213 protein-coding genes, 13 tRNA genes, 1 other RNA gene and 1 pseudogene (2 of these 228 cut by a window edge) are annotated in these 225,463 nt (G+C 68.9%); 89 read left to right on the forward strand and 139 right to left on the reverse strand.

What is annotated here, in order from left to right:
- The 5 genes from clsB to FXO19_RS19140 all read left to right on the forward strand — a co-directional run.
- On the forward strand, positions 1–846 hold the 3' portion of the coding sequence (clsB, locus tag FXO19_RS04910; RefSeq protein ID WP_255516298.1) for a cardiolipin synthase ClsB. 363 nt of this gene lie to the left of the window's left edge; the window shows 846 of its 1,209 coding nt (coding positions 364–1,209); its start codon lies beyond the left edge, outside the window; its stop codon occupies positions 844–846.
- A gap of 26 nt (positions 847–872) precedes the next feature.
- Positions 873–1,808 carry a lysylphosphatidylglycerol synthase domain-containing protein gene (locus tag FXO19_RS04915; RefSeq protein ID WP_255516299.1) on the forward strand — a complete coding sequence of 312 codons (936 nt, stop codon included), beginning with the start codon at positions 873–875 and terminating at the stop codon, positions 1,806–1,808.
- 349 nt (positions 1,809–2,157) lie between these two features.
- Positions 2,158–2,955 (forward strand): SDR family NAD(P)-dependent oxidoreductase, encoded by a 798-nt coding sequence (locus tag FXO19_RS04920; protein WP_149193972.1) that lies wholly within the window; start codon positions 2,158–2,160, stop codon positions 2,953–2,955.
- Positions 2,936–4,540, forward strand: a complete 1,605-nt coding sequence (gene treF, locus FXO19_RS04925; RefSeq protein ID WP_149193973.1) for an alpha,alpha-trehalase TreF — start codon at positions 2,936–2,938, stop codon at positions 4,538–4,540. Before FXO19_RS04920 ends, treF begins: the two co-directional genes overlap by 20 nt.
- Positions 4,541–4,692: 152 nt before the next feature.
- A complete protein-coding gene (locus tag FXO19_RS19140) occupies positions 4,693–4,836 on the forward strand; it encodes a hypothetical protein (RefSeq protein WP_187775630.1) in 144 nt (47 codons plus the stop codon).
- A gap of 994 nt (positions 4,837–5,830) precedes the next feature.
- On the opposite strand, the gene FXO19_RS04935 is transcribed toward FXO19_RS19140, so the two are convergent.
- From FXO19_RS04935 to FXO19_RS04945, 3 genes are all read right to left on the reverse strand, one after another.
- A complete protein-coding gene (locus FXO19_RS04935) occupies positions 5,831–6,139 on the reverse strand; it encodes a helix-turn-helix domain-containing protein (RefSeq protein WP_223115429.1) in 309 nt (102 codons plus the stop codon).
- A complete protein-coding gene (locus tag FXO19_RS04940; protein ID WP_223115430.1) occupies positions 6,132–6,458 on the reverse strand; it encodes a transcriptional regulator in 327 nt (108 codons plus the stop codon). The genes FXO19_RS04935 and FXO19_RS04940 overlap by 8 nt, the downstream gene beginning before the upstream one ends.
- 385 nt (positions 6,459–6,843) lie before the next feature.
- Positions 6,844–6,930 (reverse strand) — tRNA-Leu (locus tag FXO19_RS04945).
- A 181-nt stretch (positions 6,931–7,111) separates the two neighbouring features.
- Here FXO19_RS04945 and FXO19_RS04950 point away from each other — a divergent pair.
- Entirely contained in the window at positions 7,112–7,741 is a 630-nt protein-coding gene (locus FXO19_RS04950; RefSeq protein WP_149193975.1) for a Rossmann-fold NAD(P)-binding domain-containing protein, read from the forward strand.
- A gap of 81 nt (positions 7,742–7,822) precedes the next feature.
- Here FXO19_RS04950 and FXO19_RS04955 read toward each other — a convergent pair.
- The 12 genes from FXO19_RS04955 to FXO19_RS05010 all read right to left on the reverse strand — a co-directional run bounded on the left by FXO19_RS04955 (position 7,823) and on the right by FXO19_RS05010 (position 20,607).
- Positions 7,823–7,896 (reverse strand) — tRNA-Cys (locus FXO19_RS04955).
- An 84-nt stretch (positions 7,897–7,980) separates the two neighbouring features.
- A tRNA-Gly gene (locus FXO19_RS04960) sits at positions 7,981–8,056 on the reverse strand.
- A gap of 199 nt (positions 8,057–8,255) precedes the next feature.
- Positions 8,256–8,909 (reverse strand): CDP-diacylglycerol--glycerol-3-phosphate 3-phosphatidyltransferase, encoded by a 654-nt coding sequence (gene pgsA, locus FXO19_RS04965; protein ID WP_149193976.1) that lies wholly within the window; start codon positions 8,907–8,909, stop codon positions 8,256–8,258.
- Between the two features lie 144 nt (positions 8,910–9,053).
- Positions 9,054–10,919 carry an excinuclease ABC subunit UvrC gene (uvrC, locus tag FXO19_RS04970; protein WP_149193977.1) on the reverse strand — a complete coding sequence of 622 codons (1,866 nt, stop codon included), beginning with the start codon at positions 10,917–10,919 and terminating at the stop codon, positions 9,054–9,056.
- A 96-nt stretch (positions 10,920–11,015) separates the two neighbouring features.
- Entirely contained in the window at positions 11,016–12,440 is a 1,425-nt protein-coding gene (locus FXO19_RS04975; protein WP_149194196.1) for a redoxin domain-containing protein, read from the reverse strand.
- A gap of 35 nt (positions 12,441–12,475) precedes the next feature.
- Complete coding sequence (locus FXO19_RS04980) at positions 12,476–12,964, reverse strand: low molecular weight protein-tyrosine-phosphatase (protein WP_149194197.1); 489 nt, start codon at positions 12,962–12,964, stop codon at positions 12,476–12,478.
- A gap of 4 nt (positions 12,965–12,968) precedes the next feature.
- The gene (gene kdsB, locus FXO19_RS04985; RefSeq protein WP_149193978.1) at positions 12,969–13,745 is read right to left on the reverse strand and encodes a 3-deoxy-manno-octulosonate cytidylyltransferase; all 777 of its coding nucleotides are present in this window, start codon (positions 13,743–13,745) and stop codon (positions 12,969–12,971) included.
- Positions 13,746–13,954: 209 nt separating this feature from the next.
- Positions 13,955–14,953 (reverse strand): tetraacyldisaccharide 4'-kinase, encoded by a 999-nt coding sequence (lpxK, locus tag FXO19_RS04990; protein ID WP_149193979.1) that lies wholly within the window; start codon positions 14,951–14,953, stop codon positions 13,955–13,957.
- 109 nt (positions 14,954–15,062) lie between these two features.
- Positions 15,063–16,829: a lipid A export permease/ATP-binding protein MsbA gene (gene msbA, locus FXO19_RS04995; RefSeq protein ID WP_149193980.1), complete on the reverse strand. Its 1,767-nt coding sequence runs from the start codon at positions 16,827–16,829 to the stop codon at positions 15,063–15,065.
- Between the two features lie 7 nt (positions 16,830–16,836).
- A complete protein-coding gene (locus FXO19_RS05000) occupies positions 16,837–17,274 on the reverse strand; it encodes an ExbD/TolR family protein (protein ID WP_149193981.1) in 438 nt (145 codons plus the stop codon).
- 5 nt (positions 17,275–17,279) lie between these two features.
- Complete coding sequence (locus FXO19_RS05005) at positions 17,280–17,945, reverse strand: MotA/TolQ/ExbB proton channel family protein (protein WP_187775631.1); 666 nt, start codon at positions 17,943–17,945, stop codon at positions 17,280–17,282.
- Positions 17,946–18,237: 292 nt separating this feature from the next.
- Positions 18,238–20,607, reverse strand: coding sequence for a DNA internalization-related competence protein ComEC/Rec2 (locus FXO19_RS05010; RefSeq protein WP_149193982.1), 2,370 nt, complete (start codon positions 20,605–20,607; stop codon positions 18,238–18,240).
- A gap of 729 nt (positions 20,608–21,336) precedes the next feature.
- On the opposite strand from FXO19_RS05010, the gene FXO19_RS05015 reads away from it, so the two are divergent.
- From FXO19_RS05015 to FXO19_RS05030, 5 genes are all read left to right on the forward strand, one after another.
- Positions 21,337–21,669: a hypothetical protein gene (locus tag FXO19_RS05015; protein WP_149193983.1), complete on the forward strand. Its 333-nt coding sequence runs from the start codon at positions 21,337–21,339 to the stop codon at positions 21,667–21,669.
- A gap of 171 nt (positions 21,670–21,840) precedes the next feature.
- Positions 21,841–22,254, forward strand: coding sequence for a hypothetical protein (locus FXO19_RS05020; protein WP_149193984.1), 414 nt, complete (start codon positions 21,841–21,843; stop codon positions 22,252–22,254).
- A 132-nt stretch (positions 22,255–22,386) separates the two neighbouring features.
- Positions 22,387–22,536 carry a hypothetical protein gene (locus FXO19_RS19145; protein WP_187775632.1) on the forward strand — a complete coding sequence of 50 codons (150 nt, stop codon included), beginning with the start codon at positions 22,387–22,389 and terminating at the stop codon, positions 22,534–22,536.
- A gap of 103 nt (positions 22,537–22,639) precedes the next feature.
- Positions 22,640–23,074 (forward strand): GFA family protein, encoded by a 435-nt coding sequence (locus tag FXO19_RS05025; RefSeq protein WP_223115431.1) that lies wholly within the window; start codon positions 22,640–22,642, stop codon positions 23,072–23,074.
- Positions 23,075–23,142: 68 nt separating this feature from the next.
- Positions 23,143–23,565, forward strand: a complete 423-nt coding sequence (locus tag FXO19_RS05030; RefSeq protein ID WP_187775633.1) for an HIT family protein — start codon at positions 23,143–23,145, stop codon at positions 23,563–23,565.
- Between the two features lie 39 nt (positions 23,566–23,604).
- Here FXO19_RS05030 and lolD read toward each other — a convergent pair whose 3' ends face one another.
- The 10 genes from lolD to FXO19_RS05080 form a co-directional block, all read right to left on the reverse strand.
- Entirely contained in the window at positions 23,605–24,309 is a 705-nt protein-coding gene (lolD, locus tag FXO19_RS05035; RefSeq protein ID WP_425481442.1) for a lipoprotein-releasing ABC transporter ATP-binding protein LolD, read from the reverse strand.
- A gap of 40 nt (positions 24,310–24,349) precedes the next feature.
- Positions 24,350–25,597 (reverse strand): lipoprotein-releasing ABC transporter permease subunit, encoded by a 1,248-nt coding sequence (locus FXO19_RS05040; RefSeq protein ID WP_149193987.1) that lies wholly within the window; start codon positions 25,595–25,597, stop codon positions 24,350–24,352.
- Between the two features lie 53 nt (positions 25,598–25,650).
- Positions 25,651–26,079, reverse strand: a complete 429-nt coding sequence (locus FXO19_RS05045) for a YgfX family protein (RefSeq protein WP_255516300.1) — start codon at positions 26,077–26,079, stop codon at positions 25,651–25,653.
- A 58-nt stretch (positions 26,080–26,137) separates the two neighbouring features.
- Positions 26,138–26,389 carry an FAD assembly factor SdhE gene (locus FXO19_RS05050; RefSeq protein WP_149193988.1) on the reverse strand — a complete coding sequence of 84 codons (252 nt, stop codon included), beginning with the start codon at positions 26,387–26,389 and terminating at the stop codon, positions 26,138–26,140.
- Entirely contained in the window at positions 26,386–26,772 is a 387-nt protein-coding gene (locus tag FXO19_RS05055; protein WP_223115432.1) for an MAPEG family protein, read from the reverse strand. The genes FXO19_RS05050 and FXO19_RS05055 overlap by 4 nt, the downstream gene beginning before the upstream one ends.
- 264 nt (positions 26,773–27,036) lie before the next feature.
- Positions 27,037–27,828, reverse strand: a complete 792-nt coding sequence (locus FXO19_RS05060; protein WP_149193990.1) for a succinate dehydrogenase iron-sulfur subunit — start codon at positions 27,826–27,828, stop codon at positions 27,037–27,039.
- Between the two features lie 104 nt (positions 27,829–27,932).
- Entirely contained in the window at positions 27,933–29,723 is a 1,791-nt protein-coding gene (gene sdhA, locus FXO19_RS05065; protein ID WP_149193991.1) for a succinate dehydrogenase flavoprotein subunit, read from the reverse strand.
- Between the two features lie 22 nt (positions 29,724–29,745).
- The gene (sdhD, locus tag FXO19_RS05070) at positions 29,746–30,162 is read right to left on the reverse strand and encodes a succinate dehydrogenase, hydrophobic membrane anchor protein (protein WP_149193992.1); all 417 of its coding nucleotides are present in this window, start codon (positions 30,160–30,162) and stop codon (positions 29,746–29,748) included.
- Positions 30,159–30,548: a succinate dehydrogenase, cytochrome b556 subunit gene (gene sdhC, locus FXO19_RS05075; protein WP_149193993.1), complete on the reverse strand. Its 390-nt coding sequence runs from the start codon at positions 30,546–30,548 to the stop codon at positions 30,159–30,161. Before sdhC ends, sdhD begins: the two co-directional genes overlap by 4 nt.
- Positions 30,549–30,614: 66 nt before the next feature.
- Positions 30,615–30,767 (reverse strand): DUF1674 domain-containing protein, encoded by a 153-nt coding sequence (locus tag FXO19_RS05080; RefSeq protein WP_149193994.1) that lies wholly within the window; start codon positions 30,765–30,767, stop codon positions 30,615–30,617.
- Between the two features lie 40 nt (positions 30,768–30,807).
- Between FXO19_RS05080 and ygfZ the strand changes: the two genes are divergently transcribed.
- Both ygfZ and FXO19_RS05090 read left to right on the forward strand, forming a co-directional pair.
- Entirely contained in the window at positions 30,808–31,665 is an 858-nt protein-coding gene (gene ygfZ, locus FXO19_RS05085) for a CAF17-like 4Fe-4S cluster assembly/insertion protein YgfZ (RefSeq protein WP_149193995.1), read from the forward strand.
- Positions 31,666–31,883: 218 nt separating this feature from the next.
- On the forward strand, positions 31,884–32,384 hold the full coding sequence (locus tag FXO19_RS05090) for an OmpA family protein (RefSeq protein ID WP_187775634.1): 501 nt from the start codon (positions 31,884–31,886) through the stop codon (positions 32,382–32,384).
- Positions 32,385–32,570: 186 nt separating this feature from the next.
- Here FXO19_RS05090 and FXO19_RS05095 read toward each other — a convergent pair whose 3' ends face one another.
- The 5 genes from FXO19_RS05095 to FXO19_RS05115 form a co-directional block, all read right to left on the reverse strand.
- Positions 32,571–34,874, reverse strand: coding sequence for a thiamine pyrophosphate-dependent enzyme (locus FXO19_RS05095; protein ID WP_149193997.1), 2,304 nt, complete (start codon positions 34,872–34,874; stop codon positions 32,571–32,573).
- 167 nt (positions 34,875–35,041) lie between these two features.
- Positions 35,042–36,520, reverse strand: coding sequence for an SLC13 family permease (locus FXO19_RS05100; protein WP_149193998.1), 1,479 nt, complete (start codon positions 36,518–36,520; stop codon positions 35,042–35,044).
- 168 nt (positions 36,521–36,688) lie between these two features.
- Positions 36,689–37,222: a GNAT family N-acetyltransferase gene (locus tag FXO19_RS05105; protein WP_425481443.1), complete on the reverse strand. Its 534-nt coding sequence runs from the start codon at positions 37,220–37,222 to the stop codon at positions 36,689–36,691.
- A gap of 169 nt (positions 37,223–37,391) precedes the next feature.
- Positions 37,392–38,555, reverse strand: a complete 1,164-nt coding sequence (locus FXO19_RS05110; RefSeq protein ID WP_149194000.1) for an acyl-CoA dehydrogenase family protein — start codon at positions 38,553–38,555, stop codon at positions 37,392–37,394.
- 297 nt (positions 38,556–38,852) lie between these two features.
- The gene (locus FXO19_RS05115; RefSeq protein WP_149194001.1) at positions 38,853–39,641 is read right to left on the reverse strand and encodes a glycine zipper 2TM domain-containing protein; all 789 of its coding nucleotides are present in this window, start codon (positions 39,639–39,641) and stop codon (positions 38,853–38,855) included.
- A gap of 166 nt (positions 39,642–39,807) precedes the next feature.
- Here FXO19_RS05115 and FXO19_RS05120 point away from each other — a divergent pair, with 166 nt between their 5' ends.
- Positions 39,808–40,044 carry a DUF6116 family protein gene (locus FXO19_RS05120; protein ID WP_149194002.1) on the forward strand — a complete coding sequence of 79 codons (237 nt, stop codon included), beginning with the start codon at positions 39,808–39,810 and terminating at the stop codon, positions 40,042–40,044.
- Between the two features lie 18 nt (positions 40,045–40,062).
- Positions 40,063–40,851 (forward strand): TatD family hydrolase, encoded by a 789-nt coding sequence (locus tag FXO19_RS05125; protein ID WP_149194003.1) that lies wholly within the window; start codon positions 40,063–40,065, stop codon positions 40,849–40,851.
- Positions 40,852–40,906: 55 nt separating this feature from the next.
- On the opposite strand, the gene FXO19_RS05130 is transcribed toward FXO19_RS05125, so the two are convergent.
- Positions 40,907–41,722 carry a tRNA threonylcarbamoyladenosine dehydratase gene (locus FXO19_RS05130; RefSeq protein WP_149194004.1) on the reverse strand — a complete coding sequence of 272 codons (816 nt, stop codon included), beginning with the start codon at positions 41,720–41,722 and terminating at the stop codon, positions 40,907–40,909.
- A gap of 174 nt (positions 41,723–41,896) precedes the next feature.
- Between FXO19_RS05130 and FXO19_RS05135 the strand changes: the two genes are divergently transcribed.
- Both FXO19_RS05135 and FXO19_RS05140 read left to right on the forward strand, forming a co-directional pair.
- Complete coding sequence (locus FXO19_RS05135) at positions 41,897–42,349, forward strand: cytochrome c (RefSeq protein WP_149194005.1); 453 nt, start codon at positions 41,897–41,899, stop codon at positions 42,347–42,349.
- A 201-nt stretch (positions 42,350–42,550) separates the two neighbouring features.
- Positions 42,551–43,027, forward strand: a complete 477-nt coding sequence (locus FXO19_RS05140; RefSeq protein WP_149194006.1) for a glycine zipper 2TM domain-containing protein — start codon at positions 42,551–42,553, stop codon at positions 43,025–43,027.
- 71 nt (positions 43,028–43,098) lie between these two features.
- Here the strand turns inward: FXO19_RS05140 and FXO19_RS05145 are convergent, their stop codons facing one another.
- Positions 43,099–43,308: a cold-shock protein gene (locus FXO19_RS05145; RefSeq protein WP_149194007.1), complete on the reverse strand. Its 210-nt coding sequence runs from the start codon at positions 43,306–43,308 to the stop codon at positions 43,099–43,101.
- Between the two features lie 263 nt (positions 43,309–43,571).
- Between FXO19_RS05145 and FXO19_RS05150 the strand changes: the two genes are divergently transcribed.
- Both FXO19_RS05150 and FXO19_RS05155 read left to right on the forward strand, forming a co-directional pair.
- Positions 43,572–44,066: a DUF456 domain-containing protein gene (locus FXO19_RS05150; RefSeq protein ID WP_149194008.1), complete on the forward strand. Its 495-nt coding sequence runs from the start codon at positions 43,572–43,574 to the stop codon at positions 44,064–44,066.
- Positions 44,067–44,076: 10 nt separating this feature from the next.
- Positions 44,077–45,231: a phospholipase A gene (locus tag FXO19_RS05155; protein ID WP_149194009.1), complete on the forward strand. Its 1,155-nt coding sequence runs from the start codon at positions 44,077–44,079 to the stop codon at positions 45,229–45,231.
- A gap of 125 nt (positions 45,232–45,356) precedes the next feature.
- On the opposite strand, the gene putP is transcribed toward FXO19_RS05155, so the two are convergent.
- The 5 genes from putP to rlmE form a co-directional block, all read right to left on the reverse strand.
- Entirely contained in the window at positions 45,357–46,865 is a 1,509-nt protein-coding gene (putP, locus tag FXO19_RS05160; RefSeq protein WP_255516301.1) for a sodium/proline symporter PutP, read from the reverse strand.
- A 796-nt stretch (positions 46,866–47,661) separates the two neighbouring features.
- The gene (gene folP, locus FXO19_RS05165) at positions 47,662–48,561 is read right to left on the reverse strand and encodes a dihydropteroate synthase (protein WP_149194010.1); all 900 of its coding nucleotides are present in this window, start codon (positions 48,559–48,561) and stop codon (positions 47,662–47,664) included.
- Positions 48,561–48,716, reverse strand: coding sequence for a hypothetical protein (locus FXO19_RS19150; protein ID WP_187775635.1), 156 nt, complete (start codon positions 48,714–48,716; stop codon positions 48,561–48,563). The genes folP and FXO19_RS19150 overlap by 1 nt, the downstream gene beginning before the upstream one ends.
- A gap of 74 nt (positions 48,717–48,790) precedes the next feature.
- A complete protein-coding gene (gene ftsH, locus FXO19_RS05170) occupies positions 48,791–50,719 on the reverse strand; it encodes an ATP-dependent zinc metalloprotease FtsH (protein ID WP_149194011.1) in 1,929 nt (642 codons plus the stop codon).
- 173 nt (positions 50,720–50,892) lie between these two features.
- Entirely contained in the window at positions 50,893–51,519 is a 627-nt protein-coding gene (rlmE, locus tag FXO19_RS05175) for a 23S rRNA (uridine(2552)-2'-O)-methyltransferase RlmE (RefSeq protein WP_149194202.1), read from the reverse strand.
- Positions 51,520–51,598: 79 nt separating this feature from the next.
- Here rlmE and yhbY point away from each other — a divergent pair, with 79 nt between their 5' ends.
- Entirely contained in the window at positions 51,599–51,904 is a 306-nt protein-coding gene (yhbY, locus tag FXO19_RS05180) for a ribosome assembly RNA-binding protein YhbY (RefSeq protein ID WP_149194012.1), read from the forward strand.
- 201 nt (positions 51,905–52,105) lie between these two features.
- Positions 52,106–52,510, forward strand: coding sequence for an Mth938-like domain-containing protein (locus FXO19_RS05185; RefSeq protein ID WP_149194013.1), 405 nt, complete (start codon positions 52,106–52,108; stop codon positions 52,508–52,510).
- A gap of 225 nt (positions 52,511–52,735) precedes the next feature.
- On the opposite strand, the gene FXO19_RS05190 is transcribed toward FXO19_RS05185, so the two are convergent.
- The 4 genes from FXO19_RS05190 to surE are packed head-to-tail and all read right to left on the reverse strand — an operon-like array spanning position 52,736 to position 55,531.
- Complete coding sequence (locus FXO19_RS05190) at positions 52,736–53,533, reverse strand: peptidoglycan DD-metalloendopeptidase family protein (RefSeq protein ID WP_425481445.1); 798 nt, start codon at positions 53,531–53,533, stop codon at positions 52,736–52,738.
- The gene (locus tag FXO19_RS05195; RefSeq protein WP_149194015.1) at positions 53,476–54,060 is read right to left on the reverse strand and encodes a YqaA family protein; all 585 of its coding nucleotides are present in this window, start codon (positions 54,058–54,060) and stop codon (positions 53,476–53,478) included. The genes FXO19_RS05190 and FXO19_RS05195 overlap by 58 nt, the downstream gene beginning before the upstream one ends.
- A complete protein-coding gene (locus FXO19_RS05200) occupies positions 54,060–54,752 on the reverse strand; it encodes a protein-L-isoaspartate(D-aspartate) O-methyltransferase (RefSeq protein WP_149194016.1) in 693 nt (230 codons plus the stop codon). Before FXO19_RS05200 ends, FXO19_RS05195 begins: the two co-directional genes overlap by 1 nt.
- On the reverse strand, positions 54,749–55,531 hold the full coding sequence (surE, locus tag FXO19_RS05205; RefSeq protein ID WP_149194017.1) for a 5'/3'-nucleotidase SurE: 783 nt from the start codon (positions 55,529–55,531) through the stop codon (positions 54,749–54,751). Before surE ends, FXO19_RS05200 begins: the two co-directional genes overlap by 4 nt.
- A gap of 111 nt (positions 55,532–55,642) precedes the next feature.
- Between surE and FXO19_RS05210 the strand changes: the two genes are divergently transcribed.
- The gene (locus tag FXO19_RS05210) at positions 55,643–56,386 is read left to right on the forward strand and encodes a LuxR family transcriptional regulator (RefSeq protein WP_187775636.1); all 744 of its coding nucleotides are present in this window, start codon (positions 55,643–55,645) and stop codon (positions 56,384–56,386) included.
- Positions 56,387–56,667: 281 nt separating this feature from the next.
- Positions 56,668–57,207, forward strand: a complete 540-nt coding sequence (locus FXO19_RS05215; protein WP_149194019.1) for a Smr/MutS family protein — start codon at positions 56,668–56,670, stop codon at positions 57,205–57,207.
- Positions 57,208–57,247: 40 nt separating this feature from the next.
- Here FXO19_RS05215 and FXO19_RS05220 read toward each other — a convergent pair whose 3' ends face one another.
- From FXO19_RS05220 to FXO19_RS05265, 10 genes are all read right to left on the reverse strand, one after another.
- Complete coding sequence (locus FXO19_RS05220; protein ID WP_149194020.1) at positions 57,248–57,502, reverse strand: hypothetical protein; 255 nt, start codon at positions 57,500–57,502, stop codon at positions 57,248–57,250.
- 114 nt (positions 57,503–57,616) lie between these two features.
- Positions 57,617–58,699 (reverse strand): tRNA pseudouridine(13) synthase TruD, encoded by a 1,083-nt coding sequence (gene truD / locus FXO19_RS05225; RefSeq protein WP_255516302.1) that lies wholly within the window; start codon positions 58,697–58,699, stop codon positions 57,617–57,619.
- Positions 58,696–59,175 carry a 2-C-methyl-D-erythritol 2,4-cyclodiphosphate synthase gene (gene ispF, locus FXO19_RS05230; protein WP_149194021.1) on the reverse strand — a complete coding sequence of 160 codons (480 nt, stop codon included), beginning with the start codon at positions 59,173–59,175 and terminating at the stop codon, positions 58,696–58,698. The genes truD and ispF overlap by 4 nt, the downstream gene beginning before the upstream one ends.
- Entirely contained in the window at positions 59,172–59,939 is a 768-nt protein-coding gene (gene ispD, locus FXO19_RS05235) for a 2-C-methyl-D-erythritol 4-phosphate cytidylyltransferase (RefSeq protein WP_149194022.1), read from the reverse strand. Before ispD ends, ispF begins: the two co-directional genes overlap by 4 nt.
- Positions 59,936–60,286 carry a cell division protein FtsB gene (gene ftsB / locus FXO19_RS05240; RefSeq protein ID WP_149194023.1) on the reverse strand — a complete coding sequence of 117 codons (351 nt, stop codon included), beginning with the start codon at positions 60,284–60,286 and terminating at the stop codon, positions 59,936–59,938. The genes ispD and ftsB overlap by 4 nt, the downstream gene beginning before the upstream one ends.
- Positions 60,287–60,300: 14 nt before the next feature.
- Positions 60,301–61,584 carry a phosphopyruvate hydratase gene (gene eno / locus FXO19_RS05245; protein WP_149194024.1) on the reverse strand — a complete coding sequence of 428 codons (1,284 nt, stop codon included), beginning with the start codon at positions 61,582–61,584 and terminating at the stop codon, positions 60,301–60,303.
- Positions 61,581–62,366, reverse strand: a complete 786-nt coding sequence (locus FXO19_RS05250; protein WP_149194025.1) for a hypothetical protein — start codon at positions 62,364–62,366, stop codon at positions 61,581–61,583. Before FXO19_RS05250 ends, eno begins: the two co-directional genes overlap by 4 nt.
- Positions 62,359–63,195, reverse strand: a complete 837-nt coding sequence (kdsA, locus tag FXO19_RS05255; protein ID WP_149194026.1) for a 3-deoxy-8-phosphooctulonate synthase — start codon at positions 63,193–63,195, stop codon at positions 62,359–62,361. The genes FXO19_RS05250 and kdsA overlap by 8 nt, the downstream gene beginning before the upstream one ends.
- A 100-nt stretch (positions 63,196–63,295) precedes the next feature.
- Positions 63,296–64,978 carry a CTP synthase gene (pyrG, locus tag FXO19_RS05260; protein WP_149194027.1) on the reverse strand — a complete coding sequence of 561 codons (1,683 nt, stop codon included), beginning with the start codon at positions 64,976–64,978 and terminating at the stop codon, positions 63,296–63,298.
- A gap of 134 nt (positions 64,979–65,112) precedes the next feature.
- Complete coding sequence (locus FXO19_RS05265; RefSeq protein ID WP_149194028.1) at positions 65,113–65,367, reverse strand: hypothetical protein; 255 nt, start codon at positions 65,365–65,367, stop codon at positions 65,113–65,115.
- 281 nt (positions 65,368–65,648) lie between these two features.
- On the opposite strand from FXO19_RS05265, the gene parE reads away from it, so the two are divergent.
- Entirely contained in the window at positions 65,649–67,538 is a 1,890-nt protein-coding gene (gene parE / locus FXO19_RS05270; protein ID WP_149194029.1) for a DNA topoisomerase IV subunit B, read from the forward strand.
- 69 nt (positions 67,539–67,607) lie between these two features.
- On the opposite strand, the gene hutG is transcribed toward parE, so the two are convergent.
- The 5 genes from hutG to FXO19_RS05295 form a co-directional block, all read right to left on the reverse strand.
- The gene (gene hutG / locus FXO19_RS05275; protein WP_149194030.1) at positions 67,608–68,393 is read right to left on the reverse strand and encodes an N-formylglutamate deformylase; all 786 of its coding nucleotides are present in this window, start codon (positions 68,391–68,393) and stop codon (positions 67,608–67,610) included.
- A gap of 195 nt (positions 68,394–68,588) precedes the next feature.
- Positions 68,589–69,956: a glutathione-disulfide reductase gene (gene gorA, locus FXO19_RS05280; protein WP_149194031.1), complete on the reverse strand. Its 1,368-nt coding sequence runs from the start codon at positions 69,954–69,956 to the stop codon at positions 68,589–68,591.
- A complete protein-coding gene (locus FXO19_RS05285; RefSeq protein ID WP_149194032.1) occupies positions 69,953–71,200 on the reverse strand; it encodes an NAD(P)/FAD-dependent oxidoreductase in 1,248 nt (415 codons plus the stop codon). The genes gorA and FXO19_RS05285 overlap by 4 nt, the downstream gene beginning before the upstream one ends.
- Before the next feature lie 9 nt (positions 71,201–71,209).
- On the reverse strand, positions 71,210–72,454 hold the full coding sequence (locus tag FXO19_RS05290; protein ID WP_255516303.1) for a DUF418 domain-containing protein: 1,245 nt from the start codon (positions 72,452–72,454) through the stop codon (positions 71,210–71,212).
- Positions 72,455–72,562: 108 nt separating this feature from the next.
- Positions 72,563–73,042, reverse strand: coding sequence for an FKBP-type peptidyl-prolyl cis-trans isomerase (locus FXO19_RS05295; protein ID WP_149194033.1), 480 nt, complete (start codon positions 73,040–73,042; stop codon positions 72,563–72,565).
- Positions 73,043–73,119: 77 nt separating this feature from the next.
- Between FXO19_RS05295 and FXO19_RS05300 the strand changes: the two genes are divergently transcribed.
- The 4 genes from FXO19_RS05300 to FXO19_RS05315 all read left to right on the forward strand — a co-directional run bounded on the left by FXO19_RS05300 (position 73,120) and on the right by FXO19_RS05315 (position 75,992).
- Positions 73,120–73,698, forward strand: coding sequence for a C40 family peptidase (locus FXO19_RS05300; protein WP_149194034.1), 579 nt, complete (start codon positions 73,120–73,122; stop codon positions 73,696–73,698).
- A gap of 213 nt (positions 73,699–73,911) precedes the next feature.
- Entirely contained in the window at positions 73,912–74,475 is a 564-nt protein-coding gene (locus FXO19_RS05305; protein ID WP_149194205.1) for a C40 family peptidase, read from the forward strand.
- Positions 74,476–74,653: 178 nt separating this feature from the next.
- Positions 74,654–75,067: a hypothetical protein gene (locus tag FXO19_RS05310; RefSeq protein WP_149194035.1), complete on the forward strand. Its 414-nt coding sequence runs from the start codon at positions 74,654–74,656 to the stop codon at positions 75,065–75,067.
- 40 nt (positions 75,068–75,107) lie between these two features.
- Positions 75,108–75,992 carry a bile acid:sodium symporter family protein gene (locus tag FXO19_RS05315; RefSeq protein WP_149194036.1) on the forward strand — a complete coding sequence of 295 codons (885 nt, stop codon included), beginning with the start codon at positions 75,108–75,110 and terminating at the stop codon, positions 75,990–75,992.
- Between the two features lie 339 nt (positions 75,993–76,331).
- Here the strand turns inward: FXO19_RS05315 and FXO19_RS05320 are convergent, their stop codons facing one another.
- Positions 76,332–77,609, reverse strand: coding sequence for a dicarboxylate/amino acid:cation symporter (locus FXO19_RS05320; RefSeq protein ID WP_149194037.1), 1,278 nt, complete (start codon positions 77,607–77,609; stop codon positions 76,332–76,334).
- A gap of 136 nt (positions 77,610–77,745) precedes the next feature.
- Between FXO19_RS05320 and FXO19_RS05325 the strand changes: the two genes are divergently transcribed.
- The 3 genes from FXO19_RS05325 to FXO19_RS05335 all read left to right on the forward strand — a co-directional run bounded on the left by FXO19_RS05325 (position 77,746) and on the right by FXO19_RS05335 (position 81,636).
- Positions 77,746–79,443 (forward strand): alkaline phosphatase, encoded by a 1,698-nt coding sequence (locus tag FXO19_RS05325; RefSeq protein WP_149194206.1) that lies wholly within the window; start codon positions 77,746–77,748, stop codon positions 79,441–79,443.
- A 232-nt stretch (positions 79,444–79,675) separates the two neighbouring features.
- Positions 79,676–80,461: a 3-hydroxybutyrate dehydrogenase gene (locus FXO19_RS05330; RefSeq protein WP_149194038.1), complete on the forward strand. Its 786-nt coding sequence runs from the start codon at positions 79,676–79,678 to the stop codon at positions 80,459–80,461.
- Positions 80,458–81,636, forward strand: coding sequence for a patatin-like phospholipase family protein (locus tag FXO19_RS05335; protein WP_187775637.1), 1,179 nt, complete (start codon positions 80,458–80,460; stop codon positions 81,634–81,636). Before FXO19_RS05330 ends, FXO19_RS05335 begins: the two co-directional genes overlap by 4 nt.
- A 20-nt stretch (positions 81,637–81,656) precedes the next feature.
- On the opposite strand, the gene FXO19_RS05340 is transcribed toward FXO19_RS05335, so the two are convergent.
- Positions 81,657–82,079, reverse strand: a complete 423-nt coding sequence (locus FXO19_RS05340; RefSeq protein ID WP_149194040.1) for a CopD family protein — start codon at positions 82,077–82,079, stop codon at positions 81,657–81,659.
- Positions 82,080–82,391: 312 nt separating this feature from the next.
- Between FXO19_RS05340 and FXO19_RS05345 the strand changes: the two genes are divergently transcribed.
- A complete protein-coding gene (locus FXO19_RS05345; RefSeq protein ID WP_149194041.1) occupies positions 82,392–82,982 on the forward strand; it encodes a class I SAM-dependent DNA methyltransferase in 591 nt (196 codons plus the stop codon).
- Positions 82,983–83,074: 92 nt separating this feature from the next.
- The gene (locus FXO19_RS05350; RefSeq protein WP_149194042.1) at positions 83,075–84,397 is read left to right on the forward strand and encodes a polyhydroxyalkanoate depolymerase; all 1,323 of its coding nucleotides are present in this window, start codon (positions 83,075–83,077) and stop codon (positions 84,395–84,397) included.
- Between the two features lie 46 nt (positions 84,398–84,443).
- Here the strand turns inward: FXO19_RS05350 and FXO19_RS05355 are convergent, their stop codons facing one another.
- Together FXO19_RS05355 and FXO19_RS05360 are read right to left on the reverse strand one after the other, a co-directional pair.
- Entirely contained in the window at positions 84,444–85,379 is a 936-nt protein-coding gene (locus FXO19_RS05355; RefSeq protein ID WP_149194043.1) for a sensor domain-containing protein, read from the reverse strand.
- 136 nt (positions 85,380–85,515) lie between these two features.
- Positions 85,516–85,899, reverse strand: coding sequence for a PadR family transcriptional regulator (locus FXO19_RS05360; RefSeq protein ID WP_187775638.1), 384 nt, complete (start codon positions 85,897–85,899; stop codon positions 85,516–85,518).
- 152 nt (positions 85,900–86,051) lie between these two features.
- Here FXO19_RS05360 and FXO19_RS05365 point away from each other — a divergent pair, with 152 nt between their 5' ends.
- On the forward strand, positions 86,052–87,038 hold the full coding sequence (locus FXO19_RS05365; protein ID WP_149194045.1) for a peptidylprolyl isomerase: 987 nt from the start codon (positions 86,052–86,054) through the stop codon (positions 87,036–87,038).
- Positions 87,039–87,165: 127 nt separating this feature from the next.
- Positions 87,166–87,459, forward strand: coding sequence for a hypothetical protein (locus tag FXO19_RS05370; protein ID WP_149194046.1), 294 nt, complete (start codon positions 87,166–87,168; stop codon positions 87,457–87,459).
- A 433-nt stretch (positions 87,460–87,892) separates the two neighbouring features.
- On the opposite strand, the gene FXO19_RS05375 is transcribed toward FXO19_RS05370, so the two are convergent.
- The 11 genes from FXO19_RS05375 to FXO19_RS05425 all read right to left on the reverse strand — a co-directional run bounded on the left by FXO19_RS05375 (position 87,893) and on the right by FXO19_RS05425 (position 102,252).
- Positions 87,893–88,714, reverse strand: coding sequence for a DUF4349 domain-containing protein (locus FXO19_RS05375; RefSeq protein WP_255516304.1), 822 nt, complete (start codon positions 88,712–88,714; stop codon positions 87,893–87,895).
- A complete protein-coding gene (locus tag FXO19_RS05380) occupies positions 88,714–89,064 on the reverse strand; it encodes a GFA family protein (protein ID WP_149194047.1) in 351 nt (116 codons plus the stop codon). The genes FXO19_RS05375 and FXO19_RS05380 overlap by 1 nt, the downstream gene beginning before the upstream one ends.
- A gap of 31 nt (positions 89,065–89,095) precedes the next feature.
- A complete protein-coding gene (locus tag FXO19_RS05385) occupies positions 89,096–90,955 on the reverse strand; it encodes a carboxypeptidase regulatory-like domain-containing protein (RefSeq protein ID WP_149194048.1) in 1,860 nt (619 codons plus the stop codon).
- Positions 90,952–93,222, reverse strand: coding sequence for a DUF4175 domain-containing protein (locus FXO19_RS05390; protein ID WP_149194049.1), 2,271 nt, complete (start codon positions 93,220–93,222; stop codon positions 90,952–90,954). Before FXO19_RS05390 ends, FXO19_RS05385 begins: the two co-directional genes overlap by 4 nt.
- The gene (locus FXO19_RS05395) at positions 93,219–94,382 is read right to left on the reverse strand and encodes a BatA domain-containing protein (RefSeq protein WP_149194050.1); all 1,164 of its coding nucleotides are present in this window, start codon (positions 94,380–94,382) and stop codon (positions 93,219–93,221) included. The genes FXO19_RS05390 and FXO19_RS05395 overlap by 4 nt, the downstream gene beginning before the upstream one ends.
- Complete coding sequence (locus FXO19_RS05400; RefSeq protein ID WP_223115437.1) at positions 94,379–95,290, reverse strand: DUF58 domain-containing protein; 912 nt, start codon at positions 95,288–95,290, stop codon at positions 94,379–94,381. Before FXO19_RS05400 ends, FXO19_RS05395 begins: the two co-directional genes overlap by 4 nt.
- Positions 95,287–96,279 carry an AAA family ATPase gene (locus tag FXO19_RS05405; protein WP_149194052.1) on the reverse strand — a complete coding sequence of 331 codons (993 nt, stop codon included), beginning with the start codon at positions 96,277–96,279 and terminating at the stop codon, positions 95,287–95,289. The genes FXO19_RS05400 and FXO19_RS05405 overlap by 4 nt, the downstream gene beginning before the upstream one ends.
- Positions 96,280–96,440: 161 nt before the next feature.
- Complete coding sequence (locus tag FXO19_RS05410) at positions 96,441–97,139, reverse strand: DUF4159 domain-containing protein (RefSeq protein ID WP_149194053.1); 699 nt, start codon at positions 97,137–97,139, stop codon at positions 96,441–96,443.
- A 117-nt stretch (positions 97,140–97,256) separates the two neighbouring features.
- On the reverse strand, positions 97,257–98,591 hold the full coding sequence (locus FXO19_RS05415) for a TldD/PmbA family protein (protein ID WP_149194054.1): 1,335 nt from the start codon (positions 98,589–98,591) through the stop codon (positions 97,257–97,259).
- Between the two features lie 26 nt (positions 98,592–98,617).
- Entirely contained in the window at positions 98,618–100,252 is a 1,635-nt protein-coding gene (locus tag FXO19_RS05420) for a TldD/PmbA family protein (protein WP_187775639.1), read from the reverse strand.
- Positions 100,253–100,620: 368 nt separating this feature from the next.
- Entirely contained in the window at positions 100,621–102,252 is a 1,632-nt protein-coding gene (locus FXO19_RS05425; protein WP_149194055.1) for a TldD/PmbA family protein, read from the reverse strand.
- Positions 102,253–102,440: 188 nt separating this feature from the next.
- On the opposite strand from FXO19_RS05425, the gene FXO19_RS05430 reads away from it, so the two are divergent.
- A complete protein-coding gene (locus FXO19_RS05430) occupies positions 102,441–104,252 on the forward strand; it encodes a DUF885 domain-containing protein (protein ID WP_149194056.1) in 1,812 nt (603 codons plus the stop codon).
- 640 nt (positions 104,253–104,892) lie between these two features.
- Positions 104,893–106,698, forward strand: a complete 1,806-nt coding sequence (locus tag FXO19_RS05435) for an SLC13 family permease (protein WP_149194057.1) — start codon at positions 104,893–104,895, stop codon at positions 106,696–106,698.
- A 103-nt stretch (positions 106,699–106,801) separates the two neighbouring features.
- Here the strand turns inward: FXO19_RS05435 and FXO19_RS05440 are convergent, their stop codons facing one another.
- The 9 genes from FXO19_RS05440 to FXO19_RS05480 all read right to left on the reverse strand — a co-directional run bounded on the left by FXO19_RS05440 (position 106,802) and on the right by FXO19_RS05480 (position 117,115).
- Complete coding sequence (locus FXO19_RS05440; protein ID WP_149194058.1) at positions 106,802–107,008, reverse strand: hypothetical protein; 207 nt, start codon at positions 107,006–107,008, stop codon at positions 106,802–106,804.
- A gap of 93 nt (positions 107,009–107,101) precedes the next feature.
- Positions 107,102–107,524 carry an HIT family protein gene (locus tag FXO19_RS05445; RefSeq protein ID WP_149194059.1) on the reverse strand — a complete coding sequence of 141 codons (423 nt, stop codon included), beginning with the start codon at positions 107,522–107,524 and terminating at the stop codon, positions 107,102–107,104.
- 142 nt (positions 107,525–107,666) lie between these two features.
- Positions 107,667–109,106, reverse strand: a complete 1,440-nt coding sequence (locus FXO19_RS05450; protein WP_187775640.1) for a serine hydrolase domain-containing protein — start codon at positions 109,104–109,106, stop codon at positions 107,667–107,669.
- Between the two features lie 246 nt (positions 109,107–109,352).
- Positions 109,353–112,502 carry an amidohydrolase family protein gene (locus FXO19_RS05455; protein ID WP_149194061.1) on the reverse strand — a complete coding sequence of 1,050 codons (3,150 nt, stop codon included), beginning with the start codon at positions 112,500–112,502 and terminating at the stop codon, positions 109,353–109,355.
- A gap of 189 nt (positions 112,503–112,691) precedes the next feature.
- On the reverse strand, positions 112,692–113,849 hold the full coding sequence (locus FXO19_RS05460) for a threonine aldolase family protein (protein WP_149194062.1): 1,158 nt from the start codon (positions 113,847–113,849) through the stop codon (positions 112,692–112,694).
- A 905-nt stretch (positions 113,850–114,754) separates the two neighbouring features.
- The gene (locus FXO19_RS05465) at positions 114,755–115,474 is read right to left on the reverse strand and encodes a DUF899 domain-containing protein (RefSeq protein WP_149194063.1); all 720 of its coding nucleotides are present in this window, start codon (positions 115,472–115,474) and stop codon (positions 114,755–114,757) included.
- Positions 115,475–115,514: 40 nt separating this feature from the next.
- Positions 115,515–116,099, reverse strand: a complete 585-nt coding sequence (locus FXO19_RS05470; protein ID WP_149194064.1) for a GNAT family N-acetyltransferase — start codon at positions 116,097–116,099, stop codon at positions 115,515–115,517.
- Positions 116,100–116,201: 102 nt separating this feature from the next.
- Entirely contained in the window at positions 116,202–116,573 is a 372-nt protein-coding gene (locus tag FXO19_RS05475) for a cupin domain-containing protein (protein WP_187775641.1), read from the reverse strand.
- 170 nt (positions 116,574–116,743) lie between these two features.
- Positions 116,744–117,115, reverse strand: coding sequence for a VOC family protein (locus FXO19_RS05480; protein WP_149194066.1), 372 nt, complete (start codon positions 117,113–117,115; stop codon positions 116,744–116,746).
- Between the two features lie 353 nt (positions 117,116–117,468).
- Here FXO19_RS05480 and FXO19_RS05485 point away from each other — a divergent pair, with 353 nt between their 5' ends.
- From FXO19_RS05485 to FXO19_RS05500, 5 genes are all read left to right on the forward strand, one after another.
- Complete coding sequence (locus FXO19_RS05485) at positions 117,469–118,047, forward strand: GIY-YIG nuclease family protein (protein WP_187775642.1); 579 nt, start codon at positions 117,469–117,471, stop codon at positions 118,045–118,047.
- Between the two features lie 93 nt (positions 118,048–118,140).
- Positions 118,141–119,052: an NAD(P)/FAD-dependent oxidoreductase gene (locus tag FXO19_RS05490; RefSeq protein WP_149194068.1), complete on the forward strand. Its 912-nt coding sequence runs from the start codon at positions 118,141–118,143 to the stop codon at positions 119,050–119,052.
- A 110-nt stretch (positions 119,053–119,162) separates the two neighbouring features.
- Positions 119,163–119,339, forward strand: coding sequence for a hypothetical protein (locus tag FXO19_RS19155; protein WP_187775643.1), 177 nt, complete (start codon positions 119,163–119,165; stop codon positions 119,337–119,339).
- A gap of 232 nt (positions 119,340–119,571) precedes the next feature.
- On the forward strand, positions 119,572–119,856 hold the full coding sequence (locus FXO19_RS05495; RefSeq protein WP_149194069.1) for a CopG family ribbon-helix-helix protein: 285 nt from the start codon (positions 119,572–119,574) through the stop codon (positions 119,854–119,856).
- Between the two features lies 1 nt (position 119,857).
- A complete protein-coding gene (locus tag FXO19_RS05500) occupies positions 119,858–120,157 on the forward strand; it encodes a type II toxin-antitoxin system RelE/ParE family toxin (RefSeq protein WP_149194070.1) in 300 nt (99 codons plus the stop codon).
- Between the two features lie 378 nt (positions 120,158–120,535).
- Here the strand turns inward: FXO19_RS05500 and FXO19_RS19520 are convergent, their stop codons facing one another.
- A complete protein-coding gene (locus tag FXO19_RS19520; protein ID WP_149194071.1) occupies positions 120,536–121,684 on the reverse strand; it encodes a substrate-binding domain-containing protein in 1,149 nt (382 codons plus the stop codon).
- Positions 121,685–121,886: 202 nt separating this feature from the next.
- On the opposite strand from FXO19_RS19520, the gene FXO19_RS05510 reads away from it, so the two are divergent.
- The 8 genes from FXO19_RS05510 (at position 121,887) to FXO19_RS19800 (ending at position 130,972) form a co-directional block, all read left to right on the forward strand.
- Entirely contained in the window at positions 121,887–123,578 is a 1,692-nt protein-coding gene (locus FXO19_RS05510) for an OFA family MFS transporter (RefSeq protein WP_255516305.1), read from the forward strand.
- Between the two features lie 75 nt (positions 123,579–123,653).
- On the forward strand, positions 123,654–124,529 hold the full coding sequence (fdhD, locus tag FXO19_RS05515) for a formate dehydrogenase accessory sulfurtransferase FdhD (RefSeq protein WP_149194073.1): 876 nt from the start codon (positions 123,654–123,656) through the stop codon (positions 124,527–124,529).
- A gap of 70 nt (positions 124,530–124,599) precedes the next feature.
- The gene (locus tag FXO19_RS05520) at positions 124,600–126,957 is read left to right on the forward strand and encodes an FdhF/YdeP family oxidoreductase (RefSeq protein ID WP_149194074.1); all 2,358 of its coding nucleotides are present in this window, start codon (positions 124,600–124,602) and stop codon (positions 126,955–126,957) included.
- Positions 126,947–127,228 (forward strand): hypothetical protein, encoded by a 282-nt coding sequence (locus FXO19_RS05525; protein ID WP_149194075.1) that lies wholly within the window; start codon positions 126,947–126,949, stop codon positions 127,226–127,228. Before FXO19_RS05520 ends, FXO19_RS05525 begins: the two co-directional genes overlap by 11 nt.
- Before the next feature lie 189 nt (positions 127,229–127,417).
- Positions 127,418–127,687: a hypothetical protein gene (locus tag FXO19_RS05530; protein ID WP_149194076.1), complete on the forward strand. Its 270-nt coding sequence runs from the start codon at positions 127,418–127,420 to the stop codon at positions 127,685–127,687.
- Positions 127,688–128,149: 462 nt separating this feature from the next.
- A complete protein-coding gene (locus FXO19_RS05535; RefSeq protein WP_149194077.1) occupies positions 128,150–129,136 on the forward strand; it encodes an aldo/keto reductase in 987 nt (328 codons plus the stop codon).
- A gap of 17 nt (positions 129,137–129,153) precedes the next feature.
- Positions 129,154–130,464, forward strand: coding sequence for an NTP/NDP exchange transporter (locus tag FXO19_RS05540; protein ID WP_149194078.1), 1,311 nt, complete (start codon positions 129,154–129,156; stop codon positions 130,462–130,464).
- Between the two features lie 82 nt (positions 130,465–130,546).
- Positions 130,547–130,972: a type II toxin-antitoxin system VapB family antitoxin gene (locus FXO19_RS19800; protein WP_425481451.1), complete on the forward strand. Its 426-nt coding sequence runs from the start codon at positions 130,547–130,549 to the stop codon at positions 130,970–130,972.
- 142 nt (positions 130,973–131,114) lie between these two features.
- Here FXO19_RS19800 and FXO19_RS05555 read toward each other — a convergent pair whose 3' ends face one another.
- Positions 131,115–132,827 (reverse strand): sulfatase family protein, encoded by a 1,713-nt coding sequence (locus FXO19_RS05555; protein ID WP_187775644.1) that lies wholly within the window; start codon positions 132,825–132,827, stop codon positions 131,115–131,117.
- 146 nt (positions 132,828–132,973) lie between these two features.
- Here FXO19_RS05555 and FXO19_RS05560 point away from each other — a divergent pair, with 146 nt between their 5' ends.
- Positions 132,974–133,921 (forward strand): bifunctional helix-turn-helix transcriptional regulator/GNAT family N-acetyltransferase, encoded by a 948-nt coding sequence (locus FXO19_RS05560; RefSeq protein WP_149194080.1) that lies wholly within the window; start codon positions 132,974–132,976, stop codon positions 133,919–133,921.
- Positions 133,922–134,018: 97 nt separating this feature from the next.
- On the opposite strand, the gene FXO19_RS05565 is transcribed toward FXO19_RS05560, so the two are convergent.
- From FXO19_RS05565 to FXO19_RS05580, 4 genes and pseudogenes are all read right to left on the reverse strand, one after another.
- Positions 134,019–134,912, reverse strand: a complete 894-nt coding sequence (locus FXO19_RS05565; protein WP_149194081.1) for a cyclase family protein — start codon at positions 134,910–134,912, stop codon at positions 134,019–134,021.
- Between the two features lie 194 nt (positions 134,913–135,106).
- Positions 135,107–135,705: pseudogene (locus tag FXO19_RS05570) on the reverse strand (glutathione S-transferase family protein).
- A gap of 176 nt (positions 135,706–135,881) precedes the next feature.
- Positions 135,882–136,799 (reverse strand): DMT family transporter, encoded by a 918-nt coding sequence (locus FXO19_RS05575; protein ID WP_149194082.1) that lies wholly within the window; start codon positions 136,797–136,799, stop codon positions 135,882–135,884.
- Entirely contained in the window at positions 136,780–137,151 is a 372-nt protein-coding gene (locus FXO19_RS05580) for a cupin domain-containing protein (RefSeq protein WP_255516307.1), read from the reverse strand. Before FXO19_RS05580 ends, FXO19_RS05575 begins: the two co-directional genes overlap by 20 nt.
- A 101-nt stretch (positions 137,152–137,252) precedes the next feature.
- Here FXO19_RS05580 and FXO19_RS05585 point away from each other — a divergent pair, with 101 nt between their 5' ends.
- From FXO19_RS05585 to FXO19_RS19160, 4 genes are all read left to right on the forward strand, one after another.
- A complete protein-coding gene (locus tag FXO19_RS05585) occupies positions 137,253–138,137 on the forward strand; it encodes a LysR substrate-binding domain-containing protein (protein ID WP_149194083.1) in 885 nt (294 codons plus the stop codon).
- 285 nt (positions 138,138–138,422) lie between these two features.
- The gene (locus tag FXO19_RS05590; RefSeq protein ID WP_149194084.1) at positions 138,423–138,650 is read left to right on the forward strand and encodes an RNA-binding S4 domain-containing protein; all 228 of its coding nucleotides are present in this window, start codon (positions 138,423–138,425) and stop codon (positions 138,648–138,650) included.
- The gene (locus FXO19_RS05595) at positions 138,647–139,204 is read left to right on the forward strand and encodes a LemA family protein (protein ID WP_149194085.1); all 558 of its coding nucleotides are present in this window, start codon (positions 138,647–138,649) and stop codon (positions 139,202–139,204) included. Before FXO19_RS05590 ends, FXO19_RS05595 begins: the two co-directional genes overlap by 4 nt.
- Complete coding sequence (locus tag FXO19_RS19160; protein WP_187775645.1) at positions 139,201–140,964, forward strand: DUF2207 domain-containing protein; 1,764 nt, start codon at positions 139,201–139,203, stop codon at positions 140,962–140,964. Before FXO19_RS05595 ends, FXO19_RS19160 begins: the two co-directional genes overlap by 4 nt.
- Before the next feature lie 411 nt (positions 140,965–141,375).
- Here the strand turns inward: FXO19_RS19160 and fabF are convergent, their stop codons facing one another.
- The 7 genes from fabF to FXO19_RS05635 all read right to left on the reverse strand — a co-directional run bounded on the left by fabF (position 141,376) and on the right by FXO19_RS05635 (position 146,935).
- Positions 141,376–142,614, reverse strand: coding sequence for a beta-ketoacyl-ACP synthase II (fabF, locus tag FXO19_RS05605; protein ID WP_149194086.1), 1,239 nt, complete (start codon positions 142,612–142,614; stop codon positions 141,376–141,378).
- Positions 142,615–142,796: 182 nt separating this feature from the next.
- On the reverse strand, positions 142,797–143,036 hold the full coding sequence (gene acpP, locus FXO19_RS05610; RefSeq protein ID WP_149194087.1) for an acyl carrier protein: 240 nt from the start codon (positions 143,034–143,036) through the stop codon (positions 142,797–142,799).
- A 117-nt stretch (positions 143,037–143,153) separates the two neighbouring features.
- Positions 143,154–143,897: a 3-oxoacyl-ACP reductase FabG gene (fabG, locus tag FXO19_RS05615; RefSeq protein WP_149194088.1), complete on the reverse strand. Its 744-nt coding sequence runs from the start codon at positions 143,895–143,897 to the stop codon at positions 143,154–143,156.
- Between the two features lie 113 nt (positions 143,898–144,010).
- Positions 144,011–144,955: an ACP S-malonyltransferase gene (gene fabD / locus FXO19_RS05620; protein ID WP_149194089.1), complete on the reverse strand. Its 945-nt coding sequence runs from the start codon at positions 144,953–144,955 to the stop codon at positions 144,011–144,013.
- A 123-nt stretch (positions 144,956–145,078) separates the two neighbouring features.
- Positions 145,079–146,074, reverse strand: a complete 996-nt coding sequence (locus FXO19_RS05625; protein ID WP_149194090.1) for a beta-ketoacyl-ACP synthase III — start codon at positions 146,072–146,074, stop codon at positions 145,079–145,081.
- A gap of 130 nt (positions 146,075–146,204) precedes the next feature.
- Positions 146,205–146,399, reverse strand: a complete 195-nt coding sequence (gene rpmF / locus FXO19_RS05630; protein WP_149194091.1) for a 50S ribosomal protein L32 — start codon at positions 146,397–146,399, stop codon at positions 146,205–146,207.
- 29 nt (positions 146,400–146,428) lie between these two features.
- Positions 146,429–146,935 carry a YceD family protein gene (locus FXO19_RS05635; protein ID WP_149194092.1) on the reverse strand — a complete coding sequence of 169 codons (507 nt, stop codon included), beginning with the start codon at positions 146,933–146,935 and terminating at the stop codon, positions 146,429–146,431.
- 133 nt (positions 146,936–147,068) lie between these two features.
- Between FXO19_RS05635 and FXO19_RS05640 the strand changes: the two genes are divergently transcribed.
- Positions 147,069–147,431 (forward strand): hypothetical protein, encoded by a 363-nt coding sequence (locus tag FXO19_RS05640; protein ID WP_149194093.1) that lies wholly within the window; start codon positions 147,069–147,071, stop codon positions 147,429–147,431.
- Between the two features lie 4 nt (positions 147,432–147,435).
- On the forward strand, positions 147,436–148,002 hold the full coding sequence (locus FXO19_RS05645; RefSeq protein ID WP_255516308.1) for a Maf family protein: 567 nt from the start codon (positions 147,436–147,438) through the stop codon (positions 148,000–148,002).
- Positions 148,003–148,114: 112 nt separating this feature from the next.
- On the opposite strand, the gene FXO19_RS05650 is transcribed toward FXO19_RS05645, so the two are convergent.
- Positions 148,115–149,971, reverse strand: coding sequence for an ArnT family glycosyltransferase (locus tag FXO19_RS05650; protein ID WP_255516309.1), 1,857 nt, complete (start codon positions 149,969–149,971; stop codon positions 148,115–148,117).
- Between the two features lie 140 nt (positions 149,972–150,111).
- Between FXO19_RS05650 and FXO19_RS05655 the strand changes: the two genes are divergently transcribed.
- Genes FXO19_RS05655 through FXO19_RS05670 form a run of 4 tightly spaced genes read left to right on the forward strand, consistent with a single transcriptional unit; the run spans position 150,112 to position 154,594 of the window.
- Complete coding sequence (locus FXO19_RS05655) at positions 150,112–151,065, forward strand: AAA family ATPase (protein ID WP_149194095.1); 954 nt, start codon at positions 150,112–150,114, stop codon at positions 151,063–151,065.
- Entirely contained in the window at positions 151,046–152,110 is a 1,065-nt protein-coding gene (locus FXO19_RS05660) for a DUF58 domain-containing protein (protein ID WP_149194096.1), read from the forward strand. The genes FXO19_RS05655 and FXO19_RS05660 overlap by 20 nt, the downstream gene beginning before the upstream one ends.
- Positions 152,103–154,100: a transglutaminase TgpA family protein gene (locus FXO19_RS05665; protein WP_149194097.1), complete on the forward strand. Its 1,998-nt coding sequence runs from the start codon at positions 152,103–152,105 to the stop codon at positions 154,098–154,100. Before FXO19_RS05660 ends, FXO19_RS05665 begins: the two co-directional genes overlap by 8 nt.
- Positions 154,097–154,594: a Slp family lipoprotein gene (locus FXO19_RS05670; protein ID WP_149194098.1), complete on the forward strand. Its 498-nt coding sequence runs from the start codon at positions 154,097–154,099 to the stop codon at positions 154,592–154,594. Before FXO19_RS05665 ends, FXO19_RS05670 begins: the two co-directional genes overlap by 4 nt.
- Positions 154,595–154,745: 151 nt before the next feature.
- On the opposite strand, the gene FXO19_RS05675 is transcribed toward FXO19_RS05670, so the two are convergent.
- From FXO19_RS05675 to dnaX, 4 genes are all read right to left on the reverse strand, one after another.
- The gene (locus FXO19_RS05675; protein ID WP_149194099.1) at positions 154,746–155,096 is read right to left on the reverse strand and encodes a histidine triad nucleotide-binding protein; all 351 of its coding nucleotides are present in this window, start codon (positions 155,094–155,096) and stop codon (positions 154,746–154,748) included.
- Positions 155,097–155,285: 189 nt separating this feature from the next.
- Positions 155,286–155,882, reverse strand: a complete 597-nt coding sequence (gene recR, locus FXO19_RS05680; protein ID WP_149194100.1) for a recombination mediator RecR — start codon at positions 155,880–155,882, stop codon at positions 155,286–155,288.
- A 193-nt stretch (positions 155,883–156,075) separates the two neighbouring features.
- Complete coding sequence (locus FXO19_RS05685) at positions 156,076–156,396, reverse strand: YbaB/EbfC family nucleoid-associated protein (RefSeq protein ID WP_149194101.1); 321 nt, start codon at positions 156,394–156,396, stop codon at positions 156,076–156,078.
- A 55-nt stretch (positions 156,397–156,451) separates the two neighbouring features.
- Positions 156,452–158,188: a DNA polymerase III subunit gamma/tau gene (gene dnaX / locus FXO19_RS05690; RefSeq protein ID WP_149194102.1), complete on the reverse strand. Its 1,737-nt coding sequence runs from the start codon at positions 158,186–158,188 to the stop codon at positions 156,452–156,454.
- 366 nt (positions 158,189–158,554) lie between these two features.
- Between dnaX and FXO19_RS05695 the strand changes: the two genes are divergently transcribed.
- Both FXO19_RS05695 and ffs read left to right on the forward strand, forming a co-directional pair.
- Positions 158,555–158,647 (forward strand) — tRNA-Ser (locus FXO19_RS05695).
- 49 nt (positions 158,648–158,696) lie between these two features.
- Positions 158,697–158,793: signal recognition particle sRNA small type (gene ffs, locus FXO19_RS05700), an RNA gene on the forward strand.
- 96 nt (positions 158,794–158,889) lie between these two features.
- Here the strand turns inward: ffs and FXO19_RS05705 are convergent.
- The 12 genes from FXO19_RS05705 to FXO19_RS05760 form a co-directional block, all read right to left on the reverse strand.
- Positions 158,890–159,507, reverse strand: coding sequence for a hypothetical protein (locus FXO19_RS05705; RefSeq protein WP_149194103.1), 618 nt, complete (start codon positions 159,505–159,507; stop codon positions 158,890–158,892).
- Between the two features lie 51 nt (positions 159,508–159,558).
- The gene (locus tag FXO19_RS05710) at positions 159,559–160,509 is read right to left on the reverse strand and encodes an alpha-L-glutamate ligase-like protein (protein WP_149194104.1); all 951 of its coding nucleotides are present in this window, start codon (positions 160,507–160,509) and stop codon (positions 159,559–159,561) included.
- Positions 160,506–162,035, reverse strand: coding sequence for an inactive transglutaminase family protein (locus FXO19_RS05715; RefSeq protein WP_149194105.1), 1,530 nt, complete (start codon positions 162,033–162,035; stop codon positions 160,506–160,508). The genes FXO19_RS05710 and FXO19_RS05715 overlap by 4 nt, the downstream gene beginning before the upstream one ends.
- Positions 162,032–162,604: an ATP-dependent zinc protease family protein gene (locus FXO19_RS05720; protein WP_187775646.1), complete on the reverse strand. Its 573-nt coding sequence runs from the start codon at positions 162,602–162,604 to the stop codon at positions 162,032–162,034. The genes FXO19_RS05715 and FXO19_RS05720 overlap by 4 nt, the downstream gene beginning before the upstream one ends.
- Positions 162,605–162,723: 119 nt before the next feature.
- Positions 162,724–163,752, reverse strand: a complete 1,029-nt coding sequence (locus FXO19_RS05725) for a Vgb family protein (RefSeq protein WP_149194107.1) — start codon at positions 163,750–163,752, stop codon at positions 162,724–162,726.
- Positions 163,749–164,189, reverse strand: coding sequence for a molybdenum cofactor biosynthesis protein MoaE (locus FXO19_RS05730; RefSeq protein WP_149194108.1), 441 nt, complete (start codon positions 164,187–164,189; stop codon positions 163,749–163,751). Before FXO19_RS05730 ends, FXO19_RS05725 begins: the two co-directional genes overlap by 4 nt.
- A gap of 270 nt (positions 164,190–164,459) precedes the next feature.
- Positions 164,460–164,702: a molybdopterin converting factor subunit 1 gene (gene moaD / locus FXO19_RS05735; RefSeq protein ID WP_149194109.1), complete on the reverse strand. Its 243-nt coding sequence runs from the start codon at positions 164,700–164,702 to the stop codon at positions 164,460–164,462.
- On the reverse strand, positions 164,699–165,196 hold the full coding sequence (gene moaC / locus FXO19_RS05740; RefSeq protein WP_149194110.1) for a cyclic pyranopterin monophosphate synthase MoaC: 498 nt from the start codon (positions 165,194–165,196) through the stop codon (positions 164,699–164,701). The genes moaD and moaC overlap by 4 nt, the downstream gene beginning before the upstream one ends.
- The gene (locus tag FXO19_RS05745) at positions 165,193–165,603 is read right to left on the reverse strand and encodes a nuclear transport factor 2 family protein (protein ID WP_149194111.1); all 411 of its coding nucleotides are present in this window, start codon (positions 165,601–165,603) and stop codon (positions 165,193–165,195) included. Before FXO19_RS05745 ends, moaC begins: the two co-directional genes overlap by 4 nt.
- Positions 165,603–166,625 carry a GTP 3',8-cyclase MoaA gene (gene moaA, locus FXO19_RS05750; protein ID WP_149194112.1) on the reverse strand — a complete coding sequence of 341 codons (1,023 nt, stop codon included), beginning with the start codon at positions 166,623–166,625 and terminating at the stop codon, positions 165,603–165,605. Before moaA ends, FXO19_RS05745 begins: the two co-directional genes overlap by 1 nt.
- 154 nt (positions 166,626–166,779) lie before the next feature.
- The gene (locus FXO19_RS05755) at positions 166,780–167,532 is read right to left on the reverse strand and encodes an MBL fold metallo-hydrolase (protein WP_149194113.1); all 753 of its coding nucleotides are present in this window, start codon (positions 167,530–167,532) and stop codon (positions 166,780–166,782) included.
- A gap of 1 nt (position 167,533) precedes the next feature.
- Positions 167,534–168,286 (reverse strand): 3-deoxy-D-manno-octulosonic acid kinase, encoded by a 753-nt coding sequence (locus FXO19_RS05760; protein WP_149194114.1) that lies wholly within the window; start codon positions 168,284–168,286, stop codon positions 167,534–167,536.
- Positions 168,287–168,307: 21 nt separating this feature from the next.
- On the opposite strand from FXO19_RS05760, the gene FXO19_RS05765 reads away from it, so the two are divergent.
- Both FXO19_RS05765 and FXO19_RS05770 read left to right on the forward strand, forming a co-directional pair.
- Positions 168,308–169,375, forward strand: coding sequence for a glycosyltransferase family 9 protein (locus FXO19_RS05765; RefSeq protein WP_149194115.1), 1,068 nt, complete (start codon positions 168,308–168,310; stop codon positions 169,373–169,375).
- Positions 169,376–169,563: 188 nt separating this feature from the next.
- Positions 169,564–169,938: a DUF1203 domain-containing protein gene (locus tag FXO19_RS05770; protein WP_255516322.1), complete on the forward strand. Its 375-nt coding sequence runs from the start codon at positions 169,564–169,566 to the stop codon at positions 169,936–169,938.
- A gap of 57 nt (positions 169,939–169,995) precedes the next feature.
- On the opposite strand, the gene FXO19_RS05775 is transcribed toward FXO19_RS05770, so the two are convergent.
- On the reverse strand, positions 169,996–170,421 hold the full coding sequence (locus FXO19_RS05775) for a DUF6165 family protein (protein ID WP_149194117.1): 426 nt from the start codon (positions 170,419–170,421) through the stop codon (positions 169,996–169,998).
- Positions 170,422–170,538: 117 nt separating this feature from the next.
- Between FXO19_RS05775 and FXO19_RS05780 the strand changes: the two genes are divergently transcribed.
- Both FXO19_RS05780 and FXO19_RS05785 read left to right on the forward strand, forming a co-directional pair.
- A tRNA-Ser gene (locus FXO19_RS05780) sits at positions 170,539–170,629 on the forward strand.
- A 229-nt stretch (positions 170,630–170,858) separates the two neighbouring features.
- Positions 170,859–171,563: a PP2C family protein-serine/threonine phosphatase gene (locus FXO19_RS05785; protein ID WP_149194118.1), complete on the forward strand. Its 705-nt coding sequence runs from the start codon at positions 170,859–170,861 to the stop codon at positions 171,561–171,563.
- 303 nt (positions 171,564–171,866) lie between these two features.
- Here FXO19_RS05785 and dnaQ read toward each other — a convergent pair whose 3' ends face one another.
- The 3 genes from dnaQ to FXO19_RS05800 are packed head-to-tail and all read right to left on the reverse strand — an operon-like array spanning position 171,867 to position 173,790.
- A complete protein-coding gene (gene dnaQ, locus FXO19_RS05790) occupies positions 171,867–172,616 on the reverse strand; it encodes a DNA polymerase III subunit epsilon (RefSeq protein WP_149194119.1) in 750 nt (249 codons plus the stop codon).
- A 32-nt stretch (positions 172,617–172,648) separates the two neighbouring features.
- On the reverse strand, positions 172,649–173,131 hold the full coding sequence (gene rnhA, locus FXO19_RS05795) for a ribonuclease HI (protein ID WP_149194211.1): 483 nt from the start codon (positions 173,129–173,131) through the stop codon (positions 172,649–172,651).
- Positions 173,132–173,136: 5 nt separating this feature from the next.
- The gene (locus FXO19_RS05800) at positions 173,137–173,790 is read right to left on the reverse strand and encodes a methyltransferase domain-containing protein (RefSeq protein WP_149194120.1); all 654 of its coding nucleotides are present in this window, start codon (positions 173,788–173,790) and stop codon (positions 173,137–173,139) included.
- A 39-nt stretch (positions 173,791–173,829) separates the two neighbouring features.
- Here FXO19_RS05800 and gloB point away from each other — a divergent pair, with 39 nt between their 5' ends.
- From gloB to FXO19_RS05815, 3 genes are read left to right on the forward strand one after another with little or no spacing between them, the layout of a single operon-like run.
- Positions 173,830–174,594, forward strand: a complete 765-nt coding sequence (gene gloB, locus FXO19_RS05805; protein ID WP_149194121.1) for a hydroxyacylglutathione hydrolase — start codon at positions 173,830–173,832, stop codon at positions 174,592–174,594.
- Complete coding sequence (locus tag FXO19_RS05810; RefSeq protein WP_149194122.1) at positions 174,591–175,877, forward strand: lytic transglycosylase domain-containing protein; 1,287 nt, start codon at positions 174,591–174,593, stop codon at positions 175,875–175,877. Before gloB ends, FXO19_RS05810 begins: the two co-directional genes overlap by 4 nt.
- A gap of 31 nt (positions 175,878–175,908) precedes the next feature.
- On the forward strand, positions 175,909–176,700 hold the full coding sequence (locus FXO19_RS05815; protein WP_149194123.1) for an enoyl-ACP reductase FabI: 792 nt from the start codon (positions 175,909–175,911) through the stop codon (positions 176,698–176,700).
- An 86-nt stretch (positions 176,701–176,786) separates the two neighbouring features.
- Here FXO19_RS05815 and FXO19_RS05820 read toward each other — a convergent pair whose 3' ends face one another.
- The 8 genes from FXO19_RS05820 to tig all read right to left on the reverse strand — a co-directional run bounded on the left by FXO19_RS05820 (position 176,787) and on the right by tig (position 186,445).
- Positions 176,787–178,766, reverse strand: a complete 1,980-nt coding sequence (locus tag FXO19_RS05820; RefSeq protein WP_149194124.1) for a peptidyl-prolyl cis-trans isomerase — start codon at positions 178,764–178,766, stop codon at positions 176,787–176,789.
- Between the two features lie 800 nt (positions 178,767–179,566).
- A tRNA-Asp gene (locus FXO19_RS05825) sits at positions 179,567–179,643 on the reverse strand.
- Positions 179,644–179,668: 25 nt separating this feature from the next.
- Positions 179,669–179,743, reverse strand: a tRNA-Val gene (locus tag FXO19_RS05830).
- A gap of 12 nt (positions 179,744–179,755) precedes the next feature.
- The gene (locus FXO19_RS05835) at positions 179,756–180,028 is read right to left on the reverse strand and encodes an HU family DNA-binding protein (RefSeq protein WP_149194125.1); all 273 of its coding nucleotides are present in this window, start codon (positions 180,026–180,028) and stop codon (positions 179,756–179,758) included.
- A 206-nt stretch (positions 180,029–180,234) separates the two neighbouring features.
- Positions 180,235–182,658: an endopeptidase La gene (gene lon / locus FXO19_RS05840; RefSeq protein ID WP_149194126.1), complete on the reverse strand. Its 2,424-nt coding sequence runs from the start codon at positions 182,656–182,658 to the stop codon at positions 180,235–180,237.
- A gap of 312 nt (positions 182,659–182,970) precedes the next feature.
- A complete protein-coding gene (clpX, locus tag FXO19_RS05845) occupies positions 182,971–184,257 on the reverse strand; it encodes an ATP-dependent Clp protease ATP-binding subunit ClpX (protein ID WP_149194127.1) in 1,287 nt (428 codons plus the stop codon).
- Positions 184,258–184,455: 198 nt separating this feature from the next.
- Positions 184,456–185,082, reverse strand: coding sequence for an ATP-dependent Clp endopeptidase proteolytic subunit ClpP (clpP, locus tag FXO19_RS05850; RefSeq protein ID WP_149194128.1), 627 nt, complete (start codon positions 185,080–185,082; stop codon positions 184,456–184,458).
- Positions 185,083–185,149: 67 nt separating this feature from the next.
- Positions 185,150–186,445 carry a trigger factor gene (tig, locus tag FXO19_RS05855; RefSeq protein ID WP_149194129.1) on the reverse strand — a complete coding sequence of 432 codons (1,296 nt, stop codon included), beginning with the start codon at positions 186,443–186,445 and terminating at the stop codon, positions 185,150–185,152.
- Positions 186,446–186,889: 444 nt separating this feature from the next.
- Between tig and FXO19_RS05860 the strand changes: the two genes are divergently transcribed.
- Positions 186,890–188,293, forward strand: coding sequence for a Na+/H+ antiporter NhaC family protein (locus FXO19_RS05860; protein WP_149194130.1), 1,404 nt, complete (start codon positions 186,890–186,892; stop codon positions 188,291–188,293).
- Positions 188,294–188,566: 273 nt separating this feature from the next.
- Here the strand turns inward: FXO19_RS05860 and FXO19_RS05865 are convergent, their stop codons facing one another.
- The gene (locus FXO19_RS05865) at positions 188,567–189,325 is read right to left on the reverse strand and encodes a Bax inhibitor-1/YccA family protein (RefSeq protein WP_149194131.1); all 759 of its coding nucleotides are present in this window, start codon (positions 189,323–189,325) and stop codon (positions 188,567–188,569) included.
- Positions 189,326–189,502: 177 nt separating this feature from the next.
- On the opposite strand from FXO19_RS05865, the gene FXO19_RS05870 reads away from it, so the two are divergent.
- From FXO19_RS05870 to FXO19_RS05890, 5 genes are all read left to right on the forward strand, one after another.
- Positions 189,503–189,579 (forward strand) — tRNA-Pro (locus tag FXO19_RS05870).
- A 30-nt stretch (positions 189,580–189,609) separates the two neighbouring features.
- Positions 189,610–189,686, forward strand: a tRNA-Arg gene (locus tag FXO19_RS05875).
- Positions 189,687–189,843: 157 nt separating this feature from the next.
- Positions 189,844–189,920: transfer RNA gene (locus tag FXO19_RS05880), tRNA-His, on the forward strand.
- Between the two features lie 71 nt (positions 189,921–189,991).
- Positions 189,992–190,067, forward strand: a tRNA-Lys gene (locus tag FXO19_RS05885).
- A 165-nt stretch (positions 190,068–190,232) separates the two neighbouring features.
- A tRNA-Leu gene (locus FXO19_RS05890) sits at positions 190,233–190,318 on the forward strand.
- A gap of 203 nt (positions 190,319–190,521) precedes the next feature.
- Here FXO19_RS05890 and FXO19_RS05895 read toward each other — a convergent pair.
- The 3 genes from FXO19_RS05895 to grxC all read right to left on the reverse strand — a co-directional run bounded on the left by FXO19_RS05895 (position 190,522) and on the right by grxC (position 192,400).
- On the reverse strand, positions 190,522–191,529 hold the full coding sequence (locus tag FXO19_RS05895) for an isocitrate dehydrogenase (protein WP_149194132.1): 1,008 nt from the start codon (positions 191,527–191,529) through the stop codon (positions 190,522–190,524).
- A 188-nt stretch (positions 191,530–191,717) separates the two neighbouring features.
- Entirely contained in the window at positions 191,718–192,113 is a 396-nt protein-coding gene (locus FXO19_RS05900) for a carboxymuconolactone decarboxylase family protein (RefSeq protein WP_149194133.1), read from the reverse strand.
- Positions 192,110–192,400, reverse strand: coding sequence for a glutaredoxin 3 (gene grxC / locus FXO19_RS05905; RefSeq protein WP_149194134.1), 291 nt, complete (start codon positions 192,398–192,400; stop codon positions 192,110–192,112). The genes FXO19_RS05900 and grxC overlap by 4 nt, the downstream gene beginning before the upstream one ends.
- 197 nt (positions 192,401–192,597) lie before the next feature.
- Here grxC and FXO19_RS05910 point away from each other — a divergent pair, with 197 nt between their 5' ends.
- The 10 genes from FXO19_RS05910 to dxs all read left to right on the forward strand — a co-directional run bounded on the left by FXO19_RS05910 (position 192,598) and on the right by dxs (position 207,083).
- On the forward strand, positions 192,598–194,241 hold the full coding sequence (locus FXO19_RS05910; protein ID WP_149194212.1) for a M48 family metalloprotease: 1,644 nt from the start codon (positions 192,598–192,600) through the stop codon (positions 194,239–194,241).
- Positions 194,242–194,504: 263 nt separating this feature from the next.
- Entirely contained in the window at positions 194,505–195,194 is a 690-nt protein-coding gene (gene phoB, locus FXO19_RS05915; protein ID WP_149194135.1) for a phosphate regulon transcriptional regulator PhoB, read from the forward strand.
- 201 nt (positions 195,195–195,395) lie between these two features.
- Positions 195,396–196,748, forward strand: coding sequence for a phosphate regulon sensor histidine kinase PhoR (gene phoR, locus FXO19_RS05920; RefSeq protein WP_149194136.1), 1,353 nt, complete (start codon positions 195,396–195,398; stop codon positions 196,746–196,748).
- Positions 196,749–196,773: 25 nt separating this feature from the next.
- Positions 196,774–198,885, forward strand: a complete 2,112-nt coding sequence (gene ppk1, locus FXO19_RS05925; RefSeq protein ID WP_149194137.1) for a polyphosphate kinase 1 — start codon at positions 196,774–196,776, stop codon at positions 198,883–198,885.
- Complete coding sequence (ppx, locus tag FXO19_RS05930; RefSeq protein ID WP_149194138.1) at positions 198,882–200,420, forward strand: exopolyphosphatase; 1,539 nt, start codon at positions 198,882–198,884, stop codon at positions 200,418–200,420. Before ppk1 ends, ppx begins: the two co-directional genes overlap by 4 nt.
- 66 nt (positions 200,421–200,486) lie before the next feature.
- On the forward strand, positions 200,487–200,963 hold the full coding sequence (locus FXO19_RS05935) for an LEA/WHy family protein (RefSeq protein ID WP_149194139.1): 477 nt from the start codon (positions 200,487–200,489) through the stop codon (positions 200,961–200,963).
- Positions 200,963–202,753, forward strand: coding sequence for an acyl-CoA dehydrogenase C-terminal domain-containing protein (locus tag FXO19_RS05940; protein ID WP_149194140.1), 1,791 nt, complete (start codon positions 200,963–200,965; stop codon positions 202,751–202,753). Before FXO19_RS05935 ends, FXO19_RS05940 begins: the two co-directional genes overlap by 1 nt.
- Positions 202,754–203,115: 362 nt before the next feature.
- Positions 203,116–203,793: an HNH endonuclease gene (locus tag FXO19_RS05945; protein ID WP_149194141.1), complete on the forward strand. Its 678-nt coding sequence runs from the start codon at positions 203,116–203,118 to the stop codon at positions 203,791–203,793.
- Between the two features lie 213 nt (positions 203,794–204,006).
- A complete protein-coding gene (locus FXO19_RS05950) occupies positions 204,007–205,098 on the forward strand; it encodes a hypothetical protein (RefSeq protein WP_149194142.1) in 1,092 nt (363 codons plus the stop codon).
- Between the two features lie 74 nt (positions 205,099–205,172).
- Positions 205,173–207,083 (forward strand): 1-deoxy-D-xylulose-5-phosphate synthase, encoded by a 1,911-nt coding sequence (gene dxs / locus FXO19_RS05955; protein ID WP_149194143.1) that lies wholly within the window; start codon positions 205,173–205,175, stop codon positions 207,081–207,083.
- 21 nt (positions 207,084–207,104) lie between these two features.
- Here dxs and FXO19_RS05960 read toward each other — a convergent pair whose 3' ends face one another.
- The 11 genes from FXO19_RS05960 to thrS form a co-directional block, all read right to left on the reverse strand.
- Positions 207,105–208,109 (reverse strand): TraB/GumN family protein, encoded by a 1,005-nt coding sequence (locus tag FXO19_RS05960; RefSeq protein ID WP_187775647.1) that lies wholly within the window; start codon positions 208,107–208,109, stop codon positions 207,105–207,107.
- A gap of 26 nt (positions 208,110–208,135) precedes the next feature.
- Positions 208,136–208,594 carry a cupin domain-containing protein gene (locus tag FXO19_RS05965; protein WP_149194145.1) on the reverse strand — a complete coding sequence of 153 codons (459 nt, stop codon included), beginning with the start codon at positions 208,592–208,594 and terminating at the stop codon, positions 208,136–208,138.
- 67 nt (positions 208,595–208,661) lie between these two features.
- Positions 208,662–208,738, reverse strand: a tRNA-Pro gene (locus tag FXO19_RS05970).
- Positions 208,739–208,831: 93 nt separating this feature from the next.
- Complete coding sequence (locus FXO19_RS05975; protein WP_149194146.1) at positions 208,832–209,188, reverse strand: MerR family transcriptional regulator; 357 nt, start codon at positions 209,186–209,188, stop codon at positions 208,832–208,834.
- Positions 209,181–209,483 carry an integration host factor subunit alpha gene (locus FXO19_RS05980; protein ID WP_149194147.1) on the reverse strand — a complete coding sequence of 101 codons (303 nt, stop codon included), beginning with the start codon at positions 209,481–209,483 and terminating at the stop codon, positions 209,181–209,183. Before FXO19_RS05980 ends, FXO19_RS05975 begins: the two co-directional genes overlap by 8 nt.
- Positions 209,484–209,499: 16 nt before the next feature.
- Positions 209,500–211,932 carry a phenylalanine--tRNA ligase subunit beta gene (gene pheT / locus FXO19_RS05985; RefSeq protein WP_149194148.1) on the reverse strand — a complete coding sequence of 811 codons (2,433 nt, stop codon included), beginning with the start codon at positions 211,930–211,932 and terminating at the stop codon, positions 209,500–209,502.
- Between the two features lie 123 nt (positions 211,933–212,055).
- A complete protein-coding gene (pheS, locus tag FXO19_RS05990) occupies positions 212,056–213,051 on the reverse strand; it encodes a phenylalanine--tRNA ligase subunit alpha (protein WP_149194149.1) in 996 nt (331 codons plus the stop codon).
- Between the two features lie 237 nt (positions 213,052–213,288).
- Entirely contained in the window at positions 213,289–213,648 is a 360-nt protein-coding gene (rplT, locus tag FXO19_RS05995; RefSeq protein WP_149194150.1) for a 50S ribosomal protein L20, read from the reverse strand.
- Positions 213,649–213,661: 13 nt separating this feature from the next.
- Positions 213,662–213,859 (reverse strand): 50S ribosomal protein L35, encoded by a 198-nt coding sequence (gene rpmI / locus FXO19_RS06000; protein ID WP_024889803.1) that lies wholly within the window; start codon positions 213,857–213,859, stop codon positions 213,662–213,664.
- Between the two features lie 806 nt (positions 213,860–214,665).
- Complete coding sequence (gene infC / locus FXO19_RS06005) at positions 214,666–215,211, reverse strand: translation initiation factor IF-3 (RefSeq protein WP_149194213.1); 546 nt, start codon at positions 215,209–215,211, stop codon at positions 214,666–214,668.
- A gap of 59 nt (positions 215,212–215,270) precedes the next feature.
- Positions 215,271–217,175 carry a threonine--tRNA ligase gene (thrS, locus tag FXO19_RS06010; protein WP_149194151.1) on the reverse strand — a complete coding sequence of 635 codons (1,905 nt, stop codon included), beginning with the start codon at positions 217,173–217,175 and terminating at the stop codon, positions 215,271–215,273.
- Positions 217,176–217,504: 329 nt separating this feature from the next.
- On the opposite strand from thrS, the gene FXO19_RS06015 reads away from it, so the two are divergent.
- Positions 217,505–218,533, forward strand: a complete 1,029-nt coding sequence (locus FXO19_RS06015) for a LacI family DNA-binding transcriptional regulator (RefSeq protein ID WP_149194152.1) — start codon at positions 217,505–217,507, stop codon at positions 218,531–218,533.
- A 235-nt stretch (positions 218,534–218,768) separates the two neighbouring features.
- Here the strand turns inward: FXO19_RS06015 and FXO19_RS06020 are convergent, their stop codons facing one another.
- Positions 218,769–220,475 (reverse strand): alpha-amylase family glycosyl hydrolase, encoded by a 1,707-nt coding sequence (locus tag FXO19_RS06020; RefSeq protein ID WP_149194153.1) that lies wholly within the window; start codon positions 220,473–220,475, stop codon positions 218,769–218,771.
- Positions 220,472–221,959 (reverse strand): MFS transporter, encoded by a 1,488-nt coding sequence (locus tag FXO19_RS06025; RefSeq protein WP_149194154.1) that lies wholly within the window; start codon positions 221,957–221,959, stop codon positions 220,472–220,474. Before FXO19_RS06025 ends, FXO19_RS06020 begins: the two co-directional genes overlap by 4 nt.
- A 231-nt stretch (positions 221,960–222,190) precedes the next feature.
- On the opposite strand from FXO19_RS06025, the gene FXO19_RS06030 reads away from it, so the two are divergent.
- Both FXO19_RS06030 and pulA read left to right on the forward strand, forming a co-directional pair.
- Entirely contained in the window at positions 222,191–223,807 is a 1,617-nt protein-coding gene (locus FXO19_RS06030; RefSeq protein WP_149194155.1) for an alpha-glucosidase family protein, read from the forward strand.
- A 267-nt stretch (positions 223,808–224,074) separates the two neighbouring features.
- A protein-coding gene (pulA, locus tag FXO19_RS06035; protein WP_255516310.1) for a pullulanase-type alpha-1,6-glucosidase crosses the window boundary here: on the forward strand, positions 224,075–225,463 show its 5' portion. 1,383 nt of this gene lie beyond the right edge of the window; 1,389 of the gene's 2,772 nt are visible here — the first part of the coding sequence; its start codon is at positions 224,075–224,077; its stop codon lies beyond the right edge, outside the window.

A 225,463-nucleotide genomic window follows, 5' to 3' on the forward strand; every position in this document is an offset into this window, starting at 1 on the left:
CTGGTCGTCGACGGCGAACGCGCCTTCGTCGGCGGCATCAACTACGGATGCGATCACCTGGAGGACGCCGGCCCGCTCTCCAAGCAGGACTACGCGCTCGAGGTCGAAGGCCCGGTCGTGGCCGATATCCGCAACTTCGTCTCCACGGCGATGCACGCCAACGACAATGGCCACTCGTGGAGCCATCCCGAAGTCGAACTCACGGCGGCCATGCCGGGAGACGCCCGGGCGCTGTTCCTGGTGCGCGACAACGGTCGCCACTCCACCGCAATCGAGCACGAATACCGCGCGGCGATCCGTGCGGCGCGGCGCGAGATCGTCATCGCCAACGCGTATTTCTTTCCCGGCTACGGATTCATGCGCGCGTTGGTGGATGCCGCCCGGCGCGGCGTCAAGGTATCGCTGATCGGCCAGGGCGAGCCGGACATGCCGTTCGCGCAGCTGGCCGCACGCATGCTGTATCCCGACCTGGTCGCCGCCGGCGTCACCATCTACGAATATTGCCGGCGGCCGTTCCACGGCAAGGTCGCACTGATCGACGACGACTGGAGCACCATCGGTTCCAGCAATCTCGACCCGCTGAGCCTGTCGTTCAACCTGGAGGCAAACGTCTTCATTCGCGACCGGGCGTTCAACCAGCAGCTGCGCCGGAAGCTCGACGGACTGCGGCAGCGCGACTGCCGTCGGATCGAGGCGCGGGCGCTGCCCAGGCGCAGCTTCTGGCGCACGTTGGTCGCGCCGATCTTCTACCACGCGCAACGGCGGTTCCCGACCTGGGCGGGCCTGCTGCCGGCGCACACGCCCAAGGTCGTGCTGGTCGCGACCGATGAGAAGCAAGACCCGTGAGCCAGGCCGATACGAAGCCGCGCGGAGTGCTCCGCCGCCGTCTGGCCAAGGCCTTCACGTTCGTATTGCTCGCAGTGGTCGCCGTGGCGTTGTTCCGCTATGCCGGTTCGGTCGACTGGCCGAGCGTGGGCGAGGCGCTGAAAGGTTATCCGGCCACGCAGCTGTGGTTGGCCGCGGGGCTGGCCGTCGCGAGCTACCTGCTGTATTGCGGCTACGATCTCGCGGCGCGCCGCTATGCCGGGCACGCGTTGTCCACGCCGCGTGTGCTGACGGCGGCGTTCGTCAGCTATGCGTTCAATCTCAATCTCGGCGCGCTCATCGGCGGTGTCGGCTTCCGCTTCCGCATGTACCTGCGCGCGGGGATCGGTGCCGGCGTCATCACCCGCATCGTCGCCTTCAGCATCGTCGCCAACTGGCTCGGCTATGTCGCGCTCGCCGGACTGCTGCTGGTGTTGGCTCCGGAACCACTGGCGGGCGTCGCGAGCCTGCGCGCGTGGTACCTGAGCGCCGCGGGCGTCGCGGCACTGGCACTGGTCGTGGCCTATCTGCTGGCCTGCGCAGGGCTGCGCGGACGGGTCCTGCGCATCCGCGGACACGAGTACCGGTTGCCATCGCCTACGCTGGCCCTGCTGCAGCTGGCGCTGTCGTCGCTCAACTGGCTGACGATCGCCACGATCCTGTTCGTGCTGCTCGGCCGCGAAATAGCCTATCCCGTGGTACTGGGCGCGTTGCTGGCGGGCGCGGTGTTCGCCGCACTCGTCCACATTCCCGCCGGTCTGGGCGCGCTGGAAGCAGCGTTCTTCACCCTGCTCGGCAACCACGCCGAACAACCGCAGCTGATCGCGGCGCTGCTGGTCTACCGTGCGATCTACTACATTGCGCCGCTGCTGCTGGCGATCCTGACCTATCTGGGCCTGGAAACCCGGGGCCTGCAGCGCGGCGGCCGCTCCGGCGGGGACTGACTTCGAGACGAACTTCGAGACGAAGGCTGCGTTGACCGTGCTCTCACACCCGATGCGCTACTTTTCACCCTGCCGGGGATTAGCCGACGGGCTGAGGTCCGAAGGCGAAGCTCCGGTAGAAGGCTCAGTCGCCGGGTGTTTCATCCCCGGCACTGGGCCTTCTCATTTGCCGGGCGTCCACGGGACCGCGACTGGGAACTGCCCAGGAGCAACGACGGGCTGCGCCGCTTGTTCTGCAGCGTCCGTGAGTGAGTGAACCTGTTTTGCGAGTGGCTCGCAGCCCTGCGGCTGCTCGCATCGCCTTGACACCCCGTTCACTAGGATCGCCACGTTAACCGGGGAGAACGCGATGCGGCTCCGAGACAAGGTGGCGCTGATCACCGGCGCCGGGCAAGGGATCGGCCGCGGGATCGCGGAGCGCTTCGCGCAGGAAGGCGCGAAGGTGATCGTGGCCGACCTGCACGACGATGCCGATTCGCAACGGACGCTGGCGCTGGTGCACGATGCCGGCAGCGAGGGCTGCGTGCTCGCCGCCGACGTCGCCCGCGTCGATGCGGTGCGGGCGATGGTGGCCGAGGGCGCGCGCCGGATGGGCCGCATCGACATCCTGGTCAACAATGCCGGCGTCGAGCACCGCGCGACGTTCAGCGAAGTCACCGAGGCCGACTACGACCGCGTGCTGGACATCAACCTCAAGGGTGCGTTCTTCGCCGCGCAGGCCTTCGTGCGGCACCTGGGCGACAGCGGCCGCGGCGGCCGCATCATCAACATCAGCTCGGTGCACGAGCAGCTGCCGTTCCCCAACTTCACCAGCTACAGCGCCAGTAAGGGCGGAATCAAGATGCTGATGCGCAACCTGGCGGTGGAACTGGCGCCGCTGGGCATCACCGTCAACAACGTGGCGCCCGGCGCGATCCGCACGCCGATCAACGCACCCCTGCTCGACGATCCGGAACTGCTGGAACCGCTGCTGGCCAATATTCCGCTCAAGCGGCTCGGAACCCCGCGCGACGTCGCCGGCGCGGTGGCGTTCCTGGCCTCGGCCGACGCCGACTACATCACCGGCAGCACCGTCTACGTCGATGGCGGGCTGCTGTGGGACTACACCGAAAAGCGCGTCCGGAGCGATGAGCAGCAAACCGACTGAGTCGCGCGACATCGAGCGCAACGCCGCCAAGGTGGCGACGGTCGCGCAGCCCGACACCCTGACGCCCGCGGACCGGTACCAGGAACTGTTCGTCGCGGTGCAGTCCGGGCGGGTGTTCCCCGACAGCAAGATCTTCGTCGACTGCGCGCCGCTGCAGGATCCGGAAGACATCCTCGACGCCTACCGCGCGCGGAAATCGGCGCCCGGTTTCGACCTCGCCGCGTTCGTGCACGCGCATTTCCGGCCCGAGCACCCGCCCACCAGCCGCTATGTCTCCGATCCGGAACGCACGCTGGCCGAGCACATCGACTACCTGTGGGACGTGCTGACCCGACAGCCGCGGGAGCACCCGGTGCGTTCCTCGCTGCTGCCGCTGCCCAATCCGTACGTGGTGCCGGGCGGGCGCTTCGGCGAGATGTACTACTGGGACTCCTATTTCGCCATGCTCGGCCTGGCCGGCAGCGGCCGGCTCGACCTGATGCGCTCGATGGCCGACAACTTCGCCTACCTGATCGACACCTACGGCCACGTGCCTAACGGCAACCGCAGCTACTACCTGAGCCGCTCGCAGCCGCCGGTGTTCGCGCTGATGACCGAACTGTTCGAGGCGCACGGCATCTGCCAGGCCTTGCGCTACCTGCCGCGGCTGCGCAAGGAGTACGCGTTCTGGATGCAGGGTGCCGACGAACTGCGCCGCAACGAGATGCACCGCCACTGCGTGCGCATGGACGACGGCGCCCTGCTCAACCGCTACTGGGACGACCGCGACACCCCGCGCGAGGAGTCGTATCGGGAGGACGTCGGCACCGCCGCGCAGGGCCGGCGCCCGGTGCACGAGGTCTATCGCGAACTGCGCGCCGGCGCCGCTTCGGGCTGGGATTTCAGCTCGCGCTGGTGCGACGACGACGGTGGGCTGCCCACCATCCGCACCACCTCGATCCTGCCGGTGGACCTCAACAGCTTCCTGCACAAGCTGGAAGCGCAGATCTCACAGCTCGCGGCAGCCAGCGGCGACGACGCGTCGGCCATCGAATTCAGCCGCCGTGCCTATGCGCGCCGCCAGGCGATCGACCGCTGGTTGTGGAGCGAAGCCGCCGGCGCCTATCTCGACTACGACTGCCGGCACGGCTGCCAGCGCGAACGCCTGTTCGCGTCCACGGCAACGCCGCTGTTCGTGGGCATTGCCAGCCGGTCGCAGGCGCAGCGCGTGGCCGAAGCCGTTCGCTCGCGATTGCTGGAGGACGGCGGGGTCGGGACCAGCGAACGTGTGAGCGGCGAGCAATGGGACCAGCCCAACGGCTGGGCGCCGCTGCAATGGATGACGATCTGCGGCCTGGCCGATTCCGGCGAAGGCCTGCTGTCGCGCGAGATCCGCCGGCGCTGGCTGACCACCGTGTCCAGCCACTTCCGACGCGAGCGCAAGCTCGTCGAGAAGTACGCGCTGCAACTGCCGCCCGAAGGCGCGCACGGCGGCGGCGGCGGCGAATACCCGCTGCAGGACGGGTTCGGCTGGACCAACGGCGTGACGGGGCGGCTGCTGCGCGACGGCGCCCATCCCGAGGTGGCTAGCCTGGGCACAGAGTAAGTATCCCCCGGCAAAGCCGGGAGGCTCGAGGAGCCCTCAAGGGAGCCAATCAAAGCGGGTGCGAGGCCGCATGTGAAAAGGGGCCTTGAACAAGCTACCGATCGGGCGCAATCTCGGCGCGCCGGCGACCGCCGGCATTTCAGAGTAGAGAGATGGCCAAGAACGAGAAGACCGGCAAGAAAGCCGCGACGTCGGCCTCGAAGGTGCTCCGCGGTACAGGCACGCCGACCGATGCAAAGCGGGCCGCAGCATCGGCGATGTCGCAGGCGCCCGACAGAAAAAAGGGCAAGCGCTGAATGATTGTTTGGCGAGTATTGATGTAAGACTTTGGCTTTGCAGGCCGATCGAGGCCTGCAAAGTCGTATACGCCAGATCGGATCGTATGAGGGCACTACCTTGACATGGTAGGTGGCGGGTACCCGTAGGTGGCCTCGAGTATCACTGTCCGGCGTATTGAAGGCGCGGGAGAATTTGACGAGGCCGGCCTGATCCGACAACAGGGGGAGATATGAAGACAATATTGGGGCAGGCATCTGCCTGGCGGCGCTGAGCGGCTGCGCGACAGTGATGAACGACTCCACGCATCCTGTGAGAGTCGAGACGAAGACGGAGGATGGCCGGCTTCTTTCAGGGGCCGATTGTTCTGTCACAAACGACAAGTCCAGCATTCGGGGAAGGTCTGGTGAAACACTACAGGTGCGCAGGTCGAGCAAGGACTTGGATATTACCTGTACGTTAGAAGGTCTTCCGCCAGCCACGGCTCGCGCAATCTCTCGGACCAATGCGGGGATGTGGGGGAACATCATCATCGGCGGAGCTATCGGCGCTATCGTCGATCACAACAAGGGGACGGCATACACCTATCCCACTTGGATGCAACTCGTATTCGGCAAGACGTTGACGTTTGATCGGAGAGACGAGGATAACGCTGGTCCAGTCCCTGCAAGAGAAATCGAAGATTCAGGCAGATACGCGGCCCAAACGGTCCAGCCGACAAATGACCCGGTAACGGCGGGAATCGGCGCGCGCACGCCTATCGAAGGGCAGCCATACCAACCGGACCCGGCGAAGCGCTGCGATGCCTGCAAGAGAATCAAGACCCCATAGCGCATGGCCGGCCTAGCGATTCGTTTGCGGAACAGGAAGTCAGTGGCCGTGGCGACAGGTGTCCGAAGTGCGGTGATCCTGCCGTGTGCCGATTCGGCAATGAGCCGCGCCGAAGATCAGTTCCTTCAATAACCACTGCGTAGCTCATAAGAAAAGCCCCTCCGGAAAGGGGCTTTTTCTTTATTACTGCGCGGCAAGCGCTTCGTGGATCGCATCCGGCCTGACGGCGGCTATCTTGAGTAGCGTCTTGGCTGCGCCAGACGGTTGCCGCCTGTTCTGTTCCCAGTCCTGAAGCGTCCGCTTGGAAACGTCCAGCACCTCGGCAAACTGTGCCTGCGACATTCCCAGGCGCTGCCTGGCCTCGAGGGCAATCGACACAGGCACCATATTGACGCGGCCAACGTCACCACTCTTGACGCGGCGGATCGATTCCAGCAGTTCGGCGCCAAGATCGCGCTTGGCGTCACGTTCGCGCAACTTGTTCTCATTCATTGGCATGGCCTAATTCCTCCGCAATCTGACGCAATACATGCGCCGGAATGTTCTCTTGGGCGCCCTTCCCGTAGATGATCAACACTACAAGGGCGCCGCTTGCAAGGCGCGTCGTGTAGATCACCCGCACACCACCTCGCTTGCCCATCCCTGAGCGCGACCACCGCACCTTGCGGCAACCGCCAGATCCTGGGACCACCTCGCCTTGATCAGGATTTCCGGCGATGAAGGTCACGAACTCATCGTGTTCTCCCTCGGTCCAGTAGTCCGGCCAATCCCTTGAAAACAAAGGCGATTCGATGACCGTCAGCATCTGCATGACGTAGACTATACGGCATTGCCGTACATTTTAAAACCCTTGTACGCCCCTGAATCTGTTTCTCGTGAGCACGGCTCCCAGCCCGTGCCCGCCCCTCATGCAGGGCTTTCGTGGCCTGAACCTGAACGGATGCGGGACAAATTACCCGTCGGATTTCCTCTGCATGCGCCGCATGCCATCGACCGACTGGCTGCCTCAACTCACACCGGCAACGGATGCCACCCAGCGATGGAAAACCTTGAGCAAGTCGTGAACTGAGCCACTACGCTCTCTCTACGGTGATGAACGTATGGAATGGGATCTTGTGCTGGTTTCGATAGAGCTGCCGCTCGTATGTGCGCCGCCGGCAGCCGGAACTCACGAACGTGCATCAGGAAGATGTGTTTGGTGCCCGGGGTCGGAATCGAACCGACATGGCCTTTCGGCCGAGGGATTTTAAGTCCCTTGCGTCTACCAGTTTCGCCACCCGGGCCGGTGCGTTAGCGTGCCTGAGACGCCTCGTGCATGGAACCCTCGCGTCACCGGCACGCTGGCGGAGCCGGAGCCAACGAGCCGGTGAATGTTCCCCGGTAAAGGGGCTGCCTACCGAAGTCATCGCGCGGCGGCGGACACCGATGCCGGATACTGCAGTCTGGCCCTGCGAGGAAAGACCGATGAAGCTGCTGCACGTGGGGGCGACGGGACTGGTCGGCGGACACGTGCTGTCGCAGGCGCTGGCCCACCCGCGCATCGAGCGGGTGACGGCGCCGACCCGGCGGCCGCTCGAGGCGCACGCCAGGCTGGTCAATCCCGTGGTCGACTTCGAGCATCTGCCGGAGGATGCCGACTGGTGGGCCGCGGACGCGGTGGTCTGCACGCTCGGCACGACCCGCGCCAAGGCCGGGTCCGATCAGGCCTTCCGCCGGGTCGATCTCGACTATCCGCTCGCCGTCGCCCGGATCGCGCATCGCCATGGCGCCCGGGCCTTCGCCCTGAATTCGGCGCTGGGCGCGGACGCGGACGCGCGCATCCTGTACAGCCGCACCAAGGGCGAACTGGAACGGGCACTGGCGGATGTCGGATTCGTGTCGCTGACCTTCGTCAGGCCGGGACTGATCGGCGGCGATCGCGCCGAGTTCCGCGCCGGCGAGCGCGCCGCCTCGGCATTGCTGCGCGTGCTGGCGCCAGTGCTGCCGCGCCGCTACCGCATCAATCCCGCCGCCAACGTCGCCGCGGCGTTGCTCGATGCGGTGGTCGACCCGCGCCCGGGACGGCACGTGGTGGGGTCGGAACGGCTGGCCTGAGCCGCTTGCGGCGAATCGCTCGCCGACCGCCGCCGCATAGCGGAAAGGCCCGCCTCAGGCGAGCCTTTCCGGGTGTTGCGATGGAGGCCTGGGTCGGAATCGAACCGGCGTACACGGCTTTGCAGGCCGCTGCATGACCACTCTGCCACCAGGCCGGTGACTCGACACAAGTCTATCGGAAAACCCGACGGGCTCCCGACAAAACAAAACCCCGCAAGCGGGGTTCTGTCGTGAAAACCTGGAGCGGGAAACGAGACTCGAACTCGCGACCCCGACCTTGGCAAGGTCGTGCTCTACCAACTGAGCTATTCCCGCAGAGGAGGCGGAATTTTACCGTCCGCCGGCGGCGTGTCAACTTTTGTGTCCATCCGCCGGTCAGGAACGGCGGCGCCATGCCGGGGACTCCGGCGCCGATCCGGCTGCCGGCGCGAGCGCGTCATCCGCGTCAAGCCCCTGAATCCGGCCGTTGCCGACCCGTTTTCGCGGCCGCGGCGGGACGACCAGTCCGTTCTCGCTACTCGTCGCGGCTGCCGGCACTTGAATCGGCACGATCCCTCGCGGACGGGTGGTCCATGCCATGGCCCTCGCCGTCGCGCAGGACCGGCCAGGCCGCGCGCAGGTACTGCAGACCCGACCACAGCGTCAGCATCGCCGCGGCAGCCAGCAGCCAGTCGCCGAGATGGAAGATCGGCTCGCCCAGCCAGGGCATGGCCCCGCGCGGCCGTTGCGGGGTCACCGAGTACAGCAGGAACAGCAGCGCCAGCATCTGCACGACGGTCTTGAACTTGCCGATGCTGGCCACGCGCACGGTGGCGCGCTGGCCGAGTTCGGCCATCCATTCGCGCAGCGCCGAAACCGCGATCTCGCGGCCGACGATCACCGCCGCCCAGAACGCCATCCACGGCGTCGGGTGGGCCTGGACGATCAGGAACAGCGCCACCGCGACCATCAGCTTGTCGGCGACCGGGTCGAGAAAGGCGCCGAACGCCGAGTACTGGTGGTAGCGCCGCGCGATCCAACCGTCCAGCCAATCGGTGATGGCCGCCAGGCCGAACACCGCCGCAGCGGCGAAGTTGGTCCAGCCGAACGGCAGATAGAACACCAGCACCAGCAGCGGGATCATCAGGATCCGCAGCAGCGTCAGCCAGGTGGGAATGGTCAGCTTCATCCAGGCGGGCTCATGGCGTTCACGACCGCCGGCGTCACCTTCCCTCCCGCGAACGGGCGAGCAGCGCGCCGCAGCGGCGAGGCCATTCTACGGTGTCGGCGTATGCAGCTGCAGGACGGTGCACGCGATGCGAAGGCGGTCACGTCAGCCTTCGGCATCCAACCCGTGCAGGTTGGCGTAGATGCGTCGCGCCAGCGCCGCGTTGATGCCCTCGACCTGCGCGATCTGCTCGGCCCCGGCCGCCTTCAGCCCGGCCAGGCCGCCGAAATGCCGCAGCAGGCTGGCACGGCGGCGTGGGCCGATCCCGGCGATATCCTCCAGGCGGCTGACGGTCCGCGCCTTCTGCCGGCGTCCGCGATGGCCGGTGATGGCGAAGCGGTGCGCCTCGTCGCGCACCTGCTGCACCAGTTGCAGCCCGGGCGCGTCCGGCCCCGGCCGCAGTTCGCGGCCGTCGGGCAGCAGCAGCGCCTCGTGGCCGGCGCGGCGGGCCTCGCCCTTGGCCACGCCCACCAGGGTCACGCTGCCGATGCCGAGTTCTTCCAGCACTTCCCGCGCCTGGGCCACCTGCCCCGCTCCGCCGTCGATCAGCAACACATCGGGCAGCACCCCCTCCGCTTCCACCGCGCGCCGGAAGCGACGCGTCAGCGCCTGCCGCATCGCCGCGTAATCGTCGCCCGGGGCGATGCCGGCGATGTTGTAGCGCCGGTACTGGCTGCGCACCGCACCCTCGGCGCCGAACACCACGCAGGAGGCGACCGTGGCCTCGCCCATGGTGTGGCTGATGTCGAAACACTCGATGCGCTGGGGCGGCTCGGCCAGGTCCAGCAGCTCGCGCAGCGCCTCCAGCCGCAACGACTGCGCCGACTGGCTGTCGAGCCGGCTGACCAGGGCGGCGCCGGCATTGCGCCGCGCCAGGTCGACATACCCGGCGCGCTCGCCACGCACGCTGCCCTTGATCTGCACCCGCCGCCCGGTCGCCTCCGAGAACGCCTGCTGCAGCAGTTCGACATCCTCGATCACGCGATCGAGGACGATCTCGCGTGGCGGCGGCTGTTCGGCGTAGTACTGCGACACGAACGCCGACAGCACCTCGGCCGGATCCTCGCTGCCGCTGGTCTTGGGGAAGAACGCCCGGGTGCCGAGATTGCGGCCGTCGCGGAACGCCAGCAGCAGCACGCAGGCGGCGGTGCCCTGCATGGCGCAGGCAAGCACGTCGAGGTCGGCGACGCGGCCGTCGACGTACTGGCGCGCCTGCAGCCCGCGGATCGAGGCGACCAGGTCGCGCAAGCGCGCGGCCTGCTCGAAGTCCAGGCGCTCGCTGGCGCGCTCCATCGCGGTGTTGAGCTCGTCGGTGAGCTCGTCGCTGCGCCCGTCCAAGAACAGCGCCACCCGGCGCACGGATTCGGCATAGTCCGGCGCGGATACCAACCCGACGCAGGGCGCGCTGCAGCGGCCGATCTGGTACTGCAGGCAGGGGCGCGAGCGGTTGCGGAACACGCTGTCCTCGCAGCTGCGCAGGCGGAACAGCTTGTGCATCACGTTGAGCGTCTCGCGCACCGTGCTGGCGCTGGGGTACGGCCCGAAGTAGCGGCCCGGGATGCCGCGTGCGCCGCGGTGGAAGGCCAGCCGCGGCCAGTCCTCCTGCGTCAGCAGCACGTAGGGATAGCTCTTGTCGTCGCGCAGCATCACGTTGTAGCGCGGCTTGAGCGACTTGATCAGCTGGTTTTCGAGCAGCAGCGCCTCGACCTCGGTGCGGGTGACCGTCACCTCCATCGACGCCACCTGCGCCAGCATCGCCATGATCCGGGTCGGCTTGGGAGAGGCGCTGAAGTAATTCGCCACGCGTTTGCGCAGCGAGGCCGCCTTGCCCACGTACAGCACGCCGCCGTCGGCGGCGAGCATGCGATACACCCCGGGCGCGGTGCTCAGGCTGGCGACGAAGGCCTTGCCGTCGAAGACCTGCGGTGGCGATGGCGGTGGCGGAGCGCCGGAGTCAGGATGCGATGGCATGGCAGGCATCGGAGATGCGGGCGGGCCGCGTGCAATTCAACGCGGCCGGGGCCAGGACCGGCACCCGGCCGCCCGTCCGGGCGCCACGCCACCGCATCATTCGCCGATCGGGACGTGGTGCAGGTCGCCGGTCGCGATCTCCAGGCGCAGCACCGCATGGGCATCGGTGTCCGCGATCCAGACCACCCCGCCCGCGACCGCCAGTCCCGACGGCCCATGCAGCGGGCGCGGCAGTTCGAAGCTGGTCACCTCGCCGCCGCCCAGCCGCAGGCAGCGCAGGCTGTCGTTGCCGCTGTCGGCGATCCACAGCCGCGGCGCGTCGGGATCCAGCGCGATCGCCTGCGGTTGCTGCAGGCGCGCGGAGACCCGCTTGCCGTCGGCATCGCCGAACTCCCACGGACCCTGGCCGAGCAGCGTCTGCACCTGGCCGGTGCGGATGTTGACGTTGCGCACTGCCGAGCCGGCCGCGTCGCATACGTAGACCACCTGCTGCACCGCGGCCAGCGCCACCGGCTCGGCGAAGGCCGCCTCGGCGCCCTGGCCGTCGGCGACCTCCAGCGCGCCCGAGCCCGCCAGGCAGCGCAGTTCGTGGTTGCCGAGGTCGTAACTCCAGATGCGGTTGTCGCCGCTGCTGGCGACGAACAGCCTGCCGCCGGACAGTGCCACCGCGCGCGGCTGGTCCATCACCACCGCGCGCGCATCGGTCACCGTGCCATCGGCGGCAGTGCCGCGGCGGCCGGCGCCGAACACGGTGTCGATGTCGCCGGTGCGCAGCTGGATCCGGCGCACCGCGTGGTTGCCGCCGTCGGCGACGTACAGCAGGTCGCGCTCCACGGCGATGCCCTGGGGCCGGTTGAACGCGGCCAGCTCCATCGGCCCGTCGATGAAGCCGGGGCCGCCGCTGCCGAACTGGCGCAGCACGCGCCCGCTCTGGTCGCACTCGAGGATGCGGTGATGGTTGCTGTCGGCGACATACAGATAGTTGCCTGACAGCGCCAGACCGACCGGGAACCGCAGCGGCAGCGCCGGCTCGCCGCTGCGGCGCAGCTCGATCGGCCGCACGCTGCGCGACTGCGGCACCAGCCCTGCGGCGAGCTCACCGACGCGGGCGTCGAGCTCGCGCACCGGCCCATCGCCGACCACGCGCTCGCGGATCTTTCCCTCGCCGTCGATCAGCACCACCGTCGGCCAGGCCTCGATGCCGTAGTGCTGCCACAGCGTCCAATCCGGATCGTGGGCGATCGGGAAGTCGATCTTCTGCCGGCGCAGGCGCTTGGCCACCCGGCGCGGATCGCGCTCGTGCTCGAACTTGGGCACGTGCACGGCGACCACGTTCAAGCGTTCGCCGTGGCGCGCGTGTAGATGTGCCAGGTCGTTCAGGCGCTGGCTCGACCAAGCCGAGCCGGCGTTGACGAAGGCGAGCGCGCAGACCTTGCCGCGCAGCTGCGCCATGCGCAGCGGCTCGGTCAGGTTCAACCAGTCCAGTGAACTCGGGAACTCGGGGGCGATCTGCGCATCCATCCTGTCGGCCAACGTCCGCGTCGCCGGATTATGCGTCAATCCCCGGCCGTGGGTTCGAATCCGGCCTGCAGCCTGCGTACGGCCGCGGCGGCGGCCGCGTCCACCACCGACCAGACATGCTCGAACTCGTCGTGCCCGCCGGTATAGGGATCGGGAATGGCGCCGTCGCCAGCGTCCTCGACGCCCGCCCAGCGCGTGAACAGCTCGATGCGGGCCGAGGCGGCGGCCGGGCGCCACGCGCGCACGTCGCGCAGGTTCTGCAGGTCGGCGCACAGCAGCCAGTCGAAGCGGGTGTAGTCGGCGGGTTGCAGCTGCCGCGCGCGCAGGCCGGAGATGTCGACGCCGTGGCGCGCGGCGGTGGCGATCGCGCGCCGGTCCGGTGGATCACCCGCGTGCCAGTCGCCGGTCCCGGCGGAATCGACGACGACGTGCCGCAGCCCCGCTTCGTCCAGGCGCATGCGCAGGGCGCCCTCGGCCATCGGCGAACGGCAGATGTTGCCCAGGCAGACCAGCAGCAGCTGCAGCGGCTCAGCCATGCGCCGGTGCCATCCGTGATTCGGCCCGCGCCAGGTCCTCGACGGTATCGACGCCGGGCGGGAACGGCTCCGGGGTCAGCGCCACCGCGATGCGATGCCCGGCCTCCAGCGCGCGCAGCTGCTCCAGCGCCTCGATCCGCTCCAGCCGCCCCGGCGGCAACGCCGCGAAGCTGCGCAGGAAGCCGGCGCGATAGCCGTAGATGCCGATATGCCGCAGCCAGGGGCCCTCCTCCGGCAAACGGCTGCGATCGGCAGCGAAGGCGTCGCGCGGCCACGGCACCGGTGCGCGGCTGAAGTACAGCGCGTCGCCGTTGCCGGCGCGAACCAGTTTCACCGCGTTGGGATCGAACAGCGTGTCGACGTCGTCGATCGGTGCGGCCAGCGTGCTCATCGGCGCACCGGACGCGGCCAGCACGTCGGCCACCGCGCGGATGCCCGCGGCGGGCGCGAACGGCTCGTCGCCCTGCAGGTTGACCACGAGGGTCGCGTCGTCCCAACCGGCGATGTCGGCGCACTCGGCCAGGCGGTCGGTGCCGGACGGATGCGCGGAAGACGTCATCGCCGTACGCACCGCCGTGCCGGACAGCGCCTGCACCACGCGCTCGTCGTCGGTCGCCACCCAGACCTCACGCGCGCCCGCGGCGAGCGCGCGCCGCGCCACGTGCAGCACCAGCGGTTCGCCGGCCAGCAGGCGCAGCGGCTTGCCCGGCAGGCGGGCGGCGGCGTGGCGCGCGGGAATGGCGACGATGAAATCGACGGGTGCGGGCATGGCCCAGATTCTCGCATGGCAGCGACGGGGCATCACGATGAAGCCCTTCCCCGGCGCGACGCCTCCTCCCGTAGGAGCGCGCCATGCGCGCGATACCGCGGGTGCCGGCAGGATCCGGCGGATGCCGCGACTCCAGACCGGCAGGCGCACCGGTCACCGGAATTCGCGGAGCGGCGAAATGCCCGCGGCATCGCGCGCATGGCGCGCTCCTACGGGTGCGACAGCCGGTCGAGCAGCGCGATCCAGAACGCTTCCGGCAGTTCGGCGGTCGCCGGCACGCTGAAATGGCGTTCGCCGGCGAACGGCTGGCATTTCACCGCGTCCTTTTCGGTCATCAGCACCGGCAGGTCGCTGCCGAAGCGCAGGTCGTCGGCGACGTAGCGGTGGTGATCGGCGAACGCGTGCGGCACCACCGCGATGCCGTGTTCGCGCAGGGTGGCGAAGAAGCGCTCCGGATCGCCGATGCCGGCCACCGCATGCACGCGTTGCCCGGAAAAAGTCCGAAGCGGGCACGGCCGGCCACCCTGCAGCGGCTGCGCGTGGTCGACCCGCAGCCGCATCGGCCATTCCCCGAAACCGGCGTCTCCGACCTCGTCGGCGCCGAGGTTGACGACACGGAACTGGCAATCGCCGCCGCGCCCGGCCGGTTCGCGCAAGGGACCGGCCGGCAGCAGCAGGCCGTTGCCGTAGCGGCGGCGGCCGTCGATCACCTCGATCTCGAGATCGCGCCGCAGCCGGTAGTGCTGCAGACCGTCGTCGCAGACCACCACGTCGCAGCCCGCGCCGACCAGGGCACGCGCCGCGGCCAGGCGATCGCGATCCACGCGCACCTTCGCACCGGTGCGCCGGGCGATCAGCACCGGTTCGTCGCCGCCGCGCCGCGGATCGGTATCCGGATCGACCCACAGCACATCCTCCGCCTGCGCGCGGCCGTAACCGCGGCTGGCGACGCCCGGCGTACGCCCCGCCGCGCGCAGCCGCTCCACCAGCGCGATGACGACCGGCGTTTTGCCGCTGCCGCCGGCGATCAGGTTGCCTACCACGATCACCGGCCGGTCGACGCCGCCGCGCCGCAGCAGGCCCTTGTCGTACAGCCATTTGCGCGAGGCCACCGCACCGGCGTAGGCCTCCGCGAGCAGCCTTGCCGGCAGCGGCGGCCGGCTGCCGTCGAACCAGTACCCAGGGGGCTGCAAGCGCTTGCGGTTCATGCGCCGGTATCCGGGGTCGGGCCGCGCCGGCACGCCGGCACCGGTCGCGTGCCGGGACGACGCGCGACCCGCCGCATCGCGAGGTAGCGCAGCGGCATGTCGATCCCGCTCACGTGCCCTGCGGCTCGCGGAACTGCATCTTGTGCAGATGGGCGTACAGGCCACCCTGCGCCAGCAGTTCGGCGTGCGTGCCCTGCTCCACCAGGCGGCCGTGGTCCAGCACCAGCACCTGGTCGGCGTGCTCGATGGTCGAGAGCCGGTGCGCGATCACCAGCGTGGTGCGCTCGGGCATCAGCCGGTTGAGCGCGTCCTGCACCAGGCGCTCGGATTCGGTGTCGAGCGCGGCGGTGGCCTCGTCGAGGATCAGGATCGGCGCATCGCGCAGGATCGCGCGCGCGATCGCCAGGCGCTGGCGCTGCCCGCCCGAGAGCAGCGCGCCGTTCTCGCCGATCGGCGTGTCCATGCCCTGCGGCAGGCGCTCGATGAACTCCCAGGCGTTGGCGTCCTCGGCGGCGCGGCGCAGCGCCTCCGGATCGGCATCGGCGGCATAGGCGATGTTGGCGGCGGCGCTGTCGTCGAACAGCATCACCCGCTGCCCGACCAGGGCGATCTGGCGCCGCAGGTCGGCCAGGCGGTAGTCGTCGAGCGGCACGCCGTCGAGGGTGATGGTGCCGCTGCTGGGCTGGTAGAAGCGCGGCACCAGCCGCACCAGGCTGGTCTTGCCGCTGCCGGAGCGGCCGACGATCGCAGTCACGGTGCCCGGACGCGCGCTGAAGCTGATGTCCTGCAGCGCCATGCCGTCGCTGTCCTCGTCCCTGGCATAACGCAGGCCGACGCGGTCGAACACCAGTTCGCCGCGTGCGCGCTGCAGCGGGACCTTGCCGGTGTCGCGCTCCTCCTCGTCATCGATCACCGCGAACAGTCTTTCCGCGGCGGCCACGCCGCGGCCGATCACGCTCTGCACGTTGGTGATCCGTCGCAGCGAGGGAATGATGCCCATCATCGCGGTCATCAGCTTGACGAACTCGCCGGGATTGAGCTGCCCCACCAGGGCCTCGCGCGTGGCCACCCAGACGATCGCCGCCAGCGCGATCGCCGCCAGGATCTGCACCAGCGCCGAGGCCGTGGCGCGGGTCGCCTCGACCTTCATGTTGAGGCGCAGCACGCGGTTGGTCAGGCCCGCATAGCGCGACCGCTCGAACGCCTGCGCGCCGTAGACCTTGACGTCCTGCTGTGCGGCCAGCGACTGCTCCGCACTCTGCGCCAGATCGCCCATGCCGGTCTGGATGCCGCCGCTGATGCGGCGGTAGCGCTTGCCCACGAACCACACCAGCAGCCCGATCAGCGGCGCCACGATCACCATCGCCAGGGTCACCTTGACGCTGGTCATGAACATGATCACCAGCAGGAAGGTGATGGTCAGGCCGTCGGCGACGAGGACCTTCAGCGCATCGGCGCTGGCCTGCGCGACCTGCTCGGTGTCGAAGTTGAGACGGCTGACCATCGCCGGTACCGATTCGCGGTCGAAGCGCGCGCTCGGCAGGCGCAGGTACTTGCCCAGCACCTGGTCGCGCAGGTCGCGCACCACGCTGCGGCCGGCACGGGCCATGCCGTAGTCGGTGGCGAAGGTGGCGACGCCGCGCAGCATGAACAGCGCCACGATCGCCAGCGGCAGCAGCACCGCCGCGGACGGCTGCGGATCGACGAAGCCGTCGTTGACCAGCGGATCCATCAGCTGCACGAAGGCGGCGCCGGCCGAGGCCTCGATGATCATGCCCACCAATGCCACCGCCAGCAGCGGCCAGTAGCGCATGGCATAGCCCAGCAAACGCCGGTAGATCGGCCAGGCGGCTTGCGCTTGCGTCGGCTCGGCCATCAACCGGTCACTGCGCGCCCGCGACCGCGGACGCCTCCGGGGCGGTGGCGATGGAGATCTGGCGGAAGCCGAGCTGGCCCAGCGCGTCCATCGCCGTCACCACCGCCTGGTGCGGCGTGCGCGCGTCGGCGCGCAGCAGCACCGGCCGTTCGCGATCGTCGCCCGCGACTTCGGCGATGGTGCGTTTGAGCGATTCGACATCGGTGCGCAGCGCTTCACGGTCGTCGACGAAGTAGCGGCCGTCGGCGTTGACCAGCACGCTCAGCGACCTGGTCTGCTGCTCCGCCTGATCGGCGTTCGCGTGCGGCAGTTCGAGCTTGAGCACCGAGCGCGCGTCGAAAGTGGTGGTGATCACGAAGAAGATGATCAGCACCAGGATCACGTCGATCAGCGGCACGAGATTGATCTCGGGCGAATCCTCGGCGCGACGGTCGCGGATGCGCACGCGGGTCAGCCCTGCACCGGCACGGCGTCGCCGGGGGCCAGCGGCGGCACCGACGCCGCCACGCGCCGCGCGCGCGGATCGATCACGTCCATCAGCTGGATCGCCTCGTGCTCCATCGCCACGATGTAGCCGTCGATGCGGGCGCGAAAATGGCGGTGAAACATCAACGCCGGCACCGCCACGATCATGCCGGTGGCCGCGCACACCAGCGCCTTGCCGATGCCACCAGCGAGCTGGTTCACGTCGCCGACGCCGTAATCCATCACCCCGAGGAACATCTGGATCATGCCGACCACGGTGCCGAACAGGCCCAGCAGCGGGCCGGCCGCGGCGATCGTGCCGAGCGCGTTCAGGTAGCGCTCCATGCGATGGGTGATATGGCGGCCGATGTCCTCGACCCGCTCGCGGATCTCCTCGCGCGGGCGGTTGCGGGTGTCCAGCGCCGCGGCCAGCAGCGCCCCCAGCGGCGAGGTATTGCGCAGCGAATCGATATGGGTCGGGTCGAGCCGGCCGCGCACCGCCCAGGCGCGCACCTCCTCGCCCAGGCCCGGCGGCAACACCGCCTTGCGCCGCAGCGCCCAGGCGCGCTCAACGATGATCGCCAGCCCCGCCGCCGACATCAACAGCAGCGGAATCATCGGCCAACCGCCGGCCTTGACCAGTTCCAGCACGTGTCTTCCCCGGGCCCCGCGGGCCGAATCGAAACCGGCCGATAGGATAGCGTAGCCGTCGGTCCGGCCGGCGCGATGCGGCTCAGGGGACGGAAATCCGGATTCCTGTTCTGGAAGCGCCGTTCAGGTGCCACCTGGCGAGCCGATCACTGCCGTGATCCGCGCCACCTGTCGCGACTTCCGTCGTTCCCACAGGATTCGGCCGGCTTTGCTTCCCGTGGGAGCGACGGAAGTCGCGACTGCATCCGGCGCCACGAATGACCCAGCCTCAGCCCTGTCCGGGTCCATGCATTCAATCTCCCGGTAGTATCCCGACCGCACTCTCCTGCCGCCTGGCCGCATCCCACAGGCGCGGATGCGTACGGCGGCGCGAGGACGCCGTCACCCCGTCGCGCGTGATTCCGACGCGCAGCGCACCACCGGGCGCGGTGTCGAGCACTTCGGCGCCGGCCTGCTGCCAACGCCGCACCACGCGCTCCTGCGGATGGCCGAAGCGGTTGCCGTAGCCGGACGCCACCAGCGCGTAGTCCGCGCCCGTCGCGGCCACGAAGCCGGGATCGGAGGAACTGGCGCTGCCGTGGTGCGCCACCAGCACCACCTCGGCCCGTATCTCGGCGGGGTCGTCGCGCAACAATCCGCGTTCGATCACCTCGCCAATATCCCCGGTCAGCAACGCCGACCCGTGCGCCGTCTCGATCCGCAACACGCAGCTGGCCTCATTGCCCAGATAAGGGAAGTGCAGCGTCGGATGCAGGAACCGGAAGCGCACCCCGTCCACTTCCCAGTCCGTGCCGGCCAGGCATGGCGCAGCGCCGGCGATCCCGGAACCGTTCGGCGCGAACAGCCGCGCCGGCCCGAATCGCCGCCGCACCGCTTCCAGCCCGCCGGCATGGTCGCCGTCGCCATGGCTGACCACGGCGGCATCGAGCCGTCGCACGCCGAGCGCCTGCAGCGCCGGCACCACCACCCGCTCGCCGGCGTCGTAGCCGTCCGGCGCCGCCGGTCCCATGTCGTACAGCAGTGCATGCCGCGCGGTGCGCACCAGCACCGACAGCCCCTGCCCGGCATCGAACACCACCAACTCGGCCTCCCCTTCGCGCGGCAACTCGCGATCCGGCCACAGCAGCGGCAGCCACAGCAATGCCGCCAACGCCTTGCCGGGCACGCCGCGCGGGAGCAGCAGCCAGAACGCGCCCAGCAGTGCCAGCGGTAGTGCATACCAGCGCGCCTCGGGCAGCCACCACAGCGCGAACCGGCCGGATGCCAGCCACTCGAACAGCGGCCAGCTGAGATCGAAGCACCACGCCGCCAGGCGCCAGGCCCAGGTGCCGGCGCCTGCATGCAGCGCTTCCAGTCCGGTGCCGAGCAACGACAGCGGCACCACCACCAGGCTCCACCACGGGATCGCGACCAGGTTGGCCAGCGGCCCGGCCAGCGAGGCCTGCCCGAACAGGATCGCAGTCAACGGCAGCAACCCCAGGGTCGCCACCCATTGCGCCGACAGGAACCCGCGCAGCAGCGGCTGCTCGCGCGTGTGCGGCAGGCACCACACCAGCCATGCGACACCGGCGAAGCTGAGCCAGAACCCGGCCGCCAGCACCGACAGCGGATCGACCAGTAGCACCGCGATCGCCGCCAGCGCCAGCGAATCGGCCACCCGCAGCGGCCGTCGCCACAGTCGTGCCGCCACCACCACCGCGATCATCAGCACCGTGCGTACCGTGGGCAGCGCCCAGCCGGCGACGGCGGCGTAGAACAGCGCCCCACCGAACGCCGCGAACGCCGCCGCCTGCGGGCGTGGAACGCGCCGGCCCAGCGACGGCAACAGCCGCCACACGCCCGCCGCCAGCAGCGCGAAGAAGCCTGCCACCAGGCCCACATGGAAGCCCGAGATCGCGATCAGATGGGTCAGGCCCGTCGCGCGCAGCGTCTCCCAGTCGCGCTCGTCGAGCCGGCGCGTATCGCCCAGCGCCAGAGCACGCACGTAGCGCGACGCGGCGCCGGGGACCGTCCTGTCGATCCTGCCGGCGAGCCCGTCGCGCCAAGCGTCGATCCCGGCCGCCGGCGCCAGCCACTCGACCGGATCGGCATCACGCACGTAGCCCACCGCCGCCAACCGCCGCGCCAACGCATGCTTCTCGCTGTCGAACCAGCCCGGGTTGCGCAACCCTCGCGGCGCACGCAACCGCGCGGTGAAGCGCCAGCGGCTGCCGGGCGCGATATCGAACCGGCGCGGATCCTCGCCCTCCCAGCCGTCGTACCACGACAGCCGCAGCAGTCGCCCGCGCAGGAACGCCGGCTGCCCCGCATCGCGATCGACGCGGAACAGGAACCGCGTGCGCCGCTCCTCGTGCTCGGGCAACTGCACCACACGCCCGGCGACCACGAAATCCGCACGTTCGTGCTCTGGCGGCAACTGCACCGAGAGCGCGAATGCGGCCTGCAAGCCGCACAACGCGAAGCTCGCTAATGCGGCCCCTGGAACCCGCGCATGCCGCCCGTATCCCCAACCGGCGATCCCGATGCCGAGGGCAAGCAACAGCCACGGCCAGGCCGGCAGCCCCGGCAGGTACAGGCAGGCCGTAGCGCCGGACAGCAGCGCGAACGCGATCACGACGCCGAACGGCGGGACTGCAATGGCATCTGTAGTGCGGTCTTCCATGACCTCCTTCTCGTAGCTTGCTCAGCGATCCAGAGGACTCAACACCGCAAAACCTGCTGTGGTTGAGCCCCAAGCAACCGCTCCGGCAGGCGTTCCATGCGCGTCTGTTACCGCCTCATTTCTCGCCTGATAACACTTAGCACCTCATTCCGTGAGATATGCAATGCCATCATTGCGCGCCCAGCGTGCAGGACGCCATCATCCAAACCGTTGATTCCGTGTAGGAATACTCCGATTGACCGGCCCTGGAGGAAGCTGAATACTCCGCGCTATCACCCCGATTCGGGTCTACTAAGCGTTAAGCCGCTCTGGAGAGCGCAGTGAAGTTGAAGATCCTCCTGGTAGCAATCTGTGCAATCGCTGGCTGCGCCAATCTCCCTAGAGAGACAGGGGCTCAAGAGAGTCAATGCGATCTCTCACGACTAACCTCCAGAGTCGATGTGGATCCAACAACACTTTGCGTGGCGAACGCACTCGCGAAAAGATGCTCCGCTTCAGATCAATGCTTCATTACGTGTGAGAGCAATGGTGCCCCTTTGATCGGCGGAGGCTGTTCCCACGTGTGCAACAACGCGGCTATGACAGATGAGCGCTATGCTCGCGAAGGGCCGAGCCTCACCGATGAGGCAGCCGCCTGTTACAGCAGGTGAGCGGCCTAACGATTCGTTCAAGCCGATGCCGCTTCGCGGCACGGCTTAACTCAGGCGTTAGAGCCCTATGGGAAAAACGGTGAGCACTACTTCCCAGAAGCTTGCGCTTCTCCTCGGTCTACTTTCTGCTGTAGGCGCCGCGGCAATGCCGATGCTGTACACGCCGCAATTCCGTCTAGTGTTCGAGTCGTTTGGGGCCGAGCTGCCGATGGTCACCAATCTGTTCGTGCACTACAACCAAGTCTTTTGGCTGCTTCCTGCGCTAGTCATTGCAGCCTGGTTCTTCTGGCCCACTGCCCAACGTCGTGCATTGGCTGCTTGCCTCATCGGTGTCGCCAGCATGGTGCTTGTTGTTCCCGCCACAGTCGCTGCCATGTACTTGCCTGTCTTTGCGTCAGGCAACGCCTCGTGACGGGCTCTAACCATTCATTCAAGCCGACGCCGCTTCGCGGGCCGGCTTAATTCAGGCGTTATGTGGTGGTGGAAATGGTATGGCCGGCAGTAGACCTGACAACGCAAGTCAATCCTGCTTCGGGGGTACGGCTCGGCTCAGGCGATAGGCCGCACGCGGAGTTCCATTGACATGCCAAAGCTCATCGCACTGCTTCTGCTGGCGCTTTCGGCACTCTCGATCGGCACGCTTGTTTCTGGCACCAGCTATTCCGAGTGGCTTCTCCCAGGTGGCTTGCCTCTCGGCAATGCCTTGGCGGCTGCTGGTCTGTGCTTCTTGGCCGGCGCAGCCTTCTTGCTCAGCCCACCCAGCTCAATCCGTCGTCGCGTCTGCCGGGCGGCTTTGGTATCTGCGATTCTTTGGCTACCTGTTTCCATTGCACTGGCTGGCAATCTCGAACTGAATTTCTCCGGTTCTCGTGGCACGGCCTGGCTGGTGGCTAGCTCGGTCACCGCTATTGCGGTGCTGAGCTCATTGCTGTGGGCGGCTGCTGGTTTGCTATTCGGTTCGAGTGGCAAGTCCTCGTCGATTCGCGCCGCTGGTTGAACTCCAGCATCAGGCTTTGCAGGAGAACGCACCATGGGTGGCAGGGGGAGCAGAAGCGGATGGGTCTGTGCGGCGGCGGCGCTGGGTTTGCTGACGTGCCTCTGGATCGGATGGCGTGATTTCGACCCCAACGTGCCCCAGGACATCGTTCGGGAGACGATTCGGGCCACTCCACGCTTGATCATCCAGTTGCTCGTGCAGTACATCGTGCCCTTCGCCCTTGCGGCATTCCTGGTGACCGAGCTGATGGCCAAGCTTCGTAAGCCCAACGGCAGAAGGTGAATTCGGCCATCTCAAGTACGATAGGCCCAGTAACCGAGAGGGCTTGTCGCGGAGGGGAAGCGAACCCCCGTTTCGCGGTTCGAACCCGTCCAGGCGAACGCTCGTGATCCCCGACAAGAGAGGAGCTTCCATGCCAGAAACACTCGAAGGCGGCTGCCAGTGCGGCGCCGTGCGTTATCGCATCAACGGCAGCCCGGTCATGGCGGCGCTGTGCCATTGCTCGATGTGCCGGCGCGCGAACGCGGCGCCGGCCGTGGCCTGGGCGATGTACGAGGAGTCGCAGGTGACGTTCCTGGGAAGCCCGCCGGCGGTCTACGCGTCATCGCCGGAGGCGCGGCGGAGCTTCTGCGGCCGCTGCGGGACGCAGATCGGCTTTGCGGCCGACTACATTCCGGGGATGATCGACATCACGATCGGAAGCCTGGACGAACCGGAACGGATGCCGCCGATGTTTCACTACTGGACGTCCCGACAGCTGCCGTGGCTGCGGGTGGCGGACGAACTGCCCCGGTTTCCGGAGTTCCCTCCGACGGAATGACGCTGCCACGGTTGCGATGGTCGGGAGCAACCCTCCGCCTGCGACGCAACGAGACCTGGAGCCGTCCAATGGGCGATGAATGCGTTTTCTGCGAGATCGTGCGCGGCAATGCGCCGGCCAGCGTGGTGTATGAGGACGAGATGACGATGGCCTTCATCGGTCCGCGGCAGTTCCATGCCGGGCACACGTTGGTCATTCCGCGCGGACATTTTCGCGACGTGCGCGATCTCGATCCTGAAACGGGCGCGGCTGTGATGGCGACGGTCTCGCGCATCACCCGCGCCGTCGGGCTGGCCTTTCCCAACCAGGGGCTCAGCCTGTGGCATTCGATCGGCGAGGCGGCGTTCCAGGAGGTGCCGCATCTGCACATCCACGTCCATCCGCGAAAGCTCGACGACGACTTCCTGCGTATCTATCCGCACGCCCCTGCCCTGCCCGACCAGGACACCCGCGACCGGTACGCGGCGCAGGTGCGCGCCCATCTGGATTGATCGCGGTCCGGCACGATGCCGGCGGCATTGCAGGATCGATCAGACGTCGGCGGCCGCCACTTCGCGCAGCCTGCCTTCGTGCAGTTCCAGCACGCGGTCGAGCTTGCGCGCCAGCCGGCGGTCGTGGGTGACCATCACCAGGCTGGTGCGCTGGGCGCGGTTGAGTTCCAGCATCTGCTCGAAGACGGTGGCGGCGGTGCGCTCGTCGAGGTTGCCGGTGGGTTCGTCGCCGAGTACGCAGGCGGGATGGTTGACCAGCGCGCGGGCGACGGCGGCGCGCTGGCGCTCGCCGCCGGACAGTTCGCCCGGCTTGTGCTCGAGCCGCGGGCCAAGCCCGACCGCTTCGAGAAGCGTCTGCGCCCGTTGCCGCGCCGCGGGCACGTCGCTGCCGGCGAGCACGACCGGCAGCATCACGTTCTCGAGCGCGGTGAACTCGGGCAGCAGGTGGTGGAACTGGTAGACGAAGCCGAGCGCCCGATTGCGCAACTGGCCGCGGGCGGCGTCGGACAGCGCGCTCATCCGTTGCCCGGCGACATACACCTCGCCGGCAGTGGGCGTGTCGAGTCCGCCGAGCAGGTGCAGCAGGGTGCTCTTGCCCGCGCCGGATGCGCCGAGGACGGCGACGGTCTCGCCGGCGTGTACCTCGAAATCGAGGCCGCCGAATACCGGCGTGACAAGCTTGCCTTCGCTGTAGGTCTTGCCCAGATTCTCTGCGCGCACGACCGCCTCGCCATGCATCTGCATTTGTCCTTCCGATTCCCGATTCCCGATTCCCGACTCCCGGCTATTCATAGCGCAGCGCCTCCGCCGGCGCGGTGCGCGCTGCGCGCCAGGCCGGGTAGATGGTGGCGAGGAAGGCCATCGCCAGCGCGACCAGTCCGATGATGGTCACGTCGTCGGGATTGAGTTCGGTCGGCAGGCCGGTGATGTAGTACACGTCGGGCGGGATCAGCACGACATCGAAGGCGCCTTCGATCGCACGCAGGATGTACTCGAGGTTGAACGTGAGCAGGATGCCGCCGAGCACGCCGAGCACGGTGCCGATGATGCCGATCAGCGTGCCCTGCACCATGAACACCTGGAGCACACCGCGCGGCGTCAGGCCGAGGGTGCGCAGGATGGCGATGTCGGCCTGCTTGTCGGTCACCAGCATCACCTGCGAGGACACCAGGTTGAAGGCGCCCATGGCGATGATCAGCGACAGCAGGATCGCGATCATGGTCTTCTCCAGCCGCAGCGCGCGGAACATGTTGGCGTTCTCGCTCGACCAGTCGCTGACCCGGTAGGGCCCCTGCAAGCGCACCGCGAGGTCGCGCGCCACCTCCCAGGCCTGGTTCATGTCGTGCAGCCGCAGGCGCACGCCGGTGACGCCGCCGCCGATGCGCAGCACGCGCTGCGCATCCTGCATGTTGACCACCGCCAGGCCCTTGTCGAACTGCTGGTGGCCGGCCTCGAACAGGCCGCTGACGGTATAGCGCTTGAGCTGCGGCACACCGCCCATCGGCGTGGTCTGGAAATCGGTGGTGACGATGACCTTGTCGCCGACCGACACGCCGAGCCACAACGCCAGCTCTCGGCCGAGAATGATGTTGAAACTGCCCGGCTGCAGGTCGTCCAAGCTGCCCTGCACCATCTTGTCGGCGATCACCGAGACGTGCCGTTCCTCTTCGGGAACGATGCCCTGCAGGAAGGCCGGCTGCGGTTCGGAGGTGTTGCCGCTGATCATCGACGGCCGCTCGACGTAGGGCGCGGCGCCGGCGACGCGCTCGTCGCGCAGAGCTTCGTCGACCGCGTGCCGCCAGTCCTCCATCGTGCCGCCGACGGCACTGACGGTGGCGTGCGCCGACATCTGCAGCAGGCGGTCGCGGATCTCGCGCTGGAAGCCGCTCATCACCGCCAGCGTGGTGATCAGCGCGGTGACGCCGATGGCGATGCCGAGGATCGAGGCGAGCGAGATGAAGGAGATGAAGCCGTTGCGGCGCTTGGCGCGCAGGTAGCGCAGGCCGATGGCGACGGGAAGGGGTTTGAACATCGGCTCTCGCTGGCTCCGGGCGGCATGCCGCCTGGAGGTCGGCATGAAGGCCGCTATGGTGCCATCGAAGCCGCTCCACGCGCAGCCTGCGGGTCGGGCGCGGCCAGCCGGAGTTCACGTCGTCGCGCCGGCGGCAGGGTGTCCGGCCACCAGGCCAGGCGCTGCGCCCTGCCCCGGGCGTCGCGCCAGTGCAGAAACGCGAGCGGGCCGCGCCAGCGCAGCGCCACGTCCGCGACCGGTTTGCCGTCCAGCGATACCGGCGCGGCGCCACCTGCGAAGACGAAGCTGCGTGCGGGCCTGCGCGCCTCACGCCGCAGCACGGCCAGGCCATGGCCGACCGCGGCCAGCGCCAGTGGCCAGGCGACCAGGCGCGGCATCTCAGAGGCGAGCACGGCGAATGCGGCCAGCGGCGCCATCACGGCCAGGATCGCCAGCAGCCAGCGCGACGGCCGCCAGGGGATCTCCGCGCGCGCAGGAACCACGTGGCGGATGTGGTGCGCATGCGCAGACCGATCCGCAGTGCGGGCAGCGGCGCCGCGGTCAGTGGAGTTCGCGGATGCGTTGGACGAGCGTGTCGAGTGCGGCATCGGGAACGGCCTCGTAACCCATGAACCAGCGCCAGAGCCTATCGTCCTCGCAATCCAGAAGCTGTAGGAAAACCCCGCGTTCGGCGTCGGAAGCCGCCGCCCATGCGCGATCGAGGTAACGGGTGAACAGGACGTCCAGTTCGCGCATGCCGCGACGGCATTTCCAGCGCAGGCGCCGCAGCTCGGCCGCGTCGACGGCGTTCATGCCGCCAGCAGGCCCCACGCCAGCCGCAGCCACAGCAGCAACAGCACCACTGCACCGAGCAGGAACACCTGGAAGCGGTGCATGACCGTGTTGTATCCGCACTGGATGACGCTGTGGGCGATGCGCAGGGCGACGAACGTCCACGCCAATCCCAGCACCGTCGGCGTGACCTGCGCAGACAACGCCGCCACGACCAGCGCGAAATAGAACAGCACCGGCAGCTCGAACAGGTTGCGAAAGTTGTCGGCGGCGGTGCAATCGGTGAGCTTCGCTGCCGCCTGCGTGGAGGTCGCCACCGTCTGCGGGTGGATGCGCTCGCGCCGCATCTGCGCCACCCGGCGCCGGTACATGACCGCCATCACCACGAAGGTGAGCGCGACCATGGCGAGACCGGGTAGGAGGATCGATTGGATGACCATAAGTCCCCTCGAAATGCGCTCGGACGAGAGCTGGAATCCGGATACCGGATACCGGATACCGGATACCGGAAGAGCGTCGTGCCTTTGCTCGTCATCCCGGCGAAAGCCGGGATCCATTGTCGAACACGGGCAAGTCCAAATGGATCCCGGCTTTCGCCGGGATGACGATACCGGCGCCTTTCACGTCACCGGTGCAAGCCTGTATCCGACAATCACCTTGTTACCACCTCAGCCGCGGCGCGCCAGCATCATCTGCTTGATCTCGCCGATCGCCTTGGCGGGATTGAGGCCCTTCGGACAGGTGCGCGTGCAGTTCATGATGGTGTGGCAGCGGTAGAGCTTGAACGGATCCTCGAGGTCGTCCAGGCGCGCGCCGGTGTCCTCGTCGCGGCTGTCGATGATCCAGCGATAGGCCTGCAGCAGGATCGCCGGGCCGAGGTAGCGGTCGCCGTTCCACCAATAGCTCGGGCAGCTGGTGGTACAGCAGGCGCAGAGGATGCATTCGTACAGGCCGTCGAGCTTGGCGCGGTCGTCCTTGGACTGCAGCCGCTCGCGATCCGGCGGCGGCGCGCTCTGCGTGCGCAGCCACGGCTTGATCGACGCGTACTGCGCATAGAAGTGGGTCATGTCGGGGACGAGGTCCTTGACCACGTCCATGTGCGGCAGCGGATAGATCGGCACCTCGCCCTTGCCCTTGCCGCAGTCGTCGATGGCCCTGGTGCAGGCCAGCGTGTTGGTGCCGTCGATGTTCATCGCGCAGCTGCCGCAGATGCCTTCGCGGCACGAGCGGCGGAACGTCAGCGTGGGATCGATCTCGTTCTTGATCTTGATCAACGCGTCCAGGACCATCGGCCCGCAGTCGTCGAGATCGATCTCGTAGGTATCGGTGCACGGATTGCGGCCGTCGTCCGGATTCCAGCGATACACCTTGAAGCTGCGCACGCGCTTGGCGCCGGACTTCGCCGGGAAATGGCGGCCCTTCTGGATCTTCGAGTTCTTCGGGAGGGTGAATTCAGCCATGTGGGATCCGTGATTCGTTAATTCGTGACTGGTGATTCGCAAAGACGGGATTCGTGTCGCTCTGGCTTCTACGAATCACCAATCACGAATCACCAATCCCGGCTCTAATACACCCGCGCCTTCGGAGGCACGACCTCGACCTCGTCGTCCAGCGTATACATGTGCACCGGGCGATAGCCGATGTACGTCTCGCCCTTGTCGCTCACCCAGCACAGGCTGTGCTTGTGCCAGTTCTCGTCGTCGCGGTCGCCGAAATCCTCGCGCGCGTGGGCGCCGCGCGATTCGGTGCGGTTCTCGGCCGAGACGATCGTGGCCAGCGCCTGGCCGAGCAGGTTCTGCAGCTCCAGGGTCTCGACCAGGTCGGAGTTCCACACCATCGAGCGATCGCTGACCTTGACGTCGGCGAAGGAGGCGTGGATTTCGCGAATCTTCTTCGTCCCGGCGGCGAGCGTCTCGCCGGTGCGGAACACGGCGGCGTCCTCCTGCATGGTGCGCTGCATCTTGTCGCGGATCACCGCGGTCGGTGTGCCTCCGTTCGCGTTGCGCACGCGGTCGAGGTTGGCCAGAGCGCGGTCGCAGGCGTCGTCGGCCAGTGGCTTGTGCGATTGCCCGGTCCGGATCGTGGCGGCGCAACGGTCGGCCACCGCGCGGCCGAACACCACCAGGTCGAGCAGCGAATTGGAGCCGAGCCGGTTGGCGCCGTGCACCGAGACGCAGGCCGCCTCGCCGATGGCGTACAGGCCGGGCACCACCGCATCCGGATCGCCGTCGCGCAGCTGCACCACCTCGCCGTGGTAGTTGGTGGGGATGCCGCCCATGTTGTAGTGCACCGTAGGCAGCACCGGAATCGGCTGGCGGGTCACGTCGACGCCGGCGAAGATCTTGGCGGTCTCGGCGATGCCGGGCAGCTTCTCGTGGATGTCGTTGGGATCCAGATGGGTGAGATCCAGGTGGATATGGTCCTTGCGGTCGCCGACGCCGCGGCCTTCGCGGATCTCGATCGTCATCGAGCGGCTGACCACGTCGCGGCTGGCCAGGTCCTTGGCGTTGGGCGCGTAGCGCTCCATGAAGCGCTCGCCCTCGCTGTTGCGCAGGATCCCGCCCTCGCCACGCACGCCCTCGGTGATCAGGCAGCCGGCGCCATAGATGCCGGTCGGGTGGAACTGCACGAACTCCATGTCCTGCAGGCCCAGCCCGGCGCGCAGCGCCATGCCGCCGCCGTCGCCGGTGCAGGTGTGCGCCGAGGTGCAGCTGAAGTAGGCGCGGCCATAGCCGCCGGTGGCCAGCACCACGCCGTGGGCGCGGAACAGGTGCAGAGTGCCCTCGGCCATGTCCAGCGCCAGCACGCCGCGGCAGGCGCCCTCCTCGTCCATGATCAGGTCGAGCGCGAAGTACTCGACGAAGAAGCGCGCATCGTGCTTGAGCGACTGCTGGTACAGCGTGTGCAGCATGGCATGGCCGGTGCGGTCGGCGGCGGCGCAGGTGCGCTGCGCGGTGCCCTTGCCGTAGTGCGTGGTCATGCCGCCGAAGGGGCGCTGGTAGATCTTGCCGTCCTCGGTGCGCGAGAACGGCACGCCCTGGTGCTCGAGCTCGATGATCGCCGGGACCGCCTCGCGGCACATGTACTGGATGGCGTCCTGGTCGCCCAGCCAGTCCGAGCCCTTGATCGTGTCGTAGAAGTGGTAGCGCCAGTCGTCCTCGCCCATGTTGCCGAGCGCGGCGGAGATGCCGCCCTGCGCCGCCACGGTGTGCGAGCGGGTCGGAAACACCTTGGTGATGCAGGCGGTCTGCAGGCCCTTGGCGGCGAGGCCGAAGGTGGCGCGCAGCCCGGCGCCGCCGGCGCCGACCACGATCATGTCGTACTTGTGTTCGGTGATCTTGTAGGCGGTGCTCATCGGGACTCTTTTCAACGGGGCGTCAGGCCAGCACGGCAATGCGGGCGATCGCGTACAAGGACGCGATCGCGCCGATGACGCAGACGAGGATGACGAGGAACTGCAACGCGACCTCGACTGCGCGCGCGTGCACGTAGTCCTCGATCACCACCTGCAGGCCCATCTGGGTATGCCAGAACATCGACAGCGCGAACACCGCCATCAGGATCGCGTTCCAGGGGCGCGCCAGGGTCTCGCGCACCGTCTCCAGGTCGGCGCCGATCATCGACACCAGGGTGCCGATCAGCCATGGCACCAGCAGCGCCAGCACCACCGCGGTCACCCGCTGCCACCAGAAATGGCCGGTGCCGGACTTGGCCGAGCCCATGCCGCGCGCGCGCCCCACCGGGGTGCGGAAATCACGGCGTGCCGGCGCCTCTGCGGGCTTCGCTTCGTTCATGCACCACCCCATAGCACGGCGAACCAGATCGCCGCGGTCAGCACCACGGTCAGCCCGAACACGGCGTAGCCGGACCGGTAGACCTCGGGAAGCTCGAAGCCCCAGCCGGCGTCCCACAGCAGGTGGCGGATGCCGTTGAGCAGGTGGTAGACCAGCGCCAGCGAGAAGCCGAACGTGGCGACCATGCCGACCGGCGAGGCCAGGCAGGCGGCGACGGTGGCATAGGCCTCGCCGCCCTGCGCCACCGCCAGCAGCCACCACAGCAGCACGAAGGCGCCGACCGACAGCGCCATGCCGGTGACCCGGTGCAGGATCGACATCGTCATGGTGATCTGCCAGCGGTAGACCTGCAGATGCGGCGACAGGGGGCGTTCGCGGTTCGTCATCGCTGGGCAGGGCTCCTCGCTGGGCGGCCGGCGGCCGCGTGGCTGGTAGGCATCATGATCGACGGCCTAGAAATCGATGCAGCGGCCGTTCTTTTCCCAGTCGCCGTAGCGCGTCGGCTCGGGGCCTTCGCGGCCGCCGATCTCGGGCGCCTGCGCCGGTTCCGCAACAGGCTTTTCCGCCTGTGCCGGATCCGGTGCGGGAGCGCTTTCGCCTATCATGGCCGGGTCATTCACCACCGAAAGTCTAAGTCCCGCCCCCATGTCCCACAAGTCGGCGTCCAGCAACGGCGCTTTTTTCGCCATTCCCGACCACCGCGTGCTGGTGCTGGAAGGGCGCGATGCGGCCAAGTTCGTGCAGGCGCAGTTCATGAACGACGTCGCCGCGCTGGCACCCGGGCACTGGCAATGGAACGGCTGCCTGACGCCCAAGGGGCGGGTGATCGCACTGTTCGCGCTGTTGAAGTTCGACGACGAGCGGCTGTGGCTGCTGCTGGCCGACGCCGATCCGGCCGCCTTCGCGGCGCAGCTGCAGCGATTCGTGTTCCGCAGCAAGCTGACGATCCGGGTCGAGGACGGCCTGCATGCCGTCGGCGCCTTCGCCGTCCCCACCCTGGCGCGCGGCGCCGCGATCGCGGACGCGGCCGATGGCGCGATCGAGCTCGACCTGGGCGCCGCGGACGGACCGCGTACGCTGCGGATCGCGAGTGTGCCGGGCGAGGACGACACCGATGCCCTGGTTCGCTGGAATGCGTTCGACCTCGCCCACGGCCGGCCGCGGCTGTCCGCCTCGCAGGTCGAGCAGTGGACCCCGCAGCAGCTTTCGCTCGACCGCCTGGCCGCCTATAGCGTGAAGAAGGGGTGCTACCCCGGCCAGGAGATCGTGGCGCGCACGCACTTCCTGGGGCAGGCCAAGCGCGGCCTGGCGCGGCTGACGGCCGCCGCCGCGGCGGCGCCGGGCGATCCGGTGGCTGCCGAGGGCAAGGAGCTGGGCAAGGTGGTCTGCAGCCATGGCGGCGAAGCCCTCGCGGTACTGCCGCTGCAGTTGCCGGACGCGCCGTTGGACGTCGCCGGCGCAACGTGCAGGCCGGCCCCGCTGCTGGACGGACTCGCCCGCTGAGGGCCCGCTGCGGCGCCCTCCGCGCCCGCGAAAACGCTTGAACGGAATCATCCGGCGGCTGCTATGCTCGGCGCCAAGGGGGAAGTCGCTGTGGCCGTCCGCTGCCGACGATCCGGAACGGCCCAACAGGTGGGCCCGACCGCTCCATGGCAGGGATTGCTGCAACGATGGTCGTCGAGAGCCGTCTTGCAACCGTATCCAGAGGAAGGGAAGGGGAAATGAAGATCAAGCTGATGTTTTCGGCCGTCGCCGCGATGGCCGTCGTGTTGTCCGCATGCCACACCACACCGCCACCGGCGCCGCAGCCGCAGGAACCGGCCATGCCGCCGCTGGCGTCGACGTTCCTGGAGAAGTTGTCCGCCGATGGCCTGTTCGCCTTCGGCAAGGCCAGCATCGACGACTTCAGTCCGGAAGGCCGCATGGCGCTGGACGATCTCGCCACGCGCCTGACTGGCGAACGCCCGCTGGAGATGGTGCACGTGATCGGCCACAGCGACCGGATCGGCAACGACCGCGCCAACCTGAAGCTGTCGACCCGCCGTGCCGAGGCGGTACGCGAATACCTGATCGATCGCGGCGTTCCGGAAGACCGCATCACCGCCGTCGGCCGCGGCAGCGTCGAGCCGGTGGTCGAATGCGATGGCGATCGCGGCCAGGCGCTGGTCGATTGCCTGGCGCCGAACCGCCGCGTCGAGGTGCGGGTCGAGTTCGCACGCTAATCGCAGCTTCGGACGCACCCATCGCCGGGTGCGTCCGGCTCTGCGGAGTCGCGACTTCCCGGCGGCGGCATGTCGCCGCCACTCCCACGAATCAACGGTCTTCGCAGTTCCTGCCGTTGTGGGAGCGACGGAAGTCGCGACTGCGAACCTTCGGACGGTCCGGTCGCCCGCTTCAGCGCGCCCGGGTCAGGAGGCCGGTACGGGCGTCAGTTCAGCGGCGGCAGCCAAGATCTCCTGCTCCGACGGAATGACCAGGAACGCCGCGCCGGCCAGCGGCGTGAAGGTATCGGCGCCGACCACCCGCCGCAGCGGCTTGTCGCCGAGGCCGGCTTCCACGATCGCGGTCACGATGCCCTCGCCCACGCCGGCGCTGCGGCGGCCCTCGTCGACCACGATCACCCGCGCGCATTCGCCGGCGTGGCGGGCGATCGCCGCCTCGTTGAGCGGCAACAGCCAGCGCAGGTCGACCACCCGCACCCGCCAACCCTGCGCCGCCTCGATCGCGCGCGCGGCACGCAGGCTCATCGGCACGCCGTTGCCGAAGGTGAGGATCACCAGGTCGCTGGCGTCGGCCCCGTAGACCCGCTCCTCCCCGAGCACCAGCGCCTGCTCCGGCGGCGGATAGGACGTCAGCCATCCGCCGTCGCCGGCATCGAACAGGTCCTTGGCCATGTACAGCGCGATCGGTTCCAGGAACGCGCACACGCGGCCGTCCACCTTCGCCAGCGCCACCAGCGTGCGCAGCATCATCGCCGCGTCGTCGCCGCGCGACGGGCAGCCGATCACCAGTCCGGGGATGTCGCGCAGCGCGGTGACCGAATTGTCGTTGTGGAAATGCCCGCCGAAGCCGCGCTGGTAGCCGAGCGAGGCGATACGCATGACCATCGGGTTGCGGTACTGGCCGTTGCTGAAGAACTGCAGGCTGGCGGCCTCGCCGCGGATCTGGTCGCAGGCGTTGTGGAAATACGCCAGGTACTGGATCTCCGGCAGCGGCAGCATGCCCATGTTGGCGAAGCCCTGCGCCAGGCCGAGGATGGTGGTCTCGTCGAGCAGCGTGTTGAACACCCGGCGCGCGCCGAACGCCTTCTGCAGGCCCTTGGTGACGGTATACACCCCGCCCTTCTGCGCCACGTCCTCGCCGAACAGCAGCGCCTCGGGATACTTGGCGAACAGGTCGTGCAGGGCGTTGTTGATCTGGATCGCCAGATGCCGCGGCGGCAGGCGCTCGGGCAGCTTCTCCTCGCCGCCGAAGGCCGCGATGCGCCGCGCGCCGTAGTCGGCGCGCGTGGCTTCGGTGCGCACCGCGTCCGGCGTGTACGGGGCCAGCGGCGCCGTCACTTCGTCGAGGGTCGACAGCCGCGGGCGGCGGTCGGCATCCTCGGCCGCGGCGAAGCAGCGCTTGCGGGTGTCTTGGTACAGCGCGAGGATCTCGTCCTGCGACATCAGCCCGGATTCGAGCGCGATCGTCGCCGAACGCAGCAGCGGATCGCTGGCCTCCACCGCGCACAGCTCGGCCAGGGCGCGCCATTCGATCTCGAAATCGGTGCCGGCATGCCCCATCAGCCGCGCGGTGCGCAGGTGCAGGAAGGTGGGCCGGCGGGTACGGCGGCAATGCTCGACCGCGCGCTGCACATCGCCGTAGCCGGCGGCCAGGTCGAGCCCGTCGGCGAAGAAGTAATCGAGGTCGGGCCGCTGCGCGAAGCTGCGCGCGATCCAGCCGTCCGGCGTCTTCACCGAGATGCCGATGCCGTTGTCCTCGCATACGAACAGCACCGGTGCCGGCAGCCGCTGGTAGGCGGTCCAGGCCGCGGTGTTGAACGCGGTCTGCGCAGTGGCGTGATTGGCGCTGGCATCGCCGAACGAGCACACCACGATGCTGTCTTCCGGTACCGGCAGCGCATGGCCGATGCGGCGGCCCTGCTCGATCGCGATCGCGGTGCCGAGCGCCTTGGGCAGGTGCGAGGCGATGGTGGAAGTCTGCGGCAGCACCCACAACGGCTTGCTGCCCCATACCTTGTGGCGGCCGCCGCTGGCCGGATCGTCCTTGCTCGCGGCGAACGACAGCGCCGAGTCCGTGATCGGATCGAGCTTCTGGCCGGCATCGCCCGGCAGCTTGCGGAAGCGCTCGGCCATGAAAGCACCGCTGCGGTAGTGCAGGAACGCGGGATCGGTATGGCGCGTCAGCCGCGCCACCATCGCGTTGCCCTCGTGCCCGGAGCTGCCGATGGTGTAGAAGACCTTGTTCTGCACCCGCAGCACGCGCGCCATCAGGTCCAGGTGGCGACTGACGAGCTGCGACTCGAACAGTTCGCGGAAACCCCGCGTGTCGAGCGCGCTGCCGATGAGCACCGGCTCGTCCGGCGCCGGCGCGGCGCCGACGCGCCCCGGCCAGCCACGCACGAACTCCTGGAAGTTGACGTCGCAGATCTCGGCGCGGTTGAGGCCGCGCATGCGCGCGGGGATGGGGTCGGGCACGGGCTGGAAGGTCATTGCGATCGGATGCGCTGGTGGGCGGAAGCGGCCTATTGTCCTACACCGTCGCGTTGGCCGTAGCCCTCTGGCGTGGAGCAGCTGTAGGAGTGCACCGCCGGGGCGCGACCGGATTTCCTGCGAAGGCGGTCGCGCCCCGGCGGTGCACTTCTACGCTATGGGCGGGGTCAATAAGCCGAGCACAACCCGCCGCCGGCCAGCGATGCGGCAAGCGTCACCAGCACCACGCCAATGATGTTCAGCACGATCCCGGCGCGGGCCATCTGCCCGATCGTGACGTGCCCGGAGCCGAACACGATCGCATTGGGCGGCGTGGCCACAGGCAGCATGAAGGCATAACTGGCACCGAGCCCGATCGCCACCAGCAGCGGCACCACCGGCACGCCGAGGCCGAGCGCCACCGCTGCCAGCACCGGCGTGAACGCGGTCGCCATGGCGGTGTTGCTGGTCAACTCGGTGACGAAGATCACCAGCACCGCGACCGCGAACACCACCAGCAGCATCGGCGCACCGGCCAGTCCGTACAGGCCGCCGGCGATGAAGCCATCGACCCCGTGCATGCCGATCGCCGCCGCCAGCGCCAGCCCGCCGCCGAACAGCACCAGCACGCCCCAGGGCAGGCGCACCGCGGTCTCCCAGTCGAGGGTCGCGACGCCGCGCGCCGCCGGGATCAGGAACAGCGAAAGCGCACCGGCCATCGCGATCACCGCGTCGGTCAAACCGGGCAGGCCGAACCAGGCCGCCAGCTGCGGCCGCAGGATCCAGGCTAGTGCAGTGAGCGAGAACACCACCAGTACCACGCGCTCGCCGCGCCCCATCGACCCGAGTTCCTCGCGCATGGCGCGGATCTGCGCCCGTCCCTGCGGCAGCGCGCGCACGCGGATCGGGAACGCCAGGCGGGTCAGGTACAGCCACGCGAGCAGCAGGAACACCAGCATCACCGGCACCCCGAAGCGCATCCACGCCAGCATGGTGATGTCGCAGTCCAGCCGCTCGCGTGCGTAGCTGGCGACGACCAGGTTGGGCGGCGAGCCGATCAGTGTGGCCGAGCCGCCGATCGAGGCGGCGTAGGCGATCGCCAGCATCAGGCAGGTGGCGAACAGCCGCGCCTCCTGCTTCGGGACTTCGGCGCCCTCGCGCAGCAGCATCCCGACCACCGACAGGCCGACCGGCAGCAGGATGATGGTGGCCGCGGTATTGGAGATCCACATGCTGAGGAAGGCGGTGGCGATCATGAAGCCGGCCACCAGGCGCCGCGGCGAAGTCCCCACCAGCAACAGGATGTTCAGCGCCAGGCGCCGGTGCAGGCCCCAGCGCTCCATCGCCAGCCCGAGCATGAAGCCGCCCATGAACAGGAAGATGATGTCACTGGCGTAGGGCCGCACCGCCTCGGCCGGGGCCATCACCCCGAGCAGTGGAAACAGCACCACCGGCAGCAGCGCGGTGGCCGCCAGCGGCACCGCCTCGCCCAGCCACCAGACCGCCATCCATACCGCGACGCCCGCGGTCATGCGGCCCTCGGCGGACAGGCCGCCGGAATCCGCGTCCGGGACCAGCCAGAACACCAGCAGGCCGAGCAGCGGCCCGCCCCAGCGCGCGACGCGCCGCGGCCAGTCCCGCGCCCGCTCCACCGTATTGGACTGCAACCCGGCCTCTCCCCGTCCGTCGAGGAGCCGACCTTAGCAGCCGACTCCAGCCCCGGTCATGCTGCGCGGCAGGCACCGGTCAGCCACCGTGTTCGTACCGGACGCTTGTCGCGTCCGGACATCTCCGCGAGGCCAAAACGGTGGGCCAAAGCCCACCACAACGGTCGCTCACGGCCGCCGCGCGCGCCATTGCTCGCGGGTCTGCCCCCAGACGTCGACCGGCACGTCCTCGAACGGCGCCGGCAGTCCGCCGACGCGCAGCTTGCGCGACCCCAGTCGCTCGGCAAGCTTCTGCGAAGGCACGTTGTCCGGATCGATGCAGTGGATGACCTCCTGCCAACCGAGCCGGTCGAATGCCCAGTCGATCGTCGCGACGGCGGCTTCGTGCGCGTAGCCGCGGCTCCAGGCGGAGCGCCGCAGCGACCAGCCGACTTCGTTGCCGGGCCAGCCTTCCGGCCGCCACGGCCCGGCCTGGCCCAGCCATTCGCCGCTGGCGCGGTCGACGATCGAGAACATGGCGAAGCCCTGCAACGCCCAGGCCCCCGGCATCTGCAGGAACTTGCGCCACGCCGCCGGGCGCGGCAGGTGGCCGCCGATGTAGCGCGCGGCGACCTCGTCGCCCATCAGCTCGGCATAGCCTTCGAAATCCTCGATGCGCGGCAGACGCAGGAGCAGGCGCTCCGTCTCCAGCATGATGTCCATCACCATCTCCCTTCATCGTAGAAGCGCGCCATGCGCGCGATACCGCGGGCATCTCGCCGCCCGCGAATTCCGGTGACCGGCGCGCCTGCCGGTCCGGAATCGCGGCATCCACCGGATCCTGCCGACACCCGCCGTATCGCGCGCATGGCGCGCTCCTACGGATTCGGCTTCAGAAGGCACTGATGCCGGTCAGCTCGCGGCCGACCACCAGCTGGTGCACGGTCTCGGTGCCCTCGTAGGTGATCACCGACTCCATGTTGAGCGCGTGCCGGATCGGGCAATGCTCGGTGGTGATGCCGGCGCCGCCGAGCAGGTCGCGCGCCTCGCGGGCGATGTCGATCGCCATGCGGCAGTTGTTCCACTTGGCCAGCGAGACCTGGGTCGGCTGCATGTTACCGGCATCCTTCAGTCGGCCGAGCTGCAGCGACAGCAGCTGCGCCGAGGTGATGCGACGCGCCCAATCGGCCAGTTTCAGTTGCGCGCTCTGCGTCGCGGCAACCGGACGCTCGAACAGGATGCGCTCCTTCGAATAGTTCAACGCTTCGTCGAGGCAGGCGATGGCGGCGCCGATCGGCCCCCAGGTGATGCCGTAGCGCGCCTGCGTCAGGCAGCCGAGCGGGCCCTTCAGGCCCTTCACGTTCGGCAGCCGGTTTTCCTCCGGTACGCGCACGTTGTCGAAGTACAGCGCACTGGTCACCGAGGCGCGCAGGCTCATCTTGTGCTTGATCTCCTGCGCACTGTAGCCGGCGAAATCCTTCTCCACCACGAAACCCTGGATCCCGTCCTCCGTCCGTGCCCAGACGATGGCGATGTCGGCCAGGTTGCCGTTGGTGATCCACATCTTGGAGCCGTTGAGGATCCAGTCGTCGCCGTCGCGCTTGGCGTGGCTCTTCATGTTGGCCGGGTCGGAGCCGCCGTGCGGCTCGGTCAGGCCGAAGCAGCCGATCACCTTGCCGGCCGCCATGTCCGGCAGCCAGCGCTTGCGTTGCTCCTCGCTGCCGTAGGCGAAGATCGGGTACATGCACAGCGATGACTGCACGCTGGCGAAGCTGCGGATGCCGGAATCGCCGCGCTCCAGCTCCTGGCAGATCAGGCCGTAGCTGACCGAGTTGAGGCCGGCGCAGCCGTACTCTTCCGGCAGCGTCGCGCCGAGCAGGCCCAGCCCGGCGAGCTCCGGGATCAGTTCCGCCGGGAACCGCCCCTGGTCGAAGCAGTCGCCGATGATCGGCAGCACGCGTTCGTCGACCAGGCGCGCCACGCTGTCCTGCACCGCGCGCTCCTCCTCGCTGAGCAGGGAACGGACGTCGTAGAGATCGTAGGGATGCAGGGCCATGGCGGGCGGATGTCGTCGGGAAACCGGCATTGTAGCCAGCCAGGCGGCGCCGAACGAGCGCGACGCGCCTCGGTGCTCCCTTGCGTCATGCCTGTCGCGGCTCGCCAGGTGACTCCCGCCGCTCCCACAAGAGCGAAAGCTGCGGTGAGCCATGCCTTGTGGGAGTGATGGCGGCTCGTCGCCGCCGCCCCCTGCAGGCAGAGCGCCGCGATCCACCGTGCAACGAGAAGGGGCCGGATCGCTCCGGCCCCTTTGGGTCACGCCTTGTCGCCATGGACCGCGTCGGCGACGCGCCGCTTACTGGCGGTCGGTGTCGCTTTCCAGCGCGGCGGTCTGGGTCACCACCTGGCCGTCGAGCACCGGCAGGCGCTCACCCGGCTTCTGCTCCATGCGCACGGTGCGCTCGCGGCCGTCGTAGCGGTAGGTCACGTCGTAGGCCACCGGCACGTCCTCGGTGCCGAGCTTGATGCGCTCGCCCGGCTTGCTGCCGGTGCGCATGGTACCGGTGCTGCCGTCCGGGTTGCGGTAGGTCACGTTGTAGGCGACCACGCGCGAGGACTGCGAGCTGTCCTGCACGGTGCGGCACTGACGGTCCACGCGCTCAACCACCTGGCCGCCGACGTGGCGCCGGTCGATCTCGCGGCCGGCGAATCCGCCGCCGACCGCACCGGCCACCGTGGCGAGCTTGCGGCCCTTGCCGCCGCCCACCTGGTTGCCGACCAGTCCGCCGATCACGGCGCCGGCCACGGTGCCGCCGACGTTGCCGTCGCGCTCGGGCAGGCGCTCCTGCACCACCACGTCCTCACACACCTGGCGCGGCGAGCTGCTGGTCGTGGTCTCGCTGACCGGCTCGCTGCCGATCACGGTGGCGTACAGGTCCTGTTTCTCGGTGACGGGCTCGACCTCGAGCACGTCGGCGTATTCCAGGCTGCCTGCGGCCGGGATGGCACCGTCGTCCACCTGCTCCTGGGTCAGCGCGTCCTCGCCCTCGGGCGCGGCATCGCGGCTGTTGTTCTGGAACGCGGCCACGGCCACGCCACCGACCAGCAGGGACGCCAGTGCGATTGCCAGAGTGTTGTTCTTCATCGTCGCGCTCCTCAGGGGAGAGTCCCCAATTTCGTCAACGGAATTTCAACATCCCCACCCTGAACAGAGGGCCGCCGACAGCGGGCGAACCTGACGCCGCCATGAACACTGCCGGTACCGGGCCCATGCTAGCGTGCCCGGTATCGATCCATCGCGGACTCCACGCATGCGCCCCCTCCTGCTCGCTCCACTGTTGCGCTGGTTCGGCCGCCTCAGCTATCCGCGCCTGTTCGGGCTGACGGCAGTCCTGTTCGCCATCAGCGTGGTGCTTCCCGATCCGGTGCCCCTGGTCGACGAGTTGCTGCTCGGCCTCGGCACGCTGTTGCTGGCCAACTGGAAGCGCCGCAAGGGCGCCGGCGACGAGCGCGAGCCGATCGAGGGCGAATCCAGCCGCCGCCGCTGAGCACGCACGCCGGCCGCCATGCACACGCTCGTCGACAGCCATTGCCATTTCGACGCCGGCGAGTTCGATCACGATCGCGACGCCGTGCTCGACCGCGCCCGTGCGGCGGGCGTCACCCGGCAAGTGGTGCCGGCCATCGACGCCGCCGGCTGGCCGAAGCTCCGCGGGATCTGCGCGGGAACGAGCGGACTGCATCCCGCCTATGGCCTACACCCGATGTTCCTGGACCGACATCGGCCCGGCCACCTCGGCGAACTGCGCGACTGGATCGAGCGCGAACGCCCGGTGGCGGTCGGCGAATGCGGACTGGACTACTACGTCGACGGGCTGGACCGCGATGCGCAGCAGGATTACTTCGAAGGCCAGTTACGGCTGGCCCGGGACTTCGGGCTGCCGGTGATCGTGCACGCGCGACGCGCGGTGGAGGCGGTGATCGCCGCGATCCGCGACGTCGGCGGGTTACGCGGCGTGGTGCACAGCTTCGCCGGCAGCCAGGAGCAGGCACGGCAACTGTGGAAGCTGGATTTCATGATCGGCCTCGGCGGCCCGCTGACCTACGAACGTGCGAAACGGCTGCGCCGGATCGTGGCCGCCATGCCGATCGAACACCTGCTGCTCGAGACCGACGCCCCGGACCAGCCGGACGCCGAGATCCGCGGCCAACGCAACGAGCCCGCGCGTTTGCGGCACGTCCTGGATACGGTGGCGGCGCTGCGCGGCGAGTCGCCGGATGCGATCGCCGCCGCGACCACTGCGAATGCGGAAAGGCTGTTCTGGCTGGAAGGCAAGAGTGAAAGGCAGGAGTGAGTGGAGAGGAGTGAGAAACGAGAGAGAGAGAGAGCGATCCACCTTCTCTCGTTTCTCACTCCTCTCCACTCGTTTCTCGCTTTTCGCTTCCACGCAGCAGCATCGCCAATGCCTTGCCCGCGGCGGCGAAGGCGAACGCGCCGGTGACGTGGGTCGCGGCGCCCAGGCCTGCCCCGCAGTCGAGCTTGAGCGCCGCGTCGGCGCCCAGCTTCGGCCGCAGGCCGCAGACGCTGCCGTCGGCCTGCGGATAGCGCACGTTCTCCAGCGAATACACCGCCGGCACGCCGAAGTAGCGCTTCGGCCCCTTGGGAAAGTTGAACTCGCCGCGCAGCTTCTTGCGCACCAGCGCCAGCATCGCGTCGTGCTCGGTACGCGAGAGATCGCGCACGCGCACCAGGGTCGGGTCGATCCGGCCGCCGGCCGAGCCGACGGTGATCACCGGCTGCTTGCGACGACGGCACCAGGCGATGGCTTCGACCTTGCTGCGGAAGCTGTCGCAGGCGTCGAGCACCAGGTCGTAGCCGCGGTCGAGCAGTGCATCCAGATTGGACGGCGTCAGGAACGCCGCCACCGGCTCGACCGCGATGTGCGGATTGATCGCCAGACAGCGCTCGGCCATCGTCTCGGCCTTGCCGCGCCCGTAATGTCCCTGAAGCGCCGGCAGCTGGCGGTTGGTGTTGGACAAGCACAGGTCGTCGGCATCGATCAGCGTCAGCCGTCCGACGCCGCTGCGCGCCAGCGATTCCACCGCCCACGAGCCGACCCCGCCCAGCCCGACCACCGCGACGCGGGCCCGCGCCAGGCGCGCCAGCGCGCCGCTGCCGTAGAGCCGGTCGATGCCGGAGAACCGATCGGTCCAATGCGTATCCATGTGCACAGTGTAGGTCGACCGGCCCTGTTCCGGCCCCGGATGCGACGCTGCAACCGGGGCTGCCGTCTCCCGCCCGATCGACTCCGCGGCCGCAATGCGGTCGGCCCGGAAGCACGCCCGCAATGGCGTGCTATGTTTTGCCGCACGCCAGCACCCAGACGCACGGAGCCCGCCATGTCGACTTCGCCCGATGACGGCAACACCGGCCGCAAGCCATCCGCCGCCGGCCGTTACCTGTTCCTGTTCCTGCTGGGGCTGGTGGCCGGGGTGGTCGCGACGGTGATGATCGTACGCGCGATCCAGGCCCGCGCCGACCGTTTTCCCGACAGCGTGATGCAGGTGCAGCAATGGCATCTGGGACAGCTGCGCAGCCGGGTCGAGGAAAACCGCTGTAGCGCCACCGACCTGCTGCCACACCTGCGCGCACTGCGCACGATGAGCGACGACCTCGAGCCCGCATTCCCGAAGCTGCGGGACGACAAGCGCTTCGCCCAGCACGCCAGCCATCTGCGCGCGACGCTCGATGCCGCGCTGGCATCGCCGCCGCTGCACTGCGCAGGCCTCGGCGCCACGGCCAAGGAGATCGGCGAGGCCTGCAGCGGCTGCCATCGCGATTTCCGCGGTTGAGTTGAATGGCTTGCCCGCGGCGGGGTCGCGGACATGCGCCAGCCGATGAACGATGGCTGCACGCACGGGCCGCCACCGGCATCGCTGCGCGGCAATTCTCGGCGCGTTCACGATCGCGCTCCTACGCTCGACGACGTGGAGTTCACGGTGCCGGATGGCACCCGGCTCCCTGTCCCGACATTCCCATTCCGGAGAGATGCGATGAAGACCCGTCTGATCGGCACAACCATGCTCGCAGCAGCCGCGTTGGCCCTTGCCGGTTGCGCCTCCTCCCCCGGTTACGGCCCGGGTTACGGCAGCACGTCCTCGCCGGGCTACGGCACGCCATCGTCGTGCTACGACTGTGGCACCGTGACCCGCATCGAGCGTACCTCGGACGGCAAGCCCAATGTCGCCGGCCCGCTCCTGGGTGGCATCGTCGGCGCGGTGGCCGGCAAGGAACTCGCACGCCGCAACACCGACAGCGAAGGCCGCCGCAACGTCGCCACCGCCGGCGGCGCCGTGGCCGGCGCCGTGGCCGGCAACGCGATCCAGAACCGCGCCGAGGGCAGCGGCGTCTACAACGTGCACGTGCGCATGGAAGATGGCCGCACCGTGGTGCTGTCCCAGGCGGACCTGGGCGGTATCCGCGAAGGCTCCTACGTCCGGGTGCAGGACGGTCGCGCCTGGGCCCGCTGAACCGGGCCACACGAAAAAACCCGGCCTCGCGGCCGGGTTTTTTCATGCCTCGCTGATGCCGCCGGAACCGCTCAGGCGGCTTCCACCTCGTCGGCCTGCAGGCCCTTCTGCCCCTGCACGACCACGAAGCTGACCTTCTGGCCTTCCTTCAGGCTCTTGAAGCCCTGCATCTGGATCGCGCGGAAATGCACGAAGACATCCTCGCCGCTTTCGCGGCTGATGAAGCCGAATCCCTTGGCGTCGTTGAACCACTTCACGGTACCGATCTCGCGTGTTGCCATGTGCATCACTCCCTGGAACTGCTGACTGGTCTGTTTGGATCGACTGACACCGTTTCCGGCGGCTGGTTGCAAGGAGGAAGCGGGAACTTCGTGTAGCGGATCGGTAAGCTGCAAAGCGCGGATCGACTGCACCAGGCCACGTTTCAGGTGACCTTGACAAACACAGCGCGAGCAAATTACCCCGGCATTTGCCAAAATGCAATCGCGTGCCCCGGGGCCCTGTCGGACGCATTCGCGGCCACCCGCAGACGCATGGAGAGCCCATGGAAACGCAGTCGATCTGGTACGCGATCGCCCTGATCCTGGTGTTGGTCGGCATTCTAGGCACGGTGCTGCCGGCGCTGCCCGGCCTGCCGCTGGTGTTCGTCGGCATGCTGGTGGCGGCATGGGCCGGCGGCTTTGAGCAGATCGGCGTGATGACGCTGGTGATGCTCGGCGTCCTGACCGTGCTGTCGCTGCTGGTGGACTTCTGGGCCGCGGCGATGGGCGCCAAGCGCGTGGGTGCCAGCCGCAAGGCGCTGATCGGCGCGGTGATCGGCACCTTCGCCGGATTGTTCTTCGGCATCGTCGGCGTGTTCGTCGGACCGTTCGTGGGCGCGGTGGCCGGCGAACTGCTGCACGGACGCCGGCTCGGTGGCGTCGGCCACGCCGCACGGGTCGGCGTTGGCACCTGGATCGGTATCGTGGCGGCCGTGGCACTGAAACTGATGCTGGCCTTTGCGATGATCGGTATCTTCGCGCTGGCCTGGCTCAACTGAGGAATCCACCATGACCCGCAACGTCAACCGCCTGGCCACAGCGATCGCGTTCGCCCTGCTCGCACCTTGCGCACAGGCCGCCGAGGACCGTCGGGCCGCGCTGGATGCCTGTGCCGCGATCAGCACCGATGCCACCAGGCTCGCCTGCTACGACGAGGCGATGGGTCGAAGCGCCCTTGGTCCCGCCAAGGCCGACGCCGCCGCGGCCAGTGCTCGTCTGGCGCGAGAGGCCGAAACCGAGGCCGACACCGCGGGCGCGGGCGCAGGCGAACGCGCACGCCGCAGGATCGACGGGATGTTCGTGCATGACCCCAACGACCCGCTGGAGGCCGCCATCGCCAACGTCGGCAAAGGCTCACTGCTCGACACCCGCTGGGAGCTGGCCCGCGATTCCAAGCTCGGGCTGTTCAACTTCCGTGCCTACAAGCCGGTCTATCTACTGCCCGCGTTCTGGACCAGCAAGACCAATCCGCTGCCGTCATCGCCCAATCCGCGCAATGTCGTCACCGAACCGGAATCGCTCGACAGCATGGAGGCCAAGTTCCAGCTCAGCTTCAAGACCAAAGCGCTGGAGAACCTGTTCGGCGACAACGGCGACCTGTGGATGGGCTACACCCAGGCCTCGCACTGGCAGGTCTACAACAGTGAGGAGTCGCGGCCATTCCGCGAGACCAACTACGAGCCCGAAGTGCTGCTGGTGTTCCGCAACGGCTACAGCCTGCCCGGCGGGTGGAAGGGGCGGATGGCCGCGGTCGGCATCAACCACCAGTCCAACGGCCGTGGAGATCCGCTGTCGCGCAGCTGGAACCGGGTGATGTTCAACGTCGGCCTCGACCGCGAGAACTGGGCGCTGATGCTGCGCCCGTGGGTGCGCATCTCCGACGGCAGCGACGATGACAACCCGGACATGGAAGACTACATGGGCCGCGGCGACCTGACCCTGGTGCATGTGCGCGGCGGCCATCAGTTCTCGCTGATGGCGCGGCATTCACTGCGCGGCGGTGACCGCTCGCACGGCGCGTTGCAGTTCGACTGGGGCTTCCCGATCCACCGCGCCTTCCGCGGCCACCTGCAGGTCTTCGACGGCTACGGCGAGAGCATGATCGACTACAACCACCGCGCGACCTACATCGGCCTGGGCATCTCGCTGCAGGAGTGGTTCTAGCAGGTGTCCCCGGACCAAGACGGGGCTGTAGAGGTGAACCCCTCAAAGCGGCCAATCACCGCCTGAAGGCGGCAGACGCACTTTTCCTTTGACAGCCTCCCGCAGAGCCGGGGGCTTCCGGGAAATCAATACCCGGTTTCGCGCAGCGAGAGGCGCACCTGCTCGTGCGTGGCCTGGATCTCCTGCGGCGGCTCGCGATCGAGCAGGCTGACCACGATGATCGCGACCGTGGCGGCGATGAAGCCCGGCACCATCTCGTACAGCTCCATGTCGAAACGGCCGATCGCGATCTGCTTCCACGCGATCACCGTCACGGCGCCGACAACCATGCCCGCCAGCGCGCCGTTGCGGGTCATCCGCTGCCAGAACAGCGCCAGCAGCACGACCGGGCCGAAGGCGGCGCCGAAACCGGCCCAGGCGTACGAGACCAGCCCGAGCACGCGGCTGTCCGGATCGCGCGCCAGCCACAGCGCCACCAGCGCGGTCAGCAGCACGCCGGCGCGACCGGCCCAGACCAGTTCGCGCTGGCTGGCCTGCTTGCGCAGGAAACCACGGTAGAAGTCCTCCGAAAGCACGCTCGAGCACACCAGCAGCTGGCTCGACAGCGTGCTCATCACCGCCGCCAGGATCGCCGACAGGATAATGCCCGCGACCCACGGGTTGAACAGCTGCTCCACCAGGCTGATGAACACGCGCTCGGCGTTGGCCTGTACCGGGCCGGCGACGTCCGGGTTGGTGGCGTAGTAGGCAATGCCCAGGAAACCCACGGTGAGCGAGCCGGCCAGCGACAAGGTCATCCAGCCCATGCCGATGCGGCGTGCCACCGGGATCGTGGCCACGCTATGGGCGGCCATGAAGCGCGCCAGGATGTGCGGCTGCCCGAAATAGCCCAGCCCCCAGGCGATCAGCGAGATGATGCCGATCCACCCGAGGTCGCCGCGGAACCAGTCGAGGCGGGACGGGTCCAGCTCCCGGATCACGTCGACGCTGGCCTCGAATCCGCCGACGTGCATCAGCACGATCACCGGCGTCAGCAACAGCGCGAAGAACATCAGGGTGCCCTGTGCGGTATCCGTCCAGCTGACGGCAAGGAACCCACCAACCAGGGTGTACAGGATCGTCACCGCGGCCCCCCACCAGATCGCCTGCGCGTAGGGCAACGCGAACACGCTCTCGAACAGTCGCGCGCCGGCGACCACGCCGGAGGCGCAGTAGACGGCGAAGAACACCAGGATCACCAGCGCCGAGAACACGCGCAGCACGCGGCTGTTGTCGCGGAAGCGGCTGGTGAAGAAGTCCGGCAGGGTCAGCGCGTTGTCGGTGCGCTCGGTGTAGACGCGCAGCGGGCCGGCCACGTATTTCCAGTTCAACCAGGCGCCCACGACCAGTCCGATCGCGATCCACGCCTCCGACACGCCCCCCAGGTACATCGCGCCCGGCAGGCCCATCAACAGCCAGCCGCTCATGTCGGAAGCCCCGGCGGACAGTGCGGTCACTCCGGGGCCGAGCCTACGCCCGCCGAGAATGTAGTCGTCGAAGTTCTTGGTCGAGCGCCAGGCGACGAAGCCGATCAGCACCATTGCGGCGAGATAGACCGAGAACATGACGATGAGCGGCGTGCTGGCAACCATCATAGGCAGACATCCCCCGAAGATGACGAGACGCGGCCACGGGCGGCGGCGCCAAACGTCCAGCCTAACGCACCTGCCGCCGCACTTCAGCCCCGGTTACCCACAGCGGCTGTGGACAAGCCCACGGGCCAAGCTGTGGACAAGTGCCGACGAGGCCGGCGCGGCGCGGGTTGCGCCTGTCATGGCGAAGTCATGACCACGTGCCCAACGGCTGTCCTGCCGGCGGCCGCCCGGGCCATCGGGTGAGGTGGCCCCGCCCGATGGTCGAAGTTCGCAATGGCCGACGGCAACAGCCGCGCCTGGCCCTGCTTTCCTGTCAAACCGCAACACCGTTCGGAGCGGGCCGCGGGATTCGCGCCAACCAAGCGAGTATCGGGGAGCGACTTGGCGTGGATCCCGCGGCCCACCTCCATGACTGGCTTTTCGCTTTGCGACGCGCGCACGAAGGCTGAAGTCCAGCCAGCTGGCGGGCCATCGGGCGGGGTGGCCCCGCAAGTCGCTCCCCGATACTCGCTTGGTTGCGGCGCCACCCCGCCCGATGGTCGAAGTTCACCGCTACCGGTCGCAACGGCAACAGCAACAGCATTGGCGGACCACCGCGCCCTGCTTTTCCACCAGTTCGCGGCGAGGTGGGGAGCGGGCCGCGGGATTCGTGCCAACCAAGCGAGTATCGGGGAGCGACTTGGCGCGGATCCCGCGGCCCGCCCCCGTAACCGGAGTCTTCGCTTTCGGCACGGCACGAAGGCTGAATCCAGCCGGCGGTGGACCATCGAGCGCGGTGACGGCCCGACGATTCGGCTCAGGCGTCGTCGGGCCAGCGGACCGCGGGCGCGGCGGGGGCGGCACGCGGCAGCGGCACGGCGGCGACCGCGGCCCAGACCTTGAGCGCATCGACCGTGGCCGCCACGTCGTGCACGCGCACGATGCCGGCACCATGCTGCGCGGCGATCAGGTGCGCGGCGACCGAACCGTGGACGCGCTCGGCCGCGATCTCGCGCCCGACGAGCTGGCCGATGGTGCGCTTGCGCGACAACCCGGCCATGACCGGCACGCCGAGCTCTGTGAAACGCCGCAGCTGCGCGAGCAGCATGAGGTTGTGCTCGCGCGTCTTGCCGAATCCGAACCCGGGATCGACGACGAGGCGCCGCTTCTCCACCCCTGCCATCTCGGCGGCGAAGATGCGCTCGGCGAGGAAGCGGTGCACCTCGCCGACGACGTCGTCGTACTGCGGCGCCTCCTGCATCGAGCGCGGCTCGCCGAGCATGTGCATCAGCACCACCGGCACGCCGAGCGCGGCAGCAGCATCGAGTGCGCCCTCGCGGCGCAGTGCATAGACGTCGTTGATCATGCCGGCGCCGGCATCGACCGCAGCGCGCATCACCTCCGGCTTGGAGGTATCGATGCTGATCGGCAGCGACACCTCCTTCGCCAATCGTTCGATCAACGGGATCGTGCGTCGCAACTCCTCCTCCAGCGGCACCGCCTCGGCGCCGGGTCGGGTGGACTCGCCGCCGACGTCGAGGATGTCCGCGCCCTGTTCCGCGAGTGAGAGGCCCTGCGCGATCGCGGCCGGCAGGTCGAAGTGCGCACCGCCGTCCGAGAACGAATCCGGCGTCACGTTGACGATGCCCATCACCCGCGGGCGGTCGAGCCGGAGGGTGCGGCCGGCACAGTCGAGTTGCGGAACGGTATCGAACATCAGTCCTTGTTCCTGTCGTTGCGGTAGATCCGGATGGCGATGCCGACGGCGGTATCGTCGATCGCGGCGCCGACCACGGCACCCGCGCCGATCCCGGCCGCGAGCCCGAGCGGCATCCACGTCGGATCGTCCTTCGGGTTCCGGGCCGCGGCCATCGTTCTTCCGAAAGCAAAAAAGGCCAGAGCGGACTCTGGCCTTTTCGCGATTGCGCCGCAACCGGATGCCGCGACTAGGTCTGCTCCGCCGGGTCGCCGATCGGCGGTAGCGGCCGGCTGTCGCCCTTGTCGCCGCCGTCCTTGCCATCGCCGGGCCCGCCATTGCCGGGCCTGTTCCAGCCGATCGGCGGCGGCGGCTCGCGGCCTTCCATGACGGCATCGATCTGCGGCACGTCGATGGTCTCGTACTCGAGCAGGAGCTTGGCCATGGTGTGCAGCTTGTCGAGGTTGTCGGTCAGGATCTTGGTGGTGCGCCCATAGGCCTTGTCGAGGATGCTGCGCACCACCTCGTCGATCTTGCGCGCGGTATCGTCGGAGACCGACTTGTGCTGGGTGACCGATCGGCCGAGGAATACCTCGTCCTCGTCCTCGCTGTAGGCGATCGGCCCCATCTCGCCGGACAGGCCCCACTTGGTGACCATGTTGCGCGCCATCTTGGTGGCGCGCTCGATGTCGTTGGAAGCGCCGGTGGTGACCTTGTCCTCGCCGAAGATCAGCTCCTCGGCGACGCGGCCGCCGTACAGCGAGCACAGCTGCGACTCGATTGCGGTGCGGTTGTAGCTGTACTTGTCGCCCTCGGGCAGGTACATGGTCACGCCCAGCGCGCGGCCGCGCGGAATGATCGTGACCTTGTAGACCGGGTCGTGCTCGGGCACCAGGCGGCCGACGATGGCATGGCCGGCCTCGTGGTAGGCGGTGAGCGTCTTCTCCTGCTCGCTCATCGCCATCGAGCGGCGCTCGGCGCCCATCATGATCTTGTCGCGCGCCTTGTCGAAGTGCTCCATGCGCACGCCCTTGGCATTCTCGCGCGCCGCGAACAAGGCCGCCTCGTTGACCAGGTTGGCCAGGTCGGCGCCGGAGAAGCCCGGCGTGCCGCGCGCGACGACCATCGGCTTCACGTCGTCGTCCAGCGGCACCTTGCGCATATGCACCTTGAGGATCTGCTCACGACCCTTGACGTCGGGCAGGCCGACCACGACCTGGCGGTCGAAACGTCCCGGGCGCAGCAGCGCCGGATCGAGGACGTCGGGACGGTTGGTCGCCGCGACCACGATCACGCCCTCGCCGCCCTCGAAACCGTCCATCTCGACCAGCAGCTGGTTGAGGGTCTGCTCGCGCTCGTCGTGGCCGCCGCCCAGCCCGGCGCCGCGGTGGCGGCCGACGGCGTCGATCTCGTCGATGAAGATGATGCACGGCGCGTGCTTCTTGGCCTGCTCGAACATGTCGCGCACGCGGCTGGCGCCGACGCCGACGAACATCTCGACGAAGTCGGAACCGGAGATCGAGAAGAACGGCACCTTGGCCTCGCCGGCGATCGCCTTGGCCAGCAGCGTCTTGCCGGTGCCCGGCTGGCCGACCATCAGGATGCCGCGCGGGATCTTGCCGCCGAGCTTCTGGAACTTGGTCGGATCGCGCAGGAATTCGACCAGCTCCTCGACCTCCTCCTTGGCCTCGTCGCAACCGGCGACGTCGGCGAAGGTGACCTTGGTCTGGTCCTCGTTGAGCAGCTTGGCGCGCGAGCGGCCGAACGACATCGCGCCCTTGCCGCCGCCCTGCTGCATCTGCCGCATCATGAAGAAGAAGAAGCCGATGATCAGCAGGACCGGCAGGAAGTTGATCAGGATGTAGACGAACGACGGCCCGCTGGCCGGCGGCGCCTGCTTGATCTCGACATTGTGGTTGATCAGGTCGTCGACCATGCGCTCGTCGCGGCGCGGCGCGATCACGGTGCCCTTGGCCCCGTCCTTGCGCTCGAAGGTGAGGGTCTTCTCGTCCTCGGCGATGTCGACCTTCTTGATCTGGTCGTTGCGCACTTCCTCCATGAACTGCGAATACACCACCTCCTGGGTGCCGGCGGTGCGCGGACTGAAGCTCTGGAACACCACCATCAGCACGACGGCGACGATCACCCAGAGCATCAGATTTTTCACTAGATCGTTCATGGACTTGTCAGCTCTGGAGTTTGTAAATGGTCACGCAACCGGCACCGCGATAGTACTTTGAACCCACATTGTGGCTGCCATCCGCAGCGAAACCAAGCCGGTCCCGGAGGGTCCGGCCGCGCCATCCATGGCGAGGCGATCGCGACTGCAACGGATGCCGGCAAGGCATCTGCTCAGCGCGGTCGCTTGCCCTGCGCCAGGGCATAGACTTCCGGCGAACGCTGGCGCGACGCCGACGGCTTGCGGATCGACACCTTGTCGTAGCGGCGGCGCAGCTCCCGGACGTAGTCGTCGAACCCGACGCCCTGGAACAGCTTGATCAGGAAGGCGCCGCCCGGCCGCAGGTGGTGATCGGCGAAATCCATCGCCAGTTCGGCCAGATGCATCACCCGCGGCTGATCCACCGCGTCCATGCCACTCTTGTTGGGGGCCATGTCCGACAACACAAGGTCGACGGGCGTGTCGCCCAGCAGCGTCTCAAGCTGCGATAAGACCGCATCCTCCCTGAAGTCGCCATGAAGAAACTCCACCCCGGCCAGGGGCGGCATCTCCAGGATGTCCAGCGCCACCACCCGCCCGCGCTCGCCGAGCGCCTGCCGCACCCACTGCGACCAGCCGCCGGGCGCCGCGCCGAGATCGACCACGGTCATGCCGGGTTTCAGCAGGCGGTCGCGGGCAAGCAGCTCCTCCAGCTTGTAGGCGGCACGCGAGCGCATCCCCTCTGCCTGCGCCCGCTTGACGAAGGGATCGGAGAAGTGTTCCTTCAGCCAGCGTTGGCTGCTCTTGCTGCGCGAGGCCATGGGTTCGGGAAGTGCCGGCAAATCAGGAATTTCCGGGGGTCATGATACTCTGCAACATCCATTCGATCCTTCGCGCCGCATGAGTACCCGCCTGACCGCCTCCCAGTCCCGTTTCCTTCGCGGTCAGGCCCATGGGCTCAAGGCGATCCTGCAGATCGGCGGCAAGGGACTCACCGACGCGGTGGTCGCCGAGGTCGATAATGCCCTCGAGCACCATGAACTGATCAAGGTCCGGGTGGCCGCCGGCGACCGCGGCGAGCGCGATGCACTGGTGGACGATCTCGCCGGGCGCAGCGGCGCCGCGCTGGTGCAGCGGATCGGCAATGTCGCGGTGCTCTACCGGGCGTCGAAGGACAAGCGCCAGATCGTGCTGCCGAGGGCTTGAAGAGCCGGGAATCGGGATTCGAGAATCGGGAATCGGCAAAGCGGAAGCCCGGTGCTCGTCATCCCGCCGGCCTTCAGCCGAACGGCTGGTCAAGCCGGGATCGCGCTTCCCTGCAGCATCCGAGACCGGCGGCAAGATCGAAATGGATCCGGACACTTGCGCTCTGGCACGACGCTTCAATCTCTTCCCGATTCCCGGCTCATGCAGTTCAACCTTGAAAAACTCGACTTCGATTACTTTCTCCGTGGCGCCGATGCGGCCTCGGCGCTGGTGAACGAACGGCAACTGCGCGCGAGCTTCGTCATCGCCCCCGATGCACTGGTCGAGGATTGGCCGGTGCAGGACGTGACCGCGATGGCACCGGCCGACCTGGACCCGCTGCTGGCACTGTCGCCCGAGGTCGTGGTGCTCGGCACCGGCGACAGGCAGGCCTTTCCGCCGGCAGAGGTGATGGCCGCGTGCCTGTCGCGGGGCATCGGGCTGGAAAGCATGACCAATGCCGCCGCCGCGCGGACCTATCAGGTGCTCGCCGGCGAGGGACGACGGGTGGTGGCCGGGTTCGTGCTCGAAGGCCGGGATTCTGGAGCCGGCACCAGGAATCCGTAAGCGCGAGGCCCGCTTCCGATCGGGTACCACGCACTCCTACTATCTCGCTTTCGACGCCTGCCTTGCCCCGAGGCCGTCTCAGCGATCGAGGAGATTCGGCAGCGGATCGATGGGCTTTGCTATGACCGCCGAACCGGGGGCGGCTTGCAGCCCACAGAACGGCGCTCCTGTGAGCCCGGCGCGCGCTGCGCTGGAATCCCGCTCCGGCAGCCAATAGCCAGCAGACTATCGGCGCGGCAGATAGGCGAGCGGATCGACGGGCTTGCCGTTGTGGCGGATCTCGAAGTGCAGCATGTCGCGGGCGGTGCCGCTGCGGCCCATCTCGGCGATCTGCTGGCCGCTGCGCACGCGCTCGCCCTCGTTGACCAGCCGTGCGCGGTTGTGGCCGTAGGCGGACAGCCACTGGTCGTCGTGCTTGACGATGATCAGCTCGCCGTAGCCGACCAGGCCGGAGCCGGAGTACACGACCACGCCGTCGCCCGCGGCCCGGACCGGCTGGCCGCCGTTGCCGGCAATGCCGATGCCCTGCTTGGTCGGGTCGCCGTTGGCGAAACGGGTGATGATCTGGCCGTCCGCGGGCCAGCGCCAGGCCACGGAACTGCGTGCCGGGGCGGTCGTAGGCGATGTCGGCTGCGCCGGAGGCGGCGTCGAGCCAGTGGCCGGCGGGCGCGTGGGCGTGGTGGTGGCGGTGCGGGCGCCGGAGCCACTCGGATAGAGGCGCAGCCGCTGGCCCGGATAGATCGTGTACGGCGGCGAGATGCTGTTCCATGTCGCCAGGTCGAGCGGGCTGATGCCGTTGTCGATGGCCAGGCCGTACAGGGTGTCGCCGCGTTTGACGGTCACCGTCTGCCCCGGCTTGGGCGTCGATGCGCCCGCCTGCGGCACGCGCGTGCCGCTTTCCCGGATCACCCGGCTGCTGCCGCAGGCACTCAGCAGCACGAGCGCCACCAGTACGATTGCCATCCTCATCCGCGCAACTCCATCCACACCAGTCCGACGATCACGATCGCGGCCACCGCCCATCCCAGCAGTTCCACGTAGCGCCGCAGCACGCGCTCCAGCCGCTCCCCGCCCCACGCGATCAGGCCGGCAACGAGGAAGAAGCGTGCACCACGGCCGATGAAGGAACCCAGTACGAAGGGGACCAGGCCGATGCCGGTGGCGCCCGATGCGATCGTGAACACCTTGTATGGAATCGGCGTGAACGCCGCAAGGAACACGAACCAGAATCCGTAGCGCAGGAACATGTCCTGGACGCGGCGGAACGGCTCGTCCCAACCCATCGTCTGCATCCACGGCCAGATCGCCTCGAGCGCGAAATGGCCCAGCGCATAGCCGAGCAGCCCGCCGACCACCGAGGCCAGCGTGCACATCAGCGCCAGGCGCCACCATGCCCGCGGCTGCGCCAGTGACATCGGCGCCAGCATCACGTCCGGCGGCACCGGAAAGAACACCGACTCCGCAGCGCTCAGCGCCACGAGATAGCGCGGCGCATGATGGTGCCGCGCCCAGACCAGGCAGCGGTCGTAGATCGCTCCGAACAGGCGCATCAGTCGATCAATCCCGACAGCAGCGGCACGAACACCACCGGCGCCAGCTCGGTACGCTCGATCGCGCCGTCGGCGCCCTTGCGCAGCCGGACAAGGACCTGTCCGCCGCCGCCGCCGACCGGCGCCACCAGGACGCCTCCCGGCGCAAGCTGGTCGGTCAACGCCTCGACCAGCGCGGGCGCCGCCGCGGTCACCAGGATGCCGTCGAAGGGGCCGTTCCCGGACCAGCCGATGCGGCCGTCGTCGTGCTTGCTGCGCACGTTCAGGCCCAGCGCGCGGAACCGCTTGCGCGCCACCCGCAGCAGTTCGCCGATGCGCTCGACGGTGTGCACCTCCAGCCCCAGCGCGGCGAGGATCGCGGCCTGGTAGCCGGACCCGGTGCCGATCTCGAGCACCCGCACCGGCGCGGCGGCGGACGGCAGCCCCGCCAGCAGCGTTTCGGTCATCTTCGCCACCACCCACGGCTGCGAGATGGTCTGGCCGTGGCCGATCGGCAGCGCGGTGTCCTCGTAGGCGCGGGTGGCCAGCGCCTCGTCGACGAACAGGTGCCGCGGCACGGTGCGGATGGCGTTGAGCACGCGCTCGTCGGCGATGCCATTGCCGCGCAGGCGCTCGATCAGGCGGTCGCGCACCCGCTGCGAGGTCATGCCGACGCCGATCGCCTCGGGCTGCAGCCGCAGGCGCGGCGTCATGCGCGCGCCTCCCGCAGCTCGCCCGCCAGGCCATCGACCCAGCTGGCGACCTGTTCGAGCGCCTGGTAGCGGGTCAGGTCGACGTGGATCGGGGTGATCGCGATGGCGCCGTTGCGGACGGCGTGGAAGTCGGTGCCGGGCCCGGCGTCGAGCTCGGGACCGGCCGGGCCGATCCACCACCAGGTCCTGCCGCGCGGGTCCTCCAGCGGCACGCACGGCTCGGCGCGGTGGCGGTTGCCCAGCCGGGTGACCTCGAAGCCGGAAATCTCGCTCCACGGCCGGTCCGGGACGTTGACGTTGAGGATGGTGTCGGCGGGCAGCGGATCGGCGCCGAGCCGCTCGACGATCTCGACCGCGGCGCGCGCCGCGGTCTCGTAATGGCGGCCCACGTGTGCGGCGGTGACCAGCGACATCGCCACCGCCGGCAGCCCGAGGAAGCGGCCCTCCATGGCGGCGGCGACGGTGCCCGAATAGATCACGTCGTCGCCCAGGTTGGCGGTGTTGTTGATGCCGGAGACGACGAGGTCCGGTTCGCGTTCCAGCATGCCGGTGATCGCGACATGCACGCAGTCGGTCGGCGTGCCGTGCACGCGCCAGGTGCTGTCGTCGACCTGCACGACGCGCAGCGGCATGTCCAGGGTGAGCGAGTTGCTGGCGCCGGAGCGGTCGCGGTCGGGAGCGACGATCAACACCTCGTGGCCGGCCTCACGCAGGCCTTCGGCGAGAATCCGGATGCCGGGTGCATCCACGCCGTCGTCGTTGCTCACCAGTATGCGCATGGAAGATGGGTCGCGAAATGCGACCATCATAGCCGAAGCGCCAAGCCTTCCGCCTGCGCGGGGCGGCGACAAGGCATAGAATCCCGATGCTCATCGCAACGGAGATCCGCCGTGCACGACTGGGACCACGTCGAACGCGTGCTGTCGGTCAACACGCTGCAGGAACTGCGGTCGGAAACCGCCGGTTTCGCTCGCCGGCTGGGGTTCGATCACCACGGCTACGCGGTCAAGTTCCAGGACGGCGACGGACCCGGCGAGGCCGCCTACCACGCCTTCCACGACTACCGGAACGAGTGGGGCCGCAGCTACGAAGCGCTACGCGATCCGCAGGTCGCTGCGCTCGACGCCCGCGTGGGGCTCGCACGCTGCGGGCTCCCGGCCGCTTCCTGGAACAGACGCGGCCAGTTCGCCTACGCACCGCCGCGCCCCCTGTTCAGACGTGCGCACCAGCAGGTACGCGCTGCGGGCGATTTCGGAATCAGCGCCGGCGTCACCATTCCCTGCTTTTTGCGCGGCACGGACTGGGCGTTCATGACGTTCTCCACCGACGGTACCCAGGACCTGCGCGAACTCGACCCCCTGGTCGGCCCCTCGGTGCATTTCGTAAGCGCCTTGCAGGTGGCCGTGGATCGGCTGCTGCGCAGGCCCGCCCCGCATCCGAAGCTCAGCCGGCGCGAACGCGAGGTGCTGCGGTGGTCGGCGATTGGAAAGACCTCCTGGGAAATCTCGCTGATCCTTGGCATCAGCGAGCGGACCGTCAATTTCCATGTCCAGGGCGCCTGCCGCAAGTTGCAGGCCCAGGGCCGCCGGGCAGCATGCGCCCGGGCCGTCGCGCTGGGACTGATCTCCCTCTAGCGCGATCGGCCGGATGGCCGCCCGTGAGCTGACCGTCCGCGGTTCGCCGTGACCGGAAGATCTCGCTGTCCTGCGCATTCGTCCCTGTCAGAAATGACAGGGGTCCGCCCCCAGCGCCTTCCCGATATGGTGCACTGGCGGCGTGTGGTGCCCGGTCGGCGCATGGACTGCCCATCACCGCGACGCCCATGGACCGGGCGTAGGCATCACACCCCCTTGGAGTTGTCGGCTCCAGATCATGGCGCCAGGGAAGGCGCCGGGGGTTTTGTATGCTGTCGGTCATGACCACGCGCAAGCCCCCGCCAAACGAGGACGAGGCCGCGCTGTTCCGTGACGCGATCGGCCCGGTGCGCAGGTTGCCGGAAGCGGCGACGCCCGCATCCAGGCCGCGCCCGGAGCCGCGACCCCGCATGGCCGAGCGCGATGAACGCGAGGCGCGCGGCGAATTCCACGCCATGCTGGAGGAAGGCCGGCTCGAAGCCGGCGACAGCCTGCGCTACCGCCGCGACGAGGTGTCGCCGCGGATCCTGCGCCGGCTGGCGCGCGGGCAGTACGCAGTGCAGGACGAACTCGACCTGCACAGTGCCGATAGCGCCCAGGCCGAGGCCTGGCTGAAACGCTTCCTGGCCGAGGCGCGGGCGGGCGGCAGTGCCTGCGTGCGGATCGTGCACGGCAAGGGCCGGCACGGCGAAGGCCTACCGGCGCTGAAGAATCTGGTCGACCGGCTGCTGCGCCGGCGCGCCGACGTGCTGGCGTTTCATTCGGCGCCACCCGCGCAGGGCGGGACCGGCGCGGTGCTGGTCCTGCTCAGGCCACGCTGACGACGCCCGGCTCCGCGGAACCGGGCCGTCGTGGCAACGGCTACTGCGCCTCGGAGTCGTCGTTGCGGGCGACGCGCTTGACCGGCGGATTCACCCAACGCACATCGAGCCCGCGCATCCGGGCAGTGCGCTCGACGTAGGCGATATAGGCCGCGTCGCGTTCGAATATCGCCTGGGTCGGCTGCGATCCCGCGGGTGCCGCGGCACCATATCCGGCACCGCCCTGGGTGCTCGCGCATGCAGCCAGGCCAAGCGCAAATAATGAAACGATCGTGCAAAGAAGCGGCCTGTTCATGACAGTTCCTCCCATGCGTCGCTTTCGGCAGCCACGTTCGTGCGGGTGCCTGAATCCGGTTATACGCCGCGGAAATCAGGGCTCCAGTGCCGTTGACCGCTTTCCGACGAACGGTCAGCCGGCAGGCTGGGCGGCGTTGCGCATCGATCCCAGTTCAGCCAGCACCGTCGTCGCGTAGGCGCCGGCGGGCAGTTCAAAACCCAGGCGGATGACGTCATCGCCAAGCCACTCCCAAGCCACGGCAGCGGGCCGCAGACGGGTGGCGCGGCGCTCCTGGCGCAGACCCGCCGCCTCCAGCCCTTGTCGCAGTGCGGTGGCGTCCTCGCCCTCCATTGCCGCCGTCTCGAGTGCCAGCGCGGCGGTCGTACTGCGCGGCGCGCCGGTACCCCATAGCGGCGCGCTCGGGTGGATGTCGAACGCCTGCAGCCGCTGCGCGAGCGTCTCGCTCCAGGGCTCGGGGCCGAACACGCTGCGGCTGCCGTCGAGGATCCACACCTCGCCTTCCAGCCCGCGATTCCAGGAGCCGTCGCGCACGCGCGCCGCGAGCACCCGGTTGAACAGCTCCGAGCGCGCCGCCGACAGCAGGTGGGTCCGCTGCTCGCGCCGCATCCGGCGCCCGGCGAACATGGCGAGCGCGGCCTGCAGGTTGCCGCCGTCGCGGCCGAAGCGCTGCTCGCCGAAATAGTTCGGCACGCCGCTGGCGGCGATCGTCATCAGGCGCGTCTCCACCGCCCGGCGATCGCCCCGCACGTCGCGCAGCGTCAGCACGAAGCGATTGCCCGCCAGCGCGCCGCGTGGAAGCTTCTTCGCGTGCCGCGCGCGCGCGAGCACGCGCAGCGCCTGGCCCGGGCCGTGCTCCTCCCGATCCAGCGTCCGGGGTTCGGGCGCCTCGCGCCCGGGCAGGTGCACGCTGAAGCGCTGGCGCGTCAGCGCGTGGCGATCCTTCAATCCCGCGTAGCCAATCGCGGAGACCGGAACGCCCGCCCAAGCGGCGATCCGCTCGGCGGCGAACGCGGTGTTCATGCCGCGCTTCTCGACCGTCAGCAGCAGATGCTCGCCGCTGCCGCTGGCCTCGAAGCCGTCGAGTTCCTCGACCTGGAAATCCTCCGGCGTGGCGCGGATCGACGCCGCCAGGACCGGATCGCCCCAGGCGCCCGGCAGCGCCGCGCCGGAGGCAGTCGACGCGGTCGCGTTCACGCCGCGACCAGCAGGCACACCGCCTGCGCGGCGATGCCCTCGCCGCGCCCGGTGAAGCCGAGGCGCTCGCTGGTGGTGGCCTTGACGCTGATCGCCCCGGCATCGACGCCGAGGTCGCTCGCGATCGCCTCCCGCATCGCCTGCGCGTGCGGGCCGATCTTCGGCCGCTCGCAGACCACGGTGAGGTCGGCATTGCCGAGGCGCCAGCCGCGCCCGGCGATCAGCGCCTGGCAATGCCGCAACAACACACGGCTGTCGGCGCCCTTCCACTGCGGGTCCGACGGCGGAAAGTGCGTGCCGATGTCCCCCAGGGCCAACGCCCCAAGCATCGCGTCGCACAGCGCATGCAATGCCACGTCGCCGTCGCTGTGGGCGAGCACGCCGCGTTCATGGGCGATGCGCACGCCGCCGATCATGACGTGATCGCCCTCGCCGAAGGCATGGACGTCGTAGCCGTGGCCAATGCGGATGTTCATGGCGCCCCGCCCGCACGCGATGGTGCGTTTTCCGTTCTCTCGTCTCGATTCCCGGCTCCCCGCCTTTGCAGCAGGAACTCGAACAGCGCCAGGTCGGCCGGCGTGGTCACCTTCAGGTTGTCCTCGGCGCCCTCGACCAATAACGGGCGCAGGCCCTGCCGCTCCATCGCCATCGCTTCGTCGGTGACCGCAGCCCCGGCGTCGACCGCGGCACGCAGCGCACGGCTCAACTGCAGGCGCCGGAACAGCTGCGGCGTCAGCGCGCGCCACAGCCGCTCGCGCGGCTCGGTGCCATCGATGCCGCCGTCGTCGCCGGCGCGCTTGAGCGTGTCGCGGACCGGCGCGGCGAGGATCGCCCCGACCGGATCGTCGCGGCCGCGCTCGAGCAGGTCCTGCAGGTCCTCGCGGCGCAGGTTGGGGCGCGCGGCATCGTGCACCAGCACGAACTCGTCGGCGCGCACCTCGCGCGGCAACGCCTCGAGCCCCGCCAGCACCGAATCGGCGCGCGCGGCGCCGCCGATGCAGGTCAGCACCGGCCTGCCGGCCAGTTCGCTCCAGCCCGGCCAGTGTGGATCGCCCTCGGCGAGCACCACCATCACGCCCTGCACGCCGGGATGGGCAAGCAGCGCCCGCAGCGTGTGCGCCAGCAGCGGCTCGCCGGCCACCGGCAGGTACTGCTTGGGCAGGTCGCCACCGAAACGCGTGCCGCGGCCGGCGGCGGGCACCACCGCCCAGAGCCCGCCCCGGACTTGATCCGGCGTCATGGCGTGTTCTCCGCGTCGTTCGCGTCGCTCTCCGGGAGCGGCGGCAGTCTCGGCGGCGCGGGCGTTTCCACCACCCGGTAGAAGACTTCGCCGGGGCGGATCATCCCCAGCTCGCTGCGCGCGCGCTCCTCCACCGCCGCCTCGCCGGTCGGCGATTTCAGGTCGGCCACCTCGGCTGCGAGCGCGGCATTGCGCTGCCGCAGCCCGTCGTTCTGATGCGCCTGCTGCCCCACCTGGCCCTGCAGCTGCGCCACGTCGCCGGCCCCGCCGGTGCCGAACCAGAGCCGGTACTGCAGCCATACCAGCAACGCTGCCAGCAGCACCAGCACGATCCGCAGCGCGCGCATCGCTGGCTGCCCCGTTACCGGTTCAGCGAAACGAAGGCAGCGCGTCCCGCATAGCGCGCCCCGTCGCCCAGCGACTGCTCGATCCGCAGCAGCTGGTTGTACTTGGCGACGCGGTCGCTGCGGCACAGCGAGCCGGTCTTGATCTGGGTGGCGGTGGTGGCCACGGCGATGTCGGCGATGGTGGTGTCCTCGGTCTCGCCGGAGCGGTGGGAGACGATGGCCGCGTACTTCGCCGCGTCCGCCATCGCGATCGCTTCCAGCGTTTCGGTGAGAGTACCGATCTGGTTGACCTTGATCAGGATCGCGTTGGCGGTGCCCGAGTCGATGCCCTGGCGGAAGATCTTCGGGTTGGTGACGAACAGGTCGTCGCCGACCAGCTGCACCTCGTCGCCGATGCGCGCGGTCAGCTGCTTCCAGCTGTCCCAGTCGTCCTCGGCCATGCCGTCTTCGATCGAGATGATCGGGTACTGCGCGCACCAGTCGGCGAGGAAATCGACGAACTGCTCACCGGTCAGGCGCTTGCCCTCGCCCACCAGGTGGTACTTGCCGTTGTCGAAGAACTCGCTGGATGCCACGTCGAGGCCGAGCAGCACGTCTTCCCCGGCGCTGTAGCCGGCCCGGCCGATCGCCTCGAGGATGGTGTCGAGCGCCTCGACATTGCTGCGGAAGTCGGGCGCGAAGCCGCCCTCGTCGCCGACCGCGGTGGAAAGCCCGTGCCCCTTCAGCACCGACTTGAGCGCATGGAAGATCTCGGTGCCGGCGCGCAGCGACTCGGAGAACGAGTCAAAACCGACCGGCAGCACCATGAATTCCTGGAAGTCGACGTTGTTGTCGGCATGCGCGCCGCCGTTGATGATGTTCATCATCGGCACCGGCAGTTCGGGCGCGCGGTCGCCGGCCAGCAGTTGCCACAACGGGATCTTCTTCGACGCAGCGACCGCGTGCGCGTTCGCCAGCGACACGCCGAGCAGTGCATTGGCGCCCAGGCGGCCCTTGTTGTCGGTACCGTCGAGATCGATCAGGCGCTTGTCCAGGCCGGCCTGGTCCTCGGCATCGAAACCGCGCAGCGTCTCGGCAATGGTGCCGTTGACGTGGCCGACCGCCTTCTGCACGCCCTTGCCGAGGTAGCGGGTCTTATCGCCATCGCGCAGTTCGACGGCCTCCTTCGCGCCGGTCGACGCGCCCGACGGCACCGCGGCGCGGCCGAAACTGCCGTCTTCCAGGGTGATTTCGGCCTCAAGCGTGGGATTGCCGCGACTGTCGAGGATTTCGCGGGCATGGATGGTGGAAATCTTCATATTTCGGCTGACCAGGTCAAGGGAAATTTCTTGGAGCAATCAGGCGACAGCGGCAGCAATGCGTACTTCGTGACCACGGTTTCCGCATGCAGGCGCTGGGTTAGCGTACGTCGATCGTCCGGCGGCATCCCGTACTGGTTCAGCCTGAAGAACGCTAGCTCGATCTTTTGAGTGGGTGAAGCATTGTCCGGCGCCGGAGTCTTCCGTTCCAAGTCTGCATAGCCAGGGAGCGACTTCACCTCGGACAGAAACTCTTGCGCCTCACCGCTCGCCACAATCCGCTTCACTGGATCGAGCGTATCCGCTGGAAGATCTGCATCCTCGTTGGTGAGGCATGACTTTGCCATCGTCAATCTCATGTTTTCGGCCACGTACTGCGACATCGTGTTCGGTGAAAATTCGGAATCCGGGAGCTTCGAACAAGTCGCTATCGACGGTTCGTTGCGACAATCGCCAAGCAATTCAACCCAAGCCGAAGACTCCGGCCAGCTGATCTCGCCCTCGATTCCTGCAACACGCACAGTACCCGTCAACACAGCCTGCCTCATCCATGCGTCGGGCATAGCAGGATCGCCTTTGATAAGCACGCAGCGTTCCGGACGTTGTTGCGACATGAGGGACGATAGTTGTTCTATGGCGTAGCTCTCGTTCTCAAACTTGTACTGCTGTGCCGGCAAAATCTCGATCCGAATCGGATCGGCGCATTCCTCGGACTCGGAAGCACTCACCGGCATGGAAATGATCCCTATAAGTAGCAGAACAGTACCGAGCTCCTTAACCACCCATTACCTCCGCGAAGGCATGACGCTTGGCAACCGCATCCAGTTCCACCAGCGTTTCCAGCAGCGCCTGCATCTTCGACAGCGGCCAGGCGTTGGGTCCGTCGCTCAGTGCTTCTTCCGGTCGCGGATGCGTCTCCATGAAAACGCCCGCCACGCCGACTGCGACCGCCGCGCGCGACAGCACCGGCACGAACTCGCGCTGGCCGCCGCTGGAACTGCCCTGCCCGCCCGGCAGCTGCACCGAGTGGGTGGCGTCGAAGACCACCGGGCAGCCGGTGTCGCGCATCACCGCGAGGCTGCGCATGTCACTGACCAGGTTGTTGTAGCCGAAGCTGGCACCGCGCTCGCAGACCATGATCTGCTCGTTGCCGGTGGACTTGGCCTTCTCCACCACCGGCTTCATGTCCCAGGGCGAGAGGAACTGGCCCTTCTTGATGTTGACCGGCTTGCCGGCGGCGCAGACCTTGCGGATGAAGTCGGTCTGGCGCACCAGGAATGCCGGCGTCTGCAGCACGTCGACCACGCTGGCCACCTCGTCCATCGGCGTGTACTCGTGCACGTCGGTCAGCACCGGCACGCCGATCTGGCGGCGCACCTCGCCGAGCACGCGCAGGCCCTCCTCCATGCCGGGGCCGCGGAAGCTGCTGCCGGAGGTGCGGTTGGCCTTGTCGAAGCTGGACTTGAAGATGAAATTGATGCCGAGCGCGCCGGTGATCTCCTTCAGCTGGCCGGCCACGTCGAGCTGCAGCTGCTCGGATTCGACCACGCAGGGGCCGGCGATCAGGAAGAACGGATGGTCCAGGCCGACCTCGAAGCCGCACAACTTCACGATTGCGCCTCCCCTGTAGGAGGGGCTTCAGCCCCGACGCTCTTCCGGTTGCCGTGGTCGGGGCTGAAGCCCCTCCTGCAGGTCGTTGGACGTGCGGCGCTCACGCTCTGGCCTCCTTCAGCAACTTGCCGCCGGCCTTGCGCTCGCGCGCGGCGCGCACGAAGCCGACGAACAGCGGATGGCCGCTGCGCGGCGTGGACAGGAACTCCGGGTGCGCCTGGCAGGCGACGAACCACGGATGCTGCGGCAGCTCGATCATCTCCACCAGCAGGTCGTCCATCGACTTGGCCGAGATCACCAGCCCGGCATCCTCCAGCTGGGTGCGATAGCGATTGTTGAATTCGTAGCGGTGGCGGTGGCGCTCGCCGACCACGTCCTTGCCGTACAGCTCGCGCACGCGGCTGCCCGGCTTGAGCCGCTGTTCCTGCAGGCCCAGGCGCATGGTGCCGCCGAGATCGCTATCCTCGCTGCGACGCTCGACCTCACCGGTCTTGGTGCGCCATTCGGTGATCAGGCCGATCACCGGGTGCGGGGTCTGACGGTCGTTCTCGGTGCTGTTGGCGCCCTCCAGCCCGGCGACGTGGCGGGCGATGTCGACCACGGCTGCCTGCAGGCCGTAGCAGATGCCGAAATACGGCACGCGCCGCTCGCGCGCGTACTGCGAAGCCAGCACCTTGCCTTCGAAGCCGCGGTCGCCGAAGCCGCCCGGCACCAGGATGCCATCGACGCCGGCCAGCACACGCTCCGCGCCCTCACGCTCGATGTCCTGCGATTCGATCCACTTCAGCGCCACCCGGGTGCGCTGGCGGATGCCGCCGTGCTTGAGCGCCTCGCCGACCGACTTGTAGGCGTCCTTGTGGTCGACGTACTTGCCGACCACGGCGATGGTCACCTCGTCGATCGGGCGCTCGGTGGCGTCGACCACGTCCAGCCATTCGGACAGGTCCGCCGACTCGCCGGCGCGATCGCCCAGGTCCAGGCGCTCGACCACGATCTGGTCCAGGCCCTGCGCGTGCAGCCACATCGGGATCTTGTGGATGTCGTCCAGGTCCACCGCCGAGATCACCGCCTTCTCCGAGACGTTGGTGAACGAGGCGATCTTGCGCCGCTCGCCGTCCGGCAGCGGCTGCTCGCTGCGGCAGACCAGCACGTCGGGCTGGATGCCGATCGAGCGCAGTTCCTTGACCGAGTGCTGGGTCGGCTTGGTCTTCAGCTCGCCGGCCGCGGCGATGTACGGGACCAGGGTCAGGTGCATGAACATGGCCTTGTCGGCGCCGCGCTCGGTGCGGAGCTGGCGGATCGCCTCCAGGAACGGCAGCGACTCGATGTCGCCCACGGTGCCGCCGATCTCCACCAGCGCCACGTCGTAGCCCTGGGTGGCGGCGTCGATGCTGCGCTTGATCTCGTCGGTGATGTGCGGGATCACCTGCACGGTGGCGCCGAGATAGTCGCCGCGGCGCTCCTTGGCGATCACGCTCTCGTAGATCTTGCCGGTGGTGATCGAATTCCTGCCGGACAGGTGTACGTTGACGAAGCGCTCGTAGTGGCCCAGGTCGAGGTCGGTCTCGGCGCCGTCGTCGGTCACGTAGACCTCGCCGTGCTGGAACGGGCTCATGGTGCCGGGGTCGACGTTGATGTAGGGGTCGAGCTTCATCATCGTCACCCGCAGCCCGCGTGCCTCGAGGATGGCGGCGAGCGAGGCCGCGGCGATGCCCTTCCCGAGGGAAGAGACGACGCCGCCGGTGACGAAGACAAGCGGGGTGACGGAACGGGGGGAAGTCATGGGCGCAGCAGGTCGCTGGAAAGCCCCATTCTACGGCAAGAGCACGACGGCCGGCTGACGGCGCGATGATCGCGGCCGACAAAAAGAGAGCGCCCCGCCGGAACGGGGCGCTCGACAGCGGGATCGGACCGGAATCAGGCCGGATCTTCTTCCTCGGCCTCGGCGTCCTCGGCCGCTTCCTCGGCGTCGGCGGCCTGCCAATCGGCGGCCTCGGCATCCTGTTCTGCCGCAGCGGCATCGGCCTCGGCGGCGTCGGCGGCCGCGCCTGCCTGTGCGGCGGCCTGCTCGGCCTCGCGGACGGCCTGCTCGTCGACTTCCTGTGCGAACGCGGTGGGTGCGGCAAAGGCCGCTGCGATCAGGGCGGTAAACAGAAGGTTGCGCTGGGTCATCGTCGTGTCTCCAGAGAAGCGAAAGTTGTACTGCCAAAAGTAGTGCCGCTTGCCTCAGCGACGCTTGCACCGTACCCATGCCATGCCGGCTGCGGACTGAACAACGAACACTTAACGGAAGTAAGCGCTTACAGGCGTGTTTGCAGGTAATTTCACCGCTTGGCGCTGCCCCGAACCTAGGGTTATCCATAGCTGTCGCAGATGCGCGAAAACTGATACCCGCGACCGCTCGCGCGACGGATTCCATTACCATGCGCGCTCCTACACCACTTCCCCCGTGCATGAGCAGTCGCTACAACGCCGTCGACATCGAAGTCCTGTCCGGGCTGGACCCGGTCAAGCGCCGCCCGGGCATGTACACCGACACCACCCGCCCCAACCACCTGGCGCAGGAGGTCATCGACAACGCGGTCGACGAGGCGCTGGCCGGGCACGCGCGCGAGATCGAGGTGCGGCTGTTCAAGGACGGCAGCTGCGAGGTGTCGGACGACGGCCGCGGCATGCCGGTGGACCTGCACCCGGACGAGAAGATCCCCGGCGTCGAGCTGATCCTCACCCGCCTGCACGCCGGCGGCAAGTTCAACAACCGCAACTACACTTTCTCCGGCGGACTGCACGGCGTCGGCGTGAGCGTGGTCAATGCGCTGTCGAACCGGGTCGAGATCTTCATCAAGCGCGACGGCAGCGAGTACCGCATGGAATTCGCCAACGGCGATGCGGTCTCGAAACTGGAGACGGTGGGCAGCGTCGGCAAGCGCAATACCGGTACCCGGCTGCGGTTCTGGCCCGACCCGAAGTACTTCGACACGCCGAAATTCTCGCTGCGCGCGCTCAGGCACCTGCTGCGCGCCAAGGCGGTGCTGTGCCCCGGCCTCACCGTGACGCTGTTCGACGAGGCCAGCGGCGAGCGCGACCAGTGGCATTACGAGGACGGCCTGCGCGACTACCTACGCGGCGAGCTGGCCGATCGCGAGCTGCTGCCGCCGGAGCTGTTCGTCGGCCGCCTGGACAAGAACACCGAGACCGTCGACTGGGCGGTCACCTGGGCGCTCGAGGGCGAACTGGTGCAGGAGAGCTACGTCAACCTGATCCCCACCGCCCAGCACGGCACCCACGTCAACGGCCTGCGCACCGGCTTCACCGACGCGCTGCGGGAGTTCTGCGATTTCCGCAACCTGCTGCCGCGCGGCATCAAGCTGGCGCCGGAGGATGTCTGGGACCGCGTCGCCTTCGTGCTCAGCGTCAAGATGACCGACCCGCAGTTCAGCGGCCAGACCAAGGAGCGGCTGTCCTCGCGCCAGGCCGCCGGCTTCGTTGAGGGCGCCGCCCACGACGCATTCTCGCTGTGGCTCAACCAGCACACCGAATTCGGCGAGCGCATCGCCCAGCTGGCGATCGACCGCGCCAGCGCGCGGCTGAAGACCGAAAAGCAGATCGTGCGCAAGAAGGTCACCCAAGGGCCGGCCCTGCCCGGCAAGCTGGCCGACTGCATCAGCCAGGACCTGTCGCGGACCGAGCTGTTCCTGGTCGAGGGCGACTCCGCCGGCGGCTCGGCCAAGCAGGCACGGGACAAGGATTTCCAGGCGATCCTGCCGCTGCGCGGCAAGATCCTCAACACCTGGGAGGTCGCCTCCGGCGGCGTGCTCGCCTCACAGGAGGTGCACGACCTGGCGGTGGCGATCGGCTGCGATCCCGGCCGCGACGACATCTCCGGCCTGCGCTACGGCAAGATCATCGTGCTCGCCGACGCCGACTCCGACGGCCTGCACATCGCCACCCTGCTCGCCGCGCTGTTCCTGCGCCACTTCCCGGCGCTGGTCGACGCCGGCCACGTGTTCGTGGCGATGCCGCCGTTGTTCCGCGTCGACGTCGGCAAGCAGGTGTTCTATGCGCTCGACGAGGAGGAGAAGCGGCTGCTGCTGGAGAAGATCCAGCGCGAGAAGCTCAAGGGCGCGGTCAGCGTCACCCGCTTCAAGGGCCTGGGCGAGATGAACCCGCCGCAGCTGCGCGAATCGGCGATCCATCCCGACACCCGCCGCCTGGTGCAGCTGACTGTCGACGACGGCGACCAGACGCACGCACTGATGGACATGCTGCTGGCGCGCAAGCGCGCGGGGGATCGGAAGAGCTGGCTGGAAACCAAGGGCGACATGGCAACGCTGGAAGTCTGAGAGCGAGCAGTGAGAAACGAGGAGTGAGAAATGAGTGAGGCGCCTACGCTCCGCTTCACCTCTCGTTTCTCACTCCTCGTTTCTCACTGCTGCTTTTAGCAGCCGCCGCAACACCGCCTGCAACGCCGTCGCCTTCGCTTCGTCGTACTCGAACGAATCCTCGTCCATGTAAGTGCGCTGGCTGATCTCCAACTGCACGGCATCGATGCCGTTGTCCGGGTCGCCGTAGTGCCGGGTGATGTAGCCGCCGCGGAAACGCCCGTTGACGATGGTGTCGTACCCGTCCTGCGCCGCGAGCACCGCTTCCAGCCGGCGCTGCAGCGCCGGCGCGCAGCTGTCGCCGCCGGCGGTACCGAGGTTGAGGTCCGGCAGCCGGCCGTCGAACAGGAACGGCAACTCGCCCTTGATCGAATGCCCCTCCCACAGCACCACCCGGCCGTGCTCGGCGCGCAGGCGCTCGAGTTCGCCGCGCAGTGCGGCGTGATAGGGGCGCCAGAACGTGTGAACGCGCTGCGCGATCTCGTCCTGTGTCGGCGCCTCGCCGTCGCGGTAGACCGGCTCGCCGGTGAACTGCACGGTCGGACACAGTCCGGTGGTGTTCTGGCCCGGGTACAGCGAAACATCGTCCTCGGGGCGGTTGAGGTCGATCACGTAGCGCGAATACCTCGGCACGATCATCGAGGCGCCGAGTTCGCGCGCCACCGCGTACAGGCGCGCGACATGCCAGTCGGTGTCGGGGACGCGGCGCGCCGAATCGGTGAGCCGCGCCGCGATGGCCTCAGGCAACGCCGTGCCGTCGTGCGGCACGCTGACCAGGAGCGGGGCGGTGCCCTTGTGCAGGTTGAAGATGTTCATCGCCGACATGCTACCGGAGCGACGGAGCGGTTTCGCGCCGGACCGACCCTGCGTCGGATCGCCTCCGCTCCACAGAGGCGTGTCATGCGTGCGAACCTGCAGTACCGGACATGTGACGAACTGCCACCGCGCCGGCATCGCGCCTATGAGGCGCTCCTACGTACAGCGGAGCGAGTTCCGCTCGACGGCGGCAGGTCAGCGCATCAGCACCACTTCCTCGGCACTGGTCGGATGGATGGCGACGGTGTCGCGCAGGTCGGCCATGGTGGCGCCGAGCTTGAGCGCCACCGCGAAGCCCTGCAGGATCTCGTCGGCGGCCTCACCGTACAGGTGAACGCCGACCACGCGTTCGTCCTCGCCGACGCAGACCAGCTTGAACAGGCTGCACAGCGGCGCCTCCACCAGCGCCTGCAGCATCGGCCGGAAGCGGCTGCGATAGACCTTCACCGCATCGCCGTACTGGTCGCGCGCCTGCGCCTCGGTCAGGCCCACGCCGCCGATCGGCGGATGGGCGAAGATCACCGTCGGCACGTTGGCGTAGTCGAGCCGGGCCTCGGCCTGGCCGCCGAATAGCCGGTCCATCAGCCGCCGCGCCGCCGCGATCGCCACCGGTGTCAGCGTCTCGCGGCCGGTCACGTCGCCGACCGCGTAGACGCCCGCGGCACTGGTGTTCTGGAAGTCGTCGACCTCGACATTGCCGCGTGCGTCGATCGCCACGCCGGCCGCGTCCGGACCGAAGCCGGCGCTGTTGGCGCGGCGGCCGATCGCGAACAGCAGCGCGTCGAAGGCATCGCTGGCCTGGTCGTCTTCGTCGAGCAGGCGTATGCGCCCGTCACCGGCCGGTTCGACCGCGCGCAGGCGATGCCCGAAGTGCAGGCGGACGCCGAGATGGCAGTAGTTCTCCTCCAGCTGCGCCACCACTTCCTCGTCGGCGTGGCTGAGCAGGCGCGGCCCGCGCACGAACACATCGACGCGGCTGCCCAGCGCCTGCAGCAGGCCGGCCAGTTCGACGCTGATGTAGCCGCCGCCGACCAGCGCCACCCGGGCGGGCGCCTGCGACCAGTGGAAGAAATCGTCCGACACGCCGCCCAGTTCCGCGCCCGGGACATCGGGCCGCTGCGGACTGGACCCGGTCGCCAGCAGGATGTGGCGCGCGCGCAGGCATTGGCCGTCGCCGGTCGCGACCGTCTGCGCGTCGCGCAGGCTGCCCAGCGTCGGCATCAGCACGATGCCGGCGCGGTCCAGACGCTTGCGGTAGCTCTCGTGGATGCCGCCGATGTAGCGCTGGCGGTCGGTGATGAACTCGCGCCAGTCGAACGCCGGCGTCGCCGGCACGTCGAAGCCCAGTTGCGCGGCGGCGGCGATGCGCGAGGCCAGCTCGGCCGCCAGCCACATCGCCTTCTTCGGCACGCAGCCGACGTTGACGCAGGTGCCGCCGAGTTCGCCGGGTTCCAGCAGCGCCACCCGCGCACCGTACTCGGCAGCCCGGAAGGCGCCGGCCAGGCCGCCGGAGCCGCCGCCCAGCACCACCAGGTCGAAATCGAACGGATCGGCCGCGCTCATGCGAAGCGGCCCGGATCGAACGGGGCGGGATCGATGTGCGGCGACTGCGCGCACATCAGTTCCGCGATCAGTTGGCCGGTGGCTGCACTCATGCTGACCCCGAGCATACCGTGCCCGGTTGCGAGCCAGACGCGGCGGTGCCCGGGCGCGCGGCCGATGATAGGCAGGTCGTCGCAGGTCAGCGGCCGCCAGCCGTACCACTCCTCCTCCCGCGCGGGGCCGACCGGCTCGCGCAGGAACTCGGCGGCGCCGCGCTCGAGCGCGGCAAGCCGGCGGCGATTGAGGCTGGTGTCATAGCCGGAGAACTCCATCGTGCTGCCGAGCCGGAAGCCGCTGTCCCAGGCGGTCACGCAGACGCTGCGTTCGTGCAGCACCAGCGGGCGCTTCGGCACCAGCGCCGGTCGTGCATAGGTGATCGAATAGCCCTTGCCCGGCTGCACCGGGATGCGCAGGTCGAGGCTGCGCCCCAACCGCGGCGACCAAGCGCCGGTCGCCAACAACAGGTCGCGGCCGCGGAAGTCGCCGCGCGCGGTCGATGCCGTCGCCCCGTCGTCATCCGCCGCGATCGATCGTACCTCGCAGTGCTCGACGATCTCGCCGCCGTGCTCACGGACCGCGCGCGCCAGTTCCGCGACATAGCGGTTGGGGCGCAGGCGCGCATCGCCGGGGAAACGCACCACGCCGGCGACGCCCGGCAGCAGCGCCGGTTCGTCGCGCAGGTAGACCTCGCCGTCGATGGCCTCGGAGGCCACACCGACCTCTTCCAGCGCCCGCAACTCATCGGCGAAATGCGCCAGCTCGGCGGCGTCGCGGAACACGTAGTCCACGCCCGAGGCCTCGAATTCGCACGCCAGGCGATAGCGTGCGATCCACTCCGGCAATGCGCTGCGCGATGCGCCGAGGATCGACGCCCGCGCCGCCATCGCCGCCCGCCAGTCGCGCCGGTTGCAGCGTGCCGCGAACCGCAGCAACCAACCCCACAACGCCGGATCGAAGCGCGGCTTGAGGTAGAACGGCGCATCCGGCGTCGCCATCCAGCGCAGCGCGCGTGCGACCGCGCCCGGCTCGGTCAGCGGCGCGGCATGGCTGGGGGTGATCGTGCCGCAGTTGCCATGCGAACTGCCGCAACCTGCGGTGCCCGACTCCAGCACGCGCACGCTGCGGCCGGCATGCAGCAACGCCAGCGCGCCGGCCAGGCCGATCACGCCGCCACCGACGATCAGTACATCGACACGGGATTCCATCCGCCAAGTTTACGCGGCCGGCGATCCGTCCTGGCGCAACCGCGGACGTCGGCCATAGGTCGCCCAGCGCCACAGCCATTCGACCGGGCCGAAACGGAAACGCATCAGCCACCAGCGACTGGCGGCGACCTGGAGCACGAACACCGCCACGGCCAGCAGCACCAGGCCAGCGTGGCCGATCCGGCCCCACAGCGCCAGGCCGTAGCCGTAGAACACCAGCGAGCCGACCAGCGACTGCAGCAGGTAGTTGCTCAGCGCCATGCGCCCGGCGGGCGCGAGTACGCCGAGCGCCCGCGTACCCGCGGCCGTGGACCACGCCAGCGCGAGCAGCGCGAGATAACCAAGCGCCAGCGGCAACGCACCCAGCGACATCAGCGCATTCGCCAGCAGCCAGCGCGCGTAGCTTTCGGCGGCGTCGACCCCGACGCCGATCGATGCCGCCCACAGCGACAATCCCAATCCGACCGGCAGGCCGAACCCCGCCAGCCGGAGGAAGAACGGCCGCTGCGCCGCGATGTCGCCGATCCGCCCCGAGCGCAACAGCCAGCTGCCAACCAGGAACACCCCCAGCGCCATCGGCACCACGAAGAAGTCGTTGAGCAGGAAACGCGTGAAATCCGCCGCCCGCTGGGCGGTCACCTGCGCGAATCCGCCCTCGGCGTAGACCCGTGCGGCTTCGGCAGCAGCGCCCCGGCCGGCAGCGAGCGCCTGCGCGGCGCCGGCTTCAGCCGCGCCGGGCACCAGGCCCACCGCTGCGGCGCCGAGCAGTGTCAGCACGCACAGGCCGTAGTAGACCGACAGCCCGAGCACCAGTTGCGTCCGCGGGCGCAGGTCGCGCAACGCCAGCAGCAGCAACGCCGCCAGCGCATAGGTATGCAGGATGTCGCCCGCCCACAGCAGCAGCGCGTGCGCGATGCCGATGACCAGAAGCGCCGCGGTCCGGCGCAGGTAGACCGCCCGGAACGGCCGCCCGGCCGCCTCGGCGCGCGCCATCATCACCGCGAATCCCATCCCGAACAGCAGCGAGAACAGAACCCAGAACTTGCCGGCAACGAACACGTGCACGCCCCAGGCCGCTGCGTGGTCGAGGCCGGCGAGCCCGGACGCGACGCCGTTGCCGAACTCCTGCCACGGCCGCGTGAACCACTCAATATTGACCAGCAGGATCCCGAGCAGCGCGCATGCGCGCAGCACGTCCATGAAGCCGATCCGCTGCTGCGCATCGACCGGCGCGAAGCTCGCCCGATCCATCATCGTCGTGTTGCCCCGTCGAGTCCCCGCTCCACCATGCCGCAGCCGTCCCGAAACGGCAACGGCCCGCTCGCGCGGGCCGTCGGCGGAATCGCGACGCCAGGCCGCCGGTCAATGCTGGTGACCGCCCTCGCCATGGACGTGGCCGTGCTCGATCTCCTCGGCACTGGCCTCGCGCACCTCGACGATCTCGACGTCGAAATGCAGGTCCTTGCCGGCCATCGGATGGTTGAGGTCGACGTCGACCACGCTCATGCCGACCTTCTGCACGGTCACCGCGCGCGGGCCGAAGTTGGTGTTAAGCACCACTTGCATGCCCGGGGCCAGCCGCTGCCCGCCGAAGTGCTTCTTCGGCACGCGCTGGGTCAGTCCGTCGCGGCGCTCGCCATAGGCATCGGCGGCGGCGATGTCGGCGCTGAAACTGTCGCCGGCGACGCGGCCTTCCATCGCCTGCTCCAGGCCCGGGATGATGTTGCCGTGCCCGGCCAGGATTGCCAGCGGTTCGCGCTCCTTCGAGCTTTCGGTCGGCGGCTGCCCGGCCTCGGAAACGGTGTAGTGGAAGCGGACGACGCGGTCTTTCTCTATTTTCATGCCGATGGATACCTGTGACGCGGCGCTTGCGCCGCTTGTGCGAGAGTGCTTGTGCAGAGCTCGGGGATTCGGCCAAGATGCGGACCGTGAGCGATGCGCATTATCCGGGCTTCATCCGCACCGCGCCAATCCGGCCGCGCGGGGCATGGCGGTCGCGCACCGCAGTGGCGCTCCTGGCCGGCGCCCTGCTGCTGGCGGCCTGTGGCCGCGATGATGTCCGCCCGTCCGGCGGACCGGGCGCGCAGCGGCACTGGCCGGTCGTGCAACCTGCCGACACGGCCGCCGCCAACGCGGTGGTGATGCGTGCCATCAGCCTGGTCGGCACGCCCTACCGCTACGGCGGCAATAGCCCGGAAGGCGGCTTCGACTGCAGCGGCCTGGTCAACTACGTCTACGACGACATGCTCGACCTGCGCCTGCCGCGAACCTCGCGCGATCTGGCCGCCTACCAGGGCCCGCGCATCGCCGCCGAACGGCTGGCGGCCTCGGACCTGGTGTTCTTCGGCAGCCGCGGCAACGTCACCCACGTCGGCATCTATGTCGGCGAAGGACGCTTCGTGCATGCCCCCAGCAGCGGCGGCACGGTGCGCCTGGATCGGCTGGATGGCCACTACTGGCGCGACCACTACAGCGGCGCGAAACGCATCGTGCGTTGAAATTTCTCGCTGATTCAGCGACTTGCGTCGCATTCATTAACATAATTTTAACGAACGCGTCACGCGAGTGGGGCACCATCACGCCACAACGACAAGATTGAATTCAGCGTGACGACAGAAGCCTCGGATCTCGGCCGCATTGCCGCCACCCCTTCCCGCCGTTTCGGGCGGACCCTCTCCTTCCTGCTGGCCACCGCGCTTGCCGGTGCGGCGATGCCTGCCCTGGCGGCGACCGGCCTGGCCGGCGACTCGGCCGACCAGTCGCCGCTCAATCGTTCGGTCAGCCAATCGCTCGCGCAGCCGCTGCCGGTCGCCTTGGGGCGCGAACTGCTGTTCGCCGCCGACGTCAACCAGCTGATCGCCGCCGGAATCGGCGACGTTCCGGCGTCGGCCGAGGGGCGTCAACAGACGCTGCTGCAACGGGGTCTCGCCCTGCTCGGCACGCCGTATCGCTGGGGCGGCACCTCTCCGGACGGCGGCTTCGACTGCAGCGGCCTGGTCAGCTACGTTTTCCGCACCGCGCTCGGCATCGAGCTGCCGCGCGTCTCGCGTGACATGGCCACCACCGGTGAGCAGATCGAACGCACGCAACTCGACGCCGGCGACCTGGTGTTCTTCGCCCGCCGCGGCCGGCGCGTCGATCACGTCGGCATCTACCTGGGCAACGGCCGCTTCCTGCATGCGCCGCGCAGCGGTCGCGACGTCACTGTCTCCAGCCTCGACAGCGGCTACTGGAGCCGGAAGTTCACGCTGGCGCGCCGGGTGACCGGCGTCTGAGCCACCCGGCATCGCGCGATTCCGAAGGCCGCCACTGGCGGCCTTCTTCGTTTCCGCGTTGACACCCCGCCGCCACGAGCGAGCACACGCGCCGGCGAATCGCAGCGATCGTGCGCTGCGGCTTGCCGGCAACGGCGGCGCACGCCATGCTCGGGCGCGTCGACGGGGAGGAACGACGATGCTGCGGACGTTCGGGGCGGTGCTGCTGGGTCTGCTGGTGGGCGTGGCGACGATGCTGGCGCTGGAATACGCCGGCATGGCGCTGTTCCCGCCACCACCGGATCTCGACCTGCAGGACGAGGCCGACCTGGCCCGCCTGGTCGCGAGCGCATCGACCGGCAAGCTGCTGTGGGTGCTGGGCGGCTGGTGCCTGGCCGGCTTTGCCGGCGCCTGGGTCGCCGCGCGGCTGGCGCGCGGGCATCGCCTGCTCGCGGGGCTGGCGGTCGGCGGACTGATCGTCGCCGGCGTGATCCTCAACGTGGCGGCCCTGCCGCATCCGCTGTGGATGATCCTCGCCGGCCTGCTGTTGCCGATGCCGCTGGCGTGGCTGGCGACGCGACTGGCCGCGCGCCGAACAGCACCGCGGCTCTGAACCAACGCTCCGCGACCGCCCTTCCACCCAGGAGATCCGCATGCAGGCCACGTTGCTGACCACCCTGTTGTTGCCGCTCGCACTCGGCGTGATCATGCTCGGCCTCGGACTCGGGCTGACGATCGACGACTTTCGCCGCGTCGCCCGCTATCCGCGCGCGGTGCTGACGGGGCTGTTACTGCAGACCGCGGTGCTGCCCTGGGTGGCGCTGGGCCTGGCGCTGGCCTTCGGGCTGCCGCCGGAACTGGCGGTGGGACTGATGCTGCTGGCCGCCTCGCCGGGCGGCGCCACCGCCAACATCTACAGTCACCTGGCGCGCGGCGACGTCGCGCTCAACATCACCCTGACCGCGGTCAACAGCATGCTGTGCCTGGTCACGCTGCCGCTGATCCTCAACCTGTCACTCGAGTTCTTCCTCGGCGCCGGCCAGTACGTGCCGCCGCCGGTGCGCAAGATCGTCGAGGTGGCGGTGATCATCGTGCTGCCGGTGGCGATCGGAATGACCGTCCGCGCCTTCGCGCCCGGCTTCGCCGCACGCATGGAGAAGCCGATCCGGCTGCTGTCGGTCGTGGTGCTCGCGCTGCTGATCACAGCGGCGGTGGTGCAGGAATGGAACACGCTGCTGACCTACTTCGCCGCGGTCGGGCTGGCCTGCCTGCTGTTCAACCTGGCCAGCATGGCCACCGGCTACGCCGCACCGCTGGCGCTGAAGCTGCCGAAGCGGCAGGCGATCGCGATCGCGATGGAGATCGGCATCCACAACGGCACGTTGGCAATCTTCGTCGCGCTCAACGTGCTCGGCAACGCCACGATGTCGGTGCCGGCGGCGGTCTACAGCCTGCTGATGTTCTTCACCGCGGCCGGCTTCGCGCTCTGGGTCAACCGCGGGCGCGAGCCGGTGCCGGCGTCGGCAAGCGGGGGCTGAGCTTCTTTCAGCCACGGATCGACGCGGATGAACGCGGATCGAAACTGCAGCCGACGGTTCATTCCAACGGCCCGGCCACTCGGGTAAGCCGACGGGAACGGCGCCGCCCGGGCGCGGCGACCGCAGACCCGCGCCGCTTCTGCGCCGCCATGGCGAGGTCGCGCTGCCCGCGTAGGAGCGCGCCATGCGCGCGATGCCGCGGGTGCCGGCAGGATCCGGTGGACGCCGCGATCCTGGACCGGCAGGCGCGCTGGTCACCGAAGTTCGCGGGCGGCGCCATGCCCGCGGCATCGCGCGCATGGCGCGCTCCTACGGATGCAGGCGGTTCGCGGCCACGCCTCAGCGCGGCGTGCCGGACTCCTCCGCCGCACCTTCCATTCCGATGTTGCTCGACGCCGCGTCGTAGACCTTGCGATCCAGCAGCCCGGTCTCCTTGGCCACCAGCACCGGCACCAGCATCTGCCCGGTGACGTTGGTCATGGTGCGCATCATGTCGAGCACCCGGTCGATCGCCAGCAGGATGCCCAGCACTTCCAGCGGCAGGCCCGCCGCGCTCAGCACCACGGTGGCCATCACCACCGCGGTGCCGGGCACGCCGGCGGTGCCGAAGCTGCCGAGCACCGAGGCCAGCAGGATGGCGATGTACTGCGCGAAGCTCAGCTCGATGCCGTAGTACTGCGCGGCGAAGATCGCCGCCAGTGACGGATAGATCGCGCCGCAGCCGTCCATCTTGATGCTGGCGCCGAGCGGCACCGCGAACGCAGCGTAGTCGCGGTTCACCCCGAGGTTGTGGGTGACGCTGCGCAGCGCCGCCGGCAGCGCGGCGAAGCTGGACGAACTGACGAACGCCACCTGCATGCCGGCCGCCGCACCGCGGAAGAACTTCAGTGGATTGAGCCCGTGCGCCAGCAGCAGGCCGCCGTAGACGAAGACGATGTGCAGCCCGCAGGCCAGGTACAGCGCGATGACGAAGTTGCCCAGCGGCAGCAGCTTCTCGAAACCGTAGGCGCCGACCAGGCCCGCGATCAGGCCGAAGGTGCCGATCGGGGTGACCTCGAGCACGAAGCGAGTGACCTGGATCATCGCCTCGCTGGCCTGTCCCACCAGCTTGCGCAGGCCCTCGGTGCGCTCGCCCAGCTTCACCAGCGCGAAGCCGAGCAGCCCGGCGAAGAAGATGACCTGCAGGATCTTGCCCTCGGCCAGCGCCGCGAACGGATTGGTCGGCACGATGTCCAGCAGCACCTGTACCGGCGTCGGCACGTCGCGCGGCGTGTAGTCCGGCGGCGGCGCCAGGTCGACGCCAACGCCCGGGTTGAAGACGAAGGCGATCGCCAGTCCGACGCCGACCGCGAGGGTCGCGGTGATCGCGAACCAGCCGAACGTGCGTCCGCCCAGCGCCGCCACCGACTGCTGGCCGTGCAGCGCCGAGACCGCGTTGATCACCGCGAAGAACACCAGCGGCACCGCGATCATGCGGATCAGGTTGACGTACAACGTGCCCAACGGCTGCAGCCAGATTTCCGCCGCGGGGCCGAGCAACCAGCCGGCCAGCGCACCGAGCACGAAGCCGCCGGCAACGCGTTGCCAGAACGGAATGCGGAACCACCACTTCAGCATCGAACGCGGACCAGGCCGGGAGGATTCGCCGACGATACCCGAGTCATGGGCCCGCTGCAGTCATCTGCATGCAACACTGCGGCGCGCTGCCGGCGGCATAATGCGCAGCCCCGTCTCCCTGGCTCCCGTCGTCGCGATGCGCATTCCCACGCTCTGCTGCCTGTCCGCCCTGCTCTGCGCCTGCGCCACCCAGGCGCGTGATCCTTCCCCTGCGGCGGACGTCGGCATGCCCGCGACCATAGCGCCGATCGACGTGCCGTCGATCGCCCGGCCCGGCGGCGAGACCGCGCAATGGTGGTTCCGCAGCGGCGCCGCGGCCGCCGCCGAACGCGGCGCCATGGAAGGGCGCGCGAAGAACGTGATCCTGTTCGTCGGCGACGGCATGAGCCTGACCACGGTCGCCGCCGCGCGCATTCTCGCTGGCCAGCAGGCCGGCGGATCCGGCGAGGAGCACCGGCTGGGCTGGGAGGATTTCCCGCACACCGCGCTCAGCCGCACCTACAACACCGACATGCAGACGCCGGATTCGGCCGGCACCATGACCGCGATGGCCAGCGGCGTGAAGACCCGCGCCGGCGTGATCGGCCTGGCCCAGGCACGGCCGCGCGGCGACTGCAGCGACATCGACGACAACGCCCTGCTCACCGTGCTCGAACTGGCCGAGAGCGCCGGCCTGGCAACCGGCATCGTCACCACCACCCGCATCACCCACGCCACGCCCGCGGCGACCTACGCGCGCTCGCCCGACCGCGACTGGGAAAGCGACGGCCTGGTGCCGGCGGCGGCGCGCGCGGGCGGCTGCGTCGATATCGCGCAGCAACTGCTCGATTCCCGCTTCGGCCGCGGCCCGGACGTGGTGTTCGGCGGCGGCCGCAAGCATTTCATGACCGCCGACCAAGCCGACCCGGAGCACGCGGACAAACGCGGCCTGCGCCGCGATGGCCGCGACCTGATTGCCGAGTGGCGGGCAAAGCACCCCGGCGGCGCCTACGTCTGGAACCGCGACCAGCTCGACGCCGCACGCGGCAGGACGCCGGTGCTGGGCCTGTTCGAATACGACCACATGCATTTCGAGCACGACCGCCCGCGCGATCCCGGCGAGCCAAGCCTGGCCGAGTTGACCCGCGAGGCGATCGGCCGCCTGCGCTCCGCCGGTGACGGCTACGTGCTGCTGGTCGAGGCCGGCCGCATCGACCACGCCCACCATTTCGGCAACGCCCATCGTGCACTGACCGACACCATCGCCCTGGCCGAGGCGGTCGACGCCGCGGTCGAGCTGTCTTCCGACGACGACACCCTGGTCCTGGTGACTGCCGATCACGCCCACACCCTGACCTTCGCCGGCTACCCGGCGCGCGGCAATCCGATCCTCGGCAAGGTGCGCGGCGCCCTGGGCGACGCCGATGCCAATATCGCCCGCGACCTGATCGGCCTGCCCTACACCACCCTCGGCTACGCCAACGGCCCCGGCTACACCGGCGCCAGCGATGCCCAGCCGGCCGGATCGAAGTATTTCCGGCACGAGGCCCATGGTGTCACCGCCGCACAGGGACGCCCGGACCTGACCCATGTCGACACCCAGGACCCGGACTACCTGCAGGAATCGGTGCTGCCGCTGATCGACGAGACCCACGGCGGCGACGATGTCGGCATCTGGGCGCGCGGCCCGGGCGCGGCGGCGGTCCGCGGCAATGTCGAACAACACGCGATCTTCCATGTCATGGTCCAGGCCACGCCGAAACTGCGCCAGCGCCTGTGCGCCGCCGGCCTGTGCAACGCCGACGGCGTCCCGGTGGAACTGCCGCGGCCGCAGGACTTCCAAGGCACTCCGTAGGAGCGCGCCATGCGCGCGATGCCGCGGGGATTTCGCCGCCCACGAATTCCGGTGACCGGCGCGCCTGCCGGTCCAGGATCGTGGCATTCACCGGATCCTGCCGACACCCGCGGCATCGCGCGTATGACGCGCTCCTACGAGGGGACCATCGCGAGCGCTGCCCCTTTGGTACGACAGACTCCCGACATGCCGGCCGCTATGCTGATGGCAACCGTTCCCCTGGAGTGAAGACATGACCCGACTCGACGGCAAGGTCTGCGTGGTCACCGGCGCCGCCAGCGGCATCGGCAGGCGCATCGCCGAGGTCTACGCGCAGGCCGGCGGCTTGGTCGCCATTGCCGATCTCAAGCTGGAAGCAGCCGAGACCGTTGCTCGGCAGATCCGCGACGACGGCGGCGACGCCCTGGCGGTGGCGATGGACGTCACCGACGAGGCCCAGGTGGTCGACGGCATCGCCAAGGTGATCGCGCACTACGGCAAGGTCGACGTGCTGGTCTCCAACGCCGGCATCCAGATCGTCAACAAGCTCACCGACTTCAGCCTCGCCGACTGGAAGAAGATGCTCGCCATCCATCTCGACGGCGCCTTCCTGACCACGCGCGAGTGCCTGAAGGACATGGAGCAGCGCGGCGCGGGCGGCGCGATCATCTACATGGGCTCGGTGCACTCGCACCTGGCCTCCAAGCTCAAGGCGCCCTACGTGACCGCCAAGCACGGGCTGCTCGGGCTGGCGCGCACGGTGGCCAAGGAAGCGGCCGGCTACGGCGTGCGCGCCAACGTGATCTGCCCCGGCTTCGTGCGCACGCCGCTGGTCGACAAGCAGATCCCGGAGCAGGCGCGGGAACTGGGCATCAGCGAGGACGAGGTGGTGAAGAACGTGATGCTCAAGGACACCGTGGACGGCGAGTTCACCACCGTCGACGACGTCGCCAACGTGGCACTGACGCTGGCCGCGTTCGAGACCAACGCCCTGACCGGCCAGAGCGTCGTGGTCAGCCACGGCTGGTTCATGCAGTGAGCGCGCTGCCGGCCGAGGTGTGCCGCCACATCGCACGCTATCCCACGGTCGCACTGGTGCTGCAGGGCGGTGGCGCGCTTGGCGGCTATCAGTGCGGCGTGTACGAGGGCCTGCACGAGGCGGGCATCCGCCCGAACTGGTTCGCCGGCATCTCGATCGGCGCGATCAATGCGGCGATCCTGGCCGGCAACGCGCCCGATGAGCGCGTGCAGCAGCTGCGCGGATTCTGGGAGCTGATCTCCGACCCGGGCCCTTCGCTGTCGCTGCCGGCGCTCGCGGTGCGCAGCACGGTGGCCGCGCTGCCGGAGCATCCGGCATTGCTGGCCTGGGCGCGCGGCATGGGTGCGCTCGGCTCGCTGCTGCAGGGCCAGCGCGGCTTCTTCGAGCCGCGCATGCTGTCGCCGTTCCTGTTCGACGACGGCAGTGCGCAGGCCACCAGCTTCTACGACACCACGCCATTGCGCGCGACGCTGGAGCGCTTCATCGACTTCGAGCGCCTGCATCGCGACCGCAGCGTGCGCCTGACCGTCGGCGCGGCCAGCGTCACCCGCGGCAACTTCCGCTATTTCGACAGCGCCAGCGAGCCGATCCGGATCGAGCACATCCTCGCCTCCGGCGCGTTGCCGCCGGCGTTCCCGGCGGTGGAGATCGACGGCGAGCCGTACTGGGACGGCGGCGTCGTCTCCAACACGCCGCTGGAATACATCCTCGACTGCCGCCCGCATGAGGACACGCTGGTGTTCCAGGTCGACCTGTGGAGCGCGCGCGGCCCGGCGCCGCGGACGATGGCGGACGTGCTGGAACGGATCAAGGACATCCGCTACTCCAGCCGCACCCGCCACGGCACGCGCATGGTGGAACTGGCCCAGCAGCTGCGCACCGCGCTCAACGAACTGATCGAACAGCTTCCCGGTGGCCAGCTGCCACCGCACCTGGAAGCCGCGCTGGCACCGTACCTCGACGACCGCGTGTTCAACATCGTCCACCTGATCTACCAGAGCAAGTCCTGGGAGCGCGAGCACAAGGACTATGCCTTCGGCCGCATCCCGCTGCACGACCACTGGAGCGGCGGCCTGCGCGATACCGCCCTCACCCTCGAGCATCCCGAGTTCTTCGCCCTGCCGGACCGCAGCGTCGGCGTGGCCACGCACGACGTGCACCGGCTCACGCGATAGCGCTCCGCCGGCGGCGGCCGTCAGAACGGCTTGGCCAGCACCAGGTACACGATCGCCACCAGCAGCGGCAGCGGCGCCTCGTTGAGCCAGCGCAGCGCCCGCGACGGCGGCAGCGGACGTCCCCTCTCGGCGCCCTTGAGCCAACGCCCGACGAGGATGAAGTACGCCAGCAGCAGCGCCACCAGCGCCAGCTTGGCATGCAGCCAGCCGCCCGCGACCTTGAAATGGAGCCACAGCGTCAGGCCGAACACGAAGGCGAGGCCGAACATGACATGCCCGAAGCGGTACAGGCGCCGCCCCATCAGCACCAGTCGCGCACGCACCGCGGGTTCGCCCCCGGCTTCGGCCAGGTTGACGAGGATGCGCGGCAGGTAGAACACGCTCGCCATCCAGGCGATCACGAATACCAGGTGCGCGGTCTTGGTCCAGAAATAGGCTTGCATCGTCAGCTCCCGTCAGCGCGCGACAGGATCGCATAATCCCCTTCTCCGTAGGAGCGCGCCGTGCGCGCGATGCTGGCCACGCAGCTTTCTCCGCCGCGGTGAGAAATGGGCCGTCGCCACGGGTTTCGCCAACGAATAGCCGGCGCTTCAAGCCTGGATGATTGTCAGCGCATTGCGAAGAGCTCGGCTGCCTATTGGACCGGCCCGTGGCGACGGGTCTGGCCATACCGCAGCGGAAAAAGGCTGCCTGGCGCGGCATCGCGCGCATGGCGCGCTCCTACAATGGGTGCAGATTCCACGATGGCCCATCGAATGAGCAAACGCTACGACCGCGCCTACTTCGACCGCTGGTACCGCGACGGCGGCATCGGCGGCCGCCGGCGGCTGGCGCGCAAGATCGCGCTGGCGGTCGCCACCGCCGAATACCATCTGGAGCGGCCGCTGCGCACGGTGCTCGACATCGGCTGCGGCGAAGGCGCCTGGCGCGCACCGCTGCTGACGCTGCGGCCGAAGGCCCGCTATCTCGGTTTCGACGCCAGCGACTACGCGATCGCGCGCTACGGCGCGCGTCGCAACCTGCACCACGCCCGGCTCGGCGACTTCGCCGTGCTGCGCCCGTGCGCGCCGGTGGACCTGCTGGTGTGCAGTGACGTGCTGCACTATCTGCCGTCACGCGAACTCGACCGCGGCCTGCCCGGCCTGGCCGAACTGTGCGGCGGCATCGCATTCCTGGAGACGTTCGTGCGCGAGGACCAGGCCGAAGGCGACGACGAGGGCTTCTTCCGGCGACCGGCGGCGTTCTACCGGCGCCGGTTCGAGGCCGCAGGGTTTCGTCCGCTCGGATCGCACTGCTGGCTTTCGCCCGCCCTCGCCGACGACGCGACTGCGCTGGAAACCGCATAGCGACGCGGCCATGGCCGGCAGCGGCGTCGATTCACCCGGCCGCCGCCGCGATCGGCTATGCTGCGCCGCAACAACCATGACCCGGTACTGCGATGTTCCTGTACCAGTTCCATGAAATCGGCCGCGCCTGGATGGCGCCGTTCGCCTACTGGGCCGACGCCAACGCCAAGGCCTACTCCGCCGCGGGCAGCTGGCTGTCGGCGCTGCCCGGTGCCGAGCGCGTGGCGGCGGCCAACGAGCTGTTCTATCGCATCGGCAAGGACTACGAGAAGCCGGCCTTCGACATCCATTCGGTCGAGATCGACGGCAACGCCTACCCGGTGGTCGAGAAGGAAGTTTCGACGCGGCCGTTCTGCCGACTGCTGCGCTTCAAGCGCTACAGCGACGACGCCGAGAGCATCACCGAGCTCAAGGGCCAGCCGCCGGTCCTGGTGGTGGCGCCGTTGTCCGGCCATCACTCGACCCTGCTGCGCGACACCGTGCGCACGCTGCTGCGCGACCACAAGGTCTACGTGACCGACTGGGTCGACGCGCGCATGGTGCCGAAGGAGGACGGGACGTTCACCCTCGACGACTACGTCGCCTACATCGAGCAGTTCATCCGCGAGATCGGCGCCGACGACCTGCACGTGATCAGCGTCTGCCAGCCGACCGTGCCGGTGCTGGCGGCGGTCTCGCTGATGGCCGCGCGCGGCGAGCCGACGCCGCGCTCGCTGGTGCTGATGGGCGGCCCGATCGACACCCGCGAGTCGCCCACCGCGGTCAACAACCTGGCCACGCAGAAGCCGCTGTGGTGGTTCGAGCAGAACGTGGTCCATCCGGTGCCGCCGAACTATCCCGGCAGCGGGCGCCGCGTCTATCCCGGATTCCTGCAGCACACCGGCTTCATGGCGATGAACCCGGAGCGGCACTTCATGTCACACTGGGACTTCTACCGGGACCTGGTCAAGGGCGATCTCGACGACGCCGAGTCGCATCGCCGCTTCTACGACGAGTACAACGCCGTGCTCGACATGCCGGCCGACTACTACCTGGACACGGTGCGCATCGTGTTCCAGGAATTCCTGCTGCCGCGCGGCCTGTGGGACGTCGCCGGCGAGCGGGTGCGGCCGGAGGCGATCGGCGATACCGCGCTGCTGACCATCGAGGGCGAACTCGACGACATCTCCGGCCAGGGCCAGACCCGCGCCGCGCACAAGCTGTGCACCGGCATTCCCGAGTCCGAGCGCCAGCACATCACCGTCAAGGGCGCCGGCCACTACGGCATCTTCAGCGGCCGCCGCTGGCGCACCCAGGTCTACCCGCAGGTGCGCGACTTCATCGCCAGCCACGCGCAGCAGCCCGCCGGCAGGACCACCAAGACACGCGCGTCAACCGGCCGCGCTGCGACCGCGAAGAAAAAGCCGCGGCGCTGAGCGCCGCACCCATCGCCACGAGCGCTCTTCTCCAGCACCGCCCGCGCTAGGCATTTGTGGTCTTCACCAGCAGGTGCTTGGCCAGCAGGCCGTGCACCCGGCCGAGGCCGCGCGCCAGATGCAGGGTGACGAACAGCAGCAGCACGCCGCAGACGAACAGCAGCGGCAGGGCCCAGGGCTCGACCGAGGTGCCGATCAGGTCGTGACCGAAGTACAGCACCTGCCAGCCGCTCACGTCGATGGCGGCTTCGGCGATTCCCAGCCACACCAGCACCGGTGCGGCGATGGCACTCGCCGACACCGAGATCATCGTCACCGCCACGGTGAAGTAGGCGATGCCCAGCGGCAGCATCAGCAGCATGTACAGCAGAGTGCTCCAACTGCGCGGGTCGGTGAACATGTCGCCGATCCGCTGCAGCAGCGTGCGCCCGCGCGCGGTGTACAACGGCCGCCGCGGCATGCGCTCGCCCAGCATCACCTCGACGATCCGGCCCTCGACCAGCGACAGCACCCGTATCGAGCCGAAGAACAGGATCACGAACGGAATGCCGACGATCAGCACCGCCAGCCCGGCGGACAGCGACAGCCCGGTCACCACCCAGGTGAAATAGAAGATGCCGGTCGCCAGCGCCAGTATCATGTAGAACAGCGCCGCGTAGGCACGCGGGTCGGCGGCCACGCCGAAGAACCGCCCGAGCACCGATTTGCGCGCCGGTGGCGGTGGCGACCGTAGCGCGGTCTGCACCTTGACCTCGGTCTCGCGATAGATGTCCGCCACCTCGTCCGGCGCGCCGTAGCTCGACGCCACCGCCGCGATCACTTCGGCCTCGGACTTGCCGGGATTTTCCACCAGCTCCGAACGCAGGTACTCCTCGGCGTCGTACAGCGCGTCCTGGATCAGCGCCGGGTCGGCGCCGGCGAGGGAGCGCCGCAGGTGCTCCAGATACTCCGGAATCGTGGTCGGCAGGCGTTGCGTGTTCATGGCTTCACTCCGGAATGATGGGTTGAACAACGCACGTCCTGTGCGCTCTTCAAGGAGCGCGTCCGGCGCATGTCCGGACGCGCTCCCGACGAAGCAACCCGTGGTTGCTTCGCGGCGCGGCCATCCTGGCCGCGACTCACGGACCGTCTCCGACGCCCCGCAAGACGGAATCGACGGAATCGCGGGTCGCGGACCAGGCCGCGATCCATTGCGCCAGCGTCCGGCGGCCGACATCGGTGATGCGGTAGTAGCGGCGCGGCGGCCCGGAAGCGGACGGCGCCACGTGGCTGTCGAGCAGGCCGGCGGCGCCGAGATTGCGCAGCACCGGGTACAGCGCGCTCTGCTTGCCCGCCAGCACGCCGTCGCCGACGCGCTCGAGCCGCTTGGCGATCTGGTAGCCGTACATCGGCTCCGGCGCCGCCGCCAGTACCGCCAGCAGCACCAGCGAGACGGTGCCGGCGCTGAGTTCCTTCTGGAACTTGCGCAGGTAGGCATCGCTGGTGATGTCGGGATCGGACATGGGCAGGTACGGTTCTTTCGGTGATCGCGGTGAGTGGCCGCCACACTACTAATAACTTCCGTATAGCGAATGTGCCACTAGTCACCGGGACGGATTCGCCAGCAACGACGGATCCGGGCGAGAATCCGGCCACGTCCGTCACGGTGCCTGCCATGTCCCTGCGTCCCGTCCCGATCGCCTGCCTGCTCGCCGCTGGCCTGCTCCTGACCGCCTGCGAGCGGACCGAAACGCCCTCGGCGGCGGCGCCGGATCCGGCCGAGCCGGTCGTGGAGGCACCTGTCGAAGCCACGGAGCCGGCCCCGGCACGCACGATGGACGAGCTGCTGGAGGCCTCGCAGCCCGGCGACTGGCGCACACCGGATCCGGAGAGCCTGCTGTACATGGAGCTGGACGCCGGCCGCGTGGTGATCGAACTCGCCCCCGCCTTCGCCCCGGCGCACGTCACCAACCTGCGCACCCTGGCCCGCGAAGGCTACTGGGACGGGTTGAGCCTGTACCGCTCGCAGGACAACTTCGTCGTGCAGTGGGGCGACCCGACCGAAGACGCCGACGCGCGCCGCCCGCTCGGCGGCGTGCAGGAGAAGCTGCCGGCCGAGTTCACCCGCAACGCCGACGGGCTGGCCTTCCACCGCCTGCCCGACCCCGACGGCTGGGCGCCGGAAGTCGGTTTCGTCGACGGCTTCCCCGCCGGCCGCGACCCGAAGACCGGCGAGACCTGGCTGGCGCACTGCTACGGCATGGTCGGCGCCGGCCGCGACATGGCCGCCGACTCCAGCAACGGCACCGAGCTGTACGCGGTGATCGGGCAATCGCCGCGCCAGCTCGATCGCAACATCACCCTGATCGGACGCGTGTTGCAGGGCATGGAACTGCTGAGCGTGCTGCCGCGCGGCACCGGCCCGCTCGGGTTCTACGAGAAGCCTTCGCAGCGCACCCGCATCCGCGCGGTGCGGCTGGCCGCGGAAGTCCCGGAAGGCGAACGCAGCGCACTGCAGGTGCTGCGCACCGACACCCCGCTGTTCGATGCCGTGGTCGAATCGCGCCGCAACCGCCGCGACGACTGGTACAAGCGTCCGGCCGGCCACATCGACCTGTGCAACGTGCCGCTGCCGGTGCGGGACACCTCCGCCGAAGCGTGACCGCCTGCATGCACATCACCGGCATCGCGCAGTGATGTTCGAGGCCTCCTGGTGCTCGGGCGTCCTCATCACGGCGGCTTAGCCTTCATCTGCCTAGCCTGCCGGCATCTCCCCACGAGGATCGGCAATGGCCCTGCTCCGTATCCGCCTGACCGGCGACGACGACGCCGTCCGCGGCGTCATCAACCTGCTGCAGAGCCTCGACGGCATCGAGCACGTCGAGGAAGTCGATGACCTGATGCCACACCTGGACGACGACGACTCCAGCTCCGCCGGACTGAGCGACACCAGCGGGCCCGACCTCCACGAGATCGAGATCGACGTCCCCAACCCGTCCACCGGACGCAAGGTGCGCGAGGCGGTCGAGGCACTGGCGTTCGATCTCGACGCGATGGTGGAGTTCGAGGAAGACGAGGGGTGAACGTCGCTGCCGGCGGGACGAGGCCGGCGACCCAGGACGTATCAATATTCACTTCCCATGCCCCGTCGCCCTTGTAGGAGGGGCTTCAGCCCCGACCCCGTAATTCGCGGCCGGCGCAACGCCCGCGGCATCGCGCGCATGGCGCGCTCCTACGAATGACCGGCCCGCGGTGCAACGCGCTAATCGTCGCGACAGGCATCTCCGTAGGAGCGCGCCATGCGCGCGATGCCGCGGGTGCCGGCGGGATCCGGTGGACGCTGCGGTTCCGGACCGGCAGGCGCGCCGGTCACCGGAAACGAGCGGAGCGCGGAAAAAGATCCCCGCACGCAGCTTCCCGACCGGCGCCGTGCACGCCCTGCTTCCTTGCCGCGATCTTCGGCGGGTCGGGGCTGAAGCCCCTCCTACAGAGGGAGGAAGTGAATGTCGATCCGCACTAGGATCGCATCCGCCTGCGCCACCGGCGCACCGCGAACACCAGGATCGCCAGCAATGCCACCAGCGGAATCAGGAACGCCAGCGCGCGGATCGTCCACGCGGTGCCCATCGACAGCGTGGCGCCGAAATCGCGCACGGCCTGCCCGATCTCGCTGCGGCCTGCCTGCCCGTCGGGCGGACGGAAGTCGAGCGTCAGCAGCTGGGTATCGATCCGGCGGCGATGCTGGGCACCGTCGCGTTCGGCGGCTTCCAGCTGGGCCTGCGCCGCGGCCATGCGCTCGGACAGCGCGATCATGTCCGCCACCGCCAGGTCGCGGCGCTGCTGGAATTCCTGCAGCCGTTCCAGCTCGCGGCGCAGCCTTTCCCGGGTGAGGGCGTTGTCGCGCACCACCACCGCCAGGTCCTCGGCGCGGGTGCTGCGCTCGCCCAGCTCGGCGCCCTCGCCGGCCAGCGCGATCATCGGCTCGACGCCGTCGGGCACGATCCGCACGGTGATGCTGGCCGAAGGGTAGTCGCCGCCCTGCTGGTGCATGTTGAGCACCACACATTCGCCGAACTTGCGCGCGATGCAGGCGTCCTGCACCGCACGCTGGCGCGGCGCGATCTCCGTCGCGGGCAGGCGGATGCCGGCGCTGTGTTCGTAGGCCAGCATCGCGCCGTCGTTGCCGCTGCCATCCGCATCCGCTCCGGGCGCAACCTCGCGCGCCATCTTCGCGGCCGCTGGCGCCGCCGCGTACGACAGCGCCTGGTCCGGCGACCGCTGGCAGGCGGACAGGCCAGCCAACAGCAATACCACCAGGCAAACGCCGGCCCGGCGCATCAGAAACTTGCCCCGTCAACCGGCACCACTTTCAACGTCGACAGGTCCACGCCGTCCAGGCAGCGCACGTTGACCGCTGCGGTCTTCGACCCGGTGCGCGGGTCGACGCCCTCGCTGTAGGGCGCGATGCCGCAGTCGGGGCAGAACCGGTGCGCGATGTGCTGCTTGTTGAACCGGTAGGTGCCGGCGGCCTCGTCCGGCGTGCGCAGCGTCAGCGCCTCGTGCGGAAAGAACCCGAGCAGGCTGCCGCGACGGCGGCACATCGAGCAATTGCAGTCGTAGACGTCACCGATCTCGGCGTCGAGCTCGAACGCGACGCGTCCGCAGTGACAGCTTCCGTTGTAGGCCATGACAAGACTCCGATGGGATCCGGCGCGTAGCCTAACCCGCCGCGGTCGCCAGCGGGTCCGTCGCCTGCCGCCTCCCCGCGCGACCGAAACGCGACCGCTCCAGCCACCACAGCATCGCGGCCGCGGCCAGCCAGCCGAGGAACCATGGCCAGGATGCGCCGCGGCGCGGCAGTCCGGGCCGCACGTCGGCATCGGATCGCTGCGGCGCAGCGCCGACATGCCGCAGGGTCGCCTCGCGCAGCGTACTCGCCCGCAGGCCCGGCGCCGCATCGCGCGCCCGCACGTGGAACGGCCGGGCTTCGTCATCCTGGAGCAGCGCGTGCCAGCCCGGCAGTCGCGGCCAGTACCCGGCGCAGCCGCCGGCAGCCGGATCCGGCAACAGCCGGGTCGACGAGCCATCCGGTGCCTGCACCCGCACCTGCGCATCCACGCCGCAGATGGCGGTGCGCTCGTCGGCGCGGATATCCGCTGCGAACGCCGGTTCCGCCGTCCCGTGCGGGCGTGTCGCCGCGGCGAACGCCGCGCTCCACAGTTCGGCGTGCAGGTCGTCGCGTCCGGACAGCACCAGCCGGTAGCTGTCGACCAGCGTGGCCAGCGCGATGCGTCCACGACCTTCCGCGCGCCAGTGCAGCCAGTCCGTGGCCGACGCCACCCCCGTCGCCGCATCGGCGGCGGCGATCCGCAGGTCACGCCGCGACAGGTCCGGCGGTGCTTCCGAGGCCAACGCGGCATCCACCGGCGCATCGGCCGTTCCGGCGCCGAGCCGGGCGAGCAGCATCGTTTCATCCTCGATCGCCGGCGGCATCGCCACCGCGGTCGTGGCGGCGCCCGCGGACACCTCGAAACCGAAGGCCTGCAGCTGCCGGCGCGTGCTTTCCGGCAACGGGGCGGTGATCCGCAGCAGCACGCCCAGGCCGTCGCGCACCGCCGTCGCCAGCGCCGCACGCCGCGTCTCGCCCAGCGTCGCCCAGGCGCGCTCGTCGAGCACCACCAGGTCGAACTCGCGCAGCGATTCGGCGTTCATCGCCACCGGCGCATCGCCGAGCGTGACGCCGCCGCCGACCGCGACCTGCACCTGCAACGCCATGCCGGCATCGGCGGCCCAGCGCCGCAGGTACTTGAACTCCGGATTCGGCGCGCCCGCCAGCAGCAGCACCCGCGGCGGCGGCTCGGGCGCGATCCACAGCGGCACCGCGACCTCCTCGACCGTCCCGCGGTCGCCATTGCGCACCCGCAGCGCGAACCGCACCGTGCCCGGCGTGCGCGCGCTGCCGACGACGGTGAAGCCGCCGTCCTCGGCGAGCGCCGCGACATCGACCCGGCGCCCAGCCGGATCCAGCAGCTCGACGCTGCCGCCATCGACGTCGTGCACGCGGCCGGCGACCCGGAACGCATCGCCGGCGGCGATCCGCTCCGGCGCCCACAGCGCGACCAGGCCCGCCGGCAACGGCGACGGCTCGAACGTCAGCGCAACCTCACCCAGTGCGTCGCGGTCACGCGCCTCCAGCCCGGCGCCGATCACGTGCACGCGTGCCGTGCCCGGATGCCGGCGCAATGCCGTCGCCAGGTCCGGCACGCGCACGGCGTCGCGCAGGCGCGGCGCCTCCGGCAGCGCCACCAGCACTTCGCCCTGTACGGAAGCATCGAGTTGTGCGCGGGTGGCGCCGGCGGTGAGCACGGTCATGTCGCCGGCGCGGGTGGGCAGCGTCGGCGGCACCAGCGTGCGATACAGCAACAGCGCGCACAGCGGCTGCAACGCCAACAGCAGCACCAGCCGCGAGGTACGCGAACGCGCGCCAGCCGGCGCGCGCCACTGCCACCCCAGCAGCCGCGTCCAGCCCAGCGCCACCGCCAGGATCAGCAGGCCGACGAGCAGCGACTGCGGGCTCATGGCGAAGGCTCCCGCAACGTATCCAGGTAGCGGCGGCCGGCGGCGTCGGCCGCGGCGCGCCTCGGCACGGCGGCGGGCGGACGCGCCAGCGCGGTCCACAGCAGCGCGCGCAGCGCATCGCGGCACTCATTGCAGTCGGGATCGTTGCGCAGCGCATCGATGGCGGCCACGTAGGCCAGCGGATCCTGCACTCGCCCGGCATTGCCGCGCAGCCACGCCTCGAGCGCGTCGAGATCCACCGGCGCGTCTTCATCGAGCGGCATCCCGCCGAGCGCGCGCCAGATGCGCGCGGGCGTACCGTCATCGTCATCGTCATCGCCGGCAGCGGCCGGCAGCGCGCGGCGCCCGATACCGTCGCGATCGCCGCCCAGGCGCCGGCTTTCGTCGATCGGCGGCAGCTCCGGGCCCACCCGCGCCAGGTAGATGCGATCGGCCTGCTGCACCTGCTTGATCAGCTCGAGCGCGCGATAGGCGTAGGGCAGCGCACGGTCGGGCCGGCCTTGACGCAGATTGAGCTCCGACTGCCACATCTCGCCCAGTGCGCTGCGCAGGGTCTCGCGCGTCTGCGGGTCGAGCAGCGTCGCCGCCTCGGGGATGTCGTGGGTGTGGCCGAACTCCTCCAGCACGTCGGCTTCGCGACCGAAGGTCATGCTGTCTTCGGCGGTGCCGTGGTCGTGCGCATGCGCGGGATCGACGTCAGCGGCGAGTTCGTCCCCATGGTCGTCCTCATGCGCGTGTTCGTCGTGTTCCCTTGCAGTCGACGGCGCCTGCCAGTAGTCGTCGATCGGCAGCGTCGTCGCCGGTTCCGCGTCGTGCCCGTCCTCGTGGTCGTGGTCATCGGCGTCGGCGGTCGGCAGCGGCCGCGGTGCGCCCTCGGACTCCTCGCCCAGGAACTGCCCGTAGCGCAACCGCAGCAGGCGCTGGTCGACGCCGATGGTGTCCGAGCGTTCCAGGAAACGCGCTTCCTGCAACTGCGGCTTCTCCTTCTGCAGCGCCTCGGCGTCGATGATGATCTGGCGCTGGCTGCGGAAGTACGCCGGCAACACCTTGCGCGCCAGCCCTTCCAGGCCGACGGTGTCGACCACCGGGTCCGCCGGGCGCCGCAGGATCAGGCTGGGGCTGCGCGCGGACTGCGGCCGCGGCGCGCGGTTGTCCTGCACCTGCAGCTGCACCACCAGATCCTCGCCCGGCGCCAGCGCCAGCTCGGCCAGGTCCAGGTTCGCCTCGAAACGTCTGCGCGTGGCCTCGCCGCGGCCGCGCAACGTGCGGGTGCGCTCGTCGAAGGTGATGTTCTCGCCGCTGCCGCGCGCCAGGGTGATGCGCAGTTGCGCGACGGCGGCGACGCCGTAATCGTCGTCGGCCTCGAACGCCAGCGACCAGCTGCGCTGGCCGGCCGCCATCTGGGTGAGGCTGCGCTCGGGCGCCAGCACCCGCACGCGCGGCGGGCGGTCGGCGATTGCGTCGAGCCGCTGCAGGGGCGGTGGTGGCCGCGCCGCCGCGCCCGCCGGCAGCACGCGATACAGGGTGGAGCGATCCAGCACCCGCGCCGCGATCCAGGCGTCGCCGTCGCGTTCGAGCGCCAGGCGTTCGCCGTCGTGGAACACCAGCTCGGCCGATGCTGGTTGCGGCGCGATGCGCAGTGTCCAGCGCAGCCGTGATCCTTCCGGCGCCTTCGCCTCGAGCCCGTCGACATTGCGTGCCGGTAGCCCGGTGTACGCCGGCGGCGCGATGCGCAGCGTCTGCGCCACCAGCCGCGGCGTGCCTGCCACGGTGGTGCCCGGTGCATCCGCGCGCGATGCGACACCCTGCCCGGTATCGCGCGCCGGCCACAGCAGCACCGCGAGCGCAAGCGGCAGCGCCAGCAGCCAGGCCAGCGCATTGCGTCGCCGCGACCAGGCCGGGCGCAGGTCGGGCGTCGGCGCATCGGCGAGTCGCTGCCGCAGGCGTGCGCGCTGCAGGCGCTGCAGCGTGCCGAGCGCCGCGTCGTCGGCGAACAGCAGATCGGCGCTGTCGTCCAGGTCGCGACGCCGCTGGTTGAGCCGGCGCTGTTGCCAGCGGCTGTCGAGGCGGCGTGCGCGCCAGACGACGGCGGCCGCAGCCAACGCGATCGCGAGCAAGCCAGCGGCGATCGCCGCGACATGACCGCCGCTGCGCCAGGCCACCGCGGTCGCCAGCACGACCAGCGGCGCCGCGCACAGCGCGGCATCGGCCAGCACCCGTCGCCGGGCCGCGTGCAGGCTCTGTCGCAGGCGCGAGTCCGCGTTCACGGCGCCTCCCCACGGCGGCGCGCCGTCGCCAGCCAGCGTTCGGCCAGCAGCACCAGCACGATCAGCAGCGCCCACCAGGGCTGCAGGTCACGCGGCGGCTGCGGATAGGCGGCACCGCCGGTTTCCGGCGTGTAATGAGCCGCGTACGCGCGCGCCGGGGACGGTGGCGGCGGCTCCAGCAGATCGCGCAGGCGCTCCGGAAAATCGGGTTCGAGCAATTGCGGCATCGAGGCCGGCGACAGCGGACGCGTCAGCCGCACGATGCGTCCGCGCCCCGCGGCGGCGCCCTCGGCCAGCGCTGCGCCTTCGGCATCGCGCCAGACGACGGGCATCGCCGGTTCGGGCCCGAGTTCGGTATCGGCATCCACCAGCGCCACGCCGCCGGCATCGATCCAGTGCCGCACCTCATCCGGCAACGGCCCCGACGCCAACCAGGCGAGATGGTGCGCGTCTTCCGGCAGCGGCACGGTTTCAGCTGCGGTGTCGATTGCGTCCGCCTCCCCCGCCCCGTCGGATCGCCACGCCTGCACGGCAGCATGCAAGTAGCGCAGCGCGGGCGCGCGGTCCTCGGCGTGGCGCACCACCAGGCTCGGCGGTTCGTCCGGTCGCGACTCGTGCGCCGGCATCGCCCCAGGCAGGACGCGCCAGTCGACCGCGCGCGAGAGCAGCGGCAGCCCGCCGTCGGCGCCGTCGATCCGTTCGGGTACGAACACCGTCAGCGCGGTGTGCGCCGGTAGTTCGGCATCGAGCTGTCGCAGCAGGCTGGCGAGCGGCAGTGGCGCCTGCGGTGGTGGTTGCGACAGCGGCGGAAAGCCGGGCGCCAGCCAGCGCGGCTCGCCGTCATCGGTGGCCGCCGCACGCACCTGCGCGACATCGACCCCGGGCGCCGCCACGATCCACGTGTTCTCCGCGCGCGCGCCGAACAGCACCGGCTGCGCCAGCCACAACGCCAGCAGCGCCAGCAGCAGCAGGCGCAGCAAAAGCAATGGCCACTCGTCGAAACGGATGCGATGCCGCGGTCGCGGCTTGTGGCGCAGCCAGCGCAACGCGGCGAACGGCGTCGGCCGCTGCTCGCTGCGGCGCGCCAGGTGGATCGCCAACGGCAACAGCAGCGCCGTCAGCGCGGCCAGCGCGGCGGGCAGCAGCAGGCCGAAGCTCATGCGTGCTCCGGGGCACGGGTGTCGCCGAACAGCCGCCGCAACGGCTCGTCGAGCGGGCGGTCGAGCACGTAGCCGGCATGCCGGATCCCGGCGGCGTCGAAGCGCGCCTGCAGCGCACGGCGCGCGGCGCCGAAGCGTTCCAGGAACTCGTCGCGCAGCGCGGCACCGTCGCCCAGCAGTTCCTCGCCGGTTTCCGGGTCATGGAACCGACGGCCGTCGCGGAACGGAAAGTCGCGCTCCTCGACGGTGAGCAGCTGAATCGCCAGCACCTCGCGCCGCGCCGACGCCAGGCGCTCGGCCAGGGCGATGCAGGCCTCGTCGAAGCAGTCGCTCAGCAGCACCACCAGGTCGTCGGCACCGACGCGCTCCCACAGCGGCGCCAGCGGCCGCTCGCCCGGGAACACGCCCTCGGCACGCAGGTCGTGCAGCGCCAGCAGCAGGCGGTCGCGCTGGCGCGGTCCGGCGCCGGGCGCCACCAGCTGCAGGCCGGCCGCGCGCAGCGCCACCAGCCCGCAGCGATCGCCCTGTGCCATCGCCACCTCGGCGATGCAGGCGGCCAGCGCCTTGCCCGCGTCCAGCCGCGACCAGTCCGGACGCGCGCCGTCGGCCTGGCCCATCGACGCGCTGGCGTCGAGCAGCACCCAGACCGTCAGCGGACTCTCGCGTTCGGCCTCGCGCACGAAGAAGCGGTCGCTGCGCGCGTACAGCTTCCAGTCGATCTGCCGCGGCTCGTCGCCCGGTTCGTAGGCGCGGTACTGCGCGAACTCCAGCCCGGCGCCGCGGCTGCGGCTGTGGTGCAGGCCGATACCGCGCTGTCCGGCGGCGCGGCGCGACACGATGCGCAGCACCCGCAGCCGGGCGCGTACCTGGGGTGGAACCGGGTCGTACACGACGGTCCCGCCGCTCAGGCGTCGAAGGGTACGTCGCGCAGCAGCGCGTCGATCACCTCGTCGGCGCCGGTCTGCTCCGCTTCGGCCGCGAACGACAGCAGCAGGCGGTGGCGCATCACCGGCGCCGCCAGCGCGGCGACGTCGTCACGATTCGCCGCCAGCCGGCCGTGCAGCAGCGCGCGCGCCTTGGCCGAGAGCACCAGCGACTGCCCGGCGCGCGGGCCGGCGCCCCAGCGCACGAACTTGCGCACCGATTCCGGGGCGCCATCGCCCGGGCGGCTGGCGCGCACCAGCCGCGTGATCCAGGCCAGCAGGTCGTCGCCCACGTGCACCTCGCGCACCAGCGCCTGCAGCGCCAACACCTGCGCGGCGTCCATCACCTGCGGCACCTGCGCGGCGTGCGCACCGGTGGTCTGCACCAGGATCGCGCGCTCCTCGGCCTCGTCCGGATAGTCGACGCGGACCTGCAACAGGAAGCGGTCGAGCTGCGCCTCGGGCAACGGATAGGTGCCGGCCTGCTCGATCGGGTTCTGCGTGGCCAGCACGAAGAACGGCGCCGGCAGCGCATGGGTGACGCCGGCGTAGCTGACGGTGCGTTCCTGCATCGCCTCCAGCAATGCAGCCTGGGTCTTGGGCGGCGTACGGTTGAGCTCGTCGGCGAGCAGCAGGTTGGTGAACACCGGTCCCTGCTGGAAACGGAAGTGCCGGTGTCCGGTGCCGTGGTCTTCCTCCAGCAACTCGGTGCCGAGGATGTCGCTGGGCATCAGGTCAGGCGTGAACTGCACGCGCCGGAACTGCAGCTCCAGCGCCTGGCCGAGCGTGCGTACCAGCAGCGTCTTGCCCAGGCCGGGCACGCCCTCGAGCAGGCAGTGGCCACCGGCGAGCAGGCCGATCAGCAGTTGCTCGACCACCTCGGCCTGGCCGACCACGGCCTGCGCGATCGCCTCGCGCAGGGTGCCGAGACGGGCAATATGCGCCTGGATCTCGGGTTCGGTGATGTCATTCATGCGGGACCCTTGGGGAAGGAAGGAATGAAGCCGGTTCGTCGCGTTTTTTTCTTCCCCCTTTGAAAAAGGGGGATTGAGGGGGATTTGCTGTTGCCTTTGCTTGACCGGGAGCAAAGCAAATCCCCCCTGCCCCATTTTTCAAAGGGGGGGAATGCTGGGGTTCACGCCGTCAATGCGTACATGACGATGTTGACTGCGAACTTGGTGTTGTCCTCGGCCAGGAAGCGCTTGTTGCGCCAGTCGTAATCCCATTCGCAGCCGTAGTCCTTGTTGCTGTAGAGCACGCCGAGGCGGCCGTCGATCTCGATGCCCTTCAGGTAATCGTGCACCAGGTCGTCACCCCAGCCGTTGAGCTCGAAGCCGGTGGCCGGCGGTCCGTCTGGAAAACGGAAGAAACTGCGATACAGGGCATGATCGTTGGGCAGCTTGCGTAACGCGCGTGGGCCGAAGATCGACGCCATCTGCGCCTCGAACGATTTGGCGAACAGGCCGTCGATGTCGTGGTTGCAGTCGTCGGCGAAGACGAAGCCGCCGCTGCGCACGTAACGCTCGAAGTTGCGGCGCTCGGCCGGATTGAACTCGACCAGCTTGTGCCCGGCCAGGTAGCAGAACGGCTCGGCGAGCATCGCCGGGTCGGACAGGTCGATCACCTGCTCCTCGGGGTCGACGCGCAGGTTGGTGTAGTCGATCAGCGCGGTGATGACGTTGGACGGCATGCGCGCGTCCACGTCCCAGTCGCCGGAGTCGTAGCGCAGGCGGGTGAAGCGGAAGTCGTAGCCGGTGGCGGCACGCAGCGGATACGGCAGCAACGCGGCACCGGCCGCGCCCAGCATCAGCCGGAGGAAGTCCGCGCGAGTCATCGCGCCGGAGAAACGAGTGAAGAGGAGTGAGAAACGAGTAAAGGCACGCGACGACGCACATTCGCGCCGTCCTCCGCTTTCACTCGTTTCTCACTCCTCTCCACTCGTTCCTCGCCTTTATACGGCGTCGGACAGCGAGGTGAAGGTGAAATCGCGCAGCCTCATCGCCGGCAGCATCATCACGAAGTCGGATTCGTCGCCGGCTACGCGCACCGGACGACCCAGCTCGTCGATGTTGTTGAGCATGATCACCGGCGATTCGTTGAAGCGGAAGTTCTTCACCGGGTACTTGAGCTCGCCGTTCTCGATGTAGAAGGTGCCGTCGCGGGTCAGCCCGGTCAGCAGCACCGTCTGCGGATCGACCATGCGAATGTACCAGGTGCGGGTGACCAGGATGCCGCGGTCGGTGCCGGCGATCAGCTCGGCGGTGGACTTGTCGCCGCCGGCCATCAGCAGGTTGCCGGGGCGGCCGACCGCGCGCTTGCCCTGCTCCTTGGCCCAGAAGCGTGAATAGTCCAGCGCTGCGACCTTGCCGTTCTCGATGATCGCCATCTTCTCGCGCGGCAGGCCCTCCTCGTCCCACGGCAGCACCGCGGCGTCCGGGTCCCAGGGATCGGCGGAGATGTTGACGCGCGGATCGTAGACCTGTTCGCCGAGCTTGTTGCCGCCGCCCTTCTTCGACAGGAAGCTGCGGCCTTCATCGGCGGTGCGCGCATCGAAGAAGCGCATCATGAACGAGACCAGGCCGGCCACCGCAGCCGGCTCCAGGATCACGGTGTATTTGCCCGGCTCCAGCGCCTTGGCCTCGGCCGACTCGCTGGCCTTGCGCATGGCGACGCGGACGTCGCGATCGGCGTCGAAGTCGCTGGCGTCCTTGAGGCTGCGCCCGACCCAGCCCGAACCACGCCCGTCCTCGGTGCGCACGGTGCAGGTGTAGTTGAAGTTGGTGCCCGTCTGGTAGCCGAAATTGCCGTTGCTGTTGGCGAAGGCGACGAAGTTTTGGCGGTCGTTGAGGAAGCCCGCGGCGATCAGGTCGTCGGCGCGGCAGGGGCCGATCGAGTCGGCCGCCACCTGCGCACGGAACTCCGGCGTGATCGCGGCGGTGGACTCGCTGAACGTCGGGCTGGGCTTGTATTCCTGCTTGCCGATCGCCGGCATGAACTCAGGATTCTCCGGCGCCAGCCGCGCCAGGTCCTCGGCGCGCCGCACCACGCGCTCGAGCGCGGCGTCGTCGAATTCGTTGACGGTGGCGGTGCCGACGCGCCTGCCGAACGCCACCTGCACGCTCAGCTCGGCGTCGTTGACGATGCCGCTGGTGGAGACGTTGTTGAGCGCGAAGCGGATGTTGCCGGCGATCGAGCCGTTCAGCGTGGCGGTGCACTCGTCGGCTTCGGACAGGGCGATCACCTTGTCGAGGATGGCCTTGGCTTGCTCTTCGGTGAAGATGGTCATGGTCTGTAATTCTCCTGGGGCGCCGGTCAGCCGAGCGAGCGGGCGGTGTTGATCACGTTGATGCCGTCGAAGCGCGCGGTGGCCGAGCCGTGCGAGACCGCCGACACCTGGCTGGGCTGGCCCTTGCCGTCGAAGAACGAGCCACCGAGGCGATAGTCGCTTTCATCGCAGATCGCGGAGCAGGCGTTCCAGAACTCCGGCGTGCGGATCTGGTAGGCCACGTCCTCGATCATCCCGGCGATCTCGCCGTTCTTGATCTCGTAGAACAGCTGCCCGCCGAACTGGGCGTTGTAGCGCTGCTGGTCGATCGAGAACGAGCCGTCGCCGACGATGTAGATGCCGTTCTCGACGTCCTTGATCATGTCGGCCACGCTCAGCTTGTCCTTGCCCGGCGCCAGCGACACGTTGGGCATGCGCTGGAACTGCACGCTCGACCACGAGTCGGCGTAGCAGCAGCCGTCGGATTCGGTCTTGCCGAGGATGTGGGCCTGGTCGCGGATGGTCTGGTAGTCGACCAGCTTGCCGTCGGCGATCAGGTTCCAGCGCTTGGTCTTGACGCCTTCGTCGTCGTAACCGACCGCGCCCAGGCTGCCGGGCTGCACCTTGTCGGCGAACACGGTGACGATGTCGCTGCCGTACTGGAAGCGCTGCTCGCGCTTGTCCAGCGTGGCGAAGCTGGTGCCGGCGTAGTTGGCCTCGTAGCCGAGCACGCGGTCGAGCTCCAGCGGATGGCCGATGGATTCGTGGATGGTCAGCCAGGTATGCGACGGATCGAGCACCAGGTCGTACTTGCCCGGCTTGACAGACGGCGCCTTCAGCTTCTCCTGCGCCTGTTTCGCGGCGGCGATGGCGTCCTCGCGCATGTCGTAGGACATGCCGTAGCTGATCACGCCGTTGGGCAGGACCGCCTTGCCCGACGCGGCGCCGTCCAGGTATTCGTAGCCCATGCCCATCGGCGCCGACAGGCCGTCGCGGGTGCGGAACTTGCCGCTTTCCTTGTCGATCGCGGTGACCGTCATCGGCGCCCAGATGCGGTGCACGTCCTGGTCGATGTAGGAGCCGTCGGTGCTGGCGAAGTACTTCTGTTCGTTGACCAGGAACAGCATCGAGTTGACGAAGCTGGCGCCGGCCTCCATCGCCGCGGCATTGACGCCGAGCAGCAGGTCGACCTTCTCCTTGATCGGCACTTCCATCGAATTCTTCCGGAGCGGCGTGCGCCACGACACCTCGCCCACCCCCGTGACCGGCGCCAGCTGCACCGGCTCGGTCTGGATCTTGGCGTTGGCCTTGGCGATCGCCGTCGCCTGCCGCGCCGCCTGCGCCACGCCGGCCTCGGTCAGTGCGTTGGTGGCGGCAAAGCCCCAGGCGCCGTTGGCGATCACGCGCACGCCGACACCGGTGGACTCGGTATTGACCACGTTCTGCACCTTGTCCTCGCGCGTCATCACGAACTGGCGCAGGTAGCGGCCGATGCGCACGTCGCAGTAGCTGGCGCCGTCCCCGGTGGCCGTATTCAGCGCGGCGTCGGCCAGGCGCTTCTTCAGCGCCGGATCGATCGTCGACTGCAGTTGTTCGGCGGCGATGACCTTGCCGAAGAAGGACGGCACCATGAGGCCGCCCAGACCGAGGCCGCTCAGGGCCAGAAAGTCACGTCGTTGCAAGACAACTCTCCCGAATGAGCGCCCGCGACACAGCAGCGGCCGGGGCGGGATGGATTGCGGACGCACGCGCGACAGTCCGTCGGCATACCCGTCGATTCTTGCCGCAGGCCGGCGGAGCGTCAAATGACTTTTGGCATAGGCGCCGGGACTGGGGCGTCGGGATCCGGGATTGGCAGTACCGCTTGCGACACGCATGGCCGCCCCCGTAGGAGCGCGCCATGCGCGCGATGCCGCGGGCGCTTCGCCGCCCGCGGATTCCGGTGACCGGCGCGCCTGCCGGTCCGGGATCGCGGCATTCGCCGGATATTGCCTGCACCCGCGGCATCGCGCGCATGGCGCGCTCCTACGGAAAGGCAGGAACCGGGATCTCAGCCCAGGCTGCGCGCGGTGTTGATCACGTTGATGCCGTCGAAGCGGGTAGTCGCCGAACCGTGGGAGACCGCCGACACCTGCCCCGGCTGCCCCTTGCCGTCGAAGAACGAGCCGCCGAGCCGGAAATCACGCGCGTCGCAGATCGCCGAGCAGGCGCCCCAGAATTCCGGGGTGCGGATCTGGTAGGCCACGTCCTCGAGCATCCCGGCGATCTCGCCGTCCTTGATCTCGTAGTACAGCTGTCCGCCGAACTGCGCGTTGTAGCGCTGCTGGTCGATCGAGTACGAGCCGCGGCCATGGATGTAGATGCCGCGCTCGACCCCCTTGATCATGTCGGCGACGCTCAGCGCCTCCCTGCCCGGCGCCAGCGAGACGTTGGGCATGCGCTGGAACTGCACGCTCGACCACGAGTCGGCATAGCTGCAACCGTCGGAGGCATCCTTGCCGAGGATGTGCGCCTGATCGCGCGTGGCCTGGTAGTCGACCAGCACGCCCTCGCGCACCAGGTCCCAACGCTTGGTCTTGACGCCCTCGTCATCAAAGCCCACCGCGCCCAGGCTGCCCGGCTGCACCTTGTCGGCGAAGAAGTTGACGATATCGCTGCCCCAGCGGAAGCCGTCCTCGCGCTTGTCCAGCGTGGCGAAGCTGGTGCCGGCGTAATTGGCCTCGTAACCGAGCACGCGGTCGAGCTCCAGCGGATGGCCGACGTTCTCGTGAATGGTCAGGAACAGGTTGGACGGGTCCAGCACCAGGTCGTACTTGCCCGGCTTCACCGACGGCGCCTTCAGCTTCTCCCGCGCCTGCTTCGCCGCGGCGATCGCGTCCTCGCGCATGTCGTACGCAGTGGTGTAGGCGACCACGCCGCCCGGCAGCTCGATGCGCCCGGTCGGATCGGCGTCGAGATACTCGAAACCCAGCCCCATCGGCGGCGCCAGCCCATCGCGGGTGCGGAACTTGCCGCTGTCCTTGCCGATCGCGGTGACCGTGAACGGCGCCCAGATCCGATGCACGTCCTGGTCGATGTAGGAGCCATCGGTGCTGGCGAAATACTTCTGCTCGTTGACCAGAAACATCCGCGAAGCGATGAAGTCCGCGCCGGCGTTCATCGCCGCGGCGTTGACGCCGAGCAGCAGGTCGACCTTCTCCTTGACCGGCACTTTCATCGCATTCTTCCGGATCGGCGTGCGCCACGACACCTCGCCCACGCCGGTAACCGGCGCCAGCTGCACCGGCTCGGTCTGGATCTTGGCATTGGCCTTGGCGATCGCCGTCGCCTGTCGCGCCGCCTGCGCCACGCCAGCCTCGGTGAGCGTGCTGGTGGCGGCAAAGCCCCAGGCGCCATTGGCGATCACGCGGATGCCGACACCGGTGGACTCGGTGTTGATCACGTTCTCCACCTTGTCCTCGCGCGTCATCAGCGACTGCTGCAGATAGCGGCCGATACGCACGTCGCAGTAGTCGGCACCGGCGCCCGTGGCGGCCTCGAGCGCAGTATCGGCCAGGCGCTTCTTGAATGCGACATCGAGCGTGGACTGCAGCTGCTCGGCGGCGATGACGCGACCGAAGGGCGGCAGCGCCAGGCCACCGAGGCCGAGGCCGCCAAGGATCAGGAAGTCGCGTCGATGCAAGGCGGTTCTCCGGGAAATTCGGGCGCGGCGCCGCGCGCGCCACGCGATGGATGCAGGGAACGGCGCCCACGGGGCGTCCGCCGCATTCTTGCCGCGACCCCGGCGTGCGTCAAACGCGCCGCTCGCGGCACATGCGCGCGCGCGCCGCCACGACTATCCTGCCCGGATCGTTCACAGCGGAACCGCCCATGCGCCACAGCCTGCTCGCCCTCGCCCTGCTCACCGCCCTGTCCGCCTGCCAGCGCTCCGAAGCGCCGGTCACGCCGACTTCGCAGGAACCGGCAGGCACCGCCGTGGCCGACGAAGCCGCCGATGCCGCCTTCGCCCAGCTCTCGCAGCGCGTCCTGGACGACTGGTTCGAACTCTCGCCGGTCTCTGCCACCCAGATCGGCGAGCACCGCTACGACGGCGAACTCGACGACATGAGCGCCGAGGGTCGCCAGCGCGCGCTGGACACGGCCAAACGGCTGCTGTCCGAGCTCGACGCGATCGACGTGACGCGCCTGTCGCGCGAGAACCAGGTCGACGCCGCGATCCTGCGCAACCAGCTGCAGTCGGAAATCTGGAACGCCGAGACGCTGCAGTCCTGGGCCTGGGATCCGCAGGTCTACAACGGCCTGGCCGGCGGCGCCATCTACGGCCTGATGGCGCGCGAGTTCGCGCCGCTGCCCGAACGGCTGCGCTCGGCGACCGCGCGCATGGAGAAGCTGCCGGTGTTGTTCGCGCAGGCGCGCGAGAATCTCGACCCGGCGCGAGTGCCGAAGGTCCATGCCGAAACCGTCGCCCGCCAGAACCCGGGCATCCTCACCCTGGTCGATGAGTTCATCACGCCCAACGTCGACTCGCTGCAGGGCGAGGAGCGCGAACGCCTGGAGGCGGCGATCGACACGCTGCGCGCGGCCGTCGGCGAACACCAGGCCTGGCTCGACGACACCCTGGTGCCCGCCGCCGCCGGCGACTTCCGCATCGGCGCCGAACGGTACGACCAGAAGCTGCGCTATTCGCTCAACTCTGAGCTCTCGCGTGAGCAGATCCGTCAGCGCGCCGAGGCCGAACTGGCGCGCGTGCGCGACGAGATGTACGGCATCGCCCAGACCGTGCTCGAGGACGACCCGGACGCGCCGGAACTGCCGGCCGAACCCGACGACGACCAGCGCCAGGCCGCGATCGAGGCGGCACTGGAACGCGCCTACGCCGAGCGGCCGGCCCGCGACGAAGTAGTCGATTTCGCCAAGCAGACGCTGGCGCAGGCGACCGAGTTCACCCGCGAACACGACCTGGTGACGGTACCCGACGACCCGGTGCAGGTGATCCTGATGCCGGAATTCCAGCGCGGCGTGGCCGTCGCCTACTGCGATTCGCCCGGCCCGCTGGACAAGGGCCTGGACACCTACTACGCGATCTCGCCGATCCCCGACGACTGGACCGACGAGCAGGCCGACTCGTTCCTGCGCGAATACAACGACCGCATGATCCACCTGTTGTCGATCCACGAGGGCGTGCCCGGCCACTACCTGGAGGGCGCGCACTCGGCGCAGCACCCGTCCACCCTGCGCGCGGTGCTGCGTTCGGGTCCGTTCGCGGAGGGCTGGGCCGTCTATACCGAGGACGTGATGGCCAGGGCCGGCTACCTCGACCACGACCCGCTGTTCCGCCTGGTGCAGCTGAAGTTCTACCTGCGCGCGATCGCCAACGCGATCCTCGACCAGGGCGTGCACGTCGAAGGCTGGGACCGCGAGCGGGCGATGGAACTGATGGTCCGCACCACCTTCCAGCAGGAACGCGAGGCCGCCGGCAAGTGGGTGCGCGCGCAGCTGACCTCGGCGCAGCTGCCGACCTATTTCGCCGGCGTGCAGGAGCATTTCGACATGCGCCGGGCGGTGGAAGCCGAGCGCGGCGAGGACTTCGACCTCAAGGCCTACCACGATGAAGTGCTGTCCTACGGCGCCCCGCCGGTGCGCTTCGTGCGCCAGCTGATGCTGGAGGAACGGATCCGCTGACGCGTCGGCGGCGCGACCCTGCGGAGCGTGGTGAACCCTCTCTTTGAAAAGGGAGGCTGGGGGGATTTTGTTCGGCGCCCAGCAAAGCGACAGCCAAAAGCAAATCGCTTCCGCGATCCCCGCCCCCGCGCAGCGCGCGCGGGCGCTCAAGCCGTCGCAAGCCTGCGGCTTGCAGCGCCGGCTTTCGCCCCGCCTCAATCGCCCTTTTTCAAAGGGGGAAGACCTGCCATCGCATGTCGCCGCGACCCAGCGCGCGGCTGCTTGATCATCATGCGATTACTGCTCTTGCACTCCCCACTTGGGAAAAGGGGGCTGGGGGATTTGCGGTGCGCCCCCGCCAGACCAAAGCAACCGCAAATCGCTTGGCGGGTTCCGACAGCCCAGCCGCGACTCCCGTCGCTCCCACAGGGGGAGCGATGCGGGCAGGCTCTTGTGGAAATGGCGGCGGCATGTCGCTGCCGGGAAGTCGCGATGCCGCGAATCGCCCGTCCCCGGCTGCATCGCGACCAACATACATGGCCACCGCGATGCGGCCTGTCCTGAGCTTGTCGCCGGTCGCTCCCACAAGAGCGAGCCCCCGCCGAGACCGGCATACACTCACCAGGCGACACGCTCACCCCCACCCATGCACACTTAGGCCATGACCTTCGACCAGGCCCTGTTCCTCCTCATCCTCGCGGGCGGCCTGTACCTGTTCATCAGCGAGCGGCTGCGGGTGGACGTGACCGCCATGCTGATCCTGCTGGCGCTGGTGCTGACCGGGGTGCTGGACGGCCGGCAGGCGCTGACCGGATTCGCCAGCGACCCGGCGATCATCGTCGCCGCGGTGTTCGTGATCTCCGGCGGCATGGCCGCCACCGGCATCACCGAGCGCATCGGCCAGTGGATCGGGCACGCCGCCGGCTCCAGCGAGACCCGTGCGGTCGCGGTGGTGATGCCGACGGTGGCTGCGCTGTCGTCCTTCACCCACCACGTGATGGTCACGGCGATGATGCTGCCGATCCTCAACCGCTTCGCGCGGTCGAAGAACATGTCGGTCTCGCGCCTGCTGATGCCGATGTCGTTCGCGGCCTCGCTCGGCACCACGCTCACCCTGGTCAGCGCGCCGGCCTTCCTGCTGGCCAGCAACCTGATCGAGCGCAACACCGGCGAGGGGCTGGGCATCTTCTCGATCACCCCGATCGGCATCGCGCTGGTCGCGGTGGGCGTGGTCTACATGCTGGCCGCGCGCTGGCTGCTGCCCCGCCACGCCGGCGAGTCCGACGACGGCGGCTATCTGCGCCTGGACCGCTACCGCACCGAACTGCTGATCGTCGAAGGCTCGCGCTGGAGCACGCGCCCGCTGGCCGACCTGCAGAAGGCGCTCGGCGACCGCTTCCGGCTGCTCGGCTGGCTGCGCGACGGCACCCTGCGCGACGACCTGAAGGACACCAGCGTGCTGCTGAGCGGCGACATCCTGCTGGTCGAGGCCTCGGCCGATGCGCTCGCCTCGCTGCACGACGATCCCGGCCTCGACCTGTACGCGCTCGCCCGCCACGGCGCCGCCGCGACCGCAACGGCCACCGGCGGCAGCGACGCGCAGCTGGTGCAGGCGTTGATCGCGCCGGGTTCCGAGTTCATCGGACACTCGGTACGCGAACTGGATTTCTCGCGCCGCTTCAAGGCGGTGATCGCTGGCCTGTGGCGGCGCGACGAACAGCCGAGCGGGCGCCTGGCGGACGCGCGCCTGCGCGAGGGCGACCTGCTGGTGCTGTGGGGCCGCCCCAGCCACTTCGCCGAGCTGGCCGCGCACCACGGCTTCCTGATGCTGGTACCGTTCGCCGGCGAGGCCAAGCGCCGCGTGCGCGCACCGCTGGCGCTGGCGGTGCTGGCCGGCACCGTGATCGCCGCCGGCACCGAATGGCTGGAGGCGCCGCTGGCGTTCCTGCTGGGCGCGGTGGCCATGGTGGCCACGCGCTGCGTCGACATCAACCAGGCCTACCGCGAGATCGACGTGCGCATCTTCGTGATGATCGCCGGCGTGATCCCGCTCGGCATCGCCATGGAACAGACCGGCACCGCCGACCTGTTCGCCCGGCACCTGTTCGGCGTGGTCGAGCACTGGCCGCCGCTCGGCGTGCTGCTGGTAATGTTCACCATGGCCGGCCTACTCACGCAGATCCTCTCCGATGCCGCGACCACCGTGCTGCTGGGGCCGATCGCCGTGTCGCTCGCCGATGCGCTCGGGCTGTCGCCGGTTCCGTTCGTGGTCTGCACCGCGCTCGGCGCGGTGGCGGCCTTCCTCACCCCGATCGGCCACCACGGCAACCTGCTGGTGCTCGGCCCCGGCCAGTACCGCTTCAATGACTTCCTGCGCATCGGCCTGCCGCTGACGGTGATGATCGCCCTGGTCAGCGCCTGGATGGCGCGCTGGCTGTGGCTGGACGGACCGTTCTGGCCGTTCTGAGCGCGATGGACGACGCCGTTCGGTCATCCTGCACTTGTAGACGCAACGGGAAGGCGGCGTCCCGCATTCGTGGGAGTGGCGGCGGCATGCCGCCGCCGGGCAGTCACGGGTTCGGTGCAGCAGACGCGTCCTGTGGAGCCCGATGGCGCCCGGAGACGCCGTCTCCGTAGCCGGAGATGAAGTCGCTGGCGGTGCCCACCAGGAGCATCAGAACTGCCGCCGCCACGAGCATGTTGCGATTCGTCTTGCGGTACCCGATGACCAGCAAGGCGGCGCCGGCGATGAACAATCCGATTTCCAGGGCATACATGAGCGGTCTCCTTTGGATTGGCCTGTCATGAAACTCGAGAATGCGCGAGGTGCCGATGAGGACAGCGGCGGCGTTGCGGCATGCACGCCCATGCTAATCGAGGTACGCGCGCAGCGCTGCCGCGTACGCGTCCCGCACGTCCTTGCCCGGCGTAGCCGGTGCATGCGGATAGATACGCAGGAGACCATCGTCCGGCAGTCGCGGGTGCACATGGACATGCAGATGCGGCACTTCCTGGAAAGCCGCCTCGCCGATGGAATGCCAGATGCTCAGGCCCTCGTTGGGGAAAGCGGATCCAACCGCGCGGGCGACCCGCGACACCATTGCCATCAACGCCGCGCCCGTCGCGGCGTCGAGCTCCCGCACGTCATGCAGATGCCGCCGCGGAACGACCAGCGTATGCCCCGGATGGAATTGCCGAAGATCGACGAATGCCATCGCCAGCGTGTCCTCGCACACGACGCTGACCGGCGCCCTGCCCTGCACGATTTCGCAAAAGACGCATCTGTCGTCCACTGATCTCTACGGGCGAGCACTGCATCAAATCGATTGAGCCGCGAAGCGATCCTGATTTTCAGGCCTTACCTGCTCGGCACGAATCGCACCGATCAGGCGCAGTCCTGCGGAAATCGCCGGCTGAACCCGCAGGTTGACGAGCTCACTCCTCGATTCGTGCCGCGTACCGACCGCCTCCTTCGGGCTTCCCGTCCCCATAGACCGTCATGCCCACCACCTGTCCTTCGGCGCCGATGTCGAACGTGATGTCGTCGTTGCCGGCGTTGTAGAAGAATTCGCCAGGGCCCGACGGGACGAATTCCAGGATCGATTTATCTGGATATCTGATCCTCAACAAGGCCCCAGCGACTGCGACCTCCCACTCCCCGGCATCGCTTCGATACCGGCCGGCGAACCGTTTCAGTTCGCCGCTCGACGCTTGCATGCGCGGCTTGTCCTCGGGCGCTCGCGAAGCGGGTGGAAGGGGCCTACCGGTGACCAGGTGCAGCGCGATCGCCATCGGCTCCGAATCGTACGTCCGAGTATTCGCAAGCACCACGGCTCCGACGCCCGTCTTCGGATCGAATGCCAGACCCGAGCGGTATCCCTGTTTCCCACCTGCATGACTGTACGTGCCATCCGGCCGCAGGCCGAGGCCCAGCGGCACAAGTTTCCCGTCGACTTCCACTCCTTCACGCAGTTGGAGCTCCATCGCCTGCGATACATGGGGCACGTTCGTCCTGCCGAGATACGCCTCCAGAAGCCGGAGCATGTCATCGGCCGTGGACCGCAGCGAGCCTGACGCCTGCAGCGTGGCCATTTCCCAGGTTCGGATCGGATGGAGGTAAGGGTCGTGTCCGGGAGCCAATCGTTCCAGTTGGTCCGAAGTGAGCGTGATCGAGGTGCTATCCATACCAAGCGGGGCCAGTATTCTCTCCTTGACCAAGGCCTCGTAGGTCGTGCCAAGCCGGAGCGCCAAGGCCCACCCAAGGAGCGAAACCCCGAGATTCGAATACTCATACGCCTTCCCCGGCGCACGGTCGGGCGTATAACTCGACAGGAACGACCAGAGTTGATCCACCGTATATGCCGCGTACGGGTCTGGCTCGCCGTGGATATCGAAATTGCCCGGCATCGAAGGCAGCCCCGACGTATGCGTGGACAGATCGCGGAGCGTGATCGGACGCGCCACCTCGATCATCGTGCCCTCGGGTGGCAACAACTCGTTCACGGGTTCGTCCAGATCCACCTCACCCCGAGCCGTCATGTCCGCGAGCAGGAGACCGGTGATCACCTTGGTGAGAGAGCCGAGCTGAAACACCGTCTCTCCATCCAGCGGGCGACCATCTGCCGCCCCGCTTACGCCGTGGGCAACGACGACCCGGCGCTGCCCGTCGACGACACCCACGACCATGCCGACGCCGTTATGCCGCATCCGGTCAGCGAGCAGCGCCTCGATTGCGTCGTCGGAAGGCACTGCCCAATCCGATGCAACGTGGGGCTTCACTCGTTCCGAGCCGCCGCAGCCTGCGACCTGTAGGGAGAACGCCGCCACCAGCATCCAGGTGATGGTGGTCCGTGTTGCCGGAATTATGCGCATCATCCTTGCGATCTCCGTGCGGACAGTTGCCATGGCGATGCAGATGGTTGGGCGATGCGTCAATGATGGCAGGCAGGCCTGAGCGGGCCGACGCCTTGCCAGCGAAAACGGCGAACCCGACCAGGCCGGCGCGGCCAAGCGCCGCCCTCTCCCGAACCGCAGATATTACCGTCCGAACAGCCCATCAAGCGCGAATCGCCATGCCGCACGCCGTCCGGGCGATCCCGCCCGGACGGCGTGGTGGCCGGCTCAGTGTTCGTGCGGGCCCTGCCACAGCTCGGGATCGTGCCACCAATGCGCGTCGTCGTGCCGCGACGCCGCATGCGTCGCTGCCGGCGCCGCCGAATCCGCGGCCGCGGCCCGCCGCGCCTCCGTGGAAGCGAACGGCGCCATCAGCTCCTCGATGCCGTACATTCTTCCGTTCTTCATCACCGCCTGCACGTTCGCCAGGTCGGCGATGTCCTGCAGCGGATCACCTGCGACGAACACCAGGTCGGCGAGCTTGCCGCGCTCGACGCTGCCGAGGCTGCCGGCCACGCCGAACTCCTGCGCCGGCCGCAGGGTCGCGCTCTGCAGCGCCTGCCACGGCGCCATGCCGTACTTCACCTGCGCGCGCAGGTTGAGGTGCAGCGCAACCGCCGGATTGTCGAGCGGCGAATCGGTGCCGGCCAGCACGCTGCCGCCGCCCGCCAGCACCGCGGCCAGCGTCTCCTCCTCGCGGCGCAGCCGCTCGAGGCTGATGCTCTGGTCGGTGCCGACCGCCAGGTCGCGCTTGGCGCGCAGCGCCGCCTGCTCCCACGGCGGATTCAACGCGAGCAGTCGCGGATCTTCGACCATCTCCGGATCCTCGGCGTACAGCGACGGGTTGAACGTGGTCGAGATCACGAACATCCGCGAAGCCGCCAGCAGGTCCACCACGTCGCCGTAGGTGGCGCCGGTCAACGATCGCGTATAGGCAAAGCCCAGGCGCGAGGTGGCGCTCAGGTGCGTCATGCCGTCCATGTTGAGGGCCAGGCCGGGCAGCATGTAGTGCGAGGCCGCCCACACGCCCATCTGCTCGTGCGCGAATTCCGCCGAGAGTGCCTGGTCCTCGTGCGGCAGCCGGACGTACGTCTTGAGCATGTCGTAGTCGAGCGCGTCGGCGCGTTGCAGCTCGCGCGCGAGCTGGCGGTCGCCACCGGTCACCGGGCGCATGAAGTTGTAGTAGACGCGCTCGCCATCGATCGCCTCGCCGCTGGCGAAGAAGCGCGGCCCGACCCGCTGCCCGGACGCGTAGGCCTCGCGCGTCTCCACCGCGCGATAGACCGGATCGCCGACCGACTGCAGCGAGGTCACCCCGTAGGCCAGCCACAGGCGTCCCAGGCGCGCGCCGAAGAACTTACCGCTGATCCACTCATGGGTATGTGACTCCCACAGCCCCGGCAGCACCGTGTACTGCGACGCGTCGACGAACTCGGTGCCGTGGCCGCGACCGGCGACGTGCGCGGCGTCGCGGTGCGGCTGCACGTGCACGATGCGGCTGTTCACCACGGTGATGTCGACGTTGGTCTGCACCTCCGGGCCGCGCCCGTCCCACAAGCGACCGGCGTGGATGATCGTCCTGCCGTTGTTCCGCTCCTGCTGCCAACCCAGTCGCAGCGGCACGTGCTCGGGCCGGCCGCCGTCGCGCGAGACCATGCGCAAACGGCCGTTGGACAGATACAGCAGCTTTCGCGAATCGCCGCTCCAGGTCGGCGCGTCGGTGACTTCGGAAGTCAGCTGCCGCGCCGGCCCGGCGGGATAGCCGTCGCCATCGACCGGCATCGTCCACAGCGCGCTTTCCATCACGAAAGCGAGCGCGCTGCCGTCGGGCGAGTACACCGGCCCGTCCTCGCCGCGCGTGCTCAGCGACTTGAACGGCGCCGGCTCCCAGTACTGCAGTTCGCCGCTGGCGACGTCGGCGGTCAGGATCTGGCTGGTGCCCTCGCGAAAGCGGCGCGAGTACGGCTTGAGCGCGGCAATCGATACCGTGTTGCCGTTCGCCGACCAGCTCGGCTTGCCGGGCGCGAACAGCGACGGGATCAGCGGCGTCACGTTGCCGGTCGACAGCTCGACGATCTGCGTTGCGCCGGTCTCGTCCTGGAAGGCGATGCGGTTGCCGCCCGGCGACCAGGCCGCGGACACTTCGGCGCCCGGCAGCGATGTGACGCGCTGTTCATCGCCGGTCGCCAGGTCGTGGACGTACAGATCCTGCGTGCCGGCCTTGTCCGAGGAATACGCGATGCGTTCGCCGTCCGGCGACCACGCCGGGTCGGCCTTGTAGTAGCTGTCGTCGGTCAACGCACGCGGCTTGCCGCCGATCCTCGCCACCCAGATCTGGTTGAGCGCCTGGAAAGTCAGCTGCGTGCCATCGGGCGACAACGCCGGCCCCACGATTCCCTTCGCCGGGTGACGTGCGGGGGAATCGAAGACGGAGCGCTTGCGTGGATAGTCCGAGCGCTCGAAGCGGATATCGGCCTCGAACGGGATCCGCGTGCTGCCGCTGCCGTCCGCACGCACCGTGCGGATCCCGCCGTCGCCGGTATACAGCAGCGTGTCCGCGGTCAGCCAGCGGGCCGGGAACGGAAACACGTCGGTGGCCTCGCCGACCGGCTGGCCGGCCACCATCAGCCGGCTGACGTTGTTCTGCAGCTGCACGTAGGCCAGCGTGGCGCCGTCCGGCGACCACGAGGGCGCGAACAGCTGCGCCCCTTCCGGCGCGGTGACCAGTGTCGAGCGCTCGCCGGTCGCCAACGTCACCGCCTCGATCTTCGTGCCACTGGCGCTGGTGCCGCTGACGAACGCCAGCCGCGTGCCGTCGGGCGACCATGCCGGCTCGAACTCTTCGATCGTGTCGTCGTCGGTGATGCGGGCCGGTTCGCCGCCATCGCGGTCGACCGTCCAGATGTCGTAGCTGCCGCCGAACGCACGGTCGGACGCGAACGCGATCGTGGCGCCGTCCGGCGAGAAGCGCGGGTCGCGATGGTCGCCGTGGCCGCTGGTCAGGCGCTGCAGCCCTTCGCCGTCCGAACGGACGGTCCAGATGTTGAAATTGCCGTCTCGGAATGCCTGGAACGCAATCAGGTCCTGCGCCGGCGACCAGTCCGGCCTGGCCGGCTCCAGCAGGCTGTCGGTGATGCGTTCCGCCTTGCCTCCGCTTGCCGGCAGGCGCCACAGCACGCCCTGCAGATCCATGACGATCGCCTGCCCGTCCGGCGACACCGTCGCCGCGAGATTGGTGCCTTCGTCGACCGTGACGACCTGCGGCGTTCCATCGTGGGCGGCCGGGTCATCCGCCGTTGCTGCCCCGAATGCGGCGAACGCCGCACACACGACCGCCCCCGCGACGACTGCGCGCAGGGCCGCTGACGAGTGTTTCATGACATCTCCTCGTAGCCAGGCGCCGGGAGCCGTCGACGATGCGACGATCTCCAGCGGCGCGAACCCCTGCAGGGACACGCTTCCACACGCCGCTACGCCGATTCAATTCGACGTTGGTCGATACGTGACACGGTTGCGGCCTGAATGCAGTGAAGCGGCAGATGATGCAAAGTCGCGCGGGGTGGCGCCTCAGTCCTTCATCGCTGCGATGAAGATTCGCGCCAGCGCATCGGGGGACGTGCGCAGGACCGTCGGGTTCACCTGCATCGCCAGCACGCCCGACTCCGGGTGGGCGTAAGGCAGGATGACGCCCCTTCTCCGCAAGCGCGCCGTCCACTCATCCGGCGCCACGCCGGACACTGTCAGCAGGAAGCGGCTGGTGCCGTTCGGCGGCTTGCTCGCCTCGAAGCGGCCGTCCGCCTGCAGCAGCGCGATCAACCGGTCCGTGGCCTGCCATGCGTTGGCGTAGTCCTCCTCGTAGCGCTCCGCGTACCGCCCGACCGGGGCGACCTGCGGCCACGCTTGCGGCAACGCGCCGCCGAACATCCGCCGCAGATGGAACAGTCCGTCGATGAAACCGGCATTGCCGGCCAGGATTGCACCGGACGCACCGTTGAAATGCTTCCACAGCGACACGTACACGGTGTCGAACAGCGCGGCATGGTCCCGCAAGCTCCTGCCCGAATGGAACGGCAGATTGAACATCCGCGCACCGTCCAGGTGCAGGCGAATGCCCTGCTCGCGCGCGTAGCCGCAGATGTGCTCCAGCTCGCCGAACTCGACCATCTCGTGGCCGTTACGTCGCACCGGGTTCTCGATGGACAGCACCCCCACCTTCGTCTCGACCCGGCCGCCGGCCGAGCGCTCGATCCAGCGCCTGACCTCCGCAAGCTCGATCGTGCTGCGTCCCTGGGCGAGCGGGATCAGGTTCAAGCCGCTCAGCGTCTCGGCGCAGTCGCCGCTGTCGTTGTAAAGATGGCTCTCTGCCTGGACCAGCACACGGCGGTCGTTGCCGGCCAGCTTCCTGACGGCCAGATGGTTGGCCAGGGTGCCGGTCGGCACGAACATCGCCGCCTCCTTGCCCAGCAGCTGCGCGAACTGCCGCTCCCGCGCCGTGACCAGCCCGCCCAGCGAGTAGTAGTCGGGCTCCAGATCCCGACCCTTCGTCGCTTCGTCCAACAGCAAGGCGTACTCGCGAGGACTGAGCCCGAGTCCGTCCGAGACGAAGTTGACGGACTTGAACAACCCGGACGCGGCATCAGCCCCCGCGTCCGTTCCACCTGCCTGCGCAAGCACCGGCATCGCTGCCGCCAATCCACCCGCGGCCAGGAACTTTCGTCGATCCATAGCGCATCCCTAATCTCGGCTTGAATGCACGGCCAGGGCTCACGCCCGCGATGTGAAACATGTACGGAACCCGGCGAACGCGAAAGTTGCCAGGAACTGCAGAAGACAGTACCAACCCATGGCCGCTGACCAGAAGCCTAGTGGATCGCCCACCCGGCTGATGTAGTACCCGCACCTGCGGCCAATGCAATGGATCATGTCGCCTTGTAGATCGGAGATGGCGGCGTAAGCTACCGAGGCACAGAGGAGCAGCACGGCCAGACTTCCGACAAAACGAATGGTAGGACCAACCTTCGGCGGACCGAAGGTCTGGTACAGGCGTCTTGATGCCGGGACGGCAACCGCAGCCATGACTCCGCATAGAAGAACCGTGAGTGCGACGACCATGTCCAGTGAGTCCCAGCGCCTGAGTTGAGCCGAACCGCGAAACGGCTTTCGGAGGGAATGAATTGTCCGGCCGATCAGTCGCCTATGAGTGCGGCCATCGAGAACACAGCTGCGAGTGCCGCGCTGGGGACGCTTAGAGCCAAGGCCAGCCCCGCAGCCAATCGGCCATTGCCACCTCGCAGAGCATGAACAGCATGGCCCCCCGCAAGCACGGATCCAGTCAGCCACGCGATGGGAATGAGCCGCACGATACCAGGCGGGAACGATTCTGTACTGAGGTACGCGAAGTAGGCAACGCCTACAGCGGACGAGCTCACCACGAGGAGAAGAGCTCGCATTCCCTGCGAAAGGCTTTTCACGATGGACGCTCCCTCGGGGCCTAGCGTTCCGGTTCAGCGGCGGCGCGCCATCCGCTGCAACCGAGTTTGGTGGGCGGCGCAGGTCAACCAATCCACGAGGTGATCCACCAGAGGCACACCCGGGACCTCCCTTCAGGCATCCACCACGTCACGCTTGGTTCACTGCTTGCCGTACTCGTCATGGCGACGCCACCACGCTTGAGCGAACTCGAGCCCCTCCTCATTCCTGCCCCACGGGGCGAGGTCGAGGAACTGATAGACCCCCATCAAGGCCTCGGTCCCACGGGCGTAGGTGGAGTAGGTATGGTAGACGGCGCCGTCCTGGAGCGCGAAGACGCTCATGCCCTCCTTCTGCGGCTCGACCTTGTCGACATGCCGGTAGTTGTAGTCGGCGCCTGTTCTCTGTTGCTCCTCGGTGAAGGCGGCGCCGAAGTCGTATCTGAAGTCGCTTCCGAGCGACGAAACCCAGGGAAATCGCCAGCCCATTTGACCCTTGTAGTCTTGGAGCTCCGGCAACGGGGCGATCGACTCGCAAACAAAACTGATGTCGCGGCCGTTCAAGTGGGCGTCGACGCCATCGAAGTGATCGGCAATCAGCGAACACGCGGTGCATCCGCGGCGCTCGTCGGTGAGCCGGAATCCGTAGCCGAACATGAAGTGATAGACGAGGAGCTGCGAGCGCCCTTGAAAGAGATCGGCCAATGACGCGCTGCCATTGTCCGTCTCGAATCGATACTCCTTGTCTATCCGCACCCACGGCAGCTCCTGGCGCTGCCGCGCCACTTCGTCGCTGCGCCGCATGAGCTCCTTCTCCGCCGCGAGCAGCTCGAGCCGCGCCACGAGCCACTCTTCGCGTGTTCCGGTCTTGTGCTGTCTCATGCTACCTGTCTCCACCTTCTGGGGATATGACGCTGTCTCGTCAGCGCGGTTCGCGAAGCATCGGAAAGATGGGCGGCGACGTTCCCACCTGAATGCTGCCCAGCAACTCAAATCCGTACCTTTCATAGAGCGGAATATTCGCGGGGTTGCTGGATTCGAGATAAGCCGGCGTGCCGTCACGATCGCACGGGACAAGAGCGTGTTGCATCAACGCCGCGCCGCACCCTTTGCCCTGTCGAAGCGGATCGACCCCGATGAACGGCAAGAACCAGTGCGGCTCTTTCGGATGGTAGCGCGCCATTTGTTCGAGTACGGCAAAGAGGTCCTTTTGGACTGGTGCGTACGCGGTGCGTTGCAGCAGATCGATCAGCCGATCTTCGTCAGGGCCAACCTCGGGCGGAAGCCACATTGCCGCGCCTGTGTAGCCGTCAGCGTAGTAGGCGCTCCCGTGGGCAAACGCCTTGCCCCCGAGTTCCTTGACGAAGTCGGGGAAATGACCCAGATATTGCTGTGGATCCGGCCAGGTCCAACGCGCCGCTGGATCCGCGCTGAACGCCAAGACCATCACGGCAATCACCGATGCTTCATCGGACGCCGTAGCGGTCTCGATTTTCTGCTCTGCCATGGTCGACCTCCGAGGGAAAACCTCTGGGACTTTGAAGCCAAACGCCTCAACTAAGCCGACCCGTGAATCGGGTTCGGCTGGAATGAATGGCTAGGCGGCCGCCTAGGAATCCGTTTCAGGGACGAAGCGCCCATCTCGTTGTCCGGACCACACGATGTGAACCAGGCATTCGTCCACCAGACACAGATCGCTATGGGCCTCGCCGCCAGGCTGGAACCAATAACTCCCTGGCTTCAACGGCTTGGCGCTATCTTCAGCTTGCCCTTCACTCAAATGCTTCATGGTGCCGTGGATGACAACAAGCTGATAATCAGCGGTGTGAACATGCGGTGCGCCACCCCCGTTCTTGAGCTTCATCAGCATCGTCGATGGGCCAATTGCTGGATCGCCTCGTAAAATGGCGATCTGCGTCCCATTTGGTCTCGCAGGATCACTCGGTACAAAGCGTGCGGCTTCTATCGGGACAATGATCATGCCGTCGCTCTGCGGCCTGGCAAGGGACGGTACGCATACGACCAATAGGCCAGCCAGACCGACCAGTAGAATTCTTTCTGTGCGCATCGGTGACCTCCATATGCCGTCTGACGCCTGAATCAAGATACCCCGCGGGGCGGCGTCGACTCGAATGAACGGTTAGATGGACCTCAGATCTGAGCCAGCATCAAGACATAACCGTCTGGATCCTCAAGCCTGAACTCGCCGCCTGGCATGTAGAACGGATACTTGATCTCGCCAGGCTCATGGCCGAGCTCTGCCAAGGCGGCGTAAGTTTGCCTAATGTCGTCGTAGTACAGGTAGAAGAGTATGGCTTGCTGCGACGCATCAATCGGCCCCGACGCCAGTCCGATCATGAGATTGGCTTTCTCACTCTCTAGCCAAGCCCAGACAGGAACCCTTTGCCCGTCGGGAACGACACTATTTGACACGTGAAAGCCGAGGCTAGAGTAGAACTTGATGCTTCGCTCGACGTCGACGACATGGGCGAAGGCGACGAGCGATCTTGTTTGGGCTGCCATGTGACCTCCAAGGCCCTCTAACGCCTGAATCAAGCCGACCCGAGAAGCGGGTTCCGTGCAGCCTCATTATTGGACCCCTCGCGCTGGGCCACAGCCCCGACTTTGCTCCGACAAGCAAGATGCGTCAATCGCGTTTTTTCCGCTGGAACAGCAACTTGCCGCAAACGTCCGGCGCAAACGCCGCGCCGGCAGCAGCGATACCCGGCGAGAGGTCGGACTATCCGATAGGGCCGAACGGGAGCAGGTTGGCCCCGTTATTGATAGACGGCCTGCCGGACGATAATTCGCTTGCGCACGCCGGCCCGCCGGCAATCGATACACCTGCGCACGACGGTTGCGTATCCTTCCCGAGCATGTCACCGGGCACCTGCTATCTCTATGTGCTGCCGCTGGCGGGTGAGGACCTGCTGAAGATCGGCATCGCGTCGGATCCGCTGGCCCGCGCGCAGGCGTTCTCGCGGCGCTATTACGAATCCTTCGATCTGTCGCGCAGCCTGCTGGTGGAGTTCGACAGCAGGCGGGAGGCACAGGCGCGCGAAACCGGGCTGCACCGCCGGCTGCGCGAATGGAACGCGCCGCAACCGATCACCGTGCCGCTGCGCGCCGCGGGCCGCACCGAGTGGTACCGCGGTGCCTATGCCGAGCTGGAGGCCGAAGTCGCCGCCGACCGCGCGCGCGGCCACGTCGTGCACCAGGCCACGCTGGACTGGTGGCGCCACCGCCTGCAGCGCGAACGCGACACGCTCTACGAGTGGGCTGCGCAACTGCAACGCGACGTCGAGGACGGATACGGCTCACCCGAGCGCATGCAACTGCTGGCCGATGCGCTGGATGCCTGGCCCGGCATGGGCCTGCCGCTGCACGACGCACTGCCGCCGGAACTGAAGCGCTGGTACGCCCGTTACCGCGCGGGCTGGCGCACCGGCCTGTAGGCGCGGCCGGCTGCCCGCCGCGGTGCCTTTCGCATCGTGTTGACGCCGCGGGCTTATGGTAGATCAGTGAAGCCCACACCGCGGCCACCACGCATGATCGACGTCATCATCATCGGCGGCGGCCCCGCGGGGCTGACCGCCGCCACCTACCTGCGACGCTTCCATCGTTCCTGCCTGCTGCTAGACGCCCGCGACAGCCGCGCGCGCTGGATCCCGGAAAGCAACAATTGTCCCGGTTTCCCGCAGGGCGTCTCGGGCGAGGAACTGCTGCGGCGCATGCGCACGCAGGCGGAGACTTTCGGCACGCGGATCGAACACGCGCAAGTCGACGCCATCGTTGCCGTCGACGACGGCTTCGAGGTTGCCGCCGGCGAGCAACGCTGGCACGCGCGTCGCGTCATCCTCGCCACCGGGCTGAGCGACCGCCTGCCCGGCGGCGACTGGGTCGAACAGGCCGTGGCCTGCGGCGCCATGCGCTTGTGCTCGGTCTGTGATGCCTACGAGGTCAGCGATCAGAGGATCGGCGTCTACGGACCGGCGGACGCCATCGGCGTCCACGCGCTGTTCCTGCGCGCCTACTCCGGCACGGTGTACGCACTGCCTTCCGACAGCGGCGACGGCGGCCAGTCCGCACGCGACGCGCGCGATGCCGGCGTGCAGTGGTGCGCCGGCGGCGGCAGCCTCGGATTCGGCGGCGACAAATGCAGTTACACGCCGCCGGGCGGCGACCCGATCGTGCTCGACACCGTCTACCCGTACTTGGGCAGCGACACCAGTGCGGGGATCGCCGCAAAGGCCGGAGCCAGACTCGACGATGATGGCGAGATCATCGTCGATGCCGACCAGCAGACGCGCCTGCCCGGCCTGTACGCCATCGGCGACGTGGTCAGCGGGCTCAACCAGATATCGGTCGCCGTCGGCCACGCCGCCATCGCGGCCACGCATGCGCACAACGCACTGCCGTTCGTCGCGCGCGGCGGTCGCGCCGCCGGTGCCGGTCCGTGAACCGGACATCATCGGCTGGACCGCATCGATCCTCCTGCCGAAAGGCCACCTCCGCATCGTCGTCACCCGCTGTGGCCTAGCCTCGGTGTTCCCCACGATGGAGTGCACTGATGAACACCGAACGCGAGCGCGTCGAACCCAACGAACCCAAGGGCAGTCCTGCGCGCGAGAGCAACGAAACCAACGGCCAGCCGGGCTCCACCTCCGGCGTCCGCCCGGCGCTGGAGAAGGAGCGCGAGGACGATGATGGCGACGCTACTGCGGGTGGCGTGGGTAAGGGATACTGATTGGGCTCGGCCCCGGCACGTGATGCCACGACTCGGTACGGGGCGAAGGCCGCGCGGGTACAGAGGCTTAAATTCTGGCGCACGGCGCCGGCACCCCTCGCCGCACTCTCGTCAATCCCTGCTCCAGGCCACCTTCTCCGGCCGCTAAGCTGAACCTACCGCCCGCCCTTTGCCTGCCTGTGTCACATTTGTGCTACTTTGCCACAAGGCCGCAGCACGCCGGGAGCCCCGCATGAGCACCACCACCATCCGCCTGCCTGAAGACCTGAAGGCCCGCATCGCCAGAGCGGCGAAAGAGGCCGGCACCACCTCGCACAACTTCATTCTGGAAGCGATCGCCGAGAAGGCCGAGCTGGCCGAGCAGCGCGCGGGTTTTCACGACGAGGCGGAGCGACGCTACGCACGCATCGTGGAAACGGGCGAGACCATCGACTGGGACGAGTACCGCGCGTACATGATGGGCCGTGTCCGAGGGGAATCGGTCAAGCGCCCGGTGGCACGCAAACTCGCGAAATGACGTGACGGCCATCAAGCTCGCCCCCGAGTTTGCGGATGATCTGGATCGGATCACCGAATTCTTGCTGAGCCAGGAGATTGCCGATATCGAGGATCGGTTGCGCGGCATCGCCGATGCCCTCGACGTGCTGCGGGCCAATCCCCTGATCGGCCGCGCTGACGGCGACACCCTGCGTGAGCTGGTGATCGGCCGGGGTTCTCGCGGATACATTGCGCTGTACCGGTATGCAGCCCTGGTGGATACCGTGTTTGTACTGGCGATTCGCGCGCAGCGGGAGGCGGGCTATGCACGGGACGAATGAAACCGAGGCCGATACCCGCGCCAATCGCATCGGCCCCGTGCTGCGCAGATCGACAGATCAGGAAACACGCCGCCGGCATCGCGGTGCTGATGGAGAGTCGTGGCTGAGCGAACGCCGGCGGTCGTAGCGCCGGCTCCCGTCGCGCGGCCCGAATGCTCCCGGCTTGCCGCTCTCCCCCTTCGCCGCAGCATCAATCACCTCCGCCACCGCCTTCGGCTGCGTGAAATACAGCGCATGACCGCACACGCCGGTCCGTCGCACGGCCTGCGCCTGCACTGATCCCGTCACGTACCGGCGCGCCAGGCGGAGACGCTTTCCGCCTGGCTGCAAGGGTTTGCGGGAAAGTCCTGCTTTCGTGATGTCTACGCACTGGGAAACTCACGGTGGCAGGTGTGATCCGTCGGCGCGTGGCGCGGCCGGACGCTCCGACGGCAACGCCCGGCCCACGGCCAGCGTGCGGATCGACGGAAACGCCTCCGGCAGGGTCTGCACGGTGCCGCAGTAGCTCGGGTCGTAGCCGGGCAGCTGGCCGAGGGCGTGGCGGAAGGCGTCGCCGCGCAGCAGGTCGAGCAGTTCGCCAAGGCGGCCGCTGTCGAGGGTTTCGGCGCGGCAGAGAAAGAAATAGTGCTCGGTGGCCAGCGGCACGAAGTCGAGGCCGTAGCGGCGCGCGGGCGGTTCCAGGGCAAGGCCGACGTCGGCCAGGCCGCTGGCGACGTAGGCGGCGACGGCGGCGTGGGTGAGTTCCTCCACGTCGCAGGCGTGGATGGCGGCGAAGTCCAGGCCCTGACGGGCCAGCATGCATTCGAGCAACAGCCGCGTGCCGGAGCCGGGTTGGCGATGGATGAAGCGCAGGTCGTCGCGCGGCAGGTCGTCGAGCGTGCGCACTTGCTTCGGATTGCCCGGCGCCAGCACCAGGCCCTGGCGGCGCATGGCGAGATGCAGCACGCGATCGTCGGCCAGGTCCAGGCGATCGAGATAATGCGCGGCCAGTTCGCCTTCCAGTTCGCCGATCGGCAGGTGCAGGCCGGCCAGGTCGCAGCTGCCGGCGCGCAGCGCGGCCAGGGCGTCGTCGGGGCTGCGGTACTTGAGGTCGAGCGGCATGCCGTCGTCGGACATCACCCGGCGCAAGGTCTCCACGCCGAAGCCGTGCGAGGCGTGGATGCGCAGCGGCATGGCCTGCGCGCTGACGTAGCGCTCCAGCTCGGTTTCCAGCTCGGTGGCCAAGCTGTCGAGCGTGGGCGAGAGCCGCGCGGCGATGCGTTTGTCGGCCCAGGCCAGGCGTTCGCCGATGGGCGTGAGCAGGGCGCCGCGGCCGCGGGTCATGCGCAGCAGCGGACGGCCGAGCACCGTCTCGGCCTGCTTCAGCAGGCCCCAGGCGTAGCGGTAGGACAGCTCCACGCGACGGCAGGCGGCGGCCAGCGATCCGGTCTCCTGCACCGCCAACAGCAGGGCGATCAAGCGCGGCGGCAGGCGCGCGCCGCCTTCGGTTTCCAGTTCCCAGCCCGGTTGGATCCTGACTCTGAACATTCCGCCTCCGATGTTGCGGTGCAGCCCGGCCTGGGGACCGATTTAATCGGCTGTCGACAGCATCTTATTCGACCATCGAAACATGCAGCACGGCGCCGATCTGTACTAGCCTCGGGTCCGGATCGGCATCGTCCATATGTAATCAATAACATATTTGATGACCGGCAACCGTCAATCAGACACCAGTACCGGGAGGGGATGCGTGTCCAGTCAACCTGCGAGTGTCGTTCTCGATCCATCCACGTCCACCACCGTTCCCGGGCTGCTCTCCAGGGAGCGCATCATCGCCAGGCCGGGTTTCAACCGCTGGCTGGTACCGCCGGCGGCGTTGGCGATCCATCTGTGCATCGGCATGGCCTACGGCTTCAGCGTGTTCTGGCTGCCGTTGTCGATGGCGGTCGGCGTCGACCAGGCGCTCGCCTGCCCGGCCGACATGAGCTTCTTCGCCCGGATCTTCTCCGCCAGCTGCGACTGGAAGATCAGCGAGCTGCAATGGATGTACACGCTGTTCTTCGTGCTGCTGGGCTGCTCGGCGGCCCTGTGGGGCGGCTGGCTGGAACATGCCGGCCCGCGCAAGGCCGGCGTGGTGGCGGCGCTGTGCTGGTGCGGCGGACTGGTGATCTCGGCGCTGGGCGTGTATTGGCACCAGATCTGGATGTTGTGGCTGGGCTCGGGCGTGATCGGCGGCATCGGCCTGGGCTTGGGCTACATCTCGCCGGTGTCGACGTTGATCAAGTGGTTTCCCGACCGTCGCGGCATGGCCACCGGCATGGCGATCATGGGCTTCGGCGGCGGCGCGATGATCGGCAGCCCACTGGCCGACATCCTGATGCGGCATTTCGCAACGCCCACCTCGGTCGGCGTCACGCAGACCTTCCTGGTGATGGCGGCGCTGTATTTCGCCTTCATGATGTCCGGCGCGTTCGGCTACCGCGTGCCGCCCACCGGCTGGAAACCTGCCGGCTGGACGCCGCCCGCGCAGAACGGCAACGCCATGATCACCCAGGGCCACGTGCACGTGAAAAAAGTCTGGGGCATCCCGCAGTTCTGGCTGGTGTGGGCGGTGCTGTGCCTCAACGTGTCGGCCGGCATCGGCGTGATCGGCATGGCCTCGCCGATGCTGCAGGAGATGTTCGGCGGCCGCCTGCTCGGCATCGACGCCGGCTTCGGCGAGCTGGACGCCACCCAGCTCGGTGCGATCGCGGCGATCGCGGCCGGCTTCACCGGCCTGCTCAGTCTGTTCAACATCGGCGGGCGGTTCTTCTGGGCGTCGCTGTCGGACAAGCTGGGCCGCAAGAACACGTACACCGTCTTCTTCCTGCTGGGTATCGTGCTGTACGCCGCCGCGCCGAGCCTGGGCACGGCCGGCAGCATCGCGCTGTTCGTGTTCGCGTTCGGGGTGATCCTGTCGATGTACGGCGGCGGTTTCGCCACGGTGCCGGCGTACCTGGCCGACCTGTTCGGCACGCAGATGGTCGGCGCCATCCACGGCCGCCTGCTCACCGCCTGGGCCACCGCCGGCATCCTTGGCCCGGTGGTGGTGGGTTACATGCGCGAGTACCAGTTGGGCCTGGGCATGCCGCCTTCGCAGGTCTACAACACCACGATGTATATCCTCGTGGGCATGCTGGTGCTGGGCCTGATCTGCAATCTGCTGGTGCGTCCGGTGAATCCGAAACACTTCATGACTTCGGAGGAACTGGCGCACGAGAAGCGGCTGGCACACGAGAAGATCGACGCCGGCGGCGCCTCGACGATCCCGCAGGAGGAGATGGTCCGGATCGGCCGCGGCGGCAATCCGCTGCTGGTCGCAGGCGCCTGGGCCGCGGTGGGCCTGCCGCTGCTGTGGGGCGTGTGGATCACGCTCGACAAGGCGCTGGTGCTGTTCCGATGAGCCTGTCGAACGGCGGCCACGCGCCTGCGATGCGCCCGTTCCGATGAGCCGCCACAGCCGATGAGCGAAGCCACGATGCCACGCCGACCCGCCGACGACGCCCCCGCCCCGCCCTCCCCCGGCAGCGTGCTGCGTCCGGTGGAACGCTGGCGCGAGGGCCGCCGGCGCCACCTCGGCGACCACATCGCCGAGGAGGTGCCGGTGGCGTTCGTCTACAACGACGCGCCGTTCGCGGTGATGATGGCGACGCCGGCGGACCTGGAGGATTTTGCGCTCGGGTTCGCGCTGAGCGAGGGCATCGTGGACGACATCGCCGAGGCCCGCATCGAACGTATCGAGCAGCTACTGGAGGGCGTGGAGATCCGGCTGGCGATCCCGGCCGCGCGCGCCGAGGCGCTCGAACGGCGCCGGCGCAGCCTGAGCGGGCGCAGCGGTTGCGGCATCTGCGGCAGCGAACTGCTGGAAGCGGCACTGCGCCAGCCCGAGCCGGTGCGCGCCGACGTCCGCACCGATGCCGGGGCGCTGCGGCGCGCGCTGCGCGAACTGAAAGCAGCGCAAGCGCTCAACGCACGTACCGGCGCGACCCATGCCGCCGGCTGGGCGGCCCTGGACGGCCGCCTGCAGCTGCTGCGCGAGGACGTCGGCCGCCACAACGCGCTCGACAAGCTGATCGGTGCGATGCGGCGCGCGGGCGAGGACGCGGGCGACGGCTTCCTCGTCGTCACCAGTCGCGCCAGCTACGAGATGGCGATGAAGGCCGCCAGCGCCGGCATCGCGCTGATGGCGGCGGTGTCGGCGCCGACGGCGCTGGCGATTTCGCTGGCCGAGCGCGCCAACCTCACCCTGATCGGCTTCGCCCGCACGGACGGGCACGCGGTGTATACGCATCCGCGGCGCCTGCTGGAAGAACCGCCGACGCGCCTGGCCACGCCCGGGAAGCCGATGCCGTGAACAAGGCAACGAACAGGTCGATTCCATCCGCGGTGAATGTCGGCAAGGGACGCGGAGATCCGAGGCAAGCATGAGCAGGAAGACCACCATCCGCGAATACGACGGCCCGGCCGGCGGCTGGGGCTCGCTGCGCAGCGTGGCCAGGCACCTGATGGCGCAGGACGTCGCTGTGCAGGGCGCGAAGACGCTGCTGTCGATGAACCAGCCCGACGGCTTCGACTGCCCCGGCTGCGCCTGGCCCGACCGCGACCACACGTCCACCTTCGAGTTCTGCGAGAACGGCGCCAAGGCCGTGGCCGCGGAATCGACCCGGCATCGCGCGGGTCCGGAGCTGTTCGCGCGCTACACGGTCGCGCAGCTGGCTGGCTATAGCGACCACTGGCTGGAGGACCAGGGCCGGCTGACCACGCCGATGCGCTACGACCCCGCGACCGACCACTACGTGCCGATCGACTGGGACGCGGCCTTCGCGCTGATCGCGGGCCACCTCAACGGGCTCGACTCGCCCGACCAGGCGGTCTTCTACACCTCCGGCCGCACCAGCAACGAAGCGGCGTTCCTGTACCAGCTGTTCGTGCGCGCGTACGGCACCAACAATTTTCCCGACTGCTCCAACATGTGCCATGAGCCCTCCGGGGTGGCGCTCAAGCAGCAGATCGGCGTCGGCAAGGGCACGGTGTCGCTGCGCGATTTCGAGCTGGCCGACGCGATCCTCATCTTCGGCCAGAACCCCGGCACCAACCACCCGCGCATGCTCGGCGAGCTGCGCGAGGCGTCGAAACGCGGCGCGGCGATCGTGGCATTCAACCCGCTGCGCGAGCGCGGCCTGGAGCGCTTCGCCGATCCGAAGGACAAGCTGGAGATGCTGCATAACGGCTCGACGCGGATCTCGTCGGACTACTTCCAGCTCAAGATCGGCGGGGACCTGGCGGCGGTCAAGGGGATGATCAAGCACGTACTCGAGCGCGATGCTGAAGCGCTGGCGCGCGGCGACGCATCGCTGCTCGACCGCGACTTCATCGCCGGACACACCACCGGCTTCGAGGCCTTCGCCGCCGACGTCGCGGCGGAATCGTGGCCGACCATCGTCGAGGAATCGGGCCTGGCGGAAGCCGACCTGCGTCGCGCCGGCGACATCTACCTGCGGTCCGAACGCGTGATCGCCTGCTGGGGCATGGGCATCACCCAGCACAAGCACTCGGTGGCGACGATCCACATGATCGTCAACCTGCTGCTGCTGCGCGGCCACCTCGGCCGCCCCGGCGCCGGCGCCTGCCCGGTGCGCGGGCACAGCAACGTGCAGGGCGACCGCACGATGATGATCTACGAGAAGCCGCCGCAGGCGTTCCTGGACCGGCTGCGCGAGGTGTTCGGCTTCGAGCCGCCGCGCGAGGAGGGCTATGACACGATCGGCGCGATCGAGGCGATGGGCGACGGCCGCGCCCGCATCTTCTTCGGCATGGGCGGCAACTTCGCCACGGCCACCCCGGACACCGCCGCCACCCACCGCGCGCTGCGCAGCTGCGACCTGACCGTGCACGTGACGACGAAACTCAACCGCAGCCACCTGGTGCACGGGAAGCAGGCGCTGATCCTGCCGTGCCTGGGCCGCACCGAGATCGACGTGCAGACCGCCGGCCCGCAGGCGGTGACGGTGGAGGACTCGATGAGCATGGTGCACCTGTCGGCCGGCATCAATCCGCCGGCCGCGGACGGGCTGCTGTCGGAACCGGCGATCGTCGCGCGCCTGGCCGAGGCCACGCTGGGCGCGCGCGGCGACATCCGCTGGCGCTGGCTGGCGGAGGACTACGATCGCATCCGCGACCTGATCGCGCGGACCTTCGACGACTTCCACGATTTCAACGCCCGCGTGCGCGTGCCCGGCGGCTTCCGCCTGTCCAACACCGCGCGCGACCGCATCTGGGCCAACGCGGCAGGCCGTGCGGTGTTCAACGCGCACCCGGTGCCCACCGACAACCCGATCCACCGCGCGCGCGCGCGCCGCGGCGACACGCCGGTGTTCAACCTCAGTACGCTGCGCTCGCACGACCAGTACAACACCACCATCTACGGCCTGGACGATCGCTACCGCGGCGTGTTCGGCGAACGGCGGGTGCTGTTCGTGCACGCCGACGACATCGCCGCGCTCGGCCTGCGCGCCGGCGACTGGGTGGACCTGGAGAGCCTGGCCGAGGACGCGGTGCGGCGTACCGCGCAGCGTTTCATGCTGGTGGCCTACGACATCCCGCGCGGCTGCCTGGCGGCGTACTACCCGGAGACCAATGCGCTGGTGCCGTTGTCCAGCTTCGCCGACGAGGCACGCACGCCGACCTCCAAGTCGATCCCGGTGATCGTGACCCCACACCGACCCGACGCCGCCGGCCAGGCGCCGACCCAGCGCGACATCCCCGCCGCCGTTGTCCGCTGACGACGCCCTGGCGCGGGCCGTGCTGGCCGAACTCGCGCAGCATCCTGGCGGTGTCTCGCTGCCGCGGCTGTGCAAGCGCCTGGGCGTGCGCATGAGCGTGTTGCTGCGTACCTTGGCCTGGCTGGGCGACGACGCCATCGGCGGCCGGCCGGGGCCGGGCTGGGTGGCGGTCGAACCCGAAGGCGCACGCAGCATCGCCCGCCTGACCGAACGCGGCCAGGCGACGTTCGCCGCGGCGCGTCCTGGGAGCGATGATGTCGCGCAACCTTGATGCCACGCGAGCATCGCGAGCATGGCGCGCTCCTACACAGCAGCCCGGCCACAACCATTCCGTTCGGGCCATCATTTCTTTCGTAGGAGCGCGCCATGCGCGCGATGCCGGCGACGCTGGCGGCGCCCGCCAGCCCGATGGCGCTGGCTCGGCGATGCTCGCCTCGTCCGGCCGGGGATCGCCGTGGTCTTGTCGTCGTGGACGCCCCCGCCGCCGCTGTCCGCACTGGTCGCCCGGATCCGGGACTGCAACGGCGCGCGGCAGCTGCACCGGCTGGAGCGCATTCTGCCGTCGGCGCACGCACAGCTGATCTTCAACCCGGCCGAGGACGAGACCCGCGTCTACGACGACGCGCTGCACTGCCGGCGCAACGCGTTACCGCGCCAGCACGCGGTTCAACTGGTACGCGGAACCGCCGGCCAAGCTGCTGATCGGGAGCTTCGAGGAAACGATCCCTGAATTCTATCGGCGGCGCAGCGAGCGCGACCGGGCCGGAGACGCCGTCACGCGCACCTGGCCAGCATCGGTTGATCACCCGGTGGCCAGACCACCTGCACCGCGAGCTGTGCGGCCGGCGCACAGCCGCTCGTCGAACGACACGCTAGGCGGGCGTCGGCTGCAGATGCCAGCATAGCTGGTGTCTTCACGTCGGGCTTCGCGATGACGCCGGAATTCGGATCCACGTTCGCTCCGCAACAGTATTGTCTCGGGGACAGCATCGCCTCGCGGGCCATTTCCGCCGGTTCGCTGCTGCGACGTCTGGCAGTTGTCACGCCGCCGATGACATGCTTCTATCAATCGGTTGATCGCCGTTTCCTGTTCGAAGTCCGAACGTCGACACCGTCCATGCTTGCATTTGCATCCCCGCGCAGCCCACGAACGGGCGACATGCCAACTTCCGCCAATGCAGAGGAGTTCATCATGACTTCACGCCGCGATTTCCTGACCACCGCTTCGCTCGCCGCCACCGGACTCGCGCTGGCCCCGCTCGCCGCCTGCAGCCGCGAGACGCCGCCGCCGGCCGCACCGACGGCGACGACGCCCGCGACGCCGCCGACCGCGCCTGCGTCCCTCCCCGCCGCGGGCGAGCTGATGACCCGCGCGATCCCGGCGACCGGCGAGCAGGTGCCGGTGATCGGCGCCGGCACCTCCGGCAGCTACGAGGTACCGCTGGATTCGGAGGAATTCGAGGCGCTGAAGGAAACCATCCGCACGTTCTTCGAAGGCGGCGGCAGCGTGTTCGACACGTCGCCCAACTACTCCAACGCCGAGGATGTGCTCGGCGCGCTGCTCGAAGATGGCGGCTGGCGCGACCAGTGCTTCCTCGCCACCAAGCTCGCCGCCGACGATCGCGCGGCGATGGAGGCGCAATGGAGCGACTCGCTGCGCCGGCTGCGCACCGACCGTGTCGAGCTGCTGCAGGTACACAACCTGCGCGAATGGCAGACCGCCCTGCCCTACGCGCGCGAGCTGAAGGAGCAGGGCCTGACGAAGTACGTCGGCCTCACCCACTACGTCGAAAGCAGCCATGACGAGCTGGAGCGCATCATGCGCGCCGAGAAGCCGGACTTCATCCAAATCAATTATTCGGTCAGCGCACCGCAGGCCGCCCGATCGCTGCTGCCGGCGGCGCAGGAACTCGGCGTCGCGGTGCTGATCAACCGCGCCTTCGACGACGGCAAGCTGTTCGCGCAGGCCGGGGACAAGCCGCTGCCGGACTGGGCCGAAGAAGCCGGCGTGACCTCCTGGGCGCAGATGTTCCTGAAGTTCGCGATCAGCCATCCGGCGGTCACCGCGGTGATCCCGGCGACCGGCAAGGCCCACCGCCAAGCCGACAATCTGCAGGCCGGCACCGGCGCGCTGCTGGATGAGGACCAACAAGCCGAGCTCGTCCGGATGTTCGCCTGATCGCCGGCGCCGACGGGATGCGCGGTCCGCTCGCCCGGCTGTTCAACCTGCGCCGCGAGGAAGTCGCGCCGGCGCTCATCGCCGGTCTGTTCTTCTTCTTCATCCTGACCGCGCTCATGCTGTTGCGCCCGGCGCGCGATGCGCTGGGCATGCAACGCGGCATCGAGAGCATCCGCTGGCTGTTCATCGGCACGGCCTTGGCCACGTTGCTGGTCAATCCAGTGTTCGGCTGGCTGGTGAGCCGCTTCCGGCGCCTGCATTTCATTTCCGCGACGTACGCCTTCTTCGCGCTGAGCCTGGCCGGATTCTGGGCGTTGCTGGTGCTTGCGCCGGGCGCGGTGGGCGAGCGCAGCGGACAGGTCTTCTACGTCTGGTTCAGCGTGTTCAACCTGTTCGCGACCATGGTGTTCTGGGCCCTGCTCGCCGACCGCTTCTCCAGCGAACAGGCCAAGCGCTTGTTCGCGCTCATCGCCGTCGGCGGCACGCTCGGCGCGATCTTCGGCCCGTGGCTGGCCACGCAGCTGGCCGCACCGCTCGGCACGCCGAACCTGTTGCTGGTGGCGGCGATGTTCCTGACGCTCGCCATCGCGATGGCCTGGCTGCTGGTATGGGTCCGGCCCGACCGGGGCGTCCAGGCGGCCCACGCGCCGGCCCCCACGCCGGCGGCGGAGGAAGCTCTGCGCATCGGCGGCAGCGCATGGGCCGGCTTTCGCGCGGTGCTGTCCTCGCCCTACCTGATGGGCATCGCCGGCTACATCGTCATCATGACGGTGGTGGCGACCTTCATCTATTTCACCCGCCTGCAGATGGTCGCCGCCGCCGAGACCGATCTCGATGCGCGCACCGGGCTGCTTGGCAACATCGACATGTGGACCCAGATCGCCGTGCTGGCGATGCAGCTCACGCTCACCGGGCACATCATCAAGCGTTTCGGCCTGGCGTTCACGCTGGCGCTGCTGCCGGTGGCGATGGCCCTTGGCTTCATCGGCCTGGCGATCTACGGCTCCTTCGCCATGCTGATCGTGCTCGAGGCGACCAATCGCGCCGTGCAGCGCGGCCTCACCCGGCCGGCGCGCGAAACCCTGTTCACCGTGGTCGGCCGCGAGGACAAGTACAAGGCCAAGGCGTTCATCGACACCTTCGTGTACCGCGCTGGCGACGTGATCGGCGCGCAAACCGAGGGCCTGCTCGGCCGCCTGGGCCTGGCGCTGGGCGGGCTGGTCAGCGTGGTCCTGCCGTTGGCCCTGGTCTGGGCCGCGCTGGGCATCTGGCTGGGACGCGCCCAGCAGCGGCACAGCGCCGCACAGCCGGCGCCTTTGGTTCCATGACCGGCCAGAACAGCACATGCACGAAAACAAGCATCATTTGATGCCATTGTCGCCACGACCGACTTTCACGAGGGTCAAGCGCATGCGCACCACACTCGCCCTTGACGATGAACTGGTCGCCAAGGCCCAGCAATTCACCGGTCTGCAGGAAAAATCCGCCTTGGTCCGGGAAGCACTGCGCGCCCTGATCGAGCGCGAGAGCGCTCGTCGCCCTGCGCGTCTTGCGGCAGCGAGCCCGATCTGGCGCCGGTATCTCGCCGGCGACAGCGAGCCGCGTGATCCTCGCAGACACCTCGGTCTGGATCGACCATCTGCGTGCGGGCGACAGGGTGCTGGCGCATCTGCTCGAAACCGGGCAAGTGCTGGCGCATCCCTTCGTGATCGGCGAACTGGAGCTCGACAATTTGCATCAGCGCCAACAGATACTGGAAGCGCTGCACGACCTGCCCTCTGCAATGGTGGCCACCGACGGCAAAGTGCTCGATTTCATCGACCGACAACGGGTTGATGGGACTGGGCATCGGCTATGTGGACGTTCACCTGCTAGCAAGCAGGCAATTGACTCCCGGAACCCGGCTATGGACGCGCGACAAGCGCTTGCATGCCGTCGCCGCCGAACGCCACTGGGCTGCGGAGTTGTAGGCCGATCTTCAGATTGCCCGGTCGACCCGGAACGGCTCGGTCGTCCTCGGCTCGATGGTCTCGTTGTCGTGGTCGTTGTAGGTCAGGAACTTCCTGTGCAGCCTGGCAACGGTGTCGCGGTATTCGGGCAGGTCGATCAGGTTTCTTTCCTGGGCCAGGTCGGTCTCGAGGTCGTACAGCTCCCTCGCACCGTCCTTGTTGTCGACCACGAGCACCAGGCTGCCCTCGCGGATCGCACCTTCATAGGCGTTGCCGCCCTGGTACAGGGCGAACTCGCGCAGGGGCTCACCCTCCGCCTGCCTGCCCGTGAGAATCGGCAGCAATGACACGCTGTCCATGGCCTGGTCGTCCTGCACGTCCTGCCGGGTGAGCTCGTACATGGTCGCCACCCAGTCCTGTCCCATGATCAGCTGGTCGGAAGTCGTGCCGGGCGGGATCACCGAACCGGCCTCGGTGCCGTCGCCCCATTTCGCGATGAACGGAACGCGATGGCCGCCTTCGTAGACGGAGGCCTTGTAGTCGCGCAATGGACCGTTGTTGTCATGCGTCGGATCGCCGTAGTAGGTGATGTGCGGCCACAGCGCGCCGTTGTCGCTGGTGAAGATGATCAGGGTGTCGTCCGCGATTCCTTTTTCCTCCAGCTTCGCCATGATCTTGCCGACCTGCAGGTCGAGTTCGTACAGCACGTCCGAGGTCATGGCGCCGGTCTTGCCGTACACCTGCTCATCGACGGTGCTCGGATCGCCGTCGTAGTCGAACGGCGGCGAATGCGGGACGTGGATCGCCTGCGAGGCGAAATAGACCAGGAACGGCTGGTCCTTGCCGCTCGCCTCGTTCTCTTCCACGTGACGATCGATGAAGTCGACGGCGGCGTTGGTCAAGCGGATGCCCACCTGGCTCGAGTCGTAGTCGACGTCACCCCGCGCCGGCACCTTCGCCGCTTCGACGATTTCCGACAGGCCGTTGCCGCTCACCCGGTAGAACCCGTCGTTCAACAGGCGGGTACTGGCGTTGTCGGCGGGCTTGTCGGGATCGACCGGAACGAACTTGCCGTTCTCGAAATAGGCATAGGGCTCGTGCTGGATGCCGCTGGCCAGTCCGAGCCAGTAGTCGAAGCCATGTTCGTCGAGGCCATCGCCGAATCCGCGGCTGTAGTCCATGGTGTTGAGCTTGTGCTTTTCGCGGATCACGTTTCCGTCGGCGTCGTAGACGTCGCCGCCCAGATGCATCTTGCCGAAGAACGCGGTGCGGTAGCCGGCGTTCTGCAGGATCTCGCCGACGGTGATGTGGCGACCGGCCTCGGTGCGAGCGCCGTTGTGGCTGAAACCCGAACTGGTGTCGACGTCCCAGCTGCCGCCGGCCCGGCCGTTGCGGTAGGGATGGCTGCCGGTGAGCAGGCTGAAGCGCGAGGGCGCGCACAGCGCGGCGGGGGAATGCGCATCGGTGAAGCGCATGCCCTGCCGGGCCAGGCGGTCGAGGTTCGGGGTCGGGACCTTGCCGCCGTACACACCGAGGTCCCCGAAGCCGACGTCGTCGGCCAGGATGAAGACGACGTTGGGCGCCTTGCGCCCGGCCGGCGCGTCGCCGGTCGACTGGGCATGGGCGCCCACCAGCAACAGGCCGGCCAACAACGCCGCAGCCCCGGCGACCGCCCCGGTATTCCTCCGCGCGCGGCTTCTTCCGGGCCCCTGTGCCGCCCGCTGCGCTGCTTGGTTTCGCATCACCCCTCCCAGGACTGAAAACGTTTTCATGCAAGGTTTTTAGGGTACGCATGCTCTTCCGCGGCAGTCAACACTCGCGCCTGCGCGCCCCTAATTTGTTGACTTAGTCAACTATCTGGCGGATCCTCAAAACTGAGGTGATCGCCATGTCGCTGGATCCGACCACCGCGCAGATCGCGGCCGTGCGCGGCTTCAACCGCTACTACATGCAGCGCATCGGCGTGCTGCAGGAGCGCCTGCTCGACAGTCCCCACTCGCTGACCGAAGTGCGCCTGTTGTACGAACTGGCGCACCGCCCCGGCGTGAGCGCGTTCGAACTGGCGACCGACCTCGGGCTCGACCGCGGCTATCTCAGCCGCATGCTTAAGCGCTTCGAGTCCCGCGGCCTGGTCGCCAGGACGAAGTCCACTACCGATGGCCGCCGCCATCATCTGCGGCTGACGCCGACAGGCAGGCGCACCTTCGCACTGCTCGACCGGCGCTCGGCCGGACAGGTCGCGACCCTGCTGGGCGCCTTGGACCCGGATCGGCGCGAGGACGTGCTGGCGGCGATGCGCACCATCCGCGACGGCCTGGAAGGCATCGCGCCAGCCTCGGCGGAAGTCGTCCTGCGCGGCCACCGCCCCGGCGACATCGGCTGGGTGGTGCAGCGCCACGGCGAACTGTACTGCCGCGAATACGGATGGGACGAGCGTTTCGAGGCGCTGGTCGCCGACATCGCCGTGCGCTTCATGCGGAAGTTCGACCCGCGACGCGAGTGCTGCTGGATCGCCGAGCGCGACGGCGAACGCCTCGGCTGCATTTTTCTGGTCGCCGAGAACCGCGCCGAAGCCAGGCTGCGGATGCTGCTGGTGGAGCCGCGCGCGCGCGGCCTTGGACTGGGCCGGCGCCTGGTGGACGAATGCGTGCGTTTCGCGCGTGCGGCCGGCTATCGCCGCATCGTGCTGTGGACCCAGTCCAACCTGCATGCCGCCCGCCACCTCTACGCCGAAGCCGGCTTCCGCAAGACCGCCGAGACGCCGCATGATGACTTCGGCGAAGGCCTGATCGCGGAAACCTGGACGCTCGACCTCTTGCAAGCGAGGAACGGGTGAAGAGGAACGAGGAATGATAGGAGTGAGAAACGAGGAGTGAGAAGTGAGAGAAGGCGCCGCTTCGCTCGTTTCTCGTCTCTGGCCTTTTCCGAGCCCTCTACGGTTGCAGGGTCGCGATCGCACGCACGGGGAAGGTACCGACGCCGGCGAAGCGCGGCGGCAGCGCGCTGAAGCGGAACCCCTCGTCCGGCAGCACCGCCAGGTTGCACAGGTGCTCGACGATGGGGATGTCCGCGCCGAGCAGGATCGTGTGCACCGGACGCGCCTTGCCCAGGGTATCGTCGATGTTCATCGAATCGATGCCGACCAGGCGCACGCCGCAGTCGCGCAGGTACCGCGCCGCATCCTCGGTGAGGAACGGATGTTCGACGGCATAGGCCGGATCGGTCCAGTACCGGTCCCAGCCGGTATGCACCAGCACCGCGCGGCCGCGCAGTTCGCGGCCGCGGAAGTGGCCGGCGTCGATCGCCCGCAGCTCGCGATGGTCGGCGCGCACCACGATCGCCTCCAGATCGGCGAAGGCGTCGGCCGGCATCTGCGCCAGGTCCTTGCCGTCCGGGTAGCGGTGGAACGGACTGTCGACGTAGGTACCGGTGTTGGCGACCATCTCAATGGAAGCGATCTGGAATTCGGTGCCGGGCGCGTAGTGCTCGCGCGAACGTTCGCGGCTGAGGAAATCGCAGATGTGCGGCGCCGGCAGGCCCGGATAGGTGACCGTGCCGTCGGCGATCACGTGGCTGAGCTCGACGATCGCGCGCGGCCGCTCTTCTGCCGGTCGGTTGCGCTTGTGCGCCTCGGTGATGATCCGCTTGTGGAGGATCCGCGCCGGCCCGACCATCAGCAGGCGCAGGTCGCGCACGATGTAGTCGACCAGTGCGGCATCGTCGATGTCGTCGTCGTCGATGTCGAGGCGAAAGCCCTGCCCCTGGATACCGCCGCCGTTGGTGAACTCGATCTCGAAATCGAACTCCACGCGATGCTGTGCCGTCATGCCCTTCCTGCTCCTGTTCGTCGAATCGGTCGCCGCCACGCAGGGCGCATGTTTGAGCATCGCCATGCCCGCAGCGAGAGCTGTACAGCCCGCAGGGCTGGTCGCCCATGAATACGTCAGGTCGTCGATGATCGACGCCCCTGGATTCCCGCCTTCGCGGGAATGACGAGCACAGGACGCCGCCGGCAACGCCACTAGGGCATGGCGACATGGCCGGGCTGCCGGCCGACCCGTTCCAGCCAGCCCGTCACCGCGGGAAAACGGCCGAGGTCGAATCCGCCTTCGTGCGCGACGTGCGTGTACGCGTACAGTGCGATGTCGGCGATCGTGTAGCGTCCACCCACGAAGAACGCGCGCCCCGACAGGTGCGTTTCCATGACCGCGAGTGCCGCGTATCCGGGTGCGATCTTCGCCTGCAGCGCGGCCTCGTGCGTCTGCGGCCGCCCGAGATAGCGGATGATGTAGCGCGCAACGGCGATATTGGGCTCGTGGCTGTACTGTTCGAAGAACAGCCACTGCAGGACTTGCGCCCGCGGCAGGCGGTCACCGGGCAGCAGGTGCGTGCCGTCGGCCAGATAGGCCAGGATGGCATTGGATTCCGGCAGATGGACGCCTCCTTCGATTTCCAGCAGGGGAATCCTGCCGCCGGGATTCCTGGCGAGAACTCCGGCGTACGGGTCTGCCCCGCAAGAACGTCGACGTGCACCCATTCGTACGGAAGATCGAGCAGCGCCAGCAGCAGCCTGACCTTGTAGCAGTTCCCGGAAAGCGCGTCGCCGTAGACCTTCAACATTTCGCATCACCAGTGGGTTCCCCGAGCCACACCCGACGTGGCTGCACTCGCCGTCGCCACAGCGCAGGCCGGATCCGGTTGCTTGCATCAGAATGGTCCCGTCCGCGATCTGCATCGCGGCGTCTACCACGCGATGCGATGTCCGTCGCGCCGTTCGTGACTGCGCTCCGCCATGCTCATCCCGCCTTCCGCTGGCTCAGGGCCACGCTGCCCAGGATCAGGGCACCGGCCACGGCCATCGACCAGGTCAGCGGCTCGCCGAGCAGCATCCAGGCCCAGGCGACGCCGAACAGCGGCACCAGGTACGTCACGCCGACCGCGCGTGCGCTGCCGATGCGCTGGATCAACCGATAGAACATCACGAAGGCGACGCCGGTGCAGAGCACGCCCAGTGCCGCCGCCGACAGCCATGAGGCGACGGGGATCGCCTGCCGCGGCCATTGCGCGATCGCCAGCGGCAGGATCAGCAAGGCGGCGCACGACAGCGTGGCCGCCGCCACCGCGGCCGGCGGCAACCCGGTCAGCTGCCGCCGCACCATGTTTGCGCCGATGCCGTACAGGAACGCCGCCAGCGTGCCGGCGGCGACCGCCCAGCCGATGCTGGCGCCGGCGGTCTTGCCGGCCGCCAGCACCAGCACGCCGGCAAAACCCGCCATCAGCGCGACCGCGCTGCGGGTGCCGATGCGCTCGCCGAAGAACAGGAACCCGACCAGCACGGTGAACAGCACCGCCATGCTGTTGGTGATCGCGCCGATGCCCGCGGGCGCATGGCGCGCCGCCCAGGCGAACAGCACGAACGGCAGCGCGGAATTGATCGCGCCGATCAATGCCAGCTTCGGCCACATCGCCCGCGGAAACGATCCGCGCGCGCGCCACAGGAACGGCAGCAGCACCAGCGCGCCGAGGCCGAGCCGCATCTCCACCAGCGGCACCGCGCCGAAGTCCGGCGCGGCCACCCGCATGAACAGGAACGAGGCGCCCCAGATCGCACCCAGCAGCGACAGTTCCAGCGGCGTGAGCCAGTCGCTGGCGACCCGCGCGCGCGGATCCGCCGCGGCGCCGGCGCCCAGGGCGTTACAGGAGTCGTGCCGCATAGGAGATGTCCTCGGGGCGGAACGGTTGCGGATCGATCACCAGCAGGGTGCCGTGGCTGCCGGCGGCAACCCCGTGCACGGTGCCCGCGGGGACCAGGTACAGTTCGCCGGCGTCCACGGTCACCGCCCTGCCCTCGACCTCGAGCAGCATGCGTCCGTCGACCACCAGCAGGGCCTCGTCATGCGCGTGGACTTCGTCGGCATAGGCCTGCGTGTCCATCCGCAGCACCTTCAGCCGCGCCCCGGCGATGGCGGCGAACGCGGTGGATTTCCAGGGCCGCGGCAGGTCGGCCGCGATGTCGGGCAGAACGAACGGGGTTGCGGCCGTTTCCGGCGTCGGCTGGATCATCATTGCGGCGGTTCCGGCAGTCGTCTGACTTGCATTGTCGGCTTTGCCAAAACAGGCGCAAGCGCGTACTTTCAGCGGCAGGCACAAACCAGACTTGTGGCTCCATGAAGACCCGAACGGACTGGCTGCCGGCCCTGGCGGCGTTCGAATCGGCGGCCCGGCACCAGAACTTCGCCCATGCCGCCGAAGAGCTGCACCTGACCGCCAGCGCGGTCAGCCACCACGTGCGCAAGCTGGAGGCGCGGATGGGCATGGCGCTGTTCCAGCGCCATGCGCGCGGGGTGTCGCTGACCGCCGAGGGCCGCCAGCTGGCCGACGCCGCCGGCAGCGCGATCACCGACATCGACAGTGTGGTGCACGACCTACGCAGCCGTCGCGACGATCGCCAACTGGTCCGCCTGACCACCCTGCACTCGCTCACCAGCAGCTGGATCACGCCGCGACTGCCCGCCTTCGCCGCCGCGCATCCCGACATCCGCCTGCACATCGATACCGAGATCGCGCTGACCCGGTTCGACGACGGCGGACCCGACCTCGGCATCCGCCACGGTCCCGGCCACTGGCCGGGGCTGGTGGCGCGGCGCCTGATGGGCGAGACCATGTTCCCGGTCGCCGCCCCCACCCTGCCCGGCGTCGACCGGATCCGCTCCGCCAACGACATCGTCGACCTGCCGCTGATCGCCGACAACACGCGCCAGGGTTGGCACGACTGGTTCCGGCACGCGGACTGCCATGGCGCCCGCGTCGACGCGCGCTACGTCTTCAGCGACAGCACCGATGTGCTGGAAGCCGCGGCGCAGGGGCTCGGCGTCGGCCTGGCGCGCCAGCGCATCGTCGCGCCGTGGCTGAAATCCGGACGTCTGCGGCAGCTGCCGGGGCCCGAACTCATGGGCCGCTTCGGCTACTACATCGTCCATCCCGCCCACCGCCGCCTGCGCCCGGCCGCGCAGATCTTCATCGACTGGCTGCTGGCGCAGCCGCTCGACTGAGCCCGGGCATTGCCGCTGGAAATACCGGCATTCGCTTGCCATGCCCGTTGTCCTGGTAGGAGGGGCTTCAGCCCCGACCACGCTCGGACGAGTAGAAAATGCTTTCTGCCGTTGTTTCCCTTCGCAACGCGCGGCGGCGCGTTCATCATGGTCACCGCCGATGCGTCTGCCTGGCGCGGTCGAGGCTGAAGCCCCTCCTACAGGGGGAGGCGGAGGGAGTGAACATCGATACCGCCGGGCGCGGACTGCGCTAGTCTCGTGCGGACATCTCCCGCCAGGTCCGCCATGTCCCGCATCGACTTCCAACTCGACCGCAGCCACGTCGAGCTCAACCAGCTGCTGAAACTGAGCGGCCTCTGCGACAGCGGCGGCGCCGGCAAGGCGCTGGTCGCGGCCGGCGAGGTGCGCGTCGACGGCGTCGTCGAGACGCGCAAGACCTGCAAGATCCGCGCCGGCCAGGTGGTCGCGGTCGGCGACGCCGAGATCCACGTGTTGCCGGAAGAAGCGCCATGACCCTGACCGCAGTGCTCGTCGCACTGGCGCTGGCGGTGCTGGCGTGGGCCGTATTCGCCTACAACCGGCTGGTACGGCTGCGCAACCAGGTGCGTGCCGCCTGGGCCGACATCGACGTGCAGCTGATCCGCCGCCACGACCTGGTGCCGCAGCTGGTGTCGGCGGTGCGCGCCTATGCCGGCCACGAAGCGGCGGTGCTGGAAGCGGTGACGGAACTGCGTGCGCAGGCGCTGACCCAGACCGCACCGTCAAAGCTCGGCGAGCTGGAGTCGGCGCTGGAACAGGGCATCGGCCGCCTGCTGGTGTTGAAGGAAGCCTACCCCGAGCTCAAGGCCAGCGAGAACTTCGCGCAGTTGCAGCGCGACCTGGTGGACGTGGAACAACATCTGCAATACGCGCGGCGTTTCTACAACGGTGCGGTCCGCGACTACAACGACGCGACCCAGCGTGTTCCCGATATGGCGATTGCGCGCGGCTTCGGGTTCGCACCGGCGGAGTTCTTCCAGACCGGCGCGGACGAGCGCACGGCACCGGCGGTGGAACTGCCGCGATGACCAGGTTGCTGGCGCTGCTGGCGCTGATCGCGGCGTTCGCCTGCGCCATGCCGCTGGCCGCGCAGGACACGGAAGCGGCATCGTCCGCCGGCGAACGCATCCTCGCCTACGACAGCGAGGTCGAGGTCCACGAAGACGGCGGCCTGGAGATCACCGAGCGCATCCGCGTGCGCGCCGAAGGCAGTAATATTCGCCGCGGCATCTATCGCGACTTCCCCACCCGCTATCGCGACCGCGTCGGCAACCGGGTGGTGGTGGACTTCGAGGTGCTGGAGGTGCTGCGCGACGGCACGCCGGAGCCCTGGTTCACCGAGCGCCGCGCCAATGGCGTACGCGTCAACACCGGCAATGACGACTTCCTGCCGGTGCCGGCCGTCTACACCTACACCCTGCGCTACCGCACCACCCGCCAGCTCGGTTTCTTCGACGACCACGACGAGCTGTATTGGAACGCGATCGGCCACGGCTGGGCATTCGCAATCGACGCCGGCAGCGTCGAGGTACGCTTGCCGCAGCCGGTCGCGGAAGCGGACATGACCATCGCCGGATACACCGGCCCGCAGGGCGCGCGCGGCCAAGACGTCCGCGGCACGCTGCCGGCGCCGGGCGTGGCGCGCTGGACCCTCACCGGGCCGCTGGCGCCGGGCGAGGGCCTGACGATCGTGCTGGAGTTCCCCAAGGGCGTCGTTGCCGAGCCGTCGCGCACGCAGCAGCTGCTGTGGTTGCTCAACGACAACCGCGGCCTGCTGCTGGGCCTGGCCGGCCTGCTGGCGCTGCTGGGCTACTGCGTGGTGCGCTGGCGCCGGATCGGGCGCGATCCGGCCGCGGGCACGGTCATCGTCCGCTACGAACCACCCGCCGGCTACTCCCCCGCCGGGCTGCGCTACATGAGGCGCATGGCCCACGACAGCCGCGCGTTCACCGCCGACCTACTGGCCTGCGCGGTGGAGGGCGCGGTGGTGATCCATCGCGACAAGGGCCTGCTGAGCGACAGCTGGCGTGTCGAACGCACGGCCGATCCCGGACAGGCGCCACCCGAGCGCATCGCCCTGCTGCAGAAGCTGCTGCCGCGGATTGGCGCATCGCTGGAAATGCGAAACAGCAATGCCAGCACTTTTCAGGCGGCGATGCACGAGCACGCAACACGGCTGAAGCAGCGTTTCCAGCCGGCGCTGTTCGAACGCAACGGCGGCAGCATCGCCATCGCGGTGTTGATCATGGTGGCGTCGCTGGCAGCGGCCTTCGCGCTCGGCATCGGCACCGGATCGGGCGTGCTGCTGCTGATCCCGGTGGCGGCCGCCATGCTGGTGACGGTGATCGTGTTCGCCATCGTCATCGCGGCGCCGACCGTGGACGGGCGACGGCTGCTGGACGAGATCGAGGGCTTCCGTCGCTATCTGCAAGTCGCCGAACAACAGGACCTGCAGCAGCTGCAGGCGCCCGGGACCGCGGAACCGGAATTGGACGCAGGCCGCTTCGAGCACCTGCTGCCGTACGCGGTGGCGCTCGACGTGGAGGACGCCTGGACCAAAAAGTTCACCCTCACCGTCGGCACCGCGGCGGCCGCTGCGACCACCGCATCGATTGCCTGGTACCGCGGTGGCGGCGTCAGCGATCTCGGCAGCCTGACCAAGGCGGTCGGCAGCAGCCTGAGCTCGCAGATCGCCTCCTCGTCGACCCCGCCCGGCAGTGCCTCCGGCGGCGGTGGCGGCGGCTTCTCGGGCGGCGGCGGCGGTGGCGGCGGAGGCGGCGGACGCTAGCCGCGCATCCGGCCGGCCGCGCGGTACTGCGGATCGCGTCACCTGCACAAAGCCCGCGCCCGTGTCGAGGCGTTTCCTGCCTGTCACTGGACTTGCCCCCCCTCATCTGCGCCGCATCGCCAGCCGGGCTGCGCGGGAACAGCGAACGGCCCTCAGGCATCGAGAACGTCGACGGGACGGTCATGTCCGGCCGATCTGGCAGACGCAGCGAGAAGGGCATCGTTGTGCGGCTCGCCTCCGTAGGCGCGCGTCATGCGCGCGATGCCGCGGGTGTATCCGGTCGCGGTCGTCGGCGACCCGACGCGAACCGGAAGGCGCGCCGGTGGCCGGAATCGCGCGTCGGCGAAATGCCCGCGGCATCGCGCGCATGGCGCGCTCCTACGGAGGGCCGCGCGAAGCGGCCTGCCCGGATCAGACGCGTTTGAAGATCAGCGTGCCGTTGGTCCCGCCGAAGCCGAACGAGTTCGACATCGCCACGTCGACCTTCGCCTCGCGCGCCGTGTGCGGAACGTAGTCGAGGTCGCAGCCTTCCGACGGGTTGTCGAGATTGATGGTTGGCGGCAGCACGCCGGTGTGCAGCGCCATGATCGAGAACACCGCCTCCACCCCGCCGGCGGCGCCGAGCAGGTGCCCGGTCATCGACTTGGTGGAACTGACGGCGGTCTTGTAGGCGTGCTCGCCGAGCGCGGTCTTCACCGCCATGGTCTCGGCCAGGTCGCCGGCCGGGGTCGAGGTGCCGTGGGCGTTGATGTAGCCGATGCGCTCGACGTCGATGCCGGCATCGGCGATCGCGTGGCGCATGCAGCGTGCGGCACCGTCGCCGTTCTCGCTCGGCGCGGTCATGTGGAAGGCGTCGCCGCTCATGCCGAACCCGGTCAGTTCGGCGTAGATGCGCGCGCCGCGTGCCTTGGCGCGCTCGTATTCCTCCAGCACCAGGATGCCGGCGCCATCGCCCATCACGAAGCCGTCGCGGCCGACGTCCCACGGACGCGAGGCCTTCGTCGGCTCGTCGTTGCTGGTCGACAGCGCCTTCATCGCACAGAAGCCGCCGAGCGAGGTCGGCGTGGTCGCGTATTCCGCGCCGCCGGCGATCATCGCGTCGGCGTCGCCGTACTGGATCATGCGCATCGCCAGGCCGATGTTGTGGGTGGCCGTGGTGCAGGCCGTCACCGCGGCGATGTTCGGGCCCTGGGCGCCGGTCATGATCGAGACCTGGCCGGCGATCATGTTGATGATGGTGCTGGGCACGTAGAACGGCGAGACCTTGCGCGGTCCGCCGTCGTGGTACTTGATGGTGGTTTCCTCGATGCCCTTCAGGCCGCCGATGCCGGCGCCGATCGCCACGCCGATGCGGTCGGCTTCGGCCTCGGGAATCTCCAGGCCCGCGTCGGCGATCGCCATCAGCGACGCGGCGACGCCGTAGTGCACGAAGGGATCCATCTTCTTGACGTCCTTTGGCGCGATCCACGCGGTGGGATCGAAATCCTTCACCTCGCCGGCGATCCGCGTCGCGAACGCGGACGCGTCGAAATGGGTGATCGGCCCGATGCCGGAACGGCCGTTGACGATCCCGTCCCAGCTCAATGCCAGATCGTTGCCGAGCGGCGACAGGATGCCCAGACCGGTAATGACCACGCGTCGCTTGGACATTGAACTACTCCTCATTCGGTTCGTTGCGCATGCCATCGCGTCGGCGATGCCGCGCCGGAAACGCACGAGGCCGCGTCTGCGGCCCCGTGTCTGTCACCGCCGCGCGCGCGCCGGAAACCGGAGCGGTCGCGGCCTGGACGGCGGCGCGGCCCTGCGGGCGGCGCCATCGTCGCAGAACGCCGTTACGATTTGACGTGGGCCTTGATGTAGTCGATGGCCTGCTGCACCGAGGTGATCTTCTCGGCTTCCTCGTCCGGGATCTCGCACTCGAACTCTTCCTCGAGCGCCATCACCAGCTCCACGGTATCCAGCGAATCGGCACCGAGATCGTCGACGAAGGAAGCGCTCGGGCTGACCTCCTCTTCCTTGACGCCCAGTTGTTCGATCACGATTTTCTTGACGCGCTCTTCGATGCTGCTCATATAGGTCTCGCTCCGGGGAAGGCCCTGACGGCCGCCTAGTTTAAGGGAAAGCCGGGCAATCGGCGATCGACGCCGAAGCCCGTTTCGGTTCAAGGGCTTGCAGCCCCTGGGAAAGCGTTACGGCATGTACATGCCGCCATTCACGTGCAGGGTCTCGCCGGTGATGTAGGCGGCGGCGGGACCGGCGAGGAAGACCACCGCGCGGGCGATGTCGGCCGGATCGCCCAGCCGCCCCAGCGCGATCTGGCCGACCAGCGCCTGCTTCGAGGCCTCCGGCAGGTCGCGGGTCATGTCGGTGGCGATGAAACCGGGCGCGACCACGTTGACGGTCACCCCGCGCGAGCCGACCTCCCTGGCCAGCGATTTGCTGAAGCCGATGATCCCGGCCTTGGCGGCGGCGTAGTTGGCCTGGCCGGGGTTGCCGGTCACGCCGACCACCGAGGCGATGTTGATGATGCGGCCCTTGCGCGCCTTCATCATGCCGCGCATCGTCGCCTTGCAGGTGCGGTAGACGCTGCTGAGATTGGTGTCGAGGATCGCCTGCCAGTCCTCGTCCTTCATCCGCATCAGCAGGTTGTCGCGGGTGATGCCGGCGTTGTTGACCAGGATGCCGATCGTGCCGAACTCCTTGCCGATCGCGTCGATCAGCGCCTCGACTGCGGCGCCGTCGACCACGTCGAGCACCCGCCCATGCCCGCCCGCGGCGGCCAGCCGCTCGCCTATCGCGCGCGCCCCGGCCTCGGTGGTGGCGGTGCCGACCACGGTCGCGCCCTGCGCGGCCAGTTCGTCGGCGATCGCTGCGCCGATGCCGCGGCTGGCGCCGGTGACCAGGGCGATCTCGCCTTGCAATGGTTGTGTCATGTGTTTGCTCCCAACAGCGGTGCTTTGCCGCGGATTATCGCGGATGAACGCGGATAAAGCCTTTCAGAACCAAAAGCCTTATCCGTGTTTGTCCGCGTTGATCCGTGGCTGGATCACGCCTTCCAATCCGCCAATGCGGCGTCGAAATCGCCGGGCGTGCCGAGCGCGCGCGCGTCGAGCGTCTTGTCGATGCGCTTGGCTAGTCCGGTCAGCACCTTGCCGGGCCCGCACTCGCCGATCCGCCGCACGCCGCGCGCGGCCAGGGCCTGCACGCAACCTGTCCACTGCACCGGCAGGTAGAGCTGGCGCACCAGCGCGTCGCGGATCGACTGCACGCCCTCGTGGACCTCGGCATCGACGTTCTGCACCACCGGCAGTTCCGGTTCGCGCCACGCAAGCGCGGCCATCGTTTCGGACAGGCGGTTGGCGGCGTCGCGCATCAGCGGCGTGTGCGAGGGCACGCTGACCGCGAGCTTGACCGCCTTGCGCACGCCCTTCTCCGCGAGCAGGCCGAGCGCGCGCTCGACCGCGGCCGCATGCCCGCCGATGACGATCTGGCCCGGCGAGTTGAAATTCGCCGGCACCACGATCTCCTCGCCGGACGCCTGCGTGCAGATCTCGGCGACCAATGCATCCTCGGCGCCGAGCACCGCGGCCATGCCGCCGATGCCGGCCGGCGCGGCCGCCTGCATTAGTTGCCCGCGCACGCGCACCAGGCGCGCCGCGTCGCCGAGCGACAGCGCGTTGGCGGCCACCAACGCTGCGTATTCGCCCAGACTGTGGCCGGCCAGCACCGAAGGCACGGCCCCGCCGTGGGCGCGCCACAGCCGCCACACGGCAATGCCCGCCGCGAGCAACGCGGGCTGGGTGAACTCGGTGGTGTTGAGGCGGTCTTCGGAGCCGGGCTGCGACAGCGCCCATAGGTCGACGCCGGCGCCCTCGGAGGCCTCGGCGAAATCCTCGCGAATGGAGGCATGCCGCTCGGCAAGATCGGTCAGCATCCCCGGCGACTGCGAACCCTGGCCAGGGAAAACGAAGGAAAGCTGCGGATCGGTCACGCGCACGTCCGGCGGAGAAAGCAAGCGCAAGATGATACGTGTCCGGGCGCCGGGCTGTCTGTACGAAGGCGTATGTCGCGCCGCTGCCCGTTCCGCGGCGCATGCGTACGCCGCGGACGGAACTCAGTATCGCAGCAGCGCCGAGCCCCAGGTGAACCCGCCGCCGAAGGCTTCCAGCAGCAGCAGCTGGCCGCGCTGCACCTGGCCGGAACGGATGGCGTGGTCGAGCGCCAGCGGCACCGAGCCGGACGAGGTGTTGCCGTGCTTGTCGACGGTGACGATCACCCGCTCCATCGGCATGTCCAGGCGCTTGGCGGTGGCCTCGATGATGCGCAGGTTGGCCTGGTGCGGGATCAGCCAGTCGATGTCGTGGCGGTCCAGGCCGTTGGCCTCGAGCGTTTCCTCGACCACCGAGTCGAGCGCCTTGACCGCGTACTTGAACACGTCGCTGCCGGCCATCTGGATGCGCACGCCGACGTTCTTCTCGTTTTCCTTGAAGCCGACCGAGACCCCGACCGGGTTCCACAGCAGCTCCTTCTTGGCGCCGTCGGCGTGCAGGTGGGTGCTGAGGATGCCGGTCTCGGCATCGGCCTTGAGCACCACCGCACCGGCGCCGTCGCCAAACAGCACGCAGGTGGTGCGTTCGCTCCAGTCGACCATGCGGGTGAGGGTCTCGGAGCCGACCACGAGCACCGTCCGGGCGTCGCCCGTACGGATGAACTTGTCGGCGACCGAGATCGCGTAGAGGAATCCGGAGCAGGCGGCGTTGACGTCGAACGCGCCGCAGCCGTTGGCACCGAGCCGGTGCTGCAGCAGGCAGGCGGTGGACGGGAACACCAGGTCCGGCGTGGTGGTGCCGAGCACGATCAGGTCGAGCTCGTCCGGCTCGACGCCGGCCGACTGCAGCGCCCGCACCGCGGCGTGATAGGCCAGGTCGCCGGTGGTCTCGCCATCGGCCGCGATGTGGCGCTGGCGAATGCCGGTGCGCGCGGCGATCCACTCGTCGCTGGTGTCGACGATCTTCGACAGGTCGTCGTTGGTCAGCACTTTGGCCGGCAGATAGCTGCCGGTGCCGGCGATACGCGAGTACACGCGCGGGATCGAGCCCGATTCGCTCATCTTTGGGACTGTCCTCGGCCGGAATGCCCGGCGGCATTCGTGCGGACGACTTCGCGGCGGCCAGGTGAGGACGGCACGGGTGCCACGAAGCGTCCGGAACCGCCGTCGGCGACGGCGGCGCGCAACACCATCAGTCGTCGTCGACGATCTTCGACTTGACCTGGATCACCTGCTTGCCGCGGTAGTAGCCGTCGGCGGTGATGTGGTGGCGCACGTGAGTCTCGCCCGTGGTCGGATCGGTGGACAGCTGCTTGGCGGTCAGCTTGTCGTGTCCGCGACGCATGCCACGGCGGGAGGGGGAGACGCGGGATTTCTGCACAGCCATGGGGATCGCTCCAGCAACAGATTCTGTTTTCAGTGTTTCTTCAATGCCGCCAACGCCGAGAACGGGTTGGCGCGTTTTTCCTCGTCCGCCGGCACCGGCCAGTCGCGTTCGACCGATTCCGAACCCGGCACCACCGGCACCAGCGGGACGGCCAGGATCAGCTCGTCCTCGACCAGTTCCGCCGGCCGCAGCTCGCCGTCCCCGGCCAGCAGCAGCGCCTCGTAGCCCGGCGGCAACGCGGCCTCGTCGGCTTCGTCGCGGATCAGGCCGAGACGCTGCTCGATGCGCACCGGGTGCAGGAATCGCTGCAGCGTCCGCTGGCACAGCAGCGGCAGCGCGGCTTCGATCCGCAGTTCCGCATACGGCACCTGCAGCGCGTCGCGACCGAACCCGAGCGAGAACTCCGCCTCACCCTCGCCGTCCAGCAGCACGTCCCGCAGGCGCGGCATGCCGGACAGCGGCAGACGCCCCTCGAACACCCGACCCGCGGCGACCATGCGCCAAGCGTCGACGACTTCGGGCACTTGCGCGGACATAAGAGGCGGAATGTTAGGCCCCGCCCGGGCACCTGTCAAACCCGCGCCCGGGCCGCAAGCCCTTGTCCCGGGGGGAGTTTGCTCCTGTCCGGGCGCGGCGGCAGACTGGCGTTTCGTTTCCGGGGTCATTCACGTGCTGCCGATCCTCGCCTTGTTGCTCACGGTCGTCGTGCTGGCAGCCGCCTGGCTGCTGCTGTCCAGGCGGCGCGGCGGTCGTCGTGAACAGGCCTTCGCCCGGGTGCTGGACGCCGCCGACGCCCTCGAGGAGCGCCTGCGCACCGCGCGCGCCGAGATCCAGGCGGTCGCCGGCGACGACGAGAACCCGGTGCGCGAGGCGCTGCAGGAAATGCTGCGGCAACGGCTGTGGCTGCAGCAGTATGGCGCCGGCGCCACGGTGGAGCAGCTCGACGCGGTACGCGAATCGATCGATGCCGCACGCCTGCGCATTGACCAGCAACTGCTGCAGATCGAGCGCGCCCGCGCGCCGCTGCACTAGCGCCGTGCGCCTGGTCCTGGCCTCCACCTCGCCCTACCGCCGCGATCTGCTGCGGCGCCTGCGGCTGCCATTCGAGGTCGCGCGGCCGGACGTGGATGAAAGCCCGAGAGCGGCCGAATCGCCAGCCGCGCTGGCGCAGCGGCTGGCGCGCGCCAAGGCCGCGGCGGTGTCCGCAGCCGATACCTGGACGATAGGCTCGGACCAGGTCGCCGAACTCGATGGCCGCGCGCTCGGCAAGCCCGGCGGCCGCGATGCCGCCCGCGCCCAGCTCGCGGCGATGTCGGGCACCGAAGTGCGGTTCCTCACCGCGCTGGCACTGCGCCACGGTGACGGCCGCTGCCTCGAGGCGCTGGATGTGACGGTGGTCCGCTTCCGCAGCCTCACCGGCGACGAGATCGCGCGCTACGTCGACGCCGAGCAACCGTTCGACTGCGCCGGCAGCTTCAAGGCCGAAGGGCTCGGCATCGCCCTGTTCGAGGCGATCGCCAGCGAGGATCCGACCGCGCTGGTCGGCCTGCCGCTGATCGCCACGGCGCGACTGCTGCGCGAGGCCGGATTCACCGTGCCTTGAGGCCAAGACGGTGGGCCGAGGCCCACCCTATGCCACCCCAACCCACGGTTCGCGCCCCTGCCCGCGCCACCGCACGCGGGCGCTGATCCGCGCCAATCCGTGGGAAAAATGCCTATCGAATCGTCACCGGTTGCTCGCGCCATTGCTCCACGCTGCCGTCGCGGCCGTGCAGGCGCAGGCCCAGCCAGTAACGACCCGGGCGCGCAACGGTGGCATCGATGGTCGCGTGGAAGCCGACCTTCGGATGCTCCGGATCGTTGGAGATCTCCCAGTAGCCGGCAACGCCCGGCGCTGGCGTCCCGTACTCGGCCTCCGCCACGACTTCGCCGTCGAGCGTCACCTCCACCCGGTCCAGGCCGACGCCGTCCTTGAACGCCCACCCGCGGATTTCGAACGGCCGCCGCACCGCGGCGCCGGAAATCGGTGTGTCGATCCAGGCCAGCGCCGGCGCCGCACAGGGGCGGTCCTGGTCGCGACCGGCGCCGTCGAGCGCGAACAGCAGGAAGCGCTGCGCACCGTGGTCGATGTTGAGCACGCGCGGCGGCGGCAACGGCCCGACCCGCTCGCACAGGACGTGATAACGCCGCAGCAGCTGCCGGTACTGCACGTCGCTGGCGCCGACAACCAGCAGCACCGGGGCATCACCCCACTCGTCGCGGCCGCGCGTCCGCAGTCTCCACAATTGCAGCTGCGGCGCGCGACCGTGCGCGCGGTTGAGCGGATGGTCGAGCACTGCGATGCGCGGATCGCCCAGCGCGAAACCGAGCTCCGCGCCGATCTTGAAGTTGTCGGCGACGACCCGGGTGTCCGCCGGCATGCCGGCGCGCATCTCCTCCACCGCGTCGGCCAGGACCGTCCAGCCGGCGAAGTTCGACGGATACCACTTCAGCGCCGCGCTTTGCGCGCGCACCGAGGGCACCGACACCGCGACGTAGTAGGCGCTGATCACGCCCAGTCCAAGCGCGGCCAGCGCCCAGGTCGCGCGCCGCAGCCAGCGCGGCCAGGCATCGAGCAGCGCCGGCAGCAGCGGCAGCAGCGCGAGATAGCCGGGCAATGGCCAGTGGAAGCTGACGCGCTCGGTATCGGCGAAAAACCCGAGCGCGAAGAAACCGAGCACCACCAGCCCACCGAGCAAAGCGAACAGGCGCGCGGCCGGGCGCTCGTCGCGCCGCGAGCGCCACGCCGCCCACATCAGCGCCACGAACAGCAGCGGCGTGACCAGGGCAAGTTGCGTCGGCAGGAACAGCAGGCCCTCGGGATGGAAGGACCAGGGGTGGCGGTCGACGAGCTGGAAGCGCAGGCCTGCCTCGGCATTGTCGAGATTCCACGCCAGCAGCGGTGCCCAGGCCGCAGCGCCGAAGGCGATCGCGATCCACACCCGTGGGTCGCGCAATGCGCGCCGGCCGGCCGGCAGGCACAGCAGCGCGACCATGCCGACACCGATGACCGCGATGAAGCGGTAGTGGCTCAATGCGCCGATCGCCAGGCCCAGCGCCAGCAGCAGGGTCGCGTTGTATTCGACCTTGCGCAGCAACCGTGCGCCGGCATCGATGCACAGCAGGGTCGCCAGCGCCATCGGCACGTCCGGCAGTGCCAGCAGGCCGAGCGTGCCCGCCAGCGGCAGCAGCACCGTGGCGCTGCCGGCGAGCCACGCTTGACGTTCACCGAACTCGCGCGCGACCAGCTTCACCATCCACCACGGCAGCGCCGCGGCCATCAACAGGAACGGCAGGCGCACCCCGAACTCGGAATTGCCCGCCACCTCGACGCCCAGCCGGATCAGCCAGGCGGTCAGCCCCGGCAGATCGGAATACGCCCAGCCGGGGTGCTGCCCTTCCTGCCAGTAGAACGCCTCGTCCACGAACAGCGGCAACTGCGTGGCCAGCACCAGCTTGAGCAGCAGCACCGTCGTCCACAACGCCACGAACGTGCGCCGCGCCCGGTCGGTGCGCATATCGCCTTCACGCATGTCGATGGCATCCGGCATCCGCATTCGCATCCGACCCCGTTACACTCGTTGCACCCGCGATGGACCTGTCCGGCGTTGCCCCACGCGCCGTGATGCGCGTCGCGATCCGGGATTCACCCACATAACGCCGGAGATCGCCGATGTCCGTATCGCCCGCGCATGCCGACATGCTAACCGACGATCTGTTAAACGCGCTCAAGGCCGCGCAGCAGCAGGTCAACGCGCTGTTGCTGGGCAAGGCGCAGGAAGTGCGGCTCGCCTTCGTCGCGCTGCTGTCCGACGGACATCTGCTGATCGAGGACCTGCCCGGCCTCGGCAAGACCACGCTGGCACATGCACTGGCGGCGACGGTCGGGCTGGGCTTCCAGCGCGTGCAGTTCACCTCCGACCTGCTGCCTTCGGACATCGTCGGCGTATCGGTCTACGACGCGCAGGCGCGGAAGTTCGAGTTTCATCCGGGGCCGGTGTTCGCGCACGTGCTGCTCGCCGACGAGATCAACCGCGCCCCGCCGCGCACGCAGAGCGCGCTGCTCGAGGCGATGGCCGAGCAGCAGGTCAGCATCGACGGCAACACCCACCGGCTGCCGGAGCCGTTCTTCGTGATCGCCACGCAGAACCCGCTCGATCTCGCCGGCACCTATCCACTGCCCGATTCGCAACTCGATCGTTTCCTGCTGCGGCTCAGCCTGGGCTATCCCGGCCGCGATGCCGAGCGCGCACTGCTCTCGGGCAGCGACCGCCGCGGGCTGATCGCGCAGGCGCAGCCGATGCTCGACGCCGCGCAGGTGGTGCGGCTGCGCCACGCCGCCCGCACGGTGCACGCCAGCGATGCTTTGGTGGACTACGTGCAGGCGCTGGTCGAACGCAGCCGCCACCACGGCGGCGTGCGCGTGGGGCTGTCGCCGCGTGCCGGCATCGCCCTGCTGCAGGCCGCGCGCGCTTACGCGCTGCTGCTGGGGCGCCGACACGTGCTGCCCGAGGACGTGCAGGCGCTGTTCGCCGCGGTCGCCGCGCACCGCCTGGTGCCCGAATCCGAGGCCGGCGACGGCGCCGCGCTGGCGAAGGCGATCCTGCATGCGGTCCCGGTCGACTGACACCACGCCGGCGCGCGCGTCCGCGCCTCCCCGCCCCGCGACGGCGGCCTCCGCCGGCATCACGCCGGCCGCTTCCGGCTTCGCCGCCGCGTGGCGGCGCCTGCTGCTGTTCGCGCGTCCACGCCAACCCGAAACGCTGCCGGCACGCTTCAACCGCAACCGGGTCTACGTGCTGCCGACCGCGTTCGGGCTGTTCTTCCTCGTGTTGCTGCTGACCATGGGCGTGGGTGCGCTGAACTACAACAACAATCCGGCGCTGCTGTTGTGCCTGCTGCTGACCGGGACCGCGCTGGCGAGCCTGCTCGGCGCACACCTGCAGCTGAGCGGGCTGGAAGTGCACGCGGTCGGCGCCGAACCGGTCGCCGCAGGACGCCCGCTGCTGCTGCGCTTGCACGTGCGCGCCGACCCGAAGCGGGTGCGCCGCGGGCTGCGCGTGGAGATCGGCGACGCCGCCGCCATGCTGTCGCTCGCCCAGGGCGCCGGCGAGGCGACGCTGGAGCTGCCCACCCTCCATCGTGGCTGGTACGAACTCGACCGCATCCGCATCTCGACCACGCGGCCGCTGGGCCTGGCCCGGGCCTGGGCATGGGTGTGGCCGGAGGCGCCGCTGCTGGTCTATCCCGCGCCCGAGGCGCACGGTCCGCCGCTGCCCGAAGGCGCCGGCGACAACGCCCAGGCGCGGCTGCATCCCTCGGGCGATGACATCCACCACCTGCGCGGCTGGCGCCGCGGCGATTCGCGGCGCGCGATCGCGTGGAAGCCTTCGGCGCGGCGCGACACGCTGGTGGTGCGCGAGTACGAGCAGCCGCAAGGCGCCGATGTGGTGCTGGATTGGCGCCGGCTGTCGTCGCTGCCCGACGAGGACCGCATCCGCCGCCTGGCGCGCTGGGTCGACGAGGCCGAGCGCGACCAGCGCCGCTACCGCCTGGTGCTGCCCGGCCAACCGCCGCTGGGCCCGGCCGGCGGTGCGCAGCACCGGCACGCCTGCCTGCGCGCGCTGGCACTGCTGCCCGGCCAGCCCGCACCGGTCGCCGCCCATGGCTGAGCGGCGGCCGTCGCCGACGCTGGATGCCGGCAGCCGCGCCTGGGCGCTCGCGGCCACCGCCAGCTGCCTGCTGCCGCTGCTGCTGCAACTGCCCGGAGCGGGCGGTCCCGCCATCGGCGGCCTGGGATTGCTGGTGGCCGCGATCTCGTGGCGCCATCGCATACCGGGCTGGTTGCGGCTGCTGCTGGCGCTGGCGCTGATCGGCGTGGTGCTGGCGACCGCGCGCTTCGCCTTCGGCCGCGACACCGGTTGTGCGCTGCTGGCGGCGATGCTGGCGATCAAGCCGGTCGAGCTGTTCACCCTGCGCGACGCCCGCAGCCTGCTCGGATTCGCGCTGTTCGCGCCGTTTGCCACCTTCCTGCTCGACCAAGGACCCTTGTCGCTGCTGCTCGGGCTTGCCGGGGCGACGCTGGCGCTGGCGGCGCTGCTGCGACTGTCGGAACTGGAATCGGGCGACGAGCGCGCGGCCGGTTCGGACATGGCCGGCGCCCATGGCGCGTGGCGGCGCCTCACCGCGGTGTTGTGGCTGATGGCGATCGGGCTGCCGCTGGCGTTGACCGCGTTCTGGCTGTTCCCGCGCATGGCGGCGCCGCTGTGGGGCGTGCCGGAGCGGGCGGTGGCGCGTCCGGGCCTGTCGGACACGATGACGCCGGGCGAATGGATCGACTTGCTGGGCGACGACTCGCCCGCTGCGCGGGTCCGGTTCTTCGGGCCGAGCCCGGCGCCGGAGGAGATGTACTGGCGCGGTCCGGTGCTGCTCGACTATGACGGACGCAGCTGGTCGCGTGCCGAGTGGCTGGGCGGGCTGCCTCCCGCCGAGACCGCGCGCGGTGGCCGCACCTGGGACTACGAGATCGCACTCGAACCCACCGACCGCCGCCACGCAGTTGCGTTGGAACTGCCGCTGGCCGCCCCCGACGGCGTGCAGCTGTCGCACGACTACAGCATGACCGCAAGCCGACCGTTGAGTTCGTTGCAGCGCTGGCGACTGCGCTCGGCGGCACCGGTCGCGTTCGAGCCGGAACTGCGGCCGATGCTGCGCCAGCTGGCGCTGCGGCTGCCGCAGGGCTTCAATCCGCGCACCGTGGCGCTGGCGCGGCAGTGGCGACAGGAGGCCGGGCCGGACGACGCGGCCGTCGTCCAGCGGATGCTGCGCTGGGTGCGCAGCGACTTCGCCTACACGCTGGCCACGCCGCTGCCGGGCCGGCACGCGGTCGACGAGTTCCTGTTCGACGAGCAGGCGGGTTTCTGTGAACACTACAGTTCGGCGTTCGTGGTGCTGATGCGCGCGGCCGGGATTCCGGCGCGGGTGGTCACCGGCTATGTCGGCGGTTACTACAACCGCTTCGGCGAGTACTGGATCGTGCGCAGGATGGACGCGCACGCCTGGGCCGAGGTCTGGCTGGACGGCCGCGGCTGGGTGCGCGTGGACCCGACCGCGGCGGTCGCACCGGAGCGCATCTACGACACGATCGAGGACCTGCCGCAAGGTGGCTTCGATGCGCTGGTGCGGATGACGCCGGTGGTGGATTTCGGCGACTGGATGCGCCGCGGCTGGAACGACTTCGTGCTCGGCTTCGATGCCGCCCGCCAGCAGCGACTGCTGCAGCCGCTCGGCATCCGCGAACTCGCCCCGCGGCAGTTGATCATCCTGTTCGCCGCCCTGGGCGGCCTGGCGCTGGCGTGGATGCTGTGGCTGGTGGCGCGCGGCGAGCGCGAGCGCGATCCGGTGCTGCGCGCCTGGCACCGCCTCGGCGAGCGCTATGCCCGGCTCGGACTGGCGCGCGCGCCGCACGAGCCGGCGGCGCGCTGGACCGCGCGCGTGCTCGCGGCGCGGCCGGAGGCGCACGCCTTGGCGGCGCTCAGCGCACGTTTCGAACAATGGCGCTACGCTGCGGATCGTGGCGACGCGAGCTCGGCCCGCGCACTGGCGCGGGACCTGCTGGCGCATCGCCCCGACCGTACGCCGGGACCGGAGAGACCACGATGAAGACCTTCGCTTTGACCGCCGCCGTGCTGGCCGGCCTGCTACTCGCCGGCTGCGTCACGCAACCGGCCCCGCTGCAGGGCGACTACCCGGCGATCACGCCCGAGGACGCCGCCGCCGGCGACCTTACCGGCACCATGGTGCGCTGGGGCGGACGCGTGGTCGAGGTCGAGCCACAGGCCGACCGCACCTGTTTCACCATGCTCTCCACCCGCCTGGACGCGTCCGGCCGCCCCTACGGCGGCAGCGATGCGACCGGCGGCCGCTTCCTCGCCTGCCGCATCGGCTTCTACGATCCGGCGGTCTTCGAGGAAAACCGCGAGGTCACCTTCACCGGGCGCATCGACGGCTACGAGACCCGACGCATCGGCGAATACGACTACCGCTTCCCGCACGTGACGGCCGACGTCGTCTACCTGTGGCCGGAACGCGAGGACGTGCGCGTGATCGTGCACGATCCGTACCCGTACCCGTGGCACGGCTGGTGGTGGTGGTGACGCGCATTCGCCCGTAGGAGCGCGCCGCGCGCGCGATGCCGCGGGCATTTCACCGCCAGCGAATTCCGGTGACCGGCGCGCCTGCCAGTCCGGAATCGCGGTATCCACCGGATCCTGTCGGCACCCGCGGTATCGCGCGCATGGCGCGCTCCTACGCCGCCGGGGTGCCGAAGCCGCCGAGCTGGGCGCCGGCGAGCAGGTGCAGATGCAGCTGGTAGACGGTCTGGCCGCCGTGCGCATTGCAGTTCATGACCACGCGGTAGCCGTCCTCGGCGAAGCCTTCCTTGCGTGCGTACTCGGCGGCGGCCAGCGCCAGGCGGCCGATGAGTTCGGCGTGTTCCGGCTTGGCGGCGTCGAGCGACGCGATCGTCTGCTTCGGCACGAACAACACATGCACCGGCGCCTGCGGCCCGGTGTCGCGGAACGCGATCAGGTACTCGTCCTCGTAGACGATGTCCGCCGGGATCTCGCGACTGATGATCTTGTGGAAGATGGTGTCCATGGGGGAGCCGTGATTGGTGATTGGTGATTGGTGATTGGTGATTGGTGATTGGTGATTGGTGATTGGTGATTGGTGATTGGTGATTGGTGATTGGAAAAGCATACCCTCCCGCTGCCATGGGTACCGTGAGGGACGGCGGCCTCTATCGCTTCTGGCGAATCACGCATCACCAATCACGAATCACCGCCCTCAAGGCACCTCACTGCGGCTGCCGAAGGCATGCGACAGCGTGCCGCGGTCGGCGTATTCGAGTTCGCCGCCCAGCGGCAGCCCGTGCGTGGGCCGGCTCGGGCGCACGCCGTGCTGGCGCGCGAGTTGTGCCAGGTAGTGCGCGGTGGCCTCGCCTTCGACCGTGGGGTTGGTGGCGATGATCAGCTCCTGCACGTCGCCTTCGGCCAGCCGTGCGGCCAGGCGGTCGAGCCCGAGTTCGCGCGGACCGATGCCGTCGAGCGGGCTCAGCCGTCCCTGCAGCACGAAGTACAGCCCGCGGTACTCGGTGGCCTGCTCGATCGCCAGCCGGTCGGCCGGCGTCTCCACCGCGCACAACTGGTGCGCATCGCGCGAGGCGCTGGCGCAGATCGCACAGATGTCGGTTTCGCTGAAATCGCGGCAGCGCTCGCAATGGCGGATGTGCTCGATCGCCGCGGACAGCGCCGCGGACAGCCGCGTGCCGCCCTCGCGCTGCCGCTCGAGGATGTGGTAGGCCATGCGTTGCGCGGTCTTCTGCCCGACCCCGGGCAGCACGCGCAGGGCTTCAATCAGCTGTTCGAGCAATGGCGATGACATGGGTACGGGGGCTCGGGGCTCGGGCGGAGCTCGGGGGAAAGGCTAAAGAACTGTCATCCCAGCGCAAGCTGGGATCCAGGTTGCTGTCGGCCGCTCAATACAACCGCAAAATCAAAACGGATCCCAGCTTGCACTGCGATGACAAACAAAAAACCGGCAGGCTCTTTCGAATCCCGAACCACGAATCCCGGCTTCAGAACGGCATCTTCATGCCCGGAGGCACCGGCATGCCGGCGGTCGCGGCCGACATCTTTTCCTGCGACTGGGCATTGACCTTGTTGACGGCGTCATTGAAGGCGGCTGCGACCAGGTCCTCGGCCATTTCCGGATCCGACAGCACGCTGGGGTCGATGCGCACCTTGCGGCATTCCATGCGGCCGGACAGGGTCACGTTGACCATGCCGCCGCCGGCGCTGCCGGTGACCTCGAGATTGGCGAGCTCTTCCTGGGCGCGCTGCATGTTCTCCTGCATCTTCTGCGCCTGCTGCATCAACTGGGCGATGTTGTCACGCATGGGGGATTTCCTCGGACGGTGTGGATGGGCTGCGGGCGCGGCCCGCACGGAGCAATCAATTGTCGTCGAACGGCCGGATCGAATCCGGCACCACCTTGGCGCCATGCTGCGACATCAACCGCTGCACCTCGGGGTCTTCCAGAAACGCCCGCTCGGCCGCGTTCTGGCGCGCATTGCGCTCACGGGCATGACGCCCATGCGCGGTTTCGCCGTGGGCCGGAACCGCGGCCTCGAACCGGATCTGCGGCGCGGCGCCGAAATGCGGCGCCAGCGCGTCGGCGAACTGGTCGACCAGGAACGGTGTCTTGAGATGGTCGTCGCTGGGCGGCAGCGCGAGCCGCAGCACGCCATCGGCATAACCGACGAGGGCGGTGTGGGCGGCCAGTTCCCGGACCGGGCCACGCAGGCCAAGGCCGGTGACCAGATCGGGCCAGCGTTCCGCGTCGATCTGTCCGGCCACGTCCACATTGGAGGCTGGTGCCGGTGCCGGTGTCGATGCCGCGACCGGCGCCGGTGGCGCTGCTTCCACCGCCGGAGGAGCCGCGACCTCCCTCGGCGTCGGCGCCGCAACCGCACCCGGCGCCGGCCGCCGCGGCGCTGCGGCCGCTGGCTTGGCGCGATCGGCCTCCATCGCCGCCCGCGCCGCCGCGGCCGCGTTCGGACGCGACGCCTGCCCTCCCGGCGCGGCCGTGGCCGGTGTGGAAGCGGTAGCTTCCGCGGGCCGGAACGCCAGCATCCGCAGCACGCTCATCTCGAAGCCGGCGCGCGGGCTGGGCGCCAGCGGCAGGTCGCGTCGGCCGCCCAGCGCCATCTGGTACCAGAGCTGCACCACCTCGGCGCGCACGCCGGCGGCCAGTGCATCCAGGTCGAGGCCGTCGGCCTCCACCATGGCGTCCGGCACCAACTGTCGCACCTGGATCCGGTGCAGCGCCTCGGCCAGTGCGTCGAGCACGCTGCCCCAGTCGGGTGCGAATTCCGCCAGCGTCGCCACTTCGGCCAGCAGCCGTTCGCCGTCGCCGGCGGCCAATGCCTCGAGCAACGCGCCGACCCGGGTGCGGTCGACGGTGCCCAGCATCGCGGCGACCGCATCCGTCTCCAGGCGCCCGCCGGTGTAGGCGATCGCCTGGTCCAGCAGCGACAGGCCGTCGCGCAGGCTGCCGTCGGCGGCCTTGGCCAGCTGGCGCACCGCCTCCGGCTCGGCGGCGATCTCCTCCGCCGCCAGGATCCGGCCGATCTGGCCCTCGATCTGCCCCAGGTCCAGGCGCTTGAGATTGAACTGCAGGCAGCGCGACAGCACCGTCACCGGCAGTTTCTGCGGGTCGGTGGTGGCGAGCAGGAACTTGACGTGCTCCGGCGGCTCCTCCAGCGTCTTCAACAGCGCGTTGAAGGCCGACTTCGACAGCATGTGCACTTCGTCGATCAGGTAGACCTTCACCCGGCCGCGCGAGGGCATGTACTGGGCGTTGTCGATCAGCTCGCGCACGTCGTCGACGCCGGTGTTGCTGGCGGCGTCGATCTCCAGCAGGTCGACGAAGCGGCCCGCGTCGATGTCGCGACAGGAGTTGCACTCGCCGCAGGGATCGGCCGAGGTGCCGCGTTCGCAGTTGAGCGACTTGGCGAAGATACGGGCGATCGTGGTCTTGCCGACGCCCCGGGTGCCGGTGAACAGGAAGGCATGATGCACGCGGCCCAAATCGAGGGCATTGGTCAGCGCGCGCACCACGTGCTCCTGACCGACGAGTTCGGCGAACCGCCGCGGGCGCCACTTGCGGGCGAGGACGAGATAGGACATGCGCCCATTCTGCCACGGCATCCGCCCGCACCTGCTACAAGGCACACAGAAGCGAATCGATGCCGGCCTCCCTGTAGGAGGGGCTTCAGCCCCGACCTGCCACGCGACGGAAGATCCCCTCCGCCATGGTTTCCCTTCGCAAACACCGGCGGCGCGTTCATCGTGACCGCCCGATGCGTCTGCCTGGCGCGGTCGGGGCTGAAGCCCCTCCTACAGGGGGAGCCGCGGCCTCGTCTTGCTGTGTGAATATCGCTTCGCCCCAGGGCATCTGGGAATGCTTGCATGCCCCCCTCGTCCTTGTCCCCGTCCTCCCCGAGGGCTAGAATTACCGGCCCTGATGCCCGCGTGGCGTGTTCAGGCCAGGACGGAGAGGTGTCCGAGTGGTTGAAGGAGCACGCCTGGAAAGTGTGTAAGCGGCTAAACCCCGCTTCGCGGGTTCGAATCCCGCCCTCTCCGCCAATTTCATCAGACGTCGTGCAATGCGACGCGCATCGTTCCTATGGTGGCCCCGTCGGCCCCTCGCGACGCTAGATCGAAAACCCCGCCAGGGCCGGAAGGCAGCAACGGTATCGGTCGACGCGGGCGCCGAGGTCAGTCGGCGGGGCCATCGCCATTCAAGGGCATGTCCGGCGGTCATTCGCTGCAATCCGTCGTGGCGACGGCATCAGCATGACCGTGCCGGAGCGGACTGCCTGGCGCGCTCAGTCCATGCGTTCGACCAGCGCCTCGCCGTCGTGCTGGCTGAAACGAAATGCGTAGGACAGGCGCAGCGGCGTGACCCGTTCGACCATGCCATCGGCAAGACAGGGGTCGTCGCCGCTGAAGCCTTCAGGCGCCTGACAGAGATAGGCCGGTTCGTACGACCAGCCCTGCACGGCCCTGACCACCGAGGCGGAAAACTCCGCATGCTGCGGCGATGCGTCCTGTGGACATGCCTCGTCGGCGCGCTGCCGCACCGCGAATACGCCACCATCCTCGCCGATGTCCACTTCCACGCAGACCGTCACCGGCGGCAGGCGCGACGGCAACAACCGCGGCGGATACTCGGGCATCGCGACCGGATCGATCAGGTTCGGATAGACGAAGCGCTGCGTGGCCGCCAATTCGAGATGCGTCGCACCCGGCGGCGGCAACAGCAGGGAGACGCCCACGTCCCCGGAATTGACCGGTGGCGCCTCGCCCACCGGAGCGGTGGCGCACCCGTATCCGGCTGCGACGGCGACGAACAGGAAAATCGCGGTGAACCGATGCCACCAACCCCTGGCAATGCGATCGGGATCGCCGATCAAAGTACGGCCCTTCGAAACATTGCACGTCATCCTGTCGCTCCCCTCGGCTCCTGCATCACGCGTTGAAGCCTACCCGAGGAGTCACGTCGATGCGAAGCGCGCCTTGACGAACGCCGCACGCGCTTCCACCGCCCTGTCCTTGCCGCCCTCGCGCTCGACCAGCTCCAGCCGCGCCCGCAGTCCCTGGCGGTTGGCGATCTGGATCGACAGCCCGGGCCGCGCGTTCAACTCCAGGATCAGCGGGCCGTGGTCGCGATCGATCACGATGTCCACGCCGAGGTAGCCGAGCCCTGTCAGCTCGTGGCAGCGGGCCGACAGTTCCAGGATCCGGTCCCAGCCCGGAATTGCGACGTTCGCCAGCGGCTGCATCGTATCCGGATGCCGGTCGATGCCGTCCTCGTGCCAGACGCCGTGGGTGGTGAGGCCGCTGGCGATGTCGATGCCGGCGCCCACGGCGCCCTGGTGCAGGTTGGCCTTGCCGCCCGACAGCCGGGTCGGCAAACGCAGCATCGCCAGCACCGGAAAACCGCGGAAGACGATCACACGCACGTCCGGCACGCCGAGGTGCGAGATCGCGTCGAACACCGCGTCCGGACGCACGCGGTATTCGATCATCGCCTGGTCCGGCCGGCCGCCGAAGCTATACGCCCCCGACAGGATGTTGCCGAGGTGAAAGATGATGTCGTCCGCCGACATCGGCGCGCCGCTGACCTTGAGGAAGTTGCTGCCCATGCGGCCCGCGATCACCACGATGCCGTCGCCGCCCGCGCCGCACGCGGGCTTGACGACGAAATCATCGTGATCGCCGAGGATGCGCTGGAACTGCCGCGCGTCGCGGTAGGTCGCAATCACGCCATAGAGTTTCGGCACCGCGAGATCGGCATCCAGCGCCAGCTGCTTGGTCAGCAACTTGTCGTCGACGAGCGGATACAGCCGGCGCGGGTTGCTCTCGCTGATATAGAGCGCATTGCGCGCGTTCAGCCCCAGCACCCCGGCCCGACGCAGGCGATGCGGCAGCACGAACCAGCTCACGGGCGGCCGGCCCCGGCGAACGCGCGGAAGCGCAGCAGCTCGCTGAGGCGGTAGCCGGTATAGCGGCCCAGCAGCAGCGCCAGCGCGAGCACCACCAGCAGCACTTCGGGAAACACGAATACGAAATGGTCGACGCGCGGCTGGAACATCACCAGGTAGCAGGCCACCGCGACCAGCAGGCTGCCGATGCTCTGGCGGATGGCGTCGCCGGCGCCGTGCTCCTCCCACACGATGGAGATGCGCTCGATGGTCATCGCCATGATCACCATCGGGAACAGCGCCACCGACAGGCCGATGTCGAACTGCATCCGGTACGACAGCATGCTGACCAGCAGCATCAGCAGGATGACGACGATGACCACCACCGCCAGCCGCGGCACCAACAGCAGCTTCAAGTGCTCGAGATAGAACCGCACGGCGAGGCCGAGCGCCACGATCACCGAAAATAGGATCAGACCGGACGTCAGATCGGTTTCCCGGAACGCGAGCGCGATCAATACCGGCATGAAGGTGCCGAAGGTCTGGATGCCGACGACATTGCGCATGAACACGATCAGCAACACCCCGATCGGGATCAGCAGCAGCGCGCGGTACACGTTCTGCACATCGACGGGCAGCGTCGACAGCGAGTACGCCATGACCGGCGATCCGGCGAGCTGGGCCTGTCGGGTCACCATTTCCAGCGCCGGCTCCAGCGTCCGCGTCACCGAGAATCGCAACTCCGCACCGTGCGCAGGGTCGACCGCATACGGCGCGTCGCCGCCCCGCCACCACACCAGGAAATCGTCGGGATAGCCGCGGGCGCCGCTGCCCGGATCGATCGGGATCCAGTCCTCGCCGTTGTTCACTTCCAGCCAGGGTTCCGTGCGCAACCCGCTCGCGCCATCGGCAAGCCGGATCCCCTGCACCATGCGCGCCGGGATCCGCGCGCCGGCCAGCACCCGAATCGCGGTCCGCGCAAGTTCGTCGCGCGAGGCCGGGTTCGGCAGCAGCAGTTGCACGTTGTTGTCGGGAGCCGGACTGGCGAGCACCCGCACCAGGATCGACGCGAACGTGGCGATATCCGCGGACTTGCTGCGCACCTCGTCGAGGATCGCCTGCACCGCCTCGCCTTCCAGCTCCCCGTATTCCGGTGCCTGCTCCAGCGGCGGCATCGGCTGCGGCTCGCGCTCCTCGTCGCTCCGCGCCACCGTCGCCCGGTAGTACAGCGTCTGGTGCCCGGAGGGACGGCGGGTGCTCCACAGCGCCATCCGGCGGCCGCCGCGTTCCTCGGTCTGCAGCCCGTAGCCGCGCGAGACGAAGTTCTCGTCGAGCAGGACGTACCCGGGCGGATCGAGCGGGATCGCCAGCTCGGCCTTGACCGCGGCGCCGGTCGGCTCGAACGACAGCCGGGCCTCGACGATCCAGCCCTCGACTTCCTCGTTCGGCGTCAACGGATACCCGAGCGCGCGCACCTTGTATGCGATCAGGGAGACCGCGGTCACCAGCAATACCAGCACCAGTGACAGCAGGTGCCAGCGCCTCATTCCGCCGCCAACCGAAGCGCCGTCGCCCGATCCATGCCGGGCGATATCGACGATGAGCGCTGCTTGCAGGACGGACGGCGGGTAAAGGTCTCACCGGAATCGACCAGCACGTGGCCACGCATGTAGTTGCGGCCGACGAGCACCGGGTAGACGAACGAACTGCGGTCGACCAGCGTGAACTCGTGTTCGCGGTAGATATCGCCCAGGCACATGCCCAGGCGCACCACCGGGCGGCGCTGCGTGGTGCCGTCGTGCTTGCGGATGCGGACGTGGCGCACCAGCCTGGCCTCGATGGTTTCCTCGATGTCGCGGCCCTCGTCGAGGATCGTGAAACGGACATGGCGCTTGCCGCTGCGCCGGAAGATCTCGATATCGTCCGCCGTCAACGAGGACGTGGTGGCGCCGGTGTCGAGCTTGGCCTTGAGCCGGATCAGGCGCTGGCCGATTTCGACCCACTCCACCCAGCCGAAGATGTCCTGGACGCGGGCTTTCTCGGATTTGGAGCGTTGCTCGGCCGGCCACGCCGGTGCCGCGACAGCCAACAGGCAGGCCGCGATCCATGCAGTCATGAAGCTTCTGATCATCGGTTTCGATACATCCATGCGACCCGCAAAGGCATGAGGATAAACCGCTCTATCCTACAGCGATTCGGCGCGTACCCGATCCGGCACGCTGCCGGCGCATCGCCTCAGTCGCTTTCCCGATGACCGGCCACGATCCCCAGGGCATCCGGTTCGTTGCCGGTCTTCCAGCGCTCGACCACCCGCCAGCTCCGCCTGTCGACCACGGCGATTTGGTTGCCGCCGCTGACGGCCACATAAACGCGCGTGCCGTCCGGATCGGCGATCACGCCGATCGGCAGCGCCGCCCTGCCGAGCATCGTCTCCCGGTACCGGGCGTCCGGTTCGGCCAGCGCCACGATCGCCACCGGTTTGCGGCCGGCAGCATCGAACACCGCCAGGGTGGCGGCCCTGGCGTTGGTCACCAGCGCGTGGCGGCCGTCGGCAGTGAAGGCGACGCGGATCGGGAAGCCTTCGCTCTCCAGGGTATCGAGTACCTCCAGCGTGTCCGGGTCGTGCACGGTGACCGTGCCGGCCTCGCGGTTGCTGACCCAGACCGTCCCGTCCGGTGCGAGTTCGATGCCCTCGGCGCCGGCACCGGCGGGGCGTTCCAGCGTGCTGCCGTCGTCGAGCTCCACCCGCACCACGCTGCCGGCGGCGATCTTGCTGACGTAGGCAACGGCGCCGTCGCGCGACAGCGCCACCATGTGTCCGCCGCCCTTGCCGATCCCGATCACGCGCTCGATTTCGCCGGCCGCCGGATCGACCAGCAGCAGCGAGTCGCTGTCCTCTGTGGTCACCAGCAGACGCTTGCCGTCCGGCGTGAAGCGCACGCCGTGCGGACGCGCATGCGCGCCCAGGTCAATGTTGCCGGTGGCCTTGCCGGACGCGGTGTCGATCAGGGTCAGGGCATTGCCCGGCCGCTGGCTGCCGTAGCCGGTCACCACCGCCAGGCGCCGGTCGGGACTGACCGCGATCTCGTGCGGCCCGGGGGCGGTGTCGATCTCGCCCAATCGGCGGCCGTCTGCGAGGTCCAGCCGCCACACCGTGTCGTCGGACTTGTTGCCGACCAGCAGTTCGCCCCGGCCGGATGCCGGGCCGGCCGCCAGCAGCGTTCCGGCACAGAGCACGGTCAACATCAGCATGGATCGGTTCATCGTGTCTCTCCCGGCGCGCCGGCGTCGGGATGCAGCCAGTCTGCGTCACCGTCGGCGTAGCGCTCGTGTTTCCAGATCGGGACCCGGCGCTTGACCTCGTCGATGATAAAACGGCAGGCGTCGAAGGTCATACCGCGGTGCGCGGCCGAGACGCCGACCCAGACCGCGATCTCGCCGATGGCCAGCTCGCCGGTGCGATGCACGCACAGGGCGTCGACGAGCTCGAAGCGCGTACGCGCCTCGTCAAGGATGCGTTCTCCTTCCGCCTCCGCCAGCGCGGCATAGGCCTCGTAGTGCAGCCCACGCACCGGCCGGCCGTCGTTGTGGTCGCGCACCCAGCCCTCGAAACTGCTGTAGGCGCCGGCATCGGCGCGCAGCAGGCCGGCGCGCAGCGGTGCGATCTCGAACGGCGTGGCGGAAAGTTGAAAGCGTTTCATGTCGATTGTTCGTGCCTTCTTCACTCGTTCGTGGTGCCGGTGGCGGCTCTGACCACATGCTTCGGCCATCATGGCCGGGATACCCACCCTGTTGCCTTCCATGGCGAGACAGGATCGGCTTTGGATCGCCCGGCCCGGCTTGCCGGCCCCGCGCAGCGCGCGGGGCGTTCGCCCGAGGCGCGAGGCAATGCCTCGCAAACGCCTCGTACTCACCCATGGCCGGGCGTTCGCGGCCGCAGCAGATGCCAATAAGGCATCTGCTGCGGCCGCTCACCCCCCGCTGACCGGGGGGATGAAGGCGATCTCGGCGCCCGCGGCCACCGCATCGTCCCAGCGCGCGAACGCGCCGTCGACGGCCACGCGCAGGCGCTCGACGGACAACGCGAAACCGTGCCGGGCCTGCAGTTCCGCATACAGCGCGTGCAGCGTCGGCGCCTCCGTGCGCAGCGATTCCTGCGCGACGCCGGCGGCGTCGCGCAGGCTGGCGAAGTACAGCACGGTCACCTCGTTCATGCCCCCGCCTCACCGAAATCGCGCTTGCCGCCGCGCTTGCCCAGCAGCTTCGCCGGACCCAGCACGATCGCATGCGACAGCGCCTTGCACATGTCGTAGACGGTGAGCGCGGCGACGGTAGCGCCGGTCAGCGCCTCCATCTCCACGCCGGTGCGGTGCACGGTTTTCACCGTGCACTCGATACGCAGCGCGCGCGCGTCGTGCCAGTCGATGGCGATGCGGATGCCGTCGATCGGCAGCGGATGGCAGAACGGGATCAGCTCGTGGGTGCGCTTGACCGCCAGGGTGCCGGCGACGATCGCGGTGTCCACGATGCCGCCCTTCGCGCTTTTCAGGCCGCTGGCGCGCAGCGCCTCCGCCACCGCGGCCGGGAACCGCACGCGGCATTCCGCGGTCGCGGCGCGCGCGGTCGCGGCCTTGGCGGACACATCCACCATGGCGGGCCGTCCCGCCGGATCGAGATGCGTCAACGCGGGTGCGGAGGCATGCTTCATGTCGCGCTCGTCGGAGGAGGGGGCACGATGGTACCGTCGCCGGCCAGCGGCGTGCCCTGATGGAACACCATGCACCAACCGGCAGCGTCGCGGCGCCACAACGAGCTGCGCAACGACCGTCGCGTCTCGCCATCGGCGCTGCGCGTCGCGCGATAGGTCACCTGCGCCAGCCCGTCCGCGAGTTCGCGCACCTCCAGCGCCTCGGCTGCGAACGCCACGCCGGATTCGTGCGGCAGGCGCGCCAGCGCCTCGTCCTTGCCGAACATGCGCCCGGAGGCGCCGATCTCGCGGAAATCGTCGGCGAGCAGCCGCGCCAGCGCTTCCGTAGACGCGCGCACGTCCGCGTTCAGCAGCGCCAGTTCCAATCGGATCAGATGCGCCTGCAGCGATTCGTCCGCGGAAGTCATCACCCACCGACCAGGAACATTTCGACATGCCGGCGCGCGGCGCGCGGACTGCCGCGTTGCTCGCTGTAGCGATCCGCACGCCGCGACCACAGGGCGGCGACGCGCTCGGCCAGCGCGGTTTCGCCCGCCCGCAGCGCCGGCCGCAGATCGGTGCCGCCGGCCGCGAACAGGCAGGTGTAGAGATGGCCGTCGGCGGAGATCCGCGCACGATGGCAGTCGCCGCAGAACGGCGCGGTCACCGAACTGACGAAGCCGACCTCGCCGCCGCCGTCGACGAAGCCGTACCGCTCCGCCACCTCGCCGCGATAATGCGGATCGAGCGGCTGCAGCGGCCAGCGCGCGTGGATCCGGTCGCGCAGCTCGGCCGAGGGCACCACGCGTTCGCGATCCCAGCCGTTGCAGGTGCCGACGTCCATGTACTCGATGAAGCGCAGCACGTGGCCGCTGCCGCGGAAGTGCTCGACCAGCCGCAGGACTTCGCCGTCATTGACGCCGCGCTGCACCACGCAGTTGAGCTTGATCGACCCGAACCCGGCCTCGACGGCCGCGTCCAGGCCGGCCAGGACCGCCCCGACATCGCCGCGATCGCCGGACAGCTGCCGGAACAGCGCCGGATCCAGCGCATCCAGGCTGACCGTCAACCGCCGCAGTCCGGCGCGGCGCAGCGCCCGTGCCTGCCGCGCCAGCAGGCTGGCGTTGGTGGTCAGCGCCAGGTCCTCGATGCCCGGCACCCCCGCCAGCCGGGCGACCAGGTCGGGCAGGCCCTTGCGCAACAGCGGCTCGCCGCCGGTGATCCGCAGCTTGCGCACGCCGACCCGGGCGAAGCCGCGCACCATGGTCTCGATCTCGTCGAACGACAGCCGGGTGGCGGCGTCGAAACCGTAGTCGTCGGGCACGCGGTCGGCCGGCATGCAGTAGCCGCAGCGGAAGTTGCACGCCTCGATCACCGACAGCCGCAGGTCGTGCAGCGGCCGCCCCAGGGTGTCGAGCGGTAGCACCGGCAATGGCGATATCGCGTTCATCGAATCTCCATTCTAGGCACTCGCGCGTTATGCAGGCGGCAATCGCCGCCATCGGCGTCCATTGAACGCGATCGGCGCCGGCGCCGCTTGCCGGATCCTGCGTCTTGCTTGCCCGATCGGCCACCGCCGAGCAGGTCCGCGGCCGGCGTGCCCGTCAGCCGGCGGGCGCGCGCTCCGGTTCGGCCAGCGCCAGCACCTCGCCCTGCCCGGCCACGCGGCGGCCACGCGCGCGCATGGCCTCGCCGTCGGCGCCACTGGCGTAGTGGTACAGCACGCAGCGCGCCAGCAGCTCCGGCGGGTATTCGCGCTCGAGGTCGTCGAGGCCGCTGTGCGAGGGATTGCCGTGCAGGCCGCAGTCGTGGGCGACGGTCTCGCCGGCATCGGCGTACACCTTCAGCAGCTCCGCGATCGGCCGGGTGTCCCCGGTCCATACCAGGCTGCCGCGCAGCCGCAGCCCGTACGCGGTGCGCGGCCAGTGGTGGCGCACCGCGAACGTCTCCAGCCGCAGCCCGTCGTGCCAGAACGCATCGCCGACCGGGATCAGGTGGAACGCGTCCCAGAAATTGGCGCCGCCCTCGGCCAGCGCATTGGGATAGTCGCCGACGCGCTGGTGCAGCAGCGGCAGCACCGTCGCCGGCACGTAGACCGGCATCCGCCCACGGCGCGCGGGATCGAAATATTCCGATACGAACAGGCGCTCGAAGCCGGAGACGTGGTCGAGATGGGTGTGGGTGACGAACAGCGCCCGCGGCGGCTCGCCATAGTGCGCCAGGCAGGCGGTCAGGCCCTCGCTGCCGCAGTCGATGGTCAGCCACGGGGCGCCGTCGCGCTCGATCGTCGCCATCGACGAGCCGAGCTCGACCGCCGACGCATTGCCGACCCCGTGGAAGCGCAGCGACCAGGTCATCTCAATACCCCCGCGCCCAGCGGGCATCGTAGGCGGCACGCAGGCGGGCGAAATCGGCGCGTACCGCCTCGGCCGGGCGCTCGCCGCGCAGCTTCAGCAGCGAACGCTCGAGCCGGGCGAGGTTGCGCGAACGCCAACCGGTCTCCGGCAGCCGCAGGTGGCCGCGGTCCAGGTCGATCAGCCAACCCTTGCCGGCGGCGTCGAACAGGATGTTGTGGGCGTTGAGGTCGGCGTGATCGAGGCCGGCGCGATGGAAGCGCGCGATCAGGCGTCCGGTTTCCTGCCAGGGGGCATCGCCGGCCGCCACCGCCACGCGGTCGGCGAACGAGCGCACGCCGTCCAGGCGCCGGACCAGGATCGCCGCGCGGTAGAACGGACCGCGGCGCAGGTAGCACGAGGCCAGCGGCTCCGCCACCGGCAGCCCTTCGCGATGCAGGTCGCGGGTCAGCCGGAACTCGGTGAAGCTGCGCACCCGGGCGATGCCGCGCCACAGGTGCGCATCGCGACTCACGCGCGCCGCCAGGCCGCCGCGCAGGTAGTGGCGCAACACCGCCGCACCGAACGGGCCGTCCACGAACCACGCGCCACCGCGGCCGCCACTGTCGACCGGCCGCGCGCGTTCGCCCCAGAACCGTGGATCGAACCAGTCCGGCTCGACTTGCCGCGCCAATGCGGCGTCACTCAGAATCGATCCGTATCCGCCGCCCGCATCGCGGAACGGCGTCAGGCTTTCGCTGGCGTCGAATCTGACCATCCAACGAGTCTAGCAAGCCGCATGGCCCCGACCCCGCCGCCGCCATCGCCTTCCCCGCCGCGCTCGCTCTGCCTACTGCGGCTCTCGGCGTTGGGCGACGTGACCCACGTGCTGCCGCTGGTCCATACCTTGCGGCAGGCCTGGCCGGACACCGCGCTCACCTGGGTCATCGGCAAGGGCGAACAGCGGCTGCTGGACGGCCTGCCCGGGGTCGAGTTCATGGTCTACGACAAGCAATCCGGCCTGGCGGGCATGCGCGCACTGCGACATGCGCTGGCCGAACGCCGCTTCGACGCTCTGCTGCAGATGCAGGTCGCCGCCCGCGCCAACCTGCTGTCGGCGTTCGTGCCGGCGCGGCGCCGGATCGGCTACGACCGTTCGCGCTCCAAGGACCTGCACGGCCTGTTCGTGAACGAACGCATTCCCGACCGGCCGGGCATCCACGTGCTCGACGCGATCGGCAGCTTCTGCGAGCCACTGGGGCTGAAGCAGACCGAAATCGCCTGGAACCTTCCGGTTCCGGACGACGCCCGCGACTGGGCGCGCGCGCAGTGGCCCGGCGACGACACCCCCACCCTGCTGATCTCGCCCTGCTCCAGCCACGCGCTGCGCAACTGGCGCGCCGAGCGCTATGCCGCGGTCGCCGACCATGCCGTGGCGAAGGGCTGGCGCGTCGTACTGTGCGGCGGTCGCAGCACACTGGAGCGCGACACCGCCGACGCGATCGTCGGCGCGATGCGCGCGCCGGCGCTGGACCTGGTCGGCAAGGACACGCTCAAGCAGCTGCCGGCGCTGCTCGAGCGTGCGGACCTGGTGATGACACCCGATTCCGGACCGATGCACATCGCCAACGCCATGGGGACGAAGGTGCTCGGCCTGCACGCCGCCAGCAATCCCGAACGCAGCGGCCCGTACTCCGACCGCCGATATTGCGTGGATCGCTACGACGCCGCAGCGCGCAAGTACCTCGGCAAGCCGGCGAGCGAACTGCGCTGGGGAACCAAGATCGAGCACGAGGGCGTGATGGACCTGGTGACCGTGGAGGACGCGATCGCGGCGTTCGAATGCCATGCCGGCGACCGCCACTAGGCCTGCGACGTCCGGAAACGGCGAGATCCGCGCCACCCACACCGCGACCATGGTGCGTCCCCATTCGACGCCGGCCGCCCCCATGACTTTCCCGCAACGCATTCCGCCTCACCGCCCTGCCCGCCGAACCCTTCGCCCCGCTGTTCGCGCTGGACGCCCACGCCCTGGCTGAACGCTGCATCCAGAACCTGACCGCGGACGGACCCGGCTATTTCTGCCGCGTCGCCCTGGACCACGTCGGGACCGGAAGCGACCTTCTGCTGCTCTCCTACGCGCATCATCCGGCCGCATCGCCCTACCGCGCCTCGGGTCCGATCTTCGTCGGCCATGCGGCGGTGCGGGCGCATCCCGCGCCGGGAGAGATCCCGGACGCGATGCGGCCAGGGCTGTTCGCGGTCAAGGCCTACGATGCGCAGGGCGACATCGTCGATGCCGATGTCGCCGAAGGCGTGGCGCTGGAGTCGGGGATCGCGCGTTTCCTGCGGCGCCCCGACACCGCGTTCCTGCACCTGCACTTCGCGCGGCGCGGTTGCTACGCCTGCCGCGTCGAGCGGGCGGACTGATCCGGGAGGGCGACGCCGGCACGGTCTTGGCGGCGGCCGGCCGAGATCGCCATCGGGTCAGGGCGTCGAGCCGGTGCGGTAGTCCTGGTAGGACTTTTCCTCGACATAGGACGAGCCCAGCGCCAGGTTGATCTCCTTCTTGATCCGCGCGCGCGTGTCGTTCTCGAAGTAGACGCTGCGGGCGAGGCGGATGAACTCCTCGTCGAAGGCCTGCGCCTTCTCCTTGACCCGGATGTCGTCCTCGATCTCCCAGAGCCGCTCGTTCACCGCCTTGAGTTCGGCACGCAGCCTGGGGACGCTGGCCCCGGATCCGGCGTCCTGACCCGCCGCCGGGTGCGCCATCCAGGTCGCCTCCAGCGCCGACAGCTCGTTGCGCACGTTAGCGAGCTTGGCCTCGTCGCTGATGCGTTCCGACTTGATCTGCAGGATCGCGATCTTGTCGAGCAGTTCACCAAAAGAGACGGGCACGGAAATTTCGGACATGGCGAGGCTGAACCTGGATGGTGGGAACGGTCCAAGTGTAACGCCGCCGGCTTGTCCGCCGCCTGACCGGCCCGTATCATGACCGCCCCCGGCGCTTCCTGACGCCGGACGCCGTTCGGAGAGGTGGCAGAGCGGTTGAATGTACCTGACTCGAAATCAGGCAGGCGTTAATAGCGCCTCGGGGGTTCGAATCCCCCCCTCTCCGCCAGACACGCAAAAGCCCCCTTTCGGGGGCTTTTGCGTGTCTGAAGAACCGCCACCGCCACGCATGCGCGCCGTCACCTTTCCAGAACGACTCTGCTAGGGTAGTTTCATGCCCGCCACCCGCACGGAACGGACGTGTCCGACGCGCTCACCCCCTTTCAGTTGGCCGTCCGGGTCATGACGCTGCGTTTGCCACTTCGGGGGTGCCGATACCGGCCGGATACAGGACGCGCATGATCGAGTTCGGACACCTGACCCATGTCGGCCTGCGGCGCGAGCTGAACGAAGATACCTATTACGGCGACGCCGAGCTCGGCCTGTGGCTGGTGGCCGACGGCATGGGCGGGCACGAGTACGGCGAGGTGGCCAGCGCGTTGGCGCGCGAGACCGTGGTGCGCGAAACCCGCCAGGGCACGCCGCTGGTGCAGGCGATCCGGATCGCCGACGAGGAGATCATCCGCGCCTCGCGACAGCGCCACGACACCCTGCCCATGGGCACCACGGTGGTTGCCGCACGCGTGACCGGCAACCGCTTCGAGGTGGCCTGGGTCGGCGACAGCCGGGTCTACCTGTGGCACGCCGGCAAGCTGGTGCAACTGTCGCAGGATCACAGCTACGTGCAGGAACTCATCTCGCAGGGCACGATCAGCGTCGACCAGGCGCGGAACCACCCACACCGCAACGTCGTCACCCAGGCGCTGGGCGTGACCGATCCGCAATCGCTGAACGTCGAGACCATGGCCGGCGAATGGCTGCCGGGCATGCAGCTGCTGCTGTGCAGCGACGGACTGACCGAGGAAGTGGACGATGCCGGCATCGCCCGGGTGCTGGCCCATGGCGAGTGCAGCGCCCAGGAATGCGTGGACGGCCTGGTCGCGGCGGCGCTCGACGGCGGCGGCTCCGACAACGTGACCGCGGTGCTGGTGCGTCGGCACTAGCGGCGGGAAACGCGTGGATGAGGCATCGCGACCTTGTCAAAACTGGTGGTCTCTACGATGCGGTGCGACCCGCTTGGTGAAGCGTCGACAGGCTTAGAGCGTAACGACGTTCGCTGTCCATCCCCATTGTCCGTGTAGGAGGGGCTTCAGCCCCGACCTCGGAAACGAACGGAGCGCAAAAAAAACCGCGCGCGCAGCTTGCCGATCGGCACCACGCGCTCCCTGTTTGCTTGCCGCCTTCGGCGAGCCGGGGCTGAAGCCCCTCCTACAGAGGTCGGCGGAGGGCGTGCATGCCGATCCGCCCTAGGACAGCGCCGACTCCGGCTCCGCGACCGAGTCCGGCACGACGACGGAAGCCAGGTCCCATACGCATTGCCCCGCCTTGGCGCGGATCTTCTCCAGTCGCGCGGCGTGCAGGGCGAGTTCCGCCTCGGGCACCACCACCCGCGGCCGTGGCCCCAGACCCGCGGTGGGCAGCGCGACGGCGGCGGCGCGGCCGGCATCCGCGACCGGGCTGGCGAAGCCGATCTCGCTCTGGCCCGCGGTCAGCGCCAGATACACCTCGGCCAGCAGCTGCGCATCGAGCAGCGCGCCGTGCAGTTGCCGGTGCGCATTGTCCACGCCGAGGCGCTTGCACAGCGCATCGAGGGAATTGCGCTGGCCGGGATACCGCTGCCGCGCCAGGTCGAGCGAGTCCTCGACCATGGCACGATCACGGATGCGACCGTACTGTTCCCCGCAGCGCGCCAGCTCGGCATCGAGAAAGCCGACGTCGAATGCGGCGTTGTGGATCACCAGCTCGGCGCCGTCGATGAAGTCCAGGAACTCGTCGACGACAGCGGCGAACAGCGGCTTGTCGGCAAGGAATTCACGGGTCAGGCCGGTGACTTCCTGCGCACCCGGCTCGAAATCGCGCTCGGGATTGAGGTAGCGCTGGAACGTGCGCCCGGTCGGGCGGCGCTCCTGCAGCTCGACGCAACCGATCTCGACCACGCGGTTGCCCTTCTTCCACTCCAGGCCCGTGGTCTCGGTGTCGAGGACGATCTGTCGCATCTGTCGTTCTGTCCGCTTTGTGTCGTCGATGTTCAGGATAGCCGCGCGCCGTCGCAGATGCCGGGACCGGGCAGGCGGCCGGCCTTGATCAGCTCGGCCTGCGTGCGCGCGAGCGCGTCGACGCGCTCGTTGTCGGGATCGCCGGAATGGCCTTTCACCCAGCGCCAGTCGATGCTGTGCCTCAGGGTCGCCGCCTGCAGCCGCTGCCACAGGTCCTGGTTCTTCACCGCGCCGCCGCCGGCGGTGCGCCAGTTGCGGCGCAGCCAGTTCGGCAGCCATTCGGTGATGCCTTTGCGCACGTACTGCGAATCGGTGTGCAGGACCACGCTGCACGGCGCGGTCAGCGCCTCCAGCGCGCTGATCGCGGCCATCAGTTCCATGCGGTTGTTGGTGGTCAGTGCCTCGCCGCCGACCAGTTCTTTCTCCTGCGTACGGTAGCGCAGCAGCGCCGCCCAGCCACCCGGTCCCGGATTGCCGAGACAGGCGCCGTCGGTGTGGATCTCGACCGCCTTCATCGCGCTCATCCCGCCGCCGCGCGCTGCGGGAGGCGCAACCCGGCCTTGCGCCGGATCGGCGTCAGCGGCACCACGCGCCGCTCCGCGCGCAGCGCATAGGCGGCGCACAGGCCGGGGCCGCTGCGCGCGGCATCGCGCACCTCCACCTTCCACCCCGGACCTACCCCTTGCGACACCGCTTCGGGCACCAGGCCGGCGTCGCGCATGCGCCGCCGCCAGGTGAGCGGCTCGCTGGCGCGCAGGCCGTGCCCGCGCCAGCGCCAGCGATAGGGAGACAGCGGATTGAGGGCGAACAGCCAGAGCCAGCCGCCTGGGACCAGCACCCGGGCGCACTCGTCGAGCAGGGCCGCCGCCTGCTCGCGCGACGCCGGCACGTGCTGCAGGACCACGGTGCCGACCGATTCGTTCGCCAGGGGCAGCGGCAGCGCGCAACGCAGGGCGCCGTCCCAGCCCTCGCCGCGGACGCGCAGGCAGACCCCGCGGCCGCCGGCGTCCGCCCGCTGCGGGACCGGCGCCAGCCACAGCCAGGGCGGGCCCGGTCGCTGGCCCAGCGCCTGCCTCACCAGGGCCGCCTCGCTGTCGATCAGCGCCTGTCCCGGCGGGGAAGCGAACCAGTCGCTGGGCATGCCGGGTTGACCGGCCGGTGAAATCGCGGGCATGGTCGCCATTCTAACGGCTGTCCCGCGAGGTCGACCCGGATGCAGCTGCAATCGCTGCCGGCGCTGTCCGACAACTACATCTGGACGCTCGCCGACGCGGACGGGCGGGCGCTGGTGGTCGATCCGGGCGAAGCCGCGCCGGTGCTGGCCGCGGCCGGTCAAGGGCTGCGGCCGGTCGCCATCCTGCTGACCCACCACCATCACGACCACGTGGGCGGGGTGCCGGAACTGCTGCGGCGTTGGCCCGGGCTGCCGGTCTACGGGCCGGACGACGACCGCATCGCCACGGTCAGCCACCGCGTCGGCGACGGCGATCGCATCGAACTGGCGCCATGGCGCTTGGACGTGCTGGCGGTACCGGGTCACACCCTGAGCCATATCGCCTTCCATGGGCACGACCACCTGTTCTGCGGCGACACCTTGTTCAGTCTGGGTTGCGGCCGCCTGTTCGAGGGTACGCCGGCGCAGATGCTCGGCTCGCTCGACCGGCTGGCCGCCCTGCCGGGCGCGACCCGCGTGTGCTGCGGACACGAATACACCCGGGACAACGCCGCGTTCGCACGCGTCGTGGACCCCGGAAACGAGGCGCTCGAGCGCCGCAGCGAGGACATCCAGGCCATGCACGACCGCGGACAGCCGACCCTGCCGAGCACCCTGGCCGATGAGACGGCCTGCAACCCGTTCCTGCGCATCGACGTGCCGGCGGTACGCGATGCGGTGGCGATGCGCGTGCAGGACGAGGACCCGGACCGCGTCACCCTGTTCGCCGCGCTGCGGCGCTGGAAGGACGAATTCCGGGCATGACGGGGTCGCGCCTGGCACTCGGGTTGTTGCTCGCCGCATGTTGGCTCTGGCTGCCGTCGACGGCAGCTGCCGCCGAACCCGCGACGCTCAGCGAGACCGCCACCGCTCCCGTGGTGGCCGCGGCGGCAGCACCGGTGACCGATCCCGTCGCGCGCAACGGCAGCGAGATCTTCGCCAGCTTCCGCGACGGATTGTCCGACCCCGAATGCACCGCCGAGCCCAGCGAGCGCTGGCGCCGGCATTTCTCCCACGTGCCGGACGACCTGGCCGCCGAGCCGGACCGGCTGCTGCCGCTGTTCGGCTACGTCGTCGACGCGCTGCGCGCCTCGCACCTGCCGACCGAATACGCGTTGATTCCCTTCGTCGAAAGCGGCTACCGCCCCGGCGCGCGCAGTCCGTCGGGGCCGGCCGGGCTGTGGCAGTTCATCGCGGTGACCGCGCGCAAGCACAAGATCGCGATCCGGCCCGGCTACGACGGCCGCCTGTCGCCCGTCGATTCCACCCAGGCCGCGGTGCGCTACCTGCGGACCCTGCACGGCATGTTCGCCGGCGACTGGCGGCTGGCGGTGATGGGCTACAACGCCGGCGAGTACCGCGTGTTCGGGGCGCTCAAGTCGGCCGGCCAGCGGGCGATGGACGCCGAGCCGGAGAAACTCGCGGTCCCCCGCATCACCCAGGCGTACGTCCGCAAGCTGCAGGCCCTGTCCTGCCTGCTAGTCGAGGCCGGCGAGCACGAGGAATGGTTGCGTGCGATCGATCGTCGCGTCCCGGTGCTGACCGCGGCCACCCTGCCCGCCGATGCCGCCCATCTCGACACCTGGGCGCAGCGGCACGGGCACGACGTCGCCCAGGTCCGCCGCTTCAACCCGGTCTTCGCCGACGGGCGCGTCGCCCGCGCCGATCGCGGCCTGCGGGTGCTGGTGCCGGCCAAGGCGGACGATCCGGCGATCGTGACGACGGAAGCGGCCAAGCCAGCGATCACACTCCAGCTTCCCACCGGCGAGGCGGAGACGCCCGCAAGCACCGGGAGCACGGCCCTGTCCGGCTTCGTCGCCGACGCCAGTGCGCTGGTCGCGGAGACCGACGTGGCGCCCCCGCCGGCACCTCGCACCCACGTGGTCGCGCGGGGCGAGTCGATCTGGCGCATCGCCCGCCGTTACGGGATCGACAGCGCACGTCTGCTGGCACGCAACGGGTTGAGCGCCGCCAGCGTGCTGCACCCCGGCATGACCTTGCGCATCGACGACGAGCCCGCATCCCGGCCCGCGCCCGTGGCAAAATAGAACGCTTCGCTCGGAACCGCGGGAAGAAATCATGGGTTTTCTGCAAGGCAAGCGCGCCCTGATCACCGGCATCGCCAGCCAGCGCTCGATCGCCAACGGCATCGCCGAGGCGATGCACCGCGAAGGCGCCGAACTGGCCTTCACCTACCAGAACGACAAGCTGCGATCGCGCGTCGAAGAAGTCGCGCAGAAGGTGGGGTCGGAGATCGTGCTGCCGCTCGACGTGGCCGACGACGCCCAGATCGACGCCCTGTTCGCCGGGCTCGGCCGGCATTGGAGCGACGGCTTCGACATCCTGGTGCACGCGATCGCGTACGCGCCGCGCGAGGCCATCACCGGCCAGTTCCTCGACGGCCTGACCCGGGAGAACTTCGCGATCGCGCAGGACATCTCTGCGTATTCGCTCGCCGCGCTGGCCAAGGCCGCGCGTCCGCAGATGTCCGGCCGCGGGCATGGCGCGATCCTGACCCTGAGCTACTTGGGCGCCGAGCGCGCACTGCGCAGCTACAACGTGATGGGCGTGGCCAAGGCCAGCCTGGAAGCGACGGTGCGCTACCTCGCGCTGAACCTCGGACCGGAAGGCACCCGCGTCAATGCGATCTCCGCCGGCCCGATCAAGACCCTGGCGGCGGCCGGCATCGGCGGCTTCCGCAAGATCCTGGGGCACGTCGAGGCCGAGGCGCCGCTGCGCCGCACCATCACCATCGAGGACGTCGGCAACGTCGCCGCGTTCCTGTGCTCGGACCTCGCCTCGGGTGTCACCGGCGAGGTGACCTACGTGGACGCCGGCTACAACATCCTGGGCATGACCGGCATCGAGTAAAGCAGGAACGAGTGGAGGGAAACGAGCAACGAGTCAAAGCGCCTGCCCGGACTCGTTTCTCACTCCTCGTTTCTCGTTCCTCGCTCTCAGAGCTGCGCCTCGACCACGGTGATCTTCATGTCTGCGCGCAACGCCCGCAGCAGGGCCGCGGCGGCCTCGTTGCCGGATAGCGTGGCCAGCTGCTGCTGCAGCAGCTCGCGTTCCTGCGCGCTCGCCTCTTCCGGATCGCCCGGCGTCACCGCGGTCACCGCGAATACCACGATGCTGCCGTCGTCCAGCGCCACCTTCCCGGCCGTGGCCTTGCCTTCTTCGGGCGGCTCGGCGGCGAAGTAGGCCTCGACCGCGTCCGGATGCGGGATCGGCGCGCCGCGCGGCACCGCCGGCACGTCCTGCACCGGCAATTCGCGCTTGGCGGCGACGGCATCCAGCCCGGCACCCGCCGCGACCTCCGCCACCAGGGCGTCGGCGTCGGCCTGCGCACGCTTGTCGGCGCGATCGGTGCGGATCGCCTCGATCACGCGCTCGCGCACCTCCGCCAGCGGCAGGGCGCGCTCGGGCGTGTGGCTGCTCACGCGGATCAGTACGTTGTGGTTCGGCCCGATCTCGATCGGATCACTGACGGTCCCGTCCTCGATCAGGCTTTCGCTGAATGCCGCGCGCTGCATCGCCGGCTCGGCGGCGATTCCGCTGCCCTCGCCGCGCGCGAAGGGACCGACCGTGCGCACCGTCAGGCCACCTTCGGCAGCCGCTGGCTCGAGCGAATTCGGACTGCGGTAGGCCTGGTCGACCACCCGGCCGAGCAGCTCACTGAAGGCGCGTTCGCGCTCGGTTTCGGCGAGCTCCGTCGCCAACTGGTCGCGGACCTCCTCGAACGGCGTCTCCTCGCCGCCCTTCACTTCACGCAGCTGCAGCACATGCCAGCCGAACTCGGTCCGGACCGGCCCGCGAACCTCGCCCGGCTCCATCGCGAACAGGGCCTGCTCGAATGCCTCCACCATCATCCCCGGCTCGACCCAACCCAGGTCGCCGCCGGCGTCGCTGGAGCCGACGTCGTCGGAGTGCTCGCGCGCCAGCGCCGCGAAGTCGGCACCTTCCGCCCGCGCCTGTTCCGCCAGCTTCTCAGCCTGTTCCTTCGCTGCCTGCTGCGCGGCGGCGTCGGCATCCGCCGGCACTTCGATCAGGATGTGCGAGGCGAGGCGCTGTTCGGCCTGCGCAAAACGCGAACGCTCCTGCTCGTAGCGCTCGCGCAATGCGGCTTCGTCGACTTCCTCGTCGACCTGCAGCTGGCTGCCGTCGATCTCGATGTATTCGATCGCGACCGTCTCCGGCGCACGATAGTCGGCGGCGTGCGCCTGATACCAGGCCTGGATCTCGTCGTCGCTGACTGGGCCGGTATCGGGCTCGGGCGGCGGCAGCATCACGAATGACACGTCGCGGCGCTCGCCCAGCAGCACCAGCAGACGATCGACCTCGGTCGGCGTGACGAACGCCGACTGCGCGATCTGGGACGGCATCAGCGACTGCTGCAGGCTCTCGCGGATCAGTTCCTGGAACTGCTGCGGGCTGCGTGCCGGCACCTGCGACTGCAGCGCGAGCTGGTAGCGCTGTGGATCGAAACGACCGTCGACCTGGAACGCGGGAATCTGCTCGATCTGCTGGCGCACCTGCAGGTCGCCGACGGCCACGCCGCGGTTGCGCGCGGCCAGGCGCAGCACGGCCTGGTCGACCAGGCTCTCCAGCACCTCGCGACGCGACTCCAGGGTCTCGAACGCGAGTGCATCGAACCCGTCGCCCTGCTGCTGGCGGCGCTGCTGGCGCTCCTGCTCGAACGCCGTGCGGAAATCGTCCGGGCTCACTTCTTCCTCGTCCCAGAACAGCTTACGGACCGGCCACAGGTCCGGCGCGCCGCGCCACCACGACGGCGGCGATTCCACCTTGGCCGCATAGTTGGGACCGCTCTGGAACAGATACTGTTCCATGCCGAAGAAGGCGAACGGAATCGCCAGCAGGATCACGATGACGATCGCGATCCAGCCGGTCATTTTGTCTCTCAGGGCTTGCAGCATCGTGGGACTGGCCGTGGACGTAGCCGCGCAGTTTAACCGGATTGCCGGTGGCGCACAGGAGCGGCGCGGCGGCATCCGCCCCAGCCGGCCGGGGCAGCTCTGCGGCGACGACTTGCGCGGGCACAAAAAGAAATACTTCTCCGGGATCCGTACGCCCTATCGGTCTGCCACGACATCGCCTTGGTTGGCCGTTGGGATTCCGTGCTTCGGCAGCAAGGCGACGTCCGGCGGGCAGGGGAGTGCTCCGCCCCGCAGACGACCTCCTGTCTTTATGCGGGGCGTGGGCCCGATCCGCTGCGCGGGTCGGGCCGGCCCGGCGCAGCGCGCCGGGCGTTCGCCCGGGCCGCGCGGCAATGCCGCGCAAGCGGCCCGGACTCACCCATGGCCCGCTGCTCCGCACTCCCCTGCCCACCGGCCGCCGCCTGATCGACGCTTTGGCATCGTATCTCCGGTGATATGCCTGCCGGTGACATGCGTACCGGAGATCCGATATCAACGTGCCCGTAAGCCGCGGCCTGGTGGCCGGGGAGTCGCGGCAGCGCGCCATGGATGGCGCGCGCCCGAGTCAGGGCAGGGTGAGCGCGGACTGCTTGCGCGGCACTGCCGCGCGTTCGCGTGAACGCCCGGCGCGCTGCGCCGGGCCGGACCGCGGAGCGGCCCTGACCGAGGGAAAAGCGATCTCCCGGCCGTCAGGGCGCGGCGTCCATCCGAAGCCTCACATCCTCCAAGCTCGGCCCCCCTCAATCGAGCAAACAGCCACAAAAAAAGAGGGCACCGTTTCCGGTGCCCTCTTCTGGATCTGGCGGAGCGGACGGGACTCGAACCCGCGACCTCCGGCGTGACAGGCCAGCATTCTAACCAACTGAACTACCGCTCCGCGTTGAACCTTTGCAACCTTGGCGTGGTGGGTGCTGAGGGTTTCGAACCCCCGACCCTCGCCTTGTAAGGGCGACGCTCTACCGCTGAGCTAAGCACCCGAACGGAGCCGATTAGTTTACAGCGTCCTTCAACGCCTTGCCAGCCTTGAAGGCAGGATTTTTTGCAGCGGGGATCTGGATCTCCTCGCCGGTACGCGGATTGCGCCCGGTGCGGGCGGCGCGCTCGCGAACTTCGAAACTGCCGAAGCCGGCAATGGCGACGCTGTCGCCCTGGCCCAGCGCCTGGGCGATGGCATCGAACACGGTATCGACGGCGGCGGTGGCATCAGCCTTGGAAAGGCCGCACTTGTCGGCAACTTTCTCGTTCAGGTCGCTTTTCTTCATTTTTCGTAACTCCCATGCGGCCCCGAGCCGCGAATAAAAGGGCGATCGGATGACGGGACTCGTCCGGTCGACTCGAAGAACGACGCGCAGCGGGAACTGCGCGTCGCGATTTGCGTCCGTTATACCAGTGGCCCCTACCCCACGCAACCAAAAAGTCGCATAACCACGCCGATTTTGAAGCGATTACCGTATCCGCGAAGCCGCTGTCAATGCTTGACGCCGGCCTGCGCCGAAGGCTTTCTCGCCTTGCCGATCACCTCTTCGAGTTCCTGCTTGGCCTGCGGCGCGAGTGGCCGCTCGAGCGCCAGGTCGAGCACCTCGTCGATCCACTTCACCGGCACGATCCGGATCTGCTGGGTGACCGACTTCGGAATATCGGCGAGATCCTTGCGGTTCTCCTCGGGAATGATCACGGTGCGGATGCCGCCGCGCATCGCCGCCAGCAACTTCTCCTTCAGTCCGCCGATCGCGGTGACGCGCCCGCGCAGGGTGATCTCGCCGGTCATCGCCACGTCGGCGCGCACCGGAATCCGGGTCAGCATCGACACCAGCGCGGTCGCCATGGCAGCGCCGGCGCTCGGACCGTCCTTGGGCGTGGCGCCGTCGGGGACGTGGACGTGGATGTCGTGCTTCTGCAGGCTTTCGATGTCGATGCCGAGCTGTTCGCTGCGGGCGCGGACCACCGAATGCGCGGCCGACGCCGACTCCTTCATCACGTCGCCGAGCTGGCCGGTGAGGATCAGGTTGCCCTTGCCGGGGATCTGGGTGACCTCGATCTGCAACAGGTCGCCGCCGACCTCGGTCCAGGCCAGGCCGGTGACCATGCCGATCTCGTTGTCTTGCTCGGCGCGGCCGAAGTCGTAGCGGCGCACGCCGAGGTACTTGTCCAGGTTCCTGGAGGTGACGCTGACCGCCTTGGCCTTCTTCGCCTGGGGGCCCGCCAACGCGATCTCCTTGACCACCTTGCGGCAGATCTTGGCGATCTCGCGCTCGAGGTTGCGCACGCCGGACTCGCGCGTGTAGTAGCGCACGATGTCGCGGATCGCGCCCTCGCCGATCTTCAGCTCGTCCCCCTTCAAACCGTTGGCCTTGAGCTGCTTGGCCATCAGGTAGCGGGTGGCGATGTTGAGCTTCTCGTCCTCGGTGTAGCCGGGGATCCGGATCACCTCCATGCGATCGAGCAGCGGACCGGGGATGTTGAGCGAGTTCGAGGTGGCGATGAACATCACCTCGGACAGGTCGAGATCGACCTCCAGGTAGTGGTCGTTGAAGGCGTTGTTCTGCTCCGGATCCAGCACCTCCAGCAGCGCCGAGGACGGATCGCCGCGGAAGTCCATCGACATCTTGTCGATCTCGTCGAGCATGAACAGCGGGTTGCGGCTGCCGGCCTTGTTGAGGTTCTGCACGATCCGGCCCGGCATCGAACCGACGTAGGTGCGGCGGTGGCCGCGGATCTCGGCCTCGTCGCGCACGCCGCCGAGCGACATGCGCACGAACTTGCGGTTGGTGGCCCGGGCGATCGACTGGCCGAGCGAGGTCTTGCCGACGCCGGGCGGGCCGACCAGGCACAGGATCGCGCCCTTCATCTGCTTCACGCGCGTCTGCACCGCCAGGTACTCGAGGATCCGGTCCTTGACCTTCTCCAGGCCGTAATGGTCGGCGTCGAGCACGTCCTGCGCGGCCTTGAGGTCCTTGCGCACCTTGCTGCGCTTCTTCCACGGCACGCCGAGCAGCCACTCGAGATAGTTGCGCACCACCGCGGCCTCGGCCGACATCGGCGACATCTGCTTGAGCTTGTTGAATTCGTTCTTGGCCTTGGTCTCGACCGGCTTGGGCATGCCGGCCTCGGCGATCTTGCGCGCGATCTCCTCGAGGTCGTTGGGCGCCTCGTCGATCTCGCCCAGCTCCTTCTGGATCGCCTTCATCTGCTCGTTGAGGTAGTACTCGCGCTGCGACTTCTCCATCTGCGACTTCACCCGGCCGCGGATGCGCTTCTCCATCTGCTGCACGTCGATCTCGCCGTCGACGAAGCCGACCAGCAGCTCCAGGCGGTCGCCGGTCTCGATGGTCTCCAGCAGGCGCTGCTTGTCGGCCAGGCGTACGCCCAGGTGGGCGGCGATGGTGTCGGCCAGGCGGCCGGGCTCGTCGATGCCGGCCAGCGTCTGCAGCAGTTCCGGCGGCAGCTTGCGGCTGGTCTTGACGTACTGCTCGAACAGTCCCATCAGCGAACGCGCGACCGCCTCGATCTCGCGGGTGTCGCGGCCTTCGGACGACTCGATCACCGTGCCCTGGCCGGCCAGGGTGCCGTCGCGCTCGACGATGCCGTCGACGCGCACGCGCGACACGCCTTCCACCAGCACCTTGATGGTGCCGTCCGGCAGCTTGAGCAGTTGCAGCACCTGGGCGAGCGTGCCGACCTCGTAAAGCTCACCGGCGCCGGGATCGTCGGTCTCGGCCGATTTCTGGGCGACCAGCAGGATGCGCTTGTCCGACTCCATCGCCAGGTCGAGGGCGCGGATCGACTTCTCGCGGCCGACGAACAGCGGAATCACCATGTGCGGAAACACCACGACGTCGCGTAGCGGCAGCACCGGCAGGTCGAGGGTTTCGATTGCGGTCGAACGGGTCATCGTGGCTCCGGAAAACGTAGGATCAGACGGGCCGGCAGGATGGTGCCGGCTCGCCTCTCTTATGGGGTTATCGTGCGGGCGTTGCAAGCGGACGCAGCGTGCCGCGGATGGCGCCGCGCTGCAGCGGCGCACGGAATCAGCGACTTAGGCCCGATACGTCGACCAGGCGCGAAGAAAGGCGATGCACCGCGAAGCGTGCATTCAGGCGCGAGCTGCGCATGCGGGCCGGCAGCCGGTGTCTGGCGGCCCCACTGACACGGCGACCGCCGGCGCTGGCGGCCTGACGGACGGCAGTGCCGTCCGCGATGCCGGTCACTCTCCGGACGCGACCTTGGCCGGGGCCGGTGGCGTCTGGTAGATCAGGTACGGCTCGGACTTGTGCTCGATCACCGACTCGTCGACCACCACCTTGCTGACGTTCTCCAGCGACGGCAGCTCGTACATGGTGTCCAGCAGCACCGACTCGACGATGGTGCGCAGGCCGCGGGCGCCGGTCTTGCGCTTGATCGCCTTGCGCGCGATCGCCGCCAGCGCGTCCTCGCGGAATTCCAGCTCCACGCCTTCCATCTCGAACAGCTTGCGGAACTGCTTGCTGATCGCGTTTTTCGGCTCGGTGAGGATCTTGATCAGCGCCGCCTCGTCCAGTTCCTCGAGCGTGGCGACCACCGGCAGGCGGCCGACGAACTCGGGGATCAGGCCGAACTTGATCAGGTCCTCGGGCTCGACGTCGGCCAGCACCTTGCCGGTCTCGGTCTTGCGCTCGCTGCTCTTGAGCTTGGCGCCGAAGCCGATGCCGCCGGCCTCGGTGCTGCGCTGCTGGATGATCTTTTCCAGCCCGGCGAACGCGCCGCCGACGATGAACAGGATGTTGCCGGTGTCGACCTGCAGGAACTCCTGCTGCGGATGCTTGCGCCCGCCCTGCGGCGGCACGCTGGCCATGGTGCCCTCGATCAGCTTGAGCAGCGCCTGCTGCACGCCCTCGCCGGACACGTCGCGGGTGATCGACGGGTTCTCGGATTTGCGCGAGATCTTGTCGATCTCGTCGATGTAGACGATGCCCTGCTGCGCCTTCTCGACGTCGTAGTCGCACTTCTGCAGCAGCTTCTGGATGATGTTCTCGACGTCCTCGCCGACGTAGCCCGCCTCGGTCAGCGTGGTCGCGTCGGCGATGGTGAACGGCACGTTGAGCAGCCGCGCCAGTGTCTCGGCCAGCAGCGTCTTGCCCGATCCGGTCGGGCCGACCAGCAGGATGTTGGATTTGGCCAGCTCGATGTCGTCGCTCTTCTGCCGGCTCTCGATGCGCTTGTAGTGGTTGTACACGGCCACCGCCAGCGTGCGCTTGGCGCGCTGCTGGCCGATCACGTACTGCTCGAGGACCTCGAGGATCTCCTTGGGCTTGGGCAGCGAACTGCGTGCCGACTGTGCCTTCTCCTCGAGTTCCTCGCGGATGATGTCGTTGCACAGCTCGACGCATTCATCGCAGATGAACACGCTTGGACCGGCGATCAGCTTGCGCACCTCGTGCTGGCTCTTTCCGCAGAAAGAGCAGTACAGGATCTTGTTGCTGTCGCCGGAACGGCCCTGTGAATCTTTGCTCATGCGTCGGTTACCAGGTGGTGCCGCCCGCCGGAGACGGGATTCGGTTCGAGAATAGCATAGGGATGGCGCCGCGCCAGCGCCCGATCAAGGCGCGGAAACCCTCGTACCAGCAAGGGGTTACGCGGCCCCCGCGGTGCCCGATGACAGGCTCGCGGTGCCGGGATGGCGCCTGTCGCGCCGTTGCCGTGCGGACGCGGGTCAAGCCGGCTGGATCGACTCTTCCGGGCGCCGCTCCAGGACCTCATCGACCAGTCCGTACTCGCGCGCCGCCTCGGAGCTCTTGAAGTTGTCGCGCTCGGTGTCCGTGGCGATGGTGTCCAGGCTCTGGCCGGTGTGGCTGGAGAGGATTTCGTTCAGGCGCTGGCGCAGCGCCAGGATCTCGCGCGCGTGGATGTCGATGTCGGTGGCCTGGCCCTGGAAGCCGCCCAGCGGCTGGTGGATCATCATCCGCGAATTGGGCAGCGCGTAGCGCTTGCCCTTGGCGCCGGCCGCCAGCAGCAGCGCGCCCATGCTCGCCGCCTGGCCGACGCAGATGGTGCTCACGTCGGGCTTGATGAACTGCATGGTGTCGTAGATCGCCATGCCGGCGGTGACCACGCCGCCCGGCGAGTTGATGTACAGGTTGATGTCCTTCTCGGGGTTCTCGGCCTCGAGGAACAGCAGCTGGGCGATGATCACGTTGGCGACGTGGTCGTCGATCCCGCCGACCAGGAAGATCACCCGCTCCTTCAGCAGCCGCGAGTAGATGTCGTAGGCGCGCTCGCCGCGGCTGGTCTGTTCGACCACCATCGGCACGAGGTTGAGGGCTTTGGTCTGGATGTTCATGGGTATCCGGCGGTAACAGGGTGGGCCTTGGCCCACCGGAAAAAGAAGTGGTGGGCCGAGGCCCACCCTACGGCGCGATCGCTTCCTGGAAGCTGAGCTGCTTCTCGGTGTGCTGGGCGCGTTCGGCGATCCAGTCGATCACCTGTTCCTCCATCACCCGGTTCTGCAGTCCCGACATCAACTGGGGATCGTTGCGGTACAACTCAATGACCTGGTCCGGCTCCTCGTAGGTCGAGGCGATCAGGCGCAGGGTCTCGTTCAGCCGCTTCGGATCGAGCTGCAGTTTGTGCGCGCGTGCGATCTCGCCGACCAGCAGACCGACCAGGACCCGCTTGCGCGCCGGCTCCATGAACTGCTGGTGGGCGTCGGCGGGCAGTTCCACCTTGCGGCCCTGGCGGCGCGACTGCTCGACCGCCTGCTGGGTCATCGCCTTGGCCTCGTTCTCCACCAGACGCGGCGGCAGCTCGACGCTGGACCAGGTCGCCACCAGCTGCTCGCCGACCTCGCGCCGCAGCCGGTTCATCAGCGCGCCCTTGAGCTCGCGTTCGAGGTTGGTGCGGATCTCGCTGCGGAACTGTTCCGGCTCGCCGCTCTTCACGCCGAAGCTCTTGATGAAGGCCGCGTCCACCTCCGGCAGCACCGGCTCGGACACGCGCTCGACCTTGATGTGCACCTGGGCCTGCTTGCCCGCCAGCTGCGGCACCCGCCAGTTGGCTGGGAACTCGACCTCGACGGTCTTTTCCTCGTCCGCCTGCATGCCGACGAGCGCGGCTTCCAGCGCCGGCAGCATCGAGCCGCTGCCGAGCACCGGGGTGCCCTTCTCGGCGCCCTCGGCCGGCAGGCGCTCGTCGCCGATCTGTGACCAGGTCTCGATGTCGAGCGCGTCGCCTTCCTGCGCCGGGCGCGTGACCGCGCTCCAGGTGCGGCGCTGCAGGCGCAGGTTCTCGATCATGCGGTCGATGTCCTCGTCGGTCACCTCCGCGGTATGGCGGACCACGGTCAGCTTGGAGACGTCGATCTCGCCGAAGTCCGGCACCACCTCGAAGGTGGCGACGTAGGCCAGGTCGTCGTCGCCCTGGCTGGGTTCGATCCGCGGCGCGCCGGCCAGGCGCAGCGCGTTCTCGCGCACGGCCTCGTCGAAGCCTTCGCGCAGCAGGCGGTCGAGGACCTCGGCGCGGACCTGCTCGCCGTAGCGCTGCTCGATCACCTTCGCCGGCACCTTGCCGGGGCGGAAGCCCTTGATCCGGGCGGTGCGCGCGATCTCGCGCAGGCGTCCACCGACGCCGGTCTCCAGGCGCTCGGCCGGAAGCTGGAACGTCATCCGGCGCTCGAGCGCGCCCACGGATTCGACCGAAACTTGCATAACCACTCCTGCCACCACGGCCTCGGCCGGGGGTGTCGTCTTGTAGGGATGTCGAACCGCAGTTCCCCGGGCGGCCAGGCAGCCATGGGGTCCGGCGGAACTGGATATTGTGGCGGATTCGCGGAGCCGCCGCCACAGTGGCGGCGGCCGGCGCCGGGATCGACGGGGGCTTCCACGGTTCAGGCTGGACGACAGGACCCGGCCGCCGGCGCAGGGAAGCCGCGACCTGCGCCGGGCGCGCACCGCCTGCCCGCCGACCTGGAATCTTTCGCGCCGCGGCTCCCGATGCGGTGGCGGACTATGTCGGTCCGCGCCTGGACTGTGACGACGCTCCGCCGGGGTGCGGCGTCCCGGCTGCCTCGCCCCCCTGTCCTGCATCGGAGGCTGACGCCGATGCGGCCAGGCCGCAGAATCGCTCCCGACCTTCCCAGCCTGCGGTGACTCATGCCTGATCGTGCCAGCGCCGTCGCGCTGATGCCCCTGCTGTTGTTCCTGGCGCTGTTTCTGGGCGCCGGCGTGTACTACACCGCGCAGGGCGTGGACATGGGCTTCTACCAGCTGCGGGCGCCGGTGGCGATCCTGCCGGCGCTGGCGCTGGCGGCGTGGCTGGCGTGGCGCCGGGGCGTGCCCGCGCTGGACACGCTGCTGGCCGGCATGGGCCATCCCAACGTGGTGCTGATGTGCCTGGTGTTCCTGCTGGCGGGCGCGTTCGCGACGGTATCGCGGCAGATCGGCGCGGTCGATGCCGTGGTTTCGCTGGGCCTGGGCGTGTTGCCGGCGACGCTGATCCTGCCGGGCCTGTTCCTGGTGGCCGGCTTCGTGGCGCTGGCGGTCGGCACCTCGATGGGCACGATCGCGGCGGTGACCCCGATCGCGCTCGGGGTCGCCGAAGCCGCCGGCATGGACCGCGCGCTGGTGGTCGGGGCGGTGGTCGGCGGCGCGATGTTCGGCGACAACCTGTCGATCATCTCCGACACCACCATCGCCGCGACCCGCAGCCAGGGCGTGAGCATGCGCGACAAGTTCCGCGAGAACGTGCGCTTCGCGCTGCCGGCAGCGCTGGCGACCGTGGTCCTGCTGGCAGTGCTCGGCGACAGCGCGCCGGTGCAGACCTCGACCTCGGCATCGCCCTGGCTGGCGCTGCCCTACCTACTGGTCCTGGCGCTGGCCGTGGCCGGCGTCAACGTGGTGCTGGTGCTGGGGATCGGCATCGTGATCGCCGCGGCCTTCGGTTTCGCGCTGACACCGGACTACGACCTGCCGCGCTTCGCCGGCGACGCCTATCTCGGCTACGAGAGCATGGTCGAGATCGTGCTGCTGTCGCTGCTGATCGGCGGACTGGCGGCGCTGACCCAGGCGCTGGGCGGACTGGACTGGATCGCGCGGCAGATCGCGCGCATGGCCGGCGGGCGCCGCGGCAGGCGTGCCGGCGAGTTCGGCATCGCCGCGCTCGCGGCCGGTTCGGACGCCTTCACCGCCAACAACACCGTGGCCATCCTGGTCAGCGGACCGGTGGCCAAGGAGATCGCCGAGCGACACGCGGTGACGCCGCGGCGCGCCGCCAGCCTGCTCGATATCTTCGCCTGCGTGGTGCAGGGCGTGCTGCCCTACGGGGCACAGATCCTGCTGGCCGCGTCCTTGGCGGCGCTGTCGCCGCTGCAGCTCGCGGGCCGCATCCACTACAGCTGGATCCTCGGCGCGGTCGCGGTGGGATTCATGCTGTGGCCGGCGCGAGCGACGCCACCGACGGACCCGGGTCGAATCACGCCGGCTGATTTCGACACCGCCTCCAGCACGGCGGAATCCGCCACGCGCCAGCGCGGGCCGCCGGGACGCGGCTCGGTCTGACGTGGACATCGGCGCTTCGATTGCCGGCTGGTAGAAGCCGCAGCAATGAATCGCCGACGCGTCGTCCCGGCCGGGGTATGCGGATAGCAGGCCATGGATGGCCTGCGGCGGCGAGTCAGCCATGGATGGCTGACCGAGCCGGGGAGCATGCCCCGGTCGGGACGACGCTGTTTCCGGAGCCCGCGCACAGGCCGTTCGGCCTGGTCGCGATGATCCCGCATTTAGGAGAAAAAAGGGCGCCGAAGCGCCCTTTCTGCACCGATCGGAACCGGATCAGCGCGACTGCAGTTTCGCCAGCAGGCGCAGGAATTCGATATACAGCCAGACCAGGGTGACGATCAGGCCGAAAGCGCCGTACCACTCCATGTACTTCGGTGCGCCCTGCTCGGCGCCGGTCTCGATGAAGTCGAAATCCAGCACCAGGTTGAGCGCCGCGATCACGATCACGAACAGGCTGAAGCCGATCCCGATGATGCCGTTGTCGTGGATCATCGGCATGTCGATGCCGAACATGCGCAGGACGATGGTCGCCATGTAGACCAGGAAGATGCCGCCGGTGGCCGCGACCACGCCGAGCTTGAAGTTCTCGGTGGCCTTGATCAGCCCGCTGCGGTAGGCGAACAGCAGCGCGAACAGGGTGCCGAAGGTCAGCATCACCGCCTGCATCACGATGCCTTCGTACAGGTGGTTGTACATCGCCGAGATCGCGCCGAGGAAGAACCCCTCCACCAGCGCGTACAGCGGCGCGGTCACCGGCGCCCATTGCTTCTTGAAGATCGTGACCAGGGCGATCACCAGACCGCCGATGGCGCCGCCCCAGACATACAGGCCGAAGCCGGGCGCCAGCTCACCCGACGGGGTCAGCGCCTGGCTCCAGGCGAAGGCCGCGGTGAGCACGGTCAGCAACAACAGGACACCGGTCTTGTTGACGGTCCCGTTGATGGTCATCACCTCGCCGGGACGGGAGACGACGGTACCGCTGCCGAGGTCCAGGAAGGTCGATTCCTTGAGTGCCGGATTGCCGCTGCGCATTGGGATACCCCCGAGATATGGCGATTGGCGGAAGGATACACGCGAACGGCGCGCCTGAACTGTCCCGCGACCGGCCTGCGCCGGCGGGCGCGAGTTCGTTGACAGCGGCACGGGCGCTCCGGACAATGAACGGCCCTCCGGCCTCGGCACGGAAGGAAACGGACCGTTCGACGTCGGCGGGGTATAGCGCAGTCTGGTAGCGCGCCTGCTTTGGGAGCAGGATGTCGGGGGTTCGAATCCCTCTACCCCGACCAGTCCGGCGATAGTGCGACAATTCCGGCCGGGCGCCCGTAGCTCAACCGGATAGAGCACCGGCCTTCTAAGCCGGTGGTTGCAGGTTCGAGTCCTGCCGGGCGCGCCAGGTCGGGCCGGGCCAGGTGCGGCGAAACGTGGCGGCGACGACGAACGCGTCCCCACGCGCGGTGGCAGGAAATAACCCGTGTTCGCTTTTGAATGCGGGCCGAGGCAGGATGCCAAGCGAGAAGCCCTGGTCGGGCGTCTCGCGCAAGTTTTAAATGGTGGACGTAGCTCAGTTGGTTAGAGTCCCGGATTGTGATTCCGGATGTCGGGGGTTCGAGTCCCCTCGTCCACCCCATTTTTCAGGGCGATCGACTTCCACCGATTGCCAGCACGCGTAGTTTTGCTACACTACGCGGCCGATTTCCCGGGCCGTTAGCTCAGTTGGTAGAGCAGCTGACTCTTAATCAGTAGGTCCAAGGTTCGAATCCTTGACGGCCCACCAGTTCCGCGACGGACGCCCGGCAAGCCGGGCGTTTTTCGTTGCCGGACAGCCCACCGGGAACGTCCGTGGAAGCGCGCCATGCGCGCGATGCCAGCGCGCTGCGGAGCCCGGGGGATGGCACACGCCCTGGGGACACGCCGCTTGTAGAATGAACCGGCGGACAATGCGAAAGTGGCGGAATTGGTAGACGCACTGGATTTAGGTTCCAGCGGGTAACCCCCGTCCGGGTTCGAGTCCCGGCTTTCGCACCAATGTCGAAAAGGCAGCAAACCGAACCGCGGCCCAGGCCAGCACCGGCCCTGGTCGGCGGCGGGCGCCATGGCACCCACCGACTTCGAGTGAACGTCTTCGCCGTCGAGCGGAGCCTGCTCCGCTGCTCCGGGCTCCGGATCGCCGAGCAAGCCCGGCTCTACGTGCGCCCCTCTGACGCACGCACCGGTCGGTACCGGTCTCCTCAGAGCCGGCCGGCGATCGCCTTCGCGAACGACATCGTGTTGCCGCTGCCGCCCAGGTCCGGCGTCAGCGCATCCTTCGCCTCCAGCGTGGCGACGACCGCCTTGCGCAGGCGCGTCGCCTCGTCCGGCCTGCCCAGATGGTCCAGCATCTGCCCCGCGCCCAGGATCAGCGCGCACGGGTTCGCCAGGCCCTGGCCGGCGATGTCCGGCGCGGTGCCGTGCACCGCCTCGAAGATCGCCGCGTCCACGCCGATGTTGGCGCCGGGGGCCAGCCCCAGGCCGCCGACCAGGCCGGCGCACAAGTCGGAGATGATGTCGCCGAACAGGTTGGTGGTGACGATCACGTCGAACTGCTCGGGCCGCATCACCAGCTGCATGCAGGTGTTGTCGACGATCATCTCGTTGCACTCGATTTCCGGGTACTGCGCCGCCACCTCGCGCGCCACCTTCAGGAACAGGCCCGAGGTGGTCTTGAGGATGTTGGCCTTGTGCACCACGGTGATCTTCTTGCGACCGACGCGGCGCGCCAGGTCGAAGGCGTAGCGGACGATGCGCTCGGAGCCCTTGCGGGTGACCTTCTGCATCAGGGTGGCGGTTTCGCCGTCCTCGGTGATCGACTGACCCTCGCCGATGTAGGCGCCCTCGGTGTTCTCGCGCACGGTGATCAGGTCGATGCCGTCGGGAAACCGCGACTTGGTGTTCGGGAACGACTTCGCGGGGCGCACGTTGGCGTACAGGTCGAAGTGCCGGCGCAGCGCCACGTTGATCGAGCTGAAGCCCTCGCCCACCGGCGTGGTCAACGGGCTCTTGAGCGCGATGCCGTTCCTGCGGATCGACTCCAGGGTTGCCGCCGGCAGCAGTTCGCCGTGCTTCTCCAGCGCCATCAGGCCGGCGTCGGCGTCCTCGTAGCGCAGGCCGAGCTGCATGCTGTCGAGCACGTGCAGGGTCGCATCCATGATCTCCGGGCCGATGCCGTCGCCGCGGATGACCGTGATCGTCTGGGTCATGTGGGGGTTTTCCGTGCAGAAAGACGCCGCGCACGAGCGCGACGCCGGGTCGAAAGGGATGCGCGATTATGCCGGAAGCGGCCTTGTCCTGCAGGACAGGATGCCGCGTGGCGGCCGAAGATGCCCGGCGAAAGCGCGCCGTTCGGCGGCCTTCATCCCGGTGAACCCGCTCCGCCGAAGACGGAAAATCAGCCGTGGTCGTGCTGCGCCGGCACCGGCGCCCCGTCCTGCTCCAGCCGGTCGAGGAAGTCGACCGCGCGGCGCAGATGCGGGATCACGATCGACCCGCCGACGACCAGGCCGACCGAGAACGCCTCGAACATCTCGTCGCGCCCCACCCCGGCCTCGCGGCACTGGGCAACGTGATAGCTGATGCAATCGTCGCAGCGCAGCACCAGCGAGGCGACCAGGCCCAGCAACTCCTTGGTCTTCACGTCGAGCGCGCCGTCCTGGTAGGCCTGGGTATCGAGCGCGAAGAACCTCCGCACCACCTGGTTCGGCTCGGCCAGGATGCGTTCGTTCATGCGCTGGCGGAACGCGGTGAACGCGCGGATGCGGTCGTCCTCGGCGTCGCTAGCGCTCATGCGCGGTCGCCGGTCAGCAAGGGCTCCAGCCGGCCGGAACGGTGCAATGCCACCAGGTCGTCGTAGCCGCCGACGTGGGTCTCGCCGATGAAGATCTGCGGCACGCTGGTGCGCCGGGCCTGCGCCACCATGCGCTCGCGCGCCTGCGCGTCGAGGTCGACCCTGATTTCCGTCCATTGCAGCCCGCGGCTCTTCAGGAAGTTCTTCGCGGCCACGCAATAGCCGCACACGGCGCTGGTATAGAGAATGATTTCGGGCGCATCGGCCCGATCTGTGGGGGCGTTCAAGCGGAGCTCCGGAAACTTGTCACGTTGGCGATTGTCCTAGAGTGTGGGTCCGCCCCGGCGGCATTTCCAGTCCGCCACCGCAACACAGCGACGCACGCGTGCGTCGATGACGAGGATCGATGACGATTAACGCCGGATTCACGCCGCCCGCGTCCGTGCCCGGCATGCTGCGCCTGCCCGCCCTGCCGCGAATCGCGATGCGCACGTTCCTGTTTGCCGCCGCCCTCTGCCTTGCCGTCGCCGGCAGCCATGCCACGGCGCAGGACAGCCGGCTGCCCGATATCGGCTCGTCCGCCGGCACCGTCCTCAGTCCGTCGCAGCAGAGCGAGTACGGACAGATGCTGCTGGCGCAGTTGCGGCACTACGACATGGTGCTCGAGGATCCACTGGTCGATCAGTGGCTGCGCACGACCGGCACCCGGCTGGCGGCCTCCAGCGATCAGCCGCGGCAGTCCTTCACCTTCTTCATGATGAACGACCGCAGCATCAATGCGTTCGCCACGCTCGGCGGCTATATCGGGCTCAACGTCGGCCTGGTGCTGACCGCCGAGACCGAGGACGAGGTGGCCGCGGTGCTGTCGCACGAAATCGCCCATGTCACCCAGAACCACGTGCTGCGCGGCGCAGAGCGCGCGCAGCGCGACAGCATCCCGATCCTGCTGGCGATGCTGGGCGCGATCGCGGTGGCGTCCAGCAGTGACAGCAGTTCGTCCGGCAATGCGGCGATGGCGGCGATCGCCTCGGCGCAGGGCCTGGCGATCCAGCGCCAGATCGACTACACGCGCTCCAACGAGTCGGAGGCCGACCGTCTCGGCATGCGCACGCTCGCGCGCAGCGGCTTCGACGTCGACGGCATGGCCGACATGTTCGAACGCATGCAGGCCGCCTCGCGCACCAACCAGGGCGGAGAGCGCGAACGGGCCCCGGACTACCTGCGGACCCACCCGGTCACCACCACCCGCATCAGCGAGGCGCGACAACGCGCCGAACAGCTGCGCGACAGCGGCGCCAGCGTGCTGGCGACCACCTCGACCCCGGAGGCGATCCGCACCGAGCGGATCGCCGTGCCGGGCGGCGCGGCCGTGGCTCCCGCCGGCACCTTCAATCCGCTGCTGCCCGGTTCGCTGCGGGTCTCGGCCGCGGGCCTCGGCTACGGCGACAGCACCGAATTCGGCTGGGCGCGCGAGCGCATGCGGGTGCTCAGCGCCAACACCACCGGCGCCGCCATCCGCGAGTACGAGCGCATGCGCAGCGCCGGCGACTTCGACGACGCCAAGCGCTACGGGCTGGCGCTGGCGCGGTTGCGCGCCGGCGAGGGTGCCGCGGCGGCCAGCCAGTTCGCGGCGCTGCTGCAGGACTATCCGGGCGATGTCTGGCTGACCCTCGGCCTGGCAGAGGCCGAGGCGCGATCCGGCCGCAACGCCGAGGCCGACGCCCGTTTCGAAGCGCTGCTGCAACGCATGCCCGAACACCGCGCGGTCGCACTCACCTACGCCGGCGTGCTGGCCGAGCGCAACACGCCGGAGGCCGGGCGTCGTGCCCAGGAACTGCTGCGTCCGCTGCTGCGCCCCGCCGCCGATGACCCGTTGTTCCAGCGCACGTTTGCCCGCATCAGCGAGATCGCCGGCGATCCGGTGCGTGCCGGCGAGGCCTACGCCGAGGCCGCCTTCCTCAGCGGCCGCGCGGAACAGGCCCTGGTCCAGCTCAATACCCTGAAGAAGCGCGACGACCTCGACTACTACGCCCGCGCCCGGATCGACGCGCGCATCGCCGCGATCACCCCGACGGTGCTGGAGCTGCGCCGCCAGGGCGTTCGCGACGAGGATCTGCGGCGGCGGTGACCGCTGCAGAGCGGGGGGCTCCATTCCCGCATTCCCGGCAACTGCCCTGGTGGAGCGGCGGAAGTCGCGATCGCCGATCGTTCGCCGAATCGCCGATGCAAGATCGACTTTCCCTTGGCACCGCCCGTGGCGACGCGGTTTGCGCGTCGCCGCGGATGGCGCTGCCGGACGCGGTGCAGCGCGGCGCCGCGATTTCACGCCGGATGTCATATATAAGTCACAAATCTGTCGTCTAATGCCATCAACGGCCACAGGCGAGCAACATGCAGAAACGGATCCTGATCGTCGACGACGAACCCGCCATCCGCGAGATGGTCGCGTTCGCGTTGCGCAAGGGCGACTTCGAACCGGCCCACGCCGCGGATGCGCGCGAGGCGCAGTCGGCGATCGCCGACCGCGTGCCCGACCTGATCCTGCTGGACTGGATGCTGCCCGGCACCAGCGGGCTCGAGCTGGCCCGGCGCTGGCGCCGCGAGGAACTCACCCGCGAGGTGCCGATCATCATGCTCACCGCGCGCGGCGAGGAGAATGACCGCGTCGGCGGCCTGGAAGCGGGGGTCGACGACTACGTGGTCAAGCCGTTCTCGGCGCGCGAACTGCTGGCACGCATCCGCGCGGTCATGCGCCGCTCACGCGAGGACGACGAGGACGGCAGCATCCACGTCGGTGGGCTGCGCATCGACGGCGCCGCGCACCGGGTCTTCGCCGGCGAGGAGCCGGTCAGCATCGGCCCGACCGAATACCGCCTGCTGCATTTCTTCATGACCCATCCCGAACGCGTCTACTCGCGCTCGCAGCTGCTCGACCACGTCTGGGGCGGCAGCGTCTACGTCGAGGAGCGCACCGTCGACGTGCACATCCGCCGCCTGCGCAAGACGCTCGAGCCGGTGCGGCTGGACGGGATGGTGCAGACGGTGCGGGGAGCGGGCTACCGTTTTTCGGCGGCGATGTGAGAAGGGCCGGGATTCGTGATTGGTGATTCGTGATTCGAAAAAGCGGAAACTTCTCGCGGCCGTCCGGGGCAACACGAAGGTCGTGTTGCCGTTAACGCGACGGTCGGCAGGAACAGTAAGAATGGGCCTGCGCTGGGCGATCACAGCCGGCGAGCACTTGCGAATCACGAATCACCAATCACGAATCCCGGCCCCTCACCCATGCCCCCCCGCGCCCGCTCCGCCTGGACCAAGACCCTCGGCCTGCTCGCCCTGATCCTGCTGGCGGCGCTCGCATTCGGGCTGTTGATCGGGCAAGCGTGGCTGGTGTTGACGGTGGCGGCGCTGGGCGTGGTCGCCTGGCATTACTGGCGGCTGCGGCGGGTGCTGTTGCGGCTGACCTCGCGCCAGCGCATCCCGCCCGCGGACGGCAACGGGGTGTGGAACGAGCTCGACCGCCTGCTGCACCGCAGCCAGGACGACACCCGCAGCCGCAAGCGGCGCCTGGTGGAGATGCTGCGCGCCTATCGCGCCGCCGCCGCCGCGCTGCCCGATGCGGTGATCGTGCTGGAGCGCAACAGCCAGCGCGTGCAGTGGTTCAACGAAGCGTCTTCCGGCCTGCTCGGACTGCAGTATCCGGGCGACCTCGGCGCCTCGCTCGGCGATCGCCTGCGACCGCTGCCGATCGCGCACTGGCTGGCCAGCGGCCGCCACGCCGAACCACTGCTGGACGTGCCCTCGCCGCTCGACCCGTCGCTGCGCCTGAGCATGCGCCTGATCCCCTATTCCGAGGAGCTCTGGCTGCTGGTCGCGCGCGACGTCAGCAAGATCATGCACCTGGAACAGGTGCGGCGCGATTTCGTCGCCAACGTCTCGCACGAACTGCGCACGCCGCTGACGGTGGTGCACGGCTATCTCGACATGCTCGATCCGACCGAGCAGCCGGAATGGGCGCCGATCCTGGAGGAGATGCGGCGCCAGTCGCAGCGCATGACGCAGCTGGTCGAAGACCTGCTGACATTGTCGCGGTTGGAGGCGCAGGACACGGTCAGCGACGAGAGCGTGAGCATGGGATCGATGCTCGCCACGCTCAAGCGCGAGGCCGAAGCGCTGAGCCAGGGCCGCCATACCGTCACGATCGACGACCGAGCGGCGCTGGACCTCTGGGGCTCGACCCGGGAGCTGCACAGCGCATTCTCCAACCTGGTCGCGAACGCGGTACGCTACACCCCGGCTGGCGGCAGCATCGCCATTCGCTTCGCACGCGCCGACGGCGGCGTGGCGCTCTCGGTGACCGACAGTGGCTACGGCATCCCGGCTGCGCACCTGCCGCGCATCACCGAACGTTTCTACCGCGTCTCGACCAGCCGCTCGCGCGAGCTCGGCGGCACCGGACTCGGACTGGCGATCGTCAAGCACGTGCTGCAGCTGCACCAGGCGCGGTTGGAGATCGAGAGCGAAGTCGGACGCGGCAGCACCTTCACCTGCCATTTCTCCGCCGACCGCGCGCACCCGCGCGACGGCGACAGCATCGGAGCCGGGCGTGAGCGCACGCACAAACAATTCATCGATTAGGCGCAGGCCGAAGTCCGCACGGACGATGACCGCCGCGCTGTCCGCCGAATCGAGCGGCGCCCACGCCGGCGATCCGGCCGCGGACGATCCGCTGTCCGATCCAGCGCTCTATTTCAACCGCGAACTGTCGCAACTCGACTTCAACTTCCGCGTGCTGGCGCAGGCCCAGGACCAGGCGGTACCGCTGCTGGAGCGGCTGCGCTACCTGTGCATCTCCTGCACCAACCTGGACGAATTCTTCGAGATCCGCGCCGCCACCGTGCGCCACGCGCAGGATTTCGGCATGCCCGGATCGCCGGACGGGCTGGCGCCGGCCACCGTGCTCAAGCGCATCCACGAGCGCGCCGCCGAGCTGGTCGATTCACAGTACCGCTGCTGGAACGAGACGCTGCGGCCGGCGCTCTACGACGCCGGCGTGCGCATCCTCGGCCGCGAGAAATGGAATGCGCGGCAGAAGCGCTGGCTGCGCGCCTATTTCCGCGACGAGATCATGCCGGTGCTGTCGCCGCTCGGGCTCGATCCGGCACACCCGTTCCCGAAGATCCTCAACAAATCGCTGAACATCGTCGTCGTGCTCAAGGGCCGGGACGCGTTCGGCCGCAGCGGGCACCTTGCGATCGTGCGCGCGCCGCGCTCGCTGCCGCGCATCATCCAGCTGCCGGAGCGGGCCTCCGGCGGCGAGCATGACTTCGTGTTCCTGTCCTCGGTGCTGTCGGAGTTCGTGGACGAGCTGTTCCCCGGCATGCAGGTCAAGGGCGCCTACCAGTTCCGCGTGACCCGCAATTCGGAGCTGATCGTCGACGAGGAGGAAGTCGAGAACCTGGCGCTGGCGCTGCGCGACGAGCTGGTGGGGCGCGGCTACCTGCGCGCGATGCGGCTGGAAATCGCCGCCGACTGTCCCAAGGCGATCGTGCGCACGCTGCTGGAGAACTTCGAACTGCCGGAGAACGCGGTCTATCGCATCGACGGCGCGGTCAACCTCAACCGGGTGATCCAGGTCTACGACATGGTGCAGCGGCCGGACTTGAAGTTCCCGCCGTTCCAGCCACGCCAGCTGCGCGAAAGCGACGCGATGTTCGAGCTGCTGGCCGAGGAGGACGTGCTGCTGCATCACCCGTTCGACGCGTTCACCCCGGTGCTGGAGCTGATCAAGCAGGCGGCCGAGGATCCGAACGTGCTGGCGATCAAGCAGACGCTCTACCGCACCGGCAAGGACTCGGCGATCGTCGAGCACCTGGTGCAGGCGGCGCGCAACGGCAAGGACGTCACCGTCGTGGTCGAGCTGCGCGCGCGCTTCGACGAGGAAGCCAACCTCGGCCTGGCCGACCGCCTGCAGGAGGCCGGCGTGCAGGTGGTCTATGGCGTGGTTGGCTACAAGACCCACGCCAAGATGCTGCTGATCGTGCGCCGCGAAGGCCGCAAGCTGCGTCGCTACGTGCACCTGGGCACCGGCAACTACCACTCCGGAACCGCGCGCGCCTATACCGACCTGGGCCTGCTCACCAGCAATTCCGAGATCGGCGAGGACGTGCACCAGATCTTCCAGCAGCTCTCCGGCCTGGCGCCGCTGATCCGGCTGCACCACCTGCTGCAGTCGCCGTTCACGCTGCACGCCGGGGTGCTGGCGCGGATCGCACGCGAGGCCGCGCACGCGCGCGCCGGACGCCCGGCGCGCATCATCGCCAAGATGAACGCCCTCAACGAGCCGCATGTCATCCGCGCCCTGTACGGCGCCTCGCAGGCCGGCGTGGAGATCGACCTCATCATCCGCGGCGCCTGCACCCTGCGGCCCGGCGTGGCGGGCGTGTCCGACAACATCCGCGTGGTCTCGATCGTCGGCCGTTTCCTCGAGCATCACCGCATCTACTGGTTCGCCAACGACGGCGACCAGGAGCTGTTCTGCGCCAGCGCCGACTGGCTGGAGCGCAACCTGCTGCATCGGGTCGAGTCCTGTTTCCCGGTGCTGGATCCGGAACTCGCCGGCCGCGTGCGCGAGGAAGCGCTCAACAACTACCTGGCCGACAACACCAACGCCTGGGAATTGCAGGCCGACGGCGCATACCGCAAGCTTGCGCCCGGCGACGAGGCGATGCCCCACTCGGCGCAGTCCTGGTTGCTGGCGAAACTCTGCGGATGACCGATACCCTGGCGCTGGCCGGATCGCTGGCCGACCCGCTCGAAGACGGCGACTCGCTCGCCGCCATCGACCTCGGCTCGAACAGCTTCCACATGGTCGTTGCACGCTACACGCTGGGCCAGCTGCGGGTCGTCGACCGGCTGCGCGAAACCGTGCGGCTGGGCGAGGGCCTCGACGGCAAGGGCGGGCTGCGCGCAGAGGTGCGGCAGCGCGCGCTGGAATGCCTGTCGCGCTTCGGCCAGCGCATCGGCGACCTCCCGCCGCAGCGGGTCCGCGCGCTGGCGACCAACGCGGTGCGGCAGCTCGCCGTGCCGCAGGCGTTCCTGGTGCCGGCCGAGGACGCGCTCGGCCATGCCATCGAGGTGATCTCCGGACGCGAGGAAGCGCGCCTGATCTATCTCGGCGTCGCCCACGCGCAGCCGCCGAAACCGACCCATCGGCGGCTGGTGATCGATATCGGCGGCGGCTCCACCGAATGCATCATCGGCTCCGGCTTCGATGCGATCGAGCGCGAAAGCCTGCAGGTGGGCTGCATCGGCAGCACCCGGCGCTTCTTCGGCAACGGCAAGCTGTCGCGCAAGCGCTGGCGCGAGGCGCTGGCCGAGGTCTCGGCCGAGTTCCAGCAGTTCGCCGCCGCCTATCGCGACCTCGGCTGGCAGGAGGCGCTGGGCGCGTCCGGCACCAACAAGGCGATCGGCCAGATCTGCGCGGCAATGAAATTGACCAAGGGCGCGGTGACCGCGGAGGCGTTGCCGCAGGTGCGCGACCGACTGCTCACCGCCGATCGCATCGACAACATCGACCTGCCCGGATTGTCGGCGGAACGGCGTCCGGTGATCGCCGGCGGCCTGCTGGTGCTGGAGGCGGCGTTCCGCACGCTCGGCCTGGAACGCATGGCGGTCAGCAAGGCCGCGCTGCGCGAGGGCGTGCTCTACGACATGCTCGGCCGCGGCAGCGAAGACGATCCGCGCGAGACCTCGATCGCCGCGCTCACGCTGCGCTACGGCATGGACGCGGCGCAGGCCGCGCGCGTGGAGCAGACCGCGGTGCGCCTGTTCGACCAGGTGGCGCGCACCTGGCAACTCGGCGCCGACGATCTGCTGATGCTGGGCTGGGCCGCGCGCCTGCACGAGCTCGGCCTGACCATCGCCCACAGCCAGTACCACGTGCATGGCGGCTACGTGCTGGAACACTCCGATATCTCGGGCTTCTCGCGCCAGGAGCAGCAGTTCCTCGCCGCACTGGTGCGCACCCATCGCCGCAAGGTGCCGAAGTCCGCGTTCGACGCGCTGCCCGAGCGCCTGCTGCCGGCGGCGCGGCGGCTGAGCGTGCTGCTGCGGTTGGCGGTCCTGCTCAACCGCGGCCACGAATCGCAGGCGATCCCGAAACTGGAGGCGACGGCGGACGGCGATCTGCTGGTCCTGCGCCTGGAGCGACGCTGGCTGGAGGCCCGTCCGCTACTCAGCACCGACCTGCAGGGCGAGCCCGCCGACATCGCCGCGCTCGACATCGAGCTACGCATTGACGCGGTCTGAGCGGCGCCGCATCGCCCGATGCGACGGTTGGTATATCCTGCGCGCATTCACTTCGGAGCGTCCGGCATGGCACGTCTGTTCACTCCCCTGCTCTGCGCGTTCTGCCTGCTGCTGGTCGCCTGCAGCAGCGGGCCGGTCCGGCGCATCTCCGAGCCCACGGCCAGCATCCAGCAGCTCAGCGTCGCCGCGGACGGCAGCTGGTCGGTCGACCTGCGCGTGCAGAACTACAGCAGCATCGCCATGCGCTTCGACGGCATCCGCCTGGCGCTGACCGCGGGCGGCGAGATGGCCGGCACGCTGCAGGCCACGCCGCAACTGTCGATCTCGCAGGAATCGGCCGACATCGTCACCGTGACCCTGACGCCGACCGCCACCGCACGCCTCCTGCTGGCCGATACCCTCGCCGGCGGCCGCAGCCTGCCCTACGCGCTGGAAGGCGAGCTCAACGCCGTCCCCACCGATCGCGGCCGCGCCCGCGACTACCGCATCGAGCGCAGCGGTGTGCTGAGTCCCGTGCCCGGGCTGCCTGGAGTCTTGCGCTGATGAGCACCTACAAGGCCCCGCTCGCCGACATCCGCTTCGTCCTGTACGACGTGCTCGAGGCCGAGGCGCTGTTCGCGCGGCTCGGTTTCGTCGACGCCAGCCGCGACATCGTCGATGCCGTGCTGGAGGAAGGCGCGCGCTTCAACGAGACCGTGCTGGCGCCGCTCAACCGCATCGGCGACGAGACCGGCTGCCGCTACGACAAGGCCACCGGCGCGGTGACCACGCCGCCCGGCTTCCGCGAGGCCTATGCGCAATACGTCGAAGGCGGCTGGCCCGGGCTGACGGCGCCGCCGGCGTTCGGCGGGCAGGGACTGCCGCACACGGTCGGCGTGCCGCTGAAGGAGATGATCGACGCCGCCAACCTGGCGTGGGGCAACTTTCCGTTGCTCTCGCACGGCGCTACCGAGGCGCTGCTGCACCATGGCGAACCGTGGCAGCAGGAGGTCTTCCTCAAGCCGCTGATCGAGGGTCGTTGGACCGGCACCATGTGCCTGACCGAGGCGCACTGCGGCACCGACCTCGGTCTGCTGCGCACGCGCGCCACGCCTGCCGATGACGGCAGCCATGCGATCAGCGGCACCAAGATCTTCATCACCGCCGGCGAGCACGACCTGACCGACAACATCGTGCACCTGGTACTGGCACGGCTGCCGGATGCGCCGACCGGCAGCCGGGGCATCTCGATGTTCATCGTGCCCAAGTTCCGGGTCGATCGCGACGGCAAGGTCGGCGAGCGCAACGGCGTGCACTGCGGCGCGATCGAACACAAGATGGGCATCCACGGCTCGGCGACCTGCGTGCTGAACCTCGACGCTGCGCAAGGCTGGCTGATCGGCGAGCCGCACAAAGGGCTGGCGGCGATGTTCACCATGATGAACACCGCACGGCTCGCGGTCGGCCTGCAGGGGCTCGGGTTGTCCGACCGCGCGCTGCAGAACGCACTGCGCTATGCACGCGAGCGCCTGCAGATGCGGGCGCTGTCGGGGCCGAAGTTCCCGGACCAGCCGGCCGATCCGATCATCGTCCATCCCGACGTGCGGCGCATGCTGCTCACCTGCAAGGCGCTGGTCGAGGGCGGCCGCCTGCTCGGCTGTCACGCCGGCGCGCTGGTCGACATCATCGGCCACGCGCCCGACGCGGCCGAACGCGAACAGGCCGACGCCCTGCTCGGCTTCCTGACCCCGATCGTCAAGGCCTGCCTGACCGAATGGGGCGTCGAGTGCACCTACCACGCGCTGCAGTGCTTCGGCGGACACGGCTACATCACCGAACACGGCATGGAACAGCTGGCGCGCGACGCCCGCATCACCACCCTGTACGAGGGCACCACCGGCATCCAGGCGCTGGACCTGGTGGGCCGCAAGGTGATGCAGCTGCAGGGCGCGGGGCTGAAGGTCTTCCTGGAACTGATCGAAAACTTCTGCGGCGCCCACGAGGGCGATGCCGCGCTCGCCGAGTTCATCGTCCCGCTGCGCGCGAAGGCGGACGAGTGGCAGCGCCTGACGCGGGAGATCGGCCGGCGCGCGATGGCCGACCCGGAGGAAATCGGCGCCGCCAGCGTCGACTACCTGTTCTACTCCGGCTATGTCGCACTGGCCTACTGGTGGGCGCGCAGCGTCGCCGCGGCACAGGCTTCGTCGCAGTCCGAGGCGTTCAAGGACGCCAAACTCGAGACCGCACGCTTCTACTTCGCCCGCGTCCTGCCACGCACCCTGGCGCACAAGGCGGCGATCGACAGCGGCGCAGCGACGCTGATGGCGCTGGACGCCGACCGCTTCGACGCCTGACGCGGCCCCATGTCGTAGGAGCGCGCCATGCGCGCGATGCCGCGGGCATGTCAGCGCCCGCGGATTCCGATAACCGGCGCGCCTGCCGGTCCGGAAGCGCGGCATCCACCGGATCCTGCCAGCACCCGCGGTATCGCGCGCATGGCACGCTCCTACGGTAGGGGGAGCCTGTCGCCACGGGCGATAGGAATGAACAGCCGAGCCCATCACGCTTGACCAGCATCCGCTCCATCCCTTGGCTTGAAGCCCCGGCTATTCATTGGCGACACCCCGTGGCGACGGGCCTGATCTCACCGCAGCGGAAAGAACTACCTGGCGCGGATACACAAAACGTCAACAATTCTGTATAAGCTGTTGACCCAATGAAGGACGACAGAGCGAAGCTTCAGCTGCTCCGTGCCGGTTCACTTGCGGATCCGGCCTCCGCCCGCTCCTTTGCCGCTTCTTCTGCCTCCCAGGCCGCGCCGGTGCGACTCGACCGGGTGCGCCTGCTCTCGCTCGACGCCCACGGGCGTGTGCTCGACTGGATGAGCTGGCAGGACGCCGCCTGCCTGTACGCCCGCGAGGCCGTGGCCTGGACGCTCGGCGATCCCTGCCTGCACGTCCGTGGCGGCATCAACCGCAGCAGCGGCGAACGCAGCGTGATGCCGTTGCACCCGATCATCGCCGCGCGCGGGCATGCGCGCGCCAAGGCGCTGGATCCGACGCCCGCGCTCAGCAATGCCGCCCTGTTCGCCCGCGACCAGTTCCTGTGCCTGTACTGCGGCAACCACTTTCATCGCCAGCAACTCACCCGCGACCACGTGATGCCGCTGTCGCAAGGCGGTCGTGACCTGTGGGAGAACGTGGTCTCGGCCTGTTTCCACTGCAACTCGCGCAAGGGCGGGCGTACCCCGGCGCAGGCATCGATGCCGCTGCTCGCGGTGCCCTACCGGCCGAGCTGGATCGAACATCTGATCCTGTCGAACCGCAACATCCTCGCCGACCAGATGGCGTTCCTGACATCGCAGTTGCCGAAGAAGAAGCGACGCGCCGGCTGACCGCGCCGACGGTCGATCCCGACCCACCGCAGCTCCGCGACGACGTCTGCGCCCGACGGCGGCACTTTTACGGCCGATCCACGACCCGATCCACGACGCCGCTTTACCTTCCCAGCGACCATCACCGCGGCCTTCGCGGTTGGCCGCGCGGGCCTGCACGCGGCCGTCTCAGGCTAAACTCGCGTCCTCGCATTACTTTTCGAGCGTCGCAGCATGGTTTTGACCGTCGGCTTCACCAGCATGGACCAGGCCACCGAGACCGCGTTGCGGGCCGCGTTCGTCGAAGCCAACGAACGGCTCCAGGACCATTTTTCGCTGGTTCCGGAAGCCGCGGCCGACTACGTCGTGATCGACATGGACAGCATGTATGGCCCGATGGGCTGGCTGCGCCTGCACGCCGCCGGCAAGCTGGTCGTCGGCCTGACCGCGGCACCGCGCACGCAGGCCGACTTCCGCCTCGGCCGCCCGTTCGACACGCCGATGGTGGTCGACGTGCTGCGCGAGATCGCCGCCAAGGGCGGCGTCGACCTTGCCTCGAAAGCCAGCGCGGCCGTACCGCAAGCCGATGCGTCCGCCGCCACGTCGCAGGCGACGGCGGAGCCGGCCGCCGCACCCGCACCGCCGGCGGAGCCGACGCCCGCGGACACCAGGATCGCGGCGGCACCGGAAGCACCGCCCGCACACACGGCCGAACCGACGCCCATCGCGGCACCGCCCGCCGAACCACCGCCCGCACGCGACCCGATGTTCGCCGACTGGCTGCGGCCCGGCGCATTGTCGGGACGCCGGCGCTACCAGCGCGACGGCGGCCCGGTGCTGTGGATCGACGCCAGCACTCGCGAATACCATGGCCCGGCGCAGCTCAAGCCGCTGGCGCCCTACTTCAGCGGAACCGTTCGCGAAGAGACGTTCGAAGCGATGGACGACAATGCCTGGGCGACCGGCATCGCCGCTGCCGGCGCGCCGCAGCCGCTCTCGCGCCTGCAGTGGCTCGGCGGGCTGCTGGCCGGGAACGGCACACTGCTGCCGGGCCATGACCCGGACGACCGCTACCGCCTGACCAAGTGGCCGCAGACCGAACGCGAGTATCCGCGCCATTTCCGCATCGCCACGGCGATGATGAAAGGACCGGCAACATTGGCCGAGATCGCGGAAGCCAGCGGCACGCCGGTCGCCGAGGTCGCAGATTTCATCAATGCCAACCTGGCGACCGGCTACGCCGAACGGGTGCCGGAGCCGACCCCGGAGCCGGAAACGCCGGCCAAGACCGGCGGTTTCTTCGGCCGACTGCGCCGCAAACCCTGAACGCCGCGGCCACGCGCCGCCGCCGCCGCGCTGCTTTTCTTGCCCGTCACGGCGGCCGGGGCGAAAATGACCGGATGATCGACTCCACGCGCTACCCGCGCCTGTCCCGCATCGACTCCCCGGCCCAGCTACGCGCCTTCGACGAGGCCGAGCTGCCGGCGATCGCCGACGAACTGCGCGCCTACCTGATCGAATCGGTCGGCCGCAGCGGCGGCCATTTCGGCGCCGGCCTCGGCGTGATCGAGCTGACCACCGCCCTGCACTACCTGTACGACACGCCCGACGACCGCATCGTCTGGGATGTCGGCCACCAGTGCTATCCGCACAAGATCCTCACCGGCCGCCGCGACGGGATCCATACCGTCAAACAGAAGGACGGCGTGGCGCCGTTCCCCAAGCGCGAGGAATCCGAGTACGACACCTTCGGCGTCGGCCACTCGTCGACCTCGATCTCCGCCGCGCTGGGCATGGCGATCGCCAACGCCCGCGCCGGCAACGGCCGCAAGGTGGTCGCGGTGATCGGCGACGGCGCGATGACCGCGGGCATGGCCTACGAGGCGCTGAACCACGCCGGCGGCATGGATCCGGAGCCGGACCTGCTGGTGGTGCTCAACGACAATCGCATGTCGATCAGCGAGAACGTCGGCGGCATGACCCGGATGCTCGGCAGGATGACCGGCAGCAAGACGCTGAACGCGCTGCGCGAGGGCGGCAAGAAGCTGCTCGGCGACAAGAACAACCCGACCGCGAAGTTCGTGCGCCGTTGGGAGGAGCACTGGAAGGGCATGTTCGTGCCGTCCACGCTGTTCGAGGAGATGGGGTTCCACTACACCGGCCCGATAGACGGCCACGACGTGCGCGCGGTCGCCGCCGCGCTGAAGACGCTCAAGACGCTCAAGGGCCCGCAGCTGCTGCACGTCATCACCACCAAGGGCAAGGGCTATGAGCGGGCCGAGGGCGACCAGATCGGCTATCACGCGGTGTCGCCGTTCGACCCCGTGCAGGGCGTGATCGCCAAGCCCGGCAAGAAGAAGCCCACCTACACCGACGTCTTCAGCGACTGGCTGTGCGACATGGCCGCCGCCGACGACACGCTGCTCGGCATCACCCCGGCGATGCGCGAAGGCTCGGGCCTGGTGCGCTTCAGCCGCGAATACCCGGGTCGTTATTTCGACGTCGCCATCGCCGAGCAGCACGCGGTCACCCTGGCCGCCGGCATGGCCTGCGAGGGCGCGAAACCCGTGGTCGCGATCTACTCCACCTTCCTGCAGCGCGGCTACGACCAGCTGGTGCACGACGTCGCCATCCAGAACCTCGACGTGCTGTTCGCGATCGACCGCGGCGGCGTGGTCGGGCCGGACGGCGCCACCCACGCCGGCAACCTCGACCTGTCGTACCTGCGCTGCGTGCCGAACATGGTGGTGATGGCGCCGGCCGACGAGGACGAATGCCGGCGCATGCTCTCCACCGGCTTCCGCCACGCCGGCCCGGCGGCGGTGCGCTACCCGCGCGGCGCAGGCCCGGGCATCGCGGTGCAGCCGACGCTCGACACGCTGCCGATCGGCGAAGCCGAGGTGCGCCGGCGCGGGTCGCGCATCGCCCTGCTCGCCTTCGGCGCGATCGTGCCCGCGGCCGAACAGGTCGGCGAGAAGCTCGACCTGACGGTGGTCAACATGCGCTTCGTCAAGCCGCTCGACCGCGCCCTGATCCTGCAACTGGCCGCCACCCACGACGGCTTCGTCACGCTCGAGGACAACGTGGTCATGGGCGGCGCCGGCTCCGCGATCGCCGAACTGCTGCATGCCGAGAACATCGTGCTGCCGATCCAGCAGCTCGGCCTGCCGGATGCCTTCCAGCACCACGCCAGCCGCGAGGACCTGCTGGCCGAAGCCGGCCTGGACGCCGCCGGTATCCAGCGCGCCGTGCTGGCGCGCTGGCCCGAACTCGCCGTCCAGCCGTCACGCGCCGTCATCGCCGCCGGCTGATCGACCGCACGCCGACGGCGCTCAGGGCGCCTCGACGGCATAGCCTTTCGCCTGGAGTCGCGCCAGCACGCCGTCCTCGCGCAGCAATGCCGGCAGCGGCAGGCTGGCGAACGTCGAGGCGTTGACGGCGAGCGCGGACTCGGCCGCCTCCAGCCACGCATCGCCCAGGCGCCTGCTCACGTTGTCCAGCCCCAGCCTGCGCGCCAGCCCGGTCTCGGTGACGGCGCGGATGCAGGCCGCATACTGGTCGTCGAACCGCGCATTGTGCAGCGCCTCGGTGTCGCCGACCGCCCAGGCATTGGCACGCTCGCGCATGGCGTCGAGATCGGTCTCGATGTGCGACAGGGTCCTGGTGAAGCATTCGGTATCGGATAGCGGACCGCTGTTGAATTCGCGGATCGCGGATTTCGGATCCTCGACCACGATGCGCATTTCCACCGGCGTGCGCGGCACCCGGTGCCGCTTCGCGGCGCGCGCCACCACCGGCTCGGCGACGCTGTCCAGTGTCATGCCCGAACGCTTGATGGCCGCCTCGTACAGTTCCTGCGCGGCGAAGATCGGCCGCCAGCGCTCGACCCCGCGGCTGCGGCCGATGTAGCGGGCCTTGAGCGGCAGCCAGCGCGCGTACGCCTCGGCGGGAACGCTGTCCTGCAGGGTGCGTCCGTCGGGATTGCGCCGCATCCTGAGCAGCGACGGCAGCAGCAGCATGTTGCGGAACACGCCGGCACCCGAGTCCACGGTCGCCGATGGCGCGTCGAGTACCTGCTGCGACTGCGCGATCGTCGCCTCGACCTCCGAAGAGGCCCACTCCATCCGTCGTGGCAGCGGCGTCACCGTGCCGAGAATCCACAGCACGCGCCCGTCCCTGGAGACCTTCCACATTCCGGGGCCGGGCTGCGCACCGGATACGACCATCGCCTCCATGTCGACGATGCCGTCGCCGCCGCGCACGGCGGCTTCAGGCTCCTGTGCCAGGGCGCCGAGCGAGGCGGCGAACAGCAGGCAGGCCAGCAGGATGGTGGGCATGGCAGGTTCGGCGCGGCGGCGGACCATCAGTGAAGCACATCGCGCCTGCGAAGTTCCGCGGCCACCGCGCTGTCGCCCTCGAGCAGCTCGAAGCCCTGCCATGCAAAACCCGGCGAGACCGTGCAGAGCAGCAGCGCATGCCCATCCAGCGGATGCGCCGCCTGCCACGCGCCGGCCGGCACCACCGCGGCGCGATGCATGCCGGGCCCGGCACCGAGCAGGACGCGCGTGAGCCCGTCGCGGCTTTCGTCGAAGCGCAGCAGCTCGAGGGGGCCGCCGGACTGCCAGTGCCAGACCTCGTCGGCATCGATCCGATGCCAGCGGCTGCGCTGCCCGTGGGCGAGCAGGTATTGGATCGCGCTCAGCGCGGCGCGCTCGCGTCCGCGGTGGACCACGCGGCGGGCAGAGGTGTAGAGGCGGCGGTAATGGCCGCCCTCGGGATGCGGCTGCAGGCGCAGGCGGCGGACGAGCTCGTCGGCGGTCATCGCGATCTCCCGATCCTGGCCCGCGCCCCGGATACGGCACGGCCCGCGCGCGGCGGGCCGTTTCGAATGGTCGGGGTGGCCGGATTCGAACCGACGACCACCTGTCCCCCAGACAGGTGCGCTACCAGGCTGCGCTACACCCCGAGGGCGCGATTATACAAGAGCGAGGAACGAGTAGAGAGAAACGAGAAACGAGTGGGGCTGGAGCGCCGCTCCCGCTGCTGGTCGCGCCGCGAGTCAGCGCCGCAGCAGGTGGTGGATTTCCTCGAGCTCCATCCGCACCTGGCGCACGATCTGGCTGCTGAGCGCCGATTCCTCGCGGGCGCCGTCGCCCTCCAGCCGCAGCCGCGCGCCGCCGATGGTGTAGCCCTGTTCGTACAGCAGGGCGCGGATCTGCCGCACCATCAGCACGTCGTGGCGCTGGTAGTAGCGGCGGTTGCCGCGGCGCTTGACCGGGCTCAGGCCCGGGAACTCGGTTTCCCAGTAGCGCAGCACGTGCGGCTTGACGTCGCACAGCTCGCTCACTTCGCCGATGGTGAAGTAGCGCTTGGCCGGGATCGGCGGAAGTTCGCGGTTGCTGCCCGGATCAAGCATGCGCGCCTCCGCTATAGGCTTCCACGCGTTCCTTCAGCTTCTGCCCGGGGCGGAAAGTGACCACGGTGCGTGCCGAGATCGGGATCTCCTCGCCGGTCTTGGGATTGCGCCCGGGGCGCTCGTTCTTGCGGCGCAGGTCGAAGTTGCCGAACCCCGACAGCTTGACCTGGCGGCCCTGCTGCAGGGACTCGCGCAGCGCGTCGAAGAACGCATCGACGAACTCCTTCGCCTCGCGCTTGTTCAAGCCGACTTCCTCGTACAGCCGCTCGGCCATTTCCGCCTTGGTCAATGCCATGCCGCTCCCCGGACCATCAGCTTCGAATACGGGCGCCGTGATCGCGTTGCAGGGCGGCGATGATTCGCCCCACCACGTCTTCCACGTCGCGATCGGTCAGAGTGCGCGATTTGTCCTGCAAAATCAAGCCCATAGCCAGGCTCTTGCAACCGCTTTCGACCCCTTTGCCCTGATAACGGTCGAACAGGTGCAACCCGGCCAGCAGCGGCCCCGCCGCGGCACGGATCGACCCTTCGACCGACGCCCATGACACGTCCTGCGCAACGATGAACGCGAGATCGCGGCGCACCGACGGAAAACGGGTCAGCGCGCCCGCCTTGGGCAGGACCCGGCGCTGCAGCGCCGCCAGGTCGAGTTCGAAAGCGAGCACGCGCCGATCCAGCTCGAGCGCCGCCAGCAACCGCGGATGCAGCTCGCCGATCCAGCCGACGCGCGTGCTATCGCGGAACACCTCCGCCGAACGCCCGGGATGGCCATAGGCGGTCTGCCCCGGCCGGAACTCGAGTTGCGCGCCGGCACAGGCCGCCAGGCTTTCCAGGTCGCCCTTCAGATCGTGGAAGTCGACCTCACGCGCCGCCTCGCCCCACTGCTCCACCCGCGCATCGCCCGTAGCGACCGCCGCGATCCGCAACGTCTCCACCGGCGCAGATCCCGCTGCCGCTGCGGTTGCCGTTGCTGTTGCCTCTCCCGATTTCCGATTCCCGATTCCCGATTCCCGGCTCAAAAACACCTTCCCGATCTCGAACAACCGCACCCGCGGCTGCTGGCGCGCGGTGTTGCCGGCGAGCGCATCGACCAGACCCGGCAGCAGCAGCGTGCGCATCACGCCAAGCTCGGCGCTGAGCGGATTGGACAGCGGCACCGCGCCCGCGTCGACCTGCCAGCGCGCGAGCAGCGCGGCATCGACGAAGGCGTAGTTCACCGCCTCCAGGTAGTCGCGCGCCACCAGCTGCCGGCGCAGGTCGGCTTCCGGCGTGCGCCCCTCTTCCGGGACGGCCAGCCGAGTGGCACCGCCCGGCAGCGTGACCGGAATGCGGTCGTAGCCGTGGATGCGGGCGACCTCCTCGATCAGGTCCTCCTCGATCGCCAGGTCGAAGCGGCGCGCCGGCGGCGTCACCCGCCAACCGTCGTCGGTCGCCTCGACGGCGAAGCCCAGCGCACGCAGGATGCGGTCGACCTCGGCGTCGTCGACGGCCAGGCCCAGCACCCGCGCCAGGCGTGCACGGCGCAGCACGATCGATTGCGGCTGCGGCAGATGCTCGGGCAGCACCGCCTCGACCACCGGACCCGGCGCGCCGCCGGCGATCTCGACGATCAGCCGGGTCGCCATTTCGATCGCCTGCCGCGGCAGCTCCGGATCCACGCCGCGCTCGAAGCGGTGTGCGGCATCGGTGTGCATGCCGAGCCGGCGCGCGCGGCCGATCACCGCCGCCGGCGCGAAATGCGCCGCCTCGAGAAATACGTGACGGGTGGTCTCGCCGACGCGGGTGTCGTCGCCGCCCATCACCCCGGCCAGCGCGACCGCGCGGTCGGCATCGGTGACGACCAGGAAGCCGTCGTCCAGCGTCACGTCGCGACCGTCGAGCAATTTCAGTGTTTCTCCGGCGCGGGCGCGGCGCACGCCGACAGGACCCTGCAGGCGATCGCGGTCGAAGGCGTGCATCGGCTGGCCCAGTTCGAGCATCACGTACTGGGTGACGTCGACCAGGAAACTCACCGGACGCACCCCGCTGCGGCGCAGGCGTTCGGCCATCCACAGCGGCGTCGCGCGCGCCGGATCGACGTTGGCGATGACCCGGCCGACGTAGCGCGGCGCATCGGCGCCGGCCTGGAGCCCGACCGGCAGCGACGCATCCGACAACGCCGGCATCGGCACCGGCTCGGCTGCCGTCACTTCGCTGTCGCAGGCGGCGGCCACGTCGAAGGCGATGCCGCGGATGCCGAAGCAGTCGGCGCGGTTCGGGGTGAGTTTCAGCTCGAACGTGGCATCGGGCAGGCCCAGGCATTCGGCCAGCGGCGCGCCGATCGGCGCGTCGTCCGGCAGCTCCATCAGGCCGGAGCCGTCGCCGTCCAGGCCGAGCTCCTTCGCCGAGCACAGCATGCCGCTGGATTCGACGCCGCGTAGCTTGGCGGCCTTGATCGTGATCGCGCCGACCCGGGTACCGACGGTCGCCAGCGGCACCACCAGGCCCACGCGCGCATTCGGCGCGCCGCAGACGATCTGCAGCGGCGCGCCCGTTCCGGCGTCGACCCCGCACACCTGCAGCCGGTCGGCCTGCGGGTGCTTCTCGGCCGAGACGATGCGCGCCACGACCACGCCGTCGAGCTGCTCGCCCAGCGGTGTCAGTTCCTCGACCTCCAGCCCGATCGCGGTCAGCGTCGCTGCGAGTTCATCGCGCGAGGCATCGACCTTGACGTGTTGGCGGAGCCAGTTTTCGGAGAATTTCATTCTGAAATTCCGTGATTCGGGATTGGTGATTGGTGATTCGAAAAAGCAGTTCGGGAGTGGGTCGGGTTCGTGGCGGGCCTTCGCTCTTGCGAATCACCAATCACGAATCACCAATCCCGTTCCTCAGGCGAATTGCCTGAGGAACCGCACATCGTTATCGAAGAACGCCCGCAGGTCGTCGACGCCGTAGCGCAGCATCGCCAGGCGCTCGACGCCCATGCCGAAGGCGAAGCCGGTGTAACGCTCCGGATCGATGCCGACATTGCGCAACACGTTCGGGTGCACCATGCCGCAGCCCAGCACCTCCAGCCAGCGGATGCTGCCGTCGGGCTGCTGCCAGGCAATATCGACTTCCGCCGACGGTTCGGTGAAGGGGAAGTAGCTGGGTCGGAAGCGCATGGCGAAGTCGCGCTCGAAGAACGCGCGCACGAACTCGGTCAGGGTGCCCTTGAGGTCGGCGAAGCTCGCATGCTCGTCGACCAGCAGCCCCTCGCACTGGTGGAACATCGGCGTGTGGGTCTGGTCGGAGTCGGAGCGGTACACCTTGCCCAGCGCGATCATCCGCAGCGGCGGCGCGTGCTCGCCCATGTAGCGGACCTGCACGCCGGAGGTGTGGGTGCGCAGCAGGCGGCCGTCACCGAAGTAGAAGGTGTCGTGCATCGCCCGCGCCGGATGGTGCGGCGGGAAGTTCAGCGCCTCGAAGTTGTGCCAGTCGTCCTCGATCTCGGGGCCGTCGGCGAGCTCGTAGCTGAGCCGCCCGAAGATGTCCGCGATGCGCTCGATGGTGCGGCTGATCGGATGCAGCCCGCCGCGCGCGGCATCGCGCCCCGGCAGGGTGACGTCGACCGTCTCGCCGCCCAGCCGGGCGTCGAGCGCGGCCTCGTCCAGGCTGCGCTTGCGCTCGCCGAGCGCCTGGCCGACGGCGTCGCGGACGCGGTTGATCTCGGCGCCGGCGGCCTTGCGTTCCTCCGCCGGCAGCGCACCCAACGACTTCAGCTGCGCGGTGATGCTGCCGTGCTTGCCGAGCAGCGCGACCCGCAGCGCCTCCAGCGCCTCCGGCGTCGGCGCCGCGGCGATGTCGGCGAGCGCCTGCCGACTGATTTGTTCGATATCGCTCATCGATCAACCTACCCTGAAGCCCCCGGCATCGTCATCCCGGCGGATGCCGGGATCCATTTTGACGTTGCACTTGTCCATCCGCCAGAAGATCAAAATGGATCCCAGCCTACGCTGGGATGACGGCAGCGGAAAAAACAATGGGGAAGGACCTGCGCCCTTCCCCATGCGTGAATCAGATTGTCCCGTGCCTCGAAGAGTCCGCACATGGACGTGCGGACTCTTGCAGGGGGACCTGCATTACGCTGCGAGCGCGCCCTTCGCCTTTTCGGCCAAGGCCGCAAAACCCGCCGCGTCGTGCACGGCGATGTCCGCCAGCACCTTGCGGTCCAGGGTGATGCCGGCCCTGGACAGGCCGTTCATGAAGCGGCTGTAGCTCATGCCGTTGATGCGGGCCGCCGCGTTGATGCGGGTGATCCACAGCGAGCGGAAATTGCGCTTCTTCTGCTTGCGGCCGATGTAGGCGTACTGCTGCGCCTTGATCACCGCCTGCTTGGCCACGCGGAACACCTTGCGGCGCGCGTTGTAGTAGCCCTTGGCGAGATTCAGGACCTTCTTGTGACGACGGCGTGCGGTCACGCCACGTTTGACTCGTGCCATTGTTCAGCCCTCCTCAGAGATACGGCAGCATGCGGTCCAGACGGCCGGCATCCTCGGCGCGGACGTGGTTCGTCTGCCGGAGGTTGCGCTTCCGCTTGGTCGCTTTCTTGGTGAGGATGTGGCTGCGGTTGGCGTGGCCTGCCTTGTATTTGCCGGAAGCAGTCTTCCGGAAGCGCTTGGCCGCGCCCCGATGCGTCTTGATCTTGGGCATTGCGATGTCCTTGTGGGTGGAGCTGTGACTGACGCGGGCGGTGGCGGTTCGCCACGCTTTCCATCCTGCCCTGGCCGGCTTGTAAGCCTTTGATTCCCCGAGGAAATCGCGGCGGGTCCTGAATACTGCAGACAACAACCCGGTGAACCGGGCCGAGCATTATGCAGGCCCGGGGTTTCGCTTGCAAATCAGCCGGTTGTGAGCCGCCGAGCCGGACATCGTTGGATCCGAAGCCGGCGAGCCCTCAACTGCGAAAGAGCGATTTCGGTTGCCGCGCGGGGCGGGAGTGGCGCCGACGGCATTGCTCCGCCCTTCGGTCCGGCCATGCATGGCCGGACTCAGGGCCGCAGGCCATCCATGGCCTGCTCTCCGCAACGCCCCCGGCGCCGCTCCCGCTCCAGCGTTGGTGGGCTTCGGGTGGAGGGCTTCCAGGCATCCGAAAGAGAATGACCGGTGCGGCGTCTGGGCTGGGGTATGCGGATAGCAGGCCATGGATGGCCTGCGGCGGCGAGTCCGCCATGGATGGCGGACCGAGCCGGGGAGCATGCCCCGGCCCGGACGCCGCTGTTTCCGAAGCCGACGGACCCAACTGCTTCTGCGCTATTGAATCGGGCGCTCCATCTGCCCCAGAAAATAGAAGAAACGAGGCGCCATTGACGCGAGTTGGGACGAGGCTCGGTGGAGATGCGTTTGGGCTGCCAAAAAAGCAAGCGCGCCTGCGGCGCGCTCCCCCTCACCCTTTGCCCTCTCCCCCACAAGTGGGGGAGAGGGGAACAGTTGGCGTCAGCGGCCTGCGGCCGCCGACGTCATTTCTTTTTGGGGGCGATCATCATGACCATCTGCCGGCCTTCCAGGCGCGGGCGCGATTCGATGACGATGTCCTCGCCGAGATCGGCCTCGATGCGTGCCGCCATCTCGCGGCCCAGCTCCTGGTGGCTCATCTCGCGGCCACGGAAGCGGATGTTGACCTTGATCTTGTCGCCTTCGTCCAGGAACCCGCGCATCTTGCGCAGCTTGATCTGGTAGTCGCCCTCGTCGGTGACCGGCCGGAATTTGACTTCCTTGATCTCGACCTGCTTCTGCTTCTTCTTGGCCGCGTTGGCCTTCTTCTGCAGGTCGAACTTGTACTTGCCGTAATCCATGATCCGGCAGACCGGAGGATCGGCATTGGGCTGGATCTCGACTAGGTCGAGGCCTTCGCTCTCGGCCTGCTGCAGGGCCTCATCGCGCGACAGGACGCCGATCATCTCGCCGTCCGAACCGATCACGCGTACGCGGGGTACGCGGATGTCGCTGTTCCTGCGGTTCTGCTTTTCCGGGGTGCTGATATTGCGATCTCCAAATTCGATAATGCCGGCCACTCGTCAGCGGCCGGGCCTTCCGGCGCGGAGAACCGCGCCGGATCACACACTCATGCTACCGCGTGCTCGCCACGCAGGCGTGAAACGAAGTCGGAAACCGGCATGCTCCCCAGGTCCTCTCCCGTCCGCGTACGTACGGCGACCGCCCCGTTGTCCTTCTCGCGGTCCCCCACCACGAGCAGGTACGGCACCCGCCGCAGCGTGTGCTCGCGGATCTTATAGCCGATTTTCTCGTTCCGCAAATCCGCCTCGACCCGTAATCCTTGATTCGCAAGGCTTTTCCGGACCTCCTCGACGTAGCCGGCCTGGGCGTCGGTGATGTTCATCACCACCGCCTGCACCGGCGCCAGCCAGGCGGGGAAGGCGCCGGCATGATGCTCGATCAGGATGCCGATGAAGCGCTCCATCGAGCCGACGATGGCCCGGTGCAGCATCACCGGGGTCCGCTTCTGGCTGTGCTCGTCGACGTATTCAGCCCCGAGCCGCCCGGGCATCATGAAGTCGACCTGCATCGTGCCCAGCTGCCAGGTGCGGCCGATGGCGTCGCGAAGGTGGTACTCGATCTTGGGACCGTAGAAGGCGCCCTCGCCCGGCAGTTCCTGCCATTCCACCCCGCAGGCGGCCAGGGCATTGCGCAGGGCGGTCTCGGCCTTGTCCCAGGTGGCGTCGTCGCCCAGCCGCGGCTCCGGGCGCAGCGCGATCTTGAGCTGCACATCGGTGAACCCGAAGGCGGCGTAGACCGCCATCGCCTGGCGGTGGAACGCCGTGACTTCGGCCTCGATCTGGTCTTCGGTGCAGAACACGTGGCCGTCGTCTTGGGTGAAGCCGCGCACGCGCAGGATGCCGTGCAGCGCGCCGGAAGGCTCGTTGCGGTGGCAGGAGCCGAACTCGCCGTAGCGGATCGGCAGGTCGCGGTAGCTGTGCAGGCCCTGGTTGAACACCTGCACGTGGCCGGGGCAGTTCATCGGCTTGAGCGCGTAGGTGCGTTTCTCCGACTCGGTGAAGAACATGTTCTCGTGGTAGTTGTCCCAGTGGCCGGACTTCTGCCACAGCGACACGTCGAGGATCTGCGGGCAGCGCACCTCGCCGTAGCCGCTGTCGCGGTAGACGCGGCGCATGTACTGCTCGACCACCTGCCACAGCGCCCAGCCCTTCGGGTGCCAGAAGATCAGGCCCGGCGCCTCCTCCTGCAGGTGGAACAGTTCCTGCTGCTTGCCGATGCGGCGATGGTCGCGCTTCTCGGCTTCCTCGATCCGCTGCACGTAGGCGTTGAGCTGCTTGCTGTCGGCCCAGGCGGTGCCGTAGATGCGCTGCAGCTGCTCGTTCTTGGCATCGCCGCGCCAGTAGGCGCCGGAGATGCGCAGCAGCTTGAACGCCTTCAGGAAACGCGTGTTCGGCACGTGCGGGCCACGGCACATGTCGACGTATTCCTGGTGGTGGTACAGACCCATCTGCGTCTCGTCGGGCATGTCCTCGATCAGCCGCAGCTTGTAGTCCTCGCCGCGCGCGCGGAAGGTGGCGATCACCTCCTCGCGTGGGGTCATCTGCTTGATCACGTCGTAGCCGGTGTCGATCAGCTCGGCCATGCGCTGCTCGATCGCGGCCAGGTCCTCGGGCGTGAACGGGCGCTCGTACCAGATGTCGTAATAGAAGCCGTCCTCGATCACCGGCCCGATCACCATCTTGGCCTCGGGATACAGCTGCTTCACCGCGTGCCCGACCAGGTGCGCGCAGGAGTGGCGGATGATCTCCACGCCCTCGGGATCCTTCGGCGTGATGATCTGCAGGGTCGCGTCGCGGTCGATGACGTCGCCGGCGTCGACCAGGCGGCCGTCGACCTTGCCGGCCACGGTGGCCTTGGCCAGGCCCGGGCCAATCGACTGCGCCACGTCCATGACGCTGACCGGGGATTCGAACTCGCGGCGGCTGCCGTCGGGGAGGGTGATGGTGATCATTGGGAGAGCCGTGATTGGTAATTCGTGATTGGTGATTCGCGACAAGCGGAGGGCGCGTTGGCTCTTGCGAATCACCAATCACCGCCCCACAAAAAAAGCGCCTCGAGGGCGCCTGCGCGAGCCGGGGCCTCGGGACGGGTCAGCGGGGGTCGGTGGTAGTGCTCATGTCGCACGCTCGGCCGGCGTCGCCGCGGGCCACCTTGTTCCGGAACGGTGTCGTGACGATGATTCTAGCAGTTGCGCGGCCCGCTGCAGCGCGGCGGGCCCGGCCGCCGTGGACATGGCATGATGCCGCCGTCCGGCACGTCCGATCCGCCGGCCGCACGCCCATGACGATCAAAGGTAAAGCCACTTCGCTGGACATCGCCCACCTGGCCGGGGTGTCGCAGCCGACCGTCTCGCGCGCCCTGCGCGGTAGCCCCATGGTCAATCCCGAGACCCGGCGCCGGATCCTGGCGATCGCGCGCGAGCTGAACTACAAGGTCGACAAGAACGCCTCCAACCTGCGCTGCCAGCAGTCGGGCACGCTGGCGCTGCTGTTCTTCGAGGATCCGACCCCCGACGATTCGCTGATCAACCCGTTCTTCCACTCGATGCTGGGTTCGATCACCCGCGCCTGCGCGCTACGCGGATATGACCTGCTGGTCTCCTTCCAGCAGCTGTCGGACGATTGGCACGCCGACTACGAGGACAGCAACAAGGCCGACGGGCTGATCCTGCTCGGCTACGGCGACTATCTGATCTCCCGCAGGCGCCTGGAACAGCTGGTCGGACAGGGCACCCACTTCGTGCGCTGGGGCGCCGCGCTGCCCGGACAACCGGGCGTGTCGATCGGCTGCGACAACTTCCGCGGCGGCCTGGACATGACCGCGCACTTGATCGCGCAGGGACGGCGACGGATCGCCTTCGTCGGCGACGCCTCCGAGCGCTATCCGGAGTTCCGCGAGCGCTACCGCGGCAGCGTGCAGGCGATGAACGAGGCCGGGATCGAGGCCCGGCCGGAGTGGCTGGTCGACGCGATCTCCACCGAACAGTCCGGACATGCCGCCACCGTCGAGCTGCTCCAGCGGGCCCCGGATCTGGATGCCGTGTTCGCCGGCAGCGACCTGATCGCCATCGGCGCGATGAAAGCGCTGCACGAAAGCGGCCTGCGCGTGCCAGGGGACGTGGCCGTGGCCGGTTTCGATGACATCCCGCTGGCGAGCTTCGTCACGCCGGGGCTGTCGACGGTGCAGCAGGACACCCGCCAGGCCGGCGCCCTGCTGGTCGACAGTCTGCTCGGGCTGATCGTGGGCGATCCGGTCGAGAGCCGCACCATTCCGGCACGGCTGGCGTTGCGCGGCTCGACCGGCGCCTGAGGGGGGCTTCAGCCATGCGCGTTCGCGGCTGCCGCGTTGCCGACGGCACCGGCGCGCGCACGGCAGGCGCCTGCGACCGGATCGTTACGGTCCCGGCGTAGGAGCGCGCCATGCGCGCGATGCCGCGGGTGCCTGCAGGCATCGGTGGATGCCGCGATTCCGGACCGGCAGGCACGCCGGTCACCGAAATGCCTGGGCAGCGCCATGCCCGCGGCATCGCGCGCATGGCGCGCTCCTACGGAGTTCCCTGGCTGCTCGCCATCAGCGCCTGCAGGCGCGCGCGCATGTCGTCGCGCCGGGGCGACGCGTCGTGCAGGAACACGCGCACGCCGTGGGCCGGCACCTCGGCGGCGAGGCCGTCCTCCACGGCCTGCACCGTTCCGTCGAAACCGTCGCGCCAGTCGCCGGGCTGCAGCAATTCGGTGACTTCCATGGTGCGTGCCGCGTTGCCCTTGTTCAGCAGCACCAGTGCGATCTGGGCGTTCTCGCCGTCATCGTAGACGCGGTAGAACGCCGCCTCGTCGCCTTGCATCCGCACTTGGAGCTGCAGGCCCTTCTGCAGCGCCGGCGATTGCCGCCGCAGGTTGGCGACACGGGACAGCGCGGCATGGATCGGATGCCCGGAAGCGGCGTCCACGCGCGCCTGCCCGAAGTAGTTGCGGTTGCCGGCATGCTCACCGCGGCCGCGCATGAAACCGGTCTCGGAGCCGTAATAGACCACCGGGATACCACGCGCGGTGAACAGCCAATTGTGGGCATCGATGAAGCCCGCGTCGGCAGCGTCCATGCGCGCCATGTCGTGGTTGTCGTAGAAGGTCGCCAGTTCGTAGGGATTGGCATAGGGGCCATCCTGCAGATGCAAGGTGTCCGCCAGCAGCGAGAAATCGGCGCCTTCGGCGAAGACCTTCTGCATCGCTTCCTTCATCGGGAAATCGAGCACGCTGACGCCGCCGTTCTCCGGCCGGGTGTGCTCGGCGATCTTGGCAGCGTCGTAGTTGAAGGCCTCGGCGAACATGAAGAACCCCGGATGCTCGGCGCGGATGCGGTCGCTGAACTCCTTCCAGAACGAGTGCGGCATGTGACGAATGGTGTCGATGCGGAACGCATCCGCGCCCTGCCCGATCCACTGCAGGTAGGCGCCGACCAGGTAGTCCATGACCTCAGGTTGGGCCGGGTCGAAGTCGCCGAGCTGGGCAAGATCTGGCTTGGTCGAATAGAACCGGTGCAACGGCTCGTCGGCGGGATCGAGTTCGGCCGGCGGCAGGTTCTGGTGGTCGGCGACGAGCACGCCGTCGGCATCGAACACCTGCCCGAAACCGGGCTGCCGCTCGGGCATGGTGTACGCAGGCGAGGAATGATTGGCGACAATGTCGAGCACGGTCTTCAGCCCCTGCGCCTTCATGCCGGCGGTGAACGCGGCGAAATCCAGGCCCTCGCTCGGCAGGTGCTCGTCGAGCCGGTAGAAGTTCCTGCCCCAGTAGCCGTGGTAGGCGGCCTTGCCGCGATCGGTCAGCGAGCTGCCGCAGCTGATCACGTCGCCGCCGGTGAAGGCCTGATCCGGGTTGTCGACGATCGGCGTGATCCACACCGCGGTGAAGCCCATGTCGCGGATGTAGCCGGCGTTGTCGAGGATGCCTTTGAAGTCGCCGCCGAGGTAGCCGATGTTGCCGTCGATTCCGTCCGGGCATTCGACAGGAATATCGAAGCTCGGGTGCGGCCCGCCCTGGTCGCGCTGGTCGTTGGACGAATCGCCGTTGACGAAGCGGTCGGTCACCACGAAGTACACCGCATTTTCCGCGAACGGCTCGGTGGTGCCGTAGAAGCCGGGCGCCGGCGATTTCGCGCTCGTCGGCGCGGGCGATGTTTCCGGGGGAACCGGACCGTCCGGCGTGCAGGCCGCCAGCGCCAGCGCGATCACGCAGCCAAGCCAGGCACGCCTCATGCCGGCTGCCCCAGCGGCTGCGGATCGCGTACCCGCAGCACGCACAGCCCGGCCACGATCAGGCTGACGCCGCCCAGCACCAGCACCCGGATCGGCGCGCCATCCAGCAGATGCCGCAGCAGGAAGCCGAGCGTGCTCACCGCGACCAGCTGCGGAATGACGATGAAGAAATTGAAGATCCCCATGTAGATGCCCATTTTCCTCGACGAGACGCTGTCGGACAGCAGCGCGTACGGCAACGACAGGATCGACGCCCAGGCGAAGCCCACCCCGACCATCGACAGCAGCAGCCACTGCGGATCGCGGATCAGCGCCATCGACATCAGCCCGAGCCCGCCCAGGGTCAGATTGACCAGGTGACTGCCGCGCAGGCCGATCGCGCGCACCATCCACGGGATCACGATCGCCGCCAAGGCCGCGAAGCCGTTGTAGGCGGCGAACAGCACCCCCACCCAGTTGGCGCCCTCGTTGTAGGCCGCCGACTGCGGATCGGTGGTGCCGAAATGGACCTGGGTCACCGCCGCGGTGGCGTAGATCCACATCGCGAACAACCCGAACCAGGAAAAGAACTGCACCACGGCCAGTTGCCGCATCGCCTGCGGCATGTTGTGCAGGTCGGCGGCGATCGTCGCCAGCATCCGCTGCGGCGCGAGCCGCCGCGCCACCAACAGCAGCACGCCATACGCCAGCGGAATGCCCGCCAGCACGTACAGCATGCGATCCCAGCCGAACGCGTACACCGCGGCCATTCCGATGCTGCCCAGCAGCAGCCAGGGCAGGCCGCTGGCCGGCTCCAGCGCCGCCCGTTCGCGATCGCCGGGCAGTTCCGGCGGCTGCGCGTCGTCGAAGGCGTGCAGGGTCTCCGGCGGGTACTCGCGGGTACGCAGGATCGTCCAGGCGATCGCGCCGAACAGGACCGCGCCGCCGAAATAGAAGGCGTAGCGGACGGTATCGGGGATCTCGCCCGGCCCCGCGGTATTGCCGACGCCGGCCTTGGCCAGCAGCCAGGGCAACATGCTGGCGACCACCGAACCGATGCCGATGAAGAAGCTCTGCATCGCGTAGCCTGTCGGCCGCTGCCGCGGCGCCAGCTGGTCGCCGACGAAGGCGCGGAACGGCTCCATCGACACGTTGAGCGAGGCGTCGAGGATCCACAGGGTGCCGGCGGCGATCCATAGCGCCGGCGAGTTCGGCATCACCAGCAGCGCGGCGGTGGAGAAGATCGCGCCCCACAGGAAATATGGCCTGCGCCGCCCCAGCCGCGTCCAGGTACGGTCGGAGAAGTAGCCGATCACCGGCTGCACCAGCAGCCCGGTCAGCGGCGCGGCGATCCACAGGCCCGGCACCTGGTCCATGTCGGCGCCCAGCGTCTGGAAGATGCGGCTGACGTTGGCGTTCTGCAGCGCGAAGCCGAACTGGATGCCGAGGAAGCCGAAGCACATGTTCCAGATCTGCCAGAACGTCAGTTGCGGTTTTGCGCCCATGTGCCGGTCCGGCTCCCGTTGCATTGATCCTGCACCCATCGTCGGGGCACGTCGACACCCGCTGTCGCGGACCGGGGCCATGGTAGTTTCGGATGCAGGTGCAGCACGGCGGTTGCATACGTATTCATCGCATCAGCGCGAACACGGTCGTCGCCACGGGATGGCGCATCGTGGAATAGTGACGCCCCGAAAGCGCGCCGCCCCCTGGCGCGACCGATTCCGAGGATGCGGATGACGAGCAGCCCCTGGTGGCGCGGCGCGGTGATCTACCAGATCTACCCGCGCAGCTTCATGGATACCGATGGCGACGGCGTCGGCGACCTGCCGGGCATCGTCGAGCGCCTGGACTACGTCGCCAGCCTGGGCGTGGACGCGATCTGGATCGCGCCGTTCTTCCGTTCGCCGATGCACGACTTCGGTTACGACATCGCCGACTACCGCGACGTCGATCCGCTGTTCGGCACCCTGCAGGATTTCGAGGGCCTGCTGCACAAGGCGCACGGACTCGGCCTGCGGGTGATGATCGACCAGGTGCTCAGCCATACCTCGGCCGAGCACGCCTGGTTCGTCGAGAGCCGGCAGTCCCGCGACAATCCGAAGGCCGACTGGTACGTCTGGGCCGACGCGCGCCCCGACGGCACCCCGCCCAACAACTGGCTGTCGATCTTCGGCGGCGTGGCCTGGAAGTGGGAGCCGCGCCGCGGCCAGTACTACCTGCACAATTTCCTGTCCTCGCAGCCGGACCTGAACTTCCACAACCCCGCCGTACGCGAGGCGACGCTCGACAACGTGCGTTTCTGGCTGGACAAGGGCGTCGACGGGCTGCGCCTGGACGCGATCAACTTCTGCTTCCACGACGAGCTGCTGCGCGACAACCCGCCCAAGCCGCCGGAACTGCGGACCGGGCGCGGCTTCAGCCCCGACAACCCGTACGCGTTCCAGTACCACCACCACAACAACACCCAGCCGGAGAACATCGGCTTCCTGGAGCAGCTGCGGGCGCTGATGGACCGCTACGGCGATGCGGCGGCGCTCGGCGAGATCTCCTCCGAGGATTCGCTGGCGACCACCGCCGAGTACACCAGCGGCCGGCGCCTGCACATGGGCTACAGCTTCGAGCTGCTGACCGACGACTTCAGCGCCGCCTACATCCGCGGCACCGTGGAGCGGCTGGAGGCGGCGATGGCCGAGGGCTGGCCGTGCTGGGCGATCTCCAACCACGACGTGCGGCGCGCGGTGACGCGCTGGGGCGGGCCACGCGCCAGCGACGACTTCGCCCGACAGATGGTGGCGCTGGTGTGCTCGCTGCGCGGCTCGGTCTGCCTGTACCAGGGCGAGGAGCTCGGCTTGCCGGAGGCGGAGGTGCCGTTCGAGGCGCTGCGCGACCCCTACGGCATCGCCTTCTGGCCGACGTTCAAGGGCCGCGACGGCTGTCGCACGCCGATGCCGTGGAACGGCGACGACGGCACCGGCTTCAGCGACGGCCAGCCCTGGCTGCCGATCGCGGACGCGCATCGCGCCCGCAGTGTCGCCAGGCAGGAAGCCGACCCGGATTCGGTGCTCGCCGCGGTGCGGCGTTTCTTGCGCTGGCGCAAGGCGCATCCGGCGTTGGTCGAGGGCGACATCCGCTTTCTCGATGCGCCGGAACCGGTTCTGGCGTTTACCCGCAGCCATGGCGGCGAATCACTGCTGGTGGCGTTCAATCTCTCGGCCGACGCGGTTGCCTGGCGACTGCCGGAAGGCATCGCGGCGCGGCCGGTCGACGACCACGGGCTGCTTGGCGGCGGGATCGACGAGGGCGTCCTGCAGCTGCCGGGGAGCGGCGTGTTCTACGGTCGGATGGGTTGACGGGCGCTGCATTGATGCTGCACTCCCCCCTTTGAAAAGGGGGCTGGGGGGATTTGCTGGGCGCCCGACAAAGACACAGCCAGAGCAAATCCCCCTCAATCCCCCTTTTTCAAGGGGGAAGATAAGCGTCAAAAATGGGGGATCTCAGTCTTGGCCCCATGTTCGAGGGGGGAGACCAACAGGATGAATCGTTGCCCGCTTGTTGCAAGCGCTCTTCTGCACAGTCCAGGCACCATCGTTGCCGACGATGCCGGAGGGCCGTCCGACATGACACATAAGCCACGCCGCGCCCGCGCCCTGCTCATGCTCCTTGCGCTGTACACGGGCGTGGCCCTCGCGGCCCCGACCGCGGCATCGGTATCGCAGGCCTGCGACGCGGCCGGTTTCCAGCAGGTGCTGCACGCGATACCCGCGCAGGCGCAACGCGTCGATGCACGCGCGCATTGGCTCGATCGCCGGCTGATCCGATGGCCCGGTGTCGTCACCGGCGACGGACAGCGCATGCAGCTCTACCATTCCGCGGGCGGCACGATCGTCGCCCGGCATGGCGCTCGCGTCGCCGGCGCGGACGGCGCGCTGGCGCTGGAGGCGTACGACGGCGAGATCCCGGCCGCGCTCGCCGAGCGCTTCCGTTTCCTGGAAAGCGGCACCACGCTGGCGGTGCGCGACGAAGATGCGGCACGGCTGCCGTCGCTGCATACCGGCCAGCTGCTGCTGGTGCACGAGGACGCCGACGGCCGCGTCCGCGAGGCCACCGCGCTGCAAGTGGCCGGCGCCCTGGACGACCTGTACGCCGCGGCCGAGGGCATCGACGATTTCGGTGCGACCGTCGGATTCGACGGCACCCGCTTCCGGCTGTGGGCGCCGACCGCGCGTGCCGTTTCGGTCTGCCTCCATCGCGACGACCGCGCACCTGCCGACGCCGTGCACCCGCTGCGGCGCGACGCCGCCACCGGCGTCTGGTCGCGGTCGCTGCCGCGGGACCTGTCCGGCCGCTACTACACCTATGTCATCGACGTGTTCGTGCGCGACATGGGCGTGGTCCGCAATCGCGTCACCGACCCCTACTCCACCGGCCTCGGTGCCGACTCGCGCCGCAGCGTCGCCGTCGATCTCGACGCGCCGGCGCTGAAGCCGGACGGCTGGGACGCCGCCGCCGCTCCGGCGATCGCGGCGCAGACGGACATGACGATCTACGAACTGCACGTGCGCGATTTCTCGCGCGACGACGCCAGCGTCAGCGAAGCCAACCGCGGCAAGTACCTGGCCTTCACCGAATCCGGCTCGGACGGCATGCGCCACCTGCGCACCCTGGCCGGCGCCGGCCTGACCGATGTGCACCTGCTGCCGGTGTTCGACCTGGCGAGCGTGCCGGAAACCGGCTGCGTCTCGCCCGCGATTCCGGATGCCGCGCCGGACAGCCCGGCGCAACAGGCCGCGGTGATGGCCGTCGCCGCCCGGGACTGCTTCAACTGGGGCTACGACCCGTTCCACTTCAACGCGCCGGAGGGCTCGTTCGCGAGCGATGCCGCCGACGGCGCGGCGCGCATCCTCGAGTTCCGGCGGATGGTGATGGCGCTGCACGCCGCCGGCCTGCGCGTGGGCATGGACGTGGTCTACAACCACACCAGCGCTTCCGGGCAGCACCCGCAGTCG

The organism is Luteimonas suaedae (assembly GCF_008312895.1).
In the GTDB taxonomy this organism is placed as follows: Bacteria; Pseudomonadota; Gammaproteobacteria; order Xanthomonadales; family Xanthomonadaceae; genus Luteimonas; species Luteimonas suaedae.

Excerpts from the sequence above, each read along its gene's own strand:
- sdhC (WP_149193993.1), bottom strand. The coding sequence starts at position 30,548 with ATGACGAACCGCGAACGCCCCCTGTCGCCGCATCTGCAGGTCTACCGC.
- FXO19_RS05410 (WP_149194053.1), bottom strand. The coding sequence starts at position 97,139 with ATGACTCGCGCGGACTTCCTCCGGCTGATGCTGGGCGCGGCCGGTGCC.
- kdsB (WP_149193978.1), bottom strand. The coding sequence starts at position 13,745 with ATGCCCGCACCCGTCGATTTCATCGTCGCCATTCCCGCGCGCCACGCC.
- FXO19_RS05810 (WP_149194122.1), top strand. The coding sequence starts at position 174,591 with ATGACGGGGTCGCGCCTGGCACTCGGGTTGTTGCTCGCCGCATGTTGG.
- FXO19_RS05115 (WP_149194001.1), bottom strand. The coding sequence starts at position 39,641 with ATGAAGAACAACACTCTGGCAATCGCACTGGCGTCCCTGCTGGTCGGT.
- FXO19_RS05095 (WP_149193997.1), bottom strand. The coding sequence starts at position 34,874 with ATGACCTTCCAGCCCGTGCCCGACCCCATCCCCGCGCGCATGCGCGGC.
- FXO19_RS05655 (WP_149194095.1), top strand. The coding sequence starts at position 150,112 with ATGTCCGTATCGCCCGCGCATGCCGACATGCTAACCGACGATCTGTTA.
- hutG (WP_149194030.1), bottom strand. The coding sequence starts at position 68,393 with ATGAACATCTTCAACCTGCACAAGGGCACCGCCCCGCTCCTGGTCAGC.
- pgsA (WP_149193976.1), bottom strand. The coding sequence starts at position 8,909 with ATGAAGCTGACCATTCCCACCTGGCTGACGCTGCTGCGGATCCTGATG.
- ppx (WP_149194138.1), top strand. The coding sequence starts at position 198,882 with ATGACCGATACCCTGGCGCTGGCCGGATCGCTGGCCGACCCGCTCGAA.
- acpP (WP_149194087.1), bottom strand. The coding sequence starts at position 143,036 with ATGAGCAGCATCGAAGAGCGCGTCAAGAAAATCGTGATCGAACAACTG.
- FXO19_RS05835 (WP_149194125.1), bottom strand. The coding sequence starts at position 180,028 with ATGAAGAAAAGCGACCTGAACGAGAAAGTTGCCGACAAGTGCGGCCTT.
- rnhA (WP_149194211.1), bottom strand. The coding sequence starts at position 173,131 with ATGAAGGCGGTCGAGATCCACACCGACGGCGCCTGTCTCGGCAATCCG.
- moaC (WP_149194110.1), bottom strand. The coding sequence starts at position 165,196 with ATGAAGCATGCCTCCGCACCCGCGTTGACGCATCTCGATCCGGCGGGA.
- clpX (WP_149194127.1), bottom strand. The coding sequence starts at position 184,257 with ATGAGCAAAGATTCACAGGGCCGTTCCGGCGACAGCAACAAGATCCTG.
- rpmI (WP_024889803.1), bottom strand. The coding sequence starts at position 213,859 with ATGCCCAAGATCAAGACGCATCGGGGCGCGGCCAAGCGCTTCCGGAAG.
- rpmF (WP_149194091.1), bottom strand. The coding sequence starts at position 146,399 with ATGGCTGTGCAGAAATCCCGCGTCTCCCCCTCCCGCCGTGGCATGCGT.
- FXO19_RS05090 (WP_187775634.1), top strand. The coding sequence starts at position 31,884 with ATGAAGATCAAGCTGATGTTTTCGGCCGTCGCCGCGATGGCCGTCGTG.
- FXO19_RS05785 (WP_149194118.1), top strand. The coding sequence starts at position 170,859 with ATGATCGAGTTCGGACACCTGACCCATGTCGGCCTGCGGCGCGAGCTG.
- FXO19_RS04920 (WP_149193972.1), top strand. The coding sequence starts at position 2,158 with ATGCGGCTCCGAGACAAGGTGGCGCTGATCACCGGCGCCGGGCAAGGG.
- sdhD (WP_149193992.1), bottom strand. The coding sequence starts at position 30,162 with ATGAACGAAGCGAAGCCCGCAGAGGCGCCGGCACGCCGTGATTTCCGC.
- FXO19_RS05950 (WP_149194142.1), top strand. The coding sequence starts at position 204,007 with ATGGTTTTGACCGTCGGCTTCACCAGCATGGACCAGGCCACCGAGACC.
- FXO19_RS05200 (WP_149194016.1), bottom strand. The coding sequence starts at position 54,752 with ATGACGCCGCGCCTGCGGCTGCAGCCCGAGGCGATCGGCGTCGGCATG.
- FXO19_RS05725 (WP_149194107.1), bottom strand. The coding sequence starts at position 163,752 with ATGAACCGATCCATGCTGATGTTGACCGTGCTCTGTGCCGGAACGCTG.
- yhbY (WP_149194012.1), top strand. The coding sequence starts at position 51,599 with ATGAGTACCCGCCTGACCGCCTCCCAGTCCCGTTTCCTTCGCGGTCAG.
- FXO19_RS05765 (WP_149194115.1), top strand. The coding sequence starts at position 168,308 with ATGGCCCCGACCCCGCCGCCGCCATCGCCTTCCCCGCCGCGCTCGCTC.
- FXO19_RS05320 (WP_149194037.1), bottom strand. The coding sequence starts at position 77,609 with ATGCTGAAGTGGTGGTTCCGCATTCCGTTCTGGCAACGCGTTGCCGGC.
- FXO19_RS05755 (WP_149194113.1), bottom strand. The coding sequence starts at position 167,532 with ATGACCTGGTCGCTGCGCTTCCACGGGGTCGGCAATGCGTCGGCGGTC.
- FXO19_RS05590 (WP_149194084.1), top strand. The coding sequence starts at position 138,423 with ATGTCCCGCATCGACTTCCAACTCGACCGCAGCCACGTCGAGCTCAAC.
- FXO19_RS19150 (WP_187775635.1), bottom strand. The coding sequence starts at position 48,716 with ATGGCCGCGGCCCGGAACCCGAAGGACGATCCGACGTGGATGCCGCTC.
- msbA (WP_149193980.1), bottom strand. The coding sequence starts at position 16,829 with ATGGCCGAGCCGACGCAAGCGCAAGCCGCCTGGCCGATCTACCGGCGT.
- FXO19_RS05110 (WP_149194000.1), bottom strand. The coding sequence starts at position 38,555 with ATGGCCCTGCATCCCTACGATCTCTACGACGTCCGTTCCCTGCTCAGC.
- FXO19_RS05010 (WP_149193982.1), bottom strand. The coding sequence starts at position 20,607 with ATGGAAGACCGCACTACAGATGCCATTGCAGTCCCGCCGTTCGGCGTC.
- FXO19_RS05325 (WP_149194206.1), top strand. The coding sequence starts at position 77,746 with ATGCGCATTCCCACGCTCTGCTGCCTGTCCGCCCTGCTCTGCGCCTGC.
- FXO19_RS05395 (WP_149194050.1), bottom strand. The coding sequence starts at position 94,382 with ATGAGCTTCGGCCTGCTGCTGCCCGCCGCGCTGGCCGCGCTGACGGCG.
- moaD (WP_149194109.1), bottom strand. The coding sequence starts at position 164,702 with ATGAACGAGGTGACCGTGCTGTACTTCGCCAGCCTGCGCGACGCCGCC.
- ispF (WP_149194021.1), bottom strand. The coding sequence starts at position 59,175 with ATGAACATCCGCATTGGCCACGGCTACGACGTCCATGCCTTCGGCGAG.
- FXO19_RS05415 (WP_149194054.1), bottom strand. The coding sequence starts at position 98,591 with ATGACCATCTTCACCGAAGAGCAAGCCAAGGCCATCCTCGACAAGGTG.
- FXO19_RS05560 (WP_149194080.1), top strand. The coding sequence starts at position 132,974 with ATGTCGCTGGATCCGACCACCGCGCAGATCGCGGCCGTGCGCGGCTTC.
- FXO19_RS05330 (WP_149194038.1), top strand. The coding sequence starts at position 79,676 with ATGACCCGACTCGACGGCAAGGTCTGCGTGGTCACCGGCGCCGCCAGC.
- FXO19_RS05030 (WP_187775633.1), top strand. The coding sequence starts at position 23,143 with ATGGGCGATGAATGCGTTTTCTGCGAGATCGTGCGCGGCAATGCGCCG.
- FXO19_RS05105 (WP_425481443.1), bottom strand. The coding sequence starts at position 37,222 with ATGGACATCATGCTGGAGACGGAGCGCCTGCTCCTGCGTCTGCCGCGC.
- FXO19_RS05975 (WP_149194146.1), bottom strand. The coding sequence starts at position 209,188 with ATGCTTGATCCGGGCAGCAACCGCGAACTTCCGCCGATCCCGGCCAAG.
- pheT (WP_149194148.1), bottom strand. The coding sequence starts at position 211,932 with ATGAAATTCTCCGAAAACTGGCTCCGCCAACACGTCAAGGTCGATGCC.
- lpxK (WP_149193979.1), bottom strand. The coding sequence starts at position 14,953 with ATGAACCGCAAGCGCTTGCAGCCCCCTGGGTACTGGTTCGACGGCAGC.
- FXO19_RS05960 (WP_187775647.1), bottom strand. The coding sequence starts at position 208,109 with ATGCCCACCATCCTGCTGGCCTGCCTGCTGTTCGCCGCCTCGCTCGGC.
- dnaX (WP_149194102.1), bottom strand. The coding sequence starts at position 158,188 with ATGTCCTATCTCGTCCTCGCCCGCAAGTGGCGCCCGCGGCGGTTCGCC.
- FXO19_RS05140 (WP_149194006.1), top strand. The coding sequence starts at position 42,551 with ATGAAGACCCGTCTGATCGGCACAACCATGCTCGCAGCAGCCGCGTTG.
- FXO19_RS05555 (WP_187775644.1), bottom strand. The coding sequence starts at position 132,827 with ATGCGAAACCAAGCAGCGCAGCGGGCGGCACAGGGGCCCGGAAGAAGC.
- FXO19_RS05535 (WP_149194077.1), top strand. The coding sequence starts at position 128,150 with ATGACTTCACGCCGCGATTTCCTGACCACCGCTTCGCTCGCCGCCACC.
- FXO19_RS05715 (WP_149194105.1), bottom strand. The coding sequence starts at position 162,035 with ATGAGGCGCTGGCACCTGCTGTCACTGGTGCTGGTATTGCTGGTGACC.
- phoR (WP_149194136.1), top strand. The coding sequence starts at position 195,396 with ATGCCCCCCCGCGCCCGCTCCGCCTGGACCAAGACCCTCGGCCTGCTC.
- FXO19_RS06025 (WP_149194154.1), bottom strand. The coding sequence starts at position 221,959 with ATGGGCGCAAAACCGCAACTGACGTTCTGGCAGATCTGGAACATGTGC.
- FXO19_RS05800 (WP_149194120.1), bottom strand. The coding sequence starts at position 173,790 with ATGCCCGCGATTTCACCGGCCGGTCAACCCGGCATGCCCAGCGACTGG.
- rplT (WP_149194150.1), bottom strand. The coding sequence starts at position 213,648 with ATGGCACGAGTCAAACGTGGCGTGACCGCACGCCGTCGTCACAAGAAG.
- recR (WP_149194100.1), bottom strand. The coding sequence starts at position 155,882 with ATGTCATCGCCATTGCTCGAACAGCTGATTGAAGCCCTGCGCGTGCTG.
- eno (WP_149194024.1), bottom strand. The coding sequence starts at position 61,584 with ATGAAGATTTCCACCATCCATGCCCGCGAAATCCTCGACAGTCGCGGC.
- ygfZ (WP_149193995.1), top strand. The coding sequence starts at position 30,808 with ATGTCCCACAAGTCGGCGTCCAGCAACGGCGCTTTTTTCGCCATTCCC.
- gloB (WP_149194121.1), top strand. The coding sequence starts at position 173,830 with ATGCAGCTGCAATCGCTGCCGGCGCTGTCCGACAACTACATCTGGACG.
- FXO19_RS05050 (WP_149193988.1), bottom strand. The coding sequence starts at position 26,389 with ATGAACGCCGTCGACGCGGCCGAGCTGCGGCGCCTGCGCTGGAAATGC.
- FXO19_RS05120 (WP_149194002.1), top strand. The coding sequence starts at position 39,808 with ATGCGCCCCCTCCTGCTCGCTCCACTGTTGCGCTGGTTCGGCCGCCTC.
- FXO19_RS05760 (WP_149194114.1), bottom strand. The coding sequence starts at position 168,286 with ATGGTCAGATTCGACGCCAGCGAAAGCCTGACGCCGTTCCGCGATGCG.
- FXO19_RS05980 (WP_149194147.1), bottom strand. The coding sequence starts at position 209,483 with ATGGCATTGACCAAGGCGGAAATGGCCGAGCGGCTGTACGAGGAAGTC.
- FXO19_RS05190 (WP_425481445.1), bottom strand. The coding sequence starts at position 53,533 with ATGGGCGGTGGCCGCGATCGTGATCGTCGGACTGGTGTGGATGGAGTT.
- FXO19_RS05625 (WP_149194090.1), bottom strand. The coding sequence starts at position 146,074 with ATGAGCGAATCGGGCTCGATCCCGCGCGTGTACTCGCGTATCGCCGGC.
- FXO19_RS05585 (WP_149194083.1), top strand. The coding sequence starts at position 137,253 with ATGAAGACCCGAACGGACTGGCTGCCGGCCCTGGCGGCGTTCGAATCG.
- clpP (WP_149194128.1), bottom strand. The coding sequence starts at position 185,082 with ATGAACATCCAGACCAAAGCCCTCAACCTCGTGCCGATGGTGGTCGAA.
- FXO19_RS04940 (WP_223115430.1), bottom strand. The coding sequence starts at position 6,458 with ATGCAGATGCTGACGGTCATCGAATCGCCTTTGTTTTCAAGGGATTGG.
- FXO19_RS05055 (WP_223115432.1), bottom strand. The coding sequence starts at position 26,772 with ATGGTCGCGCTCACCTTCGTGGTGATGGCGGTCATGTACCGGCGCCGG.
- FXO19_RS05300 (WP_149194034.1), top strand. The coding sequence starts at position 73,120 with ATGCGGACCGTGAGCGATGCGCATTATCCGGGCTTCATCCGCACCGCG.
- FXO19_RS05150 (WP_149194008.1), top strand. The coding sequence starts at position 43,572 with ATGGAAACGCAGTCGATCTGGTACGCGATCGCCCTGATCCTGGTGTTG.
- FXO19_RS05650 (WP_255516309.1), bottom strand. The coding sequence starts at position 149,971 with ATGCGTGAAGGCGATATGCGCACCGACCGGGCGCGGCGCACGTTCGTG.
- FXO19_RS05635 (WP_149194092.1), bottom strand. The coding sequence starts at position 146,935 with ATGTCCGCGCAAGTGCCCGAAGTCGTCGACGCTTGGCGCATGGTCGCC.
- FXO19_RS05295 (WP_149194033.1), bottom strand. The coding sequence starts at position 73,042 with ATGAAAATAGAGAAAGACCGCGTCGTCCGCTTCCACTACACCGTTTCC.
- FXO19_RS19520 (WP_149194071.1), bottom strand. The coding sequence starts at position 121,684 with ATGTTCAGAGTCAGGATCCAACCGGGCTGGGAACTGGAAACCGAAGGC.
- FXO19_RS05020 (WP_149193984.1), top strand. The coding sequence starts at position 21,841 with ATGCCAAAGCTCATCGCACTGCTTCTGCTGGCGCTTTCGGCACTCTCG.
- FXO19_RS19800 (WP_425481451.1), top strand. The coding sequence starts at position 130,547 with ATGCGCACCACACTCGCCCTTGACGATGAACTGGTCGCCAAGGCCCAG.
- FXO19_RS05660 (WP_149194096.1), top strand. The coding sequence starts at position 151,046 with ATGCGGTCCCGGTCGACTGACACCACGCCGGCGCGCGCGTCCGCGCCT.
- FXO19_RS05595 (WP_149194085.1), top strand. The coding sequence starts at position 138,647 with ATGACCCTGACCGCAGTGCTCGTCGCACTGGCGCTGGCGGTGCTGGCG.
- rlmE (WP_149194202.1), bottom strand. The coding sequence starts at position 51,519 with ATGGCCTCGCGCAGCAAGAGCAGCCAACGCTGGCTGAAGGAACACTTC.
- FXO19_RS05485 (WP_187775642.1), top strand. The coding sequence starts at position 117,469 with ATGTCACCGGGCACCTGCTATCTCTATGTGCTGCCGCTGGCGGGTGAG.
- ppk1 (WP_149194137.1), top strand. The coding sequence starts at position 196,774 with ATGACCGCCGCGCTGTCCGCCGAATCGAGCGGCGCCCACGCCGGCGAT.
- FXO19_RS05285 (WP_149194032.1), bottom strand. The coding sequence starts at position 71,200 with ATGGAATCCCGTGTCGATGTACTGATCGTCGGTGGCGGCGTGATCGGC.
- FXO19_RS05360 (WP_187775638.1), bottom strand. The coding sequence starts at position 85,899 with ATGTCCGATCCCGACATCACCAGCGATGCCTACCTGCGCAAGTTCCAG.
- FXO19_RS05435 (WP_149194057.1), top strand. The coding sequence starts at position 104,893 with ATGACCTTCGACCAGGCCCTGTTCCTCCTCATCCTCGCGGGCGGCCTG.
- FXO19_RS05730 (WP_149194108.1), bottom strand. The coding sequence starts at position 164,189 with ATGAAACGCTTTCAACTTTCCGCCACGCCGTTCGAGATCGCACCGCTG.
- fdhD (WP_149194073.1), top strand. The coding sequence starts at position 123,654 with ATGCCACGCCGACCCGCCGACGACGCCCCCGCCCCGCCCTCCCCCGGC.
- FXO19_RS06015 (WP_149194152.1), top strand. The coding sequence starts at position 217,505 with ATGACGATCAAAGGTAAAGCCACTTCGCTGGACATCGCCCACCTGGCC.
- FXO19_RS05455 (WP_149194061.1), bottom strand. The coding sequence starts at position 112,502 with ATGAAACACTCGTCAGCGGCCCTGCGCGCAGTCGTCGCGGGGGCGGTC.
- dxs (WP_149194143.1), top strand. The coding sequence starts at position 205,173 with ATGATCGACTCCACGCGCTACCCGCGCCTGTCCCGCATCGACTCCCCG.
- fabG (WP_149194088.1), bottom strand. The coding sequence starts at position 143,897 with ATGACACAACCATTGCAAGGCGAGATCGCCCTGGTCACCGGCGCCAGC.
- FXO19_RS05565 (WP_149194081.1), bottom strand. The coding sequence starts at position 134,912 with ATGACGGCACAGCATCGCGTGGAGTTCGATTTCGAGATCGAGTTCACC.
- FXO19_RS05475 (WP_187775641.1), bottom strand. The coding sequence starts at position 116,573 with ATGATCATTGTCCCGATAGAAGCCGCACGCTTTGTACCGAGTGATCCT.
- FXO19_RS05145 (WP_149194007.1), bottom strand. The coding sequence starts at position 43,308 with ATGGCAACACGCGAGATCGGTACCGTGAAGTGGTTCAACGACGCCAAG.
- lon (WP_149194126.1), bottom strand. The coding sequence starts at position 182,658 with ATGACCCGTTCGACCGCAATCGAAACCCTCGACCTGCCGGTGCTGCCG.
- uvrC (WP_149193977.1), bottom strand. The coding sequence starts at position 10,919 with ATGCCATCGCATCCTGACTCCGGCGCTCCGCCACCGCCATCGCCACCG.
- FXO19_RS19160 (WP_187775645.1), top strand. The coding sequence starts at position 139,201 with ATGACCAGGTTGCTGGCGCTGCTGGCGCTGATCGCGGCGTTCGCCTGC.
- FXO19_RS05355 (WP_149194043.1), bottom strand. The coding sequence starts at position 85,379 with ATGAACACGCAACGCCTGCCGACCACGATTCCGGAGTATCTGGAGCAC.
- FXO19_RS05670 (WP_149194098.1), top strand. The coding sequence starts at position 154,097 with ATGAAGACCTTCGCTTTGACCGCCGCCGTGCTGGCCGGCCTGCTACTC.
- FXO19_RS05350 (WP_149194042.1), top strand. The coding sequence starts at position 83,075 with ATGTTCCTGTACCAGTTCCATGAAATCGGCCGCGCCTGGATGGCGCCG.
- FXO19_RS05820 (WP_149194124.1), bottom strand. The coding sequence starts at position 178,766 with ATGCTGCAAGCCCTGAGAGACAAAATGACCGGCTGGATCGCGATCGTC.
- FXO19_RS05685 (WP_149194101.1), bottom strand. The coding sequence starts at position 156,396 with ATGCGTGACAACATCGCCCAGTTGATGCAGCAGGCGCAGAAGATGCAG.
- FXO19_RS06030 (WP_149194155.1), top strand. The coding sequence starts at position 222,191 with ATGACGAGCAGCCCCTGGTGGCGCGGCGCGGTGATCTACCAGATCTAC.
- thrS (WP_149194151.1), bottom strand. The coding sequence starts at position 217,175 with ATGATCACCATCACCCTCCCCGACGGCAGCCGCCGCGAGTTCGAATCC.
- FXO19_RS05365 (WP_149194045.1), top strand. The coding sequence starts at position 86,052 with ATGTCCCTGCGTCCCGTCCCGATCGCCTGCCTGCTCGCCGCTGGCCTG.
- gorA (WP_149194031.1), bottom strand. The coding sequence starts at position 69,956 with ATGAGCGCGGCCGATCCGTTCGATTTCGACCTGGTGGTGCTGGGCGGC.
- FXO19_RS05815 (WP_149194123.1), top strand. The coding sequence starts at position 175,909 with ATGGGTTTTCTGCAAGGCAAGCGCGCCCTGATCACCGGCATCGCCAGC.
- FXO19_RS05520 (WP_149194074.1), top strand. The coding sequence starts at position 124,600 with ATGAGCAGGAAGACCACCATCCGCGAATACGACGGCCCGGCCGGCGGC.
- putP (WP_255516301.1), bottom strand. The coding sequence starts at position 46,865 with ATGATGGTTGCCAGCACGCCGCTCATCGTCATGTTCTCGGTCTATCTC.
- FXO19_RS05130 (WP_149194004.1), bottom strand. The coding sequence starts at position 41,722 with ATGGATACGCATTGGACCGATCGGTTCTCCGGCATCGACCGGCTCTAC.
- FXO19_RS05125 (WP_149194003.1), top strand. The coding sequence starts at position 40,063 with ATGCACACGCTCGTCGACAGCCATTGCCATTTCGACGCCGGCGAGTTC.
- parE (WP_149194029.1), top strand. The coding sequence starts at position 65,649 with ATGAGCAGTCGCTACAACGCCGTCGACATCGAAGTCCTGTCCGGGCTG.
- FXO19_RS05310 (WP_149194035.1), top strand. The coding sequence starts at position 74,654 with ATGCTGCGGACGTTCGGGGCGGTGCTGCTGGGTCTGCTGGTGGGCGTG.
- FXO19_RS05775 (WP_149194117.1), bottom strand. The coding sequence starts at position 170,421 with ATGTCCGAAATTTCCGTGCCCGTCTCTTTTGGTGAACTGCTCGACAAG.
- FXO19_RS04950 (WP_149193975.1), top strand. The coding sequence starts at position 7,112 with ATGAAGCTGCTGCACGTGGGGGCGACGGGACTGGTCGGCGGACACGTG.
- FXO19_RS05665 (WP_149194097.1), top strand. The coding sequence starts at position 152,103 with ATGGCTGAGCGGCGGCCGTCGCCGACGCTGGATGCCGGCAGCCGCGCC.
- FXO19_RS05450 (WP_187775640.1), bottom strand. The coding sequence starts at position 109,106 with ATGATGCGCATAATTCCGGCAACACGGACCACCATCACCTGGATGCTG.
- FXO19_RS05580 (WP_255516307.1), bottom strand. The coding sequence starts at position 137,151 with ATGATGATCCAGCCGACGCCGGAAACGGCCGCAACCCCGTTCGTTCTG.
- treF (WP_149193973.1), top strand. The coding sequence starts at position 2,936 with ATGAGCAGCAAACCGACTGAGTCGCGCGACATCGAGCGCAACGCCGCC.
- ftsB (WP_149194023.1), bottom strand. The coding sequence starts at position 60,286 with ATGCGCGCGCTGCGGATCGTGCTGGTGCTGCTGGCAGCGTTGCTGGTA.
- FXO19_RS05135 (WP_149194005.1), top strand. The coding sequence starts at position 41,897 with ATGTCGACTTCGCCCGATGACGGCAACACCGGCCGCAAGCCATCCGCC.
- FXO19_RS05470 (WP_149194064.1), bottom strand. The coding sequence starts at position 116,099 with ATGGCAGAGCAGAAAATCGAGACCGCTACGGCGTCCGATGAAGCATCG.
- FXO19_RS05440 (WP_149194058.1), bottom strand. The coding sequence starts at position 107,008 with ATGTATGCCCTGGAAATCGGATTGTTCATCGCCGGCGCCGCCTTGCTG.
- FXO19_RS05480 (WP_149194066.1), bottom strand. The coding sequence starts at position 117,115 with ATGGCAGCCCAAACAAGATCGCTCGTCGCCTTCGCCCATGTCGTCGAC.
- FXO19_RS05195 (WP_149194015.1), bottom strand. The coding sequence starts at position 54,060 with ATGCGCCTGTTCGGAGCGATCTACGACCGCTGCCTGGTCTGGGCGCGG.
- FXO19_RS05745 (WP_149194111.1), bottom strand. The coding sequence starts at position 165,603 with ATGACTTCCGCGGACGAATCGCTGCAGGCGCATCTGATCCGATTGGAA.
- FXO19_RS05430 (WP_149194056.1), top strand. The coding sequence starts at position 102,441 with ATGCGCCACAGCCTGCTCGCCCTCGCCCTGCTCACCGCCCTGTCCGCC.
- FXO19_RS05375 (WP_255516304.1), bottom strand. The coding sequence starts at position 88,714 with ATGCGCCGGGCCGGCGTTTGCCTGGTGGTATTGCTGTTGGCTGGCCTG.
- FXO19_RS05380 (WP_149194047.1), bottom strand. The coding sequence starts at position 89,064 with ATGGCCTACAACGGAAGCTGTCACTGCGGACGCGTCGCGTTCGAGCTC.
- FXO19_RS05305 (WP_149194205.1), top strand. The coding sequence starts at position 73,912 with ATGCCTGCCCTGGCGGCGACCGGCCTGGCCGGCGACTCGGCCGACCAG.
- folP (WP_149194010.1), bottom strand. The coding sequence starts at position 48,561 with ATGTTCGATACCGTTCCGCAACTCGACTGTGCCGGCCGCACCCTCCGG.
- moaA (WP_149194112.1), bottom strand. The coding sequence starts at position 166,625 with ATGAACGCGATATCGCCATTGCCGGTGCTACCGCTCGACACCCTGGGG.
- FXO19_RS05935 (WP_149194139.1), top strand. The coding sequence starts at position 200,487 with ATGGCACGTCTGTTCACTCCCCTGCTCTGCGCGTTCTGCCTGCTGCTG.
- dnaQ (WP_149194119.1), bottom strand. The coding sequence starts at position 172,616 with ATGCGACAGATCGTCCTCGACACCGAGACCACGGGCCTGGAGTGGAAG.
- FXO19_RS05060 (WP_149193990.1), bottom strand. The coding sequence starts at position 27,828 with ATGGCTGAATTCACCCTCCCGAAGAACTCGAAGATCCAGAAGGGCCGC.
- pheS (WP_149194149.1), bottom strand. The coding sequence starts at position 213,051 with ATGAGCGATATCGAACAAATCAGTCGGCAGGCGCTCGCCGACATCGCC.
- FXO19_RS05340 (WP_149194040.1), bottom strand. The coding sequence starts at position 82,079 with ATGCAAGCCTATTTCTGGACCAAGACCGCGCACCTGGTATTCGTGATC.
- FXO19_RS19140 (WP_187775630.1), top strand. The coding sequence starts at position 4,693 with ATGGCCAAGAACGAGAAGACCGGCAAGAAAGCCGCGACGTCGGCCTCG.
- FXO19_RS05910 (WP_149194212.1), top strand. The coding sequence starts at position 192,598 with ATGCGCACGTTCCTGTTTGCCGCCGCCCTCTGCCTTGCCGTCGCCGGC.
- FXO19_RS05215 (WP_149194019.1), top strand. The coding sequence starts at position 56,668 with ATGACCACGCGCAAGCCCCCGCCAAACGAGGACGAGGCCGCGCTGTTC.
- FXO19_RS04975 (WP_149194196.1), bottom strand. The coding sequence starts at position 12,440 with ATGGATGCGCAGATCGCCCCCGAGTTCCCGAGTTCACTGGACTGGTTG.
- sdhA (WP_149193991.1), bottom strand. The coding sequence starts at position 29,723 with ATGAGCACCGCCTACAAGATCACCGAACACAAGTACGACATGATCGTG.
- FXO19_RS05965 (WP_149194145.1), bottom strand. The coding sequence starts at position 208,594 with ATGACCGCCGACGAGCTCGTCCGCCGCCTGCGCCTGCAGCCGCATCCC.
- phoB (WP_149194135.1), top strand. The coding sequence starts at position 194,505 with ATGCAGAAACGGATCCTGATCGTCGACGACGAACCCGCCATCCGCGAG.
- fabF (WP_149194086.1), bottom strand. The coding sequence starts at position 142,614 with ATGTCCAAGCGACGCGTGGTCATTACCGGTCTGGGCATCCTGTCGCCG.
- pyrG (WP_149194027.1), bottom strand. The coding sequence starts at position 64,978 with ATGACTTCCCCCCGTTCCGTCACCCCGCTTGTCTTCGTCACCGGCGGC.
- FXO19_RS05290 (WP_255516303.1), bottom strand. The coding sequence starts at position 72,454 with ATGATGGATCGGGCGAGCTTCGCGCCGGTCGATGCGCAGCAGCGGATC.
- FXO19_RS05155 (WP_149194009.1), top strand. The coding sequence starts at position 44,077 with ATGACCCGCAACGTCAACCGCCTGGCCACAGCGATCGCGTTCGCCCTG.
- FXO19_RS05040 (WP_149193987.1), bottom strand. The coding sequence starts at position 25,597 with ATGTTCAAACCCCTTCCCGTCGCCATCGGCCTGCGCTACCTGCGCGCC.
- FXO19_RS19155 (WP_187775643.1), top strand. The coding sequence starts at position 119,163 with ATGAACACCGAACGCGAGCGCGTCGAACCCAACGAACCCAAGGGCAGT.
- FXO19_RS05465 (WP_149194063.1), bottom strand. The coding sequence starts at position 115,474 with ATGAGACAGCACAAGACCGGAACACGCGAAGAGTGGCTCGTGGCGCGG.
- FXO19_RS06020 (WP_149194153.1), bottom strand. The coding sequence starts at position 220,475 with ATGAGGCGTGCCTGGCTTGGCTGCGTGATCGCGCTGGCGCTGGCGGCC.
- FXO19_RS05675 (WP_149194099.1), bottom strand. The coding sequence starts at position 155,096 with ATGGACACCATCTTCCACAAGATCATCAGTCGCGAGATCCCGGCGGAC.
- FXO19_RS05370 (WP_149194046.1), top strand. The coding sequence starts at position 87,166 with ATGGCCCTGCTCCGTATCCGCCTGACCGGCGACGACGACGCCGTCCGC.
- FXO19_RS05490 (WP_149194068.1), top strand. The coding sequence starts at position 118,141 with ATGATCGACGTCATCATCATCGGCGGCGGCCCCGCGGGGCTGACCGCC.
- FXO19_RS05575 (WP_149194082.1), bottom strand. The coding sequence starts at position 136,799 with ATGCGGCACGACTCCTGTAACGCCCTGGGCGCCGGCGCCGCGGCGGAT.
- FXO19_RS05460 (WP_149194062.1), bottom strand. The coding sequence starts at position 113,849 with ATGGATCGACGAAAGTTCCTGGCCGCGGGTGGATTGGCGGCAGCGATG.
- FXO19_RS05265 (WP_149194028.1), bottom strand. The coding sequence starts at position 65,367 with ATGACCCAGCGCAACCTTCTGTTTACCGCCCTGATCGCAGCGGCCTTT.
- ftsH (WP_149194011.1), bottom strand. The coding sequence starts at position 50,719 with ATGAACGATCTAGTGAAAAATCTGATGCTCTGGGTGATCGTCGCCGTC.
- FXO19_RS05860 (WP_149194130.1), top strand. The coding sequence starts at position 186,890 with ATGCCTGATCGTGCCAGCGCCGTCGCGCTGATGCCCCTGCTGTTGTTC.
- FXO19_RS05315 (WP_149194036.1), top strand. The coding sequence starts at position 75,108 with ATGCAGGCCACGTTGCTGACCACCCTGTTGTTGCCGCTCGCACTCGGC.
- FXO19_RS05345 (WP_149194041.1), top strand. The coding sequence starts at position 82,392 with ATGAGCAAACGCTACGACCGCGCCTACTTCGACCGCTGGTACCGCGAC.
- FXO19_RS05895 (WP_149194132.1), bottom strand. The coding sequence starts at position 191,529 with ATGACCCAGACGATCACGGTCATCCGCGGCGACGGCATCGGCCCGGAG.
- surE (WP_149194017.1), bottom strand. The coding sequence starts at position 55,531 with ATGCGCATACTGGTGAGCAACGACGACGGCGTGGATGCACCCGGCATC.
- FXO19_RS05185 (WP_149194013.1), top strand. The coding sequence starts at position 52,106 with ATGCAGTTCAACCTTGAAAAACTCGACTTCGATTACTTTCTCCGTGGC.
- FXO19_RS05865 (WP_149194131.1), bottom strand. The coding sequence starts at position 189,325 with ATGCGCAGCGGCAATCCGGCACTCAAGGAATCGACCTTCCTGGACCTC.
- FXO19_RS05405 (WP_149194052.1), bottom strand. The coding sequence starts at position 96,279 with ATGAATGACATCACCGAACCCGAGATCCAGGCGCATATTGCCCGTCTC.
- FXO19_RS05900 (WP_149194133.1), bottom strand. The coding sequence starts at position 192,113 with ATGAGCGCTAGCGACGCCGAGGACGACCGCATCCGCGCGTTCACCGCG.
- FXO19_RS05940 (WP_149194140.1), top strand. The coding sequence starts at position 200,963 with ATGAGCACCTACAAGGCCCCGCTCGCCGACATCCGCTTCGTCCTGTAC.
- FXO19_RS05540 (WP_149194078.1), top strand. The coding sequence starts at position 129,154 with ATGCGCGGTCCGCTCGCCCGGCTGTTCAACCTGCGCCGCGAGGAAGTC.
- FXO19_RS05705 (WP_149194103.1), bottom strand. The coding sequence starts at position 159,507 with ATGACGTGCAATGTTTCGAAGGGCCGTACTTTGATCGGCGATCCCGAT.
- FXO19_RS04935 (WP_223115429.1), bottom strand. The coding sequence starts at position 6,139 with ATGAATGAGAACAAGTTGCGCGAACGTGACGCCAAGCGCGATCTTGGC.
- FXO19_RS05080 (WP_149193994.1), bottom strand. The coding sequence starts at position 30,767 with ATGATAGGCGAAAGCGCTCCCGCACCGGATCCGGCACAGGCGGAAAAG.
- FXO19_RS05720 (WP_187775646.1), bottom strand. The coding sequence starts at position 162,604 with ATGACTGCATGGATCGCGGCCTGCCTGTTGGCTGTCGCGGCACCGGCG.
- ispD (WP_149194022.1), bottom strand. The coding sequence starts at position 59,939 with ATGACGCCGGATCAAGTCCGGGGCGGGCTCTGGGCGGTGGTGCCCGCC.
- lolD (WP_425481442.1), bottom strand. The coding sequence starts at position 24,309 with ATGCAGATGCATGGCGAGGCGGTCGTGCGCGCAGAGAATCTGGGCAAG.
- FXO19_RS05385 (WP_149194048.1), bottom strand. The coding sequence starts at position 90,955 with ATGAGCCCGCAGTCGCTGCTCGTCGGCCTGCTGATCCTGGCGGTGGCG.
- FXO19_RS05220 (WP_149194020.1), bottom strand. The coding sequence starts at position 57,502 with ATGAACAGGCCGCTTCTTTGCACGATCGTTTCATTATTTGCGCTTGGC.
- FXO19_RS05495 (WP_149194069.1), top strand. The coding sequence starts at position 119,572 with ATGAGCACCACCACCATCCGCCTGCCTGAAGACCTGAAGGCCCGCATC.
- FXO19_RS05945 (WP_149194141.1), top strand. The coding sequence starts at position 203,116 with ATGAAGGACGACAGAGCGAAGCTTCAGCTGCTCCGTGCCGGTTCACTT.
- tig (WP_149194129.1), bottom strand. The coding sequence starts at position 186,445 with ATGCAAGTTTCGGTCGAATCCGTGGGCGCGCTCGAGCGCCGGATGACG.